The sequence below is a fragment of the Ruminococcus sp. NK3A76 genome, from assembly GCF_000686125.1.
GTDB lineage: Bacteria > Bacillota > Clostridia > Oscillospirales > Ruminococcaceae > NK3A76.
Map to the genome: position 1 here is coordinate 3,054,761 of NZ_JMMA01000002.1, position 230,686 is coordinate 3,285,446.

The window sequence follows — 230,686 nt, forward strand, 5'->3', positions numbered from 1 at the left end:
GATATATGTTATAATTAAATGAAGTATGTATTTTTGGAGGTGTGCCGTACTTTGAGCCTGAAACTATATGTCAAGGAGCAGCTGAAAATGCTTTTGCAGCACGCCTTCCTGCCGCTTGTTTATAAAGGGGCGGCAAGGGGTAAAATACAAAAGGGGCTCGTGATATTTGCCGATGCGCATAACGATAAGATCCCCTTTTCGATGAGGAAGATGTACGCCGAGGTGAGAGCCGCCGGGCAGTATGACATAAAGGTCATGTGCAGAGACTTTGACAAGCTGTCAAAGCCGCAGCTTATCAAGTGGCTGTGCAGATTTATGAAGCTGTATGCAAGGGCTGAGTATGTTTTTATATGCGACAACTTCCTGCCGGTGTCCTCCTGCGATAAAAGGCCGGAGACAACGGTCGTGCAGCTGTGGCATTCAGGAGGGCTTTTGAAAAAATCCGGCTACGACCAGCCGTTCTCGGTGCCTGAATACTACAAGGGCAACGTCTTTGCAAACTACGACCTGCTGACAGTGAGCGCTGACTGCTGCGTGCCGGTGTTCAGTAAAATGATGCGCCAGCCGCAAGGCGTTGTGCAGGCGCTCGGCATTTCAAGGAGCGATATGTACTATAGCAAACAGTTTATAAAAAACTGTAAGCAGGAATTCTATGAGAGCTACCCCGAGGCGATAGGCAAAAGGATAGTCCTCTATGCGCCGACCTTCAGGGGCAGTGCGGCAGAGCCGGTGATGATAGGCGAGGGCGATGTTGACAGAGCCTTTGAGGGACAGGAGGAGTATTTCCTTGTCAAAAAGCTGCACCCCCACTTTGAGCGCAAGAACTCAGACAGCGTCAGCTGCGAGATACCGACCGAGCGGCTGCTCCCCGTGGCAGACCTGCTGATAACAGACTTCTCGTCGGTGCTGTTTGACTTTCTGCTGTTTGAAAAGCCGTTCGTCATATTCGCTCCCGACTATGACGAGTATGTAAGCAAGGTCGGCTTCTACGCTGATATAAACGAGTTCCCGACTACCGTTGTGAAAAGCGGAAGCGAGCTTATAAGCGCTGTAGGGCGTGAGCTTTCAGGGCGTGACAAGGCAGAGCTCAGAGATTTCAAGAAATACCACATGGGCGCCTGCGACGGCAGAGCCACCAAACGAATAATGAAACGTATATCAATGATATAAACAGAAAGGAAGATAAATTATGATAACAGCAATGCTTTTTGCAGGCGGTATCGGTGCGAGAATGAAGTCAGTCGATATGCCCAAGCAGTTTTTAGAGGTGGGCGGTATGCCTATCATCATACACACAATGGGTCACTTTGCACGCCACCCCGAGGTCGATGCTATAGTCATCGCCTGCAAGGAAGACTGGATAGACTACCTTAAAGACCTTATCAAGCAGTACAACGTACCCAAGGTAAAGGCTATCGTTCCCGGCGGCGCAAACGGCTTTGACTCTATCCACAACGGCGTTGTGGCAACGGCAGAGTTCCAGAAGAACGACGACGATATAATCCTCATCTGCGACGGTGTAAGACCTATGCTCTCCGAGCAGCTCATCACCAACTGCATAAATGACACTAAAAAGTACGGCACGGCTGTTCCTGTAACGCCTGCTATCGACTCGCTCCTCTATTCCGAGGACGGCGAGAACTGCGCCAAGAGCTACCAGCGCAGCACGATGTATATAACCCAGGCACCCCAGGGCTACACTATGGAGCGCATACTCTGGGCGCACGATGAAGCATACAAGAGAAACATCTTAAACCCTGTTTCTTCAAGCGAGCTGTTTATCGAGCTGGGCGAGAGCGTTCACATATTCATCGGCGAGCGCTTCAACATCAAGGTAACAACACCTGAGGACTTAACAACGCTGAGGTCGCAGTTCTACTATGAGAACTACAAGAAATTCGCAAAGGAAGAATTGAAATATGGCTTATGAGATAAAAAAGCTCGTAAGAAAGGGCGTATATAAAGACCTTTACGAGATAGCTACCTCCCCCTTTATCGACTGGGAGAAGCTGAAAGGCAAAACGATACTGATAACAGGTGCCGGCGGCTTTATCGGCTGCCACCTTGCTATGGCGCTGATGGTGAGAAATGACCTTTTCGGCGACGATATAAGCATCATGGCGCACGTTCGCAACAAGGAGCGTGCCTATGCAAAATACGGCGATATGCTTAAGCGCTTTGACCTGAGCCTCAACGTATCCGACGTTACAAAATTTATAAACGCAACGGGTATGGATTTCATTATCCACGCTGCGAGCCAGGCGAGCAACATTCAGTTTGAGAATGACCCCGTGGGTACGATAAAGGCAAACCTCTCAGGCACAGAGAACGTGCTTGAGCTTGCAAAGGATAATAATGCCACGGCACTTATCGTTTCTTCCCTTAAGGTCTACGGCGCACTTCGCACCGGCAAAGACCGCATCTTTGAAGACGACATAGGCGTTATCGACCACACAAGCTACAAAAACTGCTACGCTATTGGCAAGCGTGCATCAGAAACACTTGCTGCAAGCTATGTAAAGCAGTACGGTATGCCGGTCAAGATCGCAAGACCCAGCTACATCTACGGCGCATCGAGCCTTGAAGATGACAGAGTGTGGGCGCAGTTTATAGCAAACATCGTAAGAAAGCAGGATATCCTCTTAAAGAGCGCAGGCGCTCCGCTCAGGTCTTTTTGCTATGTGACGGACACCTGCACGGCACTTCTTAAAATAATGCTCGACGGCGAGAACGCCACCCCCTACAATATAGCAAACCCCGCATCAGACGTGACTATAAGAGGCTTTGCCAAGGCCGCCTGCGAAGTATTCCCCGAAAGGGATATGCACCTTGCCTTTGCAAACAAGGAGGACGAGGCCGAGCCTGTGCGTGACACCTCGCCTGACGCTCCCACGCCTGAGATACTCGACAGCACAAGACTTCTCTCTCTCGGCTGGCAGCCAAAGGTCGGCCTGCACGAGGGCATAAAGCGTGCAGTCGGCATACTTGAAGAAGCAGATGTTTGAGCAGGCAGCACTTGACACGGCTCTGCGCCTGAGGGAGGACAAGCGCCTTCACGAACTGCCGGATATAAAGGTCATAGGCAGCGGCACGGCAGCAGATATCTCACGCCTTGCTCTTGAAACGCTCGGTGTATACAGCGACACGGCAGACACGGCGATATCCTTTGACACGCCGCATATCCCGGAAGATGTTTCCCGTGCGGTGATAATAACTGCCAGCAGGCATACCGCAGAGCTTTTTAAGAAGAAAAGTACACGCACGAGCGTCCTGCTCGCAAACGAGAACGACAGCGGGCTGTATGTCACAGACCTTCTGAGGCTTGCGCTGTATGTGCTGCTAAAGGGCAGGCCGGGCGGCGTTTACTCGGAAGCGAGCATAAAGAACTCCGGCTTTGAGCGGCTTATCCCGAAAGAGGACGCAAGGGAGCTAAACGCCTATGTAAACGGCGGCTGCGAGGGCGTTTTCTGCTTTGGCGATGCAAAGACTGAGGAGTTTAAGACACTTCAGCAGCGAGAGCTTGAAATACTCAGAGAGACAGACCGTGTGTGCAGAGAAAACGGCATACGCTATTCTCTTGCAGGCGGCACGCTTTTAGGTGCTGCAAGGCACGGCGGCTTTATCCCTTGGGATTATGATATCGACATCATGATGTCCCCTGAGGACTTTGACCGCTTCTGCGAGCTTTCGGACTGTTTCGGCGATAATTTCTTTTTGCAGACACCAAAGACCGACAAGGGCAACTACTTCTTCACCAAGGTGAGAATGAACAGCACGCTCATGACCACCGAGATGACGGACAAGCTCACAGATATCCACAACGGCATATTCATAGACGTTTTCCGCCACAGCTACACCGCACGCACAAAGGCCGGGCGCAAGGCACACCTCTTTCTCACAAGATGCGCAAGGAGCCTTGTCTACAACAAGTGGAACGGCAGCAGCGTAAAGGGCGCTGAGGGAAGCCGTGTGAGCCCTGTGGTAAGAATGGCCGCCACAGCCCTTAAGACCGCCCTGCCTATGAGCTTTCTTTGCAGGCTGCAAAAGGGCACGATAGACTTTTTCAAAAAAGACACCGGCTATATGTATGACGGCTGGGGGCAGCATATGAAAAGCGGCTCTTTCCCGTCAGAATGGTTTGACAGCTTCACCGTGCTTGAGTTTGAAGGCGGGAGCTTCCCGGTGATAGACCAGTATGATAAGTATTTAAGATATCTCTACGGCGACTACGAGTCACTGCCGCCGCTGTCAAAGAGACATATAAGCCATGATATAATCAGGCTTGAACTTTAAGGCAACACCGCACGAAGATTGTGCGCAAATTGCGCAGTCAGCTTTTTCGTCAGATCGCACAGATTTTCCGAAGGAATACTACCGTATTTCAAGGAAAAATGTGTAATATGACGGAAAAGATGCAAGTAAGTTGCGTACAAAGCCTTCAGGCGGTCTTCGTGCGGTGTTGCCTTAAATAAACAGAAAAAAACAAAGGAGCAACAGAAATTGAAGCTTTCGGTTATTTTCATTTATGAAGGAAACGATGACCTGTCAATGAAAACTTTTGACTGCGTGAAAAACGCCAACTCCCTGCAGGATAAACTGCAGCTCGTGCTCATTGACAAGACAGGCACAGGAACAGGCTTTTTCAAGGCAGCCGCAGAGGATATACAGGAAAACGAGTATATCGCAGCTGATGACGAGACAAATGAGAACGTGCTCTTAAACAACGCTTTCTCGGCTGTCACGGGCGAGTATTTCACCGTGGTGCGCTCAGGCGATGTGTTCGATACCTCGCTTTTTGAGCGCTGCATAAACCTTATGCAGCAGTACGACTGCTCTGTATCTTTCGGGAAGAAGCGCTTTGAGTATGAGACTCTTTCCGCAAATGACAAGCTCTCCTCTGACAGAAAAAATCTCGGCAACGCTATCGACCTTTCAAAGGTACACGACAAGTTCCCGTGGTTTTTAGAGGGCACAGTCTTCAAATCAAATATCCTCGCAGCTGTTAATATCGAGAGCAAGCTCGGCCACGATGCAGTCGCACTCTTTATCATGCGTGTCCTGCTCATGAACGGCATGGTCTGCTACGCAAAGGGCTGCGTGTATACATACTGCACCCCCTACGACAACGAGTACAGGCTTTTCCAGGGCGTGTATGACAGGGCGTGGTATTACGACAGCATACACCTCTTTACCGCATTTGCCAAGGAGCTTAAGAGAACTCTCGGCAAGATACCCAAGTTCGTGCAGTATTTCCTTCTGTTCATGATATATGCAAGGATAGATGCAAACTTGAATAACCGCAACAAGCACGTCCTCAACGAGGAGGAGGCTATGGCCTACAAGGACGACGTAGCCGGGCTTTTAAAGCAGCTTGACGATGAGGTGATACTCAATGTCGATGCAGCTGAGATGTGCCGCTACCCGGCCGAGCTCAAATTCCTTCTTGCAAGGATAAAGAATGATTTTGACGATTCTCACGAGCAGCTTATACAGGGCTCGGGAACTCTGTATATGACCTACAGCAACGTCGTGCTCGCAAGAACAGACGATATGCGTGTGAACGTGGTGTTCATGAACTACGTTAACGGCTGCCTGGAGGTAGATGCGACCTTCCCGGATATATACCCCAAAACTCAGTGCAAACTCATAGCACGCCTTGACGATAAGGATATAATACCTGTGTATAACGAGCGCTACACCATAACCAAGATATTCGGCTGCTCGGCATACAGGCTGCGCTCGTTCCATATGAGCATACCGATAGATGAGCAGGAGGATATCTACAGGCTGTCCTTCGCTCTGAAATACAACGGCAAATACTACACAATAAACCCCGAGTATAAATCCCACACCTCCCGTGTGTCGGGCAAGCTCGTGTGGATGTACTGGCCTATGACGAGCAAGTATATCCTTTTCCACAGCAAGGGCGCTATCTGGATAAAAAGAAGCGGCAAGGTCGAGAGACTGTACAGACAGCTCAGAATGTTCTTACAGCTTATCGAGGGTCACTCAAAGCTCGATATAAGAGCACTTACAGGCAGACTTGCTTACTGGGTGACAAGACCCTTCTACCGCAAAAAGAAGATATGGATGTTCTTCGACAAGATATACAAGGGCGGCGACAGCTCGGAGTATCTCTACCGCTATGCATCTAAAATGGACGACGGCATCACAAAATATTACCTCATCGACAAGAACGCCACCGACTATAAGCGTATCAAGGCTGACGGCTTCAAGCCGCTCGTAAGAGGTACGCTAAAGCACAGGCTCGTCTTCTTCAACGCACAGATGATGATAGTATCAAACTCCACCGTCTTTGCATTCAACGACCTGACTATGCAGGGCTCGTCCTATTTCAGAGATATAGTCGATTTCCATGTAGTGTGCGTTCAGCATGGCCTGTCTGTTCAGAAGATAGCTATAGCACAGAACAGACTGCGTGATAACACCAGACTTTACTACTGCGCTTCCCCTGTCGAGATAGAGAACCTCTCACGCCCTGTGTATGACTATAAGGATTACGACGCACTCAGACTTACAGGCGTGCCGAGATACGACGGCCTTAAGAATAACGATAAAAAGCAGATAATGATATCCCCCACATGGAGAATGCAGTCTGCTATGCTCGTTTCCAAGAACGAGGGCGTTGCAAGAGACTATAATGAGCACTTTAAGGAAACATCATATTTCAAGGTGTTCAACTCGCTCATAAACGACAGCCGCCTGCTCGATGCCGCTGATAAGTACGGCTACCGTATCAAGTTCGTGCTCCACCCGATAGTATCACCGCAGGTGGATGACTTCGATAAGAACGACAGAGTGGACATTATCCCTGCTATCGGCGATATGAGCTATGAGAAGATGTTCTGCGAGAGCTCGCTCATGGTAACAGACTTCTCGGGAATACAGTTTGACTTTGCGTATATGAGAAAGCCGCTTGTTTATCTGCACCATAACGATATCCCCCAGCACTATGAGGAGGGCGCTTACCACTACGATACTATGGCATTCGGTGAGATAGTGCATACAAACGATGAGCTTATTGATATGCTGATAGAGTATATGAGCAACGGCTGTGTGATGAAGGATAAGTACCGTAAGCGTGCTGATAACTTCTTCGCATTTGACGATAATAATAACTGTAAGCGTATATATACCGATATGATAAAGTATCAGACAAATGTGATAGATGCAAATAGAAAATAAAATTAAACCCCAAAAAGAATAAAACACAAAAAGGTTTTTGTCAAACTTTTTCCTCAAAAAAGTTTGCGGGGTCCGGGGCTGGCCCCGGCAGGGTGTGGGGCTGGCCCCACATCGGCGGAGCCGACTTAGGCGGCGAACACAGTATAGAAAAGCTCTAATCTTTGAGACATAAAGCCCATTCCGGAACGAATATGTTCGCCGCCCACCGCCGCAAACAGGGAGCCGTGCCAAAGGCACGGTGCGACCGCATTTGCGGCCAGCCGAGCCGAAAGGCGAGGCCACCCCTGGAAAGCCCCGGAAAGCCCATATAAAAAAGACAATAAAGGAGAACCCAATATGAAAAAAGTCATCACCTACGGCACTTTTGACCTGCTGCATTATGGCCATATAAACCTGCTCAGACGTGCAAAGGAGCTCGGCGATTACCTTATCGTAGCGCTCTCGACAGATGAGTTCAACTGGAACGAAAAGCAGAAAAAATGCTACTTCACCTATGAGGAGCGTAAAAAGCTGCTCGAGGCTATACGCTATGTAGACCTCGTTATCCCCGAGGAAGGCTGGGAGCAGAAGCGCTCGGACGTGAAGGAATTCAAGGTCGATACCTTCGTAATGGGCGATGACTGGGAGGGGAAATTCGATTTCCTTAAGGATCTCTGTGAGGTCGTTTACCTTCCCCGTACACCCGATATCTCTACCACACAGATAAAGAACGACCTGGGTAAATAAGAGCAACCGCTTAAATAATCAAGAGCAAGAGGTATGACCGTATGAAGATCTATAATCCACGTTCATGTATAGTTTCACCACAAAAAGAGCTTGACTTTTCTGTAGAAAAACGTCAGGCTGCTCTTGCTGCGCTCGCAGAAAAGACTTCGCTTGTGCTCGATGAGGAAAAGCGTAATATCGTAAGCCACTGCTATACCATGCCGATAGATGAAAAGGGCATACTGATCCTCGGCCTTGGCAAGAACGTCAGGGGCAATATGCAGTATATCCTCGATGTGCTCAATAAAAGCCCCGAGTTTGAGGGCTATACCTGCTACGTCAGGGGCGATGAGGTCACGGATAAGATAATATCCGGCTATAAGAAGAAAAACGGCTGGAAGCGCACCACGATATTCCGCTCGAATAAGCGCTATGCTAAGTATATGGAAAGCTGTAAATACCTCATCACCGAGACTTATTTCCCCGAGAGCTGGATAAAGCGCCCCGGGCAGGTGTATATCAATATATGGCACGGCACACCTCTTAAAAAGCTCGGCCTTGCCAAGAACACCAGAAATATCCCCGGCAACGGCAATACCCAGAAAAACTTCGTGAACGCCGACTACCTGCTCTACCCGAACGACTATACATTTAAAAATATGACTGAGAGCTATAAGGTCAGCGAGCTTATGCACGGCAAGGCTCTTATGCTCGGCTATCCTCGCTGCGGAGGACTGCTTATGACCGCCGCAAAGGATAACTCGGCACTTGTTAAAGAGCTCGCCCCGAACGGCGAAAAGATATTTGTCTATATGCCGACTTTCAAGGACTACATCGATAACGAACAGCTCGTAACGGAAACGGCTGAGCTGCTCGACTACCTTGATGCAAGCCTGCGTGATGACCAGATACTCTTTGTAAACCTCCACCACAGACTCTCGGACGTTATAGATTACGAAAAGTTCACTCATATAAAGAAATTCCCGCCGCTCGTTGACAGCTATGCACTTATGGCTGTTTCCGATGCGCTGATAACCGACTATTCGAGCGTGTTCTTTGACTACCTCACCCTGGGCAAGCAGCTTATCCTCCACGTTGAGGATATCGAGCATTACGTCAGGGCAAGGGGTACATATATGGATATGCTCACCCTCCCCTTTGATATGGCACACTCAAAGGAGGAGATAATCGCTCACCTTAACAAGGGCGGCAAGACATATGACGACACCGCTGCAAAGGCCGAGTTCTGCGCATTTGACTGCCCCGACAGCGCCGAAAAGCTCTGCCGGCTGTTTAAAGACAGCGAGCAGGGGCTCACACTCCGTGAGATACCCAAAAAGGGCAAGCAGCGTATACTCGCAGTTTCTGACGGCTGCGCCAACACCCCCGAGAGCCTTCGTCTGCTCGGTGCGGTGAGGGGCTTTGACAGGGAAAAGGTAGACCTCTTTCTGTCAAGCGCAGTTGAGAAAACAGGCACGGCAGCGCCTGCATATCCGCTGCTTTTCAACACCCCGGCTTTCGGCTACAGGAGCGAGGTCAAGCTCTCCTACGAGGGCAGAGAGGTATTCTCACTCTACGAGCAGGGCGTGATTTCCTTCGATGAGGCCTTCGAGGTGCTCAAATATGACTACTACCTTAATTCAAAGGCTATGTACGGTGAGAGCGAGTTTGACTGCATATTCGTCTACGATGTGAGCGACCCGCAGCTGATACTCACCTATGCAATGATGAAGGCAAAGAGAAAGTATCTCTATATAAACAACGCACTTATCGAGAAGATGCTTGAAAATGATAAATTCACTCTCGATGTACTTTGCAAGGTGCAGGAATATTTCGGCTGTGTATTTGCATATAACAGCGATGTATCGAGCAGGCTCAAAGACTGCATAGATATGACCGCCGACAACGCAAAATGGCTAAGCACGCCTGTCACTACCATAAGAAATTCCCGTGACCTTGGAAATATCCTGCTCACATCGGATGACTATACGCCCGACCCCAAGGGCTCTGAGTATGAGCTGAGATATTTTACAGGTAAAATGACAAACGATATACATACCGAAGGCCTTGACGAAAAGCTCTACCGTATCGACCGCTTCAGCAACGGCAATATAGAGTATTCGCTGAAGGGCAATAAACATAAAAACGACGGCAGCTGCACTTTAGAGATGCCTGCTTTCAAGGCAAAGGGCTATACACCCATAGGCTGCAAGCTCAGAGTAAAAGTGTTCGGTGACTGGGCATGGGTAATGAACGACGGCACGCTCGCAGTCAACAACTCAAAGAACGGAAGAAAGCCAACGACAAAGATAAAGAAAATGCTCGCTGACAGAAACTTCAAAAACTCAAAGCTCGTGGTAGGCTTCAATGAAAAGATACCTGTGATAAACTTTGCAGGAGTAAATACCGTGATAGCAGAGGTCGTCTGGAAAAAAGGAAAGGGGTAAGAAAACTTGCCGCAGACAGAAGAAAATCAGGAGATAAAACAAAACCAAAAGACCCGTGAGCCGCTCACATTCCATATATTCAGCAAATACAGGGGCGAGCTTTTCGGGATCTCAATAATACTTATAATGATGTTCCACTACTTCCATACGGTAGTGAATAATCTTAAGCCCGGCGGAAGAAAGTATTTCTGCTCTTACCTTTTCTGTAAGGGCGTGGGCAGTATAGGCGTCGAGGTGTTCCTATTTTTGTCGGGTATGGGGCTCTACTTCTCATATACCAGGAGAAAGGATATCGGCGCATTTTTCAGAAAGCGCTTTGTGAGGATACTTATCCCCTACGCTATGTACGGCACTGTAATATGGTTCATCACCGACCTTGTGGTGAATGACCGCACGTTTACAAGATACCTCTATGACCTCTCGCTTACGAGCTTCTGGATAAGCGGCGAAAAAAGGCTCTGGTTTATAAGCGCCATAATCGTTTTCTATGTGTTCTTCCCGCTTTTCTATGAGGTCGTCTCGTCAAAGAGGTATGTGCTCAATACCTCGCTGCTGCTTGCTTTCCTCGTGGGCGTGCTGCTTGTCGCCGATGCAGAAAAGCCAAAGTCGCTCGCACTCACCGAGATAGCAACAACAAGACTGCCGGTGTTCGTGCTCGGCGTGCTCATAGGCAGGCTCGTGTTTGAAAAAGCCCCCATAAAAAAATGGCATATAGCAGTCGCAGCTGCAACAGTGCTGCTGAGGATAGCTGTTTTCACCGTGGGCGTTATGAAGAAATTCTATGGCCTTGATAATGACGCTCTTTCGGAATTTAACCGCCTTGCAGGCTCGGCAGTCGGCAAGAGAATGGAAAGCACAGTCTTCTGTATAGGCTTTATGGCAGTGTGTATGGCTGTGCTGGCTGTCATCAGGTGGCAGCCGCTGCATAAATTCTTGATAATGACAGGCAGCGTATCACTCGAGCTGTATATGGCGCACGTTACTGTAAACGGCATCATCGTCAGCGAGGGCTCGCTCGACCTTTGTGACCCTCTCGTGTATCTCCTCTCAATGGTGATATCCGTAGCGGCTGCAATACTTCTCCATATCACAAGCGGCGCTGTCATCGACAGGCTGACAAAGCCCTCGCAAAAGCAGACCGCATAAAGAAAGGATCTGAAACTATGAATACTACCTTTATACCCTGCACAGACCCCCGGCTTTGCTATATGGGCAGGATAGATGACAGCAAGCAGGAGAGCTTTCGCTTTATATACGCAGGCTCGTCTGTCACTGTGCGCTTTAAAGGCACATATATCGCAGCAGTGCTTACAAACTTCATGATGAGCCAGAACGAGATGTCTCTCGGCGCTGTTGTGGACGGAAAACTTATCAAGTGCGTTTTCGATAACGGCTGGGATAACCACGATAAGCAGACAGTCATCATCGCTGAGGGGCTTGAAGATAAGGAGCATACAGTCACCGTGTTCAAAAGACAGGCTGCATACCACCGCTTTGAATTCTTTGGCTTTGAGCTTAGCGAGGGCGCAGAGGTGTCTGAGTATAAAAAGCACTATGACCTCAGACTCGAAGTGTTCGGCGACAGCGTGTCGGCCGGCGAGGTGGTCGAGGCAGTAGAGAATACCGCATCAAACGACCCCGAAGGCCATAACGGTATGTATGATAACTGCTACTACGCATACCCCATGATAACCGCAAGAAACCTTAACGCCGAGATACATAATAACTCGCAGGGCGGTATCGCTATTTTCGATAAGACAGGCTATTTCCACCTGCCCGATGCGATAGGTGTCGAGACTACCTGGAATAAGCTCTCCTACTACCCCGAGGGGCCTTTCAGCGACTGGGATTTTGACCGCTTTACTCCCGATATCGTGATATTCGCAGTAGGCCAGAACGACCCCCACTGTGAAGGCCAGAACGACCGTGATATCACAGACCCCGAGTACCGTAAAAAATGGAAGGCTAAGTATAAAGAGATAGCCTCCTCGCTTATGGAGAAGTATCCGAAAGCTCAGTTTGTTTTCCTGATGACCGTGCTCATGCACTACCCCGAGTGGGATAAGGCAGTGGAAGAGGTCGCAGCGGAGCTTGATAGCGATAGAGTGCATTATTTTGAATTTACCAGAACAGGTAAGGCGACCCCCGGCCATCCGAGAATATATGAGCAGTATGAAATGGCAGAAGAATTAACAGCATATATTGTAAATACTCTGAGAAAGTAATAAAGCATATAAAGACAAAAAGGTTTTTTGTCAAACTTTTTTCCTCAAAAAAAGTTTGCAGGGTCTGGGACAGAGTCCCAGCAGGGTGTGGGACAGAGTCCCACTCGGGCGTAAGCCCGACTTGGACGGCGGCAAGCGAAGCGAGGCAAAAGCCTTGCGAAGCGCAGAAGGCCGAGCCGATAGGCGAGGCTGCCCCCCCTCTCCTTGAAAAGGAGAGGGGGACGGGGGGTGAGGTCTTCCCCTCCACCCCTCGGGAAAACGGAAAAACCGGTGTTGACTATGAACGAAATAATACATGAACTTAAAGAGAAAGAAAAAATAAACGAGCGCCATGAAAAACTCATGCAGGATATGCAGGAGGAAAAAGAAAGAATAGAAAAACAACGCTCGGCAATGAGCAGGTTTTTCTATAGCCTTTTCAATATCAGCGATGACCAGATGAGCTATGACGATATTGATAAGATGATGTATGAAAATACTATTATCCACGGCCCTAATATGTGGATACTTATGATGGCGACATTCATCGCATCAATAGGCCTTAATGTCAATTCCACCGCTGTTATCATAGGCGCTATGCTCGTTTCTCCGCTGATGAGCGGTATCATGACTATGGGCTATTCGCTTGCAGTCAGGGATATCTCGCTGCTGCTGAGAGCACTCGGCAGATTCGGCGTGCAGGTGATGATAAGCCTTGTCACCTCGACGGTGTATTTCCTTATATCTCCCCTCTCGGAAGCTACCACCGAAATGATAGCAAGAACCAGCCCGACCCTGTGGGACGTGCTTATAGCTACCTTCGGCGGTATCGCAGGCGCAATAGGCAATACACGAAATAAAAAATCAAATGTTATCCCAGGCGTGGCTATAGCTACCGCTCTTATGCCGCCGCTGTGTACGGCCGGCTACGGAATAGCTACTGCGCAGACAAAATTCCTGCTCGGCGCAGGATATCTGTTTTTGATAAATACAATGTTCATCTCGCTCGCAACTATGATAATGACACTTATCATGGGCGTGCCGTATCACCGCTCTATCTCAAAGCGTGGGCAGAAGACTATCAACAGATTTATATTTGTCGTGTCGCTGATAGTTATTATCCCGAGTATCATCATCGGCGCAAGAACTGTCTATGACTCGGTGATAAGCGCAAATATCACACGCTACCTTAACGAGCAGTTCGCATTTGATAATACAACAGTTGTAAAGACTGAGACAGACCAGCGTGAAAAAACGATAACCGTCTCTCTCGTCGGCAATACTATCGCACCTGATGTGATAGATAAGCTCGAAAGCTCGCTCTCAGATTATGGGCTTGAGGGCTTTTCCCTTAAGGTCACGCAGAACTCGGCTATTATCCCCGACGGCGAGAACGCCGATATGATAACTATGGCCATTCAGGAAAAGACTATAAACGACCTTCAGCAGGAGCTCGATGAAAAGAACTCAAAGATAGATGACTTAAGCGAGCAGGTCGAGAGCTACCGGTCACAGCAGGCTGCAAATGTCGATATGCAAGCAGTGAGCAGCGGCGTGAAAGATGTGTTTGCATACCTCTCAGATGTGTCCTGCGGCAGTATGACAGGCGAGCAGGGCAGCTATGTGATGCTGTGTGCTAAGTCTTCCAAAAAGCTCACCGACGATGAGCTTGAAACTATAGAAAACTACGTCAAGTCACAAACGGGTGCTGAAAATGTCACCCTTCAAATAACACAACCTAAAAAATAAAACTCAGGGAGGAAAAACCTATGTCAAAACTTTGTTCATCATGCGGCGCTGAGCTCGAAGACAGTGCGACCTTCTGCGTAAAATGCGGTAAGCCTGTGTCTCTTTTCACAGCACAGCCCGAAGCTCCTCAGACAACGAGCGGCGATATGCCGGAGGCTGAGAATTTCGGCGCACAGCAGCCCCAGCCCGGTATGTATGACCAGCAGCCCTACGGCGGCCAGCCCCAGTTCCAGCAGCAGCCCTACGGCGGCCAGCCTCAGTATCAGCAGCCGCAGTACCAGCAGCCGTATCAGAATATGAACGCTTTCTCGCAGAGCGCAAATGTCTATAACCAGAGCCAGTATATGGGTCTTAACGAGACGACATTCTCGCCCTACTCGCAGACAGAGCAGCCAGTGTCTGTCGGCCAGTGGATGATAACTACACTTCTTCTGTGTATACCGATAGTGGGCATCATCTACTTCATCATTCTTGCAATTGGCGGCCCCAACACCAAAAAGAGCCTTACCAACTATGCAAGAGCTGCACTTGTATGGACAGCTATCATCTTTGTTTTCTATCTTATCCTGTTTATATTCCTCGGCTACAGCTTAAAGGAATCAGGCTTTATACATATGTTATTCTCTTAATAGACTGCCGCATAAGCGCAGGCGCAGTAAATAAGCATTATTCAAGGCACTTCTGTTAGTTATCTGACAGAAGTGCCTTTGCATTAGTTTGTGCAGCAGTCTCTTTTTTATTGCTTCTTTATTTCCTGACCGCCTTTTTTGCGCTTTCGCTTTTTGTAGCCGTTTAGGTGCGCTTTTTTTATTATGCCCGGGTAGTCCTCATAGCAGATGTCTGTGTCAACACTTCCCGAAATGCCTGGCAGCCTGCCGCTGCAGCTGTCCTGCCACATTCCTGCAAAGCCGCTGTAGTCAAGCCTTCCGCCGTACTGCGCTGCCCATATCGCATAACGCTTTCTCACCTGTGTATCGAGCATATTTTCAAGCGGGTCTGCCGACATATATATCCCGGCAAAGTACCCTGCCTTTTCAAGTGCGTCGCAAAAGCTGCGGCACATACTGCTCACCGTGTCTCGCCCGCCCTGAAGCGCCTGCCCCTCAACGTCATAGTATATCGGGTATTCAAACCTCTTCCCCTTTATGACCTCGATGCAGGCCTTTGCTTCCTGCTGCGCCTCCTGCCCGTTTCTTGCATATGCAAACCAGTATGCCCCGCATGGTATCTTATACCTTTTGCAAAGGCTGTAGTTTCGCTCAAAGTATTCGTCCCTTTGCGAAGCAAAGCCCCCATACCCTGCCCGGATAATTATAAAATCGACCTTCCCTCTCAGCCTGCCTATGTCGGCATCACCCTGAGCGTAGCTTATGTCTATCCCATGTTTCATCAGTCTCACTCCTCCTGTAACAGATTATTCGCAAAGGAAAAAATTTGTGAAAGAGCGTAAAATTTTTAAGTTGATTTTAGCTTTGTGCTATATAATCAAAAATGGAAATATGGGAAATATAGCGGGATATCAGACAAAAACAATGTATTGATATTTTGGAGGCGACGCTTTATGAAAGAGACTAAAATCGCACTTGTCCCGGCATATATGCCCACACAGGCCATGCTGCCTATGCTCGATGAGCTTTACGATAACGGCTTTGAGAGCATCGTGGTAAACGACGGCAGCGGCAATGTATTTGATGATTTTTTTGAAAAAGCAGGAGAAAAAGCAACAGTTATCGACCACCCTGCAAACTTCGGCAAGGGCATGGCATTGCGCACAGGGCTTACCTATATCTCGGGGCACTATACCTCGCCGTATGTCGTGGTGACGCTCGATGCCGACGGCCAGCACCTTGTGAGCGACGCTCTGCGTGTCTGCGCAAAGGCAAGCGAGTGCCCTGATGCTTTAGTTCTCGGCAGCCGTGAGTTTGACGGCAAGGTGCCGCTAAAAAGCAAGCTCGGAAACTCGGTGACAAGAGTAGTCTACCGCTTGGCGACCGGCGTCGGTGTAAGTGATACGCAGACCGGGCTGAGAGCTTTCTCCGACAGGCTGACCAAGCGCCTGCTCGCTATCCCGGGCGACAGATATGAGTATGAGACAAATATGCTCATGGAGCTTGCCCGTGACAATACACGCATTCTCGAAGTGCCGATAAAGACTATCTATATCGACGACAATTCCTCCTCGCACTTTGACCCGATAAGGGATTCTGTCAAGATATATAAGGAGATACTCAAATTCTCGGCCTCCTCGCTCGCAGGCTTTGCGGCAGACTATATCGCATTTGCGATACTTAGCCTGCTGACAGGCTCGGTGGTCTTTTCAAATATCACAGCAAGGCTCATAAGCTCTGTGCTCAATTTCAACCTCAACCGCAAATTCGTTTTCAAGTCGGAAAAATCATTGGCTGCGAGCGCTTTGCAGTATTTCACCCTCGCAGCATTCATTCTTGCAATGAACACCGCCCTGCTGACACTTCTCACAGCAAAGCTCGGCGTGAATGTCCTGCTTGCAAAGATTATGGTCGAGTGTATAATGTTCTCAGTGAGCTATTGGGCGCAGAGAATGGTGATCTTCAAAAAGAAGGGGGAGAGGAAAAATGCCTGAACGCAAAAATAGAAAATATCTTTTCGCTGTGGTGTATTCCTTAGTAGTCGCAGCCTTCACGGCGTATGTGATGCTTGATACCTTCGTGCTCGAACGTGTCGAGCAGGTCGATGCGACAGCCCAGAACACCTCGATGTTTGACGATATCGAGGTCAAAAAGCTAAACACCGGCACGGCCAACAGCACCTTAAGCGCCGCCCCTTCTGCAAGCGATGAGAGTTCCTCTGCTTCACACAGCGGCAAGCCCTCACGGGGCAGGCACTCACGCTCTGCAGAGACAGACGGCTCATCACAGACGGATACACAGACCCGACAAAACAGCACAAACAGCAACTCAACATCAACAGGCACCGCCGGCTCTTACTCTGATGAGAATATAGCCGTCACGATAAACGAATACTATGAAAACGGCACTAAAATATACGCCGCAGATGTGCGCTTAAGCTCGGCGCAGTATTTAAAGACAGCCTTTGCAAACGGCAGCTACGGCAAAAACGTCAAAGCAACGACAAGCGACACCGCAGAGGAAAATGACGCCATCCTCGCAATAAACGGCGATTACTACGGCGCTCGTGAAAAGGGCTATGTCATCAGAAACGGTATCGCCTACCGTTCTACTGCCGAGAGCGACAGCGAGATACTTTGCATCTACGCCGACGGCCACTTTGATATAATATCCCCCGACGAAGCATCAGCCGATGAGCTCGTGGAGTCGGGCGTGTGGCAGGCGTTCACCTTCGGCCCGGGGCTTATAGACGAAGGCTCTGTAACCGTCTCTCAGGGGCAGGAGGTCGATCAGGCTATGGCATCAAACCCACGCACGGCGATAGGCCAGATAGACGAGCTGCATTATGTGTTCGTCGTGTCTGACGGCCGCACGAGCGAGAGCGAGGGGCTGTCACTCTACCAGCTCGCAGAGTTTATGAAGGGTCTTGGCTGCACTACCGCCTACAACCTCGACGGCGGCGGCTCATCGACAATGTACTTTGACGGCGAAGTCATCAATAACCCCACAGGCGGCGGCCACGGCAACTCAGCCAGCGAAAGGAAGGTGAGCGACATTGTTTATCTCGGATACTGACAAGCGCTCCTGCTTAAAACAGGCTCTCGGCACAGGCGCAGGTGCATCATTCGCTGCACTTTTCGGCGGCGTGTATGAGCTTTACTCACACAGCGTTTATTCCTACTATATGATATATGCCTTTGCACCGCTCATGGTGCTCTCGCTTGTCTATGTGTGGTGGGGCGGCTTTTCAAAGCGTCCGCCAAAGCGTGCGGCAAGAGCGCTCTATACAGCATCGGCTTCCACCGCATCGGTCGGCATGATAGCCACAGGGGTTGTCACGATATACGGCTCGTCAAACAGGCTGCTTTTAGGCTACTGTATACTCACAGGGGCAACACTTGCAGCAGCAGTTGTATGCCGGCTTATCGAAAAGCCCTCCCCGACACCGCAGACACAGCAATGAGCATACATATGCGACAAGCCAGGCTCGCATTGTATATAATACCGCCGCACGGGCTGCACCCGACCTTCTGTGCGGCGGTCTTTGTGTCATAATGCACATACCACTGCTTAAAAGTTTGTAGGATAGAGCATATACAATTTCTGTGTTTTGTGATATAATATTATAAAATATAAAAGTATTGCTATTTTCCTGGGAGGAGGGATCTTTATGAAACAGCAGACAAGATCAATTATAACCATAAGCCGTGAGTTCGGCAGCGGCGGCCGTGAGATAGGCCACAGACTGAGTGAGGACTTAGGCATACCCTTTTATGATAAGGAGCTTTTAGAGCTCGCATCAAAGGAATCCGGCATATGCCAGGAGCTTTTTGTAAAGCATGATGAGAGCTATACAAACAGCTTTCTTATGAACCTTGTCATGGGCAACTACCCCATATCTCAGGACGGGCGCATAAACCCTGAGATGCCGCTCAATCATAAGATATTCTTAGCACAGTTCGATACAATAAAGAGCCTTGCCGAAAAAGGCCCATGCGTCATCGTCGGAAGATGTGCAGACTATGTGCTGCGTGGCAATAAGGACGTGCTGAATTTCTTTATCACCGGCAATCTCTACGATAAGCGCCAGCGTATCGCCGCACGCTATGATATCGAGAAGAACAAGATAGAGGATTTCATCAAGAAGACGGATAAGCGCCGTGCAAATTACTATAACTACTACAGCGATATGCGCTGGGGCGATGCAAAAAACTATGACCTCTGCATCAATTCCTCAAAGACCGGCATCGAAGGCGCAGTCGAGCTTATCAAATACTATATCTCTGTCAAGGAAAATAATGAAAACGAGTAACGTTTTCAGGTAACAGGCTATTATCAGGTTACAGGTAATAGGCGATGGATATTTAAGGCAACACCGCACAACCATTGTACGTCAGACACGCAGTCAAATTTTTCGTCAGATTGGCTAAATTTACCGCAGGAATACTAACGTATTTCAAGGTAAATTTGGGTAATATGACGGAAAATTTGCAAGTGGATGGCGTGCAAAGGTATCCGCCGGTGGTTGTGCGGTGTTGCCTTAAAAGAACTGCCCCCGGAGTTTTAATTAAAAACCTCGGGGGCTTATTGTTTTATGAGTTTTGCAATACTGCCCGAATGGGCATATCATCGGCGCTATGCGCCGATACCACAACTGTTACCTGTTACCAGACATCAGTCAAGTATCTCTATCCTTCCCTCAACGTGTGAGTCAAGCCCCTTGTTGGTCGAGAAGTATTCCTCAACGATGTTGTTCACAGAGGTAGCGATAACTCTCGGCTTCATGTTCTTTGAAACTTCTTCAAGCGGCACTCCGAAGAACTCGTCAAAGTTGTTGAAGTGGTATGCCTGTAGGGCTATCAGCAGCTCGTCTGTGTCCTCTATCTCCTTGCCGTTTAATGAAAGCTCCTCTATCGTGTGGGTGCTCTTGCGGTAGCGTATCTTTACACCCTTTGAGTAGTTGTAAAACTCTGTGTGCCCTTCCCACGCTTCGTCACGGAAGATGTGCTGTATCATCTTTCTGAACTGCGCACCTGTGACCTTGAGCATATGCAGCATATCGTCAAAGGGCGTGTTCTCTAACATATCCTGATACTCAACTATCGGCCCTAACTCCTTTTTGCGTATGGCGCCTGTGCCCATTATCATGATGTCAAAGCTGCTCTCCCACTGTAACAGATCGGCGTAAAGGTTGCCAAGCTCTGTTTCCTCTGTCCTTGTCGGGTGTGTCAGCTTTCTTGCAAAGGTCGTGACTACACGCTTGTACTTTGCATCAGTCACGTTCTGATAGCGGTCAAGCAGCTCGTTCATTACAGGGTCTATGGGCGCTGTGTCTTCGTTGATAGATACGCACTCCCACTTGTAGTCAACGGGCTTGTGCTTTCTGGTATCTATCGTCAGCTCAAAGCGGCCTATCTGCCCGGTGCCTGTGCCTGCCTGAACTATCGGTATGCCGTTTACTACCTCAGGCTCCTCCATAAGCGTGTGCGAGTGTCCGCCGATTATCAGGTCAACGCCCCATTCGGGGTCAAGGAGTCTGGCAAGCTCTCTGTCTGCTTCAATGCCTATGTGGGTAAGCAGCACTGTCAGGTCAGTCTTTCTTGTGCGGTAGTTATCAGCTATAACGCCTATCTCCTTAGCAGCAGCCTGAATGTCAACATAAGTGCCTATCACCTTCTCGCTCTTCATCGAGGCTATCACTTCCTCTGTGAGTATGCCGATAAAGAGCACCCTCATGCCGCCTATGTCGATGTTGAGACAAGGCGTGAAAAGCCTTGCGCCGTTTATAGTTATAAAGAGGTTTGAGTTGATTATCGGGAAGTGTGCGCACTTCTCCAAAAACAGCAGATGTGCAAGGCCGTAGTCTACCTCGTGATTGCCTATCGTGGTGACATCAGGCGATAGCAGGTTCATAAGCTCAATGGTTGAGAGCCCCATAAACTCCGAGTCGATGATAGACCCACGGAACATATCACCGGCGTTTGCGTAGATGACATTCTCCTCCGCTTCACGCACCTTTTTTACATACCCTGCAAGCCTTGAAAGGCCGCCTGTCTCCTTGCCGTCCTCACCCTTCTTCGGCAAAAAGTCGCCGTGCAGGTCGTTTGAATGTAATAGCGTGAGCTTTTTTAGCATTTTTATTCCTCCTTTATGGTTTTGTCTGATAAATTGGGATTTAATCAATGCATAATGCATAATTCATAATGCATTGAACCTGTATAATAAAACTACACATTTGAAGTTAATAATGATATAATATAAAAAAGGAGTTGGCTTCAAATGAGCACACATGGAGAAAACAGTCGGGAATTCAAATTTAAGATCATGGAACTGCACTTCAAAGATAACATATCTGTGAAAGTGTTATCCGAAAAATTCGCAATACCGGAGCAAACGATCTACACATGGCGCAGAGAGTACAGAAAGTACGGCGAGGATGCATTTGTAGGCTGTGGGAAACAGCGTCCGCAGGATGCAGAACTTAGGCGATTGAAGAAAGAAAACGAAAAGCTCAGGATGCAGGTAGAGATCTTAAAAAAAGTTGCGGCATATCAGGCAGAGCAAGAGTCAAAGAAAAGATAGATGACTTGCGGGCGAGAGGATTGGATAAATATCCGATCAATCTGGTATGTCAGACTCTCGGGATAAGTACAAGATCATATTATGACCGAAAGGAAAACCCTCGCAGCAACAAAGAAAAAGAAGATCTGGAGCTTGTAGAGAAAATGCAGACGATCTTCGCTGAAAGCTATGAGGAGTATGGCAGAGTGCGTATGAAAAAAGCACTTGAAGAAGCCGGATACCCGATGAGTGAGGGGAAAGTCGGAAGGCTGATGCGTCAAGGAAATATGTACCCGAAAAAATGCAAAAAATATAGGGCAACGACCAACAGCAGGCACAAGTATCAAGTTGCAGAAAATCTTCTTGACCGCAATTTTAATGCTGATAAGCCAAACCGAAAGTGGTGCGGAGACAGCACTTACATATGGACAGACGAAGGCTGGCTGTACGCAGCAGGGATAATAGACCTATGTGCACGTGATTGTGTCGGATTAAGCTTTAGCAGCAAACACACGCAGGAACTGATGATCGATTCGCTTGATCAGGCATTCAAAAAATACAAGCCGGGCGAAGGACTGCTGTTCCATTCTGACCGAGGCGTGCAATATGCTTCCAATGCATACAAAAACAAGCTTCATAAGTACAAGATGATCCAGAGCATGTCTCGAAGCGGTGTGCCATATGACAATGCACCTATGGAAAGCTTCTGGGCAACGGTCAAAAATGCCTGTGTACATGGCTGTAGGTTCAAAACGAGGAAGGAAGCCGAGCTAAAAATATTTGAATACGTCTTTGGCTTTTACAACACACATCGTTATCACAGCTCAAACGGCTTAAAAACGCCATATGAGCTCAGAAATGAAAAGCTTTCTATTGGCTGATATCAATAGTTTTATTAACTTTATGTGTGCAGAAAACTTGACAGGTTCACATAATGAAGGTGTCGGCTTGCGCCGACAATATGGCCATTCGGCCTTCTGTCGGCGGCATTTTTCGCTTATCAAAGCAATTTCGTGGGAATAAAAGCCCGAATGGGCATCCGTCCTGCGTAGCAGGACACATCAATTATGCATTATGAATTATGCATTATGCATTACTACGTAAATTCCGATCTATCCTATCATCATTCCATATACTTCAAAGCAAACCCCTCAAACTCCGCCTCGCCGTTTACGGCATAAAGACCTATCATAGCCCCCGTAAATCCGCCCGAGACTTCGCTTGTGATGTACTTTGTGCTCCCGACGCCAAGCTCTCTGCGCTCGCTGCCGTCACCGCTTACAACTGCAAATTTGTAGAAAAGATTGTCGCCCTCGATGCACAGCCTTGCCTTGCTCCCCTCTAACGGGATTGCTGTTTGAATGTGCTTTATGCCGCCGATGTTAAGCCGCAGTATCGCTTCATAGCTGTCCGCTGCTTTTCTTACGGCTATCTCGTAGTGCTCGTTTTCGTCCATGTAAATAGTTATGCCGCCCTCGCCGTCGGTGACACCTACATCGCAGCAAAGCTCAAAGCAAAATCCCCTCTGCCTGAGTGCGATAAACGTCGGCGAATCAACATCATCAAGTGTCAGGCTGCTGCCTCTGAGGGTGTATTTTTCTTTTGTGAGCGTGTAGTCTGCCATGTCAGGTGTGCGCAGATAGCACCAGTCGATGCCGGGGTCGGTGCTTGCAAAGGTGTATTCCTTTATCGGCTTCTGTGCAAAGTCACCGGCTATCTCATAGCTCTCATCTGTTGTGCCGTCAAGCCCGGCAGCTATCCAGCCGTCGTCAGTCAGCCTTGCAGGTGTTAAGAACACCTCACGCCCTAAGTTGTGATAAGGCATCCACATATGTATCTGCCGAAAACCCAGGCTAAGTATAAATAAGTTGCCGCTCTTGTCAAACACAAGGTCGCCGTGCCCTATGCCCTGTATGATGTATGGCGCTTTGTTGCGGTTTGTCAGTATCGGGTTGCTCGGGCAGTTCTCAAAAGGCCCCCATACGCTCTTTGAACGTGAGAGTGTTATCATGTGCCCGTATTCAGTGCCGCCCTCGGCCGCCATGAGATAATACCATTCGCCTATTTTGTAAAGGTGCGGGCTCTCTAAATACCGCCCTCCCGAGCCCTGCCAGATGCACTTGCTGGCGGTGAGTTTTTTGCCGGTGGCTATGTCTATCTCACACTGCACAACACCGCCTTTCCCCTCGTCGTCCGAGCCGTTTGACATAAAATACACCCTGCCGTCTTCAAAATAGAGAGAGGGGTCGATGCCGCCCTGGTCAACCGTTATCGGGTCAGACCATTCTCCGTAGATGTCGTCTGTGTAGACGTAGAAATTCTCGTGCGTCGTGTCGTTTGTCGTGACCATGTAAAAGCGGCCGCCGTTGTATCTTATAGTCGGTGCGAACACGCCGCCCGAGCTGTTTATGTTTTTTAGCATCACCTGTTCAGGGCGTGTCAGTGCGTAGCCAAACTGCTCCCAGTTTACAAGGTCATCGCTCTCAAATAGCGCCACCCCGGGGAAGTACTGGAACGTGCTCGCAGCAAGATAGTATTTGCCGTTTGCAAAGCAAACGCTCGGGTCAGGGTAAAATCCGGGGATAACGGGGTTTGTGTATTTCATAAAAATTCCTCCAAAAGCATGGTGTCAAACATTTGTTCCACGTGGAACAGTAGTAATGAATAATACTTCGTCGCCCGAATGGGCATACATCGCCGCAGGCGATACCACAATTATGCATTATGCATTATGCATTATGCATTAAAATTTATTCCTTCGCCTCAAACCAGCTTGCCCCTGTGTGTACATCTACCGTCAGCGGCACTGCGAGCCTGACAGCACCCTCCATTTCCTCTTTGAGCAGAGCGCTTGCCTTGTCAGCATCAGCTTTGTCGCACTCGATTATCAGCTCATCGTGTATCTGCAAAATAAGCCTTGCCCCGGGCAGGTCTTTCTTTAAGCGCTTGTATACATTTATCATCGCTATCTTGATGATGTCGGCTGCACTGCCCTGTATCGGCGCATTCATAGCCACCCTCTTGCCGAAAGCCTGCATATTCTTGTTTGACATCTTAAGCTCGGGGATATATCTGCGCCTGTCAAATATCGTGAGCACATAGCCCTTGTCCTTTGCAAATTCCACAGTGCTGTCCATGTACTGCGATATCTTCGGGAAATTTTCAAGATAGTTCTCGATATACTGCTTGGCCTCGGCTACCGATACACCGATGTCCTTTGACAGCGAGAATGCACCTATGCCGTAGATGATGCCGAAGTTTACAGCCTTTGCCGCCGAGCGCATCTCGGGTGTCACAAAATCCTCCGGCAGCCCGAAAACGGAAGCAGCCGTCATAGTGTGAATGTCTATCCCGTCAAGGAATGCCCTCTGCATATTCTCATCACCGCATACAGAAGCAAGCACTCGCAGCTCTATCTGCGAATAGTCAGCATCAACAAGCGTCATGCCCTCCTCGGCCACAAAGAAGCGACGCATATTACGCCCTATCTCTTTTCTTACGGGTATGTTCTGTAAATTCGGCTCAGTCGAGGATATGCGCCCCGTGCGTGTCTCGGTCTGCTTGAAGTATGAATGTATCCTGCCGTCGGGCGCTATGACTTTCAGCAGCCCCTCAACGTAGGTGGACATTAGCTTGGTAAGCGTGCGGTATTCAAGTATCAGCGGTATCATCGGGTGCGCATCTATAAGCGCTTCAAGTACCTCCGCACTTGTCGAATAGCCGGTCTTTGTCTTCCTGCCGCCCTTAAGCCCCAGCTTGTCAGGTGAGAAAAGTATCTCCCCTAACTGCTTTGGCGAGAGTATGTTGAATTCCTCGCCGGCGTAATCGTATATCTCCTGCTTTAAGCGCTCAATGTCGCCCCTGAGCGACTCGCCGAATGCCTTTATGCCGTCTCTGTCAGCCTTGACACCGACAGTCTCCATAGATGCGAGCACCTCGCAAAGCGGCATCTCTATCCCGTCAAAGAGCTTCCTCAGATCGTTCCCGTCAAGCCTTGCTGACAGCCCCTCGCATAAAGCCGGCAGCGATGCTATGCTCTCATAGCCCTCCATGTCGCTGCGGTATTTGACAGAGTACGCAGCACATAAGTTTTCAACGGTGTATTCCTTTGCCTGTGAGTTTAATAAATACCCTGCAAGATCGCATGAGAAGATGATGTTTTTTGCACTCTCGCCGTTTTCAAATGCAAGCTTGTAGGCAGCCTTTGCATCAAAGGTGAGCTTTTTGCAGCCGCTTGTCAAAAACGCAAGTATCCTCTCCGTGCCGCCAAGTAAGCTGTCGCAGGTGTATATCACGCTGCCCTCTGCTGCACGCAGCTCGGTCAGGTCTTGCTTGCCTGCCAGCTCGAAAACGACAGTCCTGCTCTCATCAAGCGATGCAATGTATTCATCATCAAGCGGCTTTATCTCATATTCTGTAAGCACTGCCGGCTCTGCCGCATTGCTCTCATCCACAGCCGCCGCATCACCGGCGTGAAGGCCTAGCTTTTCCATTAGCCTGAACATCTCAAGCCCTGTCAGCCTTGCTGCCGCCGCTGCCTTGTCGCCCTCGTGCAAAGCATAAGTCTCGATATCATTGTCTATCGGTGCTGTCAGACATATCGTCGCCAAAAAGCGGCTGTTCTCTGCCGACTGCCTGCCCTCGCTTAACTTCTTTCTCACCGACGGGGTGAGCGTCATCTCATCAAGCTGCTCGTAAAGCCCCTCTACACTGCCGGCCTGCTGAATGAGCGAAACGGCAGTCTTCTCACCTATCCCCTTTACACCGGGAATGTTGTCTGAGCTGTCGCCCATTAGCGCCTTTATCTCTATCATCTGTAACGGCTCGACACCATATTCTTCCTTTATCCTCTCGGGGGTGTATATCTTTGTCTCCTTGGTCGCCGCAAGCCGCACAGTCGTTTTGTCTGTCACGAGCTGATAGCTGTCACGGTCGCCCGTCACGATAAAGCACTCGCCGCCCTCACGCTCTGCTATCCGTGAGAGCGTGCCTAAAATGTCGTCCGCCTCATACCCCTCGCAGGTGACAACGGTTATGCCAAGCTCAGTTAACAGCTCTTTTATCTGCGGCATCTGCTGTGCCAGCTCCTCGGGCATACCCTTGCGGTTTGCCTTGTATGCCGCATCTGCCTTGTGGCGGAATGTAGGTGCTCTCAGGTCAAACGCCACAGCCACATGATCGGGCTTTACCGCATCGACCTCCTTAAGATATATGTTCATAAACCCTGTAAGAGCATTGGTGTAGACGCCCTTTGAGTTTGAGAGCAGCTTTATGCCGTAGTAAGCACGGTTCATTATGCTGTTTCCGTCGATCGCAAGTAAGCGCATAAGATGATCCTCCAAAAAATAGAATAAAAATATAAGCAGTAATAAAGAACATAAACACAAAAAGGTTTTTGTCAAACTTTTTCCTCAAAAAAGTTTGCGGGTCTGGGCAGAGCCCAGCAGGGTGTGGGGCTGGCCCCACATCGGCGGAGCCGACTTAGGCGGCGAACACAGTAAAAAAGCGGCACGCACTGTGAGTTACGAAACACTATAACGAAAGAATATGTTCGCCGCCCACCGCCGCAAACAGGGAGCCGTGCCAAAGGCACGGTGCGACCGCATTTGCGGCAGCCGCCAAAGGCGGCAAGCCCGAGCCGAAAGACGAGGGCAACACCCCCGAAAATATCTTTCATCTATTATACCACAAATCCCCTTCCATATCAACCCAAAAGCATAAAAAAAGCACGCCCTATGCGAGCGTGCTTGTCAGTGTGTCTTAAACTTATTCTGTCTTTGCCTGAGCCTCAGCCTGTGCCTTTAACAGGTCACGGATCTCAGTAAGGAGAACTTCCTCCTTGGGCGGCTCAGCAACAGCCTCTTCCTCAGCCTTCTTTCTGCCGACTTCCATAGCCTTGTTTACAGCCTTGATAAGGCAGAACAGGATAAGAGCTATGATAAGGAAGTTGATTACAGCCGATATGAAAGCGCCGTATGTAAACTCAACACCTCTTACAGTGAATGTGCCGCCGACTACCTGCATAACGCCGTTCTCGTCCTTCTCAGCACCGCCTGTGATAACTGCGATAAGAGGGTTGATAAAGCTGTCGGTCAGTGCTGTTACGATAGAGCCGAAAGCAGCACCGATGATAACACCGATAGCCATGTCCATAACGTTGCCTTTAAGCGCAAAGGCTTTGAATTCTTCAATAAACTTCTTCATTTCTTTTCATTCCCTTTCCAAAGAGTATATACTTTTCCAAGCATTTCTATAATATCACATTTTTACCTGTTTTTCAACAGGATATTACAATTTTTACTCCGAACGTTACATTTTCGTCATTTTGTTCAATTTTGCCGGAATGATTTAGTCGATTTGCTTACGTTACAGGGTTTGCTTTGTGGGGGGCGAACCTCACCCCCCGTCCCCCTCTCCTTATAAAGGAGAGGGGGGGAGCGGCCTCGCCCTTCGGCATCGGCCGCCGGCGCTTCGCTCGGCTTCGCCTCGCTTCGCTTGCCGCCGCTTGCGGCGGCGGCTGGCCGCAAATGCGGTCGCACTGTGCCTTCGGCACAGCTCCCTGTTTGCGGCGGTGGGGCAGCGAACATATTCCTTCGTTATGGTGTTTCGCAACTCACAGTGCGTGCCGCTTTTTTTACTGTGTTCGCCGCCTGGTCGGCTCCGCCGATATGGAGCTCTGCTCCGTTTCAGTCGAGCTTGCGAGAATGAAACAATCTACGCAAGGGCTCTGCCGTTTTGTTCGAGCTTGCGAGAATAAAACAATACCCGCAAACTTTTTTGAGGAAAAAGTTTGACAAAAACCTTTTTGCCCTTTTTTTATTACGGTGTTTCTTTCTTCGGCTGCGGCAGCTCTCTCTTTATCTGTTTCATCGTTACTGCATAGAATATCAATGACACCACCATCGCCGTTATCCAGCCTATCGGCCACGAAAGCCATATCCCTCTCGCTTCACCAAGTCGTTTTGACAAAATGAACGCCAATATGACTCTGAGTATCAGGTCGGAAAAGGTCGTGCCCATGAAAAACGGCATACGCCCCGTTCCTCTTAAAAGTCCGTCCGCCATGAGCTTTACCCCGACAACGGTATAAAAGGGTGCGACTATCTTTAAAAACTCTCTGCCTGTTTCAAGCACCTCAGGGCTCGCTCCCTTATCAAGGAAAAGCCGCATCATCACGTCCGGGTATATATAGTATCCTGCAATAAACGGCACCGAAACTATCAGCGCCATAACTATCCCGGCCTTGAAGCCCTGTCTTATACGCTCCCTGTTGCCTGCGCCGTAGCTCTGTGCGCAGAAGCCTGACAGTGCGTTGCCCATAGTCGAAAAGCTCGTCACAGCAAAGGTGTTCAGCTTTATCGCCGCACTGTAGCCTGCTATAACGCTCTTGCCGTAGCTGTTGACAAGCCCCTGTATGAAAATGTTGCCTACCGACACAAAGCTCTGCTGCAAAATGCTCGGCACGGCATATGCCGACACCCTGCAAAGCATTCTCCATGAGAAAAGGGGGGCTTTTTCCTCTGTCTTTATCTGCTTAAGCTTTCTCAGTATCACGCACACCGACAGTATGCAGGAAACGCCCTGCGCTATGAATGTCGCCCACGCAGCACCGGCCACTCCCCACTTAAACACTGCCACAAACAGCAGATCAAGCAGCACATTTCCGACCGACGAGCCGATAAGGAACATCAGCGGAGTTTTCGAGTCGCCGAGTGCTGTGAATATGCCGGTGCATACGTTATAGACAAACAGGAAGACAAGCCCCAGCGTGTATATCCTCAGATACACCGCACTGTCGGTGAAGATATCCTCCGGGGTGTTTACCATTGAAAGCAGCGGCCTGCAGAAAATGATCCCGAACACCGTCAGCACAAGCGCCGCAGCCGTGCTTGCGATAAGCGTCGTTGTCGAAGATGTTTTGACCTTCGGGTATATCTTTGCGCCGAAATACTGCGATATCACGACCGCACAGCCGACGTTCACCCCGACTGCTACTGCCATGAATATCATAGTTATCGGGTAAGATGCACCGATAGCCGCCAGAGCGTCCTCCCCGGCGAACTGCCCGGCGATAGCTGAATCTGCGATGCTGTACATCTGCTGGAACACGACGCTCAGGAACATAGGCACGGTAAATTTCCACAGTACCTTGGCAGGCGAACCGATTGTAAGATCCTTCATTAAAATGCTCCTATCATAAAAGCCCACAGACATAGCCGTGGGCTGAAAGTGTTATTTCTGCTTGTATGTCTTTAAGAAATCCTCCAAAGCGTCCATAGAGGTCTTAAGAGAATCAAGGTCGGGAAGATAAACGATGCGGAAGTGGTCAGGTGTCTCCCAGTGGAAGCCGCCGCCGTGAACGAGGAGAATGTGCTTTGCCTTTAAGAAGTCAAGCACGAACTGCTCGTCGTTTGTTATGTTGAAACGCTTTGCATCTATCTTCGGGAAAATGTAGAATGCAGCCTGCGGCCTTACAGCCGACATACCCTCTATCGAGTTCAGCCTGTTTACTATGTATTCACGCTGCTCGTATATCCTTCCGCCGGGGGCAAGAAGTGTTTCGAGCTGTGGGTTTGACTTGAGCGCTACAGGTATTACAGCCTGTGCCGGAACATTTGAGCAAAGACGCATCGAGGAGAGCATATTTAGCCCCTCTATATAGCCCTTGACATTCTTTCTGTCTCCCGAAAGGCTCATCCAGCCGCAGCGAAAGCCTGCTATCATGTGCGACTTTGAAAGTCCGTTGAATGTAACACAGAATACATCAGGGCAGATAGACGCTATAGATGTGTGCTTTGCACCGTCCATGAGCAGCCTGTCATATATCTCGTCCGAGAAGATGATAAGCCCGTTCTCCCTTGCAAGCTGTGCTATCTGCTCGAGTATCTCCCTCGGGTAGAGCGCACCTGTCGGGTTGTTGGGGTTTATTATAACTATGCCCTTTGTCTTGTCGGTTATCTTGCTTCTCATGTCGTCTATGTCAGGATACCAGCTGCTCTGCTCGTCGCAGATGTAGTGAACGGCCGTGCCTCCTGCAAGAGTTACAGAAGCAGTCCACAGCGGATAGTCAGGTGCCGGAACGAGCACCTCATCGCCGTTGTCGAGCAGCGCCTGCATCGACATAGTGATAAGCTCAGAAGCACCGTTTCCCGTGTATATGTCATCGGGAGCAACGCCCTCGATGCCCTTTGTCTTGTCATAAGCGGCTATCGCTTCTCTTGCAGCATAAAGACCCTTCGAGTCAGAATACCCCTCTACATCAGGCAGCGATGCTGTCATCTGAGCTATGAGGTCAGCAGGCGCTCTGAAGCGGAAGGGCGCCGGGTTGCCGATGTTGAGCTTAAGTATCTTCTCGCCCTTTGCTATCATGGCATTTGCCTCGTCCATTACCGGGCCTCTTATGTCATAGCATACATTATCGAGCTTGTGCGATTTGCCGAGTATTTTCATCATTCATCATATCCTCACTTTTTAAATATACGGCAGCCGCTTTGCATTGCAGCAATGCCGGGATAAAGCCCCCGAAAGCCGTACATTACATATTATATTACTTTTTAAATGCTATGTCAATAATTGCAGGCAAACTTTGGGGAAATTTATAAAAATGACTATTGATTTTATTGGCTGTATCTGTTATAATATAGGTTAGATGTAAGAAATAACAGGTGAAAAGGGTGAAAAGATGATAATATATTCCCTCGTCGCACTGGCAGCGGGATATGTGATGGATATGATGTTCGGGGATATATTCTCGGCATACAGTCTGTCGAAGTTCATGGAAAAAACGGCAAACTTCTTTAAAGATAAGCTCAAAGCCCGCTATGTTTCCTCCCACGAGGGGCAGACGCTCGCCGGGAGCCTTCTGCTCGCTATAATGATAATACTGTTCATAGCTCCGCTGACACTGCTTTTGGTGCTCGCCTATAAGCTGCACCCGGTGGTCGGGGTAATACTTGAGAGCTTTTATGTTTTCGGCGCTATAAACGAAAAAAAGGTAAACTACTACGGCACAGGCATACTTAAGGCTCTGCGTAAGGGCAAGCCACTCGCAGCAAGAAGAAAGCTCATGGAGATGACCGGCGAGAATACAAAGGGTATGCGTGAAGACGAGATAGTCAAGCTCTCGGTAAGAGGTATAGCTGAGTATACATTTGAAAATGCGATAGCTCCGCTGTTTTTCATATTCATAGGCGGCGGTATAGGCGGCCTTGTGTATCTTGTTATAAACAGGACTGCGAAGGCTGTCAGAAGCGAGGATATATACTTCTCGCTCGCAGCAAGGGGCATGAACGACGTGTTGGGCTATTTCCCGGCAAGGCTCGCAGCTTTTCTTAGCGTCAAGGATGCAAGACTGCTCGCTCTCGATTTTTTAAACGCCCAGAAGATATGGAAGCGTGACGGAAAGAACCTTGGCAATATAAACGCCTCGCAGACAGTTGCGGCTTTTGCAGGCGCTCTTGATATCGAGGTCGTCGGCAATATATATGAAGACGAGCCCTTTATCCCCAGCCAGCATATAGGCGACCCGAAAAAGGAGCCCGACCAGAGCGATATCTTCTACGCTCAGCAGATATCCTACGGCGCTGTTTTTATGGCGGCAGTCGCATTTATGGCTGTAAGGCTCATACTTGGTCTGATATTCTGATAGATAATGGCGGCTGCGGCCGTCATTTTTGCACCTTGGGATGTTTTTTGCAAAAAGCCGGGCTTTGCTTTTCATACTACGCTGCTATAGTTTGACAATGAATGCTAAATGTGGTATAATAATTATTGTATCTTATCTCACCGAAAGGAGAAATCACTATGGATAAAAAGTATTACATTACTACCCCTATATACTACCCCTCGGGTGATCCGCATATAGGGCACTGCTATACTACAGTTGCGTGTGACTCTATCGCACGCTATAAGAGAATGCAGGGCTATGATGTCATGTTCCTCACCGGCACAGACGAGCACGGCCAGAAAATAGAAGAAAAGGCCAAGGCTCAGGGCATCACACCCAAGGCATATGTCGATGAAAAGGTCGCAGTTTTCAAAAAGCTGTGGAACTATATGAATATTGATTACGACAGATATATCCGTACTACCGATGACTACCACGTTTCGGCAGTTCAGAATATCTTCAAGCGCCTCTATGATAAGGGCTATATCTATAAGGGCGAGTATAAGGGCAAATACTGCACCCCCTGTGAGAGCTTCTGGACAGAGAGCCAGCTCGACGAGAACGGCTGCTGCCCCGAGTGCCACAGAGAGGTAAAGGAGGCTAAGGAGGAGGCTTACTTCTTCAAGATGTCTCCCTTCGCAGACAGGATAGAAAAGCTGCTTTTAGATACCGACTATCTCCGCCCTAAGTACAGAGCACAGGAGCTTGTCAATAACTTTATCAAGCCCGGCCTTGAAGACCTCTGCGTTTCAAGAACCTCCTTCACATGGGGCGTGCCTGTAACATTTGACGAAAAGCACGTTGTCTATGTGTGGATAGATGCTCTCTCAAACTATATCACAGCTCTTGGCTATGAGAACAGCACATATAATGACTATGCCAAGTTCTGGCCTGCTGATGTTCATATGGTAGCTAAGGATATCATGAGATTCCATGCTATCATCTGGCCTGCAATGCTCATGGCTCTTGAAGAGCCGCTGCCCAAGCACCTCGCAGTTCACGGCTGGATAACCTTCCTCAATAAAAAGGGCGAGGAGCAGAAGATGTCCAAGTCTCTCGGCAATGTGGTAGACCCCTTCATGCTCGGCGAGCGCTACGGTGTCGATGCTATCAGATACCATATCTTAAGAGAGATGGCTCTCGGCGCTGACAGCGCATTCTCAAACGAGATAATGATAAACCGCATCAACTCAGACCTTGCAAACGGCTTCGGCAACCTTGTTTCCCGTACCGTTGCTATGGCTGATAAGTATTTCGGCGGCACACTTCCGGCAGAGCGTGAGGCAGGCGAGTTTGATGATTCGCTTATCGAGTGTGTAACATCTCTGCGTGCAAAGGTAGACCTCTGCATCGATGAGACAAGGCTCAAAAATGCTCTTGAGGAGATATTCACAGCAGTTGACAGAGCCAATAAGTATATCGACGAAACAGAGCCCTGGAAGCTCGGCAAGGACGAGAGCAAAAAAGCACGCCTTGCAGCAGTGCTCTACAACCTGCTTGAAGCTATCCGTGTCATTTCGACACTTCTTTCACCCTTTATGCCTAACACTATGCCTAAGGTATGGCAGCAGATAGGCGCATCTGAGGCTGATGCTACCTACGACAACGCAGGAAAGACAGGCGTTTTGCCGGCTGATGTTACTGTTCACAAGGGCGAGATACTCTTCCCGAGAATAGATATCGACAAGGAGATAGAAGCTCTCAACGCAATAATCGAGAAGAACATGGCAGATGCCAAGGCAAACCTCTCCGACGAGGAAAAGGGCAAAGAGTTCACTCCCCCCGAGCTTAGTGATGAGATAACTATAGACGACTTCGCAAAGGTAGATATCCGTATCGCTCAGATAAAGTCTGCCGAGAAGGTCAAGAAGTCAAAGAAGCTGCTCTGCTTGCAGCTTGACGACGGTTTCGGCGGCAGACAGGTCGTTTCGGGCATAGCAGAATGGTATAAGCCTGAAGACCTTGTCGGCAAGAAGATAATGCTCGTTGCAAACTTAAAGCCTGTTAAGCTCTGCGGCGTTGAGTCAAACGGCATGATATGTGCAGCCGACAACGCAGACGGCGGCGCAACAGTCATCTTCCCCGACCAGTCACTCCCGAATGGTGCTAAGGTGAGATAATAGTATTCACTATTCATTATTCACTTTTCACTATTCGTTAAAGGGGGCACAAGCCCCCTGTTTCTGCGCCCGTAGCTCAGCTGGATAGAGCGTCAGACTCCGACTCTGAAGGCCATGCGTTCAAATCGCACCGGGCGTACCATCAAAAAACCACCTAAAGCAAGATCTTTAGGTGGTTTTTGTATTTTTCACTGTTCATTACTCACAAATGCCATTGTTTGACAGAACAATACTTATGTGCTATACTGTATTTGCTGCTTCAACTCCGACCTTAACAGGGAAGGAGGTGAAAAAGGTGTCGGAACTGATAGCATCAATACTGTCTTCTGTTGCAGAAAGTGTAATAGCAGATTACATAACCAAGTGGCTTGACAAGAAGCATAAGAAGCAGTAAGCACAAAGGCGAGGAGTGGCCGCTCCTCGCCTTATTTTTTGTGAAAAAAGTGTCGGAAACTTAATTTCATCACCTACATTATAACACCAAGCACCTGATTTGTCAAGCCCTGCCCTGTTTGACTGTCCAGGATATATATGCTATACTGTAATTGCTGTCAAACCCAATCCGATAGCGGAGAGGGGGGAGACTCAGTGCTATTTATTACCTACATTCTTTTGCCTGTTATAACGGGTGTGCTTGCAAATTTTCTCTTTTTGTACATACGCAGGCGTATCCGTAAGTGGCTGAACAGGCGAAGGAAATAAAACTAACGACAGCACAGCCCAAAACAAAGCCCCCGACTTGACTGGTACTCTTGTCGGGGGTATTTTGTTTAATATCAGTGCTTTTATTACCTGACTATATTATAACACCTTATTTGCCTTTTGTCAAGCCCTCACAAAATGCAGCGTCTTAGAAACATAATCTCCGTACAGCCCGTCAACGTTCCACATCTTTGCAACATTTATCCCTGCATACATAAGCGCTGCACCCGAGAGCTTCTCCTCAGGCTTGCTCTCCTCATAGTAGTAAGCATCGGGGTCAAGACCCTTCAGCTTTATGTTCCTTGAACGCTCATTAGGCCTGCCTATCACCTGTACAAACTCAAACAGCGCCTCGCTCTTGTCCTTTGCAACAAACATCCATGCGTCCCAGCTGTTGTCCTCAAACATATTGCCTATGCGGTAGTGGTCGCCTGTGCGCACTAAGGGATTGAATTTCTTGAACTTCTCTATCTGCGCAGGGATAGCATTCCTGTCCTCCTCGGGTATGCGTGTAACGTCAAGCTCGTAGCCGAATGTTCCGACAAGCGCTACATCTCCCCTCGTTGCAAAGGGCGTTACCCTGCCGCAGGAGTGGTTCGGGCAGTCGGAAACGTGCGCACCCATTGCCGAGCAGGGATAGCACATCGAAGTGCCGTGCTGTATCTTTAATCTCTCTATCGCATCTGTGTCGTCAGAGCACCATATCTGCGGGCTGAAATATAACATTCCCGGGTCAAACCTCGCACCGCCGCCCGAGCAGTTCTCAATGAGTATGTGCGGATAATCTGTCGTCAGCCTGCCCATAAGCTCGTAAACGCCCAGTACATACCTGTGCCACAGCTCCTGCTGCCTGTCAGCCGGCAGCGCAAATGAGCCGACCTCTGTGTGCTGCCTGTTCATGTCCCACTTGATGTATTCTATGTTCGCCGAATCAAGTATCTTCCTCATCATTGAGTATACATAGTCTCTGACCTCTTTGCGTGAGTAGTCGAGTATGTACTGCTCTCTCGACATGGTAAGCTCTCTGCCACGGATCTGTATTGCCCAGTCAGGGTGCGCTCTGTAAAGCTCGGAGTCGGGCGAAACCATCTCCGGCTCAAACCATATGCCGAACTTCATGCCCAGCTTGTTTACTTCATCTACAAGATGCTTTAATCCGCCCTGCAGCTTCTTTTCATATACGAACCAGTCGCCTAATGATGAATTGTCAGAATCTCTGTGCCCGAACCAGCCGTCGTCCATAACAAGCATCTCGATGCCCAGCTTGCTTGCCTGCTGCGCAATGCTTATCAGCTTTTCTGTCGAGAAATCAAAGTACGTTGCCTCCCAGTTGTTTATAAGTATCGGGCGGCGCTTGTCCTTGTATTCGCCCCTTATCAGATTCCCTCTGTAAAGGTCGTGGAATGTGCGTGACATCTTGCCGATGCCGCAGTCTGAGTGTACCATTACCACCTCAGGCGCTGTGAACTGCTCGCCCGGCTCTAACTTCCATGAGAAATCAAGCGGATTTATGCCCATAACAAAGCGTGTCTTCTTGTGCTGTGTCACCTCTGCGGTTGCTGCAAAATTGCCGCTGTATACAAAGTTAAAGCCGTAAACCTCGCCGCTGTCTTCATCTGCCTTGTGCTCGCAGAGTGCAACGAAGGGGTTGTTCTGGTGTGAGCTCTCGCCACGACAGGAATCAATCCCCTGCTTGCCGTGATGTAAGCGGCAGCGCTCGACTGCCCTCTCCCTTGCCCACGAGCCGTTAAGTGTTATCATGTCAAATTCGTGCGTGTCAAAGTCAACGCAGGTCGAGAGTACACGGGTGATATAAACTGCCTTGTCTCCCACATTTCTGACGATCGCACTTCTTGTTATGACATCGAGCTTTTCAAACGCCGTGTAAAAAAGCGATACCTCAAGCCCTGCCGGCTTGTCCTCCATTATCACCTCTAAGGTGCTGCAGGGGCTCTCCTCAGTCGCAAATGTCGCAGGCATCCCTTCAAGTGCAGGCTTGCCCTTTGTTATTTTGTAGCCCTTGTAGCGCAGATCGCAGGTCGATGTGCCGTCAGCGGCCCTTATCTTGAAGCATGGCTCTCTGTAGTCGCCCACCCCGAAGCAGGAATACTCCATCGGCAGCGAGTCAAGGTATGATGCCCTGTCACGGTTGTTGGTAGCCGGTGTAAACGGGCTCTCGTCAAAGCGCATTATGCTCGTCATGTCAGTATCTGGGATCTTGCGCCCGTAGTAGACGTGCGCTAAATACTCCCCGTCTGCTGCCATGAGCATATATGTGGTGTCCTTCGCATCGAGCTTGAATGTCCTCGAGCTTTCGTTGAATGTGATATTAATAACGATCAGTCCTTTCGGTTAGTTTTTCATTTTATAAAACGTGAATATCTACAATGTTTGCTTTGATACCGTTATCGCTGAATAAAAACTCCATAATAAGTGTCAGGTCATTTAACTTGCTGTCTGTCGTAAGGTCATAGTCGACCTCAAAGCCGGTACCGTTATTGTATAAATATACACTGAACTGATGATATAAAGACTTGTCATATGCAGGCTGAAAGTTGTTCGGAACACCGTATCTGTCATAGTGCGATAATTCGTTGTCTTCCAGATACCCCTCTGCCCATTCTTTGAAATCATCAACTGTAGTTGTTTCATCCTGAAATCCGGCATACTTGGGGATCAGATCATATCTGCCGTCTGCCATACAATCAACAATTTCCTTAACTATCGGTTCAGCCAGAACCTTTGCTTCCTGCTCTGTCATTGCTTTATCCTCCTTTTGTATCCCGATCACAAAAGTAAAAATATACTTTTTCTGCTTGAAATCCATTCTACCATAAATAAAAAAAATAGTCAATCAATGTAAACGTTTGTAAAAAAATATTTTTCAGAGCATAACAAAACCCGGGAGCATTATCCTGCTCCCGGATCTTGTTTCTTATCAGCTCATCATCTCTTCAAGCGCCGTCTTTATGTGCTCGGTGTTGTCAGACTCTGAGAATGCATACGAAAACTGTAAAAAGCTGTTGTCGCTGTTTTTGTTTTCAAAAACAAAAGTGTAGATATACGACTTAACGCCCCTCTGCGAATAGCTTATAAAAATAGTCTTTGCATCTCCTGCGCTGCCCTCTGTCATCTCAACATCGCTGACACTCATAGGGTCGCCCTCGTCGGGGGTGGTCAGCTCGGTGTATACCTGCCTGAGCTTTTCAAGATATTCTTCGCCGCTGACCTTTATGCTGTCCTCAAAGTTTATAAGCTCAACTGTTGAGGAAACGCCCAAGTCGTCGTTGAATGCCGTCGCAGCTGTCTGTGAGGGCTTGTCGTTCTTTATCTCGTAGCCCTTGACCTCCCAGCCGTCGGGGTAGCTTATGTCCACTCCGAAATCAGCCGAAGCTATTCTCTTGCTGTCGCACCTTATGTCAGTCTGCGGCATATCATCTACCTGTGATGAATCCGGCTCTGACGAGTCGTCCGCAGTAGTCGTTGTTACAGAGGTCTGCTGGGTCTGTGTTTCCGACTCGCTGCTGTTTTGCGGTGCTGCGGTGGTAGTGGTAGCAGTCTCAGCTTCGGAAGATGTTTCCTCGCTTACTGCTGCTTCCTTGGTGGCAGTCGTCGTGCTGTCCTTGCTTGTGTTGCTGTCCGCCTCCGAACAGGCCGTCAGCATTATAGCAGCCGCAGCTGCCAGAATAAATGCTTTCTTCATTCTTGTTTCTCCTTAAAGGCAGATCAGAAATCGACTATTATCCACTTTCCGTCAACCTTGCCTATATACATAGTCTCATTTTCAGTCTCTTTTTCAGTGCTGCTATCGCCTTTGGACTTGATAGTGAACTCGGTCTTTATCTTATAGCCTTCAGTCACCTCTATATCATCGCTGTCAGTGCGTCTCTGTAATTGAGATGACAGATCCTCCAGCTTGTCCTTATCGAGCTTTTCCTTGTCCTTTACCTTGTAGGTGATTTTGACACCCTCGCCGTATCTGCTCTCAAAGCTGCTTTTCAGATGCTCTGCCTGATCGTCAAAACAATCCTCGCCGCCGTTTTCTTCACGGTATTTTATCTCTGCCTCGCAGAAGCACTTCTTTAATTCCTTGCCGCTTCCCTTGGTTATAGCGTTGACGTATGACTCTATCGGTCTTTCATATGCCGGTGTGTCGTCTTCATCGTCCTTGTCCTTGCTGCTGCCGTCACCGCAGGCTGTCATCAGAAATGCCATTGCCATTACCAGTAACATAAGCGGTAAAAAGATCTTCATTCTCTTCTTCATTTTCTTCGTCCTCCTGATTTTTTTTATTTTTTTTATGCAAAGAATCTTTGCTTCTTGCCTTTTATCTATTCCCTGTTATCAGAACAGGTCGAGCAGTACCCACCTGCCGTTTACTTATCCTACACCTAAGCTGTCTTCATCTTCCTGACTGCCGATGCTTCCGCTCACCTTTGCCTTGATGTTAAGAAGATATCCTTTCTCGATGTTAAGATCAATGCCGTAGCCATTCAGGTATTTGTTTTTGTAGTCCTCAATGTCGCTGTCAGTCAGCTCAGTCTTGCCATTAATGCTTACGGTTATCTTGCAGTCGTCACCGTAGCTTTCCTTTGTCTGCTCTGTGAGCTGGCTGAGTATATCCCAGCTGTTGTTGTCCTTGAATACCTTGATTATCTCGTCCGGCAGTACATTTTCATACTTTGTCAAGTCGCCTGTCTCCATAGCCTCGAACATATCGTATATCGGCTTTTCCTCAGGTGATATCTCACCGGCAGCAGCAGCTGTAGTAGTAGTGTCAGGCTCAGACTCACTGCTGTCAGGCTCTATTACTACTATTCCCGGGTCATCAGGCTCCGGCTCTGGGTCGTAGGTGTATTCGCTGCTCTCATCATCATTGCTGCCTGCGTCTGCCTTGTCATCGGGCTTGCTGTCATCAGCTGCATCAGAGCTCTTGTCATCATCAGCCACGCTGCTGTCAGAATTGCTGTCAGAGCTGCTGTCGCTGTCAGCCTCCGATGAAGATATAGATACACTGCTCGATGAGTCCTTGCTTTTCTTTGAGCTGCTCTCATCATCGTCCTTGTCAGAGCAGGCTGTCAAAGCCATAGATGCTGCCATAACGAGTGATAGGATAACTGCTAAATCCCTTCTTTTGTTCTTCATCTGTTTTCCTCCGTTAGTTTCCCTCAATATGAAAAGCCCCTCATTAAGGGCATTTCAAAAACCCCTTTTTAAAGGCACCACCGCACGACCACCGGCTCTGGCCTTTGTGTGCCATCTGCTTGCCGAATTTCCGTCATAATACCCAATTTCACCTTGTTTTACGCCAGTAAAACTGCGGCAAAAATGAGCATTCTGACGAAAATTCGGAGTGTTCAGCAAAGCTGAACAACCGCATACTGACACACAATGGTCGTGCGGTGTTGCCTAAAAAAAGCAGCTATGTACGTCTTATGCTGCGTCAAGCCCTCTTGTAGTGCAAAAAGCACGCCTTCGAGGTCTTTCCTTGCATCTGACGCACCTATCTGCTTTTTCATTTACCAAAGGGGCTTTAGTGATTCCCTTAAAAATATCTTTTTCAAGAGGGGTGCTGTTTCATTGAATTAGAATTCTATCTTCTTTTCGATGTATGCTGCGAGGTCTTCTATCTTTATTCTCTCCTGCTCCATAGTGTCTCTGTCACGGACTGTCACGCAGCCGTCCTCTACAGAGTCAAAGTCATATGTCACGCAGATAGGTGTGCCTATCTCGTCCTGACGGCGGTAACGCTTGCCTATAGAGCCTGCAACGTCGTAATCTACGTTGAATTTCTTTGAAAGGTCTTCGTATATCTTGCTTGCCTGCTCGTCGAGCTTCTTGGAAAGCGGAAGTACGCAAGCCTTGAAGGGTGCAAGATACGGGTGGAAGTGCATAACTGTTCTTACGTCAGGCTTTTCCTCTGTGCCGATGTTCTCCTCGTCGTAAGCCTCTGTTATAACTGTGAGGAAAAGTCTCTCAACACCGAGCGAGGGCTCGATAACGTAAGGGATGTATCTCTCGCCCGACTCCTCGTCCAAGTAGTCGAGCTTCTTGCCGCTTGTGTTTATGTGCTGTGTCAGGTCGTAGTCTGTTCTGTCAGCAACGCCCCACAGCTCGCCCCAGCCGAACGGGAAGAGGTATTCAAAGTCAGTCGTAGCCTTAGAGTAGAAGCAGAGCTCCTCCTTGTCGTGGTCACGGAGCCTTAAGTTCTCCTCCTTGATGTTAAGGGAAAGCAGCCAGTCACGGCAGAAGCTCCTCCAGTAGTCAAACCACTCAAGGTCTGTGCCGGGCTTGCAGAAGAATTCAAGCTCCATCTGCTCAAACTCTCTTACACGGAATATGAAGTTTCCGGGTGTTATCTCGTTTCTGAAGCTCTTGCCGACCTGTGCAACACCGAAGGGTATCTTCTTTCTCGATGTTCTCTGAATGTTCGAGAAGTTTACGAATATGCCCTGTGCAGTCTCAGGACGCAGATAAAGCTCGTTCTTTGAATCCTCAGTTACGCCCTGGAAGGTCTTGAACATGAGGTTGAACTGTCTTATGTCTGTGAAATTGTGCTTGCCGCAGTTGGGGCAGGGAATGCTCTTTTCCTTGATGTAATCCATCATCTGATCGTTTGACCAGCCGGCAACGTTAGTGCCGTCAAAATCCTCGATGAGGTTGTCGGCTCTGTGCCTTGTCTTGCACTCCTTGCAGTCCATGAGCGGATCGGAAAAGCCGCCTAAGTGACCGGAAGCCACCCATGTCTGAGGGTTCATGAGTATAGCCGAATCAAGGCCTACATTGTATTTGTTCTCCTGAATGAACTTCTTTCTCCAGGCATTCTTTATGTTGTTTTTGAGCTCAACGCCAAGCGGGCCGTAATCCCATGTGTTAGCAAGACCGCCGTAGATCTCACTGCCGGGGTAAACAAAGCCTCTGCCCTTGCAAAGAGCAACTATTTTATCCATTGTCTTTTCGGTATTCTTCATAGCTTTATCTCCTTATTAAAATAATCTACCCTTCATTATATAATAAACTAAGTCATTTGTCAAGCAATTTGACTTATACCTACCCTTATGTATAAAAAAAGCCCCTGAAAAGTGCGGTGGCGATAAAGAAGTATTTGACAATTACAGCTTTGTATGTGCCACCGCTAAAAGAATAAATAATAAAGAAGAAAGAATAAAGAATAAACAATGTGTCCGCTTTGCGGACATATTTCAAAATATATCGCCGCAGGCGATACCTTGATTATTATTTCTTATTTATTCTTTCTTCTTTTTTCTTTTAGCAGGCGCTGTACTAAGTAACGCAAAGACACTTCTGCCGTGATACAGCAGAAGTGTCGGAATAAAAACTTCTTTATTGCGCCTGCGCTAAACGGGGCTTTACTTGCTGTTTTGCTCAAAGAAAGAGCGTTTTTATTTCCATTTTACCTTTTTTAAATACAGATTGTTGAATTCCTTCCAGTGGTATTTTTCCCTTGCCCTGAAATTATCTGTAATGCCGGATAAATCGCATTTTTTCTCAACGCTGAATCCTTCTACCTTTATCAGCCAGTCGCTTCCGATAACGCTCTTTATTATGTCCTTGACCATGCTCTTTTCCCGGCTCTTTTTTCTGTAAGCTCTGTCTATCTTAAGATAATACCACCTTATCCCGTCGGTCAGTATCATTTTCTTGAAGTGTATGAGCTCTCTTAATACCTCGGCCTCTCCCTTGTCAGTCACAGGCTTGTTGTTTTTCATGATAACAGTCTCTGTCACCTTTTTCTTTACATTGCTGTCCTTAGAGGCTATGAGCTTAGTTCTCTTTTGTATCCTCAGCGTGTCAAGACTGCTGCCTAAGCTTTCAACTATCCTTTCAACGCTGTTGTCATTTTTGAACTTCTTTATCTCGACGCAGCCGTAGATATACTGCCTCTGTCCTTCCCTGCTCTGGTCAAACCTCTTGTCTACTATCACCAGGTCAGGCACCTGCCCGAACGCCGTGAAACACTCTCTCCCCGGCAATTCTCTTAACACCCTCTCAGAGGGCAGAGCCATGTTGTGTATATCTCGTACAGTCATGTATTCAGGCAGAGTTTCCCTTATCACCCTGTTGATGATGTAGTATAAGTCTTCCTCCTGCCCGTATTGCCGGTCTATGAGCATAAGCTCATCGTAGTATTCCCATATATCCATTTATTTTTCCTTTATACCTATGTTGTAGATGCCGTTGTCCTTGTCTTCCTTTGCAGGATCGACCTTGACTAAGGTGTCTATCACCTTTATCAGCATTACGCCCTCTTTGTCTGAATTATCCTTGCATTTGTACCAGCCGTCAAAGCTGATCTTGTATTCCTTGCCCGACTCGGTGACTATCTTCTGAGTGTAGGCGTTGTACTGCTTGTTGTCATCATCGCCGCTCATACTGGCCTTTGTGTTGCCTTTATCTTTCCGTCTATGAAAGAGAATGCCTCTTCTATCTCCTTGTCAAGCTCGCTGTCATTGTCTGTGGCGTATTTGCACATCATTTTCTTTATGCCCTGCTTGTCGCCGTCCTCAAAGCATTTGAGTATCTCCTCCTGCTTTTCCTGCGCATATTCCTGCGCTGTCTTTGAGCTGTCCTCCGATGTATTGACCGAGCAGGCTGTCAGTATAGCTGCCATGATTATTATAAGTGCTGTTAGTAAGATGCTTGTCCTTTTCATGCTGATACCTTTTTTCATGTGCAGTATGGTGTAGGGTATTATTATTATATACTATTATTTTATCATTGTCAATCAGAATATTGTAAAGTGGATAATATTGTTATGATATTTCTCTGCCGCCAAAAAATGTTTTCAAATAGAGATACTATTTATAATATATAATACTTGAAATTTTTCTGTGTTTGTGATATAATAGATAAGTAAACTGGCTTAATGTTTGTTTAAATACATTTTTGGAAATTTGTGTAATATAACGGAGGTATAAAATGGAATCTTTCGGTGATGTTTTTGAGCTTGTAAAGAGCTTTTGCCGTAACTATCCAACCATAAGTGATATAGGCTTCAATAAATGGATAAATGTCTTAGAGCCCTATAAACTCGAAAATAACGTGGCTTACCTTTACGCCGAGAATGAGTTTGCAAGAAAGACAGTTCTTGATAACTACGGCGATATAATAAAAGAGGGCTTTTATAATACTCTCGGCTTTGAGGTCGAGCTCAATATCCTTATAAAGGACGAGGAGGAAAAGGAAGACGACGAGGCAATAAAGCGTATCACCGATATCTACGGCGATAACAGTGAAGCCGATGCCCTTACCTTTGAAAACTTCGTAAAGGGTAAATCAAACGAGCTCGCACTTGCTTTCTCGATAGCTGTGGCTGATAAGTATAATAAGAACAAGAACGTCGATTCAAGCTCGATATTCAACCCCCTCTTTATCTACGGCGACTCAGGCCTTGGCAAGACACACCTTATGAAGGCTATTGTCCATGAGATAAAGAAAAATAACCCCAATATGAATATCATCTATACCACAGGCGAGAGCTTCACAAACGAGATAGTAAAGGCTATACAGAATAACTCAACGATAGAGTTCCATGAAAAATACCGTAATGCCGATATCCTGCTCGTCGATGACGTGCAGTTTATTGCCGGCAAGGAAGCTACTCAGGAAGAATTCTTCCATACCTTCAACGATATCTATAACGCAGGAAATCAGATAGTCCTCACCTCTGATATAGCTCCTTCGAGAATGTCAAGACTTGAAGAGAGGATACGTTCACGTTTCTTAAAGGGCGTGCCTGTCGATATCCAGTCGCCTGACTTTGAAACGAGAATGGCGATAGTCAAGAGAAAGGCCGAGCTTGTAGGTCTTCAGCTCTCAGACCCGATAGCAAGACTTATCGCTGAGAAGATAAAGACCAATATCAGACACCTGGAGGGCACAGTCAACCTTATCAAGGCAATAGCTGCATATACCAACGAGCAGCCTACAATGGCTATGACCCAGCGTGCTATCAGAGAGATGATGGTCGAGAACCAGCCTGCCGAGATAACAGTTGACAGAGTAATAAGCGACGTTGCAGCAATGTTCAAGGTATCCCCCGAGGAGATACGCTCGACAAACAGGCGTGCAAATGTATCCCTTGCAAGAAAGATAACTATATATGTGCTAAAGCAGGTAAAGAATATGACATATCAGGAGATAGGCGACGAGCTCGGCAAGAACCACTCGACTATGACCCTCCACTATCAGGATGCCTGCAATATGCTCAAGGAAAACGCTCAGCTCAAAGAAAATGTCAATGAGATAATCAATAATCTCAAAGAAAAGTGATCTCAGCACCCAGTTTTTTCCTTGTGTCTGATTTTTAATACTTTAAACTATTGTTTAAACACTTTAAACAACGATCTGCCCCTGTAATGTAAGGGCAGGCGGTGACCTTAAACGTTTAAGGTCAGAAAAAAGTTTAAAAACCGCCACTTCTCAACAAATAACCTAACATTCAACAAACATTTTACTGACATTTCAAACCCATTAAATATTTCAACATTTTATCAAGATCCGTCAAACAATCTTCCCCCATACCCCGCCCGCTGGTTTTTCGGGGCCTGCATTCATCTTTCAACACTTTAAACAGGCTCTACTAATAATACTAACAAATAAAGATATATACACATAGTTTTTTGTGTTTTCTCCCTCACCCTCTTCTCTCTTTTAAACACACAGACCATCGTCTATATATCATCATACTTTCATACAGAAAGGAACCTTCATATGAAATTCTTATGTAAAAAGAAAGCTCTCTATGATGCTGTCAATAATGTATCAAAGGGTGTTGCAGAGCGCTCTGCAAATCCTCTCCTTGAAGGAATGAAATTCCACCTTGACGGCAGCCTTTTAGAGCTTACCGGCTACGACCTCGAAATAGGTATAAGAACATCAGTGCTTGTAAATTCTGATGATGAATGTACATTCATTCTCAAACCACGCCTTCTTTCAGATATCATCAAGAATATGCCTGAGGAGGATATACTCTTTGAGATAACCGAGAGCTTCCACATCACCATATCAAGCGGCAGCGCTTCCTATAATATCTCAGCTGTTGACGGTGAGGAATACCCCGAGCTCCCCGAGAAGGAGACAAAGGAAGTCATGACTATCTCCCAGCCTGTTTTAAAGGCTATGATAGAACAGACAAAGTTCGCAGTCGCAGTTTCTGAGGCAAAGCCGATACTTAAGGGCGAGCTTTTTGAGATACAGAAGAATACCCTTACTATGGTAGCGATAGACGGCTACAGACTCGCTGTAAGACGTGAGGCTATCAAGTTTGACGACGTGGCAAGATTTGTAGTTCCTTCAAAGAGCCTTGCTGAGGTGGCAAAGCTCCTCTCAGACAACGAGAATGATTTCTGCCAGATGTATCTGTCAGAAAAGCATATAATCTTTGAGATAGATAATTACCTTGTCTATTCAAGACTTCTTGAAGGCGAGTTCCACCCCTATGAGAGCGCAATACCCAAGAATTTCACAACAGAGGTCGAGGTAAACAGAAAAGAACTCATCACCTGCCTTGAAAGAGCAATGCTCGTTATCTCTGAAAAGGTCCCGACACCTATCAGATGCCACTTTGAAAACGGCGAGATAAAGCTCTCCTGTGCCGGCGATATGGGTAAGTTCAACGACGAGATGAACGCCGATATCACAGGACCTGTTATGGAGATAGGCTTTAAGTGTAAGTATCTTGTCGAGCCTTTAAAGGTTCTCGATGATGAAAAGGTAAAGCTCCAGATGGGCGGCAGTTTGCTTCCTATGAAGATAGTTCCTATGAACGGCGAGCATTTTACATACCTCGTACTTCCTGTACGTCTTAAACAGAACTGAAAGCTATGAAAGAAATAAAAGTCAAGATAAAAACAGATCATATAAAGCTCGATTCGCTGCTCAAATTCGCAGGCCTTGTTGAAACAGGCGCTGACGGAAAGCTCATAGTCAAAGAGGGCAGGATAAAAGTAAACGGTGAAGTCTGCACGATGCGTGGCAAGAAGATAACCGAAGCCGACAAAGTGCAGATTCCTGAGATAGATACCGAGATAGTGGTAGAAAAATGAAGATAACTTCACTTTGCTGCTCGGGCTTTAAAAATCTCAAAGATATAGATATCACCCCTCATAAGGAAATGAATATCCTCATGGGTGAGAATGCCCAGGGCAAGACAAACCTTATCGAAGCTATCTGGCTCTGTACAGGAGTGCGCAGCTTCCGTTCTACCAAGGATCGGGATATGATAGCTCTTGACGGCGACAGGGCAGACATCACCATAGGCTTTGAAAATGATATCAGAGAGCAGAAGATAGACCTTTCAGTCATAAGACAGGATATAAAGAATAAGCGTATCTTGCTTAACGGCGTAAAACTGCCTTATATGTCAAAGCTCTTTGGCAAGCTAAGATGTGTAGTATTCACACCGGAAGATCTCTCTCTTTCAAAAGGCTCGCCTGATAACAGACGGCAGTTTGTCGATCTTTGTATCTCGCAGATAAAAAGCACATATGCATCTGTCGTCAACCGCTATAACAGTATCCTGGAGCAGCGTAATACCCTGCTTAAGAATATAGCCTTCGGCAGGTCTGAAAGAGACGATCTCGAAGTCTGGGATATACAGCTCTCAAAGCTCGGCGCTTATATCTCCATGATGAGATATAACTATACCAAAAAGCTCGACACATACGCTTCACGCCTTTTTGATGATATCTCAAAGGGCAGAGAGAAGCTGTCTCTTTTCTACCAGTCAACAGTCTTTGATACTCTCGAAGGCAGGACAGATTATGTGTCAGACCTTGCGCCTGAGTATCTTAAAATGCTTGAAGAAGCAAAAAATGACGATATAAAGCTCGGCTTCACCACAAAGGGTATCCACCGTGATGACCTGAGCGGCACTATAAACGGCATCTCGATAAGAGAATATGCCTCCCAGGGTCAGCACCGCTCGACAGCGCTCGTGCTAAAGCTCTCTCAGGCGTATATCTTAACTGAGGAAACAGACGATCCGCCGGTGATACTGCTTGATGATGTCATGAGCGAGCTTGACCGGTCAAGACAGGAATTTGTGATAAATAAGATAAGCGATATGCAGGTATTCATCACCTGCTGCGATATGAATGAGCTTATAAGCTCGTCAGAAGGCAGCCTGTATATCATAGAAAACGGAAGGGTGAAAATACAAAATGCTGCTCCACCTCGGAAATGAGATAAGTATATCATCAAAAGAGATAGTAGGCATATTTGATATCGAGGGCTCCTCCGTGTCTAAGATAACGAGGGATTTTCTTAACAACGCCGAAAAAAAAGGCAAGAAGATAGTCTACTGTACCTACGATATGCCAAAGAGCTTTGTAGTCACATTGGATGAAGACCTCACCGAGAGGATATATATAAGCCGTATATCCTGCGCAACACTGTTAAAACGCTTTAAAAGAGGATATTGATTTAATGCATTATGCATTATGCATTGTGCATTGTACCGAAGGGAGTGCAATAAATTGAATCTGAACGAAGAAGAAAACATACTCAACGAGGAGATAAAGGCAACTCAGGTCGATAAAGACAGCGACTACGGTGCCGACCAGATACAGGTGCTCGAAGGCCTTGAAGCCGTAAGAAAGCGCCCGGGTATGTATATCGGCTCAACAGGCCCCAAGGGTCTTCACCACCTTGTTTATGAGATAGTTGATAACGCTATAGATGAAGCCCTCGCAGGCTTCTGTACTGAGATAAATGTCAGGATACTTCCCGGAGATGTTATAGAAGTCTCCGATAACGGCCGTGGTATCCCTACAGGTATCCACCCCAAGGAAGGCATTTCAGCAGCAACTGTCGTTTATACGGTGCTGCACGCAGGCGGTAAGTTCGGCGGCGGCGGTTATAAGGTCGCAGGCGGCCTGCACGGCGTTGGTGCATCAGTCGTTAACGCCCTTTCCGAGTGGCTTGAGATAACCGTCTATGACGGCGAGAATATCCACTTCCAGCACTTTGACAGAGGCCATTATACCGAGCAGCTCAAAATAATAGGCAAGACTGACCGTACAGGTACAACAGTCAAGTTCAAGGCTGACGGCGAGATATTCTTAGAATCCACAGTCTATGAATATAAGGTGCTGCTTAAGAGACTCCGTGAGCAGGCTTTCCTTAACGCAGGTATCAAGATAGTTTTCTCAGATGAGCGTGATCCCGATAATCTGATAAGCGAAACTCTCCACTATGAGGGCGGTATCAGGGAGTTTGTAAAGTTCATACATAAGAACAAGGGTGTAGTTCCGCTCTCTGATGACGTTATATATGTAAACGGCGTTGACGGCGATTCCTTTGCCGAGATAGCTATGCAGTATAACGACGACTATAACGAGCTTGTGCTCTCCTTTGCAAATAATATCCATACCCCTGACGGCGGCTCGCACGATAAGGGCTTCCGTACAGCACTTCTTAAGGTGCTCAATGAATACGGCAAGAACTTCGGCCTTTTAAAGGACGGCGAAAGACTCAACGGCGACGATGTCACCGAAGGCCTTACAGCAATAGTTTCAGTCAAGCTCACAAACTGTGAGTTCGAGGGTCAGACAAAGGGCAGGCTCGGCAACCCCGAGGTAAAGCCCTTCGTAGAAAAGATAGTCAACGAAAAGCTCATGAACTATCTCGATGAAAACCCCGAAACAGCACGCCTTATCTTTGAAAAGAGCATCAAGGCAAAGGAAGCAAGAGAAGCTGCAAAGAGAGCAAGAGACCTCACAAGAAAGCGTAAGTCCGCTCTTGAATCCGCTTCACTCCCCGGAAAGCTCGCTGACTGCTCTGAAAGAGATAACGAGCAGACCGAGATATATATAGTCGAGGGTGACTCTGCGGGCGGCTCCGCTAAGGAAGGCCGTGACAGACGCTACCAGGCTATCCTCCCCCTCTGGGGCAAGACGCTCAATGTAGAAAAAGCAAGAATAGATAAGGTCTACAGCTCAGAAAAGCTGCTCACCGTCGTTACCGCTTTGGGTACATCTATCGGTGATGAATTTGATATCAACAAGCTGCGCTACGGCAAGGTAATAATCATGGCCGATGCCGATGTCGACGGCTCGCATATCAGAACACTGCTGCTTACCTTCTTCTTCCGCTTTATGCGTCCTCTTATCGACGAGGGTCATGTGTATATCGCACAGCCTCCGCTCTTTAAGGTGTCCCGTGGCAAGCAGACAAGATACGCCTTCTCTGATGATGAAAGAGATAAATATATAGCAGAGCTCTCAAACGACGGTGCTGTTAAGGTAGACGTCCAGCGCTATAAGGGTCTTGGTGAGATGGATCCCGTGCAGCTTTGGGAGACGACTATGGATCCTAAAACAAGGATAATGCTCAGAGTCACAATGGAAGACGCTATCAAGGCAGACGAGGCATTCACAGTCCTCATGGGCGATAAGGTAGGCCCGAGAAAGGAATTTATCGAGCAGAACGCCCAGTATGCAAAGGATCTTGATGTATAAAGGAAGTGTCAGTTTGTCAGAAAATGAAAATAAAGCCCTTGAAGGGATACTCCTCTCGTTTGAGTATAATGTCAAAAACTCCGAGGAGGAACAGGCCTTCACGGCATTTCAGAAAAAATATGTCTATAAGGGCAATATAATAAAGACTGTGCTTTTCGGCATAGTCGCACTGCTGTTTCTGGTGTCATTCATAAGAGACCCGAAGGAATATTTAAACCCCGTGCTCATGTTTGTAAGCCTTGCTTTCATATTTGTCATATGGTTCAATACCTTCAAGATAAGAAAGTCTCTTTTGCAGGCTCTTAAGGTGCTTGAAAATGATAAGTATATCTTCACCCTCTATGACGACCGCTTTTCTATTGAGACAATACTTGACGAGAGCGAGTTTGATGAGGACGAGGAGATACCCGTAGTCAAGCCGAGAGTAGTCACCTTCGGTGAAACAGAGATACACGTCATAGAGAATATAGATATGTATATCCTCATTCTTAAAAAGGACACGATATATGTCCTGCCCAAGAGATGCTTTGATGAGAACATCTCAAAGGAGCTCGGTGATAAATTCAGAGAAAAGCTGGGCGAAGAATACGAAACAAAACTGTCAGTCAGCTGATTGAAAAGGAGTGAAAATACAAGGTGTTTGATGAAAATTCAACTGTTATAGATACCGATATTGAAGGCCTTATGCGAGAGAGCTTTCTTCAGTATTCAATGGCAGTTATAGTATCCCGTGCGCTCCCCGATGTAAGGGACGGCCTAAAGCCCGTTCACAGAAGAATACTCTATACCCTTTTTGAAAACGGTATAACCCCCGATAAGCCTTACAGAAAGTGCGCCGATACAGTAGGCTCGGTGCTCGGCAGATATCACCCTCACGGTGATGCTTCCGTTTATGATGCGCTCGTTCGTCTGGCTCAGAAGTTCTCTATGCGCTACCCTATGGTAGACGGTCACGGTAACTTCGGTTCCATTGACGGCGACCCGCCTGCTGCTTACCGTTACACGGAAGCTAAAATGGCTAAGATGTCGGTCAATATGCTTACCGATATCAATAAGGAAACAGTCGATTTCCAGCCTAACTATGACGACAGACTCAAAGAGCCCACAGTGCTCCCCTCACGCTTCCCGAACCTTTTATGTAACGGTTCTACGGGTATAGCAGTCGGCATGGCGACAAATATCCCCCCGCATAACTTAAATGAAGTAATAGATGCACTTAAACTCTTAGTTGAGAACCCCGACGCAACACTTGATGAACTTATGACCTGTATCAAGGGGCCTGACTTCCCTACAGGCGGTATCATCATGGGCAGAGCCGGCATCAGGGCAGCCTATGGCACAGGTCGTGGTAAGATAACCCTGCGCTCTGTCACCAATATCGAGGAGATAAAGGGCAGAGAGTGTATCGTCGTTACCGAGATACCCTATATGGTAAATAAATCACGCCTTGTTTCCTCTATTGCTGACCTTGTAAAGGATAAGCGTATCGAGGGTATACATGATCTGCGTGATGAATCCGATAAGGAAGTCGGCATACGTATAGTCATCGAGCTTAAAAAGGACGCTATAGCACAGGTAGTTTTGAATAAGCTCTTCAGCTTCACACAGCTTCAGGATACTGTCGGCGTTATCATGCTCGCCCTTGTTGACGGCGTGCCGAAGGTGCTCACACTCAAGCAGTGCCTGGAGCAGTATCTTGATTTCCAGGTAGATGTCATAACAAGAAGAACGCAGTTTGACCTCAGAAAGGCCAAGGAGCGTGCTCATATAGTCGAGGGTCTTGTGATAGCCCTTGATAATATCGACAGAGTTGTCGAGATACTAAAAACATCAAAGAGTATCCCCGAAGGTAAACAGCGCCTGTGCGATGAATTCAGCCTTTCAGAGATACAGTCAGAGCATATCGTTCAGATGACTCTCGGCAAGCTCACCGGTATGGAGCGTCAGAAGCTCATCGACGAGTTGGCTGAGCTCAAGGCTCGTATAGAAGACCTTGAGGATATCCTTGCAAACCACGACAGAGTGCTCCGGATAATCCTTGATGAGCTCCAGGTGATAAGAGATAAGTTCGGCGACGGCAGAAGGACTTCTATCGAGAACGTCAGCGGCGAGGTAGATATCGAAGACCTTATCCCCGTTGAGGAAAGCGTTGTTACATATACCCATAACGGCTATATCAAGCGTACCGCAATAAGCGCATATAAGGCGCAGAAGCGTGGCGGTAAGGGCGTTCAGGGCATGAAGCAGCGTGAGGAGGACTTCGTTGAGGAGATGTTTGTATGCTCGACGCACGATAATATCCTCTTTATCACGAATAAGGGTCTTATGTACCGCCTTAAATGCTATGAGCTCCCCGAGGGCTCAAAGAGCGCAAAGGGCAATAATATAGTCAATATCCTTCCCCTCTCCGAGGGCGAAAAGGTAGCTCAGATGATAAAGACTGAGGACTTTGCCGAGGGCAAGTATCTTGTCATGGTCACAAAGTCCGGCAAGATAAAGAGAACAGCGCTCTCGCTCTATAAGAACGTCCGCAAGAACGGCCTTATCGCAATCGGCCTTGACGAAGACGACGAGATAATGGGTGCACGCCTTACCTACGGCGATAACCAGCTTATCATAGCTACCCGTAACGGTATGGCGATCCGCATCGAGGAGACCTGTATCAGACAGATGTCACGTCAGGCTCACGGTGTAAAGGCTATCAAGCTGCGTTCCGGCGACCACGTTGTTTCTATGGCAAGAGTAAGAGAGGGTGCAGCTGTGCTCACAGTCACCGAAAAGGGTCTTGGCAGACGCTGCGCACTTGAAAGCTACAGGATACAGAACCGTGGCGGCTTCGGTATGCTCAACTATAAGACGTCAGATACCAAGGGCTATGTCTGCGGCATCAAGGTCGTTGACGATACCGATGATATAATCATGATATCCTCAGACGGTATAATTATAAGACTCCGTGCTTGTGATATCCGTATCATGGGCAGATATGCAACAGGTGTCCGCCTTATGCGTGTGGGAGAAAACGAGAAGGTAGTGGCCTTCACCCGAACCGAGCATGAGGAAGATGCAGAGATAACCGCAGTTGAAGATAACGGCGAGGAAGACGTTGCAGACCCCGAGAATGAAGACCTCGGCGAGAGCAATGAGCCTGATGATGATGAATAAGTAATAATGTTATCCCCGACTTGTTCGGGGATAATTTTTTACTATTGACTTGTGGCTGAATTTGGGGTATAATATAGTCACAGAATGAAAGGGGTGTTGAGCCATGCAGATAATACCAATAAGAGAACTAAAAAATACAGTCGAGATAGAGCGCCGTTGTGCAGAGGAAAACGGCCCTGTGTTCATAACAAAAAACGGCTATGGCAGACTTGTTGTTATGGATATTGAATACTATGAGCGCACAATGCAGAAGATGTATGAAGCAAGCCTTGTTACCGAGGGTCTTGCAGACCTTAATGCAGGAAAAACATCAGACGGTAGGAAAACTGTCAGCGAAATAAGGAGTAAATATGGCTTGTGATTATGAATTGACGGATAAAGCTGCGGCTGACCTTGATGAAACGGTAAGATATATCTCTCTTACCCTTGGTGATAAAAAAGCAGCCGCAGATTTTCTTGATAAGTTTGAAAAAGTCACTGAGGAAGCCTGTATGTTTCCAGAAAGCGGTGAACTGCTGAACAATGAATTCCTGCCAAAAGGAGAATTCAGAAAAAAGTATATCGGTGAGTATGTATGCGTTTATCTGTATGATAAAGAGAAAAGAAAGATCTATGTTATCAGAATAATTTATGGCAGACGGGATATGACAAAACAACTGAAAAAACTGTAATATGAAAAATGCATAATCCCTTCCCCAAAATTGCAAAAAAATTGTAAAACCCCCCTGTGTCCTCTTGACTTTGGGGGGTAAAAGTATTATAATAAAAGGGTATTAAAAAATATATTGGAGGTTTTAATAATGGGTAGAGTTTATAACTTCAGTGCAGGCCCTGCCGTGCTTCCCGAGGAAGTGCTCAAAGAGGCTGCAGAGGAAATGCTCGATTATAAGGGCACAGGCATGAGCGTTATGGAGATGAGCCACCGTTCAAAGGCTTATGATGCCATAATCAAGGAAGCTGAGGCTGACCTCAGAGACCTTATGAATATTCCCGATAACTATAAGGTAATATTCTTACAGGGCGGTGCTTCCCTCGTGTTCGCAGAGGTTCCGATGAACCTTATGAAGAAGGGTAAGGCTGCATACATCATCACAGGTCAGTGGGCTAAGAAGGCTGCTGCTGAGGCTGAGAAGTACGGCGAGGTTGTCAGAGTTGCTTCCTCCGCTGATAAGACATTCAGCTATATCCCTGATTGCTCCGACCTCGATATCCCTGAGGATGTTGACTATGTATATATCTGCGAGAACAATACTATCTACGGTACAAAGTTCTGGCAGCTCCCCAATACAAAGGGCCATGAGCTCGTAGCAGACGTATCCTCCTGCTTCCTTTCCGAGCCTGTAGACGTTACTAAGTACGGCGTTATCTACGGCGGCGTTCAGAAGAACGTTGGTCCTGCCGGTGTTCAGATCGTTATCGTAAGAGAAGACCTTATCGCTGACGGCCCTGCATTCAAGCAGACACCTACAATGTGTGACTGGAAGATCCAGGCTGATAATGACTCTCTCTATAATACACCTCCCTGCTACGGTATCTATATCTGCGGTAAGGTGTTCAAGTGGATCAAGAAGATGGGCGGCCTTGAGGGCATGAAGGCTCATAACGAGAAGAAGGCTAAGATCCTCTATGATTTCCTTGACGAGAGCAAGATGTTCAAGGGCACAGTTGTTAAGGAAGACCGTTCGCTCATGAACGTTCCCTTCATAACAGGCGATGAGGAGCTTGATAAGAAGTTCGTAGCTGAGGCTAAGGCTGCCGGCTTTGAGAACCTTAAGGGTCACAGAACAGTTGGCGGTATGAGAGCTTCTATCTATAACGCTATGCCTATCGAGGGCGTAGAAAAGCTCGTAGAGTTCATGAAGAAGTTTGAAGCAGAAAATTCGTAATTACCGAATATATTTCAGATCGGCGTGGGGCAGACCGCCCTGCGCTGATTGATTATAATAATATTTCTGAAAGGATATGATACAGATGATAAACGTATTGACACTCAATAAGATAGCTGCCTGCGGCACAAGCAAGTTCGGCGCAGACTATGCAGTAACAGATAACTGCGATGCACCTGAGGCAGTAATGGTAAGATCTGCTAAGATGCACGATATGGAATTCAAGGATAACCTCCTTGCTATCGCAAGAGCCGGCGCAGGTACTAACAATATCCCCGTTGATAAGTGCGCTGAGCAGGGTATCGTGGTATTCAATACCCCCGGCGCTAATGCAAACGCTGTTAAGGAGCTCGCAGTGTGCGGCCTTCTCCTTGCTTCCAGAAAGATCCCCGAGGCTATCGACTGGGCTAAGACTCTTAAGGGCCAGGGCGATGAGGTAGGCAAGCTCGTAGAAAAAGGTAAGTCTAACTTCGCAGGCAATGAGATAATGGGTAAGACACTCGGTCTTATCGGCCTTGGCGCTATCGGCGGTAAGCTCGCTAATATCGCTATCTCCCTCGGTATGAACGTTATCGGCTATGACCCGTTCCTTTCCGTAGGCGCAGCTCTTAACCTCAAGCCCCAGGTAAAGGTAACAAAGAATATCAACGATATCTATACTCAGAGCGACTATATATCCCTCCACCTCCCCTTCAATGCAGATACTAAGGATACTATCAATGCCGAGACACTTGCACTCTGCAAGGACGGCGTAAGGATCCTTAACTTCGCTCGTGGCGAGCTCGTAAACGGTGAGGCTATCGTTGCAGCACTTGGCACAGGTAAGGTAGCAAGATATGTTGTTGACTTCCCGTCTGATGAAGTTCTCGGCGTTGAGAACGTTGTAGCTATCCCCCACCTCGGCGCATCTACTGAGGAGTCTGAGGATAACTGCGCTGTAATGGCAGCAGATGAGCTTATCGACTATATCGAGAGAGGCACAATAAAGAATTCCGTAAACTTCCCGAATGCAGAGCTTGTAAAGACCGCTGATAAGCTCGTATGCGTTCTCCATAAGAATATCCCTGCACTTATCACACAGATCACAGGCGCTGTTGCTGATAAGGGCGCAAATATCGAGAATATGGTAAATAAGTCCAAGAAGGATTGGGCTGTTACAATGCTCGATGTCAAGGGCGATGCTGATGTTGATGCTATCAAGGCTATCGACGGCGTTGTAAGAGTAAGAGTTCTTTGATCTGAGTAATAACACCACTGACTTATGCGCAGCGGCGGTAAAGAAGTATTTGCATATCAGGCTATATATGCGCCGCTGCTAAAAGAATAAAGAAGAAAGAATAAATAAGAAATAAAAATAGAGGTATCGCCTTCGGCGATGATATTTTAGATCATCGACCGCAGGTCGATACCTTTATTATTCTTTATTCTTTCTTCTTTATTCTTTCTTCTTTTAGCAGGCGCAAATGCGCCTGCGCTTTATGCGGGGGTTGTTTTTTTATGTAAAGATATTGCAGGAAAGTCCTGTGTTTCCTGCAAAACCCCGGACATTTATCGCAGGATTTATTAACAAATTTGCTGTTGACAAAGCTGCGGTATTAGGGTATAATGTTATATAGGGGAATTTGTGGGTTTTTTGTAACTCAATTTCCAAATTACCGAAAGGAGTCAATAAAATGGCAAGTTTAACTAAGAACCCTAACGTTAATAAGTGGGTCGATGAAATGGTAGCTCTCACACAGCCTGATAAGGTAGTGTGGATCGATGGCTCTGATGAGCAGCTTAAGGCACTCAGAGATGAGGCTCTCAGCACAGGTGAGATGATACTCATGAATCAGGACGAGTATCCCGGCTGCCTGTATCACAGAACTGCCCCCAACGACGTTGCAAGAGTTGAGGACAGAACATTTATCTGCACAAAGACAAAGGAGGGCGCTGGCCCTACAAATAACTGGATGGATCCCGATGAGATGTGGAATATGCTCAAGCCTATGTATGACGGCGTTATGAAGGGCAGAACAATGTATGTTATCCCCTACTCCATGGGTCCTATCGGTTCACCTCTTGCAAAGGTAGGCGTTGAGGTAACTGACTCTATCTATGTTGTACTTAATATGGATATCATGACAAGAATGGGCGCTAAGGCTTTCGAGAACTTAGGCGATACTTCTGATGACTTCGTAAGAGGTCTCCACTCCAAGGCTGACGTTGACCCTGAAAAGAGATATATCGTTCAGTTCCCTGAGAGCAATACTATCTGCTCGATAAACTCCGCATACGGCGGTAACGTTTTGCTCGGTAAGAAGTGCTTCGCTCTGAGGATCGCTTCCTTCCAGGGTAAGAACGAGGGCTGGATGGCTGAGCATATGCTTATCTTAGGCGTTCAGAAGCCTGACGGCGATGTTAAGTATATCACAGCAGCATTCCCGTCTGCCTGCGGTAAGACAAACCTTGCAATGCTCATTCCTCCGAAGTTCTATACAGAGCAGGGCTATAAGGTATGGACAGTCGGCGACGATATCGCTTGGATGAAGCCCGGCAAGGACGGCAGACTCTACGCTATCAACCCTGAGAACGGCTTCTTCGGCGTTGCACCGGGTACAAATGCTAAGTCCAACTACAATGCACTTGCATCTACAAAGAAGAATGCGATATTCACAAACGTTGCAATAAATAAGGATACAATGACTCCCTGGTGGGAGGGTCTTGATAAGAACCCGCCTGTAAACGCTATCGAGTGGAAGGGCGCTGAGGTAAACGGCGTTGAGTATACAGCAAAAGGTGAGAAGCTCGCTCACCCCAACTCCAGATTCACAGCTCCTGCTGAGAACTGCCCCTGCATATCTTCTGAGTTCAATAACCCCGAGGGCGTTCCTGTAACAGCTATGATCTTCGGCGGCAGACGTGAGAAGACAACTCCCCTCGTATATCAGTCCTTCGACTGGGTACACGGTACATATGTAGGCTCTGCTGTTTCTTCTGAGACAACAGCTGCTGCTACAGGTGCAGTAGGCGTGCTCCGTCACGATCCTATGGCTATGAAGCCCTTCATCGGCTATAACGTAGGCGACTACTGGGCTCACTGGCTCGAAATGGGCGAGATACTCGGCGATAAGGCTCCTAAGATCTTCAACGTTAACTGGTTCAAGAAGGACGAGAACGGCAACTTCATCTGGCCTGGTTTCGGCGACAATATGAGAGTTCTCGACTGGATCATCAAGAGATGTGAAGGCACAGTTGACGCTGTTGAGACTCCTATCGGCTTTGTTCCTAAGCCTGAGGATATCAACGTAACAGGCATCGAGGACGAGGTAACTCCTGAGATCATGGATAAGCTCCTCGACATCGACGTTGACCTCTGGAAGGCAGAGATCAAGGAGATGCGCCGTTACTATGATGAGGACATCAAGGCTAAGGGCGGTCACATCCCCCAGGCACTTTATGACCAGCTCGACAAGATCGAGGCAAGACTCAACAAGTAATAAGCTACAAATTTCAGGGCACCCCCGGGTGCCCTGTTTTTGTATGTATTGGCAAGTTTGGGACAATTAAAAATGCAGAATTAAGAATGCATAATGCATAATTGTGGAGTTGCGGTGCGGCGCTTGGTCAGGTAACAGGTAACAGTTGTGGTGTATTGTCTTTAAGCCAAAGGCTTAAAGGACGCAAGTTTCGCTTCGCATAACTTGGCTTACGCCGACGAGATGCCCATTCGGGCGGAAACGCTGCGCTCAGTGAATAGTGAATAGTGAAGAATGAATAGTGAATAGTTGCGGTGCGGCTGCGCCGCTTATGCCCATTCGGGCGTGCTGACCTGACGTTATTGTTAAAATCGTAGGGCTATTCACCCGAAGGGGGTGAGCGGCAGCTCCGCTGCCGCAGGGGGGCGACCGGAAAGCCCCCCTATCCGTAGCGTAGGATTAGCGAGAGACTACCCTTGAAGCTATTCTGTAGGGGTTGCTTACCTTCAAGGTCGCACTCTCGCTCTCCGAGGGTACACGAGGGGCTCATGCGCCACCTCGACCCTTCGGAAATGCATTCTAAATTATGCATTAAAAAAGCACTTCTGATTACAGAAGTGCTCTTTCTTACCTGTAACTGCCGTGCTTGTCCTTGAAATCTTTCTTGTCCTTGTACATCGCCTTGTCAGCACGCTTGAAAACAAATTCAAGTGAACTGTCATCAGATGAGTGGTCGGCAATGCCTATCGCTGCCGAACACCTCTCCCAAGGGTCAAGCGCTTCGTTGTCATAGCGTTCGTCAAATGCAGCCCTTAGCTCCGAGATGCAGCGGCTGCGTTCTTCAAAATCACGCCCTGTCAGTATCACGACAAATTCATCACCGCCAATGCGGTATACCGGCGAGTGCTTGAACGCATCGCATATCAGCTTGCAGCAGTTCTTGATGTAATTGTCGCCTGCCTTGTGCCCGAACCTGTCGTTTATCATCTTGAGATCGTTCATGTCTATCATGGCAATTGCGAAATCCTCAATGTCGCTGCCGGCATTGTTTATCTCGGCCGCCTTCTTGGCGTATGCCGCCTTGCTGCCTACCCCCGTCAGCGGATCACGGTATGCCTGCTCGCTTATCATGCCTATCTGCTCGTCACGCTGCTTTATGTCAGTGCGTGCCTGGCTCAGGTTGGTCATGAATTGCAGGCTCTGCTCCATAACAAAGACGAATTCACGGTATACCTGCTCTATCTCGTTTTTGGTGTTTATGTCAAGATCCTTCATGATCCTGATGTTGTTCTCGTGATCCTCCTGCGTCTCAAAAGCAAACTTCTCAGTCGCACGGAACATCTTGTTGAGCGGCTCGGTGACGTATTTGCGCAGCCTGATAATAACGAACAGCATTATAACTACCGTCGATGCACCTGTCACAGCGATTATGCTGTATATGAATCTCAGATCTGCCTCGTGCAGCTCGTCCATCGAGAAATCCACGCAGGCATGACATTGCAGCTTGCCTTTGCTGTCGTAGACCGGCTTGCAGTAGGTGAGCATATATCCGTCCTCTGTCTCGCCTGTTATCCCGCCTACGTCCTTGCCGGCGCATAAGTCGTCTATGTATTGCATGAAGGTGTCTTCAAATTCATAGTGCTCGCCGGGCTCGCCTGCGTCCTCAGTGCCGTCAACACTGTCAAGATCGAATATGACAGTGCCCCCGTCTGGCGCTAAACGGTATACATAAAGATATAGTATGTCGGGGTAGCTGTCACGGATGTTGTAAAAGTGCTGCCTTATCTCGACGTATTCTTCCATCTCAAAGTTCTTATCGATGTAGTCATCTACCTTGTCACCGTCAAGCTCTACCGCCATGAGGTTTGTAGCGCCCTCGGCAATGTGAGAGTATTCCTCTATCATTCGTGTCCTGAACCTGTAATAAAGTATGCTTACAAATATCACGACGATTATCGTCACGCTCAGTACAAACAGTACCGGCAGCCTGAATGATACGGAGTATAGCTTACTTACCTTGGTTTTCGGTCTGGTGTCAGTTTCGTTCATTTTAACCTATGCCTTCTTTCGCAGGCAGCAGTTTAGTGAATGTGGTAAAGTTAAGTATCAGTAAGTAGTTTATCCCTGCATTAAGCCTATCTTTATAGTCTCGATCGGCAGAGCAGCGCCCGGGCTCTTTGTTAAGGGCAGCTTCTGCTCCTCGGTGAAGCCTATAGTCTCACCCGGCCTGAGTGTTTCGTCTTCGGTTATAAGATACTCGGCAACGCTTATCATAAAGCTGTAAAGATAGCCCGGCTGAGCGAGAGTGCCAACTACCTCGAACTCGTCCTTGCCGAAGAACTGCATACCTGTGGTGTAAGCGTTCATCTTGCCGCCCTCGGTAAGATACATACCAACGTGTACAGCTATCGGTGTCGGGAATTCTCCGTGCTGCATCACCTCAGCGGTCTTCAGATAGAAATCGCAAGGATAGCAGGTCGGGAATTTGTATATGCCTATGGCATTCTTAAGTATCAGCATCGAAGCCGCTACCTTAGCAAAGAGCTTTGCCTGGTCTGTAGGCGTGCCGTTTTTCGACATTATAGCTATCATGCAGTGAGCCTGGTGCTTTGCTACCTCCTCAGCTGCATTTGTCCACATAACGCTGTTTTTTGCGTTGTTTTCAGCCTCGTGGTCAGGCACAGGGCTGGGCATCAGCGAGCAGGCAACGAGCATATCGTTTATCCTGAGCACTACCGAGCCGTCCTTCACCTCGTCGTCCGATACATCTAAGTGCCACTTTTCTCTTAACTCCTTGAAAAAGCGTGGCCAGTCAAGGTTTGCGTCCTTTAAGAGCACAAATCCAAGCATATTCTTGATAATTTTTTCATGCTGTTCCTGGGTGTTCTGTTCGTTTGACATTTTATTCCTCCGGTGGTCATTGTATTTGTTGTGTGTTTTCAGGCCATAATACCTGAAAGTGATAATAGACCACTATAATTATACCAGTTTATCCACTAATTGTCAAGTGCCGTTTGTGCAATTTGCATTAAAACCTATTGACAAAAATGCCTGATTTGTGATATAATTTAATGTGTAGGATATAAGTTGAGTGATGTAACGGGAGATGAATTTTTCCCCCTTACCTCTCACCTCATACCTCTTATAAAGGAGGTGTTTTGCTTCGGTATGGCAAGCTCTTTTGACAAGCTCCCGTCGTATTCTGTGCTCATGTGCGTTTACGATAAGGAGATACCTGTAAATTTTAATGACAGTCTTGAAAGTATGCTCATGCAGACCTATCCGCCCGACGACTTTGTGCTCGTGTGTGACGGTAAGCTGACAAATGAGCTGAATATAATAGCCAAGTCCTTTGCGAGCGAGTATAAAAGCATTTTCCGTATAATAAGGACAGAGGAGAACATGACGCTGGGTGCTGCGCTCAATATTGGCATAGCCGCCTGCAAGCAGGAGATAATCGTCAAGATGGATTCTGACGATATATCCGAGTCTGACAGGTGCGAGACGCAGATGCGTGTTTTTGCGCTTGACCCCGAGCTTGATATGCTCGGCGGCTGGGTCGAGGAGTTCGACAGCGAGACAGGCAAAGCCATAGCGCTCAAGAAGTGTCCTCTCCACCACAGGGAGATAATGCAGTACGCCAAGCGCCGCAACCCCTTCAACCGTCAGACGGTCGCCTTCCGCAAATCGAAGGCCTTTGCAGCCGGGGGTTACTCCGACCTTGCGCAGTGCTCCGACTACGAGTTTGCAGTCAGGATGCTCCAGAGCGGTGCCAAGGGGCAGAATCTGCCGAAGATGCTGGTAAGATACCGTGTCTCCAAGAGCTACAGGCGCAAAAAGCACTGGAACAACACCAAGTCGTTCATCATAGTACGTCACAGGATATACAAGTCAGGTTTTTCGTCGCTTATGGATTTTCTGATACCCGTCACAGCGCAGCTTATGATGTTTATACTGCCGACGAGGTTCACAGATTTCCTATACAAAAAATTCCTGCGAAGATAACAAGGCAAGAGGGTCGCTTCACGGCGGTGCTCCTGCCTTTTTTTCTTGCTTCGTGTAGGAGGGGGGGAACCTCACCCCCCGTCCCCCTCTCCTTATAAAGGAGAGGGGGGGGAGCGGCCTCGCCCTTCGGCATCGGCCGCCGGCGCTTCGCTCGGCTTCGCCTCGCTTCGCTTGCCGCCGCCTCCGGCGGCGGCTGGCCGCAAAAGCGGCCGCACTGTGCCTTCGGCACAGGCTCCCTGTTTGCGGCGGTGGGCGGCGAATATATTCCTTCGTTATGGTGTTTCGTAAGCATAGTGCGTGCCGTTTCTTTACTGTGTTCGCCGCCTAAGTCGGCTCCGCCGATATGGAGCTCTGCTCCAAACCACGCAAGGGCTCTGCCCTTGACCCGCAAACTTTTTTGAGGAAAAAGTTTGACAAAAACCTTTTTGTCTTTTATTCTTTATTACGCTCTTTCTTTTCTATTTTCTACTATTATTTAATCTTTTTATCTATTACCTAAAATTTTTTTATCTACAAACGTTTACACTGATTGACTATTTTTTCGATTTGTGGTAGAATGTTTTTCAAGCACAAACCACAATGAAAGGAAGCACATTCTATGAAAAGAAACGCAAAAAGAACCATCTGCGCTCTTACCGCTTCGGTCATGCTGATCGCCTGCGGCTGCGGCAATGACAGCTCATCATCAGACAGCAGTCAGGCCGATAGCAGCTCGTCAGCCGACAGCGTACAGACTGATGACAGCTCAGCTATAGTTACCACAAGAGAGCGTGAGACTATCCCCCTCGACCCCGTGACCGAGACAAGGGGCGACTTTGACCTCTCCGATGTACAGAATAAGTCCGACGTTCCCGAGGATTTCGAGCTGTTTTTAGAAGCAGAGGAGGGCAAGCTGTCCGAAAATACCCAGAACCTCTCCTTTGACAGATACGGCAGCTTCTCCGGCAAGGGCTATGCCGCTATCGGCAATAAGGACGAGGGCTTTGAGATAGATGCCGAGTTCCCGGCAGACGGCAGCTATGATTTTATAATAAACACCGCCGTTTCAAACGGCACGAGCGATAACTTCATAACCATTGACGGCGAGAATGTCACGACATTCACAGTCGAGGGCAACACCTTCCACGAGGTCGCCGCCGAGAAGATAAAGCTCACCAAGGGCAAGCACAAGATAGGCGTCACTGCAAAGACAGGCAGCTTTTTTGTCGACAGCATAAAGATAAAGCCGGCAGCTTTGGTCGATCTTACGCAGTTTGAGATAGACAAGACCCTTTGCAACCCCAACGCCACCGACGAGACAAAGCGCCTCTACAGCTTTATGTGCGATGTCTACGGCAAGTATATCATCTCCGGCCAGTACGCCGCCGATAACAGAGGCGTTGACAGCGCAGAATTTTCCGAATACGACTATAAGCTCGGCAAATACCCTGCAATAATGGGTCTTGACCTGATAGAAGCAAGCCCGAGCAGAGTTGCGCACGGCTCCAGCCCCGGGCTGATAGTCGAGACAGCTGAGGACTGGTATCTTAACCGCAACGGCATCGTCACTATCTGCTGGCACTGGAACGCCCCCGAGCCGTACCTTGAATACAACGGCGCTGCATGGTGGGAAGGCTTTTATAAGGACAAGACGAATTTCAACCTTGCCAAGGCACTCAGCGGCGAGGATAAAGAGGGCTACGACCTTCTTATAAGGGATATCGACTCGATAGCCATGTATCTTCAGGAGCTTGATGACCACCACGTTCCCGTGCTGTGGCGTCCTCTGCACGAGGGCGGCGGCGACCCGAAGTGGAACAACCCCTGGTTCTGGTGGGGCTCGTCCGGTGCCGATGCGTATAAGGAGCTCTGGAAGCTCATGTACGACAGGCTCACAAATGTCCACCACTGCAACAACCTCATCTGGGTGTGGAACGGCCAGAATCTTGACTACTACCCCGGCGATGAGTATGTAGATATCATGGGCTACGACAGCTACCCCGAAGTACACGGCGACCATTCACCGCAGAAAAACCTCTGGGATTACACCAAGTCCACCACCCCCACAAAGAAGATAATAGCCATGACCGAGAACGGCAGTATCCCCGACCCCGATCCCTGTATGTCCGAGGGTATCCGCTGGTCGTTCTTCTGCACATGGAACGGCGAGTTCGCACTTAAGGACTACCAGCTCGGCTGCGAGCATAATTCTCTTGAATTCTTCGAGAAGATAATGAACCACGACAGAGTTCTCACCCTCGACGAGCTCCCCGACCTTAAGTCCTGGCCGATAGAATAAACAGCGCAGGCGCTTTTTAAGCGCCTGCTAAAAGAATAAAGAAGAAAGAATAAATAAGAAATAAAAAAAGGTATCGGCTCTTACGATGATTTTAAATCATCGACCGAAGGTCGATACCTTTATTATTCATTATTCTTTTTTCTTTATTCTTTATTCTTTTAGCCGTGGCGGTCACCGCCACGGCGCCTGGGCTTACTTGATAGTGACCTTCTTAGTCTTCGAGTATCCGCTGTAATACTTAGTGCCGCCCACTGTCTTGTAAGTCCTTACCTTGACGTAATAAACCTTGCCCTTTTTGAGCTTGCTTATCGTCTTTGAAGTGCCCTTTGCATTTGCAGTCTTTGTGGTCTTCTTTGTAAACTTCTTGGAAGTCGAGTATTTTATCTGATAGCCTGTTACACCGCTTACCTTGCTGTATGTAACTTTGAGCTGCTTTGTCTTGGGGCTCTTGGCTGACTTAAGAGTTGTCTTGTTGGGGCATATCTTGAAAGTCTTGCTTACCGTGCCTGTGTAGTTGCCCTTGCCCTTAAGAGTTATGGTAGCTTTTCCTATAGCTGTGTTGTTCTTGTAGGATACAGTGTAGTCAGTGCCGTTTACAAGAGTAACGTTACCGAGCTTTACTGTGAAGTTCTGCTTTACAGCCTTGCCTGTGTAGTATTTGTTCTTAAGGCCTGTTATTGTTGTGTTATTGATGTTTGCAGCAGTTATGGTAAAGTTCTTTGTGAGAGTGCCGCTGTAATTGCCTGTGCCTGTGATAGTTATTGTTGCCTTGCCGCATTCTCTGTTGTTGGAATAGCTTGTTGTGTAATGCTTGCCCTCTGTGAGCACCTTGCCGTAAACATTCTTGACAGTTACAGTCGGCTTTATCTCATGGCCTGTGTATGTGCAGGTCACGCAGGGTATTATTGCCTTGCCTGATGTCAGCCTTGCATCTATGTATGAGAATTTATACTGCTTTGCGAAGTTCTCTGCAACCGTGTTGTAGCCGTAAACAGTAAAGTCCTTGGCATACTTTGTGTGCTCCTTGGCTTTTGTAGCATGGAGGAAGCCGAAAGCGTATTTGCCGATGCTTGTAACAGCGCTCGGTATAGCTACACTTGTAAGACCTGTGCAGTTTTCAAATGCGCCGTCGCCGATTTTCGTCAGACCGTTCGGTAAAGATATAGCTGTGAGCGATGTGCATCTGTTGAACGAATCATCAGCTAATGTCTTTAAGCTGTTGGGCAGTATAGCACGCTTTAAGCCCGTGCATGATGTGAATGCACACCAGCCGATAGATTTTACTTTGTCAGGTATCCTTATGCTTTCAAGGCTTGTACACCATGCAAATGTGTCGTCCTTTATCTCAGTGATGCCGTTTGGCAGTGTAACGCTCTTGAGCGATGAGCAGTTTTCAAACTGATAGCTGCCGAGTGACGTTACAGAATCCGGTATCTCTAAGCTCTTAAGCGATGTGCAGCCGTAGAATACATAGTTGTCAATAGTTTTCAAGCCGCTGCAGAGCTTTACGCTCGTAAGGTTTGTGCACTTGTAGAATGCATAAGAGCCTATCGTAGTCGTGCCGCCCTTGAAGGTAACACTGTTAAGAGAAGCCGACTCTCTGAATGCGTCCTTGCCGACAGTCTTTACAGTCTTGGGTATGAACACCTGCTTTAGCTTGCACATATAAAATGCCTGATCGCCGATCTTGGAAACGGTTTTACCGCCGATCGTTTCCGGTATCGTCAGGATCGTGAATGAACCCTTGTAACCGGTGATCTCTGCAGTGCCGTCTGAGAGCACCTTGTATTCAAAGTCGCCCGAAACGGCAGCGCTTACTGTGATGTCATTCCTTATACCCGATAAAAAGTCATTCGGAAGTGCCTCTGCTGCGCCAAGAAGCATGGTCGCTGAAAGCAGACCTGCTACGATCTTCTTTTTCATTGTAAAGACCTCCTATAATAATTTAGGGAATACCGCACAAATATAAGCCCTGTGCGCTTTTTGCCTTTGGTAACATAATTATAACACATTCAGATTAATACGTCAAATAGATTTACCAATTTCGGCATTCTGTCTAAATTTGATATAGTCAAATGCTGCTATTTTCCTGCCTCTGCATAAAAAAACAGACCCGGAAGTTTTGCTTTTCCGAGCCTGTTATCATATCCTGTCTTTAAGCTGAAAAGCCTTGGCCTCAGCCCATTACTACCTCAACAACGTGCTCTGTGCCTGCATCGAATACAGGGAGAACATTGCCGCTTACCTTCACGCCGTCGCAGGTAACGCTCTTGATACCCTTGCTGATGTGATCGGGGTTTGTGATAGTGATGTTGTAGGTGTTGCCTCTGAACTTTCTTGTAACCTTGAAGCCGTCCCAGCTCTCAGGGATAGACGGGTCGATCTTAAGACCGTCGTAGTCAGGTATGATACCTAAGATGAACTGCGATATAGCTACGAAGTTCCATGCAGCAGTACCTGTCAGCCAGCTGTTCTTAGCCTCGCCGTGTCTGCTTGCGTCCTTGCCTGCGATCATCTGAGCGTAAACGTAGGGCTCAGTCCTGTGCAGGTCGGATATGTCTTCAAGATAAGCAGGAGCTATCTTGGAATAGTATTCAAATGCCTGGTCGCCACGGCCAGCAGCAGCCTCAGCGCAGATTATCCATGCGTTGTTGTGGCAGAAGATACCTGCGTTCTCCTTGTAGCCTGCGGGATATGTCGATATCTCACCGTACTGCTTGTAGTACTTTGTGAATGCAGGGTTGTTGAGTACAAGACCGTACTTAGAGTCAAGATACTTCTTTACAGAGTTGAGCGTGATGATATCCTTGCCGCTCTCCTTGCCAAGACCGCCCATAACAGCGAAGCCCTGCGGCTCGATGAATATCTTGCCTTCCTCGCAGTCCTTCGAGCCCATCTTCTCGCCGAAGTCATCATATGCACGGAGGAACCACTCGCCGTCCCAGGCGTACTTTAAGGTGTTCTCGTTCATCTTGTCTATCTCAGCCTGTGCCTTTGCAGCCTCGTCATCAAGACCCTTTGCCTTGCAGAGTGCAACGTACTCAGGTCCTATGTAGCTCATCATGCAGGCAACCATTACAGACTCAGCAACACGGCTGAACTTCTGCTCGCCGTACTTAGGCGATGTGTATGTCTGGAAGCTCTCACCGGGTGTGTCAGAGTGGCAGGAAAGGTTGATGCAGTCGTTCCAGTCTGCACGCATAGCGAGCGGCAGACCGTGAGGGCCTACAAAGTTAGCAACGTGCCAGAAGCTCATCTTTAAGTGATGCATCATCGACTGTGCCTTGCTCTCGTCGTTGTCGTAAGGCACCTGCTCGTCAAGTATAGTCCAGTCGCCTGTCTCCTTGATGTACTGAGCAGTAGAAAGTATCATCCACAGCGGGTCATCAGAGAAGTCGCCGCCGATAGCGTCGTTGCCCTTCTTTGTGAGAGGCTGATACTGGTGATAGCAGCCGCCGTCCTCAAACTGTGTAGCAGCAAGGTCAAGGATACGCTCTCTTGCTCTGTCGGGTATCTGGTGAACGAAGCCTAAAAGATCCTGGTTGGAATCTCTGAAGCCCATGCCTCTGCCGATGCCGCTCTCAAAGTAGGAAGCAGATCTTGACATATTGAATGTGACCATGCACTGATACTGGTTCCAGATGTTTACCATTCTGTTGAGCTTCTCATCGTTTGTCTCAACATGATACTGTGAAAGAAGTGCTTCCCAGCTTGCCTTTAATTCTTCAAGAGCCTTGTCAGCCTTCTCAGCTGTGTTCATAGCCTCTATCATAGCATAAGCCTTGCTCTTGTTCATCGAGCCGTCAGCGTTCCACTTGTTCTCTCCGTTCTCAACGTAGCCAAGAAGGAATACTAAAGCCTTCTCCTCACCGGGAGCGAGCTTGATGTCTACGCAGTGAGATGCGATAGGCGACCAGCCGTCAGCAACAGAGTTGTTTGACTTGCCTGCAAATACAGCCTGCGGGTTTGCAAAGCCGTTATAAAGACCCATAAATGTTTCTCTGTCGGTATCATAGCCGCAGATATCAGTATTTACAGTGTAGAATGCAAAGTGATCTCTTCTCTCCTTGTATTCTGTTTTGTGGAAGATAGTCGAGCCCTCGATCTCTACCTCACCTGTGTTGAAGTTTCTCTGGAAGTTCTCGCCGTCGTCCTGTGCGTTCCAGAGACACCATTCAAGGAATGAGAAGAGCTTAAAGCTCTTTTCCTTATCTGTGGTATTTTTGAGTATCATCTTCTGTACCTCGCCGTTAAAGTTCTGAGGAACGAAGAATGTCACCTCGGCGCTGATACCGTTTTTCTCGCCCTTGATAATGGTATAGCCGATACCGTGACGGCAGGAATAGCTGTCAAGCTCAGTCTTTACAGGGCTCCAGCCCGGGCTCCATACTGTTTCGCCGTCGTTGATGTAGAAGTATCTGCCGCCCATGTCAACGGGTACGTTGTTGTAGCGGTATCTTGTTATTCTCCTGAGTCTTGCGTCCTTGAAGAAGCTGTAACCGCCTGCGGTATTCGAGATGAGTGAGAAAAACTCCTGTGTGCCGAGATAGTTTATCCACGGATAGGGAGTTCTCGGGTTGGTGATGACGTATTCCTTGTTCACGTCATCGAAGAAACCAAACTTCATAATAAATTTCCACCTTTCCTTAACAATGCACAATGCACAATGCACAATGCACAATTTGTGCATCACATTTATACAAGGTGCAAAAATTCACTTTTTTATATTAAGCCGTAGGGCTTAATTACGATTAAAAAGAGCTCACGCTTACAGCTCACCAAACAATACTCTCATATAATCTCTTCTGCCGTAGATAACTCTGTCAACTCTGACATCATCTCCGCTAATGCGATAAAATGCAAGATATTCATTATATGAAACATACCTGTATCCGCTGAAAAGACCGCCCTCAAAATACAGCGGCGCACCGAGCTTTGAATGGTCTTTGAGCCTGTCAACGGCATCAAGTATCCCATTGACGGTATTCATAGCCGCATCGGGGGCATTCAGGTTTAGTGCGATATACTCCCATATCTCGTCAAGATCGTTTTGCGCCATTGGCGAATAGCTAACATTATTCATAGCTTTTTATCCCTAAAATGCGCTCTCACATCATCAGATGAGATATAGCCGCTCTCCTCTGCCGATCTTCTTCCCTTTTCAAGCTCGCACATAAGCTGTAAAGCCGCTTTGGTCTTTTCATATTCCTCCTGCTCGGAAATATCAACTATTGCGTATTTCCCCCTGCCGTCCTTAGTAAGGAATACAGGTGAACCTACTGCGACCTCCTGCAATACTCCCGCATAATTATTCAGGTCTGTTATAGGTATAATATTCGGCATATCATCGCCTCCTTATCACAGCTTCTGATCGTAAGACACCACACATCTGCTTCTTTTGCCGCATTTGGGGCATCTGAGCACCTTGTCCTCGCCGTAGTGACCGCTTAGATAAAACTTATACCACGTCGCACGGAAGCGATGACCGCATTTTTCGCAGGTGTAGACTGTTTTTGACATATCTGCCGCACCGAAAAGCGCAAGTATCAAGGCTGCGGCTATAACGATAACTGCTAATATCGGGTTATCCATAGCACTTGCCTCCTCTTTTCTCACTCCGAACATTTACTTATTCATATCAAGCCTTGCGGCTTAAAAACTTAAGGTCATGCTGTGTATTCCGCCGAATACGACTTGTGACTGTATTCATATGTCAGCGATGCCTCGGTGATAAGGCCGCCTTCAACGGTAAATGTATAGTCTATACTCTCAGGGTTTATTACCTCTTTTATAGAGAACATTGCAGGAGCGGCTTCCATAACTTCCTTTGCGATAGCTACGGCTTCGCTGCCGTCGCCCCTTCTGTATTCCCCGTCAGGTATTTTAGCGTCCTTGAACCGTTCGTTTGTCTTTACAAGCAGCCACTGTGCGTGTGCTTTTGTATATAAAGAGCAATAGTAGTCCAGATACTCTACGGGCTTGTCATCGTTATCACGCATATAAAACCCGTCGATAAGGTATTTGTCATTATCAGCATCTGCCGAAACTCTTACATATCCAAGCGAAGTATCATTCTCTGAAAACCTGAGGTTTATGCCTATGTACGGCTCGTCTTCCAGATCGTAATCTAAACCGTTTGTAGAATCCGCCTTGTATACAGAAAAGAACTTCTGATACAGATCATCAAGCTCTGCTGCAAATTCGTCAGTACACAGCGCCTTGGCAGACTCAGTGTCTTCCTTTGCCATAAAGCCGCACCATTTAAAAGCGACCTCGTGCGCACGCTCGTATATGTCTCCCTTTGAGAGATCTTCAGCCTCGCTTTCGCTGTCCTGCTGCTCATTTTCAGACGAGCTGTCACCGCTCTTGCTTTCATTTGCTTCCTGCACCTGTGACGAAGAAGCAGCCGTATCCTTTTTGCTGCTGTCCTTTACATCTCCGCAGGAAACAAGCACCGCACAGCAAAATGCTGCGAGCAATGCTAAGAATTTTCTGTTTTTCATTTTGTTTTCCTCGCTTGTTGTCTCTTGTTTTTATCTTTTTTGTTTATATCAAGCCAAAGGGCTTGTTTTCTTTATAATTTCCGCTCATACGACACCATGCACAGAAGCGATACCTCGATCATGCATTGCTCAGAGCACCTCAAACCTCTGCCAGCACCTGAACACCTCGCCCTTTTGAAGCTCAGTGTAGCCCGATACCTCTCCCGGCAGACTCAGGTTCGGCGAGTTTATCATGGCTGTCATAGGCTCGGGGCAGAAGTACCCCTTGTCGCCGCAGTGGTTCCACATATTCCAGAACTTGAATTCTCCGGAAACTTCGTTTATTATCTTTCTGCCCGACTGCCTGTCGGTTATGATAATGCCGTAGAAAGGCTTGCCGTCAAGGGTCGTCTCTCCTGCTGTGTACATATCGTTTGAAATGTCGTGGCAGACTGCCTGCATATCGCCGCTCTTGTACTGCTTGTCGTAATCTGAAAGCTCTGCCAATTCCTCAGTCGGCAGACATCTCTCATCAAGTACGCACTTCTTTACCACCGGCACCTCAAAGAACAGCTTCGCCTCGTCGCCGCCGTCAGTTATCGGAGCATTTATGCAGGTGTGAGTGCATACCGATACCGGCAAAGCCTTGTCAGCCTTGCTTTCAAGCTCTATCTCCTGTAAAAGTCCCTCACTGCTCAGCGTGAATGTGTAGCTTATCCTGAATTCAAGAGGGAGATATCTAAACATCTCGTCCCCCTCGTCAAAATCATAGTAAGTCCTGCATACTGCCTTGTCGCCCTGTACCTCGCACAGCTCTACCTTGTGCTCTCTCTTGTGAACAAAGCCGTGAATGAAGTTCTCAAGATCCTTTTCATTTATCGGCAGATGATATACCGCATCAGAGGTCTTAAGCACTCCCCTGTCAAAGCGGTTCGGCAGATAGAGTGTAGGCAGTCCCCATATCTCTCTTGCTTCGTTTATCTGCTCTGCTGTTATCTCGTCCTTATAGCGGAACACCTCGGTCTTCTTTTCCTCGTTTCTGAGTCTCAGCACCGAGCTGCCCATGCTGTATGCTATGACAGCCGTGTAGCCTCCTGCTTCAAGGCGCACAGTCTTCACGCCCTTAAAATCAAACTCCCTCTCGACCTTAGCCATTTTTCAGTACCCCTTTGTGTATTTTAAATAGTAAGTATTATTTACGAAAACGTTTAGTTGCTACAATTATAACATATTTTTCTGCCAAAGACAAGTATTTTGTCTTAAAATTATAGTACATTTCCCGTAAAAAATCGGGGGGCAATTCAATGCAAAATGCACAAACAGTCACTTAAAGAAAGCCTGTAGTCCCTCATCGAACTCCCTGTATCCCTCCGGCCATGAGTTGGAGCCGCCCGACCAGTGTTTCTTTCCGCCTATTTCTATCGACAGGTGGAAGCCCTCGCCGTCGAGCACATCTGGGTTGCTGTATGACTGCCCGAGCCACCCTCTTACGCCCCATTTGCCGAGCCCCTCGCAGAAGCCTTCATAATCCGCCTTTCCGAGCGTGACACGTTTTTCAAGGCACTCCTCACGCTCCTCGTCATCGTTCCAGCGGCCGTAGTAGAGCGAGCAGACAAAGTCCTTCCCGTCCCACACGAGTTCATACTCCCGGCTTTCCGCCTCGCACCAGTTTTCCGAAAGCGACAGCTTTTCAAACACTATCGGTGCCTTCACAGCATTTTCTGCCACTGCTTCAAGTCCTTCACCCACAGGCAGCATAGCACATTCCTCCTTTTTATTTGCATTATCTGCGCACCGAGCCGTCAATGCAGCGTTCATCGTCAGTGTCGCCGCAAGGCAAGCTATCAGCGCCAAGTGCATTGTTCTCTTTTGGTTCTTTCTCATTTTCTGCTCCTTCTCTCCGGGGGGGGGGTGGGGGCGGCCTCGCCATTCGGCATCGGCCGCCGGCGCTTCGCTCGGCTGTCGCCTCGCTTCGCTTGCCGCAAATGCGGCCGCACCGTGCCTTCGGCACGGCTCCCTGTTCGCCGCCTAAGTCGGCTCCGCCGATATGGAGCTCTGCTCCGTTTCAGTCGAGCTTGCGAGAATGAAACAATCTACGCAAGGGCTCTGCCGTTTTGTTCGAGCTTGCGAGAATAAAACAATACCCGCAAACTTTTTTTGAGGAAAAAAGTTTGACAAAAAACCTTTTTGCCCCTATGTTCTTTATTACTGTTTATCTTTTATTATTTTTTATTTTCCCACACAGAACTTTGCAAACACTTCATTTACCACGGCTTCTCCTGCCTTCTCTCCCGTCAGCTCCGCAAGGTGTTCAGCCGCCCTGTCTACAGTAACGGTCACAGCGTCGAGCGTCAATCCTGCTTCGAGTGCCCTGACAGCGTCCTCGATGCATTCCAAAGCCCTCTCGGCGCACATCTTCTGTCTCTCGTTTGCAAAAACGGTACTGTCGGCGTTGTAGTCCTCCGGCGTGAACATAGTCTCTATCATTCCCGAAAGCTCCTCACGCCCCTCGCCCGAGCCTGCACTTATAGCGATGATGTTGTCCGAGTATCTCTCAAACTCCGTCCTGTCCGCCGCCTGCGCCTTGTCCGTCTTGTTGAGCACGATGACGGTCTTCTTTTTAAGCCCTGCGATAAAGTCGAGCAGCTCCCTGTCCTCATCATCAAGCGGTGATGATATGTCAAACACAGCGATGATGAGCCTGCATTCTTCAAGCCTGCTCTTTGCAAGCTCCACGCCCATTTTTTCCACCGTGTCATCAGTTCCGTGTATCCCTGCCGTGTCGGATATCCGTAAGGTCACAGCCCCCAGCCGCACGCTCTCTTCTATTACGTCTCTCGTCGTTCCTGCAATGTCGGTAACTATCGAGCGGTCATACCCAAGCAGTAGATTCATAAGCGTTGATTTGCCGACATTAGGCTTCCCTGCGATGACCGTGTCTACGCCGTTTTTGATTATCATGCCGCTGTCGTAGTCTCTGAGCAGCCGCTTTAGTGCTTTTCTGTTTTCCTTGAGCGTTTCAAGCAGCTCGCTCTCGTCCACCTCGGGAATGTCCTCCTCAGGGTAGTCCACCCACGCCGCCAGCTCGCCGAGACTCTTTATCAGGCTGTCGCTTATCTTCTTGATGTCGGCATACAGCCTGCCCTTTCTTGCAAGCGCCGCCGATGAAAGCGCATAGTCGCCCTCAGCGCTCAGCATATCCGACACTGCCTCGGCCTGTGTCAGCGACAGCTTGCCGTTTATAAACGCCCTCTTTGTGAATTCCCCTGCCATTGCCGGCTCGCAGCCGGCCTCTATGCAAAGGCGCAGTATCTTCTTTGTGACGTATATCCCCCCGTGGCAGGATATCTCGCAGACGTCCTCCCCGGTGTAAGACTTGGGCGCTCTGAATACGGTGAGTACGGCATCATCTACCGTCCTGCCGTCCTTGTCCCTTACCTCTCCGTAGGCGCAGGTGTAGCCCTCCATGCTGCTCACTGCCTTGTCAGCAAAGGGATAAAACACCCTCTCAGCCGCCGCCAGAGCTCCCTCGCCGCTTATTCTTATAACAGCTATCCCCCCGACCCCGAGCGGAGTAGATATTGCGCAAATAGTAGACATTATCACATTTCCTCCATAAATATATCGTTCCCTTTCATTATACACCAGAACAGCCAAATAATCAATATGATAATATGTATTTTCCCCATACAGCCGGGTTTATCTTCGCAGATCTTATATCCGTCCGCCAATGTGACCTGTTACCTGAAAAAAGCATTGTGCAAACTGCCACGAACGCCCCGTTGCATATTGTATAAAACATCAAATAATTTATCATATCCTATTATGCTTTTTCCCTTGTATTGACTTTGTATTTGCTAAAAAGTATAATTGTATTTGGAGTGAGTGTTATGAACGGTATCAAAAATTTCACATTATCGCCCTTCCCGGAGGGCACAAGTATAGATAAGTTTTTTCAGTTCCATTCAGGCAGCTGTATCATAATGTCTATAGGCAGAGCCTCCCCCTCACAGGGAAAGGGCGAGTACCACGCCGTGCTCTACTATAACGGCTTTATACGCCATTTAAGACAGAGCGGTATCAGAACGTCCGAGCCCGGCTATCCGTTCGTTCAGGGTCTGCTCGATGCCGCAAGACTTATAAAGCGCCCCTGCCCCGTGATAATACTCACAGCAACAGACGCAGGCTTCGGCGACAGTAACAGCCCCAACAGGGTCTGCTGCGACCTTGTCATGCGTACACTGCTCACAGCCGGCTGCTCGGTCACAGTCACAGTGGCACACGGCAGGTCAGGCGAGCTTGCAAGGTTTATGGAAACGAAGATTTAGGCGATACACTTAACATATGCAAAGATATTAAACCCATATATAAGATAACGAAAGGAAGATCGCTTATGAAGAAGACCCGAACACTCAGCCTTGTAATGGCGCTTGCCATTACCTTTTCTCTCGCAGGCTGTAATAGATCATACTCCTCCTCCGGCTCATCTTCAGCCTCCGACAGCTCATCATCAGTAAAGACCGAGGATAAGCCCGACACCTCCTCTGATGATGAAAGCTCTGCTGATGACAGCTCCAAAGACGACGACTCATCTGCCGATGCCGAGCGTAACGAGAGCCGTGTCAAGTTCTCAGCCGAGGGAGGCGTGTATGATAAGGCCTTTGACCTCACCCTTGACTGCGGCGAGGGTAAGGTCTACTATACCACCGACGGCTCCGACCCTGCAGCGAGCAGCACAAGAATGGAATATACCGATAAGATAGAGATAAAGAGCCGTGCAGGCGACAAAAACGTAGTCTCGGCAGTCTCCCCGACGCTTATCTCCGGCAATTTCAATAAGATAGACTATGAATCCAAGACCTTCGTCTGCGAAAAGGAAGCCCCTGCTGACGATAAGGTCGATAAGTGTACAGTCATAAGGGCCTCCGCTCAGGATAAGGACGGTAAATGGTCGCCTACTGAAACTCAGACCTACTATATAGGAACAGCCGAGGAGCATATCAAGGGTCTTGCCGAGAGTGCCAAGGCCTGCGGCGGCACCCTTGCAGTTGTCAGCATCAGTACCGACTTTGATAACTTCTTTGACAGCGCTAAGGGCATCTATGTCAAGGGCGACCTGTTTGAGAATGACTTCAAAAAGCAGCTTGACAGCGGTGAATTAAATACCGACGGCGAGACAGCACGAAAGGGGATAGATGCCAACTATAAAGGCCGTGGCAAGGAGTGGGAGCGCCCCTGCCATGTCAACTTCTTCGAGATGTCACCCGACAGCACCACACAGCTCATATCGCAGGACTGCGGCATAAGGATACAGGGCAACTACTCACGCTCCGACCTTGTAAAGGGTCTGCGCCTCTACGCTAAGAAGGACTACGGCGAGAAGAAGTTCGAGGGCGATGTCTTCAAGGGCAAGGCAACTGATAAGGACGGCAATAAACTTGAGAGCTTCAAGACACTCACCCTGCGTGCCGGCGGCAACTGCGCATTCACGGCAAAATTCAACGATACCTATTGGCAGGACGTAAGCCAGTCGCTTGACTGCTCGACAAAGGCATCACGCCCCTGCGTGGTATACTTAAACGGCGAGTACTGGGGTCTATATGTCCTTGAAGAAGACTACTCTGATAACTATTTTGAAGACCACTACGGCGTTGACGATAAGCAGGTAGTTATCTATAAGGGCGATGCTGAGGAGTATAAGTCGGGCTATAAGCTCGATGAGGGCAAGCTGCCCGAGGGCGAGAACGAGGATTACTTCTTTAAAGACCTTAAGGATTTCTTCAAGACCCACGATGACCTTAAGAGCAAGGAAGACTATGAGGAATTCTCAAAACTCGTCGATGTTGACAGCGTGCGTGACTACTTCCTCGCCGAGGTCTGGATAAATAATAAGTGGGACTGGCCGGGCAAGAACTGGTCGATGTGGAAGACCGCCGAGGTCGATGAAAGCAACGAGTACGCCGATGGCAGATGGAGATTTTTGTTCTATGATATGGAGTTCGGCGGCGTCAGCGGTAAGAGCGATGCCTTCACCAACACCGTCAAGGAGGATAACTATAAGCGTAACGGCCTGCTCGATATGGACACCAATAACCCTGCCGTGCTCTGCTATGCATACCTCATGACAAACGACGACTTCAAGAAGGATTTCTGCGATAAGCTCGAAGGCCTTTCAAACGGCATCTATAAAAAGGATACCCTCCTTGCCGCCCTCGACAGTTATGAGAGCGAGTATGGCCCCCTCTATGAGCAGTTCTTTGACAGATATCCCGATACAGGCTCAAAGGACGAGGCCTTAAGCGGCGGCTATGCTTCCTCACAGTGTATCAGAGATTTCGTTGAAAAGCGTGAGGATAATATCTCCGGTATGATCAAGTGGATAGACCGCACACTGAAATAACTCCCGTAAGTTTTTCTCTTGGCTTTGATATTTCAGGGAGCGCCAGATCATAAATTGTAAGGTGAAAGAATGAAAAGCAAATACCTATCCGTAGTACTCGCACTGCTGCTGACCGGCTGCGGTGATAAGATATCCGATAACCCCGATGCCGTGAGCACCGTGGAGCAGACGACCGCCGCCGTCACCGAGCAGCCCGTAGAAACGACTACTACCACCACCGCAGCCACGACCACGGCGGTGACCACGAAGAAAAAGCCTAAAAAGCCTAAGATAGAGTATTCCTATAAGGATACCTTAGAGGTCTATCAGAAGCTCACCGTCTCCGACTGGCTTGAAGACTGTACAGTCGCCCCCGACGACGGCGATGCGCTCGTCCCGACCGATTCGGTGGGGACGCATAAGCTCACAGTCAGCTTCGGCGGTGAGGAAAAGACGATAAAGTATACCGTTGCCGATACCACAGCGCCTGTGTTTATCTATTGCCCGGACGTAATAACCGTGCATACCGGCTCGGGGTTTGACCCGAATATCAATACAGGCTTCGGCGATAACTTCGATAAAGCCCCTGCAGTCAGCTATGAGGGCACAGTCGATACCAAGACCCCCGGCGACTACGATATCATACTGACGCTTAAGGATTCAAGCGGCAACACCACCACCAAGACCGCTACCGTAAGCGTCGTCGATACTCTCCCCCAGGGTCGTACCGATATCCCAAAAAGCGACTTTGCCGACTTTAAGCAGGCCTATTCGTCAGACACCGCCGATGTCGGTATAGACGTCAGCTACTGGCAGGGCGATATCGACTTTAAGGCCGTTAAGAACGCCGGCTGCAGCTTCGTCTTTGTGAGGGCGGCGCACCACTCGGATAATATCTACCCCGATGAGAACTTCCAGAAAAACCTCACCGGCGCAATAGACGCAGGCCTTGATACGGGCGTGTATTTCTATAGCTCCTGCTCCTCCCCCGAGGAAGCGAAAGAGCACGCACAGTGGGTAGTAGATAAGCTCGCAGGCCGTGAGCTCCAGCTGCCCGTAGCCTTTGACTGGGAGAGCTTTGACCGCTTCCAGCGCTATGGAATGAGTATCCATGACCTTAACCTCTGCTATGACGCATTCCGTGAGGTCATCGAGCAAAACGGCTATAAGGCAGTTCTTTATAGCAGTAAGAGCTTCCTTGAAAGCTTCTGGGAGGAAGATAATAGCCGGGAGGTGTGGCTTGCACACTACGCCGAGCAGACAGATTATGAGGGAATGTATACCTATTGGCAGCAGGGACTATGTAATATAAGCGGTATCAGCGGCGATGTCGATGCAGATGTAAGATATAAAGAGTAAAAATATAGGCAACACCGCTGGGCCATTGTACGTCAGACACGCAGTCAAATTTTTCGTCAGATTGGCTAAATTTACCGCAGGAATACTAACGTATTTCAAGGTAAATTTGGGTAATATGACGGAAAATTTGCAAGTGGATGGCGTGCAAAGGTATCCGCCGGTGGCCCGGCGGTGTTGCCTATAATAATAATCAGAAAGTTTGACAAAAAACCAAAGCGTGTGAGTGCCAAAACGTAGGAGCATAAAAACACAAGAAGGTTTTTTGTCAAACTTTTTTCCTCAAAAAAAGTTTGCGGGCCTGGGCGGAGCCCAGCAGGGCGTGGGGCTGGCCCCACATCGGCGGCGCCGACCCGGCGGCGAACAAGTAAAAAAAACAGCACGCACTTCGAGCCTTAACGCCCCTTCCGGAACGAATTTGTTCGCCGCCCCCACTGCCGCAAACAGGGAGCCGTGCCAAAGGCACGGTGCGACCGCATTTGCGGCAGCCCTTGCGCAGCAAGGCAAAAAGCCGAAGCCGAATGGCGAGGCTCCCCCCCGGGGTGTCAGGCAGCTTGTGCGAGTGCTTTCATTCAAGGGAACTCTCTCGCTGCCCGAGGGATGGCGGCCTCGCCTTTCGGCATCGGTCGCCTGCGGCCTCGCCCTTCGGCTTCGGCCGCCGGCGCTTCGCTCGGCTTTCGCCTCGCCCTTCGGCTTCGGCCGCCGGCGCTTCGCTCGGCTTTCGCCTCGCTTCGCTTGCCGCAAAAGCGGTCGCTGCGCTCCCTGTTTGCGGCGTGGGCGGCGAACATTTTCCTTCGTTATGGTGTATCGTTCCCAAAGTTCTGAGCGGTTCCTTACTGTGTTCGCCGCCCCGGTCGGGCTTGCGCCCGATATGGAGCTCTGCTCCAAACTACGCAAGGGCTCTGCCGTTTTGTTCGAGCTTGCGAGAATAAAACAATACCCGCAAGCTTTTTTGAGGAAAAAGCTTGGCAAAAACCTTTTTGTCTTTTGTTCTTTATTACGTTTTTTCTTGTATTTCTTTTCTCATTTTCCCTCTTTATATTGCTCTTTCTCTCAAAATATGCTATAATGAAAATAGTATGCAAAAAAGCACTGAAAATCGAGGTCATAGAATGGAATATATCAATATCAAAAACGTGAAGATAGAAAAGACCGCCTGCCTCGCCCCAATGGCATCAGTGGCAGATGCGGCATACAGACTTATGTGCAAGCGCTTCGGTGCGGCGTATCTTATCAGCGAGATGATATCCTCAAAGGGTCTTGTCTACGGCGATAAAAACACCGCTAAGCTCTGCCGTGTGCTCGCTGAAGAACGCCCATGCGCTCTCCAGCTGTTCGGCGAGGAGCCTGAGTTTATGGGTCGTGCCGCAGCAATGCTTAACGACTTTCAGCCGGATATAATTGATATCAATATGGGCTGCCCCGTGCCTAAGATAGTCTCAAACGGCAGCGGCTCTGCGCTTATGAAAGACCCCGACCGTGCAGCGGCGATAACAGCAGCGGTGGCCGATAACGCAAAATGCCCCGTCACAGTCAAGATACGCTCCGGCTGGGATAAGGACAGTATAAACGCCCCTGAGCTTGCAAAAATGCTCGAACAGGCAGGCGCATCAGCAATAGCCGTCCACGCAAGAACAAAAACGCAGATGTATTCCGGCTCTGCCGACTGGGATATCATAAGACAGGTCAAGTCTGCGGTGAGTATCCCCGTTATCGGCAACGGCGATGTAAAGACCCCTCAGGAGTGTAAGGCTATGTATGAGCAGACCGGCTGCGACCTTGTGATGATAGGCCGTGGCTCTTACGGCAGGCCGTGGGTCTTTGAGCAGGTCAAGAGGTTTTTTGAAACAGGTGAGCTCCTCCCCGAGCCCGACCCTCCACGCAAGGCCGAGATAATGCTTGAACACGGTAAACTCCTCTGCGAGCTCAAAGGCGAGGAGCAGGGCATCAAGGAGATGCGCAAAAACGTCGCCTGGTATGTCAAGGGTCTTCCCAACAGCGCAAAGATAAGAGGTAATACGGATAAGCTGTTTACCTATCACGATCTGGAAATGATTGCAGAGATGATAAGATAAACTGGGATTTGTGGGGGAACAAAACACAAGAAGGTTTTAGGGTCAAGCCCTTTTCCTTAAAAAGGGCTTGCGGGGACGGGGGCAGAGCCCCAGCAGGGTTTGGGACAGAGTCCCAACGCCGTAGGCGCAAGGGCGGCGAACAAGTAATAAAAGCAGCAGAGTGTTTTGATAACAACAGCGCCGTGAAGAACGAATTGTTCGCCGCCCCGCCGCAAATGTCGAGGCGGCGCAGCCGCTGAGACCGTTTTGCGGCTGCCGCCGATAGGCGGCAAGAGCCGAGCGAAGCGAGGCGCACCAACCTCCCCTAAGGGGAGGTGCCTGCGAAGCAGGCGGAGGGGATAGCACCCACGGCAATGTATTGCCCCGATAAATTCCAATTTCTCCAAGAAAAGAGGAACAACATGAGTGAGCTTTATGTAGTAGGAACGCCTATAGGCAACCTTTCGGATATAACATACAGAGCAGTCGAGACACTGCGAAGCGTCGATTTTATCTGCGCTGAGGATACAAGGGTCACGCTTAAGCTGCTCAACCACTTCGGTATAAAAAAGTCGGTCATATCATACCACGAGCATAGCGCAGGCCAGGTCGCTGAGGGTATCTGTGAGCGTATCCTCTCAGGCGAGAGCGCAGCAATAGTCACAGATGCAGGTATGCCCTGTATCTCCGACCCCGGCGAGGGTCTTGTCAGGCTCTGCTATGAAAAGGGTATAAAAGTCACGGTCGTTCCCGGGCCTGTGGCGTGTGTATCAGCCCTTGCCATAAGCGGCCTTGATACAGCGCATTTTTCCTTCGAGGGCTTCCTGCCGCAGAGCAAAAAAGAGCGCCTTGCCCGGCTTGCAAGTGCAGCAAGAACTGAGAATACCCTCATCTTCTATGAAGCCCCCCATAAGCTCGTCAATACTCTTGAAGATATGCTCGAATTTTTCGGCGACAGACGTATCTCCCTTTGCAGGGAGCTTACTAAAATTCACGAGGAGGTCTTCCGTACTACTATATCGCAGGCAGTCGGGCACTATAAGCAGTCTCCCCCCCGTGGTGAGTTCGTGCTCGTTATCGAGGGCGCAGCCGCTTTGCAGGAGGAAGCCCCCCAGACTATAGAGTCAGCCCTCGAACAGGTCGAAGCACTCATAGGTAACGGTATGCGTGCCGCCGATGCCTGCCGTGAGATAGCTAAAGTCACCCCCTATTCAAAAGGCGAGCTCTACTCAAAATACTTAGAGGTAAAGAAATGAATATAAACGTAAGACAAGCACAGCCCGGCGACTGTAAGGCGCTTGCAGAGATATCCGCTCAGGCATTTTCCCAGCCTATGAGCGAGACAGAGTTCTTAAGAGAGCTTGAGACAAATTTCTCACGCACGCTTATAGCCGAAACAGGCGGCGATATCGTGGGCTTTATAAACATATGGCTCATAAGCGGCGAGGCTGACCTTAATAATATCGCTGTTATCCCTAAGTACCGCAGACTCGGTGTCGGCCAGGCGCTGCTAAGCCACGGCATTAAAGCCTGCGACGGCTGCTCGGTCATCACTCTCGAAGTGCGCCCCTCAAACACGGCGGCAGTCGCTTTCTATGAGAAAAACTGCTTCAAGCTCGTCGGCTACCGTAAAGCCTTCTATGAAAAGCCTACGGAAGATGCCGCAATGTATAAAAAAGTGTTGGTGAAATAAGAATGTATGACGATATAACAACAGAGATGCTCGGCGATAAGATAGAGATATTCATAAGTAAAGAGCACCGCTTCGGCACAGACGCTTTCCTGCTCTCAGACTTCGCAGGCGGCAGACATAAGGACTATGTGTGTGACTTCTGTACCGGCAGCGGCATAGTCGCCCTGCTTACAATAAAAAACTTCGCCCCTGCGCATATCGACGCTGTCGAGATACAGCCTAAGGCGCATGACCTCCTTAAAATGACAAAGCAAAAAAACTCTCTCGATACCCTCACCCCCCTCCTTTGTGACCTTAAGGACTATAAGTCAGAAAAGGAACTCGACCTTATCACCTGTAACCCTCCCTATAAGATAAGCGGTACAGGCGCTAAGAACGACGAGCAGGCTGTGAGTATCGCACGTCATGAGGTCATGTGTACGATAGACGATGTCTGTAAAGCCGCCGCTAAGAACCTTAAATTCGGCGGCCGGCTCTGCCTTTGCCAGCGCCCCGAGCGCCTTGCTGATATCTTCTCATCAATGCGTGCAGCAGGGATAGAACCTAAGCGCCTGCGTACAGTGCATAAAAACCCCGAGGGCGCACCCTGGCTTGTGCTTGTCGAGGGTAAAAAGGGCGCAAAGCCGTTCCTCACAATAGAAAAGCCCCTCTATGTCTGCGGCGAGGGAAATGAGCCCTCAAAAGAAATGCAGAGAATATATGGCTTTGCTTGACAGCAAAGCCAAATGCAGAATTAAGAATGCATAATGCATAATTATTGTGCGCCTGCGGCGAATGATCAGAAACAAGAATAAAAAGACAAAAAGGTTTTTTGTCAAACTTTTTTCCTCAAAAAAAGTTTGCGGGTCAAGGGCAGAGCCCTTGCGTGGTTTGGAGCAGAGCTCCATATCGGGCGTAAGCCCGACTAAGGCGGCGAACACAGTTAAAAAACGCTCTAAACTCTGGTTACGAAACACCATAACGAAGGAAAATGTTCGCCGCCCACCGCCGCAAACAGGGAGCCGTGCCAAAGGCACGGTGCGACCGCCTTTGCGGTAAGCCGATGCCGAAAGGCGAGGCCGTACCGTAGCGAAACGAGAGTGTCCCTTTGAAATAAGTATTCTGTCATTAGACCCAATAAAAAATAAGCGAGGTAACCGATATGTATGTTTTAGGAATAGAAAGCTCCTGCGACGAAACAGCCGCAGCAGTAGTCAAGGACGGCCGTGAGGTCGTATCAAACGTCGTCGCAACACAGATAGCCGAGCATAGACTCTATGGCGGCGTCGTTCCCGAGATAGCGTCAAGACGCCACTGTGAGAATGTCTATCAGGTGGTGCAGAAGGCTCTCGACGATGCGAAGCTCTCGCTGTCGGAGATAGATGCGATAGGCGTAACCTATGCCCCCGGGCTTATAGGTGCGCTGCTCGTCGGTGTCAGCTTTGCAAAGGGGCTCTCTCTTACATCCGGCGTGCCGCTTGTCAATGTCCACCATATCGCCGGTCATATAGCATCAAACTATATCTCCCACCCCGAGCTTGAGCCGCCCTACCTCTGCCTTGTTGCCTCCGGCGGCCATTCGCATATAATCGAAGTCACTGACTATACCCACTATAAGGTCATAGGCCGTACAAGAGACGACGCAGCCGGCGAGTGCTTTGATAAGGCAGCCCGTACCCTCGGCTTTGAATACCCGGGAGGAAAGTTTATCGACGATGCATCAAAACGAGGAGATGCCCACGCTTTCGACCTCCCCCACCCCCGTGTCCAGGGCAGTGAGTATGATTTCTCCTTCTCAGGCCTTAAAACGGCAGTGATAAACCTCGTCCATAACGCCTCGCAAAAGGGTCAGCAATTAAACCGTGACGATGTCGCAGCATCTTTCCAGCGTACAGTCTGTGAGATACTTGTCGGTAATACGATAAAGGCAGCCGTAAACGGCGGATATAAGACGATAGCCGTTGCCGGCGGCGTGTCTGCAAACTCCGGCCTGCGTGCCGCAATGCAGAAAGCCTGCGATGAGCATGGCTTCAGACTCTATGTTCCCGAGCTTAAATACTGCGGCGATAATGCCGCTATGATAGCAAGCCAGGGCTGCTATGACTTTATCTCCGGTAAACGTGCCGGTATGGATCTAAATGGTGTAGCCACCCTCTCCCTCGATACCCTCTCCGCCCAGACCCCGGCAGTCTGAAGACCCATCTTCCCTATACTATTCACTATTCATTCTTCACTATTCACTATTCACTGTTCCCGAACCACCCCGGCAGCATCAATAAACACAATGCCCCGAAGCGTTTCATATCGCTCCGGGGCATTGTGTTTGTTTTGTTTCGGTCTGTGTGCGGTGTTGCCTCAGGTATTCTTTCGCAGCCTCATCTGCCAATTCATTTCGCTCCCCGTCAGTAGGGTGTTCTGCGATCCTTCTTATCTCAGTGATCGTTCTGATGTCGTCCGGATAATAAGGCCATTCTGTAAGCAGATGCGCTATAATGTTTCTTTTCCATTCATCGTCTTTCTGCTCAGGCCTTAACAGATCAGGTAAGTATTTCTCGACAACACCCCGGTGACACGCAAGGACCTTTATCATGTATGCAGATACCACCCAGTTCATGTCCTGTATCCATTCAAGCAACTCGGGAACTATCGTATCTATCTCATTATCACTTAAGGCAACACCGCACGAAGATTGTGCGCAAATTGCGCAGTCAGCTTTTTCGTCAGATTGCACAGATTTTCCGAAGGAATACTACCGTATTTCAAGGAAAAAATGTGTAATATGACGGAAAAGATGCAAGCAAGTTGCGTACAAAGCCTTCAGGCGGTCTTTGTGCGGTGTTGCCTTAAAGACATCAGCATATTGAAAGAAGACGTGTCAGATCTGTCTTTCGGTATCAGATCGTTTATCACCATTTGTATGTCACCGTTTTTTGTATTGCCTTAATTGTATAGCTCGCCTCTGATAGTCCAGTAGACTTCAAGATCTGTGATATCAAGGTTGTCTGTGTCTTCCGCTCCGTTTAGGAACAGCGGCACTTTGCAGCCTGTGCAGCTGCTGTATTTCAGATCGGGAACACCGTTTTCGTCTGCCCATTCCTCGTAGAATGCTGCGGCAAGAAAGCCGTCAGGGTCATCAACGATCTCGTCAAGGAATGTCTCAAAGGGCATATCGGTGGCATAGGATTCGCAGTCAAAAGCATCGACCATTTTCACGTTGTTGGTAGCGCTGTCCACAAAATAAAGCCTGCCGAGCCAGTCATAGCCAAAGAATGCAAGCTCCTCTTTCAGCGCCGGGAAGACCTCTCTGAATATTCCCTTCCTTAACGTCCTCTTTCCTGAAAAACGTGAACAATCCGCCCACGAAGCTGTTGCCTGCCGCAAGCCCGAGGAATTCCTCTTTGTCTGCGCAGGCGGCCGTGCCGATATTCTCCGATGTGCTCAGTATCTTTTCAAACATTTTTCAAGTCTCCATTTGGCATTCTTGATCATGCATTATAAAGCATACCCTCTGCTCGTTTTTGTCAAAATCCCAGCTGTGATAAGAGCCTCCCTCGCAGAAGTCACGCTCTGCGCAGTCACGGCATTTCTCGCTTTTTTGCCATAACGGCGTGCGGAATATCTCAAACCGCTCTTTCCATACCTGCGTAAAATCGTCACGCAGAATGTTTCCCTGTATCGTCTCAGGCCGCCTCTCTATGTCAAGACAGGCAGCGATGTTGCCGTTTGCCATAATGCTTGCCGTGTATACTCCCGCATTGCATAAAAAGTACCAGTCTCTTACCTCACGCTCGTATTCAAGCCCTAAGTAGTGTGAGCAGCCGTACATCACAGGCCACCCCTCATACCTTTTAGTGCGTATAAAGTCGAGCATCTGCCGCTGCTGCGCCATGTCAAGCGTGTATCCGTCAAGCTCTAACGCCCTGCCTATCGGCTCTATCCCGATGACACGCCACGAGTCAACATCAAGCTCCTTCATCAGCTCAAAAAGCTCCTCCAGCTCGCCTATGTTTTTCCTCGTGACAACAGTCGTCACCTGTACTTCCTTGAATCCGCCCTGCATCAGCAGCTTTATTCCTCTCACCGCTTCGTCAAAGCCGCCCTTGCGCCTGCGGAAAGCATCGTGTGTTTCCCGAAGCCCGTCAATGCTCACAGATATCGTGGCAAGCCCTGTCTCTTTGAGCATACCCAGCTTGTCCTCGTCTATCAGTGTCGCATTGCTCGTCATTCCCCAGCGAAACCCCAGCTTGTGTGCATAGCCCATTATCTCTGCAAAGTCGCTCCTGAGCAGCGGCTCGCCGCCCGTTATGCAAAGCATCGGCAGCTTCGGCGAGAAATCCTTCTTCACCTTGTCTAAAAACTCAAAGTAGACTTCCTTCGGCATCTCCTCGGATACGACATCATTGCACCTGCTGCCGCAGTGCAGGCATTTTTCGTTGCACCTCAGCGTCAGCTCTAAGAAAAGCCTTCTTAGTTGCGGTTTTTTTCTCAGCTCCTGCCTGTATTCGTGGAGCTGCCTGAGGTGAGTGCATTTTATGCTTTCCATTCTCACTTGCCCTCGCTGCTGTCATCAAACCACTCCGGCGGCCCGTAAACGCACTCGTTGAAGTTATCGTCCGGGTCGTAATCGGTGTCCTTTGTAGTCTTTGCTGTCGTAGTAGTCTTCGGCTTTGCGGCGGTCGTCTCAGCCGGCTCCTCCTCGCTGCTGTCATCAAACCACTCGGGCGGCCCGTAAACGTCCTCGTTTAGGTTATCATTCGGGTCAAATTCCGTCTCAGTGGTCGTCTTCTTAGCAGCAGTCGTAGTCGTAGTAGTGGTAGTCGTCGTCTCGTCAGTCGTTATCTCAGAAGACTCATTCTGAGAGTTATCATACACCTTTATCTCGCTGCTCGGTGCAACGCTGTCCGGCGGCGGTCCATATGTGCAGGCGTGCATATTACTCATCGCAGTAAAAATCGTTCCTGCGATAACACCCTTCTTAAATCTTCTGAACATTAAAAGCACATCCTTTCGTCAACAGATGCATACTATGTTTTCAGCTCACGGCAAGTGCTTGCCGCCCGGGGGGCGAACCTCACCCCCCTGCCCCCTCTCCTTAGAAAGGAGAGGGGGGGTGGCGACCTCGCCATTCGGCATCGGTCGCCTGCGGCCTCGCCCTTCGGCTTCGGCCGCCGGCGCTTCGCTCGGCTGTCGCCTCGCTTCGCTTGCCGCCGCCTCCGGCGGCGGCTGGCCGCAAAAGCGGTCGCTTCGCTCCCTGTTTGCGGCTTGGGCGGCGAACATATCTGTTCCTTTGTGGGCTTTATGACTCAAAGTTTAGAGCGTTTCTATACTGTGTTCGCCGCCTGGTCGGCTCCGCCGATATGGAGCTCTGCTCCAAACCACGCCGGGGCCAGCCCCGGACCCCGCAAACTTTTTTTGAGGAAAAAAGTTTGACAAAAAACCTTTTTGCCCTTTTTTCTTTATTACTGTTTGCTCTTTTTACTGTTTGCTTTCCAGCAATATTTTCGTTTTCAGCAATGCTATCTGCGTCTTTGAATCAAGTATCTCGCCGTTCATCGTCATCTCAACAGCCCTTTCAAACGGCACCCTGAACACATCAAGGAATTCATCATCATCGAGCTTCTGCTCCCCGAAGTGCAGTCCTCTCGCAAGATACATATGTATTATCTCGCTGTCATAAGCCACAGTCGGATACAGCTTTCCAAGGTACACAAACTCGTCGCACTCAGCACCTGTCTCCTCTTTGAGCTCTCTCAGTCCGCACTGCCTGTGGTCTTCACCGTATTCGAGCTTTCCTGCCGGTATCTCAACAAGCTCCGTCTGGAAAGGATATCTGAACTGCTTGACAAGATATACGTTCCCCTCGTTATCTATCGGCACAACGCATACTCCGCCCGGGTGCTTTATAAGCTCTCTGTTTACGATGCTCCCGTCTTCAAGCCTTGCCTCGTCCTTGTATAGCTTGACCACCTTGCCGTCAAATATCAGCTCTGATCTTACGGTCTCCTCTCTCAGATGCATCATTATGCCTCCTTTTTCTTTGCCTTTTTCTTGCCGTTGTCTTTTTTGTCGTCAGGGTCATTCTTGCTTTTCTTGCTGAGATAGATGTATTCAGCAAGTGCCACAGCACTCACCCCTGTCATCACAGCACCGGCTCTTATCCCCGGTGTCACATAATGGAATACTATCTCGTTCTCCCCTGCCTTGCACCTTACCGCCATAAAGCCGTATGATGCTTTTACTATGTCAGCCTTTTCACCGTTCACCTCAGCGCTCCAGCCCTTAGTGTAGGGTACGCTGAAAAATACCAGCGATTCCTTGTCGAGCGTGTTCTTGGCAGTGAAGCCGTTCGTGTCGTATTCAAAGCTCTGGCATGAGCTCTCTGCCTTTTTCTTCGCAGTCGTCTCGTAATCGAGCTTTGTCAGTATATTCGATTCTGTGGAAGATCTTGCCAGTATGTCGGAATTCTTTTCTATCTCTTCCTCATCGAGCACCACTGCGTGCATTAAAATGTTTGTCTTCTTTAATGTCGGCAGCTCCTCAAACTCCTCCTCGGTTATGTATTCGTCGTATACAAAACCCATAGGCACGAAGTTTTCATTCTTGTAGATGTTGAAGCCGTTCTGTGTGCCGACGTACTTAAAGCCCGGCAGCTCCTCGTGCTCCTCGTTTAAAGCCGGCTCTTTCTTTTCCTTGTCCGAGCTGTACATATCTACCTGCTCGTCAAAGTAATACTTTACCGAGAAAAGCCCCCTGTACGCATAGTATTTCGGCTCGATACGGGAAGCGACGTTTCTTTCCTGCCCTGCCGTCTCGTAGAATTCCATTATCGAGGAAGGCACAACGCTCTGGAAGCACCTCATCGAGCTCAAGCCCCATATCATGCACCAGTTGTCTACATTGGGCGATGTGTCTATCCTGTAGAAGCTGTTGCTGCTTGCCTTTTCCTCGTCCGTTTCAAATTCCGTCAGGTCTATATTGTCACGCCCTCTTATAGCGTGCTCTATGTAGTAGTCATTGTAAGGCCCCTGCGCAACACCGTACCATACGCATACAGCCATGCTCACTATGCAGGCGCCTGCCGTGAAGAATGAAGCCACCCTCAGGAAGTTCTCCCTCTTTGCGAAATTAAAGAGCACCACCGCAAGCAGTATCGTCATAACGATAGCCGCTCCTGCCTGAATGTAATACAGCTCAGGATACTGCGCATTCTTGAACCATACTATCTTGTCGTCCTCTTTCTTAGGCAGCAGTCCGCATATCACAAAGAACATCGTTATCCCTGCCACCGGCCAGAAAGCTCTCTTTACCTCTCCGGGGTCTTCTTCGAGCATCTGTGCGGTCATCATAGCCATTATCAGAATTGGCATATAATACCACCTTGCGTAGTATGTCGATGTCATCATCTGATATACAGCATTGAGCCCTGGTATCACCATCATCACAAAGCTGGTGTATACTACCCTCTTTGCCCAGCTTTTCTGCTTTGTCCTTACAAATGCCAGTACGCCCGTCATCGAGAACAGCGGCATATAACCTGCAATAGATGCCCACCTTGCGGTGTCCGAATTGAATATGTTGTTTCTTGCAGGCATATCCGGCAGCATGAAGAAGCACTGTATTATCCTGAGTATCCTGAACTTGTCGTTGTATGCTATCAGGTCAGGCCCCCAGAAGCGCTCGGTAAGCCTTGGGTTGTTTATCGTGTCAAGACACGCCGGCAGGAATATGATAGCTGCGAGCATCACACCTGCTATCGACTCAAACGCAAGCTCCAACAGCTTTTTCGGGGTGATGTCGTAATCTCCGCCTATCATTCTTATAATAAAGTATATCGTAACGAATACTACCTCGTCAAAGAAGAAGTAGTAGCTTATGCAGGCGCATAAAGCCACAGCAAGAGCAAAAGCCCCACGCTTGTTCTGCCTGATGTTTAGCTCCATGCCTATCAGCAGCAGCGGAAAAACAGCCGTTGCATCGTGGAAGTGGTTGAAGAATACGTTGTACGCCTGAAATCCCGAGAATGCATACAGCATGGCACCTATAAACGCTGCGTCCTTGTTTTTTACAAACATTCTTATGTATGCATATGAGAACATCGCCGCACAGGCAGTCTTAACGCCGAGCATTACAGGTATCAGGTATACCTCCCACGACGGCGGGAAGATGACCGTCACCCAGAAAAACGGCGACCCGAGCAGATAGAACGAGTATGAGCCAATAAAGCTCGACCCGAGGTCAGTCCCCCAGTCCCAGCCGAAGGCACCGTTTTTTATCATCTCATTCGAGTGGTAGTAAAACATCTCCTGCTGCGAGTTGAAGTCGCCGTAGTAAAGGAATACGCCCTTGTTTACTATCAGCGACGGCAGAAAGCATATAAGCATCCCCACCATAGACAGGACAAACAGCAGTAAATATCTTTCCTTGTCATTTTTTGCCGGGAAAAGGTATTTTTTTATGTCCTTCCCCGTTAGTTTCGGTTTTGTCATTGCTATCCCCTTAGCTTATTTTATTATGCAGGCAATATTCCGCCCTGAAAAATCAATGCGCTGCTTGTATCCCTTTTCGTTTTGCAGACAGAAGAATATCAGCCCTATCTCGTCGGGGTCTTCATTTTTCATGCAGAAGTATGCGTAGACATAGTATTCCTCCCCGTCTATCTCGACCTTTAACGATTCGTTGTAATAACGGTTCTCATAAGTGTCTTTATATCTGTTTTCGTAATCTACGCCCTTGGCCGCATATTCAGATGATACCTTGGCCTCGCCCTTCGGCAGCGCTTTCAGAAACCGGTCAAGCTCACTTTCATAGCTCCTGCTCTCCCTTGCACTTTTGGCAAAGAGCTTGCCTATAAGCTCTCTGTCACCGCTTTGTGCAGCGTCTAAAAGCTGTCCGGTCACATCTCTTGCCGCCTTTTCGTAGGAAACAGTGTGCGCTCTCCATTCATCGGTCACTACCTCGTAATCCCTGTGAGATATCACATAGTCCTTTATCAGCGCACCGCCTATAAGCACCCCCGACCCTACCGACGGCAGCAAATACAGTATTCCCAGTATGATGCATACTACCGGTGATACCTTGCCTTTGTTTTTGTTATTTTTTCCGGTTGCACTGTTATGAATAGATAATGTCGGGTAGATAATTAACGGCAATAGACATCATCACCAATATGAGCAGTACAATAAATACCACACGGGTCGTAACAGAATCATTCGGTGCCGACTCTGACGTATCCTGAGTTTTTTTCTTTTTTATAATACCTCTTGTCAGCAGAATGATCCCTATAAGACAAGCAATGATGAGCACGATCTGCACAAAATGCTGCATATCGATCAATGTGACCATAAAGAATAAGAATGCTATGATCGATTCCATTTATACTATCTCTTATTTAGCGCATTTCTCCAGCTTGTCCTTGCCGCCCATGTACATTCTTAAAGGCTCGGGTATCCTTACGCTGCCGTCTGCCTGGAGATTGTTTTCCAAAAATGCGATAAGCATTCTCGGCGGTGCAACGACTGTGTTGTTTAATGTGTGTGCAAAGTACTTCTGACCGTCTGCGCCTGCTATCCTTATCTTAAGTCTTCTTGCCTGAGCATCGCCTAAGTTCGAGCAGGAGCCTACCTCGAAATACTTCTTCTGTCTCGGGCTCCATGCCTCAACGTCGCAGCTCTTTACCTTAAGGTCTGCAAGGTCGCCCGAACAGCATTCAAGTGTCCTTACCGGGATATCTAATGAGCGGAAGAAATCAACGCTGTTCTGCCAGAGCTTGTCGTACCACTTCATAGAATCCTCAGGCTTGCAGACAACTATCATCTCCTGCTTTTCAAACTGGTGTATGCGGTAAACGCCCCTCTCCTCGATGCCGTGAGCGCCGACTTCCTTTCTGAAGCAGGGGCTGTAGCTTGTAAGTGTCTTGGGAAGCTCTGCTTCGGGTGTGATAGTGTCTATGAACTTGCCTATCATCGAGTGCTCAGATGTGCCTATCAGGTAAAGGTCTTCGCCCTCTATCTTGTACATCATGTTCTCCATTTCAGCAAAGCTCATAACGCCTGTAACAACGTCAGAACGTATCATAAAAGGCGGAACGTAGTATGTGAACCCTCTGTCTATCATGAAATCTCTTGCGTAAGAAAGTATAGCTGAGTGAAGTCTTGCGATGTCGCCGCTTAAATAATAGAAGCCGTTGCCGCTTGTTCTTCTTGCAGCATCAAGGTCGATGCCGTTTAAGCTCTCCATGATGTCAACATGATAAGGCACCTCAAAATCAGGCACTACAGGCTCGCCGAAACGCTCTATCTCAACGTTCTCGCTGTCGTCCTTGCCTATCGGCACGCTTGCATCAATGATGTTCGGGATAACGAGCATTCTCTTTCTTATCTCAGCTTCATACTCAGTCTCCTTGACTTCGAGCTCCTCAAGCTCTGCACCGAAAGCCTTGACTTCTTCCTTTACCTTTTCTGCCTCGTCCTTCTGACCCTTGGCCATAAGGCCGCCTATCTGCTTGCTCTTGGAATTTCTTAAAGCTCTGAGCTCGTCGCAGCGTGTCTTTGCAGCTCTGAATTTTGCATCAAGGTCTATTACCTCGTCAACTAAAACGAGCTTGTCGTCCTGGAATTTCTTCTTGATGTTCTCCTTTACAACGTCAGGGTTTGTCCTTAAAAATTTGATGTCCAACATATAATTTTCCTCCTAAAATAAACTCTTTATGCAAATTGTTCCACGTGGAACATTTTTGTTTTGATAGCTTTAGCTCTGGCTCTCGGTGAGCTTTTTCATAAGCTCCCGGAAGGCTTCCTCGTTCTTGCACTCTATCGTGAGCTTTGTCTTGCCGCCCTTTGCCTGCTCGACTTTTACCGGCTGGCCGAAGGTCTGTTTGAGCGCAAGCTCCGCCTCCACAAGGAAGGTGGGCTTTTTAGGTCTAGGCTTGGGTGAGGCTTTTTTCATTTTCTTTTGTGCCTCGATAAGGTCGCTCAGCTGCTTTACGCTCAGCTGCTCGGTCGATGTCAGGTCTGCAAGCTCGAGCTGCCTTTTTTCATCGAGCGGTGCGAGCAGCTTTGCGTGTCCTGTCGAGATAACGCCGTTTATCAGCATATTCCTCACATCAACATCAAGGCTCAGCAGGCGCAGGCTGTTTGCGATGCTCGACCTTGGCTTGCCGACTACGTCTGCGACCTCCTGCTGGGTCATGCCGTAGTTATCCATAAGGCTCTGATAGCCCATTGCCTCGTCTATCGGGTTTAAGTCTTCCCTTTGCAGGTTTTCTATCAGCGCAAACTGTGCGACCTGCTTATCATCAAGCTCTCTGACAACTGCCGGCACCTCGGTCAGCTCTGCGACCCTTGCTGCACGCCAGCGGCGCTCACCTGCGACTATCTGATAGCCGCCGTTTGAGAGCGGCCGCACGAGCAGCGGCTGCAATATGCCGTGCTGTCTTATCGAATCTGCGAGCTCGGATATCTTCTCCTCGTCGAATTCCTTTCTCGGCTGGTCGGGGTTTGGCTCTACGAGCGACAGGCGGATAGTCTCAACGCCTTTTCTCGCCATGCCGCCCTCCCCTTCTGCGGACGGCTCGCCGTCTGAGTTTTCGTCGAGCTCCTCGTCCGGCTCGTCGTCGAAGAAGTGGTCGTTGAACAGGTCGTCAAGACCCGACTGCTGTTTCTTTGCTTTTTTTCTTCCCATGGCTCTTTCCTTTCAGCAATGTTCCACGTGGAACATTTTAGTTTTTCTTAGGTTTTACGGACTTTTTACGGTCCCTCTTTATCATTTCCTTTGCAAGCTCCTCATAAGCTCTGGCGCCCTTTGACTTTTTGTCGTAGTAGATCACCGGCTCGCCGTAGCTGGGGGCTTCGGATATCGCAACGTTTCTCGGGATAACTGTATCGAACACGAGCTTGCCGAATTTCTTCCTCACCTGCCCTGTTACCTGTGCGGTGAGCTTATAGCGTTCGACATACATCGTAAACAGTATGCCCTCGACTTCGAGTGTGGGGTTATAGCTCTGGCGGACTCTCTTTATCGTATCCGAAAGCTCGACAAGGCCTTCGAGCGACAGGAACTCGCACTGGAGCGGTATGAGCACCGAGTCGGCTGCTGCGAGAGCGTTTATCGTGAGCATATCGAGTGTCGGCGGACAATCGATGAACACATAGTCATAAAACCCCCGTGCGTTCTCGAGCTTTGAGCGAAGGCGTGTCGCACGGTTTTGCTGGCTTATGAGCTTTACCGCAGCGCCCGACAGATCCTGCGTTGTCGGCACGACTGATACGCCTGTGAACTCTGTAGCTGTTATTGATTCGAGCAGGTCGCACTTATCTGTTATGACCTCGTAGATCGTATTTCTGATACGGCTCTTTTTTATTGCAAAGCTCGTGGTCGTATTGCCCTGCGGGTCAAAATCGACTATGAGCACCTTTTTACCATTCTTACCGAGGACTGCCGCAAGGTTGACCACTGTTGTGGATTTTCCCACGCCGCCCTTCTGGTTTGAAACGGCTATGACCTTTCCCATTTGATTACTCCTTTATGTTAAATGTATAAATCAACTATCAAGGCAACACTCCTTATTACGGAGCATACCTATACATTATCTATTATACTACAATTTTTGCGTTTTGAAAAGGGGTATTGGGTAAAAAATTTATTTTTTGGCGGTGGAGGGTGACATCTTCCGCCGGCACGACAACTGCACCTGTTCTGTAACTTACGAGTGCGGCAGGCAGCGGCAGGACGTTTGGAGCAAGAAGACCTGGCAGGCATCAGAGGACGAGGTGAAAGCCCGAAAGGAAGCCGAGGCGGCGTCTAAGCCTGTGGTGAATAGTAAGGAGCAGGCGAAGGAGCTGGAGGCAAGGGTGCTTGACAAAACGGGGGAAAGTGGTATAATGTCTTTAGGAAGTGATAATATGGCTGAGTTTAACAAGCTGGGGAGAATCAATACTCAGCCACTTGAAAAGGAATTTGGAAAGCTAAAGACTGATGAGATAGTTGTTACTGATGAAAGGCTTGAACATATTCGCAATCGTCATCCAGAAGATTTTGAGTTATTTGAGCAATATGGAATTTCAACTGTTGATACTCCGGATTTAATTATTAAGGACGAAAAAAGCGAAAATACTGTTTTTATGGTAAAAAGACTTGATACTACAAATTTAAATGTTGTTGCAAAGTTGATTCTTGACACTGATAATAATGACTATAAAAATTCTGTGATGACATTTTATCGTATAAGAGATAAAAACCTTAAAAAAATAGAAAAAAGGAATAAAACTCTTTACAAAAGAGAATAAATATGGTATAATATGAGTAGGATAAGAACAGGCATTTTGAAGTAGAGATTGTGCTGCTACGCACCCTTTGGGTCAAAAGAAATGTGGGAAGGGGCACACCCACCAAAATGCCGTTTTTGAACCGCTTCGAGTAATCGGAGCGGTTTTCTTATACCCAAAAACAGAAAGGACTTGAAATTATGGACTTAAAAGACACTATCGACCTTATGACATCAGAAGACTACAAAGAGCACATCGAACTATAATATCACCCACAAGCACTTGCTAAGGACATAAATGTCCCTGGCAGGTGCTGTTTTTATACCCATTTTTATTTCCCGGCGGCAGGATTCGACTTGATATTTGCAGGGGGAGGTATATTATATAGTTACACCCGGGCGGTCGATCGCCGGGGGACACTACAAAGAAAAGGAGCTTTAAAATGAAAATGGGAATACTAAGCAAGGCAAGAGACATGGAATTATTCGGGTTTGATACGGACAAGACCGGGGCGGTGCTCGATATACCGGTGGGGGCGATAAAGCCTAACCCCAGGCAGCCGAGAAAGGTCTTTGATGCTAATGATCTGACATCGCTTTCACGGAGCATTGCGCAGGACGGGGTGATACAGCCGCTCACTGTAAGAGACAAGGACGGCTATTACGAGCTTGTTTCGGGGGAGAGGAGGCTAAGAGCTGCGAAGATAGCAGGGCTCAACACCGTTCCGTGCATAATCACTGACATATCGGACGAGCGCTCGGCGGTATATGCGCTCATTGAGAACATACAGCGCTGCGACCTTAATTTTTTTGAGCAGGCGCAGGCGATAAGCGAGCTGATAGGGAAATACGGCTTCACGCAGGAGGAAGCGGCGCTGAGGTTAGGCTTAAGTCAGCCGGCGGTGGCGAACAAGCTGCGGCTTTTACGGCTTGGGGAGGACGAGAGGACGCTCATCATGACAAACGGGCTTTCGGAGCGGCACGCAAGGGCTCTGCTTCGGTGCGAGAGCAAGGAGCAGCGCAGGGAAGTGACAGAGCGGATAGTCAGCTGCTCGATGAATGCGCTTCAGACCGAGAAATACATAAAGAGCTTACAAAAGGCCGAGAAGATAAAGCGCAGCTATCAGAAGCGTGCGCCGATACTGCGTGATGTGAGGTTATTTGTAAACACGATGAACAAGGCAGTGAGGGTGATGCAGCTGGCAGGAGTAAAGGCGAACACAAAAAAGGTCGAGCACGAGGGGTATGTGGATTACATTGTGAGCATACCGGTATAGAGCAACGGCACCTTTGTCGGATACATGACAAGGGTGCCGCTTTTTATATTTTATCAGTATGGTCGAACCAGCGAAGCTGCCATGTGTCGGGGTCGTTAAGGTCGATATCTTCCTTTTTCTTTGAGGTGTCGATACAAAGAGCGCCTGCATAAAAAATAATAAAGAAAAAAGAATAATGAATAATGAATAATGAATAATAAAGGTATCGCCTTCGGCGATGATATTTTAAATCATCGACCGCTTACTCGATACCTTTATTTTTATTTCTTATTTATTCTTTCTTCTTTATGCTTTTAGCAGGTGCTGCCAAAAGCACCTGCGCTTTATACTACAAGCTCTTTTATAGCTGATATCATTTTATCCGTCTGCTCGTCGGTGCCGACGGTGATACGCAGGAAGTTATCTATCCTCGGTTTATCGAAAAATCTTACGAATATACCCTTATCTCTGAGGTATGAGAATATCTCCTTAGCGGTATACTTGTTATGCGATGCAAAGAGGAAGTTGGCGCTGCTCTTTGCGACTGTGAAGCCCATATCTTCAAGAGCTTTTGTCAGGCGGTCACGGGTGGAGACTATCTTAGCTATAGTATCCTTGAAATACTTATCGTCATCAACTGCGGCGCAGCCGGCTGCTATAGCTACTGCGTCAACGGGGTAGGAGTTATAGGAATCCTTGACGGCGTTCATATAGCTGATAAGCTCTTCACTTGCCATTGCAAAGCCTAAGCGCATACCGGCAAGCGAGCGTGATTTTGAAAAGGTTCGTGTGATGACGAGGTTTTCATATTCAGGCAGCAGGTCGATACAGCTCTCGCCGCCGAAGTCGATATACGTTTCATCTATCACGACTATAACGTCCCTGTTTGCATCGAGGAGCTTTTTTATCTCGCTCTTATCAAGGGCGATGCTCGTGGGGGCGTTGGGGTTGGGGAAGATGATACCGCCGTTTGGCTGAGTATAGTCGTTCACATTCATTGTGAAGTCCTCCTTAAGGGGGAGGGTCTTATAGGGTATCTTTAAGATATCGCACCACACGGGGTAGAATGAATAGGTCACATCGGGGTAGAGGATAGGTCTATCGGAATTAAAGAATGCCCTGAATGCTGCTGCGAGCACATCGTCAGAGCCGTTGCCGACGAAGACCTGCGAGGGCTTTAAGCCATAATACTCTGCGAGCTTTGACTTTAGCGGCTCGGAAGAAAAATCGGGGTAGAGGCGCAGCTTTTCTGCGTCAAATGCTGAGATAGCCTTCTGCACCCCGGGGGAAGGGGGATAGGCGTTCTCGTTAGCGTTAAGTTTGATGATATCGGCCGTCTTGGGCTGCTCGCCTGCGACATAGGGCTCGATATTTATAAGATTTTTACGAAAGCCTTGTTTTTCCATTGGTGTGTGTCTCCTTAAATATTTTATCGGCTGCCCCTTTATAAGAGGCAGCCTGAGTGTTTGTGTCAGGGGGTATAGAACAGCTGCTCCCAGTAGGTGAAATCATCGCCGTTATCGTCGGTATAGGAATAGCAGCCTATAGCCATATACTTATAGTCGGGGTTTAGCATATTGTCAAGGTGCCTCGGCGAGTTCTTCCAGTTATCAAATGCTTCGGCAACGGTATAGGTCTTATTCATGCCGTAGGTGATATTCTCGGCTATTGCGTGGTAGCTAAGGCCGACCTCGGCAAAGACTGTCTTATACTTATCGCCGCTGGGGCGGTCATGCTTAAAGAGCTTGCCGAGCTCCTTTGCCCTGATAGTCGCTGCGTTATCGAGGACTTCATAGCCTTCGAGGGGGGCAACGCCGTATTCCTTACGCAGAGCGTTTATAAGGGTGAGCATCTCCTTGGTATATTTATTGATATTGCCTTTCTTTATCTCGGGGGCTTTAGTGGTGATTATCAGTGAATTCGGGTCATCAGAGAAGTCAGACTTGGGAGCGTAGAGAGTATAGCCGTTGACGACGAGGCGGTAATAGCCGTTGCTCGTTTCACCTGTACAGGCGGCGTTATAATACTTCTCATAGCTGCCACGGTTTGCTGAGGTGAGGTCAGGCTGCTCATAGAGGATACCTGCCTTTACAGCGTAGATAGTCTTACTGTATTCCTTGACGGTAAATCTCGGCAGGGTGGTGGTGGCGACTGTGACGACAGGGCGCTGGGCGGTAGTTGTTACCGGGGCCTGGGTCTGAGCCTGAGTCTGCGGAGGCAGAGTCTCTGCTGCTGTAGTCGTGGTAGCAGTGGTAGTCTTTTTCTTAGTCTTCTTTTTGGTGGTGGTAGTAGTTTTCTTAGTTGTAGTAGTGGTTTTCTTTGTGGTCGTGGTCGTTTCTGTTGACTCAGGGTCCTGCTTATCGGTGCCGCTGTCGGGAGTTTCGACAGGGATACCCTTTTGTTCGAGGGTATTATTAAGCACGCTTGTGAGGATAATGAGCTTATTCATATTAAGCTCGGGGCCTGAGCCCTGAGAGGGGGGCTGGGTATTGACTGCGACTGTCATTTCCTCGAGCTGGGCGGCGACGGCCTGGAGCTTTTCCTTGACATCGTCGTCGCTATAGCTGCTGATATAGCCGGAGTAGCCGTCTATCTCAAGATAGGTGGAGTTTACTTCCGAAACGAGCTCCTCGGGGGAGGAGAAGTCCGAGCCTTCGAGTGTGCCGCCGTTTACGAGCTCATCTATCAGCTTGAAGTTATTTGTATCCTTTTCAAAGAGCTGCACGAGCTCGCCGACCGACTGCTCCTTGGGGACTTCGGTGTTTCTGCGGAGAACGCCGAGAGGCGTATGGATATCGCCGTAGGTATCGTATATTATCTGCTGCCCCTGGATAGTGAAATTAGTCACGACTGCGCCGTATTCATCGGTGAAGGTGAGCTTGCCGTCTTCGACTGTGGCTGTGAGCACTCTGCCGGTATCGTCAGCAAAGGAATAGCTATCGACTGTACGGTCGCCTGAACGGAGGACATAGCCGTTATTCTCGGCGGACACCGACACGCCGGCAGAGCCGTTATACGGGGGCAGGGAGATACTTTCAAGCTCGTTTATATGGTTGACGACTGCCTCGGGGACATAGGTATCGTTTGTACCCTCGAAGACCATGCCCGACTGTTTATCGAGGTTATGTGTTATATCAGGCATATAGTTCCCGGAAACGCCCACTGCTGCAAAGCAGGCAGCAAGAGCTACCGTGAAAAACTGTTTACTCTGCATAACAACACCACCTTTGACGTTTTAATATTATAATATAGTATACTTTCAAAAGAGTATAGTGACCTATGATAGTCTATTATACCACAGAATATGGTAAAGGTCAACACAAAACGCTCTTTTCATAGTTAAAGAATTGTGAAAGAAGTCAAATGTTTTAAGAAATGCTTTGCAAGGGAGAGGGGAGGGGGAGCTGCATTGCACAGGTATCATATATTTCGCAGTATGAACGATGTTCATTCGTTATTTTTCACAAAATTTTTAATTAAATTGCGAAAGCAAGCTGTTTCGGGTGCTTTTTAATGCTCTGAGCTTGAAAAGGGTCTTGAAATTATTAAAAGTGTGTGGTATAATATCCTTTGATTGGTGTAATATTTTAAGGCAACACCGCACAAAGACCGCCTGAAGGCTTTGTACGCAACTTACTTGCATCTTTTCCGTCATATTACACATTTTTTCCTTGAAATACGGTAGTATTCCTTCGGAAAATCTGTGCAATCTGACGAAAAAGCTGACTGCGCAATTTGCGCACAATCTTCGTGCGGTGTTGCCTTAATTACAGAAACAGATATCCAGAATAAAAATGCTGCACCGGTCAGACCTATTACAGAAAGGAAGAGACACATGAAAACTAAAAAGCTGAACCGTGGCCTTGTGCTCGGCGGCGCACTTCTTGTGGGGCTTGCAGGCTTTGTGACCTTTGATTACTTCAATTTCAAAAGCAACAAGGATGAGATAAAGACCACTGTCGAAGAATACTTTGACAAATGCGCCAGAGCAAGCGTTTCCGAGGACGGCGATTGCAGGGAGGCGTTAGAGAAGGTCATAACCGACAGCTGGGGCTACAACAGCTTCTACAGCAAGTCGTATCTGTCAAGCTACACCACGGCTGAGGACATCACATCCGGCATAGACCGATACACAGATGATGAATACAAGCAGGGGCATCTGACCGACTGCACGGCTATAGTATCTGACCTTAAGGTATCAAAGGCAGGCCCTAATCTTGCACAGGCAGATCTTGATCTCACAATAAGATTCAAGGGTATCGGCCAGGCACATATGCTGGGTTACGACGATGCATACAACACCATATTTGACAGCTACAATTACACAGATCACAATGTCGAGATACCCACGACCTCGAAGGTATTTGACGGGCTTGAATACGAGGGCACTATGGATTACGAGGGAACGGTGAGCGTTTACCTTGAATACGAGGGCGGCGAATGGAAGATAGTCGGCGTTGACGGATTTTGCAATTATATACTTGATCTTTGTGACAAGGACGGCGAAGAGATAGATCTTACAGAATATGCAAACGGCAGCAGCGGCAAGAGCGAAGACGGCAAGGACAGTAAGGGAAGTGAAGCAGGCTTCAAGATAAAGATGCCTGACGGAACTCTGACAGACATACCCGAAAATGCGAGCATAGCCGATCTTAACGATCTGCCGGAGGGTGCTGAGATAATCCGTGTCGGCGGTGCAAAGGGCGCTGACGGCAAGGCTGATGAGAGCAGCCCGGAAAAGTCAGGGGGTGAGGGTTAATGGCTGAAACAGTACTTAAGATAGAGAAGCTCAACAAGACCCTCGGAAAGAGGCACATTCTTCACGACATATCGTTTGAGGCGTATGCAGGCGAGGTATTCGGCTTCTTAGGGCCTAACGGTGCAGGCAAGACGACGACGATAAAGTGTGCGGTGGGTCTTATCTCGACAGACGACGGCGTTATAGAGATATGCGGCCACAATGTAAACAAGGAATTTGAGGCTGCTATGGCAAACGTCGGCGGTATAGTTGAGAACCCCGAGATGTACAAATACCTCACGGCAAGGCAGAACTTAGAGCAGTATGCAAGAATGAGGGACGGCGTGACTGCCGAGAGGATAGACAAGGTGGTAGAGCTTGTAGGGCTTACCAACAGAATGAACGAGAAGATAATGAAATACTCGCTCGGTATGAGGCAGAGGATAGGTGTGGCGCAGGCGCTTTTACATAACCCCAGGCTGCTTATACTTGACGAGCCGACCAACGGTCTTGACCCGGCAGGCATAAAGGAGCTGCGTGACATACTCAAAAAGCTAGCACACGAGGAGGGCGTATGCGTTATCGTATCGTCGCACCTTATGAGCGAGATGGAGCTGATGTGCGACAGGGTAGGCATCATAGCAAACGGGCATATGCTGGGCGTATACACTCTTGAGGAGATGATAAGCTCATCGAACGGCTCGACTACTGACTATCTCATAAAGTGCTCTGACGTGAACAGGGCTTACGAGATAGTTGACATTGAGGGCATTGAGAAGAAGATAGTAAACGAGGAGCTTGAAGTTATAGTTCCCAACGAAAATGCACATGACATAATATCGGCCATCAACAAGCAGATAGTGATGAATGACATCGGGCTCTTTGAAGTTACCATGAGAGAGAAGAAGAAGCTCGAAGAAGTATTCATTGAGATGACAAACAACGGAGGTGGTCAGATTGAGTAAGTTTATGGGGCTTTTGAAAAACGAATACATAAAGCAGCTCAAAAAGAAATCCACCCTGTTCATCTTTGTGCTTGTGGCTGTATTTGCGTTCGGTCTGGCAGGGCTTGTAAAGCTGACTTTGCTGATCGACGGCGATCTGGACGAGACAAAGAGCAGATTCACAAGCTACAATTACACTGATGAGATAGAGGCGGCAAAGGAAAACAAAAACGACAAGCACCTTGAATACCTGACATATCTACAGGACAACAAGATAAACATCACCAACTGGAAGGTAGAGCTTGCACAGGTGAAGTTTGACGAGGAATTATACAGCAAGACTTCACTTGCGTACAGGGCTTCGGAGGGGTATGACGGCGACATAAAGACGCTTTACGGCGGATTTATAGAGAACAACGACTGGAAGGGCTATTACGAATTCTTAAAGACAAGGATAGACAATGAAGACCTTATCTGGGCGATAGACTACCGTCTTGACAAGGATATAGCGCCTGAGGAGAACTCCTATGCAGACGATGCTGACTGGCGCAACTCTGTACTTGACACATATGTTGAGTGCATGATGCAGAAGGAGGCGTCATTCTCCGACCAGCAGAAGCAGGCATACGAAGACGAGGCGCTGACTGCAAAATACAGGCTTGAAAACGACATAACGGTAAACATTGCAGGCTCGTCGCTTACAGAAATGGTGAGCGAGGACGGCGGAGCGCAGTACGAGACAGGCGGCATTGAGAAGCAGACATTATGGAACTCGTTTACATCGAGCACGAGTGTGGTATCATTTATCGGAATGCTGATAATAGTTATCGCTGGCGGCATAATCGCTTCCGAGTTCTCAAACGGCACGATAAAGTTCTTACTCATAAACCCGAGGACGAGGGGCAAGATACTGATATCGAAATATGTGACCGTTATCTCGATAGGCTACATCATGATGATACTCTGCTACATATTCTCGCTGATATCGTCTATCATATTCTTCGGCACATCGGACATGGGTGCTATGTACATAAAGACCTCGGCCGGCGTTACAAAGGCTGTTTCGGGCTTTACATACATATTCGAGCAGTATATGCTTTCAAGTGTATACGTTGTAGTAATGGCGACATTTGCATTTGCGATATCCTCTGTTGTAAAGAGCTCATCGCTGGCGATAGGTCTTGGCATATTTGCCATGAGCATGGGCGAGAATGCCGTACAGATACTCAAAATGGCGTTCAATGTTGATGCCGGCAGATACACGATATTTGCAAACTCAAATCTCCAGACGATAGCTCAGGGGCAGACACTTTTCCCCGGGCAGACGCTCGGCTTTGCGATAGCTGTTATAGTTATCCACATGGCAGTATTCCTACTCACTGCGTGGGACGGATTTGTAAGGAGAGATGTATAAGGAAAGCCCGCAGGAGACTGCGGGCTTTCTTAATGCATAATGCATAATGAAGGTGCGCCTGACGGCGATGTTATGGCCATTCGGCCTGTCGGTCGGACGGTTTCGGCTAAACCGTAGGACTTGCGCCCTGAAAGGGGCTGTCTTCGTCTTCTTCGTCCTCAACTCAGCGTGTGGGGGTGAACCCGAAGGGGGTGGCGTAGGCGCAGCCGGAGCAGGGGGGCGACCGGAAAGCCCCCCTACCGTAGCGTAATGATAGCGAGAAACTACCCTTTTAGCTAAATAGTGAGGGCAGCTTACCTTCAAGGGAACGCTCTCGTCCTCAGGGGGTACACGAGGGGCTTTCCGGTCGCCCCTCGACCCTTCGGTTCGCCGCCTTCGGCGGCTCTGCCCGAATGGGCATATCGTCCTGCGTGAGCAGGACACCTTCATTATGCATTATGCATTATGCATTATGCATTGAAAAAAGCGCCCGGCGGGCGCTTTTGGGGGTGAGGTCATTTTGCTTCTGCTCTGATGTGCTTTGCAGCACCGGATCTGTCGAGTGCTGTGCCTACAAGGATGAACACGATACTGCTTGCGGCAATCTGAACGGTGTTTGCTGCTGCGTCTGCAAAGCCTGCGGCTATGCTGTTATAGATAACAAGTCCGCTATAGAGGCCGTAGCCGCCTACGCAGAGGATAAGCGCAGGTATCAGTGCGAACAGGTTTCTCTTAGAAACGATACCGGAGCTCTTGCCGGAGAAAGCGACTGTCGTGAGAGCCTTGATGATGATAGTTGCAGGCACCCAGATAAAGTAGCCTGAGAGCGCATCGGAAAGGCCTGCGCCTATTGCTGCGGCTGCGGCTGCGTAGGGTGTCGGAAGTATCGACGCTGCCAGGAACACTGCACTGTCGCCTATATGGACATAGCCCTTGATAGTTGGCACCTGTATGAACGCTGTGAGCACATAGATGAGTGCTGCGAACACTGCGGTGAGTGTGATGAGTCTGAGTTTGTTGTCTTGTTTCATTTTGACCGTCCCCCTTGTGGTTTTTGTCTGACTATATTCTACACCCGTTTTTTACAAAATGCAAATCGGGCGATGAGGGGCGCTTCGGGGTGGTGTTTAGTATGTGTTGCACTAAGCGGCGGTGCGGCGGTGTGTTATATATGTATAAAATAAACATACAAATTCACTGGCGATTTTTAACTGGGAATGGACGGCCGGCATTTTGTACAATGGGGGGCTTTACAGGGGCAGGGCGGCTGTGCATTAGGTAGAAAAGAAATCATTCTATTCCTTGCGGATTAGTAGGTATTGATGGAGCGGCGCCGGGTTTATTAAAATTCTTGACAATACCCTGATGCTGTGTTATAATATATATGTATAGCTATTTGGTTAAGGAGATCGTTAAAGTTGTTTGACGGGATATTTGATTCGCACTGCCATTATGACGACCACGCCTTTGACGGCGACAGGCAGGCGGTAATTGAAGGCTTGTTTGCAGGCAGGGTGGAATATCTGATGCACGCAAGCACAGATGAGGCATCAGCGCTCTACGGCATAGAGGCTGCAAAAAAATATGAGAATTACTACACATCTATTGGCTTTCACCCGGAAAACAGCGACACCACACCTGATGACTTTATAGCCGTGCTCGAGCGGCTGCTGCAAATGAGCGGCAAGATAAAGGCGGTGGGTGAGATAGGGCTTGACTACCACTACGAGGGCTATGACAGGGAAAGGCAGATATACATTTTCAAGCAGCAGGTGCTGTTTGCAAATGAGCACGGGCTGCCTGTTATAGTTCACAGCAGGAATGCCACCGAGGACACCATGGAGATACTTTCAGGGCTCAGGCCGAGGGGGGTCATGCACTGTTTTTCGGGCTCTGCCGAGACGGCGGCTGAGGTGGTAAAGCTCGGTATGTACATAGGCTTCACGGGTGTGCTTACCTTCAAGAACTCAAAGAAAGCAAAGAAAGCCTGCGCACAGGCAGGACTTGACCGGATACTTATCGAGACGGACTGTCCGTACATGGCGCCCGAGCCGTTTCGTGGGCAGCGCTCTGACAGCTCGATGTGCGAGCAGACGGCGGCTGCGGCGGCGGAGATCTTCGGGGTCGATACGCAGACGGTGATAGAAAAAACTAACGAGAACGCACGCATTCTCTTTGGGATAGGAGGATAAAGGCGTGGCAAGTGTTTTATACATAGTAGTTCCATGCTACAACGAGGAGGAGATGCTGCCGATAACGGCGCAGGCGCTTCTCAAAAAGCTCGACTCGCTTATCGCTCTGGGCAGAGTGAGCAAGCAGAGCAGGATAATGTTTGTCGATGACGGCTCGAAGGACAAGACCTGGGAGATCATCGAGAAGCTGAGTAATGCAGCCCCGGCATTTGTGGGCATAAAGCTCTCACGAAACAGAGGGCATCAGAACGCACTTTTGGCAGGGCTTATGACAGCCAAGGACAGGTGCGACATAACTGTTTCGATGGACGCTGATCTTCAGGACGATGTCGATGCAGTTGACAGGTTCCTTGATGAGTATGAAAAGGGCGCACAGATAGTTTACGGGGTGCGTTCATCAAGAGACAAGGACACGGCGTTCAAGAGAAACACCGCAAGGATGTATTACCGCACGCTTGAACATTTAGGCGTTGAGATAACCTACGATCACGCAGACTACAGGCTGATGAGCAAAGAGGCGCTCGAAGGGCTTGCAAGGTTCAAAGAGGTAAATCTCTTTTTGCGGGGGCTCGTGCCTATGGTGGGCTACAAGAGCGCAACAGTCAAATATGTAAGGAACGAACGTGAGAAGGGCGAATCGAAATATCCTCTCAAAAAGATGATATCATTTGCGATAGAGGGCATAACCTCGCTCTCGGTAAAGCCGATACGGTTCATAACCTTTCTCGGGATATTCGTTTTTCTTGTCAGCATAATACTGCTGATAAGGTTTTTCGTCATATGGTGCATGGGAAAGGCGGTCGCCGGCTGGGCAACTATCGTCATATCCATATGGGGCATTGGCGGCTTACAGCTTTTAGCTATAGGCATTATAGGTGAATACATCGGCAAGATCTACCTTGAAACGAAGCAGCGGCCACGCTACATCATTGAAAAGGATCTTGAACTGTAGTATCACACACAGCACAACACAGCAACAAAAATTCATTATAAAGGAGATAATCATTATGGCAGATCAGCAGGTAACAAACCCCAAGCTCATTGAAGCAATAGAGAACATGAGAAAGGACTTCACACCCGACACACAGAATGCAACTATTAATGCTGCACTCCGTTCGACCTTCTATGTTCCGGCTATCATCGAGAAGAAGAAAGAGATCGTTGCAAACGCTAACAACGAGGTAAAGTTCGAGGAGAAGCCCAAGGCACGCTTCCTCCTTATAAGAAAGAAGGACGGCGACAAGGACGAGACATACTTCCCGGCATTCACTGATGCTGAGGAGCTTGCCAAGTTCAACTCCAAAGAGCCCTTCCAGAGAGTAAAGATGAAGTTCGGCGACCTTGCTATGCTGGTCGAGCAGGTATCCACCATCAAGGGCTTTGTAATAAACCCGATGTCACACAATCTTCCCTTTACAAGAAGTATGCTTGAAGGCATCAAGCAGGTGCTCATAAAGAGAAGGAACGAGCAGCAGGCTGATGCTGCAAAGGCTGAGCCGGCAGCTGAGACTGCTGAGGAATAAGGCAGAAGCTAATACATAAGTTTTGCCCCCGAGTGTTAAAAAGCGCTCGGGGGCCTTTATATTAATGCAAAATGCATAATGCATAATGCATAATTGAGGTGCGCCGCAGGCGCTTATTGCAAGTTTCGCAAAGCGAAACTTGGCTGTGAAGCGTAAGCAGACGAGCCCCATATCGGGCGGTAACGCTGCGCTTAGTGAATAGTGAACAGTGAAGAGTGAATAGTGAATTGTCGGCTTGCGCCGACGTATGGCCATTCGGCCGTTCCGACTTGACGGTTTCAGCTAAGCCGCAGGCTTTGCACCCCGAAGGGGGTGGCGGCAGCTTCGCTGCCGCAGGGGGGCGCATGAGCTGTCTGCGACAGCTCGAAAGCCCCCCTACCGCAGCGTGAGAAGAATGAGAGACTACCCTCGAAGCTATACTGTAGGAGAGTTTTTCCTTCAAGACAACGCTCTCGCTCCCATAGGGTACATTGTGGGGGCTTTGCGGTCGCCCCCACGCCCCTTCGCAGCAACGGCTTTGCCGCTGCGGACTCCGATCTATATTAGTGATGATAATACCGCAATTACGCTGTAATGCAAACACAAAAACGCCGCAGGGTCTTATGTGCTGACCTTGCGGCGTTGTGCTATTTAGTTATTTGCAGGGAGGGGGTTATCAGTACATTCCGCCGCCCATGCCGCCTGCTGCTGCGGCTGCCATTGCTGCGTCTGCGGCAGGATCCTTGATATCTGCTACAAGGCTCTCTGTTGTGAGCACCATAGATGCTACTGATGCAGCGTTCTGGAGTGCGGAACGTGTGACCTTGGTCGGGTCAACGATACCGGCAGGGATCATATCCTTATACTCCTCGTTATATGCATCGAAGCCGTAGCCCTTCTTGCCGGAGGAAACTATCTTATCTATTATTACAGAGCCTTCAAGGCCTGCGTTGAGAGCTATCTGACGAACAGGCTCTTCAAGTGCCTTAAGAACTATTGCAGCACCTGTCTTCTCATCGCCTGCGAGAGACTCAACGAGTGCTTCAACTGCCGGCATAGCGTTGATAAGAGCTGTACCGCCGCCTGCAACGATGCCTTCCTCGACTGCTGCCTTTGTAGCTGCGAGAGCGTCCTCTATTCTGAGCTTCTTTTCCTTCATCTCTATCTCTGTAGCAGCACCTACCTTGATGACTGCAACGCCGCCGGAGAGCTTAGCAAGGCGCTCCTGGAGCTTTTCTCTGTCGAAATCAGATGTGGTGTTCTCGATAGCAGCCTTTATCTGAGCAATTCTGCTCTTGATAGCGTCAGACTCGCCTGCGCCGTCAACGATGATCGTGTTCTCCTTCTGAACGACTATCTGACGTGCGGAACCGAGCTGGTCAAGAGTTGCTTCTGAAAGCTCCATACCGAGCTCGGAAGAAATTACCTCGCCGCCTGTGAGGATAGCGATATCCTGGAGCATTTCCTTTCTTCTGTCGCCAAAGCCGGGAGCCTTTACTGCAACGCAGGTGAACACGCCTCTGAGCTTATTGAGGATAAGTGACGAAAGTGCCTCGCCCTCAACGTCCTCGGCGATGATAAGGAGCTTCTTGCCCATTTTAACTATCTGCTCGAGGAGAGGGAGAAGATCCTGCATATTGGAGACCTTCTTATCTGTGATAAGAACGAGAGCGTCGTCCAAAACTGCCTCCATCTTATCTGTATCTGTTACCATATAGGGGGAGAGGTAGCCTCTGTCAAACTGCATACCCTCGACTACCTCTGAGTATGTCTCGGCAGTCTTTGATTCTTCTATTGTGATAACGCCGTCGGAAGTTACCTTCTCCATAGCCTCAGCTATGAGCTTGCCGACATTCTCATCAGCGGAAGAAACTGTAGCGACTCTTGCGATATCGTCAGAGCCCTCTACCTTCTTGGAGTTCTCGATTATTGTCTTGACTGCTGCGTCAACAGCCTTTGCCATACCCTTTCTTACTACCATAGGGTTAGCGCCTGCTGCGATATTCTTCATACCCTCTCTTACAAGTGCCTGAGCAAGGAGAGTAGCTGTTGTTGTACCGTCGCCTGCTGCGTCGTTTGTCTTTGTAGCGACTTCCTTGACGAGCTGTGCGCCCATATTCTCGAATGCGTCTTCAAGCTCTATCTCCTTAGCGATAGTTACGCCGTCGTTTGTGATAAGGGGAGCGCCGAATTTCTTATCTAAAACTACGTTTCTGCCCTTGGGGCCTAATGTTATCTTTACTGTGTCAGCGAGCTTATCAATGCCTGCCTGGAGAGCCTTTCTTGCAGCTTCGCTGTAAATTATCTGCTTTGCCATTGTTTATTACCTCCGATTGTTAATACTTTTCAAAAAGGGTTTATTCTACTACTGCGAGGATATCTTCCATTTTAACGATGGTGTATTCCTGGCCGTCTACCTTGACGTCTGTGCCGCTGTACTTGCTGATGAGCACCTTATCGCCTGTCTTGACTGTCATTGTGACGTCCTTCTTGCCTTCGCCGACTGCAACGACCTCAGCGACCTGCGGCTTTTCCTTAGCTGTACCTGCGAGGATTATTCCGCTCTTTGTTGTTTCCTCTGCTTCTGTCATCTTAATAACTACTCTGTCCTGTAACGGTTTGATGGTCATTATATATTCCTCCTTATTCAGACCGCACCCTTAATTCAGTTAACAGTTAACAGTTAATAGTTAATAGTTTTGGTATCGCCCTACGGGCGATGATGCCCATTCGGGCTTTCACCCGGACGTTTTAATATCCATGCGCCGCAGGCGCATACCATAGCTGTTAACTGTTCACTGTTAACTCTTAACTGCAAAAGGCCGGTGTTAGTTACATGGATTAGCACTCTTATGCCCCGAGTGCTAAATACTATTTTATCACACTTTCCCAAAAATTCAAGTGATTACACGAGCTTTACACAAAATTTGTATATCTGCACAAACGGGCGTGCTTTTGCTATGTAAGATATAGGCACAACGCACAGCAAATGTGGCTTTCTTACCTTTATACATTATATATGCCGTGCAGGCTGTGGTTATGAATTAGTTAATGCTGAGTATGAAGGGAATTTTGATAAAATCATATAGCTAATTCTGGAAGTTGAAATGACAGCAATCGTGCATTTATGACAAAATTTTATGGCAACAATAGGTGTGGTTTTTTAACAAATTGTGTAAGTTAACAAATAGTTCACACAAAATCTGAAAATATCTATTGACTTTTGAGTGTTAATTTGTTATAATTTTACTATCAATTAGAATTAATCTTTGATTTTGTTTAAAATTGGGGAGAGGCACTTAGAACGGGCGGTGCCCCGTGATAACAGACGGGCGGTCTCAGGTGTGAAGAAAGCCTGCAATGACCCGTGAACTATATCTAAAAGTAAGAAAGGATGAGTAATTATGTCTATGGGAAGAGTGCTCGTAGTAGATGACGACAAGAACATATGTGAGCTGTTAAGGCTTTATCTTGAAAAGGACAATTACGGTGTGATACTTGCACATGACGGTGAGGAGGCTATCGTTAAGTTCAACGCCTTAAAGCCGGACATAATCCTGCTTGACGTAATGCTCCCCGGCATTGACGGCTGGCAGGTATGCAGAGAGATAAGAAAGAAGTCTAACGTTCCGATAATCATGATAACCGCTAAGAGCGAGACATTTGACAAGGTGCTCGGTCTTGAGCTCGGCGCTGATGACTATGTTACAAAGCCCTTCGATACCAAGGAAGTAATCGCAAGAATAAAGGCTGTTTACAGACGTGCAGGCCAGGGCAGCGGCGACAATGAGATAAAGGAAGTAAAATACGACAAGCTCTCTGTCAACATGACAAGGTACGAGCTGAGGGTCAACGGTGTTGTTGTTGACACGCCGCCCAAGGAGCTCGAGCTTCTTTTCCACCTTGCTTCAAACCCGAACAGAGTTTACACCAGAGACCAGCTTCTTGACGAGGTATGGGGCTTTGAGTATTACGGTGACTCCAGAACTATCGACGTTCATGTTAAGAGGCTCCGTGAAAAGCTCGACGGCGTTTCGGATAAGTGGAGCTTAAAGACCGTATGGGGCGTAGGCTACAAGTTCGAGGCAGAGGAAAAGCAGGCTCAGGCAGCGCAGGGTCAGCAGCCGGCAAATGAATAAAGGAAAAAGCATATTTTCCAAATATTTTGTGATCTGTTCAGCAGTAATACTCATAAGCTTCATTTGCTTAGGCGCAGTATTACTGCTTGTTTCTTCACGGTACTTTATTGAAGACAGAAAGGCGCTGCTGAAAAAGAACTGTGACGGTGCAGCTTACGAAGTAAAAGAGGTCATGCTGGACACCCCTTCTGACTGGAAGGCGCAGGCCAGCGAGATCATGAAGGAATATGCAATGGGCTGCAATGCCCACTTTATACTGGCAGACAAAAACGGAAGGATACTTGAAAAGACCTACGGCTCGGACAAGATAGGCACTGAGGTGTCTGAAGACCTGCTGGAGAGCATAGACGAGGACAACTACTACGTCTACGACAACTTCGGCGGACTGACGAGCGAGAGCAGCCATGTATGCGGCGTGAAATTTTCGGCGAACGGGCCGGATTACTATATGCTCAGTACTGCTGCTACGAGCGAGGACAACGACTACGTCTACAACCTGCTCGAGGTATTCGGCATATCGGCTGTGATAGTGCTTATCATTGCGCTTTTCATAGTATACTTTGCGACGATGAAGCTGACAGAGCCGGTAAAGGAGATAGCCGGGCTGTCAAAGAAGATAGGTAAGGGCGACTTTGATGTTACCTTCCCGGATTACGACATTGCGGAGTTCAAGCAGCTGAGTGTCGCCTTCAACGAAATGGCGGCATCTCTCAAGAGCTACGACACGATGAGAAACTCCTTCGTGGCAAACGTTTCGCACGAGCTGAGAACGCCTATGACATCTATCGGCGGCTTTGTGGACGGGCTTCTTGACGGGACGATACCCGAGGGCAAGAGAGAGGAATACTTAAGGATAATATCCTCTGAGGTACACAGGCTGACGAGGCTTGTCAAGAGTATGCTCAATCTTGCGAAGATAGAGGCAGGCGAGCTTGAACCAAAAATGGAGAAGTTCTCTGTCATCGAGCTGATAGTCGAGACGCTGATGACCTTTGAGAACAGGATAGAGGAAAAAGAGATAGAGATAAGAGGTCTTGATGCGCCGAGGATATGGCTGTATGCTGACGAAGGCCTTGTTCATCAGGTGATATACAACCTGATAGAGAATGCGATAAAGTTTGTAAACAAGGGCGGATACATAGAGTTCGGCTTCAACCCGATAGGTGACAGGACTGTTATCTCGATAAGAAACAGCGGCGAGGGTCTTAGTGAAGAAGAAATGCCGCTGGTATTCGACAGATTCTACAAGACCGACAAATCCCGTGGACTTGATGCGACGGGCGTAGGTTTAGGCCTTAACATAGTAAGCTCGATCATCAGGCTGCACGGCGGCAAGATAATGGTAAAGAGCGTCAAGGGCGAATACACGGAATTCTTATTCACGCTGGCTAATTCGGACAATGCGTGATACTCTTATAATGCAGAATGCATAATGCATAATGCATAATTAATTGTGTCGGCTGATACGGCGGCTGTTAGCTGAAACGGTGGTGATTTTTTGAGCTTTTTTGATGAAGATGTCTTTTTTGCTGATGACATAAAAATGGCAGAGGCGGAGGAAAATGTATTCTCCATGCCGAGCGGTGCTTCAAATGATGCGGCGGCCGGCAGTCTTCTTGCTGCAAAAGAGCGCAGAAGGTCGGGGAAGATCAAGATGATAACCTCGACGGTCGTCATCACGACTGTGCTGATAGCAGGAATGGCGATGCTCACTGTGCTCATAAAGGGCAGGGGCTGGGCGGCAAACCTCATTTTAGGGGGAAAGAACATAGAGTTCACGCTGCCGGTGGCGAAATACCCTGATGTTGACATTGCCGACAAGGACGAATACGGCCGCTACACGACTGAGGGGCTTGTGAAGGCTGTGGCTGACACGGTAGTCGAGATACAGATATTCAAAAGCGGCAACGGCATAGCGCCTTCGAGCCAGGGCAGCGGCATAATAATCTCGGAAAACGGCTACATCGTGACTAATGCGCACGTTGTAAGCGAGGCGACGCTCGGCATAAGAGTAGTGCTCGCAGACGGGGCGGTATACGATGCTGTTGTGATAGGCAGCGACGACGGCACGGACATTGCCGTTATCAAGATAAACGCCTCAGGGCTCAATTTCGCATCTTTTGCTGACTCGGACGGGGTGAGCTTAGGCGAGGACGTATGCGCAATAGGCGCACCGGGCGGCTTTGCAAACTCGGTGACAAAGGGAATAGTTTCCGGCAAGGACAGGCACATTGCTGCACAGAGCGCTGATGTGAAAATGGAGTGCTTACAGCTTGATGCTGCGATAAACCCGGGCAGCTCGGGCGGTGCGGTATTCAATATGTACGGACAGGTGATAGCTATATCCTCCTCGAAGCTGGCATCGAAAAATTACGACGGCATAGGCTTTGCGATAACCACAAATGCTGCTAAGCCCATTATCGAGAGCTTAATGGAGCACGGATATGTGGCAGGCAGGATAAAGGTCGGGATAACCTTTTACGGGATAAGCGAGAAGGCGGCCGACAATGCCAAGGTGGAGATAAAGCCGGGGCTTTACATAGTGGCTATAGACGAGAGTGCTGACATATCAAACACAAAGCTGAGTGTTGACGATGTTATCACGAGCATTGAGGGCAAGGCTGTGACGTGCTTAGACGAGCTCAAGTCAGTGCTTGAAGACTACTCGCCCGGCGACGAGGTGACGGCGCACGTTTTCAGGCCGGCGATAACCGGCAAAGGCGAGGAGTTTGACATCAGCTTCAGGCTGATGGAGGACAACGGTGGGTTCGTGGAGAACTCGCTCGGGAAGAATGCGTAACAGACTATAAAAAAGAGGCAGGAGACTGTCTCTTTTTTTATTGAGCCGGGCAATTTAAGAATGCACAATGCATAATGCATAATGCATAATGCATAATTGAGGTGTCATGTCCTTTTCGCCTTCGGCTCAAAGGACTCAAGTTTTGCTTCGCATAACTTGGCTTGCGCAGGACAGATGCCCATTCGGGCTGTCAGTCGGACTGATAGACTTCAAGGCGGCGTTCTCGTTACCGCAGGGTACATTGTGGGGGCTTTGCGGTCGCCCCCACACCCCTTCGCAGCCGGCATAATAGTTAACAGTATACAGTTTACAGGTAATAGTTATGGTGTCCTGCTTGCGCAGGACAGATGCCCATTCGGGCTGTCAGTCGGACTGATCAGCTTCAAGGTGGCTCTCTCGTTACCGTGGGGTACATTGTGGGGGCTTTGCGGTCGCGCCCACACCCCTTCGCAGACGGCATAATAGTTAACAGTATACAGTTTACAGGTAACAGTTATGGTGTCCTGCTTGCGCAGGACAGATGCCCATTCGGGCTGTCAGTCGGACTGATAGACTTCAAGGCGGCGTTCTCGTTACCGCAGGGTACATTGTGGGGGCTTTGCGGTCGCCCCCACGCCCCTTCGCAGCCGGCATAATAGTTAACAGTTTACAGTTAACAGGTAACAGTTATGGTGTGCGGCAAAGCCGCACGATATGGCCATTCGGCCTGTCGGTCGGCATATTCTCTTTCGCAAATGCGCTCTCCATATAACTGCCGAAAAATTAATCGTCCGACACCGCCGCATAATGTGCTATCCTTTCGCACGCAGTAGGTGCGGCGGTAGACAGCCCACCCGGCGAGGGCGGCGGTACACGGCCCGTCCGGCCCTAGGACCCCGCCCGGCCCTAGGGCACGAAAACCTTTTAGTTTATGAAAAGAAACTAATTTGTAATAATTCTGTTATTTAATTCCCGGGAAAGCTGCCGATATATAATTCATAAGGCGATGAGAAAGGGGGCGTTGGCGGTATGAGGATAGAGGCTGTCAATGCGTTTACCTACACGGCTGAGACAAAGGAAAAGGTAAAGATACAGCTGACCGGCAGCGAGGCGAGGCAGGCGGCAAGCGAGGGCAGGGCGGACGTGCTGACGCTCTCGGACGAAGCGAAAGCGGCGCTTGACAAGCTCGGCAGACAGGTTGAGAAGCAAAACGATCTGTCAGGTCAGATATATTACATGAAAACAGAGCTTGAAAACAGCAAGAAGGCCGCCGAGGCGCAGGCTGACGAGGCAACACACAAGCTCAAGATGCTTGAAATAGCAAGGCGCTTGCAGCACGGCGACAAGGTGCCGTCTCAGGACGAGCGGGCGCTTATGGAATATGACGACAAGCTGTATCAGGTGTCAAAGCAGATAGGGCTTATGAAGGAGCCCAAAGAACGAAAAGAGTATGATTCATTATTAGACGACGATGAGGGAACGGAGGAGGATATCAAGTCAACAGCTGACAGGCCGGCAGAGCTCGGCGTACAGATAGAAGGAGTGGCAGATGCGGAGGCAGCGGCAGATGATGTAAGTGAGGTTCAGCTCGAGTGAGAGGAGTTGATAAAAAATGCAAAAAGTGAATAAGTCGAATGGCGATGCAGGGGCAGGCGATGCGGGAGTAGTAGGGTCGCAGATCCGAGGACAAGAGGCAGACAGCTTGCCGCTTGCACAGGCCATTATATCGGCTTTATATAAAAGAAAAAAATAGGGGCGTTTTCACCGTCGGTGAAGGCGCTTTTTTATTTAAGGAAAATTAACAAACCCTTATTATTAGTTGTATTGACAAATTGCATAAAAACGTGTATATTATTTATTTATAAAGACGAATAATATTGATGATAAGTGAAGAAACGGAGGTAAATCTTATGCTCAACACAAATGCCGGAGAAAAGTTTATCAAGGAAGCACTCACCTTTGACGATGTACTGCTCGTTCCGAGAGAGAGCGACTGCACACCTGACATGGTAGACCTTCACACACACCTTACAAAGGACATCGTGCTCAACACACCTATCCTCACATCTGCTATGGATACGGTAACTGAGTCGAAAATGGCTATTGCTATCGCAAGAGAGGGCGGCATAGGCATAATACATAAGAACATGACCATCGCTCAGCAGGCTGAGGAGGTTGACAAGGTAAAGAGGTCGGAAAACGGCGTTATCGTAAACCCCTTCTCGCTGACGGCAGACAAGACAGTTGCCGAGGCTGACAAGCTCATGGCAAAGTATAAGATCTCGGGCGTTCCGATAGTTGATGAGGACGGCAGGCTCGAGGGCATACTCACAAACAGAGACCTTCGCTTCATAACAGATTTCAGCATAAAGATAGGCTCGGTAATGACAAAGGACAACCTCGTTACCGCACCGGTAGACACAGATCTTGCAGGCGCTAAGAAGATACTCATGCAGCACAAGATCGAAAAGCTCCCTCTCGTTGACAAGAACGGCATATTAAAGGGTCTTATCACAATAAAGGACATTGAAAAGAGCGTACAGTACCCCAACTCTGCAAGAGACAAGAAGGGCAGGCTGCTCTGCGGCGCTACTATCGGCATGACACAGGACGTGCTTGAGCGTGCAGGCGCACTGATAGAAGCTCAGGTAGACATACTCGCACTTGACTCGGCACACGGCCACTCGAAGAACGTTGTTGACTGCTTAAAGAAGGTCAAGGACGCATTCCCGGAGATACCGGTGATCGCAGGCAACGTTGCTACTGCTGAGGGCGCTATCGCACTCTGCGAGGCAGGCGCTGACGCTATCAAGGTCGGCATCGGCCCCGGCTCTATCTGCACGACAAGAGTCGTAGCAGGCATAGGCGTTCCGCAGATAACAGCTGTTTACGATGCTGCGTGCGCTGCTTCAAAGTACGGCGTACCGGTAATTGCAGACGGCGGCATCAAGTATTCGGGCGACATCGTAAAGGCTCTTGCAGCAGGTGCAAGCTGCGTAATGCTCGGCTCGCTCCTTGCAGGCTGCGAGGAAGCACCCGGCGAGACAGAGATATATCAGGGCAGACAGTTCAAGGTATACAGAGGCATGGGCTCTCTCGCTGCAATGAACAAGGGCTCTAAGGACAGATACTTCCAGACGAACACCAAGAAGCTCGTTCCCGAGGGCGTTGAAGGCCGTGTGGCTTACAAGGGACCCGTTTCCGACACTATTTATCAGCTTGTCGGCGGTATGCGTGCAGGTCTTGGCTACTGCGGCTGCCGCACTATCGAGGAGCTTGCAGAGAAGGCACAGTTTGTAAAGATAACAGGTGCAGGTCTTAAGGAGTCACATCCTCACGACATCTACATCACAAAGGAAGCACCGAACTACTCGGCACAGATATAAGCGCAGGCGCAATAAAGAAGATATTTCAAGGCACTTTATTCAGGAGACTGGATAAAGTGCCTTTTTTGTTGGCTGAAAAACAGCGAACAACGGAGAAGACCGTCAGGCTTAGCCTGGCGGTCCTCCGGAAGTAAAAGAATATGAAAAAATTAGGAAAAAGCTGAGTTTATATGCCCCTCGGTGCCTCTTTATCAGAAGCCGAAGCCGCCGTAATATCTGCGGAACTCCTCATAGGGGTCGTAGGTGTCGCTTTCTGACTGGGTATCAGCGCCCTTGCCTGTCTCTGCGGCATCGCCGAGGACGAGGTCAACGCTGTTTATCTTATCGTCACGGTAGAAGGCAACGGTTATAGTATCGCCTGCCTTAAATTTTTCCACCTCGGCGTTTATCTCACTTCTTGTCTTGACTGTAACGCCGTTTATGCCGACGATGATATCGCCTATCTCTATACCTGCCTGTTCAGCAGGGCCGCCGCTTGTCATATCCGTGACAAGGTGTCCTTCAGGAACACGGTAATACTGAGAATATATCTCGGTGATATCCTTACCGGAGATACCCATTGTAGGTCTGCCGGTGACATAGCCGTATTCCATAAGGTCATTGATTATAGGAAGTGCTTCATCTATCGGGATAGCAAATCCGAGACCCTCGCCGTAGGTAGTGGAGACCTTGACAGAGGTTATACCTACCACCTGGCCGTACGCATTGATAAGGGGGCCGCCGGAGTTACCGTTATTGATAGATGCGTCAGTCTGTATGAGCTTCATCGTTCTGTCCTCGACGGTGAGTGTACGGTCGGTAGCGGAGATTATACCTGCCGTTACCGAGCCCTTGAGCTCGAAGCCTAAGGGATTGCCGATAACTATTGAAGCCTCGCCGACTCTCAGCTCGCTCGAAGTGCCGATAGTAGCGGCTTTTAGGCCTGTCCTGTCTATCTTAAGGACTGCGATATCCGACTGGGTATCACGGCCGACGAGCTCGGCGTCGATGAATTTCTTTTTATAGTCTGTAGAATCCGATGCAGCCGACGAGCTGTCGTCGCCGCTGTCGGTATCATAGCTGTCGTGCAGCATAACGCTTATGCCTGTGCCGTCGGTGCTCTTGCTGACGACGTGGGCATTTGTTATGATATAGCCGTCTTCACTGAGGATAATACCTGTGCCGGAAGAAGCGGAGCTGACACCCGAGCAGTATATACCCACGACGGAAGGTGACACGAGGTCAACTATCTCGGGGATAGTAAGTGCGTCCTCCGGGGTGGAGAGCTGCTGGATAGTCGGCAGGTCTGACCTGTCAACTGTCGAAGCAGGGGTGGATTTCTTCTGAGAGGGAGCGGCATTCTTAGCGCTCTGCGAGGTGGAGGACTCTTCGTTCTTAGCGCCGCCGGCGATAAGGTTATAGCCTGCCACCGAGCCTATACCGATAACGAACACGCAGGCAACAGCTATTATTGCCGGCATGACACGGTTCTTTTTTCTGTTCTGTTCAGAGGGGCGGTAGGAATACTCATTTGTATCGGCGGCGTTTGTGCCATACATCTGTCTGCCATAGCCCTCATTACGGCCGCCGTAGTAGCTGCCCTGAGCGCCGTTATAGTGGTAGAAGCCATTATTATAGCCATGCGACCCCTGGGGGGCACCGTTATAGCCCGACTGGCCGTTTGAGCCATAGGGGTTAGCGGAGTTATTATTATATCCGTAGTTATTATTTCCGAAGTTATCCATCAAAAGACCTTCCTTAAGGCGTTATACATTTTTTCATATTCTTACGACACGCTGAGTGTCTATATTTATATTATACCCAGCATTGTGATAATAATATGATAGTGCAGTGAATTTATTCATTAAGTGACGGAAAAGTATGGTATTATTGGCAATTTTCCGGAATATAATTGAATTGGGGGCTGGAGGGGCGGCTACGCCCCTCGACCCTATGCCGCAAATGCGGTCGCTCCGTGCCTATGGCACGGCTCCCTGTTTGCGGCGGTGGGCGGCGAACAATTTTCCTTCGTTATGGTGTTTCGTGACCACAGTGCGTGCCGCTTATTTACTGTGTTCGCCGCCTAAGTCGGCTCCGCCGATGTGGGGCCAGCCCCACACCCTGCTGGGCGCCGCCCAGACCCGCAAACTTTTTTTGAGGAAAAAAGTTTGACAAAAAACCTTTTTGTGTTTTGTTCTTTATTTTGGGTTATCTTTTTTATTCTTTTCTTTTTTCTTTTTGGAGGTTATTTTATGGCTCAGGTTCTTATCTTGGAAGACAGAAAAACGCTTCACATCAGTGGTGTGACTGACATCGACTGTTTCAACGATTACGAGATACGGCTCTACACCGAGCTTGGCACGCTGACGGTCAAAGGCAGTTGCTTACACATAAATGAGATAAGTGTCGAGACGGGTGATGCGCTCGTTGAGGGCGAGATAGCGTCGCTTGTCTACGGTGACAAGGTCACCCGAAAGCTCGGGCTGAAAGGCAGGTTATTCAAATGACAGGGTTTCTTCGCACGTTCCCGGGTATGCTGCCGATGCAGCTCGGGGTCGAGGGGGAGCTCTGGGTATTCCTGATATCCTGCATTACAGGCGGCATACTGGGACTTTGTTATCAGGTATTACGGATACTAAGGGTAGTGCTGCCGCATTTTCGGTGGGCGGTGTTTACAGAGGATCTGTTATTCGGGCTGTTTTGCGGAATGTGTTACTTTCTGTTATTCTCATACTACTCGCTGACGATGAGGTGGTTCATAGCCTTTGGAATGGGGGCGGTGGCTATCATCGTTCACATGACGGCAGGAAGGTTGTTACTTAAGGCGGTAAGGCGCACAGACCGCACGTTGAAGGAACTATTGGCTAAAACGGCTAAAAGAATAAGGCGCAAATTTGTGTAATGATACAAAAATATAATTATTTTAAAAAAAGAACCTCAAATCGCTTGAAACATATATACAAATAGGTGTATAATGATATGGTAAGTAGGCAGCTTCGGAAAGCTAAGGAGGTGGGCAGAATGGCCGATAAGAAGAAAAAGCGTTCAAAAGGCAAAAAGAGCGTTCTCATAACTATTATGGGCGTGTTTGCGGTCATATGCCTGACAGGTTATGCTCTGTGGACTATCATTGCACAGCAGACCGAGATAGCCCAGCTTGAAAAGGAGACTGATGAGCTCAGCGAAAAGATAACTGTTGCAAAGCAGCAGAACGACGAGTACACAAGGCTTCTTTCCGAGAACGACGAGGACACATACATGGAGCAGATAGCCATTGGCAAGCTCGGTTATGCATACCCCGACGAAAAGCGCTTCTTCATAATCAGCGGTGATTAAGACAATAAGGCAACACCGCACAAAGACCACCTGAAGGCTTTGTACGCAATTTGCGCACGATCTTCGTGCGGTGTTGCCTTAGTCTTAGCTTATATACAACGGAAGGAAAAATTAGGAATATGGAGCTTGAGGTAGGAAAGATCTACGAGGGCAAGGTCACAGGGATAACCAAGTTTGGTGCTTTTGTGGAGCTTGACAAGAACACGACGGGAATGGTACATATCTCGGAGGTGGCAAACACGTTTGTCAGCGAGATAAAGGATCATATCAACGAGGGGCAGACCGTTAAGGTAAAGGTGCTCTCTGTGGGCGACGACGGCAAGATAAGCCTTTCGATAAAGAAGGCGCTGCCTGCACCGCCGAAGAAGGATTTCAAGGGCGAGAAGCGCTTTGACAAAAAGCAGGGCGGCTTCAAGAAGGAGCGCACCCCGTTTGAGCATGGCAGCACTCCGCCTGTGGACTTTACCAAGACACCGCCGCCGGTATACGTTGGCAAGACGAGCGATGATGCGAGCTTTGAGGATATGCTCTCGAAGTTCAAGGCGACGAGCGAGGAGAAGTTCTCGGATCTCAAGCACGTTATGGACAACAAAAGGCGTGGTTCGTCAAGAAGAAAATAAAACACAAAGCCGCCTTGTGGCGGCTTTTATTTAGTTAACAGGTAACAGTTGACTGATTTGAAGCTGTATTATAAGGAGAGAGAAAATGAAAGGACTTAAAAGCACGCTGGCATTCATATTCTTTTTGGCAGCAGGGATAGTGCTGGGAGCATTCATCAGCTATCTTACGGCAGGCTCGGTGCTGGATTTTCTTGCGTGGGGCAAGGAGCTCGGGGTCGAGAACATAAACGTTGACCTCTATGTGGTGAGGTTAAACTTCGGGCTTATGATAAACTGCACAGTGGCTCAGCTGATCACCATTCCGGCAATGCTGATAGTATATGCCAAGACCTGCAAGAACCTCTGATACGAAGGAACATAAAATGAAAAGATACAGTATTACAGCGCTGCTCGTTGTGATGATCGCAATGCTGACGGGGTGTATATGGGATACGCCTGATGTCGAGGGCGGCGAGCTGATAAAAAAAGCAAGAGAAGCATATACCTCGCTTGACAGCGCAAGGGTGGTCATGACAAACACCGAGACGGGCGAGTGCGAGCAGGAATTCATCTTCAAATATGACGAAAAGGGTATACTGACCTATTCCTACAAGGGCAAGAGCGAAAAGTCGAGCTATGCGCAGTTCAATAACGGACTGGAGAGCTATACCGAGGAAAACGGCAAGGTGACACACCTCGTCAGGGGGGATAAGGACTTTGCGGCTTACTCTAAGGATGCAAAGCATCCGCAGGCTGATATGGGACTCATCATATACCAGCCGGCATCGGTAAAGACGGCAACGGTGACTGATGAGAGCGGAGAGACACATATACACCATGAGTATGACCTTGATAAGATATCGCCCGAGCTTGAGGAGGGAGAGGCAACGGCCTTTTATGCCGATTACTATTTTAAAGATGATGAGCTTTTGTATTTTACCGAGACGACAGAAGTGAAGATAGACGGGAAAGAGAAGAAGTATCAGTATAAGGTCGAGATAATGGATAAGAATAAGGTCGAGAGAGTAGAGAACCCGATCAAGATAGATTAAGGCAACACCGCACAAAGACCGCCTGAAGGCTTTGTACGCAACTTACTTGCATCTTTTCCGTCATATTACACATTTTTTCCTTGAAATACGGTAGTATTCCTTCGGAAAATCTGTGCGATCTGACGAAAAAGCTGACTGCGCAATTTGCGCACAATCTTCGTGCGGTGTTGCCTTAAAAAGGCAAAGACCTATAAAGAACATAAACACAAAAAGGTTTTTTGTCAAACTTTTTTCCTCAAAAAAAGTTTGCGGGTCAAGGGCGGAGCCCTTGCGTGGTTTGGAGCAGAGCTCCATATCGGGCGTAAGCCCGACCCGGGCGGCGAACACAGTAGTTAAACAGCAGACACTACGATAACGAGGTAGCGTAACGAAGGAATGTGTTCGCCGCCCAAATGCCGCAAACAGGGAGCCGTGCCGGAGGCACGGTGCGACCGCCTTTGCGGCACGCCGCCGCAGGCGGCGGCAGCGAAGCGAGGCGATAGCCGAGCGGAGCTGAGAAGGCCGAGCCGATAGGCGAGGCCGCCCCCCCGGGGAAGCCAGTAGTGGTATATTATAAAGGTATAGCCCCGAAAGCACAATATCTGCCCACAAAGGACGCAGAAAACACTATATGTAGTCAATGCTGCCCGAAAGGACGGGCTGTTGTGCAAAGTGAATAAAAATCAGCCGAAAACTTGTGAAAAATTCTCTGAGAGAAAAATAAAAAATCTCTTGCAAAATGCAGGAATATGCTGTATAATAATACTTGCGTGACTGCGAGGTATATATAAATGTGTATACCTTTCCGGCTATGATCGGCCGGGAACGCAATGATATGCGATGAAGTGAAAGGTTGCTGGCGGTTTGTCAGGGAATTTTCATGGAGTATGTCCGATTTTAAACCGGGCGGCTGGAATACTACACGGTATGTGCTTATGCTTCTTGCGAAGGGCGGCTTTGTGTCGCTTTTGGCGTAGGTGTGTACGGCCTTGTGTGTGAATTGCCTTCCGAAAATGAAAAATTTTCGGATTTTTTTATTGAAAGGCGAGGAACACCCGGCAGAGTGTAAAAGGTAATTCCTTAAACTGCCCCCTAAGTAACAAAATGCACAAGGAGGCGATTTAAATGGCAGTCAATGAAAAGATCAGGATCAAGATCAAGGGTTATGAGCACGCAGTTGTTGATGCTGCTGCTGCAAAGATAGTAGATGCTGCAAAGAGATCGGGTGCACAGGTTTCAGGCCCTATCCCGCTCCCTACAGATAAGGAGATCATCACTATCTTAAGAGCTGTACACAAGTACAAGGACAGCAGAGAGCAGTTCGAGCTCAGAACACACAAGAGACTTATCGATGTTATCCGTCCTACAAAGGAAACAACGGCAGCACTCGAGGGTCTTGAACTTCCTGCAGGCGTAAACATCGTCATGGAGATCAAGTAATACCTATGTCGCTGCTTTGCATCGGCAAAGGCGGAGTTTTGCTTCGACTTTTGAAAAAAGCCGATTTCGCAAGCGAAACCGCAAAACTCCAATAAGGAAAAGTTATTTCCAAATGATATCAGATATACATGATATCGCACACGATGACAACGTGCAGGTCATGTCAGCTGAGGCTGACCAATAACCGAAATAGGAGGAAAAAACAATGGTAAAGGGAATCATCGGCAAGAAGATCGGCATGACACAGATCTTCGATGAGGCAGGTAAAGTGATCCCTGTAACAGTCGTAGAAGCAGGCCCCTGCGTAGTCGTTCGCAAGAAGACGATCGAGAACGACGGCTATGAGGCAGTACAGCTTGGTTTCGGCGACATCAGGGCAAAGAGAGTAAACAAGCCGCTCACAGGTTATTTTGAGAAGGCAGGCGTTGCTCTTAAGAGAACTCTCAAGGAGTTCAGATTTGACGATACTTCGGCGCTCAACGTAGGCGACATAGTAAAGGCTGACACATTTGCTGAGGGCGACATCGTAGATGTTTCCGGCACAAGCAAGGGTCACGGCTTTACCGGCACTATCAAGCGTCACAACAATGCAAGACTTAAGGAAACACACGGTACAGGCCCTGTTCACAGACACGCTGGTTCAATGGGTGCCTGCTCGAGCCCTTCAAGAATATACAAGGGCAAGGGAATGCCTGGTCAGATGGGTAATGAGAAGGTCACAGTTCAGAACCTTACAGTAGTTAAGGTAGACGCTGAGAACAACCTCATCGCTGTAAAGGGTGCTATCCCCGGCCCGAAGAACGGCACAGTTATCCTTACAGATGCAATAAAGAAAAAGGCTTAGTGGAAGGAGGAATAGACAATGTCACAGGTTTCAGTATTTGATATGACAGGTAAAAAGGTTGCCGACACTGAGCTTAATGACGCTGTATTCGGTATCACACCGAACGTAAGCGTTATGCACGCAATGGTTGTAAACTACCTTGCAAATCAGAGACAGGGTACACAGTCAACTCTTACAAGAACAGAAGTAAGAGGCGGCGGCAGAAAGCCCTGGAGACAGAAGGGTACAGGCCACGCAAGACAGGGCTCCATCAGAGCTCCCCAGTGGACACACGGCGGTGTAGCTTTAGGCCCGAAGCCCAGAGATTACAGCTATTCGCTCAACAAGAAGGAAAAGAGACTTGCTATGAAGTCTGCACTTTCTTCTAAGGTGATCGATCAGGATCTTATAGTAGTAGATGCTATAAAGACTGAGGAATACAAGACAAAGACTATCGTAGAGATGCTCGGCGCTCTCGGCGCTGACAAGAAGGCACTCATCGTGCTCAACTCCAACGACAGCAAGGTTATAAAGAGCGCTGCTAATATCCCCGGCGTTAAGACTGCTCTCGTAAACACTCTTAACGTATACGATATCCTCAACAGCGATAAGTTCATCGTTGAGAAGGATGCAGTAGCTAAGATCGAGGAGGTTTATGCGTAATGACTAAGACAGCTCAGGACATAATCCTCAAGCCCATCATTACAGAGGATTCAATGGAAAGACTTCCCGACGGCAAGTACACCTTCCAGGTTGCCAAGGACGCTAACAAGATCGAGATAGCTAAGGCTATCGAGGAGCTTTTTGACGTTAAGGTAGCTAAGGTAAACACTATTTCCGTTAAGGGCAAGCAGAAGAGAATGGGCAGATATGTAGGCTTCAGACCCGACTGGAAGAAGGCAATAGTTACCCTTGAGGGCGAAAAGACTATTGAGTTCTTTGACGGTATGTACTAATAAAAAGGGAAGCCTTTGACCGCAGGGCAGCGTGAGCATAAGACCTGTGCGGGTAAGTATGGGGCGCTGTATAGAGGAAACACACGGGCAAGTGTAACGTGACCGTGCGGCCCTCAGGAAGAACGTATATGTAGTGCGCCTCGCAAAACAAAAACAAGGAGTGAAATACTAATGGCAATAAAGAGCTATAAGCCTACGACAGCCGGCAGACGTGGCATGACAGTCACTGACTATTCCGAGCTCTCGAAGGTAAAGCCGGAAAAGAGCCTTCTTGAACCCCTCAAGAAGAACTCCGGCAGAAACAGCTACGGCAGGATCACCGTTCGTCACAGAGGCGGCGGCGAGAGAAGAAAGTTCCGTATAATAGATTTCAAGAGAAACAAGCTCGACATGAATGCAACAGTACAGACTATCGAGTACGATCCTAACAGATCCGCATTCATCGCACTTGTACAGTATGAGGACGGCGAGAAGAGATACATCCTCGCTCCCAACGGCCTTAAGGTAGGCGACGTAGTAAGATCGAGCGCTGACGCTGACATCAAGCCCGGCAACGCACTTGCACTTGCAAACATACCTGTAGGTACATTCATCCACAACATCGAGCTTTATCCCGGCAAGGGCGCTCAGCTCGTTCGTTCCGCAGGCAACATGGCACAGCTCATGGGCAAAGAGGGCGGCTACGCTCTTATCAGACTTCCTTCGGGCGAGATGAGAAAGATCCCCGAGAACTGCATGGCTACTATCGGTCAGGTGGGCAACATCGACCACGTTAACGTAAACATCGGTAAGGCCGGCAGAAAGCGTCACATGGGTATAAGACCTCACGTAAGAGGTTCTGTCATGAACCCGAATGACCACCCGCACGGCGGTGGTGAGGGCAAGTCACCCGTTGGCCGCCCGAGCCCTGTTACCCCCTGGGGTAAGCCTACAATGGGCTACAAGACCCGTGCTAAGCACAATCGCTCCGATAAGTTTATCGTAAAGCGTAGAAACGGTAAATAATGAAGGGAGGCAGATGACTTATGGGTAGAAGTGTTAAGAAGGGCCCCTATGTGCAGGAGGCACTTTTAAAGAGAGTTATTGCAATGAACGAGGCAGGAGAGAAGAAGGTCCTCAAGACATGGAGCAGAGCTTCAACAATATTCCCTGATTTCGTTGGTCATACATTCGCTGTTCACGACGGCAGAAAGCACGTTCCGGTTTATGTTACCGAGGATATGGTAGGTCATAAGCTCGGCGAGTTTGCTCCGACAAGAACTTACAAGGGTCACGCAGGTTCAAAGACCTCGAACAACGGTAAGTAAGGCGGAAGGAGGAATATAAAGTGGAAGCAAAGGCTATTTTAAGAAATGCCAGAATTGCTCCTCGTAAGGTCTCCATCGTTTTAGACCTTATAAGAGGCAAGGATCTGGAGGTTGCACTTGCAACAGTCAACCACACACCCAAGGCTGCCAGCGAGTATCTGGTAAAGCTTCTTAAGTCCGCTGCTGCAAACGCTGAGAACAATCACAACATGGACAAGAACAATCTCTATGTTTCTGAGTGCTACGTTTGCCCCGGACCGATAATGAAAAGAATCATGCCCAGAGCGCAGGGCAGAGCATACAGGATCCTTAAGAGGACATCGCACATCACGGTAGTTCTCAAGGAAAAGGAATAAGCGCAAGAGGAGGTAAACTATGGGCCAGAAAGTAAATCCGCACGGTCTTCGTGTCGGAATAATCAAGGATTGGGATTCCCGTTGGTTTGCAGACAAGGCTACTTTCGGTGATACACTTGTTGAGGATTACAACATCAGAGAATATGTTATGAAGCTCCTCAACACAAGATCAAAGAGTCCCGACGTTAAGTCGGTTTACGCAGGCGTTCCCAAGGTTGAGATCGAGAGATTTGCAGCTAAGGACGGCGGCCAGAATGTCAAGATCCACATTCACTGCGCTAAGCCCGGTATCGTAATAGGCAGAGGCGGCGCTGAGATAGAGAAGCTCAGAGCAAGCATCGAGAAGATGATAGGCAAGCACGTTTCTGTAAACATCATAGAGGTAAGATCACCTGACATAAACTCACAGCTCGTTGCTGAGAAGATCGCTCATGATCTTGAGGACAGAATCTCCTTCAGAAGAGCTATGAAGCAGGCTATCGGCAGAGCTATGAAGCTCGGCGCAAAGGGTATCAAGGTACAGGTATCCGGCAGACTTGCAGGTGCTGAGATCGCAAGAAGCGAGACATACCACGAGGGTACTATCCCGCTGCAGACAATAAGAGCTGATATCGACTACGGTACAGCAGAGGCACACACAACATACGGCAGACTCGGCGTTAAGGTATGGGTATACCGTGGTGAGGTCCTCAAGGGTGAAGCTGCTCCCTCTGACAAGAGAGATGCAGGCGACAAGAACGACAGAAGACGCAAGCCCCGCAGAGACGACAACAGAGCAAGAGCTCCGAGACGTGACGGTGCTAAGGCAAAAAGAGAAGGAGGTAACGTATAATGCTGCTTCCGAAGAGAGTTAAATACAGAAGACAACAGCGTGGCCGTATGACTGGTAAGGCTACAAGAGGCAACAAGGTCACAAACGGTGATTTCGGCTTACAGGCACTTCAGCCTGCATGGATAACCTCGAGACAGATCGAGGCTGCCCGTATCGCTATGACAAGATACATCAAGCGTGGCGGTCAGGTTTGGATCAAGATATTCCCCGACAAGCCTATCACAGAGAAGCCGGCTGAGACACGAATGGGTTCCGGTAAGGGTTCTCCCGAGTACTGGGCAGCAGTTGTTAAGCCCGGCCGTGTAATGTTCGAGATCGCAGGCGTTCCCGAAGACACAGCAAGAGAGGCTATGCGTCTTGCGATGCATAAGCTCCCGATCAAGTGCAAGTTTATCAAAAAAGAAGAGGAAACGGGTGGTGAGCAGTAATGAAAGCAAATGAATTAAAGGAAATGTCACTCGCAGAGCTTAACGAAAAGCTCGCAGACCTCAAGCAGGAGTTATTCAATCTTCGTTTTCAGCACGCTGTTAACCAGCTCGACAATCCTAAGAGCATGACAGCAGTTAAGAAGGACATTGCTCGTGTAAAGACTTTTATACGTCAGCAAGAGTCCGCACAGTAAGCGAAGGGAGGACTGACTGTGGCAGAGAGAAATCTTAGAAAAACAAGAGTGGGAACAGTCGTTTCCAACAAGATGGACAAGACAATAGTCGTAGCTATCAAGGACAACGTTCAGCACCCGCTTTACAAGAAGATCATTAAGAGAACAGTTAAGCTCAAGGCACACGACGAGGCAAATGTCTGCAACATCGGCGATACAGTTGAGGTTATGGAGACACGCCCTCTTTCCAAGGACAAGAGATGGCGCCTTGTTAAGGTGATCGAGCAGGCTAAGTAATTTCAAAATTGAATGGGGAAGGCAGGCTTTTGCCGCCGCCCCGCTTAAATATCGAAAGGAGGACGCACTGTGATACAGATGCAGACTTACCTGAAGGTCGCAGACAACTCCGGCGCAAAGGAGCTTATGTGCATCAGGGTTCTCGGAGGCACACGCAGAAAGTACGCAAACATCGGCGACGTTGTAGTAGCTTCCGTTAAGAAGGCAACACCGGGCGGCGTTGTTAAGAAGGGCGATGTTGTTAAAGCAGTAATCGTTCGTTCAGCAAAGGGTCTCAGAAGAGCAGATGGTACTTACATCCGTTTTGATGAGAACGCAGCTGTTATAATAAGAGAAGACAAGAATCCGAGAGGTACCCGTATATTCGGGCCTGTCGCTAAGGAGCTCAGAGAAAAGGATTATCTTAAGATCCTCTCACTCGCTCCGGAAGTTCTTTAATGGAGGTGCAGTGGTATGAATAAGGTTCACGTTAAAACCGGCGATACTGTTGTAATACTCTCCGGCAAGGACAAGGGCAAGCAGGGCAAGGTGCTCCAGGTAAGCCCCAAGGAAGGTAAGGTCATCGTTGAAGGCCTTAACATAGTAACAAAGCACGTTAAGCCCCGCAGACAGGGCGAAGCAGGCGGCATCGTAAAGGCTGAGGGTGCTATGTATGCATCCAAGGTACAGGCTGTATGCCCCAAGTGCGGCAAGGCTACAAGGATCGGTCACAAGATCCTTGAGGACGGAACTAAGGTCAGAGTTTGCAAAAACGAAGGCTGCGGCGAAGAGTTTTAATTAGGAGGGTAACTACAAATGGCTGCAAGATTAAAAGAATACTATGTTAGCGACGTAGCTCCCGCTATGATGAAGAAATTCCAGTACGCTAACGTTATGCAGATACCGAAGCTCGATAAGGTAGTTATCAATGTAGGCTGCGGTGCTGACAAGGACAACAAGAAGGTCATCGACGCTATCATGGCTGACCTTGCTGCTATCACAGGTCAGAGACCTGTAGAGTGCAAGGCTAAGAAGTCTGTAGCTAACTTCAAGCTCAGAGACGGCCAGGTGATCGGTGTAAAGGTAACACTCAGAGCAGAGAGAATGTATGAATTCGTTGACAGACTTTTCAACGTAGCATTCCCCCGTGTTCGTGACTTCAGAGGTATAAACCCCAACTCCTTCGACGGCAGAGGCAACTACTCTACCGGTATCAAGGAACAGCTTATATTCCCTGAGATCGAGTACGATAAGATCGATAAGGTACGTGGTATGGACATCAACTTCATCACTACCGCAAAGACAGACGAAGAGGCAAAAGAGCTGCTTTCACTTATGGGCGCTCCCTTTGCTAAGTAAGAAGAGGAGGAAATACTAAATGGCTAAGAAGTCTATGATAAACAAGCAGCAGGCACAGCCTAAATATTCCACTCGTGCTTACAACAGATGTAAGATCTGCGGAAGACCTCATGCATATCTCAGAAAGTTCGGCATCTGCCGTATATGCTTCAGAGAGCTTGCACATGACGGTCAGATCCCCGGAGTGAAGAAGGCAAGCTGGTAAAGTCAAGGAGGTACGATCAATGCAGATTACAGATACGATTGCAGATCTGCTTACGAGAATCCGTAATGCATCTACTGCAAAGCACGCAACAGTTGACGTTCCTGCTTCAAATATGAAGAAGTCCATCACTCAGATCCTTGTTGACGAAGGTTATGTAAAGGAATTTCAGGTGATCGAGGACGGCAAGCAGGGCATCATAAGAATAACACTCAAGTATGATGAGAACAGAAATCCCGTTATCACAGGCTTAAGAAGAGTATCCAAGCCCGGTCTTAGGATATACAAGAGCTGTGAGGATATGCCCAAGGTAATGAAGGGTCTCGGTGTTGCTATCGTTTCCACTTCCAAGGGCGTTATCACCGACAAGAAGGCAAGAGAGCTCGGCGTCGGCGGCGAGGTTTTAGCATTTGTCTGGTAAGGAGGACTAACATATGTCAAGAATAGGTTTAAAGCCGATTAGTGTTCCTGCCGGCGTTACAGTAACGATCGCTGACGGCAATCTTGTTACTGTAAAGGGTCCTAAGGGAACTCTTGAGAGAGCTTTCAATAAGGATATGATAATAAAGCAGGAGGGCACAGAGATAACAGTAGCTCGCCCCTCCGAGGATAAGATGCACAAGTCACTTCACGGACTTACAAGAACACTTATCAACAACATGATAGAGGGCGTTACAAACGGCTTCACAAAGAAGCTCGAGGTTGTAGGCGTCGGCTACAGAGCACAGAAGCAGGGCAAGAACCTCGTGCTCAACATTGGTTATTCACATCAGGTAATAATCCCTGAGACAGATACTATCAAGATCGAAGTTCCTGATGCAAACCACATCGTAGTATCAGGTGCTGACAAGCAGGAAGTCGGACAGTTTGCCTGCGAGATCAGGGAGAAGCGTCCTCCGGAGCCTTATAAGGGTAAGGGTATTCGCTATGAGGGCGAGTACGTTATCCATAAGGAAGGCAAGGCCGGTAAGGGTGCAAAGAAGTAAGGTAAAGGAGAGAACTGATTATGGTTAAAAAGCTTGACAGAGCAAAGGCAAGAGCCAAGAGACAGATCAGAGTTCGTGCTAAGATCTCCGGTACTCCCGATTGTCCCAGACTTAACGTATTCCGCTCCTCTAAGCATATATATGCTCAGCTTATAGATGACGTTAACGGCGTGACTCTCGCAGCTGCATCGTCGCTTTCAAAGGGCTTTGAGGGCAACGGCGGCAACAAGGAGGGTGCCCGCAAGGTCGGCCAGCTCATCGCAGAGGCTGCAAAGGCTAAGGGCATAGAGAATGTTGTATTTGACAGAGCCGGATATCTTTATCATGGCAGAGTACAGGAGCTTGCAGACGGCGCTCGTGAGAGCGGCCTCAAGTTCTGATCACAAGGAGGGAATACTTTGGCTTTAATAGATGCTTCAAACATGGAACTTAAAGAGACCGTTGTAGCCATTAACAGAGTATCAAAGACTGTTAAGGGCGGCCGTATAATGAAGTTCGCAGCTTTAGTAGTTGTAGGCGACGGCAACGGTACAGTAGGCTTTGGTACAGGTAAGAGCAGCGAAGTTCCGGACGCTATCCGCAAGGGTATCGAGGACGCTAAGAAAAACCTTATCAAGGTATCGCTCAGGGGAACAACTATTCCCCACGAGATCATAGGTAAATTCGGCGCAGGTGAGGTTCTTCTCAAGCCGGCTGCACCCGGTACGGGCGTTATCGCAGGCGGTACAGTAAGAGCAGTAGTAGAGGCAGCCGGTATCAAGGATATCCGTGCTAAGAGCCTCCGCTCAAACAACCCCTGCAACGTTGTAAGAGCAGCAGTCAACGGCCTTGCATCTGTAAGATCTCTTGACGAGGTCGCAGCTAAGAGAGGCAAGACTGCTAAGGAGATAATAGGCTAAGGAGGAGACTTAAAGTGGCAAACTTAAAGGTAGAGCTTGTCAAGAGCCTTAACTCTAAGGTTCAGAAGCAGGTTTTAACGGCTAATTCACTTGGCCTGAGAAAGATCGGAGATGTGACTGTGCAGCCTGACAACGCACAGACACAGGGCAAAATAAAGGTGATTTCTCATCTTGTAAAAGTAACCGAAGCGTAAAGCAAGGAGGTGGGCAGATAAATGAAACTGCACGAATTAACACCTGCTGCCGGCTCGACTAAGGAAGTTAAGCGCAAGGGCAGAGGTCACGGCTCGGGCAATGGCAAGACCGCAGGTAAGGGTCACAAGGGTCAGAACGCACGTTCTGGCGGCGGTGTAAGACCCGGCTTTGAAGGCGGCCAGACAATGCTCGCAAGAAGAATCCCTAAGAGGGGCTTCAACAATATATTCGCTACAAAGTATGCTGTAGTAAACGTAGCAGATCTTGAAAGATTTGTTGACGGTACAGTAGTAGATACAGAGCTTCTCAAGGCTTCCGGCCTTGTAACAAAGGAGCTTGACGGCGTTAAGATCCTCGGCAACGGCGATCTTACAAAGAACCTTACCGTTAAGGCTGCAAAATTCTCGGCTGCGGCTAAAGAAAAAATCGAAAAGGCAGGCGGGAAGGCAGAGGTGATGTAAACGTGATAGAAACATTTCGTAACGCATGGAAAGTTCCGGAGTTAAGAAAGAAGTTACTCTATACACTTCTCATCATTGTAGTCTACAGAGCGCTCGGTACTATACCGGTACCGTATCTTGATGCTGAGGCTATCAAGACATGGTTCAGCGCTTCTGAAAATTCGGGCGACTTTTTCAGCTATCTGAATGTTCTTTCAGGTGACAACTTCTCAAAGGCAACACTGTTGGCATTATCAGTCGGCCCGTACATCAACGCACAGATCATTATACAGCTTCTTACCTATGCACTTCCTCCTCTGGAGAGACTTGCTAAGGAAGGCCCTGAGGGCAAGAAGAAGCTCGACAAGATCACAAAATGGGCAGCACTCGCAATATCGCTCTTCCAGGCGTGGGCATATTACCTCACACTTGACAAGGCAGGCGCTACCATACACTCTGGCTCAGGCTTTGAGAAATGGTTCGCAGAGGCTGTTATCATAGCCGCTTTCACGGCTGGTTCTTCACTCACTATATGGCTCGGAAACCTCATCAGCGAGAAGGGTATCGGAAACGGTATCTCGATGCTGCTCTTTGCAGGTATCATCGCAAGAGGTCCTTCGGCAGTGCTCTCACTTATAGCACTTATGAAGACGGGCGAGGCTAAGTACATGATACTTGTGCCGATAATCATAGTGATATTCGTATTCATGATCGGCTTCATCGTATTTATGAATGATTCCGAGAGAAGGATACCGATACAGTACGCTAAGCGTGTTGTAGGAAGAAAGCAGTACGGCGGTCAGAGCACATACATCCCGATCAAGATAGCAATGAGCGGCGTTCTGCCGATCATCTTCGCTATGGCATTCATGTCGATACCCCAGACTCTCAAGATGTTCATAACACCGAGAGAGGACGGCACGGGCTTCTACAACACAGTGCTCAGACTGTTCAGCTACACACACCCGTTCTACGGCTGTCTGTACTTCGTACTTATCATAGCATTCAACTACTTCTATGTTTCAATGCAGTACAACCCCATTGAGATAGCTAACAACTTAAGACAGAACAACGGCGGTATACCCGGTATCAGACCCGGTAAGCCCACCTCTGACTACATTCAGAGGATACTGTCGAAGATCACACTCGTTGGTGCGTTCTTCCTCGGCGTTATCGCTATCTTCCCGATAATCTTCGGTGCTATCACCAAGGTCAACATCGCAATGGGCGGTACTTCGATACTCATCGTAGTAAGCGTTGCACTTGAAACAGCAAGAACAATGGAATCCCAGATGATAGCACGTCATCACAAGGGCTTCCTCGAATAATAACAGTTTAAGGATAAGCTTGAAAGGAGAATGAAAATGAATCTGATCTTACTCGGAGCTCCCGGTGCAGGCAAGGGCACACAGGCAGAGGTCATCAGCAAGGAATTTGGTATCCCTACTATCTCAACAGGCAATATGTTGAGGGCTGCTGTTAAGGCAGGCACAGAGTATGGCCTTAAGGCCAAGGCTGCAATGGATGCAGGCGATCTTGTTTCTGATGATATCGTAATTGGTATCCTAAAGGACAGGATCAAGGAGCCTGATGCTGCAAACGGCTTTATCCTTGACGGCTTCCCGAGGACAGTTCCTCAGGCTGAGGCGCTCGACAAGATGGGCGTAACAATAGACAAGGTCCTTGAGATATTCGTTCCTGATGAGACTATCAAGCAGAGAGTAAGCGGCAGAAGAGTTTGTCTCGACTGCGGCGCTACCTACCACGTAGACTTCAAGCCCAGCAAAGTTGAGGGCATATGCGATGTCTGCGGCAAGGAGCTTGTTATCAGAAAGGACGACAAGCCCGAAACAGTTATCAGCAGGCTTAAGACATACCACGAGCAGACAGCTCCTCTTAAGGGCTACTATGACAACCAGGGCAAGCTCGTAACAGTTGAGGGCCAGGACGCTCTTGAGGAAACAACAAAGCTTGTTCTCGAAGCATTAAAGGGCTGATAATAGAATCGAGGCTTTTTAAATGATCTATATCAAATCAAGCAAAGAGATCGAAAAGATGCGCCGTGCAGGACAGATCACGGCAGGCGCACTTATAGCAGCAGGTGAGGCTCTCAGACCGGGTATGACTACCCGTGAGCTTGACCATGTTGTGGAAAAATACATCACATCACACGGTGCTAAACCGGGGTTCAAGGGCTACGGCGGCTTTCCGGCTGCTGCCTGCATCTCGGTAAATGATGAAGTTATCCACGGGATACCGGGAAACAGGAGGATACTTGAGGGAGACATAGTTTCCGTTGATACAGGCGCCTACATAGACGGCTATCACGGCGACTCCTGCAAGACATTCGCCTGCGGAAAGATATCCGACGAGGCTCAGGCACTGCTCGATTCGACTGAGGAGAGCTTATACATGGCTATCGAAATGGTCAAGCCGGGCGTGAGGATAGGTGATATCGGCGCAGCTATACAGAAATACAACGAGGACAGGGGCTTCTCTGTAGTAAGAGAGTTTGTAGGCCACGGCCTCGGCAAGGGTCTTCACGAAGAGCCTGAGGTGCCGAACTTCGGCAAGGCAGGTCACGGTATAAGACTCAGAGCCGGTATGGTAATATGCATCGAGCCGATGATAAATATGGGTACGGCGGCAATAAAGATAATGCCCGATCAGTGGACTGTCAAAACACAGGACGGCAAATGGTCGGCACACTTTGAGCACGCTGTTGCAGTAACTCAGGACGGTTGCGTTATATTAAGCAAGCCGTGATGAGCAGCATTACAGTTAGAGCCGGTGAGCTCGTAAGGTCACTTGCAGGCCGTGACAAAGGCAGATACTTCGTTGCTGTGTCTGTTCACGGCGGTCGGGTATATATAGCTGACGGAAGGAAGAGAAAGCTCTCCTCTCCCAAAGCTAAAAACCCGAAACACATTTCACCTGCGGGAAAGACCATTGATATGAGCGAGCTGAGTGATAAAAGTTTAAGAAGGCTTATCTCCGAGTTTAAGACCCAAAACGAGGAAGAGCCGGTAAACACCGTCCCTTAAAGACGGGTGAGCATTTTAAGAAATGGAGAGCGTTTTATGTCAAAAGAAGATGTAATCGAAGTTGAAGGTACGGTTCAGGAGGCACTGCCAAATGCCACCTTTAAGGTCGAGCTCGCAAACGGTCACATAATTCTTGCCCATGTATCGGGTAAGCTCAGAATGAACTATATTCGTATAGTGCCCGGTGATAAGGTTACGGTGGAAATGTCACCTTATGACCTTTCTAAGGGAAGGATCACATGGAGAGCCAAGTAAGGCTACCCCAGACATAAGAGTAACGGAAAAAAAGATTTCCTGTAAGTTTTAAAGGAGGTATTTCGATGAAAGTAAGACCTTCAGTTAAGCCGATCTGCGAAAAGTGCAAGGTTATCAAGAGAAAGGGCAAGATCATGGTCATCTGCCAGAACCCCAAGCACAAGCAGCGTCAGGGCTAACAAACCAAAAATGGAGGTGCAAACTTAATATGGCACGTATTGCTGGTATAGACCTGCCTAAGGATAAGAGAATAGAGATCGCTCTTACTTATGTTTACGGTATAGGTCGTAATATTGCAAAGGATATTCTTGCAAACACGGGTGTTGACCCGGATATAAGAGTTAAGGATCTTTCCGATGAGGATACAGACAAGATCCGTGAGTATATCGACAAGAACGTAATCGTTGAGGGTGACCTCAGAAGAAACGTAGCTCTTAACATCAAGAGACTTGTCGAGATAGGCTGCTACAGAGGCGTTCGTCACCGCAAGGGTCTGCCTGTAAGAGGTCAGAGAACTAAGACAAACGCAAGAACTCGCAAGGGTCCTGTAAAGACTATCGCTAATAAGAAGAAGTAAGGAGGGTGTGAACAAATGGCTCAGCAGAAGAAAACAACAGTTCGTCGTCGTCGTGAGAGAAAGAACATTGAACAGGGACAGGTTCATATCCAGTCTACTTTCAATAACACTATCGTAACTATCACAGATATGCAGGGCAATGCTATATCATGGGCATCTGCAGGCGGTCTCGGCTTCAGAGGCTCCAAGAAGAGCACTCCCTTCGCTGCTCAGACAGCAGCAGAGACAGCTGCAAGAGCTGCTAAGGAGCACGGCCTTAAGATAGTTGAGGTATACGTTAAGGGCCCGGGCGCTGGCAGAGAGGCTGCTATCAGAGCACTCCAGAGTGAGGAGCTCGAGGTAAGAATGATCAAGGATGTAACTCCTATTCCTCACAACGGCTGCCGTCCGCCTAAGAGAAGACGTGTATAATTTTAAGACAATTTGAGTTACAAGTTTACTCAAAGTCGGGTAAAGCATTCGGCTTAAGACCCGATACGACATCAAAAACGGAGGTTATTAAAATGGCTGTAAACAGAGAACCTATTTTAAAGAGATGCAGATATTTAGGCATCAGCCCTATGGTTATGGGCGTTGCTAAGGAAGCAACATTCCGTAACCCCGACGCTAACAAGAGGAAGAAGGTTTCCGAGTACGGCGTTCAGCTTAAGGAAAAGCAGAAGCTCAAGTTCATCTACGGTATGCTCGAGAAGCAGTTCAGACACTACTTCGAGCTCGCTGAGAAGATGGAGGGTCAGGCCGGTGAAAACCTTATCACACTTCTTGAGTCAAGACTTGACAACGTAGTATTCAGAATGGGCCTTGCTTCTACAAGAAGAGAGAGCCGTCAGCTCGTTTCCCACGGTCACTTCGATGTGAACGGCAGAAGAGTTGATATCCCTTCTTACAGAGTTAAGCCGGGCGATGTAATCACTCTCAGAGAGAACTCCAAGAAGAGCGAGAAGTTCAAGCAGGTAATCGAACTCACAAACGGCAGGCTTGTTCCTACATGGATCGATATGAATAAGGAAGAGTCAACAGGTAAGATCACTCGTCTCCCCGTTAAGGCTGACCTTGACTACGAGATCGAAGAGCACCTTATCGTCGAGCTCTACTCCAAATAATAGGTTCCGGGCTTTTGCCCGCCTATTACATGGATCCGTTATACGTTTACAATATTCGAGTTTTGAAAACAGGAGGGTTTTAAATGCTTGAAAAAATAGAAAAGCCTGAAATAGAAACAGCCGAACTCAAAAGCAACGGAACGTACGGAAAATTCGTTCTCGAGCCGCTTGAGAGAGGCTATGGTATCACCCTCGGTAACAGCCTGAGGCGTGTACTGCTCTCCTCATTGCCGGGTGTAGCCGTTACAAGCGTAAAAATAGACGGCGTACATCACGAATTATCAACGATCCCCGGAGTTAAGGAAGACGTAACTGAGATAATCCTTAACCTTAAGGGACTTACAGCAAAGCTCTACGGCGAAGGCCCTAAGACAGTCTATATCGAGGCTGAGGGCGAGTGCGAGGTGACTGCCGGCGATATCAAGACCGATTCTGAGGTCGATATCCTTGTGCCTGATATGCACATCGCTACTCTCGGTGCAGGCGCTAAGCTCTACATGGAGATCGTTATAGACAGAGGCAGAGGCTATGTTTCTGCCGAAAAGAACAAGCAGCTTACACCTAACGCTCCTATCGGCGTTATAGCAGTTGACAGTATTTACACACCGGTGCTTAAGGTAAACTATACGGTGGATAATACCCGTGTAGGCCAGATCACCGATTTCGATAAGCTCACCCTTGAGGTTTGGACAGACGGAACTATTTCCGCCAAGGAAGCTGTATCAATGGCAGCCAAGCTACTCAACGAGCATCTGAATCTCTTCGTAGACCTCTCTGAGGAAACTACTGTAGTGGAGATCATGGCTGAAAAGGACGATAAGGGCAAGGAAAAGATCCTTGAGATGACCATTGAGGAGCTTGACTTATCTGTACGTTCCTTCAACTGTCTGAAGCGTGCAGGTATAAACACTGTCAATGACCTGATAGAGAAGTCTGAGGAAGAAATGATGAAGGTCAGAAACCTTGGTAAGAAATCATTTGATGAGGTCAAGGAGAAGCTCCATTCTCTCGGCTACGACCTCAGTTCCGAAGAAGAATAACGTAAGACTATAAATTAAGGAGTTGAACATCTATGCCAGGAAAGAGAAAGCTCGGAAGGCCTACCGACTCGAGAAAAGCAATGCTCAGAGCTATGGTAACATACCTTCTTGAGAACGGTAAGATCGAAACAACTGTAACAAGAGCTAAGGAAGTTTCCGCTATGACTGAGAAAATGATCACTCTCGGCAAGACAGGAGACCTTCATTCCAAGAGACAGGCACTCGCTTATGTAACTAAGGAGTCTGTTGTTAAGAAGCTTTTTGACGAGATCGCTCCCTCTTACGAGGGCAGACAGGGTGGTTACACAAAGATCGTTAAGATCGGCCCCCGTCGTGGCGATGCAGCTGAGATGGCTATAATCTCACTCGTTTGATTACAGATCGACACATAATAAAAATGCCGCTTCCCCTATCGGGAGGCGGTTTTTTATATATGAAAACGCTTTGATCGGTTAAGGCAACACCGCACAAAGACCGCCTGACGGCTTTGTACGCATCTTACTTGCATCTTTTCCGTCATATCACCCAAATCCACCTTGAAATACGGTAGTATTCCTGCGGCGGATATGGGTGATCTGACTAAAAATCTGACTGCGTAATCTGCGCACAATCTTCGTGCGGTATTGCCTTAATATTTTTATATTTTCCGGGGTCTTGCTTTTGTATAATGATAAAATTATATCAATTGTGTTAATTACCTATTGCATTTGAGAGAATAATATGGTATAATACTTATAACTATACTGAGGTTGAAACGAGGTGAAAATATATGCTTTTCGGACACAAAATAATAGCCTTATGTACATCTCGTGTTTACGATGCAGGGCAGCACAGGTTTATAAGAGTTCTCAATGATGAGCTTACAAGGCAGGGCTACAGGCTGTTTATTTATACCCTCAACACCGACCTCTACTGGAGCGAGGAGACAAGGATTGCTGAAAAGTGTGTATTTGAGCTGATACCATATGACAAGATAGACGGCGTCATTTTAATGGACGAGAAGATAAAGAGCGTCACGATAGCTGAAAGCATCGTCAAGGGCGCTCTCAACGCAGGCGTGCCTGTGATATCCGTTGACGGCGAGCATGAGGGAGCGCTGACTGTAAAGTTTGACTACGAAAAGGGCTTTGAGCAGATAGTGCGCCATGTTATCGAGCACCACAAGGTAAGGCGGCCGCATTTCGTTGCAGGCATAAAGGGCAACCCCTTCTCTGACAGCAGGATAGCAGTATTCAAGAAAGTGCTTGCTGAGAACAACATAGAGTATGATGACTCGATGCTAAGCTACGGCGAGTTCTGGGCCAAGCCTGCCCGTGAGGCTGCCGAGGCGCTCTGCCAGCGTGACGAGCTGCCTGAGGCTGTGCTTGCTGCAAATGATGTAATGGCTATAAACATAAACGACGTATTCCTAAAGCACGGCATAAAGGTGCCCGAGCAGGTGATAATCACCGGATTTGACGGTATTGACGAAGCGCAGTACAACGTGCCCAAGCTCTCTACCGTGAGCACTGACTGGTCGGTGCTGGCTGTTGAGATAAGCAAGGCCGTGTTCGAATACTTCGGCAAGAAAAAGACAGAGGGCTGCATCGCTGTGATGCCGCTGCTGACACCCAACGAATCCTGCGGGTGCGAGAGCTATTACGGGTCGATAGACACATATCTGAGCAAGCTGAACGACAGCTTCTACCGCTATCAGGACGACATAAGAAACCTTTACGACATAAGCGTAGAGATGCAGATGAGCACAACGCCCGAGCAGGCAATAAAGTATATGTACGACGGGCTGCTGCACGATATGTGCGTAGTGGTGAAAAAGGAGATATTTGAAAGAGAGCACAACTTCATTCTTGAAGACATACCGGCTATGGGGAATGCGCTCGTATACGACTCCTACCATGCATACTCGCCGATAAGGGATTTTGATGATAATGATATCGTACCTGACCTTGAAAGCAAGATAGAGGATAAGCACCCGCTGATTTTCAATGCGCTTGACTACATGGGCAGGAACTTAGGCTTTATCTGCTACAGCTTCAAGAGCTACGACATCACCGACTACACGAAGACGGCTGAGATAAACAACACCGTGAGCATGGGCTTCGGCGGCTACATCAATATGCAGTATCAGCTATACCTTGCCGAGACTGTTGAGAAAATGTACAAAAACGACAAGCTGACGGGGCTTTACACAAGAACGGGGTATGAGAAATACTTCGCAAAGCTGGTGGCGGCCAATGTTAACAAGGACACTGAGCTGACTGTAATAATGTCAGACCTCAACAACTTAAAGCAGATAAACGACACCTTCGGCCACACGGCAGGTGACATTGCCATATCGGCTGTGGCGGAGGCGCTTAAGAAGACCACCCCTGAGGGAACGGTATGCGTGCGCTACGGCGGCGACGAGATGGTGGCGCTTATAGCAGGAGATGCAGATGTTGACAAGATAATCGCCGACATAGACAAATTCCTGACCGAATACAACAGAAGCTCGGGGCTGATATTCAACATATCGACAAGCTGCGGCGCTTACACCGACAAGCTGACGGCGAATTTTGACCTGCAATACGCCCTAAGTCAGGCAGACAGGCGAATGTACGAGGCCAAGAAGCTCAAAAAGAGCATGGCTGACAACAACAGGATATAAAAGCAAAGGCTGCAAGGATTACTCCTTGCAGCCTTGATTATTTTACTGTTTGCTGCCGCTTTTGTTCGTCAAGGAAGCGGCATATCTCGGCGGTGAAGTCTTTAGCATACTTGCGGCACTTGGCCTCGCCGACGCCTGATATGTACATAAACTCCTCCTCGGTCCTGGGGAGCTTTTCGCACATATCCCGGAGTGATGAGTCGTTGAAGATAATATAGGCAGGCAGCTTTTCTTCCTGCGCCTTGCGGTTGCGAAGGCTCCTGAGTCGCCAGAAAAGCTCAGGGCGTGTTGTGCTGCGCTCGATGTTCCTGCCGGCCTTTGAGGTCCCTAACGCCTTGACGGGCGTTTTCTTAGGCACCTTCATCTTAACAGGCTTGCGCTCGATAAGCACTGCCCTTGCCCGTGAGGTGAGCTCATAAGAGCCGTAGGCGTTTTTGGCAAGGCACCCTTCTGTCTCCAAAAACCTGATTATGCGCTTGATGCTTACAAGCGTGCTGTCGGGCATGATGCCGAAGGTCGAGAGAGTTTCGAGCGAGAAGCCTGTCACCTTGGCCGTAGAGCGGCCTTTGAGTATATCGGCGATAACTGCCTCGCCGAAGGACAGCTTTCGTTGTGCGAGCCTGTAGACGCACGAGAGCACCTTCTGCGACTCGATAGTGATATCCATATCCTCAAACTCGCCGTCGCAGTTGGAGCAGCCGCCCTTATTGCTGCAGGTGCATCTGTCGGGAGCCTTCTCGCCGAAATAGCGCAGGATATACCCACGCAGGCAGTCGGTGGTCTGGCAGTAGCGCTGCATCTTATCAAGTCTGGCGAGCTGGCCTTTCTTTACTATGGCGAGAGTTTGCTCATCAAGGCCGTTATCGCCGCTGTCGTGCTCTATCATATAGCGGCAGGTCCTGACATCACGCTGGCTGAAAAGCAGTATACACTCACCAAACGAGCCGTCTCTGCCGCAGCGGCCGGCCTCCTGATAATAGCTCTCGATATCGAGCGGCATATTGAAGTGTATGACAAAGGAGACATTTGATTTATCTATACCCATACCGAATGCATTGGTGGCGACCATGATACGCTTTCTGTCGTAGAGGAAGTCGTCCTGGTTGCGGTGCTTTTCAACGTCGTCAAGGCCTGCGTGGTAGCGTGTGACGCTGTAGCCGTCGTGAGACAGCCGCTCGCAGAGCTCCTCGACGTTTTTGCGTGAGGTGGCGTAGATTATGCCGCTTTTGTCAGTATTGCGTTCGAGGATGCCGCAGAGCCTTTCGTACTTGTCAGGCGGGCTCTCGACTCCGAAGTAGAGGTTCTGTCTGTCAAAGCTCGTGACGACCTGTTCGGGGGAGTTAAGGCGGAGCATCGAGATTATGTCTTCCTTGACCCTTTGAGTGGCTGTGGCTGTGAAAGCCGAGACTATCGGGCGGCGTCTGAGCCTTGATATAAATTCCGGTATACGCAGATATGACGGCCTGAAATCCTGCCCCCACTGGGATACGCAGTGAGCCTCATCGACCGTCACCATAGCTATATCGGCATTCTCTGCAAAGGAAAGGAAGGACGGTGTTAGCAGTCTTTCAGGGGCGCAGTAGATAAGCGAGAAAGCCCCCTGTGATGCAAGCGTCAGCGCACGGCCATACTGCTCGGCAGAGAGCGAGCTGTTAAGGTATGCCGCACGCACGCCGCAGCCTATAAGGGCGTTGACCTGATCCTTCATGAGCGATATGAGCGGAGAGACAACGATAGTTATCCCCCGCATGAGCAGCGCCGGCACCTGATAGCAGATGCTCTTGCCGGCACCTGTAGGCATGATGCCGAGTGCATCGTGGCCGCTTAGTATCGCATCTACGAGCACCTCCTGCCCCTCACGGAAGCTGTCGTGCCCGAAGTACCCTTTGAGTACCGAGTGTTTATCCATTTACTGTTTCACCTTACAGATCAAGCATTCCGAGCTTTCGCATAGACGAGAGCTCGTTTTCATAGACGACGAAATGGTCTATGAGCACAACACCTATCGGGTCCAACATCTGCCGAAAGCGTCTTGTGATGACGATGTCGTTATCAGACGGGGCAGACGAGCCCTTTGAATGGCTGTGTGCTATTATAATATTCTTTGCAGAGGAGTTTGATATGATATTCATAGTCTTTTTGAACTGGAAGACCGAGCTGTTTTCAAGGCCACGGCCTATCTCCTGCGGAGCGCCGACCTTGCCGTTGTCATCGACTAAAAACAGCTTTGCACACTCAGACGATTCGCCGGAGAACTGATATATCATATAGTCATAGAGCGACTCTGCATTTGAAACGCTCAGGCTGCGCTGCATCTCAAGGTTATACTTGGCGCACAGGCGCATGAGGACTTTGAGATATATAGCGCTCTGCTCGCCGAGGCCTGTTACGGCGCAAAGCTCTGCGTAGGGTGCATTGAGCACCTGTGCAAAGCCGCCGAAGGTACGCAGCAGCTTATGCGAGAGCTCGTTTACATCGACTCTCGGCACGCTGTAAAAGAGCAGAAGCTCGATTATCTCGTGGTCGGAGAGCCCCTGAAAGCTCATATTATCTGCAAACTTCCGGCGAAGGCGCTCTCTGTGCCCCTCGTGGACAGGAGAGGAAGGCTTGCTTGTCTCTCCTGATGAAGACACGCCGCTCAGGTCATCAAGCAGCTCATCGAGCACGTTGCCCGAATAGGAGAAATCCTCCTCCTGGTTCTTTTTACTCATTATATACTCCCATCATTGCATCAACAAGCTCCTGAGGATCCCAGACACCTGTGAAGCTGTCGTTTATAACACTGGTCCTTGAAAGCAGGCCGAAGTTCTCGCCGTTGCCGACAAATGCATTATTATCCCACCATACGCAGGGAACGCCGGCTTCCTTGGCAGCGTTTAAGTAATACTCGGCGCATTCTATTCTTTCATCAACGTTGAAGTTCTTATTGAGCGTGCCGAACTCACCTATGATGACCGGTATCTCCTTTGACAGGAACAGGTCATTGAGGGTGATAAAGAGGTTATCTATAACGCCGCCGTCGCTTGCTGCATCGAAGGTATCTGTGCCGTTTACGTCAAGTGCGAAGGAGTAGGGGAGATATGCGTGAACTGAAACGATGAGGTTCTTGTCGTTCTCATCGGGGAGCTTGAGGTCTTTGAGCACGTTGCGGTCGCTCGATGCGGCGTAGGGGGTTATCATAAGGCAGCGCTTGTCGTTGTTGCCGCCCGAGGCTCTTACTGTCTCGTAGAATGCCTTCTCGTACTCGTTGACTATCTCTCTTGCTGCCTGTGTGCCGCCTGTCCACTCCTGCGGTGTGTCACGGAGTCGGGGCTCGTTTAAGCCTTCAAAGATAAGGTGCTCGTCATAGCCCTTGAATTCCTCTGCTATCTGCGACCAGAGAGCTTTCAGCTGCTCGATATCCTGCTCCTTGTCCTCCTCCTTGGGGAAATACCAGTCCTCGTGGTGTGTGTCGAGGATAACATACATATCGTTGTCGATACCGTAGTCAACGACCTCTCTTACCCTGTCCATCCACGCCTGGTCTACCTGATACTGGTCGTCCATATGCGTGCCCCAGGAAACGGGTATCCTGAACACGTTGAAGCCTGCGGCCTTTACTGCGTCTACCATGAGCTTGGTAGTGGTGGGCTGCCCCCACGAAGTCTCGGCGCTGACACCGCTGCCGCCTGTTGCGTCAAAGGTGTTGCCAAGGTTCCAGCCTATCTTCATTTCCTTGACGAGCTCCCACGCTGTGATATCACGCATGGGGTGGATAGTGTTGTCCTTTTCCTTCTTTTCAGCTGTGCTGTCGTCTGTCTGAGAATCTGATGATGAGCTGTTCTGTGAGTCTGATGATGAGCTGCTGTCGCTGCTGCCGCAGCCGGCTGTCATGCCGCAGACTGCTGCTGCGAGTATTGCTGCGAGTATTCTTTTTAATTTCATAAGCTATTTCTCCGTTTCTGGTTTGTACGCCCCGGGGTATATAACGCTTACCCTGCCGGCGGTTATCATATCCATGCAGTCATGTATGCTGTCAAACGGCGTATCTGAGGATATGCCGCTTATCTTTTCTGCGGTGAGGTGGTGGTTGTCTGTGCCGCCTGTCATTACAAAGCCGTATTGTTTGGCATACCAGTAGGCACGGTCGTTGTATTTATCGTCGTAATTGCCGCTGTTATACACCTCTACCCCGTCTACCCACTGGGGCACGAGCCTTATCTCACGCAGATAATTTGCCTCACGGAAGGGGTGTGCGTGTATTATCACAGCACCGTCCTTATGTGCGAGCTGTGCAAAGTCAAAGAAGCTCATCTGCACACACTCGGGGTGGTCATAGAGCCACTGCTTATCGAGCCCGTAGACGAGCATATCAGCGCCCTCGTAGCAGTACTCAAAGCCGAAGAACACCTTAAGGCCTATCTTGTCGCCCTCGGCCTTTGCGTTCTCAAAGCCCTTGCAGAACATATCTACCTTCTGCTTCCAGTCGCTGCACTGATGTATCTCGGGCAGGCAGTTGCCGTTAAAGAAATGGTCGGTGATGATGATGCCGTCATAGCCGAGCTCCTTATAGCGTCTTGCCTGCTGTGCGCCTGTTGCTGTGGCGCAGGCACTTGTTTCAGCGGTGTGCATATGTGTTTCGTATTTATACATTTATATCGCTACACCCCTTGTTATTACCTCTAAGCACATTCTGCCGTTGTGGTAGGGACATTTCCACGGGCCTACCTGCTCCTTGTACTCGTGAGGTGTATCGTCAGGCTCAAGCTCTGAGAACCATTCGCCGCCCTCTCGCTTGTCGATGACCTTATCTGCGATATAATCCCACACGCCTGCGGCTGTATCGAGGAAGCTCTTGTCGCCGCTGTTCTGATAAGCGTTTATAAAGCCGACAACGGCCTCTGCCTGCACCCACCATACACGGGTACGGTTTATCTCAGTCTTGTCACGCTCGTTGTTCATAGCACCGTTTTTATCAACGGCTATCGACTGGATATTCTTTGCTATCTTTATATTTATCTGCCTGAATTTTTCACAAAGCTCCTTGTCATCGAGCTCTCTGCACGCACGGTCAACAAGCCATGTGGCTTCGATATCATGGCCGTATGAGTGAACGTCGCCCACAAGGCCGAATTTCTCATCAAAGAAGACCTTAAGAGCGTTTGTCTCGGGGTCATAGATGATATCCGACATCTGCGAGAGCAGGAAGCGAAGCCTGTCCTCAACGGGCTTTATATGCCTTGCACGCAAAAGCTCGGTATAGCCCTCTATCAGGTGGAGCACTGTGTTCATCGTCTTGTCAGCCTTAAGGCCGTTCTCGCTGAGGGCTTCGTTGTCTATCGGCTGCCAGTCCCTGGAGAATGCTTCGCCGTAGCCGTAGTCATCAAGGGTGTTCTGCTCGATATCCGAGAACAGCTTGGTGGCAAGGTCGAGCGCAAAGCTGTCGCCAAAGGCGTTGTAGTAAGCCGAAAGGGCATATATGCAGAATGCTATGTTGTATGTGTGCTTCATAGTGTCGGTGGGGTTGCCCTTATAGTCGCACATCCAGTAAACGCCGCCGTTGTCGTAGTCGATACAGTGGTTTTTGATAAACTCGAATGCGTGGAAGGCAAGGGGGCGCAGGCTCTCGTCCTTCAGCACTTCAAAAGCGTGCGAGAAGAACCAGAGAATGCGTGCGTGGAGTATAACGCCCTTGTCGGCCTTTTTATCGAGCACGAGGCTGTTGCTCATAAAGCCGTAGAAGCCGCCGTTTTCCTCGTCCTTAAGTGCTGACCAGAAGGGGATTATGTGGTCTGTAAGTTCTTTTTTTATCTGCTCGTTTCTCATAGAATATGCTCCTTTAGTCTGTTATGCGTCTTGCTTCGATGTAGTAGCGCTTGTCCCATGCGTGACCCATAGAGAAGGTCTTTCGAGGCAGTGCGCCGTCTGCTATGACTGTCGGGAAGAGCTCGTTCTTGCCCATATCGGGAAGGATAAAGCCGACAGAGCCGTTGTCCATAGACAGCTTCTCTACGACCTCTGTGCCGTGGATATAGTCTATCCCTGCGCCGTTTTCCTTGCACCATGTATCAAGGAAATTCTGTAATGTGCCGACTGTCAGCTTGCTCGAAGTGTTTGCAGCGGTATACCACACCGTCTGGCCGCTGTTGACTATTCCGAAGCACTGTGCGCCGTCTGTCTTGCCCTCTGTAAGTCCGAGAGCGTTTGTTATATCGGCAAACAGCTGGTTTTCGTCAGCGCCTGTGACTATGCGGTGGATAGCCTCAAATTCAAGTGCGGGGGAGTGAAGGTTCACTATCTCGCAGAGCGCATATCTTGCAGGGTGGTTTGACATATCCTTGCCGGGGTTTGCAGCTTTGAGCTCCTCATAATAAGCCTTTGCTGTGGCAAGAGAATGGTTGCCGTCGCCCATAGCGTAGAGCAGCACGGGGGTGTCGGTCAGGCCGTAGCGCTTTTCAAAGCCTTCCTTTTCGCCGAGCTTGTCAAGAGCTGCGAGAACGTCAGCTTTGCTCTGCTCATCGAGCAGCCAGCCTGTTATGCTGCCGCCCTTTTTGAGGAGGGGTGTGTCGTAGAGCTTTTCAAAGCCCTGCTTTTTGGCATAAAGCGGCTCGATAACGCTGCCTGATCCATCGTCTATGAGTATCATAATATGTGTAAGCTCGATATCTGCGCCACGTCTTACCTTAAGGCGAGGGGGTATCCTCTCAACTACTGTGGCTTCGGTAGCTCTTACAGGGGAAGACGAGCCCTTGCTGTAATCATATTCTTCAAGGTCGATACAGCCGACAAGGCCTGCACGCACCTTGCCGTCGTCCTGAACTCTTTCAATGTATATCAGTGCGTCCTTATACTCTGTGAAGATGCCGTCTGCGATGTATTTTTCCATGTTTTTATGTATCGTGTCGATACGTGCCTGCTCATTGCCGCTGCCGAGATATACCTCGGGAAGAATCAGGTTAAGAGCTGACGGAGCAGCACCTATAAGCTGTTCGAGCTCTGCCCAGTAGCCGGGCTCTGAGGTGTACTGGTCGCAGGCGACTACTGCCCACTTTTCCATATCCGTATTTGCAGGCAGAAGTATATCTGCCGGTCTGAATGCTGTCATAGCTTTACCTCCGCAATCGTTTTCATTATCCATATCCCAAAATAGGACGGCAAAAGCCGTCCTATCTATGCTTGTGTATTATCAGATGAGGGGTGTCTCGTCGGGGTCATAGTCAGGGCCTATGTTTTCCTTTACGGGTCTTTTTATCCTGACAGGCTTTTCCTCCACGACAGCGTTCTCGTTGTCGTTGACAGCGTCCTCGTTGTCGTTGACAGCGTCCTCGTTGTCGTTGATGGCCTCCTCGGTGTCGTTGACAGCCTCAGCCTCTGCCTCGCTTGTCTGAACAGGAGCAGTCTCCGGCTCGGGCTCTGAAATGGCCTCTGCCTCCTCGTCCTCATCAGCAGGCTTTGTCTGCTCGTCTATCTTCTGCTGTGCTTCCTCGTTGAAGTTAGGAGAGCCGTGGCACTTCTTATACTTCTTGCCGCTGCCGCAGGGGCAGGGATCGTTCGGGCCTATCTTCTTGGCCTTTCTTCTTATGACTGTGTGGTTGGAGCGGCTCTCGTTGAGCACCTGCTCACGCTGAGGAGCCTGACCCTCACGTCTTACCTGAATGGTGAAGAGCGTTCTTACGGTATCCTCTCTGATAGAGTCTACCATAGCGTCGAACATCTCGAAGCCTTCCATTCTGTATTCAACAACAGGGTTTCTCTGACCGTATGACCTGAGCACGATACCACGCTTGAGCTCGTCCATATCATCTATATGAGCCATCCACTTGGTATCAACTACCTTAAGAAGAACGACACGCTCTATCTCACGCAGCAGATCATGGCCGAGGTCTTCCTCACGCTTCTCGTAGATAGCGAGAGCTCTTTCCTGGAGCATATTGAGGATATCTTCCTTGCTGGTATCATCAAGCTCCTGGCTGGTGTAGTTGAAGTCATCATCTACTGTGATAAGACCCATGAGCTGATCCTTAAGGCCTTCGAGGTTCCAGTTATCCTTGATATCTTCCTCGCCGATGTACATATTTACCGTAGTCTCAACGAAGTCTTTTATCATATTAAGGATATAGTCGTGGATATCCTCGCCGTCGAGCACCTTGCTACGCTGGCCGTAGATTATCTCACGCTGGGTATTCATAACGTCGTCGTAGTTGAGGACGTTCTTTCTGATATTGAAGTTCCTGCCCTCTATCTTCTTCTGCGAGGAAGCTATAACGCTTGTCAGCAGCTTTGATTCGATAGGCATATTCTCGTCTACCTTAAGAGAATCCATCATACCGGTTACTCTGTCGCCGCCGAATATTCTCATAAGGTCGTCTTCAAGAGAGAGGTAGAAGCGGCTCTCGCCCGGGTCGCCCTGTCTGCCGGAACGGCCGCGGAGCTGGTTGTCGATACGTCTTGACTCATGTCTCTCGGTACCGATGATGAAAAGACCGCCTGCTTCCTTTACAGCCTCTGCCTTTTCCTTTACCTGAGCGTTATACTTGTCATAGAATTCCTTATACTTTTCTCTTGCTTCCACTATTACCGGGTCTTCTGTCTCGGCAAAGCCGGTAGCATCAACTATCACCTGCTCCTCATAGCCGAGCTTTCTCATCTCAGCCATTGCGAGGTACTCAGCGTTACCGCCGAGAATGATATCGGTACCTCTACCTGCCATGTTGGTAGCTATGGTAACGGAGCCGTACTTACCTGCCTGAGCAACTATCTGAGCTTCCTTCTCGTGGTACTTAGCGTTGAGCACCTCATGCTTTATGCCCTTATTCTTGAGCAGGCGGGAGAGGTATTCACTCTTTTCGATAGAAACTGTACCCACGAGCACCGGCTGGCCCTTCTTGTTGCACTCGATTATCTGCTCGATAACTGCGTTATACTTGCCCTTTTCTGTCTTGAAGACAACGTCGTGGTGATCTTTTCTGATAACGGGGCGGTTTGTAGGTATCTCGATAACGTCGAGCTTATATATCTCTCTGAACTCGTCTTCCTCGGTAAGCGCTGTACCTGTCATACCCGAGAGCTTTTCATAGAGACGGAAGTAGTTCTGATATGTTATGGTAGCGATAGTCTTAGACTCACGCATTACCTTAACGCCTTCCTTGGCTTCTATCGCCTGGTGCAGGCCGTCGTTGAAACGTCTGCCGACCATTATACGGCCTGTGAACTCGTCAACGATGAGCACCTCGCCGTCCTTTACAACGTAGTCTACCTCGTTGGTCATTACGCCGTTAGCCTTGATAGCCTGGTTGATATGGTGGAGAAGCGTCATATTGTCAGCGTCCATAAGATTGATAACGCCGAAGTGCTTTTCTGCCTTCTTTACGCCCTGCTTTGTGAGGGTGGCTGTTCTTGCCTTTTCGTCGATTATGTAATCGCCGTCGTAGATAGTATCTGTATCCTGCTTATCGTCTATCTCAACTACCTTGGTGGGCTTAAGGGTCTTTGCAAAGGCATCTGCCTTCTGATAAAGGTCGGTAGATTTATCGCCCTGGCCGGAGATGATAAGAGGGGTTCTTGCTTCGTCTATGAGTATAGAGTCTACCTCATCGACTACTGCGAAGGAGTGACCTCTCTGCACCTTATCTTTCTTATAGATGACCATGTTATCACGCAGGTAGTCAAAGCCGAACTCGCTGTTTGTACCGTAGGTGATATCTGCGTTATATGCCTCACGCTTTTCTTCCTTTTCCATGCCGTTGAGAACGCAGCCTATAGTACAGCCGAGGAAGCGGAATACTCTGCCCATTTCCTCCGACTGGAACTTAGCGAGGTAGTCATTTACCGTTACAACGTGAACGCCCTTGCCGTCGAGGCAGTTGGCATAAGCTGCAAGGCAGGCAACGAGAGTTTTACCTTCACCGGTCTTCATCTCGGCTATACGGCCCTGATGAAGAACTATAGCACCGATTATCTGAACAGGGTAAGGCTTTTTGCCGAGAACTCTGAATGCAGCTTCACGGCAGACCGCAAGTGCATCGGGCAGAGTGTCATCAAGAGTGGAGAGCCCGTCTGAGAGCTTGTCCTTCATGATCTGTGTCTGCTCCCTGAGCTCGTGGTCGCTCATAGGCTGATACTTAGCCTCGAGCTCGAGAACCTTATTTTTGATAGGCTCTATCCTTGCAAGCTCCTTTTTGGAGTAGTTGCCGAACATTTTATCAAATAAACCCATATGATCTAACCGTCCTTACTTATCTTTGATTATAAAAATACACTATATATTATACCGCAGCAGGGCGTTTTTGTCAATGATTTTTCACAGCTTTTTCACTATAAACAGGGCATTTATATTGTATTCCACACACTTTTGTGAAAGGTAATATACCGCAGGGAAAAAAGCAGGGGCAATTTGGTCAAAATATACTATTGATTATATATTGATAAAATGATATAATTAAAGAAAATCCGGGGGAATGAGGTATACATCAATGAACGGGCTTACAAAAGCGCTGCTCATAATAGGCATAATGGCGGCGATAATAGGGGCTATAGGTCTTCCGGATGCGATAACGCTCTGGACGGACGATGCGAGCGGTCTTGACAGCCTTACACCCGGCAGTATTGAAGAAGGCGATGTGTTTCGGGGCGAGGTGCCGGTCTCTGTTGACCTGATAGCAGAGGAAGTGACTGTTAAGAAATACGGCTTTGTAAAGATAGGCGAGACGAAAACGCCCTTTTACCTTGTCAAGCTCGAAAACGGGTATGCTCTGGTGAATGTCACCTTTGCAAAGAAGCAGGAGGCCTTCAAGGAGCTTACAAGAGATTCGCATTCCTATTACAGAGGGGGCTCGGGCGACAAGCCGGAGGGCGTTGAGATAACGGCTGTTTCAGAGCGAATGCCGGCCAACTTAAAGGAGTATCTCAAAGATTACTGCGAGTCGGGCGGATTGACAGAGCAGGAATACTCGGAGATGGTCGAGAATACATACTGTCTCAGGACGATAAACTACGACTACGCAAAATACACTCCGCCGATATGCTTTGGCGTGGCGGGTCTATGTGCAATTATAATCGTTATAGGAAAACTCACAGGGTCAAAGGCTGTGAGCATATGATCTGTTAAAGGAGAAATGAAATGAGCAGGCTTACTAAAATACTGCTCTGCGTGATGCTCGCAGGGCTTTTCGTCGGCGGCATAGGTGTTGCCGATGCGATAAAGGTATGGAAAAACGACATAAGCGACACCGAGAAGATAGAAGTCGGCAGTCTTGAAAAGGGCGATCTGTACGAGGGGAACATTGCGGCCTCGATAGACATGGTAGCCGAGCAGACGACCACCTCGACATACGGCTTTATGCCGGTGAGCAAGACTACCTCGCCATATTATCTTATCGAGAACGAGAACTGCTATATGCTGATATGCGTGACCGACGTGGACAAGCAGGAGGAGTTCAAGGAGCTGACCACACAGACGAGGGGCTATATGTACGGCGGTTACGACAAGCTGCCCGACGGCGTGAATGTTACCGCACAGGTCGTGGAGATGCCTGACGATGCCAAGAAATACCTCAAAGAATACTGCGATAAATGGGGTATGCCCGAAACTGAGTATGCGGCTATCGTTGAGGACGCATACTGTCTTAAAACCGTAAGGTTCAGCGGCATGAAGTTTGCGCCGCTGATAGGCTTTGGGCTGGCACTTATATGTGCGGTCATTCTTATAATAAGGAAGGCAAAGGCGCCGAAGATAGTCAATCTCTGACATAAAAATAACGCTCACATACACGGGGTATGTGGGCGTTTTAGTTTTATCTGTGCGATTTGAATATCAGCGTCGGCTGGTAGTCGCTGCCGAGCTTTCTCATCTTTCTTGCCTTGAAGAGCGAGAGCATCGTGTCGATAAAGAGCATCGCTGCAAAGATGAGCATAAGGATAAGGCCTACGTTTATCACGAGCGAGTCAAGGAACTCCTCGACCTTGGGCTCGATTATCGTAACGATAACGAAGCCTGCCGCTGCAAAGAAAAGCGTGTTGCGCAGGCATATGAGCCCCTTGTAATTGAAGCGCATATGCGAGTAATCCCACCACCTGGCGTGGAAGGCCTTTTCAAGCGCTGTGCCGACAAGCAGCTCGACACCCGTGCATAAAAGCATCGAAACGATGACCAGCAGGACATAGTTGCTGCTGAAGCCTTTGAGTATTATATTCAGTAAAAGCACACCCAGCCCGTATATCGGGCATAAGGGCAGATGCAGAAAGCCTCTGTTCTGAAACTCCCTTGCCTCTATCGCCATATCGGCGACCTCTACTACCCAGCCCATAACGCTCCAGAAGCAGAAGATGCCGAACATCTGATACAGGCTGTAGCCAACATAAGGAAGGTCTGTCAGAACACGCTCAAAGTATGTGTTGAGCATAAACATCCCTCTTGATATACAGCAGCACCGTTTATAAGGCGGCGCTGATAAAATTTGTGAAAACTCAAATATTTCCCTACTATGATGATATCAGAAATTATATGCATTTGTCAATGATTATTACAGAATTTACGCATTTAAAACAAAAACAATATGAAAAAACAGTGTCTTTTTTAGGCTATTTTACGATAGAGGTTACAATTTGGTTTCACGCTCTGTATGCCTGGTCATAAGATACACGCAGACGAGCATTATAACAGGGAAGATGCAGGCGCATAGAATGCCCTTGTGCAGGTCGTCACCGAACAGTCCTGACAGCCTGCCGGCAAGGGTCGGGCCGCCTCCGCAGCCGAGGTCGCCTGCAAGTGCAAAGAGCGCAAACATCAGCGTGCCGCCGTTTTTTATCCTGCCTGCTGCAAGGCTGAATGTTCCCGGCCAGAAGATGCCTACCGAGAATCCGCAGAGCATACACCCTGCAAGCCCTGCCGCTGCACTGTCGGTAAGGCCTATTAGCAGATAGCAGGCAATGCACGCCACGGCACTTGCCGCCATAAAGCGTGTGAGCGACAGCCGCTCGCCGAATTTGCCGAAAAGCGCCCTTGATGAACCCATAAACAGCGCAAAGCCCATAGGCCCCAGCAGGTCGCCTGTGGATTTGGAGACGTGCAGTCCGGCCTCGGCAAAGGCTGATGCCCACTGGCTGACGGTAAGCTCGCAGGCGCCTGCACAGAGCATCATCACCATGAATATGACAAAGCGCTTATCCCTTACAAGTGCGGGGAGTGTCATGCCGGTATCGTCATCGCCGGGCAGCGCCGGCATGGGGACTTTTATAAACATCACAAGCGTAACAAGCGGTATGACAGCCCAGAGAGAAGCCAGCACACGCCAGTGTGATACGCCGGCTACGGCAAAGAAAACTGTCGAGACGAGCACCGTGCCTGCCTGCCCCCAGCAGTAGAAGGAGTGAAGCAGCGCCATGGCAGTTTCTTTATTGTCGGTCGGGCAGGCCTCTACTATCGGGCTTACGAGCACTTCGAGCAGGCCGCCGCCTATCGCATATAGCGACACGCAGACCATAAGCCCCACAAACGCCGACGGCATGATATCCGGCAGGAATGAAAGCGAGACAAACCCTGCCGCAGAAACGGCAAAGGCCGATATCATGGCGGCTTTAGCACCTATGCGCCTTACAAAGAGCGGCGAGAGCGCATCGACTGTGAGCTGCACGCCGAAGTTTATCGTTATCAGCCAGGTTATCTGCTTAAGGGGTATGCAGAATTCCTGCCGGAAGGTGATAAACAGCAGAGGTGCGAAGTTATTGACTATCGCCTGCACCACATATCCGAGGAAGCAGGCGTATATCGTTTTATTATATGCATTTTTGTCTTTCAAGGCTAACCTCCGTCAATCATCGAGTATGCGCATGGGGCAGACGAGCATCATAACGCCTGCAAAGCCACGGATAAGCGTGCGGTATTCGCTCTTTTTTATCTTGCCGCCGATGCCGAGCAGGTCGTAGATGACGTATGCTTCCTGCAAGCGCTGGCCGAGCCGCTCAAAGCCTGCACGCATATAGAAATCCTGCCTTTTAAGGCGCTGGGGGTAGTTGGGGGCACTCTTGTCAAGCTGCTCTATAGCAAGGAAAAGCCGCCTGCCGTGGTATTTTCTCAGCAGTGCTCTGAGTATGGCTGTGCCGAAGCCTTTGCCCCGGTGAGCATCGTCAACTGCGAGGTAGAAGATATAGCTAAGGTCTTTATGGTTGAGCACATAGACAAAGCCCACCCACTCGTCACCGTCCATACAGGCGAAAAAGTTTATATTGCGCCTTCTGGCTTTTCTTACGAGCTTGTCAAACGGAGCACGCTCTGATTCGGGGAATGCGGTGAAATACAGGCGCTTTATCCTGTCAATATGAGAGCTGTCTCTTGCTATATTTACTAAGCGTATATTCATATGTTTGCATATCCTTTTATAATGGTGTGTAACCCCTGTCCGGTGAGCAGGCCAAGGGGGCTTTTCTAAATTATACATATTAACCAAAAGCAAGTCAAGCCCCTTGCAAAATATCTACGGTTAAAAAACTGTTAAATCCCCTGTATTTGCTTGACATTGCACTATTATTATGATATAATCTGAAATTGAAAATAACTCTCAAATTTAACGACAGGGGGCGTAATGGGTGGCGAAATACAACACATTGCAGAAAGAGGAGCTCAGATGCTTTCTTGCAAGGCACAAGACCGAGAGCTTTACGGTAAGGCAGATAGCTGACAGGATGAAGGCCGACCCTGAGGTGACAAAAGCCCCCGGCGAGAGCACCGTTTACAGGCTCGTCAAGGAGCTGGTCGAAAGCGGCGAGGTAAAGCGCACTGTCAAAGGCAACAGCCGCAATTTCGTTTATCAGCTGACAGAGGGCGAGGGGTGTCACCACCACCTGCACATGAAGTGCGTCGCCTGCGGCAAGCTCTACCACATGAACGATGAGGAGAGCAGGGAGATAGTTGAGAAGATATTCAAGGAGGAGAGCTTTGAGCTCGACCAGAGCGCTGTGCTGCCCGGAAAGTGCAGGGAGTGCAAGGGCAGCTGACATATTAAGGCAATGCCGCTGGGCCACCGGCTAACGCCATTGCGGTATCACCTTGAAAGGAGTGTGAGCAAAAATGAAAAGAACAAGATACATAGGCGCAATGCTCGCACTGATCTTTGCTTTGATGATGCTTGCAGCCATTGGCTATGAGACGGCCGAGTATGACCACGAATGCTCCGGCGAGGGCTGCGCAGTATGTGCGGTGTTGCAGGTATGCGACGATCTGCTCTCGGGCGGCGGTGCAGCGCTTAAGGCTGCGGCGGTCATCTTAGCAGTATGCGTGCTCGCTTACACGGCAGCCGTAAGTATAAAACTCAATGAAAACAATTATACACTTATATCGCTCAAAGTGAGGCTCGATGATTAGTTTCAAATATTCATTGAAGCAGATGATATTCACAACACAACGATATAAGAAAGGACAAAAGATAATGTTTATAAAGAAGATATCCGCAGCTCTGACAGCTGCTGCAATAATGACCACGACAATGAGCCTTGCAGGCTGCTCGGATTCAGGGAGCAGCAAGGAGGAGGGAAAGGTGAGCATCGTATGCACCATTTTCCCTGAGTATGACTGGGTAAAGAGCATAACAAACGGCCACGAGTGCGCCGAGATAACCTACCTGCTCGACAGCGGCGCAGACCTGCACTCATATCAGCCGACAGCAGAGGATATACTCAAGATATCCGACTGTGACCTGTTTATCTATGCAGGCGGCGAGTCTGACACATGGGTGCCGGAAGCACTTGAAAACAAGCGCAATGACGACATGAAGATAATCAATATGCTCGATGTCATAGGCGACAAGGCAAAGGAAGAGGAAGTCAAGGAGGGTATGCAGGAAGAAGACGAGCATGACCACGACCACGGCGACGAAGACCACGACCATGACCACGAGGAAGAGGAAAAGGAATACGACGAGCACACATGGCTCTCAGTCGAGAATGCAAAGACTATCTGCAAGGAGATAGCTGATGACCTTTGCGAGATAGACGAGGATCACAAGGACGTATACAAGAAGAACTTAGAGAGCTATCTCTCCGAGCTCGATGCGCTCGATTCCGACTTCAAGGCTTTTGCTGACAGCGCAAAGAACAAGACGCTCGTTTTCGGCGACAGATTCCCATTCAGGTATTTCACTGACGAATACGGCTTTGATTATTATGCTGCATTCGTAGGCTGCTCGGCTGAGACAGAGGCGAGCTTTGAGACTATCGCTTTCCTTGCTAACAAGGCAGACGAGCTTAATGCTAAGACGATATTCACGATAGAGAATTCCGACAACAAGATAGCTCAGGCTATAATCGACAACACAAAGAGCAAGGACGCAAAGATCGCAGCACTGCACTCGCTCCAGTCAGTCACAAAGGAGCAGCTCGATGCTGACCACACATATATAACACTCATGAGACAGAATTTAGAGACTCTCAAAACAGCACTTAACTGATACAGGGTCATAACGGAGGAAGCATTATGTCAGAGCAGATAGTTTGCCGTGAGGCGACACTCGGCTACGAGAATATGACAGTGGCGAGCGGTATAGACTTTACCGTGAGCGAGGGTGATTACCTTTGCATATTAGGTGAGAACGGCTCGGGAAAGAGCACGCTCATAAAGACTATACTCGGCCTTAAGCCTGTTGATTCCGGCTCTATCGACTGGCAGGGGCTCTCGCCAAAGGAGATAGGCTATCTGCCGCAGCAGACGGTGGTGCAGAAGGATTTCCCTGCATCGGTAAGAGAGATAGTGCTCTCGGGCTGTCTGTCAAAGACAGGGCTGCGCCCCTTTTACGGGCATGAGCTTAAGGCGCTTGCCAATGAGAACATGGAGCGCCTTGGCATAAGCGACCTCTCAAAGCGCTGCTACAGGGAGCTTTCGGGCGGCCAGCAGCAGAGGGTGCTGCTCGCAAGGGCATTATGCGCCACAAGCAAGGTGCTGCTGCTCGACGAGCCTGTGACAGGGCTTGACCCCAAAGCACAGAACGACCTTTACGAGCTTATAAAGACGCTGAACGACAGCGGCATCACAATAATCATGGTGTCGCACGATGTCAATGCAGCGGTGAGATATGCAAGCCACATACTGCACATAGGGCATCAGAAGCAGCTGTTTTTCGGCACAAAGGAGGACTATCTGCAAAGCCGCATAGGGCAGAGCTTCATAGTCACAGAAAACGGCGAGGATGACAGCTCTGACAGCACGCCAAAGCCGAAGGCAAAAAAAGAGCCTTCCGATGCAAAGGCACTGTTTGCACCTGCGGCAGCTATAGCGGCATCTGCGGCAGTGGGGGCTGCCATATCGGGCATATTAAAGCATGGAGGTAAGAAAAAATGGGCGAGATGATAGACAAGCTGTCGCTTTACTTTTCCTACCCGTTTGTAAGGTATGCGCTCATTGTCGGGCTTTTGATAGCGCTGTGCTCGTCGCTGCTCGGCGTCACACTGGTGCTGAAGCGCTTTTCGTTCATAGGCGACGGGCTTTCGCACGTTGCGTTCGGTGCTATGAGCTTAGCGGCCGTGCTGCCTGTGATGATAAAAGACATAGCAGCAGGCATATCTTCCTCGGGCGACGTGCCTGAGGGGGCAAGAACCATTGCCGACGCACTCTCAAAGGTAAGCAACAACTACATCGTGCTTCCGATAACGCTGCTTGCGGCCGTACTTCTGCTGCGTCCCGGAAAGAACGCCAAGATAAAGGGCGATGCGGCGGTGGCTATGATATCCGTGGGGGCTTTGGCGATAGGCTATATGCTCATGAACCGTTTCCCGACCTCGTCTAATATCTCGGGCGATGTATGCTCGACGCTTTTCGGCTCGACATCTATCCTGACGCTGAAAGAAGACGACGTGCGGCTCTGTCTTATAATGGCTGTAGTCGTGATACTGATATTCGTGCTGTTTTACAACAAGATATTCGCCGTCACCTTTGATGAGAACTTCTCAAAGGCCACAGGCGTAAAGGCAGACGGCTACAACCTGCTCATAGCTATAGTCACAGCGCTGATAATCGTGCTTGCGATGAATCTTGTGGGCTCGCTGCTTATCTCGGCACTGATAATCTTCCCGTCGCTGTCGGCGATGAGGGTGTTCAAGAGCTTCCGCTCGGTGATTATATGCTCGGCTGTCATATCTGTGATATGTGCAGCGGTGGGCATACTTGCATCGATCCTTCTCTCGACACCTGTCGGCTCGACTATCGTCACGGCGGATATTGCGGTGTTCTTTGTATTCTACATCACCGGCAAGATAACCAAAAGAGCGTAACGTCAGGTAACAGGTAACAGGTAACAGGTGAGGTATCGGCGATCTGCGCCGATGATATGCCCATTCGGGCTTTATGATCAAGGAGACAATAACGTGATAATACTTAAAAGGATTTTACCCGCAGCTTTGGCAGCTTTGATGCTGACAGCCTGCGGTGACACATCAAAGGTAGACAGTCTTATAAGCCAGAACGAAAAGGCAGGCACATCGTCTTCTGAAGCATCAGTCTCTGACAGCTCAGCTGACGGACAGACAACTGCTGCGGCCGATCCTATTGACATTGCAGGCATAGATGTATCAAACGGCGACATTGATGTTGACCTGACAGGGCTTGAATCAAACATCGTCTATGCGCAGGTGTTTGACATGGTAAACAACCCTGACAACTACACCGACAAGACGGTGAAGGCTCACGGCACCTTTGCTCACACGACAGACGAGTCGGGCGAGAAGGATTATTTTGCGGTGTTCATAGCTGATGCTTCCGCCTGCTGCCAGCAGGGCATAGAATTCGTCTGGGCAGGAGACCACAAATACCCCGACGATTACCCCGAGGAAGGCAAGGAGATAACCGTCGTAGGCAAGTTCGGCACATACACAGAAGGCGAGTACCAGTACTGCGAGCTGACCGATGCGCAGATGACAATAGGCAAAGCGTGAAACGCTTTGCCTGAATGCATAATGCATAATGCATAATGCACAATTAAGGTGTCCTGCTTACGCAGGACGGATCTAAAAGAATATCCCCGAAGTATGCGAAGACTTCGGGGAATTTTGTTTTTTGTTTGATTTATCCGAACAGGGATAACGTCAGTGCAAAGCGCCGGTACCACGTTCATGCGTTAGTCATGTGTCTGTCGATGATATCATTTATGCTCCTGTAGAGGTGGGGCTTGAGCTCGTCGAGCGAGACAGGCTCTTTGTAGAGTATCGCCGAATAGCAGGTCGAGCTTATCAGCTCTATTATCATAAACAGCATTATCTCAGGCTCGTTTATCTTTCTCGGAGCGTCTTCGAGCATCTCGTTATATATGCTCAGAAAGTCTATCTCATCGGTGCCGCTGTGGGCTGTGAGGGCGTTTTTGAATATGCCCCAGCTTAAGTTTTTGGAGATGAATGTAAGCAGCGCCTGGTTTTCATTTAGCTGGTCGAGGATACTGTCTATTATGAAGATTATCTTTTCCTTGAAATCGAGCACACGGCCGCTTTTTTCAAGGTCAGCCATAGCTGTTTTGAAAAGCCTTGCCGAATGCTTTGCGACAAGCCTGTTTTTTAAGTCGTATTTGTCCTTGAAATAGAGGTAGAAGGTGCCCTTGCCGATGCCTGCCGACCTTGCGATATCAGACACTGACGTGCTGGTAACGCCCTTTGTGGTAAACAGCTTATACGCCGTCATCAGCAGCGAGTCTTCCTTGGCTTTTTTGTTGGTTTCGAGCTTGCCCATAGTTTTCACTTCCTTGCTGCAAATTAACGCACAATGCACAATTGAGGTGTCGTGTCTTATCGGCAAAGCCGATAAGAAGAAAGCTTTGCTTTGCAAAACTTGGCTGTGAAGCGCAAGCAGACGAGCCCCATACCCACCACCGACCTGCTGTCGGCGGTCCCCCTCTCCTTTCAGGGGAGGTGCCCCGAAGGGGCGGAGGGGTTTCACCCTTGCAAATCCCTTTTTTCCTTATATTTATTATAATCGAAACCATTGCCCCTTGTCAACGGTGAAAAATAGACAAATTGAAAAACTGACCGCCGGTCATATTGTGCATTCGTACAAAAATGTGACCGACGGTCAGTTTTATGTTGACTTTTTTAAAACGTGGTGCTATACTGGTAATATAAAGAAAATGACTGGCGGTCATTTTATATGAAATGATGCGGAGATGATATATATGAGAAAGATGAGCAGGGCGATAGTCAAGTTCAGAGTTCCTATACTTATCCTGTCGGTGCTGCTGCTGATACCGGCGTTTATAGGAATGGTAAACACAAGGATAAATTATGATATACTTTCCTACCTCCCGGGTGATATCGACTCGATGAAGGGGCAGGACATAATGCTTGAAGACTTCGGCAAGGGCGGCTTTGCATATGTCATAGTCGAGGGCATGGACGACAAGAACGTCGCCGAGCTAAAAGCACAGTTTGAGCAGATAGATGTCGTGAGCGACGTTGTATGGTACGACAGCATAGCAGACCTCTCTATCCCTAAAGAAGTGCTGCCGGACGACGTTTATCAGATATTCAACAGCGACAAGGACGATTCGACGCTGATGATGGTCTTCTTTGCAAGCACAGGCTCGTCTGATGAATCGCTCGAAGCTATAGCTCAGATGAGAAAAATGGCCGACAAGCAGGTTTTCACCGCAGGCATGGGCGCAGTCGTTGAAGACATCAAGAACCTCACCATTGAGGAGATGACGATGTACGTCATCATAGCAGTTATACTTATGAGCATAGTGCTCGCAGTTGCTATGGATTCTTTCCTTATCCCGGTATTCTTTATGCTAAATATCGGTATGTCGATACTCTACAACTTAGGCACAAACCAGATACAGGGGCAGATATCATTCGTGACACAGGCACTGGCGGCTGTATTGCAGCTGGCAGTCACGGCTGACTACTCGATATTCCTCTGGCACAGCTACAAGGAGCAGAAGGAGCAGATACCCGGCAACAAGAACGAGGCTATGGCTATAGCGATAGGCCAGACCTTCACATCGGTCGTTTCAAGCTCGGTAACAACAGTTGCAGGCTTTTTGGCACTCTGCTTTATGACATTCACCTTAGGTCTTGACATAGGCATAGTAATGGCAAAGGGCGTCGTGCTCGGCGTTATATGCACGATAACGGTTCTCCCGGCGATGATACTCATTTTCGACAAGCCGCTTGAAAAGACGATGCACCGTGAGCTTATACCCTCGCTTGACAAGATATCTAACTTCATAGTAAAGCACAGCTGGGTGTTCCTTATAGTGTTCCTGGCACTGCTTCCTCCGGCTATATACGGCGAGACACATACTGACGTTTACTACAACCTTACCGATACACTTCCTACAGACCTCAACTCAGTAATGGCATCGTCAAAGCTCTCGGAGGACTACGGCATAACCTCCTCGCACATAATCATGGTCGATGAGGATATGAGCGCTGCCGATGCAAACATGATGATGAACGAGATGAAGAAGGTAGACGGCGTTAAAATGGCAGTCGGCCTTGACTCGGTGCTCGGCATGGTGCCTGATGAGGCTGTTCCCGAAAGGCTCACAAAGCTGCTCAAAAACGGCGGCTGGCAGATCATGGTCGTGGGCAGTGAATACAAGGTGGCTTCTCCCGAGGTCAACGCACAGGTAGATGCACTTTCTGACATACTTGAAAAGTATGACAAGAACGGCATGATAATCGGCGAGGCCGCAGCAACAAAAGACCTTATAAACATAACAGACCGTGACTTCAAGATAGTGAATGCGATCTCAATAGCAATGGTATTCGTTATCATTATTTTCGCACTAAAAAGCGTGTCGCTGCCGATAATCCTTGTTTCGGCGATCGAGTTTGCAGTATTTGTGAACATGGGGCTCTCGTGCTATCTCAACACAACTATTCCTTTCATAGCATCTGTAGTTATCGGCTGCATACAGCTCGGTGCGACAGTTGACTATGCGATACTCATGACAACAAGATACAAGAGCGAGCGTCTTGCCGGCAAGGACAAGAACGAGGCTGTTTCGATAGCGCTTTCGACATCGATAAAGTCGATACTCGTCTCGGCGGTAGGCTTCTTCGCTGCGACATTCGGTGTGGGCGTTTATTCAAGAGTAGACATGATATCGCAGATATGCACGCTTCTTTCAAGAGGTGCGCTGGTGAGCATGGTGACGGTAATATGCATACTTCCTGCTATGCTTCTGCTGCTTGACAAGGTGATAGTCTACACCACACACGACATGAAGTCATTAAGAAAGACCAAGGATACAAGATATTACAAGCTGCCCCCCGTACAGGCGACAGTAAATGAGCAGAACTGAAAGGGGATATAACTATGAAAACATGGACAAAGGTACTTGCAGGCGTGCTTGCGCTGCTTATATCGGCAGGCTCGACAGGGCTTTATGCATATGCAAACAAGGATAAGGAAAGTGACAGCACCACTAAAACAGTCTCTGCAAAGGCCGATGACAGTGACATAAACAAGACCGAAGGCTATTCTGACAGCGCAGTTCAGGCAAAGAAGGAGACAGTGTATGTGCTGACCGATGCAAAGGGCAACAGGACAGACACGATAGTTTCAAACTGGCTGCAGAACCCCGACGGGCTGACCTCGCTGCCGGACATATCAGACCTTACAAAGATAGAGAACGTAAAGACCAACGAGGATTTCACACAGAACGGTGATAGTATTACATGGAACACCAACGGCGGCGATATCTACTACAAGGGTCATTCCGACAAGGAGCTGCCTATCGAGATGAAGGTGTCCTACAAGCTCAACGGTGAGGATATCGAGCCCGAGCAGCTTTTAGGCAAGAGCGGCAAGGTGACTATCAGGTATGATTACAAGAACCTCTCCTCAAAGGAGGTCGAGATAGGCGGCAAGAAGGAGACGCTGTACACGCCTTTCGTTATGGCAACAGGGCTGATGCTCGACGGCGTTAAGTTCTCGAACGTTGAGGTCAAAAACGGCAGGCTCGTAACTGACGGCGCCAAGAAGATAATCGTAGGCTACGCTGTTCCCGGGCTTACCGAGAGCTTAGGGCTTCAGGACAAGGAGCTTGATTTTGAGATACCTGAGTATTTCGAGATAACAGCCGATGTCAAGGATTTTGAGATAGGCATGGCTATAACAGTCGGCACGAGCGACCTGTTCTCTGACACAAAGATAAACGGCGACAAGATAGGCGAGATAAAGGATAAGCTCGATGAGATAGCAGATGCCTGCGACCAGCTCGCAGACGGCACACAGCAGCTATATGACGGGCTCTCGGAGCTCAAGGACAAGTCGGGTGACCTGACAGACGGTATTGATGCTATAGACGACGGCGCAAACAAGCTCGATGACGGTGCTGCACAGCTTAATGAGGGTGTTAATACACTTAAGGAAAAGGCTGGCGACGGCATCAGCCAGCTCGCAGCAGGCGCTAAAAAGCTCGACGACGGCGTTTCGCAGTACACAGGCGGCGTAATGCAGGCTTCCGCAGGCGCTTCGACACTTGTATCAAACAACGAAGCTCTAACAAACGGCCTCGGCGAATACACAGGCGGCGTAGCACAGGCTTATGCAGGGGCAAAGAAGCTCACGGCAAACAACAGCACACTTGAAAAGGGCGTCGGTGACTACACAGACGGCGTTGCAAAGGCAGCTGCCGGCGCTGACAAGCTGACAGCAAACAACGAAAAGCTCAGCAAGGGCGTAAGCGACTACACAGGCGGCGTGGCTCAGGCTTACGAGGGGGCTAAGAAGCTGACCTCCAACAACGAAGCACTCGGCAAGGGTGTGGGCGATTACACGAGCGGCGTTGCACAGGCTTATGCAGGCGCACAGAAGCTGACCGCTAACAACGATGCTCTCGGTACAGGGCTCTCGCAGTACACAGCAGGCGTTTCGCAGCTCAATCAGGCAAGCGCTAAGGTGCTCGAAGCTGTCAAGGGCACATCGGCTGCACTCGGCGAGCAGCTGAGCGATGAGAACAAGGCAGGCATGAAGAAGCTCACCGATGGCTCTGATGCGCTCAACACAGGCATACAGCAGCTTGCAGCGGCAGTTGAGGCAATAGAGCTCCCTGACCTTACAGCAGCAGGGCAGACGCTCACGACATCTGCCACACAGATAGGCGCAGATGCACAGGGTATCGGCGCAGACACAAAGGACATGGGCGCAAGTCTCCAGGCACTCATAGCAGAGCACCCCGAGCTTGCAGAGGACGAGAATGTCAAGGCCATGATGGCATCGCTTGGCGACATAGGCGGCAAGACACAGGACATCGGCACACAGCTGGGCTCGATAAGCACAGCATCACAGGGGCTCTCGCAGCTTTCCGGCATGGGAGAACAGATGACGACCTTAAAGCAGAGCGTTTCTACTATCGCTGCAAACGCAGATGTATTGCTCCCGGCATCTGCTCAGACTATACAGAAGCTCGCAGGCGGTCTTGAAGCAGTCAAGCAGGGGCTTGACAAGCAGGGCAAGACGGCTGAGGACATGGGTCTTATCCAGGCGCTCGGCGCAGTAAACGGCGGCCTTGCACAGCTTGACGGCAGCAGCGCACAGCTAAAAGCAGGTGTCAGCGAATACACAAACGGCGTTGCACAGCTCACAGGCGGCTTAAAGAAGCTCGATGACAGCTCCGCAGCAGTTAAGAAGGGGCTTGATGATTACACGAACGGTGCATCGCAGCTCACATCAGGTCTTGAACAGATAAACAACAATTCAACTGCGCTCGCAGACGGTATAGACAGCTACACCGCAGGCGCACAGGCTCTTGCAGAGGGGCTTGACCTCATAAGCGCAAACAGCGAAAAGATAGTAACAGGTATCGGCAGCTACACAGCCGGTGCTGCACAGCTCACAGACGGCCTTGCCAAGATATACGGCGGCTCTGACAAGCTGACACAGGGCGTGACAGACTACACAGCAGGTGCTTCACAGCTTGCGGCAGGCCTTGCACAGCTCGGCGCTAATTCTTCGGCACTTTCAGACGGCGCTTCGCAGCTCGATAACGGTATGCAGACGCTCAGCACCTCGCTCGGCGACGGTGTAAAGCAGCTTACCGAGGGAACAAAGCAGCTCGCAGACGGTGCATCGGCTCTTGCAGACGGCGCTGACAAGCTGAGTGACGGCGGCAAGAAGCTCTCGGAGGGCATAAACAAGCTCGAAGACGGCGGCAAGGAGCTCAATGACGGTATGCAGGAGTTCCGCACTGAGGCTGTAGGCAAGATACTTGACCTCTACAGCGACGACATTCAGCCGCTCACTGAGAGGGTACAGGCACTCACAGACATGAGCGCTGAGTACAACAGCTTCTCAGGCCACGCAGAGGGCACAGTGAGCGAGGTCAAGTTCATTTACGAGACAGCAGCTATAAGAAAGAAGGACAAATAAGCTACAGACACCTTCGTTCATATATAACCTCTTTGTGAAAAGGCTCACACCGCTGCGGTGTGGGTCTTTTTGCGTCAGGCACTTGAAAGTCGGGGGAGTTTGTGGTAAAATATAAGCAACAAAGAATCCCACCGCAAAGGAGTGATGCTGTGTGCTTGAAAAGCTGCTGACTAAGGAGGACTGTGCAAAATGCAGGCTGTGCTGCAAATTTGACAGCTACGACCTGTGGCAGACACCTGTTATCTACAGATCTCTTGCGAGCCGGATATTGCAGGAGTATTCGCCAAAGATAAAATTTGTAAAGCGTGATGAGCACTTCCTCATGAAAATGGACAAAGAGGAGGGGGCTGACGTTTATTTCTGCCCGCTGCTCGACCACGAAAAGGGCTGCATAATGGGCGATGAAAAGCCGTTTGACTGCGAGATATGGCCGTTTATGGTAATGGAGTTATGCGGCAGAAAGGTGCTGACTCTTTCGCCTGCCTGCCCGGTAGTCAACTCCTTGAAGTTTGACGATGTATGCGTCACCGCCGCAGAGATAGCCCCCGGGGCATTCGCAATGGCAGACGAGCACCCCGAGCTTGTGCGCCCGTATCTTGAAGACCACCCGATACTTGCCGTGGAAAAGAGCAGGTACAAGACGACACTTGTATAGCAGGACGCAAAAAAGCCGCCATCACTGGCGGCTTTTTGCGTTATTTTTTCTTTGAGAATATGTGCTTTTTCAGTGCTTTTACCTCGGTGGAGGCGTTTTTGTGCTCACGCACGAGCCTGTATATCGGCAGCACGGGGATAAGCAGCTTGTGCTTGTAGAAGTAGGGGTAGTTTTTCCTTATCGCTTCCATAGGCAGGAACACACGCTGCAGGATATACCTTAACGTGCCGAGCTTTCCTGCGCTGTTTTGTATGCCACGCTGCCTTGTGCCGAAGACGCCTGCGGTGATGAAGTAATCAAGCATCTCCTCCTGCTTCTCGCTCAGCGGCGGCTTTCTTCTGCCGAATATCTTTACAGCGAGCGCACGGTTTTTCTTTTCAAAATCGGCTATGCCCATTTTTTTAAGCTCTGCGTCTATATACTCACGGTCGAGCGTTTTGCGGAATCTTTTGAGGAAGACATATATATCGAGCAGCGAGCGAACGCCCGTGCCGTTCCAGTAGTAGTGCTTGAACTCATGCGCTACCATGTATATGTAGAAATCCTCATCTGACAGGCGGCGCTCACAGCCGTTTACAGGTATCAGCTTGTCGGATATATCGTCGTAGTAGTTAAACAGCCTCTTGTCCGACTCGTTCGAGAAAAGCATCCTGTGCATCTCGAAGTTGCTCACAGGCGGTTTCTGATAGTCGTCCTGATGACCCTTGCCGTACTCCACAGTTGTAAAGCCGAGGTCTTCCATTATGCTTCTCACATCGTCGGCTCTGGAGGCGTCAAAGAGTATGTCGTTGTCGCTCATCTGGCGCATACCGATGCCGGGGTAGTATTCCTTAAGGATAATGCCTTTAAGGGGCATATACCATATGCCGTTCGCTTCGAGCTTAGGGGTCAGGCAGGATCTTTCATAGTCGAGTATCATGTTCTTTCTGATAGCTCTTGCCTGCTCCTCTGCAAACCGGTCGTCGCTTATGCCGGCAGAGTCAAGCGCTGTTGCGATAACAGCTGTCATCTGGTGGAACGAAGCGAGCCTGAACAGCGTATCCAAATCTATATCCTTTACGATCATCGGATCCGGCGCTGTCTGATTGACGGCGGCGGAAGCAAGTGATAAAAACACTTTTACCTGCTGATCCAAATATTATCACCTCTTGAAAAAAAGTTAAAATGCTAACATCTCTCAGCCCTTTTTGAGCAGCACCTTCTTTATCCTGTCTCTGTACTTATATACAAAGTATAGGAACACGCTGCCGTAGGCAAGCACGAGCGCATAGCGTATTATCGTGTAGCTGTAGAGAATATTCATCAGCCCTGCGAACACCATGATGCCACCGAGTATGCAGAGAATGAACTTTATGCTGTACACATGGTCCATCTTCATTCGTTTTACGATAAAGTAGTGGAGAATGAAAAGTATTATATACCCTGCAAGTGTCGTATAGGCAGCTATGACGAAGCTGTGCTCGGGGTCGAGCCGCAGGAAGATGAGGTTGAGTATCACGTTTGCCGAGGTGCCTATCATTGTAGCGACCGACACGCCGATAGTCTTTTTCTCGTAGAATTCGATATTCACATACATGGTGAATATAAACAAAAAAGAGCAGCTTGTCAGAAGTGCCGGCAGGCAGTAGATAGATGGCTTGTACTCGCTGCCGCCGAGGATAAGTATTATCTCAGGCACGAGCAGCAGAAGACCCACTATCAGGAATGCGAATATGAGGATATATATCTTCGAGACTTTTTTGATGTCCTTATAGTTCCTGGCGTGAAGGCTCTCTATGAGCCAGGGCGCCCAGGCCTTGTTCATAGCGTCAAACAGCACCGATGCTATATGGTAGGCGCTGTAGGCTATCGAATAGTAGGCGGTATATTCCTCGCCGCAAAGGCGGGTAATAAGAAGCACATCTGAAACGCCGAGGATATGCAGCGAAAGTGCGTGCGGCACGAGGGGGAGGCATATCTTTGTGGCGTAGGACCAGTATCTGGTCTTTATCCTCCTGCCCTTGAATGCAAGGAACACGAATATAGCGGCACCGAATACGATAAACGGCGAGTAGAAGCCGATTATCCTGCCGGCGAGCTTGTCCTGCATAAGCAGAACGAGCAGGAATGCGAGCAGCGTTCCCGACACGGCCATGATACCCGTGAGCAGCACGAAGCGCTTGTACTGATAGAAAGCACGCTGCTTGGTGATAAGCATGGTATAGGGCGGGGCTGCGAGCATATACCAGAAAAGTATGTGTATATACTTCCAGTCGATCTTAAGATAATCGCCGAAGAAGCCGGGGAACATCAGGAAAACGCCGTATACTATCAGCGTCCATATAGTAGACAGCGAGAGTATCGACCAGATGTAGGAATCCATATCCTTTTCGTGCTCGGCCTTTGAGCGTATGATAGACTGCGAAAGGTCAAACGAGGTTATGACAAGGAGGATCGACGCCACCGACGAGAAATCGGTGAAGCTGCCGAGCTCGGCCTTTGTCATATATCTCGCAAAGAACGGGGTAGTCAAAAACGCCATTGCCTTGAATATAAAGGTGCAGACGGTATACCACAGTCCTGCTTTTGCAACGACCGAAGCGTCCTGTCCTTTTTTCTGCGATGTCTCGCTCATGCTTTCTGCTCTCCTTTATATTTCACTGCGAATGGCGTTAGTTTTGTAATAATTATGCTCTGCGTGGCATACGCTTCATAACGGCAGGTGTAACGGGTCTTGCTGCCGTTGTCTGTTCGGGCTGTTCCACAGCGCCTTTCTTTTTGAGGGACTTGTATTTGAATGCGATAGCTGCTGCTGCCCAGAACTCCCATACATACCAGAAGGACATCGACAGCATAAGCTGGAATGATACCGAGAAGAATATGATATAAAGCTCACGCCATGCAGTAACCTTGCACAGGAATATCATTCTTACGGCGTCTAAAACGATATACACGCATATCGCCATACCTATGATACCGAGGCTTACTGTCATCTCAAGGAAAAGGTTATGCGAATAGCCGACGTAGTGGATAGGCGATACGAAGGGTCTGTCGCCCAGCACGCCGTAGCCGAAGGGGCCGCCGTTATTGATAGCGTTTATAACGGTGTTCCAGATGACCTCACGGCCGTTATCGTTTGACATATTGCCTGATATGAGCATCTCGATATTACGGGAGGATATGCCGTATTTCTTTACGAGCTTCAGTGCCTGGTCAAGCAGTGTCTGGCTGTACATCCACACGATGCCCATAGATATGAATATCGAGGCTATTTTCAGCGTCTTCTTTGAAACGCTGTCTTTGCCTATCATATAGCTTATGAGCATAAGGCCTATGAAGACTATCGGTATGATGAGCGCACCACGGTTGCCCTGCGTGAGAACGCACCAGAGGCCGCCTATAGCCAGTGCGAGGAAGTAGAGCTTCTTCTTTTTGATGAACAGGTAAATGAATACAACTGTCGGGAACATTATCATATAGCCGAAGCTGAGGGAGTATGCGAGGTGTATCTCACGGCCCTTGGGGTCGATATCTATCCAGTAGCCTCTTGAAAGCGCCGGCATGAGCTCAACGAAGATAAGGAACACAAAGTCGAAGAACGCATATATCGAGAGGTGTTTGAGCAGCTTTTCCGGGTCGTCCTGCAATGAGAAGAACAGGAATGCATACAGCGCACAGTTTGGCTGGAGTATTCGGTCAAAGCCGTAGTTTTTTCGGTCGAAGTAATACCACAGGTCGGGGTTCAGCAGTATCGACAGCAGAATCGCTATGATTATGAAGAAATACATCACAAAGAAGGGGATATATTTCTTTGAGTCGAGCCTGTGCATATTTATAAAGAATATTATCATAGGCACGGAAGCCACAAGAAAAAGCGTGACGCTTCGTACATAGCCTTCGTTGAAGCCCATACGGGAAAGTGTAAATCTGGCAACTGTCATTGCGAAGAGCTCACACAGCCAGAGATACAGCAGCTTTGTAGACAGGTCGAGCTTTTCACGGCCGCCGAGTTTAAGTTTAGTATCTTTCAATATTTATCTCTTCCATTCATTATCTCAAAAAACCAAAAGCGGATATTATATCAGGCGTTGTTCTTACGGGCTATCTTTTCTACCTCGGGTGCAAAGAGCGGCCACTTGCCTGTGCGGCAGGGCATCTGAGTAACGTCCGGGTCAGCGCCGTAGTTGCCTTCGATGAGCTGGGTGTTGCCATTGTCATCTATTGCCACGTCCCACCCGACATAGCGCACCTGCGGAACAGTCATTGCGGCCTTTGTCACTATATCAGTGACCTTATCCCACGAGGGAACGTTGTAGCCGATTATCTGCTCGCCGCTGTCGGGGTGGATGATATATCTCTTGAAGTTGCGGTCGATGCCGGGGGCATTGATTATACCTGTGGCGACATCTATCGTGGCAGCTATGCCGTAGTGGTGGAAATTATCCGCCGACTTGCCACGTCTGCCTATCCTTAAAACGCCTGCCATTATCCTGGGCGTTCCGTCAGCGCAGCGCAGGGTGACTATCCTTAAGGTGTTTACCGATGTGCTGTTGAAGGTACTGAGCGTCGGGTGCTGGGTTATCAGCTGCTCGATGATGCAGCCGTTACGGCGGAGCTTTTCAAAGAGCTGCTTAGTCTTTTCGGGGGTCATTGCCGGGTCGGTGTCGTACTTTTCGGCGTTTTTGCCGAACATTCCCGAGCGTGCCTTTGCAAAGAACGACGGGTGCTTTTTCACAAACTCCGAAAACTCGTCAAAGGTGCATTCCGTTACATCGAGCCAGTCTCTGTTTATATACTTGGCAAAGGTCTTGTTGAAAAGAGCCTTGTCATCGAATATGCTGCGCTTTGAAGGGTCATTGCACACGCTTATGGTATAGCGCAGCTTGGTAAATGTCATATACTTGCGGCGCTCACGGTTTTTCAGTTTATAAAAGCCGTACTGGAAGTAATCCTGTATCTCTGTGCCGTAGCGGATACGCTCCCAGAGAACGTCTGCCATGAGCCACAGCCGCAGACCGAGCGTCAGCGACTTGCCGAAGCAGAGCTTTGAAAGCCTGTTAAAGGTCTTAAGTCTACCCATATTTATGCTTCCTTTCAGACAGTGTGCTCACGAACGAACGCAGCCCACATTTCCTTTTCACAGTCGGAGGATATCTCCTGTTTAGCGTTGTTTGCGGTGTGTTCCACATGGAACTTTCGGCGCTTTGCAAGGTAATTGTCAAATGTCGATATCACCTTTGCCGGAACGCCCCCCACGACAGAGCCGGAAGGCACGTCCTTATTGACCACCGCACCTGCGGCGATTATCACGTTATCGCCTATCTTGACATCATAGAGGATCTTTGCATTGGCGCCGATGAAGACGTTATTGCCTATCTCGATGCAGCCTATCTTTTCCTTGTAGTCGTGGCCGTCCTTCATGCCGTTGAGCATATAGTGTGTGACATCGTGAGTTATAAACTCCACGCCCGATGCTATCCACACGTTATTGCCGATGCTTATGAGCTTTGAATAAAGGGGTATCTTGCGTGGGGTTATCATAACACGCTCGCCCATCGAGTGGAAAAGGTGCTTGCTTTTCATATACTGCGCCCTTTTCATAGGGGAGCGTATAGTCATAAGTTTTAAAGTATGCAAATGCCTCTGATTCATAGTTTTTCACCTCTGTCTGCCGGGCTGTGTGCCCGGACTGTCGGCGGTCAGATCTCTTTTCTGCCGCAGTCTCTGAGTATGAGCTCTATATTCTCCATGCCGAGCCCTTCGGGAGTTCTTCCCTCAGCACGCAGGTCTCTGCCGAGAGCCGCACTTGCTATGGCTATGATGCCCGACACGATAGGAGTCTCTACATCGAGCGCCTTGCCGAGAGCTTCGAGCATTACAAGACCCTGGGGGACATCCTCAGAGATATATCTCGAATCAACGACTGTCGGCCCCTTTGCTCTTGTATCCATCTCGGCGTAGTTTAAGAATACCTCCTTGGCATCTGTGCTGTCGTCGAGCGAGTTGCGGTACTTGCAGGCCTCGACATAGCTGAGCCTTTCAAAGCCGAGCTTGTCGAGAACGTTCATCTTCTCGTTGTCAAGGGCTTCGAGGACACGCCATGTTGCAGGATTGTCTCTTGTATATGCCTCGTGATACAGGCAGAACTCGCCCTTTGATTTTTCTATTCTCGGTATGCTCATAACAGAGCCTACCGTGTGTACTACGAGGTTGGGGTTATGAAGTGCTGCCTCGACTACCGAATCGAGGTATACAAATCTTTCACCTAACTTATCGAGCTTTTCAATTGCCTCAGCCTTGCGTGCAGAGGGGTATATGCCGATAGGGTTCCTTACATTTCTGAAACCCACACGGAAAAGCCCGGGCTCCATTATACGGCCGTCGATAAACGAGCTCTCAGCCTCGGCAACTATGATATTCTTGTCCTTGCAGTGCTTGAGCACATACGCTGTGGAAAGATAGCCGGGGTTTATAAGGAGTATCTGGTCGTCTTTCAGGTAGGGGGCAATACGCTCTATGAGCTGCTCGTGGAAGTTTGTCTGGATGTATATAATGATTATCTCAGCGTCCTTCACGTCAGCGACATCACGGCTGAGCTTGTGTATATTTGCGGTCTTTATCTCGCCGAACTCGTTAAGGGTCATCCTACCGTTATTTTCAAGCAGGAAGCTGAAATTATCATCATGCATGGCGTGCGAGGTCTTTATAAGAGTTACCTCATGGCCGTGCATCGTCAGGTCGGCCGAGACTGCGCAGCCTGCGTTGCCGGCACCAAGAATGGCTATTTTCATTTATATGGTTCCTTTCTCTATCAGGCGTTTATCAGTTCTGCGCCTTTGCAAGTGTTCTCTTGTTGAAGAATTCATCGAGCACACGGTCTGTCAGGTCGCCGAAGGTCGGGCCGCAGCTTACCTGGTTTGCGCCGGGGCAGGTGTTAAATTCTATAAGCACCGGCTGCGACTGGGTGTCAACTGTCATATCCCAGCCTATGAGCTTGAAGTGGGCAAGTCTCTTATGTGCGAACCTGACTGTCTCTATCACCTTGTCAAATTCGGGTATCTTTATATCGGCAAACTTAACGCCTGTGCTGTTCTCTGTCACCCACTGAGCCTTGCGGTTTACAGCCTTTGCCTTGAGCTGGCCGTCATCTAAAACAGGGCAGGCAAAGCCGCCGGCACCTACGTTATCTACCTTTGAATTGGGTGCGCCCACACGAAGTATGCAGGAAAGTATATGCACCTTGCCCTCAAAGAAGAAGGACACTACCCTTATCGTATTGAGCGAGGAGGGGTTGAGCTTTGCAAGGGTGGGGTGCTGCTTAACTGCTGCCTGCATGATGAAGTTTGCGCCTATCTCTCTGAAAGACTTCTCTATTCTCTTTTTTGTAGCAGAGGCAGGTGTGAAGAACTTTATGAGCCTTCCCTCGCCGCTGTCGATAGAGGGCTTTATAAGGCTCTCCTGCTTGTAGCTTGAAGCAAGCTCGACTGCCTGCTCAAAGGTTATAGGCTTCATATCAGCGTCGTAGTAAACGCCTGCGATGTTTTTGCATATAGTCTCAGGCCTTGTGACATCGGGGAACCACACATCGTGGTAGCACTTGTCCTCACCGAAGCGCCTAAACTGCGAGTTGCTGAAATAGGGTATCATCTCGCCGTAGTAGAGGTCATCGGGGATATATCTCGGGTCTACCTTCTTGTCAGCGTCGCAGAATATCTGATACCAGTATTTTGCGGGCTTATAGTTATACTTTTTCCAGTAGGGGAGTATTATCCTCTCGTATTCCTTGTCAACATTCATGCCGCCGTTCATTCGTTTCAGGCGCAGCTTTGCTTTTTTTCTGTAGCTGTACTTGCGGTATGCCGATTCGATCTTAAGATCCAGGTCGTCCCATTTTTTTCTGAAACCGCTTCTCATTCTTTCAAGCCCTTTCTTATAGCTATCTCGTTGTATTTCATCATATATATCCCCTCGTCATAGCTGCCTATGTTTCTGGGGTTTGCCTTGCCGTTTAAGTTGTTGAGTATGAGCGTCATATGGTCGCACCCCGACTCATATGCGTGCGGATAGCCGCCGCCGAATCTCGGGTTTACCTCGCTTATATAGTAGCGGCCGCCGATATCGAATATGTCGATATCTATCTGCCCCCTGAAGCCTGCTTCGAGCACGAATTTTTCTATCAGCTCAAACAGCGCAGGGTCTTTGAAGCTGACAGCCTTGTCAGTCTCGCCGGCACGCATTTTAAGTTTCTTTTTGGTGAATACCGAGACCACCTCGCCCGATATCATATCTATATACACATCAGCGCCTATCTCCTGCCCGTCGAGCAGCTCCTGCACCATGAGCCCCGGCTCGTGGTCAAACAGCAGCTTAACAGTCTCTTTATCACAGACCTTTGAGATGCTGACAGATGCCGAGCCCTTTACGGGCTTTACAAACACCGGGAAAGCCACCCTGCCTGCATCAACGTCCTCAAAGAAGGCGTTTATATCAGTCCATGACCTTGCGCAGGCGTAGCCGTGCTGTGTCAGGTATCCATACATCTTCATTTTATCAAGCGATATCTCGCAAAGCTCAAACGAGCTGCCTATCACCTTTGTGCCTACGGCTTCAAACCTCTCGCTGTTTTTGGCAAGAAGGCTGAGCTCCGGGTCGATAAGGCTGAGCACGCCGTCTATCTTTTCCTTTTTGCATATATCGAGAATAATGTCGATATAGCCGGGAGTGCTTATAGTAGGCACGATGTAGTATCTGTCTGCATCGAATATCGCAGGTGCAAGCTCGCTTGCATCTGCCGCTATGACATTGCCCTTGCCGGCGAATGCCCTTTTAAAATACTGCACGACCTTGTTTCTTGTACCGGCCGCTAAAATAAGAATATTCATATGTTATCACTCTTGTCAAAAAAATCATCAAAAAACAAAGGCGTTCCTCCGGTGTGGATGAACAGAATGTTTTTATCCCTTATGTCATGCTTGTCTATATAGGCGCTCATTCCTGTGAATGCCTTGCCCGTGTATGTCGCATCGAGCGGTATGCCGTAATTTCTGAGCACAAAGCACATCGTCTCAAAAACGCTGTCATCGTCCTTGCCGTAGCCGGAGGTGTAGTCGTCGATAAACACGGTAGCCTGCTCTATCTCCTCATCTGACGCACGGCCGTTCATATAAGACCTTATGCTGTCGAGCACGACGTTCCTGCCACGGGGGTTTTTGCGTGCTATGCTGATACCTATGATATCACGCTCATCCTTTGCAAGCAGATGGCCGCAGACAAGCCCTGCGTGGGTCGTGCCTGTGCCTGATGCAAAGAAGATGCAGTCAAAATGCGTACCGAGCGCCTTTTCCTGCTCACATATCTCGCTGTAGCATCTGACGTAGGCCTCTGTGCCCGTATTGCCGTGGCCGCCGCCCTCTATGAAGAATGGCTTTCTGCCCTGAGCCTTAAGCTCTGACAGCTTGTTTTCTATAGTGTCGTGTACCTCGCTTACCGGCACGGTGGTGATCTCAGCACCAAACAGCTTCATCATGCGGCTGTTGAAGGTCGCCCTGCTCGCTTCTGCCGGGCTTATCACATAGCAGCCGAGCCCTCGCTTGCAGCAGAGGTTTGCGACCACTCTGCAATGGTTCGAGCTGCCCGAGCCGTAGGTGACTACGCAGTCATAGCCGCCGTCATCTATCTGCTCAAAGAAAAGCTCTGCCTTTCTGGCCTTGTTTCCGCCGAATGAGAAGGGGATAAGGTCATCACGCTTTATGAAAAGGCAGCAATCTTTATACTCACCTAATTCCTGTATCGCTGTCGGGATCATTGGTCTTTTCCCAGTCCTCTCTCATAATACCGTACACATATCTGTCGGCATATTGTCCGTGCGACAGAATGTCTCCTCTGAGGCAGCCTTCCTTTACAAAGCCGACCCTCTCGAAAAGCCTCTGTGCGGTCACGTTGTCCTTTTCGGTGAAAAGATATATCCTGTTAAGGCCGAGGGTGTTAAAGCCGTATTCGATGATGAGACGGCTCGCCTGCTTGGCTATGCCCCTGCCTTTATAGTCATGCCTGCCGAGCAGGATATAATACTCGGCCTTGCTGCTTTTTTTATCTATCGACAAAAGCCCTATGAGCCCCACGGCCACGCCGTCGCACTCTATGAGTCCGTCAAATCGGTCTGTCCTGCCCTGGTTGTTATCGAACCACTTCTCGGTCTTTTCGATCTCAAGCGGCAGGTCGTAGTGGAGAAACCTGTTGTTCTCCGTATCATTTACCCATGTCACCTTATCGGGGATATCCCTTTTTTCAAACCTTCTTATCGTTACCGGCATGAGCCTTTCCCCTTCTTGCATCGTCGAGCCTTCCGGCCTTTATCTCGCTGCCCACCTGTATGTCAGACTTCTTTAAGACCTTATACACGGTGAGGAGAAGTATCTTCACATCGTTTTTGAAGGTCACGTTGTCTACATATTCAAGGTCGTATGCGAACCTTTCCTCCCAGCTGTTGATAGCGTTTCTGCCGTTTACCTGAGCAAGCCCGGTAAGACCCGGCCTGACATCGTGGCGGCGGTGTTCAGCCTTGGTGTAGTAGGGAAGGTACTCTGTCAGCAGCGGCCTGGGGCCGACTATCGCCATATCGCCCTTTATGATATTTAAAAGTTCGGGCAGCTCGTCGAGCGAGGTCGATCTGAGCGCACGCCCGAATTTCGTCAGGCGCACATCGTCCGGCAAAAGCTCGCCGTTTTTGTCCCTTGCATCGGTCATCGAGCGGAACTTATTGAGCTTGAATATCTTCTCGTCCTTTCCCGGCCTGTCCTGCTTGAAAAGCACGGGCGAGCCGAGCTTTGTCCTTACCAGGACTGCCGTAGCGCCGAGTATCGGTGAAAGAGCCACCAGCGCCGACGTTGCGAGAAAGCAGTCGAGCGGGCGCTTTATATATTTTTCATACGGGCCGTGCGGTTTATGCTGCATATCCTTGTATCCCTCTTTTATCTGAAGCATCTGTGAATGATATCTATCACGATATCCTGCTGCTGCGGTGTCATCTTATTGTCGCTCGGCAGGCAGAGCCCACGGGCGAAGATATCTGCGCCTGCGTCCTCACTGCTGCCGGCGATATAGGCATTTGTAGTACCTCTGCCGCTGCCGTTTGCGGTGATGAAGGCGTTCTGGCGGTATATCGGCTGCATATGCATGGGCTTCCATACCGGTCTGCCCTCTGCATTAAAAGCTGCGAGCGCATCAAGTATCTCGTGCGGCGAGCTCTTTCCGCTCTCGTGGCCGTAGAGGTAATCATTATCACCTCTCACCATAGGCGCCATAGCGTCTTTATCTATTATCATGCAGCTGAGCCAGAAGTTGGGGATAGAGTTTTCCCTGTCCCACGGGTTCATCTTTACCGGCAGGTCTGCAAGACCCTTTTCGTATCTTTCCCATATCGCCCTTTTCTGAGCTATATGCTCATCGAGGTAGGGCATCTGGCCTCTTACGATACCGGCAACGATATTGCTCATGCGGTAGTTATAGCCTATCTCCTCGTGCTGATACCAGGGGGCGGCTTCTCTGCTCTGAGTGCTCCACTTGCGCACCTTGTCAGCGTCTTCCTTGGAGTCTGTCAGGAACATTCCGCCGGAAGAGCCTGTGATTATCTTATTTCCGTTGAAGCTGATAGCGTTATAGTTGCCAAGAGCACCTGTCTCGACCCACTTGCCGCCGAGCTTATATTTAGCGCCAAGGCTCTCTGCTGCGTCTTCAACTATCAAAGCGCCGTGCCTGTCGCAAATCTCCTTTATCCTGCTCATCTTGCCGGGGGTGCCGTAAAGGTGAGCGAGCACCACGAGCCTCACGTCCGGGAACATCTCAAACGCCTTTTCTAGAGCATCGGGGCACATATTCCATGTGTCGTACTCGGTGTCAATGAAAACAGCCTCGCCGTCTTCATAGCCGACGGGGTTTATGCTCGCATCAAATGTGCAGTCGGAGCAGAAGACCTTTTTGCCGGCAAGCGTGCCCCTGTCAGGCCTTGCCTGGCCGTAGAGCTTTTCCCCTGCGAGCTTTGTTGCAAGGTGCAGCGATGCCGTACCTGCACTGAGAGCTACTGCGTATTTTACGCCGACATACTCAGCCACGAGCCTTTCTGTCTCGTTGATGTTAGCGCCGACGGTAGACACCCAGTTTGTCTTTATAGCTTCGTCTACCCATTTCTGCTCGTCGCCGTGCATGGTAGGGGTGGCGAGCCAGAGCTTTGCCTCAAAGGGCTTTATCCCCTCAAAACGGGGGTCATTTATAAAATCATTCATCTTATCATACATTCCTTTTTCTGCATTTGTCTGCTGAGCTGGAAATTTTTTTATTGAACCTGATCGACAGGCATCATCAGACGGCCGGTCTGCCATTTGTAAGTATCTGCCACACAGGCCGCATATGCCCGAAAACACAGGGATTTACAAAGGGCAAGACACCCTTTCCGGCGTGCGGACACACTTTTGACCTTAACATATCAATTATATCAAACAACACCTGCTTTGTCAAGGTCACGGCTTTCTTTTTATATATATGTATAAATATGCCCTCTTTTGCAGTCGGTATGCCGTTAATTTCCATAACTTCGGACAGTTGACAAACGGCCACGGACGCTTGACAACAGGGCGCTTATGTGACATAATAAGTATAGGTCAAAAGGAGGCGTAACTATGGCCAGAAAGAGAAATGACGATATATCTCTCGGGCGTTTCATAAGCCTTGTGCTCAGACACCACCCCGAGGCGATAGGCATAAGCCTTGACAACGAGGGCTGGGCTGATACAAAACAGCTGCTCGACGGCATAAACGCCACCGGCAGAAGGATAGATATGGACACCCTTGAACGCATAGTGCGTGAGAACAACAAGCAGCGCTACAGCTTCAATGAGGATAAGACACGGATACGTGCAAACCAGGGGCATAGTATACCTGTCGATGTGAAAATGAAGCAGATGACACCGCCCGACAGGCTCTACCACGGCACGAGCACCGATACGCTGCCGCTTATACAGCAAAGCGGCGTGATAAGAAAGATGAAGCGGCTCTACGTCCACCTGTCATGGGATATCGAGACTGCCATAACAGTCGGCAGCAGGCACGGCACGCCTGTGATACTCGTGATAGATACCAAGGCTATGGCGGCGGACGGGTATACCTTCATGCTCTCGGATAACGGCGTCTGGCAGTCGGAGGACATACCCTACAGATATGTTGCACAAATAATCACCGACACGGAGAAGTATAAATGAAAAAGAAGCTGATAATAGCTCTGTGTGCGGCGGTATTCCTTGTCAGCGGCGCTCTGAGCGTGTATCTGTATAACAGACCGGGCGGCAGGGTCGTCGAGATAATAAGCGACGGCAAGGTGCTTTATGAGCTTGACCTTGATAAAGAGCCTGACCGTGAGATGACCGTCGAGTATGAGGGCAGGAAAAATGTCATCACCATAGAGGGCGGGGATATCTATGTGTCTGAGGCCGAGTGCCCTGACCATACCTGTATGAAAATGGGCAAGCTGTCAGCACACGGCGTGCCGATAGTCTGCCTGCCGAATAAGCTGATAATTCGCTATAAGGAAGGCGGCGATACAGATGCAGCAGCGTAAAATGCCCCCACGCCGGCTTGCGGAGCTATCGGTGCTGACGGCGGTGTCGCTTATCATGTTCATAATAGAGATGCAGCTGCCGCCTGTTGTGCCTGTGCCGGGGGTGAAACTGGGGCTTGCGAATATAATCACCGTGTATGCGGTCTATTGCTGTGAGCCGTATGAGGCTGTCATGGTATTTGCGGCGAGAGTGCTGCTCGGCTCGCTTTTTTCGGGGAATGTTACGGCACTCATTTTCAGTATCAGCGGCGGTGTGCTCTGCCTGCTCGGAATGCTGCTGCTAAGACGCTTTACCGATGCGGATATGATGATCCCGGCAAGCGTAATAGGTGCTGTGCTGCATAATGTCGGGCAGACTGCGGCGGCGGTGTTTGTGATGAATACCACGGCAGTGATAACATACCTGCCGTACCTGATGTTTTCGGGCTGTGTAGCAGGAGCGTTTACAGGAACGTGTGCATACCTGACAGTAAAGAGAATAAAAAGAAAGCAGTAATAAAGAACCAAAAGACAAAAAGGTTTTTGCGCTGTTAGAAGTAAGAGATAAGAAGATAAAAAGCAAAAAGGTTTTTTGTCAAACTTTTTTCCTCAAAAAAAGTTTGAGAGTATTGTTTTATTCTCGCAAGCTCGAACAAAACGGCGAGGCTCTCCCCCGACAGTATGAGAAAAGAAAACCGCCATAGTACCCGTATCAGCCGGGCGCTATGGCGGATATTCTATTTCTTTTTCTTCTTCGGCTCGGGTGATTCGTCGGCAACGAAGTTTATAAGCCTTGCAAGAAACTCCCTGTCGTCAACGTTCTCAATGAGAAGCATCTCCTTCGCCCCTTCGTAGGGCAGCTCAAAGGGTGCATCGGGCATGAGCGCTCTGGCAGAAGCTGTGGGCTTTATCAGAAAGCGGTCGTCATATATGCCGCCTATCACCTTGCCACGGCAGTAGATGATGTATTCGCCCATCATCGCACGGTGAGCTATTTCGGGTACGCCTGAAAGCTGCCCGAGATAGAAGTCGAGATATTCTTTCCTTGATGCCATGATCATTCCTTCTGCTTTGTTTCGCTTCCGCTTTCGTATAATACGCCTTTGCCGTAGCTGCGTGTGAAAATGTTGTTGTGCTCGGCATCACGGTAATCCTTGTAGCCCTGCTCGGTCAGCGACTTGTACTGCTCGTCAGAGAAAATGTATAAAACTATGCTGTATTTGCAGCCTTTGTAGCGCTGCTCGATGAATTCTTTGAGCTTTTCGCAGTTTTTGAATGCATCGTCTTCGTCCTTGAATCCTGATTCGGAGATGATGACGTAAAAGTCAAAGGTCGCAGTGTTTATGCTGCCGCTCTCGTAGCCTTTGGTGAAGTCCTCCATGCTCTTTACTATGCTCTGCCCGTCGCTCAAGTGGGGGTACCTCAGGTCGCCGTACAGGAAAAAGTCCTCAAAGCCTATGTTTTTGCGGCATTCATCGTCAAGCCACTTCTGTAAGAACGGCTGTGTCACCTGCTCGCAGAGCCAGTAGTCGTCTGATACATAGTAGCCGGAGCTCTCCTCATAGCTCACCTTCAGGTCGAACGTCCCGTCAAAGCCTTCTACGCTGCCTGTTACGCTCACATCGTCAGAGCCGGCAGCAGATGCCCACTTTTCGGCATCGAATGACAGGCCGTATTTGTCGCTGACGTATTCTACGGCTATGTCGGCGGCGCTGTCCTTGTCCTTTTGCGAGGAGCTGTCGCCGCAGCCCTGTATGCTCATGCACATGACGGCGGATATCATCACCGGCAGGAGCAGTCTTAGCTTTTTCATATTGTCACCCTCTGTTGTTGTCGTGTTATTGTCTGCCGAACAGGTTGTCTAAGAACCTGCCCACCTGATATGACCTTATCTGCCCTGTCTTGCACCATATCGCAAAGTGCTCGCAGTTGTTCGTGACAAGGTCGTAGCGCTTGCAAAAGCCGTGCTCGTTCTCGCCTATGACGCTGCGTGCCCTTTCAAGAGTCTCCTCGGCCGGGTAGATGCGTGGCAGGTCATCGTAGGGGAGCGTCTGTGTGTCGCCGTCAAGTTCAATGTGTGCGCAGGAAAAATCAAGCACGAAGAAGTCCTGCTGGCCTTCAAGAAACTCGCTTATGGGCGCTTCGTGAATGTACGGGTCGCCGAAATCCGTGCCGTCTGCGGCAAAGTGTATGACCTTTCCGTCGCCTGAATACACTGCAAAATGCTCGTAGCCGAGGGGGCGCTTTATGCCTATTATGTCGCCCGGGTAAAGCAGTTCGCAGCTCTCCTCGCCCGACATGGGCATCGTCACCGCACCGTCTATATTAGGGGCTTTCTGAGAGCTTAATATATCACCGACCCTGTCTTTTAGCCCTGTCTGCTCTATCACAGAGGTCACGGTGTCGTTTACGAGGTCTTTTATGGGCGAATCCTGTATGATGTTCGCTGCACGGTTCACCATATCTGAGATATTGTCCGGCAGAGGGAATGGATATTCAGGCATAGCTATCCTCCTTATCAAAACGCCCCACACCATAGCGGCGTGAGGCATATGCTTATTGATTAACAGCCTTTTTTGTGACGTTTTTGCGGAGTATGCGCTCTATATCGTCACGGTAGATGCGCTCCTGCTCACGGCTGAGCTCCTCGGTCGGGTGATAGGTGTTTACCATTTCCCTTACCATAAGGCGTATAGCCTCGCTGTTTTCGTAGGAAACGAGCATGAGGTCCTCCATCTTCGAGAGGAACTCGTCCTCATCGAACTTGGTGGGCTTTCCTATGTGGATAAGGTCGTTCGGGGTCTTTGTGAGCCCCTCCTCGCTCATGAGCTTTTCCTCGTAGAGCTTTTCGCCGGGGCGAAGGCCTGTGTATTCTATCTTGATATCCACATCAGGCTCAAAGCCCGAGAGCCTTATAAGGTTTCTTGCGAGATCAACTATCTTTACAGGCTCACCCATATCGAGCACGAATATCTCGCCGCCCTTTGCGTAGGTGCCTGCCTGGAGCACGAGGTTTGCAGCCTCGGGTATAGTCATGAAGTAGCGTATGATGTCAGGGTGAGTTACGGTAACAGGGCCGCCGTCGGCTATCTGCTTTTTGAAAAGCGGTATCACCGAGCCGTTTGAGCCTAAAACGTTTCCGAAGCGCACTGCCACGAACTGCGTCTGAGCCTTTCTGTGGCCAAGACCGTCCTGCCCGGGCAGAGTGAATACCTCGTCGCCCTTTTCGTCTCGGCGCATCTCGCCGCCCTGCGAGAGGGGATACATCGAGCTGTCCTCGTCCTCCTCGTGGATATGCAGCACGGGTATGTCGCATTCCCTGTTGGCCTTGATCTTCTTGTCAAATGACTGCACAACGAGCTCGCAGAGCCTCTTTGTAGCACCCATGATATTTGTCGGGTTAACGGCCTTGTCCGTGCTTATGAGCACGAAACGCTGTGTGCCGTACATCATGGCAGCGTATGCCATTTTATATGTGCCTATTACGTTATTCTTTACAGCCTCGCATGGGCTGACCTCCATAAGAGGAACGTGCTTGTGCGCTGCTGCGTGGTAGACGATATCGGGGCGGTATTTATTGAAAACATCATTTACACGCCTTGAATCTCTTACCGAGCCTATGAGCACGACAAGGTTGAGCGAGGGGTCTTTTCTGAGGAGCTGCTGCTGTATCTCGTAGGCGTTGTTCTCATAAACGTCAAAGATTATCAGCTGCCTGGGGTTATGCTGTGCAACGCTTGCGGCTATCTGGCTGCCGATACTTCCGCCGCCGCCTGATACGAGCACCACCTTGCCGGATATAAAGTCGTATATCTCGTCCATATTGACATTTATCTGGTCTCTGCCGAGCAGGTCTTCTATTGCGACCTCTTTCATCTTGGAAAGGTTGACCTCGCCGTTTGCGAGCTGGTAGATGCCGGGAAGGCTCTTGAGCTGGCAGCCCGATTCGCTGCATATGCTCAGGATATCTCTCTTGGTCTTCTTGCTTGCTGCCGGGATAGAAAAGTATATCTTCTCTATCTTGTATCTCTGTGCAGCGCTTAGTATATCCTCTCTGCCGCCGACTACCGGTACGCCCTCTATCGAGCGGTGCCATTTTGAGGGGTCGTCGTCGATTATGCACACGGGGATATCCTCGACATCGCCCGAGCGCAGCAGCTCACGGATAATTACTCTGCCTGCCTCGCCGGCGCCGATTATCATTACCCTGCTCGCAGGGCGTGCGGATTTACGCCTTTTCTGCCTTAAAACTATAAAGAAGCGGTAGCAGAACCTTATCCCGAGCGTGAAGACGAACTGTATCATGATGCCCAGACAGTAGTAGGTCAGCGGCATCCTGCCGAAGATGAAGGTTATCAGCACCGTATGTATCAGACCCGTGACGGCCGTGGCGTAGATGATACGCAAAAGCTCTACAATGCTTGCATACCGCCAGATACTGTTATACAGCTTGAATGCCCTGAACACGCACACGCATATTATCGCATAAAGCGGTGCCATGCCAAGGAAATTGAGCAGATAATCATACCTTATCGATGAATATGACCCGTCAAAGCGGAACCACAGAGCCAGGAAGTAGCAAAGCGTAACAGCCACCACGTCATAGCCTGCGAGCAGCACCTTTATAACATTGGTGTGCCTTGCGATATAGCTCGCACTTGTCTCTATAGGTACGCTCAAAGAGGCGGGGGTATATTTCTCTTTTTCAGACATATATTTATTCAGCCCTCTGTTCGTAAAATATGGTAATTATGGTTACAATTAATAGAAAATTAACATTTCTCTATCAACGCTATATTGTAATTATAACAAAAAACGTACTCATTGTCAAGCAATATCCCCATTCAGGCAAAAAAATACAGCACAATATTTTACGGCAGACTGTCCGGAGCGTGCAAAAGCGGGGCCGTGCTTGACAAATAAAGCATTTTGTGATAAACTGTATATAGTTTGTTGACAAGTTTTTGTTATTTTTTACAATCATGGAGGTGGACGTTATGTTTAGGAAGAAGCTCGTCTCGCTGCTGACTGCTGCGTTGATGATAGCAGGCACTTCGGGCACGTTATGGGAGGAGCTTTATGTGCCGGCATCGGCTCAGGCTGTCACGGAGATACAGGAGCAGGATGACCACAGAGAGCTTATAGAGCTTTGCAGGAGCTATTACGGCTATAACGACCTTGGAAAGCGCACGAACGGTGCAGCGCTCCAGAGCTTCTATGATGCACTGTATGAGGCATTTTCCGGTGTCTGGACAGGCGAAACGGATTATGAAGTATACCCTAACGACAGCGACTACTACGTTGTGGCAAGGATAAACTACAGAGAATATGGCATAACGGACGAGGAGGCAAAGGCCTGCTACTACGCGCTCAGGCACGACAACCCTGTCATGTATTACCTTGCCAACCAGTGGGCAACAGGCGGCCAGTTCTACTATGCGCTGATGAACAAGGAATACATTGATGCCGAGTACAGAGCAAAGCTCGGGCAGGATATATATGACTACATACTGGATATGACCTCTGCGACAGAGGGCATCGGCAATACAAGGCGCTTTCAAAAGGCGCTGATACTCCATGACAAGCTGCTGCCCAAGATGACATACAACACCCAGGACATGGCAGCGATCTATTCGCACAATATAATAGGTGCAGTCGAGAAAGGCACAGGTGTGTGCGAGTGCTATGCAAAGACATATCAGATGCTTTTAAACTACGTCGGCGTTGACAATGTATATGTAGTCGGCTACGGCAACGGTGAGTCTCACGGCTGGAACGCTGTCAAGATGGACGACGGCAGATACTACTTCGTTGATGTCACATGGGACGACAAACGTGACACACACAAGTATTTCGCAAAGGGCTATGCCACCTTCGGCGCAGACCATAAGGTGAAGGACGCAGTGGAGGAGGGCGCAGAGTATTTCTACGAGCTTCCGGCAGAGATTGCGGAAGGAAACTACAACTGTCAGGCCAACGACCCCACACTTCACAATATAATGGAACAGTATATCTTCGTGGTAAACGGGGACAATACCGTGACTATAACATCTTATAAGCAGGACGCTGCAAAGGTCGTGATCCCCTCTGAGATACTCGGTATGCCGGTGACTCAGATAGGCAGCGATGCTTTCTTCAACAAGACGAAGCTCCTTGAAGTGGTGATACCCGACAGTGTGACGACGCTCGGCTTCGGCGCATTCTTCAATGCCCTGACAAACTCAGAGGCAAGAAAGATAACCATTCCTGCGAGCGTGACAGATATAGGCGACAAGGCTGTCGGCTACAAGGTGACAGTCGGCGGCTCGGGCTACGGCTATGACGGCGACTATTCGCTCTTCTCGCCGGCGCTTATCAAGAACTTCACTATCTACTGCACAACCGACTCGCAGGCGCACAAATATGCTGTGGATAACGGTATTAGCTATGTGCTCACAGACCACACCCACACCTACACATCAAAGGTGACAAAGCAAGCCACCTGCACGCAGACAGGCACAAGGACATTCACCTGCCAGTGCGGCGACAGCTATACAGAGGATATACCCAAGGCAGCGCACACATACAAGACAAAGACTGTGGCGGCAACATACACTTCCGAGGGCTACACACTGCACACCTGCTCGGTATGCGGCAGCAGCTACAAGGACAGCATAAAGCCCAAGCTCACGCCAAGGAGCATAGCAAAGGCAGCAGTCTCGGGCGTAAAGAACAAATACTATACCGGCAAGGCGCTCAAACAGTCGCTTACCGTAAAGCTCGGCAGCAAGACCTTGAAGGCAGGCACTGACTACACGCTTTCCTACAAGAACAACAAGGCTGTCGGCAAGGCAACTGTTATCATCACAGGCAAGGGCGCATACACCGGAAGTGTAAGCAAGACCTTTAAGATACTGCCAAAGAAGACGGCTATAAAGAACCTTTCAAGCCCTAAGAGCAAGCAGCTGAAGGCAACATACGGCAAGGCAGCAGGCGTTACCGGCTATCAGATATCCTACTCGACAAGCAGCGGCTTTAAAAAGGCAACGACCAAGACTGCAAGCTCTGCGAAGACCGCCAAGACGGTGACAGTAAGCAAAAAGGGCATATACTACGTCAGGGTGCGCACCTACAAGACGGTCAGCGGCGTTAAGTACTACAGCGGCTGGTCGGACGTCAAGAAGGTCAGGGTCAAGTAAAATTAATATTATTTCCATTGCTTTTTTATTGCGTTGGTGATATAATCCTTATATCGGATCATGACCGCACGGAGATGATACTCTGTGCGGTCAGTCTGTCAGGACGATGACCGGGAGGCAGTGTATGAGACTAAAGACCAAGCAGATAAATATGACAGAGGGCTCTATCGGCGGCAAGACGCTAAGGTTTGCTTTGCCGCTTGCGGCTACAGGCATATTGCAGCAGCTTTTCAATGCGGCGGATATAGCCGTGGTCGGGCGGTTCGTCGGCAAGAACGCTATGGCGGCGGTCGGTTCTAACGCACCGCTCGTAAATCTGATACTGAGCCTTTTTATAGGCATCTCAATAGGCGCAAATGTCGTCATCGCAAGCTACACCGGCCAGAAAAACGACAAGGCTGTCGGGCGTGCCGTCCACACGGCGCTGACGGTGGCTTTCATAAGCGGCGTGCTGCTCGCACTGATATGTGAAGCGCTCGCTCTGCCGATACTCAGGCTTATGAAGATACCCGACAATGTATTTGATATGTCGGTGCTGTATTTTCGGGTTTATCTGACGGGTATGCCGGTGATACTGCTTTATGACTTTGCATCGGCGATATTCCGCAGCCGTGGCGACACGGCGACACCGCTTATCTGCCTTACGGTGTCGGGTGCTATAAATGTAGGGCTCAACCTTTTCTTCGTGCTCGTGGTCGGTATGACGGTCGATGGCGTGGCACTTGCTACCGTGATATCGAACCTGATAAGCTCGGCACTTCTGATATTCTTCCTTGCAAGAGAGCAGGGGGCGGTGCATTTTACCTTTAAAAAGCTCGGGGTCGATAAGCGCATATTCATACAGATGATAAGCATAGGCATACCGGCAGGCATACAGGGCATGGTGTTCTCGCTCTCAAACCTTATCCTCCAGTCGGCAGTCAACAGCCTGGGCGAGAATGTCATGGCAGGCTCGTCGGCGGCATTCAATATCGAGATATTCTGCTATTACGTCATAAATGCCTTCGGGCAGGCGTGTACAACCTTCATCGGCCAGAACTACGGCGCACGCAAGCCCGACAGATGCAGGCGTGTGCTTAAGATAACGCTTTTGCAGGACTTGGTGTTCACCGTGGCTATAGCCGTGGTGATACTGCTTAGCGGAAAATACCTCCTGCACATATTCAACAGCGACCCGGACGTGATAGCGGTAGGCAGGGTAAGGCTAAAATACATACTCACTGCTGAATTCATAAACGTTATAATAGAGATACTTTCGGGATACATGAGGGGCTTTGGCTTCTCGTTCGTGCCGGCGGTGGTGTGCATGGCGGGCATATGCGGTGTCAGGCTGACCTGGCTTTACGCCGTATTCATGCAGCACAAGAGCTTTGGCACGCTGATGATGGCTTATCCTGTGAGCTGGACGGTCACGGCGCTCGCACTATGCTTTGCGGCCGTGTATGTTGACCGGAAAAAGCTCAGGAGCTTCTACAATAAGGAGAAAAGCTGATGAAAGAGAAAAAAGACGCCGTTTTCTCAGGCGAGAGGGCGGAATTTGCAGCAAAGGACACAAAATATATCTCCTGCACATTTGAGGACGGCGAGAGTCCCTTAAAGCACAGCGAGGGGATAGTCACCGAGAGCTGTGACTTTAAGTGGAAATATCCCTTCTGGTACAGCCGGGATATCAGCGCAAAGGACTGCACCTTCCACGAAATGGCCAGGGCAGGGGTCTGGTATTCGAGGGGGATACGCTTTGAGAAGGTGAAATACATAGCGCCCAAGGGTTTTCGCAGATGCGAGGGGCTGAGCCTTGACGATGTGTGCTTCCCCTTTGCAGAGGAAACGCTCTGGCAGTGCAGAGATGTCACATTGAGCAATATCAGGGCGGCCGGGGATTATTTCGGCATGAACTGCGAAAACGTACAGGCCGAAAGCCTTGAACTCGACGGCAACTACGGCTTTGACGGCGCAAAGAACTTGACAATAAAAAACAGCAGGCTGATAAGCAAGGATATATTCTGGAACAGCGAGAACGTCACCTGCGAAAACTGCGTGATATCGGGCGAATACTTAGGCTGGAACTCAAAGAACCTGCGGCTTGTAAACTGCGGGATAGAGAGCGTGCAGGGGCTTTGCTTTGTGGACGGGCTCTATATGCGTGGCTGCACGCTTGACGGGCTGACGCTCGGCTTTGAATACTGCTCGGCGGTCGATGTGGTGACGCAGGGGCATATAGGCAGCGTCAAGAACCCTATATCCGGCATGATAAAGGCAGGCAGCATCGGAGATATCATACTCGAGCCCATGAGGGTCAATGTATGCCGCACAAACATAATAGTCGATAAAAAATAGCATAAGGAGAGGAATGGTAATATGCCCCTTGGCGATTTCAAAACACTTGCACAGGCAAAGGTCGATGAGGAATTCGAGAGGCCTGTGTTCATAAAGGCGATAGAGGAAACAAAGAAGGAGGGCGGCAACACCCACCTGCGCTTTACCCTGCTCGACGGCGAGGGGGAATACAGCGCCATGTTGTTTTCGACTACTGCGGCACAGGCGGCTGACAAGGGCCTTTACGCAGGCTCGGTCGCAAATGCTGCGATAAAGGTCGCACGGTTCAACGGGCGCAGCTACAACATAACCGCCATGACCCCCTACACCGGCACAGAGTACACGATAAGCGATTTTATCGTGACACCGCCTATTGATGTAAAGGTCATGTATGACGAGATGATAGCAGGCCTTAACAATGCCGCCGATGACAGGGGCGGAAAGGCAAAGCCGCTTGCTGACCTTGCGGTGATGATACTTGATAAATACAAGGCAGAGTATATCCACTCATCTGCAGCAGTGTCTATGCACCACAATTTCAAGGGCGGGCTGATATATCATTCCTACAGGATATTCAAGTCTGCCGAGCAGATATGCGGCGTTTACCCGGAGCTTGACCGTGAGCTTCTGCTCAGTGCTGCGGCGATACACGACATAGGCAAGATATGGGAATACAGCACCGATGTTATCGGCAGCAGCGAGGTGACAGGCTCGGGCGTGCTTTTTGGCCACATATACATGGGGGCAAAGCTCGTGAGCAACTTTGTTGACAGATACTATGCCGAGAACAAGGATTCACCACGCTTTGTGGACGAGAAGGTGAGGCTGCTGACACACATGATACTTTCTCACCACGGCAGCCGTGAGTGGGGCGCTGCGGCACCGCCTGCCATACCCGAGGCATTTGCGCTGCATTATCTTGACAACCTCGATGCCAAGATAAACTCCTGCGAAAGGGAGTATGCAAAGGTGCAGCCGGGCGACATAACGAAGAAAACGCCCTTCGGCTTTGAAGGCAAGCTCTACAGGCCGGCATACAGCAGCAAAGAATAGGCAAAACCGCACAAGGATCTGACTGTGCGATCAGCGCACGATCTTCGTGTGGTATTGCCTTAATACAGCCGTCTTACATCAAGGCGGCTTTTTTGTATGGGCAAAACTATGCACATCATGCAAAAATGTGTTGACAGCGCCGTTATAAAGATGTTATAATCATTATATATGAAGGAGGAAGTCTTTTATGGAGCTTGATATGATAAAGAATATAATGGACGCAGCGATAGAGAGCCATTCTGAGAACGGCGCTGCTGCTGTAATAACAAAGGACGGCAAGGAAGTTTATTCCTGCGCTGCCGGATATGCTGACGTAGAGGGCGGCGTGCCGTTTTCTGAGGATACGATATGCAGGGCATTCTCCTGCTCGAAGGTGATAACCGCCACGGCTGCAATGCAGCTTCTCGAGCGTGGAAAGCTCGACACAAGCTGGGAGCTCGGCTGGTTCATACCCGAGTTCTCGGAAGCCTATTATATAAGAGACGGCAAGAAGCTCGAAAGCCCGAAGATAAGGATAAGAGATCTTTTAAACATGACATCCGGCATACCCTACCCCGGCGACAGTCACGAGGGCATAGAGGGCATGAACGACCTCTGGGGCGAGCTTGACAAGAGCATAAACGACGGCAAGAGCCTTACAACGGCTGAGTTTGCTGCAAAGGCTGGCAAGACGGCGCTTATGTTCCCGGCAGGCGCTGAGTGGATGTACGGCTCGTCGGCTGACATAATGGGCGCAGTTATCGAGAAGCTGACAGGTATGCGCTACGGCGATTACTTAAGAGAGAACATCTTCGCTCCCTTAGGCATGGAGGACACGGCGTTCTATGTGCCGGCGGACAAGCGTGACAGGCTGGCTGTTCTTTACGAGAACGCCGCACAGCCCCCCAAAAAGCCCGACTGGGTAAACCTTTGCATATACGACTACGACAAGCCCCCTGCCTTTGAATCGGGCGGCGCAGGAATTTTCACTACGGCAAGAGACTTATCACGCTTGGGTGCTGAGCTCTCCTGCGGCGGCAAGGGCGTTATAAGCCGCAGCGCTGTGAGGTTTATGCAGCAAAACGGCCTTACCCCTGAGCAGAAGCGCACCTTTGACTGGGATTCCTGCAAGGGCTTTGGCTATGCAAATTTTGTAAGAACACTTGAAGACCCGAACGCAGCAGGGCTGTTTGCTACAAAGGGGTCATTTGGCTGGGACGGCTGGACGGGGACATTCCTGCTCAATGACCCGACCGAGAAAATATCGGTAACACTGTTCGTTCAGCGTACTGGCGCAGGCACTACACCTCTTGCAAGGGGCATAGTCAATGCGGCATACGCAGCACTCGGGCAATAAGCAATAGGTATCACGTTTTATTTCAGGCAATACAGGCTAAAGAGGGCTGTATTGCCTGTGATCGTTGAAAGGAGAGAAAGCCGTGAGGTTCATTCATATTGCAGACCTTCATCTTGGCAAGAAGCTAAAGGAATTCAGCCTTATTGATGACCAGAGAGCCGTGCTCTGCCAGGTCACAGAGGCGGTAAAAAAGCATAAGCCCGATGCGGTGTTCATCGCAGGCGATGTGTACGACAGAATGATACCCCCGGCAGAGGCGGTGGCGCTGTTTGATGAGTTTTTAAGCTCGCTCGCAGAGCTTGACGTTCAGGTGTTCGTCATAAGCGGCAACCACGACTCTCCCGAGCGTCTGGCATTCGGCTCGGCTCTTATGGACAGGAGCGGAGTGCATATTTCGCCCGTTTACGACGGCAGGCTTTCTAAACACACCGTCACCGACGAATTCGGCGAGGTGGATGTGTATATGCTGCCGTTTGTAAGGCCTGCGACGGTGCGGCATTTCTTTGAAGACACAAAGATAGAGAACTACACCGATGCTGTGCGAGCAGCGATCAGGGCGGCGGACATCGACTTTGAAAACAGGCGCAATGTGCTTATAAGCCACCAGTTCGTCACAGGCGGTGTGACCTGCGACTCGGAGGTACTCTCGGTCGGCGGCCTTGAAAATGTTGACGGCAGCGTGTATGAGGGCTTTGACTATGTCGCACTCGGGCATCTGCACGGTTTGCAGAGTGTGGGCTCAGACAGGATAAGCTACAGCGGCACGCCGCTGAAATACTCCCTCTCGGAGCAAAAGCACAAAAAGCGCATGATCGTAGGCGAGATAGGCGCAGACGGCGAGCTCACGCTTAAATATGAGGAGTTCTCGCCCATTCGTGATCTGCGTGAGATAGAGAATGAGTTTGACGAGATAATAAAGAACCCCTCGGAGGACTATGTACACATCATACTGACAGACGAGCTGAGAGTGCCGCAGGCAGGCAGCAAGCTGAGGGTGTATTTCCCGAACCTCATCTCGTGGGATCAGGTGCGCCGTGGCGGACAGGCAGGCATTGTGCCGGATATAAAGGCGCACAAGGACCGCAGCCCGGAGGAGGTATTCTCGGAGCTTTTCAGGCAGATAAACGGCAAGGAAATGGCCCCCGAGCAGACTGAGATAATATCGACGCTTTCAGAGAAGATATGGAGGGAGCAGCTATGAGACTTCACAGGCTTGAAATGCAGCACTTCGGCCCGTACAGGGGCAAGACTGTGATAGATTTTGACAGGCTCGGCGACGGTATGTATCTTATCTGCGGCGACACGGGCGCAGGCAAGACGATGCTTTTTGATGCAGTTGCCTATGCGCTCTACGGCAAGGCAAGCGGCGAATACCGCACCCCGGAGATGCTAAAGTCAAGGAGTGCCGCTGCTACTGATGAAGCGTATGTCAGCCTTGACTTTTCATGCAGGGGGGTAAGCTACCACGTCAGACGCTCCTTTGCATACGAGAGGAAAAAGGACAAGGGCACAGGCAACACCACCGAGGACGCAGCAGTAGCCCTCACCATACCCGGGCAGCCGGAGCTAAGGGGCAAAAAGGCTGACGACAAGCTGCAAAACGATATAATAAAGCTCAGCTACAAGCATTTTTCGAGGATAGCGATGATAGCGCAGGGCGACTTTATCAAGGTGCTCAATGCATCTACCCTTGAAAGGCAGAAGCTGTTCGGGCAGCTTTTCGGCACCGACAAATACGATACGCTCACAAAGGAACTCGATAAGCTGAGGGCTGAGTGGGCTGACAAGCTAAAGGGCATTGACGAGAGGGTCAGGGCTTATTTCGGCGGCATAGCCTGCACAAAGGACAACGAGCTTTACGAAAGGCTCCGTGAGCTGAGCGAGCAGGGAAGTGCAGCTATAGCACCGGCTATGGAGCTGACAGGTGAGCTTATCTCAGGCGACAGGCAGCTGTCATCGCAGGAAAATGACAAGGTCAAGGCGCTTGAAGAAAAGACAGGCGAGCTTGAACTCGTGCTTAAGCGCATAGAGGAGCGCAGCGCTCTTGTCAGACAGCTTGAAGATGCCAAAAAGCAGGGCGAGGCGCTAAGGCAGGAGCTTGAAAAGGGCAAAGAGCTGCTCGAAGCTGCAAAGGCAGAGCTGCCCAAGGCGCTGGAGCTTGAAAAGCAGGCAGCGCAGATAGAATCACAGCTTGAAGTGTACGCACAGCTTGATTCTGTCGCAAAGCAGGCAGCAGAGCAGAAGGCATTAGCCGGCAGGGCAGGCGAGCAGAAGGCGCAGATGCTTATCAATAAAGATGCCGCAGCAGAGGATCTTCAAAAGCTGAAGACCGAGCGCTCGGCACTTGAAGATGCGGCGATAAAGCTCGAACAGATACAGAGCAGCATAAAGAACGTCCAGATCGAGCAGGGCAGGATATCTGCGCTCTCAGGGCGGCTTGGCAGCCTGCTTGAACTAAAGGCGCAGCGCAGCAGCAGGAAAAAGCAGCACGAGGGGCTTGAAGCAAAGAGCGCCCGGCTTGCTGACGAGATAGAAAAAAGCGAGCAGGAGATAGTTTCGCTTGAAGGCAGGGTCAAGGGCAGCGCTGACCTTCCGAGACAGCTGCAGCAGCTTATCAACGAGAGGGAGAACGCCCTTAAAGGCTCGCAGGAGCTGGGGCTGCTGACAGGAGACATCGCAAAGGTGAGCAAGCTGCGGCAGGAGCACAAGGCAGCAGCGGAGGATTATGAAAAGGCCGAGCAGCAAAGGCTTGCCGCAAGGGCGCATCATGAGGAGCTTGAAGGCATACTCAGGCGTGAGCGGGCAGGCATACTCGCACTCGGGCTAAAGGACGGCGAGCCATGCCCTGTGTGCGGCTCGGCATCTCACCCGAAGCCTGCACCTATAATGCTCGGCGAAGGGGTGAAGATACCCGACGAGCAGGAGATAGAATCCGCAAAGGCCGCAGCAGCGCAGCTTGCAGAGCAGGCGCAGAAGAAATACGAGCTTGTGCAGACGCTGAACGGCAAGGCGGCAGGGCTTGCAAACTCAGCGCTCGGCAGCGCACAAAGGCTGCTCGGGGCAGAGTGTACGCTTGAAGAAGCAGCTGCAAAAGCTATGCAGAAGATAGCAGAGCTCGATGAAAAGGCAAGGCTTCTGAGCGAAAGGGAAGCAGAGCTTACAGCACAGATAAACGAGGGCAAGGAGCTTGAAAAGAGCATTGCCGTCAAAAAAGAGGAGCTGTCGCAGGCAAGGCAGAGGCTCATGCAGGCGCAGCAGAACGCATCGTCGGTGAGCAGCGAGATCGGCGAGCTCGACGGGCGGATAAATGCGCTGTCAGACGAGCTTGAAAGGGAGCTGACGGCGACTCTTGGCATAAGCGACACTGCAGCTGCCGACAGCGAGATAAGAAAGCGCACAGAGCAGCTTGGCAAGGAGCTTTCGGAGCTGAGTGTGAGCTTTGAGCAGCAGAAAAAACGCAGCGAGCGATTTGGAGAGCTCGGGGCTCTGATACCCAAAAAGGAAAGCGAGACAGCCGAGCTTGACAGGCAGCTCAGTGTCATAGAGGGGCAGCTTGTTTCGGCGGCGACACGCTTTGAGGAGCTTTCGGCAAGAGAGCAGAGCATAGCGCAGGGGCTTAAGCTTGAGAGCCTTGAAAAAGCGCAGGCGGAGATAGACTTATCACGCAGAAGTGCAGCGCAGATAAGGGAGAATGCAGACAAGCTCTCAGAGAAGGTGAGTGCCGGCATCTCACAGGCAGCACAAAACGAGGGCAGCATAAAGAGTCTCGCTGAGGCCATATCACGCTATCCCGACGATGACCCTTCAAAGGCAAAAGAGCAGCAGCTGTCTCTTGAAAAGGAGCTTGGCGAGACAAGAAAGCTCAAAGAGGAAGCCGACACGAGGATACGCATAAACTCGGGCGTGCTTGACAATCTTGCCAAGACTGCCGACGAGCTCGGCGATGCTGACAGGCAGTATGCGCTGATAAAGGAGCTTTACGACACCGCCTCCGGCAATGTCAAGGGGCAGGAGAAGCTCTCGGTCGAGAGCTATGTACTTAGCGCATACTTTGACAACATTCTTGCACGGGCGAACGAGCGCATGATGATAATGTCAGACGGCAGGTACGAGCTTTTACGCAGCATCGACAAGCTCGGCAGAGGTAAAATGGGTCTTGACATCGACATATACGACCACGACGAGGGCACGCTCAGAAACGTGCGCACTCTCTCGGGCGGCGAGGGGTTCATGGCATCGCTCTCGCTCGCACTTGGTCTTGCCGAGGAGATACAGGCCTGCGTCGGCGGCATAGAGATAGACTCACTGTTTATAGATGAGGGCTTCGGCACGCTTGATGTCTCGTCGCTCTCGCTCGTCATGAAGGCTCTCGGCTGCGACTCGGAAAACAGGCGGAGCGTCGGGCTTATCTCCCACGTCACAGACCTACAGAACACGATAGAGCACAAGATATACGTTAAAAACGACCCCAGAGAGGGCAGCAAAGCGATAATTTCATAGCATACACAGCCCACAGGTGCATAGCGCTTGCGGGCTGTTTTCGCCCTTAGGCAGGGGGATAACGGCGGTTTTACAGGCGATGTCAGAATATGTCAGCGAAAAAACATAAAAAAATTTCATTTTCCTATTGACAAGGAGAATGAAAAGTGATATAATATATTAGTACCAAAAAGAACACATCGCGGGATGGAGCAGTTCGGTAGCTCGTCGGGCTCATAACCCGAAGGTCGTAGGTTCAAATCCTGCTCCCGCAACCAAACACAAAACGCCGTATTTACGATGAAAGCTCGTAGATACGGCGTTTTCTTTATACCCTGCCTGCGGTGAAATTTCCATATTTTAGGTAAATTTGACGTATTTGGAAGCTCCGTTCAACAATCTGTTGAACGGATTTGTTGAACGAAAAGGAGTCCGAGGTGTGATAATATTGCTGAATATACAAATTCAACCAACATTATACGATTATTCGTTTTTCTGCTTATGAAAAAATGCTGTGCCTATGTATATAACTTAAATATTGTCTTATAACTTGATTTATGTTATGATACAAATTTAAGTTATATTGCAGGAGGTGCGGATATGGAGTTTCTTGATCGTGTGCTTGGGATAAACGTTGTTTATTATGAGACTATATCTTCTATGCCGAACTTTATCAATTCAAGATATAAGGTGCAAAAGGTCACGCTTAACGGTCGGGCGGCTGCATTTGTTTATCCAAAGACAGAGCTTGACCCGGCAGGTGCAGTAAAGAAGCATTTTGACAGGATAAGCAAAAGTTGCGGCATGGCGGCTGTCCTTGTAACAGACCGTCTGACATACCGCCGGAAGGAATATCTGCTGCGTGAGCATATCCCGTTTGTCGTGAATGAGAAACAGATATATCTGCCCTTTATGGCAGTCTATCTTCAAGAGCGAGGCGATGCAGAGAAGACTATTGACAGTGATCTGCTGCCTTCGGCACAGGTGCTGCTGTTATACTATATATACAACGGATGCGGCAGGCTTTCGACCGCTGATGCCGCAAAAGCACTCGGATTTACAGCGACCTCTGTTTCAAGGGCATCAAAGCAGTTGGAGCAGTTGGGGATCATACAGGCCGAACAGCAGGGCGTTCACAAGGAGATATATTCCGACAAAACGCCGAGAGAAATGTTTATGTCAGCAAAAGGCTTGCTAAAAGACCCCGTAAAAAGAAAGATATATGTTTCCAAGTCAGAGATAAAGGACGACCTGCTTGCAGGGGGATACTCTGCGCTTTCTGAATACGCTTTCATAAATCCGCCTTACGTAAAAGAGTTTGCTTCCGACAGCATTTCCAAGTGGGAAAAATCATCAACAAGATCACTTCTGAACGAGAACGACCAGTGCCGGGTAGCACTCTGGCGTTATGACCCGGGAAAGCTCACAAACGGCAAAGCGGTCGACAGGCTCTCGCTTGCGCTTTCGTTACAAAACGACAAAGATGCTAAAGCTCACATATGTGTCGATAGTCATGATATGCTCGATAGGCGGCATATTCCTGGGACGCTGGATAAAGGAGACCCTTACACAGAACGTGTCAGAGTCGGCCGAGACGAGCGTTTATGATATCATCACGGTGATACTTTTCCTGATATCTATAGGCAACACCGCACAATCTTCGTGCGGTGTTGCCTTAACAAAGGCCTTGGCTACTGCCAGAACAACGACGAGCTTTACCGTATGCTGATAGGCGAATACGTCCGCTCGGCTCAGGAGAGGGCAGTGAGCCTGAGAGACTTCTTTGAGAATCACGACGCAAAGAACTATTCTATCATCGTACATTCGCTTAAGAGCACCTCACGTACAGTCGGTGCAGACGAGGTCGCAGAGCTTGCAGCGGCGCTTGAAAAGGCTGCCGGTGATGAGAACTGGGACTTCATATCAGAAAACCACGCTGTGCTTATCGAAAAATACACGGCGCTTATTGATAAGCTGTCCGCATACGCAGATGTATCGCAGGAGCAGGAGGACGACGAGATAATCGAATTCTTCCCGGAATAACGAAAAAGCAAAAACAGGTCTGAAAAGCTCAGGCCTGTTTTTTGGCGTACTTGCGCACAAAAACCGCCTGCGGGGCTTACCCGCAGGCGGTCTGCTATTCTAAGTGTTATCCGGTGAGTGATCTATCAGGTCATGTCACGGAAGTCGATAAGACCGTATGTAGCCTCGCCGGTCTTGTTTGTCATATCCTTCATGGAGGATACTACAGAAGCGTCTACGTTATTCTTTGTCTTGATAACTGCTACCTTGAATGTCGGATAAATAGCTGTATCCTGGTCGATTCTTATAGTAGCCTGCAGCTCTCTGAATGCGATGTTTACTCTGTCCATTACCTCGTCCTTGGCAGGCGCGCCGCCGACTACGGGGATCTTGACTACGAATTCATCGGAACCTGTACGGTAGATGTTCTCAGCCTCATAGTGCTCCTTAAGAACTTCACCGACACGGGCAAGCAGGTTATCACCTGCGATAGTGCCGTACTTGGAGTTGATGCCGCTGAAATCGCAGATATTGAACATCACGAAGTAGTAAGGATCTGTCTTCTTCTGCTCTGCTGCCTTCTGCAGGTCAACAGTAAGACTTATTCTGTTGTTTACGTCGGTAAGAACGTCCTTGAACATAGCTGTGTTGAGGGACTTCTTTGTAACGTTTGCCTTTGCGATGGTGGATACGAGCTTCTGGTTGATCTTCTCCTGCTTCTTGCTGATGAAGTTGAATACGATGATAAGGCCTAAAACTACCAGACCGAATATACCGAGGTAGATTATCATCGTTCTCTGTAACTCGAATACCTCGCCGGGGGTATCGTCGATAGTAAGTATCCAGCCGTACTCAGGGATATAGGTGTAGATAGAAACGTATGTCGTGCCGTCCTTCTTGTACTCATACTCGTCGGTAACGGTGCCCTTCTCGTCCTTGTACTTGTCGCACAGGTCGAGGAGCTCGTCGTTATCTATCTCCTGGTCTATCATGTCGGAGTCCTTATTGAAGATGTACTTTTTGGTGTTTACGTTCACCATTGTGTAGAACGAATTCTTGATGCCCGGAACAGGGACCTTGTCAAGGGTGTCGATAAGGCCTTCTGTGTAGATACCAAGACCTACGAAGCCTACCATTTTTCCGTCGTTGTAAACGCCCTTGTACATTGAGAGACACTGCTTGCCGCTCGCAGGGGAGATGATGATACCTGTGTTGTAAACGCCGTCGGGGCCTGCTGCCTCAAGAGCGTCTAAAAGCTGCTGGCGCTTGTCATCGTCCTTACGGGTCACCATGCCTATGATGCCTGCGGTGTCAGGGTTTGTGGGGTCATAGCTCGAGTGGGTCATAACCTCTGTCTTAAGAGTACCGCTCCAGAGACCCTCGTTATGCTCGATATCCTTAGCGAACTGCAGGGTGTATTCCTGAGCGGCGGACTTATAGTTGCCGTCGTCGGGGTTCAGAAACATCTCAACTATCTGCTTTGATTTACTGAAATAGGAAAGAGTTCTCTCAGAGTTCTCAACATAGCTCTTGATGATGTTTGCACGTTCATCAGTGATACCGTTCATGTGGTTGATAGCATTCTCTCTTGTCTTGCTGCTGACGGTGAGTGTGATGAAAATCGATAAGCCAAGCATTATGACAAGCTGAATGACCAGGATCAAATTAAGGGTAGAAAAGCTCTTGCCTGTTTTGTTTGATTTGCTCATAATGATTTACCTTCTCCTTGTATTATTTTTGTTTTTGTCGGCTTAGCCGAACAGACCTAAGAATTTTTTCTTCTTTTTCGGCGCAAGCTCTTCAAGGAACGCTTCATCATCGTCATCATCGTCCTCGACAGCACTCATGATACTGTTTACTCTGTTCATTAGCAGATCAGAGTTAGCACTGATATCGACCTCTTCGGAGTTATTCGGTGCGCCTGCATTTTTTTTCTTATCCAATATTCCTTCGCCTCCGTTTACTTAGAATTTCCTACAGCCGCCAGCCTGCTCATCAAAGGATATGAAAAGCCCGTCTGCCTGCCGTGATTTTACAGTAAGATCAGGATATCCGCCTGCATAAGGCAGAGCTTCTGCAATGATATTTACCGTGTATAAATATTTTAACACTTTTTCAGGAACTTGTCAATTATTACTAATGTGGTTATAACGTTTTCGTGAATTATTTCGTAAGTATGCACAATTTAATTCAACCAGTATGTGCAATGTGTCTTTAAATTGCATAGTTAAAACATCAAATCATTTGCATATTATACAAATATCATATTATTTTACTCCGGTGTCATATTTTTGCATAGTTTTTCGATTAGTATAAGTGAAGGGGGCAAACAGCTCTCAGACACTTTGCAAGGTGAGGAACATTAAATGAACGATAATGAACTGCTTGAGCTTTTGCGCCGTGACCCCGAGCAGGGGTTAAATGAAACAGTCAAAAGCTACAGCGCATACGTCTTTGCTGTCTGCAAGGGCAGGCTGGGTGCTGTGTGCGATGAGCGTGATATGGAAGAAGCGGCAAGCGATATTTTTATAAAGCTCTACCGCTTCGGGCAAAAGAGGGGCTTTGAGAACATCACCGCCCTGCGCCCGCTGATACTTATAATAGCAAGACGGCACTGCACCGACCTTTTCAGGGCAAAGACAGGTGAGGCGGAGACTGTTGATATAGACGCTCTCCCCGAATTTGCTGACAGCGCACCCGACAGCGAACGTACCGAGCTTTTAGAGCTTATCAAAGCCCTCGGCGAGCCTGACAGCAGGCTTGTGTGGCTGCGGTATTTCTACGGGCTCAGCTCAAAGGAGATATCAAAGGAAACAGGCGTACGCCCGAACACGGTGGATAAGCGCATAGCAAGGGCATTATCAAAACTCAGGAAAATGTTGGAGGAGGATATGTAATGGAAAAGCGTATAAACGAACTTTTTGACAGCCTTACCCCCGTTGAAGCCGCCCTTGCAGGTGATGAGTGCCGCATTGAGCGATGTGATGAGGATAGGGCAGAGCGCATACTTTCTCTGACGCAGAGAAAGGCAGGGATAACTATGACAGAGACAACAAACACACAGAAAAAGCGCAGACGCATAAAGCGCACTACATTTATAGCAATAGCGGCAGCGGCAGTGCTTACCTGCACGGCTGCGGCGGCTGCTGTACTGCCACGAGAAAGAGTGATAGAAAATGTATTTGGCGAAGACGCTGTCAACGAGCTGACAGAAAAAGGCATTATAGTAAACAAAGCTACAGTGACAGAGCATTTTACATTCACAGTAATTGCGGCATACGCCACAGACCGCAATGCAAGGATAATAATGACCCTTGAGGGAACAGACAACACAGGGCGTGATTTTATCAAGGAACACAGTAATGGGGACATCTGTGCCGAGATGATTGCCCTTGATGAATACAGCATTTCAGAATTCGGGCACAGCGAGAGAATGAACTATGACGAGCAAACGGGTTGCCTGATGATAGATATGCAGATAGCAGCAAAGCCTTTGGAGGGCAGCTCTTACAAATTCATTCTTACTCGTGAGGGCGACAACATTGGCATACCTATAATAAAGGAATATCTATCGTCAATAAAGCGGTTGGCGGCTATTGATTTTACGATAAGGCAAAACACCGAACCGATAAGATTCATATGCAAAGATCTCCCTGATATTTCGCTATGCGACTATGAGATATTTACAAGCCCCCTTGCGCCGTATGATTTCAGGCTGCTTGACGGCTGCGGCGAGAAGAGCGTGCTGACCTTTATATATAAAGACAAGACCCGCAAGACCCTTGACCTTTCGCAAACAGAAAAAAGCATGACAAGAGGGGTGATATTCAAAGGCACAACTATCGACTCCGAAAAGGTCGAAAAGATAATCATAGGCGGCGGCAAATACACCTACACCCGTGCAGAATAAAAGATAGCATAAAAAAGGCGGCAGCAATGCCGTCTTTCCTTTTTACAAATAATATGTTATAATATAAGGCAACACCGCACAAAGACCGCCTGAAGGCTTTGTACGCAACTTACTTGCATCTTTTCCGTCATATTACACATTTTTTCCTTGAAATACGGTAGTATTCCTTCGGAAAATCTGTGCAATCTGACGAAAAAGCTGACTGCGCAATTTGCGCACAATCTTCGTGCGGTGTTGCCATAATACAGAAAAAATTTCACACCCCCTGCAAGGATGCGGGCGGGTGATGCGTGTTATAAGTGAAAGGCAAAAAAGCGGCGCAGGCGGAGCGCTGGCAGATGCTTTTTTGAAGGAAGCAGGTAGGGATATGACGGAAAAGGAATTTATATCCTGCTATAATGAATATTTTGATATGGTGTGGAGGATATGCTATGTCGAGCTCTCGGGCAGGCGGCATGATGTTGAGGACGCTGTGTCTGACTCGTTTTTGAAGCTCTACAAGAGCTACTCGGGCAGCGTGAATGACAGAGAGCGGCTCAAAGCCTGGCTGATTGTCACCACGCAGAACACCTGCCGCTCGATGCTGCGGCTGGCGTACAGGCGTGTGATAAGCCTTGATGAGCACATAGCAGCCGCAGGCGAGCCGGCAGCCCCCGAGCAGGGCGGCGAGCTTGCAGAAGCGCTCTCGCACATGGGAGACACCGAGCGCAGCGTGATGATGCTCTACTACTATTTCGGGTATTCGGCAGCAGAGATATCGCAGATGCTTGATATGAAGGAGGGTACGGTCTATTCGACCCTCAGCCGTGGCAGAAAAAGGCTTGCGGCACTTTTGAAAGGAGGAGAGGACGATGCAGGATAAGGAGATGTATAAGCTCTTTTCATCGCTTGATCTTATAACACCCCCTGCAGGCGTCAGGGAGCGGCTGCTCAGCGAGCGTATACTAAAGAAAAAAGAAACGCCCGTGAATGATGCAGCCAACGACAATTCGGTGTTTTCGATAATTGAGGACAAAAGATCAGATATAGCCCCACCGGCGGCGGAGAAAGAAACAGAGACCCTTTCGCCGTCAGGTGAGGCAGACAAGCCGGAGTCTCCTGCAATAGTCAGACGGCCGAAGACATTTATGTATATCGGCGCTGCGGCGGCGTGCATAGCCGTGATAGTTCTCGGCGCATTCGCAGTGAGCATATTCAACAAGGGCAGGCTCACCTCCGGTACAGAGAGCAGCATTGACAGGACAGAGCAGATATTCACAAGCGCCAAGAGTATGTATACTATGCTTGGCAGTGAAGTCTTCGGCACTGATGAAGCAAAGGCCGACGGTGCAGACAGCATACACCAGCTTGATTACGAGAACTTTCTTATGATAAATACAGACGGTGCGGCTATCATCGACCGTTCAGGCAATGTCAAGGCAACGTCAACGAGATTCAGGGAGGAGACCTTCCTCACAAAGACCGAAAAAAAGATATACACATACTCCAAGGACAACAGTCTCAGCGGCGGCCGCTCGGGCGAGCTTTGCATATTTGCATATGACATCAAAACGCTTGTCCTCAGAGAGGAGAATTTCTGCATAAACGCCGATAACGCACAGATAGGCGCCTTTACTCTTGTGCCGGAGGATCAGGCCAATCTTCGCAACGACCCTTCTGAGGAAAATAATGAACAGCCGGTATTCGGCGAGACACTTATCTATACCATAGTCACTCAGAATGAAGACGGCAGCAGCGAGAGCACGATATACCGTCAGCCGTTGGGCGGAGAAGCCAAGGCGCTGTATTCCTTCAAGAACAAGATGGGTGCTAAGAGCAAGATCAGCGTAGAGGGGCTGTATACCAAAAATGCTGTTAATATGTATGTTTACGATGTGTTTGTTGTATACAGCGAGACGAGCGAGGACACCTATGCCGGCATTTTAGGCGACAACGGCAAACTGTACAACAAGAGCTACAGTATAATGGCACTTGATCTCAAAGGAAAAAAAGAGGCTGTGACAGCCAAGCTCTTTGATGAGTGTGAGCAGATAAAGGAGAGCACATTTGAGAAAAACTACTCGGTCACAGCAGAATCCCCATGGACTGACATAATGATAATCAACAAAAGCACCGGCGTGGTAACAGCCACACTGTTGTATGACGAAAGCGAGGAAGATCACGTTGATAACACGCCTGACAAGCCAGACAGATCTATTGCAGTCGGAAAGAGCATCTACGCAATACCCCCGGCGGAGGATAATGCAGGCTCATCAAAATATACTATGACAACAGTGGAGAGCTTCTTCTGGTCGGGACAATTTTACTACACTGATGAGTCCGGCAATTGGTATTATGATACTGAGGTGGCCAACGACTCGTCACTTGGCAGCAAGGATCTCGAACAGCACAGAGATGAGTTCAGAAGCATAGCTACTATCATTGCAAGAGTGGATTATGACAGTGACGGCAAGCTGATAGGCACGACCTTTGCACTCACAAATACAGGTGAGAAGATAGATATGACCTGCAAGGCAGACGGCGTGGCTGTAAATATCGAAAACGGCAGAGCGCTGTTCTGCGGAGAGAGATACAGCGAAGACGGGGCGACTGAGCAGTATATCCTCCACACCCCGGATACTGTGCAGAAGGTGACATTCACCAGATAGCATACAAGCGACGATAAGCGCAGCGCCTCTGAGATCTTTTCCATATCCCTATCAATAGTAAAGGCACTTATGTCTTCATCAGGACATAAGTGCCTTTGCTTTTTTTATTGCTGCTGCGAGCTGCTCTCAGAGTTGTTGGTGCCGCCCTTTGACATCTCATCCTCGGTAAAGGGTATCTCGGCAGCCTTGAGATAGAATATCTTGTATCCGCCCGGCTCGCTTGAAACGTATATCGTCAGGTCGGCAGTCTCGGTCTTCTTGCTGCCCGAGAACGTCACCTCGGCATCGACCATGTAGGGCTTTTTGGGCGAGTCTATGCCGGCTTCTGAGCCTATCTTCTTTGCATCGTCATCGCTCAGCTTCTTGGGGTCTGAGAGCTCGGCCTTTATCGTGAAGCCCTCGCCGTAGCGGTCTTCAAGGTCCTTGCAGTAGTAGTCGCTCATGTAGTTGTCCTTGGTGGCGCCGAGCACGGCTATGTCTTCTTCATACTGCTTTCTCACATCAGGGTGGAGCGAGTTCGCAAAGCCTGCGTAATCCTTCTCCTCTATCGCCTTGAAGTAGGCCTCTATCGGTGCGGTCTTGCTTGTGAGCGATATGGTGCCAGTCGCAAAAAGACTTATCACAACGATGACCGCCAGCACGCCAAAAACTGCGAGCACTGCTCCCTTGCTCGCCTTGACCTTCTTTTTGTTCCTGTTTACGCTTATCTTCTTTTTCTTAAGCTCGGCGTAGTAGGCCTCCTTTTCCTCGGGGGTCATGAACCTTACAGGCTTTGCGCCGTCCTTTTTCATCTTTTCGAGCGCCTTTGAAGTGACGTCAGGCTTGCCGTAGCCGCACTTGTCGCAGTATTCGCCCTTGTATTCAGCCCCGCAGGACTTGCATATCCTTGTTGCCATAGCTTTTTCTTGCCTCTCTTAATAATAGCGTGTTATCTTATGTGGAATAATTATATCACAATATTACAGGGTTGTCAATTACGTCGGGCTGTGCCGCTTTATCGGATATGTAAAAAATCATGCCGCAATTTTGTAGTTTTTTATATAGAAAAAGTCTTGCCGGTATGATATAATATATAATGTATAAGTATGGACACCCATAAACGATATAATGAGGTTATTAAAATATGAAACTATATTCTTTAAAGAAAGCAACGGCTGCCATGGCGGCGGCAGTGCTTTGTGCCGCACTTTCGGGGTGCTATTTCCTGCCCGATGAGGAGGAGGTGCTCGCAGCGCCCTCTGTCAAGACCTCCGATGTAAAATACACAACTATAAAGGTCGAGCGCAAGACGCTTGAAAAGAAGGTCATCTGCTCGGGCACAGTGTCGAGCGAGAACCAGTATTCCCAGTCGTATGCCGACAACAGCGGTGTTATAAAGAAATTCTACGTCAATACCGGCGATACGGTCAAAAAGGGCGACAAGATATGCTCACTTGACACCACCGACATCGACTACGAGATAGCCGAGCAGGAGCTTTATCTTAAGCGTGCCAAGCTCGACACACAGGTCATAGTTCAGAACAAGGGCACTCAGGCCGAGATAGACCGCTCGGGCGTTGAGGAGGAGCTTATACAGAAAAAGCTCGACAAGCTCTACGCTCTGAAAGAGGGCGCTACCCTTAAAGCCGAGGCTGACGGCACTATAACCTACCTTACCTCGCTGCGTGCAGGCGACAGTATAGATACAGGCACGACTGTCTGCACGATACTCGACACAGATGCGCTGTTTATCGAGATAAAGCCCAAGAGCGGTGACACCAAGTATTTCAAGATGGACCAGAAGGTCGCTATCCGTGTGGGCGAGGAGGAATATCAGGGCAAGGTGTTCATGATACCCTCTGAGCTTACAAAGTACAGGGAAGAACAGAAAAAGTCAAAGGAAAAGATAGAGGACGGCATAAACTATCAGGCAGATGCAGTGTATGTGCGCTTTGCAGACAAGAAGTCTTCTGCCTCGGCAGTCGGCCAGCTCGCAGACGTGACGCTTCTGCTTGACAAGACAGAGAATGCTATCGTCATCTCCAACAACCTTATCAAGAAGGTGGACGGTGAGCAGGTGGTCTATGTGCTCAAGGACGGCGAGAAGGTCGCAGTCACGGTCGAGGTGGGCTTGCAGACAGGCTCGCAGGCTGAGATAGTTTCAGGCCTCAGCGAGGGCGACGAAGTCATTATCAGATAAAAGGAAAGAAATACTGTTATGTTTACATTGCTATTGCGTAAGATGCGCAACACCAAATGGATGGTGTTCTGCCTGCTGATAGGCTGCGTCATGGCGTGCGCTATGATGGCGACGATACCTATTTACATGAATGCGTCGCTTCAGAGAATGCTCGTCAAGGACTTAGAGACTTTCCAGCAGACATACAATATATACCCCGGTATGTACAATACCAAATACTCTATGAATATGAGTTTAAACGCCGAGGGTCAGCGCAAGCTGATAGAGGCCACCGAAAAGGCGGTCGATGACAGCTTTGCACAGCTTGGCGCCGAGGCGACAAACAAGCGCTTTGTGAGCGATGATTACCTGTATGCCGCAAACTTCGCCACCGCCGGCGGCAGCGACACGGTCAAGCTGCACCTTGGCGCTATGAGCGGTCTTGCAGACAACGTGACTATCACGCAGGGGCGGATATTCACCCCCGGCAAGAACGAAAACGGCGCTTATGAGGTCATAGCCACCGAGCGTGCGATGAAAGTGACTGGCATAGCCGTCGGGCAGAGCTACGAGCTTGCCAATATCTTCGACCAGGAAAACGGCAGCATCAGGATAGAGGTCGTGGGCGTTTTCGAGCCAAAGGAGGGCTGCGAGGCCTACTGGGCTGAGGGGCTCGACAACTACGTCAGCTCTGTGCTGACCGACTATGATACATACATGAGCGAGATGCTCGACACAGGGGCGCTGCATATCTCGCAGTATGTCAACAACTATGCTATCGACTACAACAAGCTCGATATGACAGGGCTCGACAGCTTTATAGAGAAGATAGACGAGCAGACCGAGGAATACAAAAAAGCCAAGGTGTCATTCTCGATGCCTGCAAAGGAGATAATCGAGGACTACGCCAAGCGTGCATCGCAGCTGCGGCTGGTGCTCTGGCTTTTGCAGATACCAATAATGCTGATGATACTTTTCTATCTGTTCATGGTGTCGCAGCTCAATGTCGAGCAGGAGAAAAACGAGATAGCCGTGTTCAAATCCCGTGGTGCATCAAGAGGGCAGGTCGTGCTCATGTATGCTCTCGAATCGCTGGTGATAGGCGTAGTGTCGGCACTTCTCGCACCCTTTGCAGGGCTGCTGCTCTGCCGCATACTCGGAGCATCGAACGGCTTCTTGGAGTTTGTCAACCGTTCATCTATCCCGGCAAGGCTTTCGTTTGAGGCGTTTGTATATTCATTCATAGCATCGGCTGTGTTCTTTGCAACGACCATGCTGCCGATATTCCCGGCAACAAAGGAAACGATAGTCGGCCACAAGCAGTCAAAGGCCAAAAAGAGAAAGCTCTCTCTCTGGGAGAAGACAGGCCTTGACCTGATACTCCTCGGCGGCTCTTTGGCGTGGCTCTACTACTACAAGAGAGAGCAGGCACAGCTTCTGAGCGAAGGCGTCACCGACATCACGGCGACGGTTAACCCCATGCTCTTTGTGGCATCTACAGGCTTTATCTTAGGCTGCGGCCTGCTGATAATCAGGCTCTACCCGTTTGTGATAAGGCTGATAGCATTTGCAGGCAGGCGCTTCTGGCCGCCGTCTGTACACGTTTCACTCAACAACATAGGCCGCTCGTCAAACGGCAGGGAGAAGTTCCTTATACTTTTCCTTGTGCTGACGGTGTCGCTCGGGCTTTTCTTTGCAAACACCGCAAGAGCCCTCAACCGCTCTGCGACCGACCAGATAAACTACGCTGCCGGTGCAGATGTAAGGCTCTCGGAGGAATGGAAGAGCAACCGTGTAAGCTCGACGAGCCAGGGTCAGTCGGCCGCATCATACGGCATGACAGGCAACAACGGCGGCGAAGAGGAGGAAGAGGAGGTAGATGCATCTACCCTCAGCTACGAGGAGCCTGATTTCACACGCTTTGAGAAATTAGAGGGTGTCGAGGCTGCGGCAAGGGTGTTCAAAAAGGACAGCGTGACCCTTTCGTCAAGCAAGATGAAGGTGCCGAAAAAGACCACCTACAAGGACAATAATGAGCGCCGCAAGGAAGACTTCATGGAAATGAACGACACCTCGACCACAAACTCCGCCAAGGACGTAACTCTCATGACAGTCGAGCCGGGCGAGTTCTCGAAGGTGGTATGGACTTCCCCGAGGCTTTTCCCGACGCATATCAACAACTACTTGAACGCACTTTCCGATTACAATTCGGGCGTTATATTATCAAGCTCGTTCCGTGACACCTACGGCCTTAAGCTCGGCGACACGCTTGAATGCAAGTGGGGCTCGAATGCTGAGTTTACGGTGACTGTGCTGGCGTTCGTTGACTGCTGGCCGTCGATACAGCCGTATGAAAAGACCGAGAGCGGCGAATACCGTGACTTTGCGATAATGAATTTTGACTATGTAAGGATAGCCACAAATGTAGAGCCCTACGAGGTATGGATAAAGCTCAAAGACGGCACAAAGACGGAGGATTTCTACACCGCACTTGAAAATGCAAAGATAAAATGCTCGACACTTGAAGTCGCAAGCCAGCAGATAATCCAGAAAAAGAATGACCCGATGCTCCAGGGCATGAACGGTGCTCTGACCTTAGGCTTTATCATCATAATGATAATGTGCATCATAGGCTTCCTTATCTACTGGATAATCTCGATACGCTCACGCACGCTGCAATTTGGCATACTGCGTGCTATGGGCATGAAATTCAGGGAGATAATCACCATGCTGCTGACCGAGCAGCTGCTCGTTTCCGGGGCAGCGATAGTGCTCTCGTTTATAGTCGGCTCGATAGCCAGCGAGCTGTTTGTGCCGCTGTTCCAGTCGTTCATGCAGACAGGCGCTTACCCCGAGTTTGAGGTGATACCTGCAAGGAGCGACTATCTGAAGATATACGCAGCCCTCGGTGCAATGCTGCTGTTCTGCTTCATTGTTCTCGGCAGGCTTATATCCAACATCAACATCAGCAAGGCGCTCAAGCTGGGTGAAGACTAAAAGAATAAAGAATAAAGGTATCGACTTGTGGCCGATGGTATTTTAAATATCATCGGAGCAGCCGATACCTTATTTTTTTATTTCCCCTTATGTGCTCTCTCCCTGCTTGCCTAAAAACATGGCAGCAGCACGGGCAAGCATCTCGTGCTCGGGTGTTGCGGTCGAGAGGTCGTCAGAAGCCACGAGCGCAACAGCCCCCGTGCAGTCACCCGAGGATATGATAGGCACCACCGTGAGTGCCCGTCTGTCGATGCCCTCTATCGGCAGCAGCGGCTTTGTGCTGTCCTGCTCGGCGTAGTATGCACGCCTGCTCTCGAATATCTCCTCCAGTGCCGGGGACACACGCCGCTCCAAAAACTCACGCTTGTGTACCCCTGCCGCAGCAACAACATGGTCTCTGTCAAAAACCACTGCCGGCGAGCCGGACAGCTTACTTATCACCTGCGCTGCTTTTTCCGCCCCCTCGGCAAGCTCGCCCATTATCGAGTACTTTTTGAGCACCACCTCGCCGTTTGAGTCTGTGAATATTTCTAAGGGGTCGCCCTCACTGATAACATTGACACTAAGAATCTCGCCCTTGCTTGTGCGTACTTGGGCGATAGGTATGAGATTGTCGGCTTTCTTAGTGCCTGACTTAAAATTTACAGCAACAGTTTCCTCTTGAAGTTCTTCGGGAACGCCTGTCCGCAGTAGCGTATCAATATCCGCTTTCAGCTTAATATCAATGTGGTCGGTGTAAACGTCTATGCGGTCAAGAATGAAATCCACATCGGCTTTGGTCAGGCTGTCCTTGTTTATAATAGTATCAAAGACCTCCATGACCGTTTTGGCAGTGCGGTTCATGGTGATGATCGCATTGTGCTTATCGGTGGCAAGCTGTATCTGATTGCGGAAACCCTCGATCTGCTGCATGAGATCATCAACCTGCTCTTGGTAGACTTCTTCGAGCATATCCTCACGTTCGGGATGCTTGGCGATGTCCTTTACGTGTTGACGGGCAAGGAATTTCAGCTCGGTCTTGATGTCCTCTATCCTTTGTAAAAGGACTTCCACTACTGTTTTGCTTGACGAGGTTTCTTTCTGCTCTTTGTCAATAGACTCTTGCAGCTGTTCAAGCATAGCTTCGGAATTGTCCTTGACTTTACGCACGAAAGATTTCAGCAGATCATCCAGCATATCTACTCTTGTGTGGTGAGAAGAACAGCCCTTGGTGCCACGTCTGTGATAAGTTCCGCAACGGTAGGCTTGTGGTATATCGCCACGGCTCATGGAAAACATGGGAGAACCGCAGTCACCGCAGAACAGATGTCCTGTGTAGACATTGTCGAACTTTTTGACGCCTCTGTAATTGGAGCGTGAACGTTGTTTCATCTGCTCCTGCACCACCGAAAACAGCTTGAAATCAACGATAGGCTCGTGGTTGTTTGCAATGACGATATGATCTACTTCCTGCAATTTCTCGTCACCGCCGTTTATCTTCTTGCGGCGGTATTTTCTTTGCCTGAGAGTACCGATATAGAAATCGTTGGACAATATCTCGCTTATCGTAACAAGGCTCCATTCCGCTTTGGAGCGAACCACATATTCCTCACCCTCGGCTTCTTTCCGCATTTCCTCGGTCTTGCGAGGTGTGGGGATATGCTGATCTGTAAGATAGTTAGCAATTTTCTTGTAACCCCAGCCGTCCGCATAAAGCTGAAATATCTTCCGAACGATCTCTGCGGAAGGCTCATCAACGGTGAATTTCATGGTCTTTGTGTTGGTCATGACATAACCGTAAGGAACGGCGCATATCCATTTACCCTCTTTCTGACGGCTGTTGATGACTGCCTTGACTTTCTTCGAGGTATCAGTAACAGGCATTTCGTTTACTAAAAATCTGAACTGTATCGCCATCCATTCGTCCGAAGTGGGAAAGTCGATGCCGTCACCTATCGAGATGATACGAATACCTGCATCACGCAAGTCCTCCAATTCCACAAGTCCCCTGCTGGTACGTCTTGAAAATCTGGAAAAATCCTTGATAATAAGTATATCATACTCGCCATGAAATAGTTTTCTTCGTAGTTTCTGATAATCTTCACGCTGTTCAAAGGTATAGCCGCTGCGGTCACGGTCAGCGTAAAAGTCAAGCGTGGAATCGGGAAACGTCCGTGCAACATAGTCGGATATGATAGCTTTCTGGTTCTCAATGGAAGTGTTGTCCTTGTCCATTTCCTCGTCCACGGAAATTCGGCAATAACCTGCTATCCTGAACTGTTCGCTCATTGTTCTCTCCTTTCTATCAATGTTGTTTCACTACATTTAATTTTTTATATCAACATTGTACCATACAATATAATATTTGTCAAGCTAAACTTACAGAAAAAGGGCGTGCTAAGCACACCCTAAATTCTTTATAAGCAGATTTTCCGCACATCGGAACAGATCACCCTGCCCCGACAGAAAGAATACGACTTTGCATTTTTTTACCTTGACCTTAGATAAAAGTTTCTCGGTCAGCTCTGCCCGGTCGTACATCTGCTGTTCCTCATTTGTCAGCCACACCTCAATGTAGCCTTTGTTCGATTTGTTGTATATCTCCAATGAATAAGCTCCTTTTTACACTATCTATATTGTATGATTCTCGGATTTACGGAACTTATTCATTTTCAGCGTTCTATCATTGATTATTTCTCCTTTCGCTTTCACGAAAGGAGGTATGACGCTGCCTTAAACGGTTGGCGAATCCGCTCTGGCAGCCTGCTGCTTGGCGTTGCAGCAGCATACACGACGATGACGTTTTTTATGAAGTAGTTTTATCCGAGGCAGGCGAATCCTCGGATATTTTCTTGGACTTTTCACGCTCGGCTTGCTCACGTTTGAGCTGCTCGATAAAGCCCTTGTTACGGTTATCATTCATTATTCTGTCGAACTTAACGATAACCTCCTCGGGGGATAAGGATTCCCCGAATACTGATATGACGTGGTCGTAAACAGCGTTTCTTTTCTTCTGTTCGAGCTGTGCTATCTCAGCTTTTATTTTCGCATCAAGAGCATTGTAAGCGTCAATGGTCGGCTGTATCTCGGCACGGTTTTTCTCGATTTTTTCCCTGTACTTTTCACGCTTAGCGATCTTCATTTCAAGTGTAACCTTTTTCGGCATAGCATCTTCCTTTCTTTTTTACCTCGTTTTTCGGAACGCTGCCACGGAATCTTTTCCCATGACAGCAGGGAATAAAACATAGCGATCACCCCTTTGCATATACTTAAATTTTGTGATTTTAGACCATTAACTTAGGTACAATTACGACAGATTTCTTCCCTTGCAGTTCACGCTATTCTCTGAAATTTTCTATACCGTTCATTCCCAAAAATACGAATAGCTGCATTTTGCTCTGTTTCATATTCTTGCATAGCAATATCTTCAACGTTAAGGGCAACGGGTTCCCTTAACAGCCAATTTCAGACGGAAGTTTGATAATTGGAAGAAAGTGGGAGGAGTATGCACCATTTTATATGCTTGCTCGTAAAGTTTGACATTTATCAAGTATATCTTCGCAAATGCAAAGCTTTTCCGCAAAAAACAAATTAACTGCTGATCCAAATCCGTGTTCGGAAATATTGTTTGATATTTCAGCTTTAATATTTTTACATACCAATTGCAAAATCCGGTAAGAACATCTGTTCGTATTTCTTATTATATTACAAGAACATATGTTTGTCAAGAGGTTTTAGAATATTTGTTTGGACGTTATTTTTAGTTTTTTCACCTTTAGATTAGTTCAGTTTTTTGATGATAACAGTTAAGTAATGAATAATTGATAAGGAGGAAAATGCAATGTGAATTTTGATAAGCTTTGACAAAATGGCCGCAGTTTCTGCAGTAGGCTTAATATATATGTTCTGCAAATAACGAACAGAATAAATGTACAAAGCGTTCGTACTGATTGGATACAAACGCTTTTTTGTCAGTAAGAATCTGTGCAGCTTTAAGAATGTAGCTCAAAAGCTGATGTTAGCCCTCGGATCAGAACACATAGTATAGTCTGCGCAGAACCCCGCGTGTGCGGGGGAAAAGATTTTCACTCCTTTCAGCCACCCTACGGGGTGGGGATCACCCCCGCATGTGCGGGGAAAAGGCAGAGGTAGGCAGAAATGACCTACCCCTTTTAGGATCACCCCCGCATGTGCGGGGAAAAGAAAATGAAATGAACTACTATATAACGCCCGACAGGATCACCCCCGCATGTGCGGGGAAAAGTTATCTTATTTTATTTTGATAAAGGAGTGTGTAGGATCACCCCCGCATGTGCGGGGAAAAGACTAAAAAGTTGTTGAAAATACAGGGTGTTTGCTTTCTTTACCCTTCCGTTTTCTTTAACTTTTCAAAGATCCTGTATGTCAGCTTACAGTCCTCAAGTGCCATGTGTTGAATGTTGGCCTTAATCCCAAGATATTTACATATCGATGAAATACTGTACCCTTCAGATATATCTGTTTTCTTTCTAGCGATTTTCAGTGTATCAATTAATCTGTTGCCTATATACATTTTGCCTGTTTGTGCACATAGCCTTTGCAGAAATCCTATATCAAAACTGATATTATGTCCGACAAGCGTATCATTTCCGCAGAACTCGGTCATCAGTTCAAGAGCCGTTTTCGGTTCTATTCCATCAGTTTTAAGCATATCATCAGTTATATCTGTCAGCTTTACGATATTTTCCGGAATGACCATGTCGCACTTGACAAGAACAGAAAAACTGTCTTCGACTTCACCTGCTCTGACCCTTAACGCTCCGATCTCAATTATTCGATCGTCTGCTCTAAGCCCGGTCGTTTCGATATCGATCACCGTATAGTTCTCTATATCATATCCCTTACGTTTTTTCTGTTCTGTATGGTTTTTGTGGTTTATTACCGCCTTAGATCCGGCTTTATATTCTGTATCAGATTCCTTCGGAAACATTCTTTTTACAAGTGTTACTCCGTCTAGATTGCAAGGCTCCCATTCACCGCCGTGTATCCTGAAATCAAGTTTTTGCTCGTTGTTCGCAGAGTAAGCCATTACTACTCTTCCGCTACTGATATTCCTGCATATTCTGTCCCACAGTCCGTCTCTTACTCTTGCACTCAGATTTCCAACATAAACTCCCGTATCAAGCTCAAAAAGCCATTTAGTAAGATCTCCTCGTAGCTTTTGAGGACAGCTTTGCCTTTTCAAGAAGTGGGCGCAGGCCTTCAAGTGTCGTGCCATATCCCGATATGTCTATCCCATAGCTGTCACAAAGCTCGGTGTTAAAGCTTATTCCCAGGCAGTCAGCACCGAGCGGCAGAAAGCCCCTGCCGTATATCTGCCCCTGCTCGTCTGATAAGGTCTGCCAGAACCACTCTGGGTATGCCTGATACATCTTCTTTCCAAGTTCGCTGTCAAAATACTCATTGAGCGGTATGAAATATCCGTTTTTCACAGATTCATTGTATGAATAAGCTCCGTCAAAGCCTGCACCGCTTAAAATAATATCTATCTGCTCGCCGCTTTGCAAAGCATTTTTGTAATAATCTCTCATCAGCTCCCTTTCTTCCGAGCCGTCGCCTTTTATCTTTACCTCCTCATGATGAATGAACTTAACAGCAAAGTCATATCCCTTTTCATCAAGGTATTTATTCACCTCATTCTGAATATGGTTTTTGTCATTGCTGCTTTCCGTAAGTGCCCATACAAGCTTTGTTTTGTTCTCAAAAAAGCTTTCATCTTCTGTTTCAAGGTCATAGTCCTCTGTATAATAAAAGCCGTTTTCGCCCTCATCAGTAATATCCTCTGTATCTGTATCGGTATCGGGTATCTCCTCCTCACGCAGATCAAAGGGAACGCCCTCTATCCTCACTGCCTTATCAATGTCGCCGTTTTTAAGGTCATTAGGGGAAAGCATTAAGGCAATACCGCACGACCATTGTATGTCAGATGCGCTGACAAATTTTTCGTCAGATTGCCTATATCCGCCGCAGTTTTACTGGCGTAAGACAAGGTGGATTTGGGCGATATGACGGAAAATTTTCAAGCATATGGCATACAAAGGCGTAAGCCGTTGGTTGTGCGGTGTTGCCTTAATATTTCCTCTCTGTCGCTCCAGCCCGTGTTAGGCGTTCTAACAATAAAGATATGCTCACCCGATACGGTATGAAGTCTGTAATTATACTGCTCATTATTTGTAACAAGCTCGGTCAGCTTACCGTCCGAAACACAGCTTATCTTCATTACATTCTCGCTGTCAAGCACCCCGTCGGGCGAGCTTGACGAGGTCACAAAAACGTCATTTCCGTATTCACAGATATTGCTTACATATGAGCTAATATCACAAAGCTTTTCCTTTTCCTTTGTGCTTAGATCAAGCCTGTAAAGTGCTATCGGAGCATTGCCCGTATAAGTCTGATAATAAAACCTGCCCCGTTCAAAGCCTACCACACTAAGCTTTTGAGCATTTGTTTTGGATAAGAATCATTTGACTTTTTCGTGGCGGTTCGGTATAATATAGGTGTGAATGGGCGAATCAAATGCCCGACAAGGCAAATCGGAATTTACAGAAGAATCAATATGGATATCGAAAAAGCAAAAGCATATTTCGCAAAGCTCCACTGAGAATATATATGGCTGTATCTATTTCCAAAACCGTCTTGTTTTGTGAAACTGTATATCTGCACAAAAACAGTTTCGGTTATTTGTGCAAATCGGCGAAAAGCAAGGCTCTGTGAAACCATTTATGCTTTTTCGGGGTGTTGATTATAGATGACAAGGCAAGCATAATATTATTAGGAGGTTAAGAATATGCCACGCTTACAAGAGATTTACAACGATGCGATAAATACTGTCAAGAATAATCCTCAGACGATAGGTATACAGTTCGGGATAGCTCTTACTGCATACAGAATGATGCAGGATAACCCGAATGATGACAGCTACGACCACAGCTATGCAGAGGTCGGCTCAAACCAGTTTCAAAATATGCGCTCCCCTGCATACGGAAAAGCGTTCAAGACAGTTGGTGAAAAGCAGACCTTAGAGCTTATGCAGAACCCCGAGAGGTTCTGGAAGGCATATAACGCTTTTGAAGAAAACAATAAGCGTCAGCCTGTCGAGGATATCAAAGCGGACGAAAAGGCGGCTTATGACGACAAGATAAAGGATATCAACAACAAGCTGAGCGATATAAATAAGCAGATGCAGGATGCATTAGTGCAGTCAAGAGCGTTAGCGAACGATGATCCCAAAAGGCAGGAGCTTGCAAAGCTGAACGATGACCTGATGAAGCAGAGAGCAAGGCAGAGGCGTGCGCTGGTGGACACTGCCAGAGAGCATGCTAAAAGAGCTGTTGCGCTTGTGGCTGCCGATCGGAAAAACGGCGGTCTCGGTGCAGTAAGCCCCGATGAGATAGAGGCTGAGCTTGAAAGCTTTAATAAAGACCCGTTCTTTACAGAAAGAATGAATCAGCTCGGCGACCGTGCTCTTGATGCAGTAATTGCCGACCCTGCCAAATTTCTTGATGATTACAGGACTGAAAGGGCACTCTATAATGAGCTTAAGGAGCTGAGGGATAAAAAGGATTACAAGGGTCTCGTTGACCGTATGGAGCAGCTGCTCGGAGATGATGACGAATCTATGGCTGATATATACACCAACACTATCAGCGGCGTCATAACCGAGAAGATCCCTAACGTTGGCAAGAATAAGGAATTTGATGATGAGACCAAGGAATTCATTACCGGGCTTACCAATGAGCTTTCAAGCCGCATGGCAAAGAACTGTGTAGATGTAAGGCTTGCAAAGGAAGAGATGAAGGAGAGGGTCAGAAACGGCGAATTCCCCGAGACCTTCCTTGTAAATGATGACACCAAGCTGCTTAATAAGATCGGCGAAGACCTTGCGCTCTACCAGACCGATGCCGGCAAGAAAATGGGCATCTACTACACAATAATGAATGAAATGCTGATGCCGGGTACAAAGACCCCAAATCAGAAAGCTAAGGGTACTATAAACGGTATTGATGCATCGGACTATGTAGGCAAGACCTTAACTAATGCCATAACGGACACCTACCAAAAGGAGCATCCCGAGTATCTTGAGGGAATGAAGACTCATCCGGACGGCCCGGAATTCTTTATAAAGGATCAGTGGTTCTATCAGCCCCCTAAAGGCAGAAAAGACTTTGATTATAACAGAAAGCGTGCAAAGGAGGGTGAGTCATACTTTAAGTCAATGCCAAAGCTTCACAAAAAGCTTTTGGATATGACACCCGAGCAGCTTTTGGCATTTGAGAAGGAGGAGGCCGCAAAGCGTGCCCTTGATGCGGAGATACCCGAGAGGTTTAGGGACTTCAACAAGAAGGCTGATTACCTTATCGCTGAAATGGACGCAAAGAAGGGCAGTGTAAAGAATACAGCACAGTATCAGAAAATGTATGCAGAGCTCAAGAATTTCCAAAATCTCGGAACTCCAAAATTTGTTACTGCAAATGATGTTGATTCAAAAAGCGCCGTTCGCAGCGCCATCTTATCAAGGACCACAGTAAGAAAGTCGCTTCTGAGGCTTGACCTTGCAGCTAAGGAGTATGAGAAGACCGACCCCGAGTTTGCAAAAAAGGTAAAGGGCTTTGTATGGGAGCAGAGGCTTGCAAACAAAAAGTATCTTGAAAACGAGCCTCTTACTGATAATGATTTTAAGCTCATAGGAAAGGCCAAGAAGGTCAGAAGCAACGAATTGCAGGGCGTTCGGTTTGACGAATATGCCGACACCGTAGCACGCCAGCAGGGCATCAGCGGGGCAGACGGCAAGATATCGCAGCTCAGAAGAAAACACAAGGACGCACAGCTTGTCTTCGGCAGCAAGAAGTATGACCGTGTGGGCGAGGCTTTGAAGAATCTGGAAACGGCCTTTAAAAATATGGAGCAGACCGAAAAACTCCGTAATGAAATGAACCGTCAGGAAGATACAATGTCTAATATCGCATTACACACAGAGGTAAAGAACGTAATACAATGCCTTGATGTGCTAAAGGGCGCAACGGGCGCTTACTTTGAGCATAAGAGGAATGACGGGCAGTGGATAGGCAACAATCAGAACGCCAACAAGAGAATAGGCGTTGTAAAGGAGATCGACGAGTTTGCCGATATGTTAAGTGATATAATGGCGAAAAAGTCGAAGATACTCGATGACAAGATAGTAGGCAAGCTGCGTGAGGAGCGGGCCGAGCAGCTGAAGGCGCAGGCCGAGCAGCAGGCACTCGAAGCACAGCCCAAGAAGCTCTCGCCCGAGGAAGAATTTGCTAAGAGCAAGGAGAGCTTTGCAAACGAGGCAGCCGAGGTATGGCTCAAAAACAAGTTCAAGAGCACTGTTGATGAGCAGATAAACAAAAAGCACCCCGACTACACCGAGCAGCAGAGGCAGCAGGTACACGAGCAGAACGCCGACAAGGTCGGTGAGTATATTGCACAGAATAAAGAGGCGCTTAAAAATGATGAGGCCTTCAAGAGCTTTATGGGCAGGATCAAAAACGAGCATGACCTTCAGGATATGAGACAGTACGCCGTGGCTGAAAACGGCAGTAAGCTCTATAGGATAATAAACGGCGAAAAGGTAATTGAAAACGAGGTCGCTGACCTTGACAAGAGGATAAAGAGGGCGCAGGAAAACCTTACGGATAACAAGAGCACGCTTGCTGAAAACGAGTTCCCGAACCCCGGGCACGACAGCAATTACAACGACTATGCAACTATCGTTACAGCCTACTATGTCAAGGCGCATAAGCGGGAGCTCGGCGAGAACATCACCAACGAGACCTTTGACAGCCTCAAAAATGAGATCAAAAGCAAAATGGTAATGAAGAACGTGATCAAGCTCAACAAGCCCGAAACGCTTTACAACAAGGCCACAACTGACAAGGGGCAGAATATCTGGAGCGAGTACAGCAACAAGCTCACAAAGTACAACGAGCAAAAGAAAATTATCGAGGACAACAAGAAGACCGCCACGATAAACAAAGAGCTAAACAATGGCGAGCAGATATTAAGGACAGCGACAATAAAATGACACCTCGGCAGATAAAGCCTTCAAGGGATAATAACAAAAACGGGAGCATCTCGCAAAAGACAGGTGGTTCCACAGAGGCTTTGGGCTGACTAACGACGAAAGCAGACAAATTAATATCACACCGGCAGAGCCGGTGGTTTTATAACAGCCCTAAAAGGGCACTTTACCAGCCGCCCCTTAAGGGGCACGTTGGAAGCTGAGGCTCTGCGAAAAAAACTCTGTAAATTCAAAAACTGTGATAAAAACGTTAAGTTGTGAGCGGCTTGAAAATAGCCGCTCCAATTTTTTTACAGTATACAATAGATACTGTAATTTGTCAAGGTTCTTTGGATATCAGCCGATCCTGTCGGGGTACATGATCTCAAGCTCGCCCAGAACTTTGCCCCAGTTTCGCAGCGGCATGGTCCATTTCTTAGCTATCTCATGCGTTGCAAGATACAAAGCCTTCAGGAGCGCTGTATCGCTTGGAAATACGCTTCTCTGCTTGTTCAGACGGCGATAGCCGCTGTTAAGACTCTCTATTGCGTTGGTGGTATAAATCACCTTTCTGACATCAGCTGAGAACTTGAAGATCGGTGATATTACGTCCCAGTTCTTGTACCAGCTCTTCATAGCGTTAGGATAATCGTCTTCCCATTTTTCAGTAACACAGTCGAGAGCTTCCAGAGCAGCATCCTCGGAAGGCGCATGATAGATCGTTTTCAGGTCGTTTGCGAACTCCTTCTTGTTCTTCTCTCCAACGTATTTCAGCGTATTTCTTACCTGATGAACGATGCAGCGCTGTAGCTCAGTTTGCGGAAAAGCTGCTGATACAGCTTCTTTCATGCCTGTAAGACCGTCTGCGCAGATGACGAGAATATCCTTAACTCCGCGATTTTTCAGCTCGTTCAGAACGCCGAGCCAGTACTTGGCGCTCTCGTTTTCACCGATATGTATTGAAAGAACTTCCTTGTGACCTGTCATGCTGACAGCAAGGATCACATATGCGGCAAGCTTCCTGATCTGTCCGTTATCACGCACTGAGAAGTGTACAGCATCGATGAATACTATCGGATATACTTCGTCCAATGGACGTTTCTGCCAGTCCTCTATCTGCGGCAGAAGGCGGTCTGTGATATCTGATACCATACCGTCGCTGACTTCAAATCCGTAGATATCTTCGATAGTTTCGCTTATTTGGCGTGTGGTCATTCCTTTGGCATACAGAGCAATTATCTTCTGCTCAATACCTGAGATGTCCTTCTGTCGCTTCTTTACGACCTTTGGCTCAAAACTGCCGTCACGATCCTGCGGCACTTCTATTTCCGTTTCGCCGAAGCTCCCGCGTATCTTCTTGGTTTTCTTTCCGTTGCGAGAGTCAGGATTGTCGGAACGTTCATATTCCTGATATCCAAGATGCTCGTCCATTTCGGATTCAAGCATTTCCTGGATCGTTCCTCCGAGAAGGTCTTTCAGGGCATCCTCAATATCCTTAGCCGACTTGATGTCGTATTCCTCAAGCAGCATTCCTATTATGTTCTTCTTGCCCTCGCTCATCGGTTCTCTTTTTCTTCTTGCCATAAAAAATCAGCCTCCTGTGATATTAATTCTATTTTATCACAGTTTGCTGACTTTTTACAGACTTTTTTTCAGAGGCTCGAAGCTGAAGCTACCTACCGCATTTGTTGTTATTTCTACTTCTTTACGTCTTTAAAAGGATCCATGTATTCCTTAAATGATATTTGGTCATACATCATATCTTCCTTTTCCTGTTCTCGGATATATTTCGCTATTCTATTCTTGTTTCCGCCAACAGTGCTAACGTAATATCCTCTGCACCAAAAATGTCGGTTCCCGTACTTGTATTTCAGATTGGAATAGCGTTCAAATATTATCACTGTGCTCTTTCCTTTCAAATACCCCATAAAATCGCTTATCCGCTGATTTGGTGGTATCTCTACAAGCATATGGATATGATCGGGCATTGCATTTGCCTCTATTATGTTTACGTGTTTTCTGTCACACAGTTCTCGTAAAATTGCCCCTATATCCTTTTTTAGTTTCCCGTATATCACTTTTCTTCTGTACTTTGGTGCAAATACTATATGGTATTGACATTTCCAGCTTGTGTGTGATAAACTATATGTATCATTAGATTTGTTTTCCATTCTAATGTGCCTCCTTGATTATTTGTAATACGGTTGGTAGCCTTATTACTATTGTACATCAAGGAGGTTTTTTGTCAACCGCAACCTCTATGCTCTTACTAAAGTTTATACATTCCACCTGCATAGCAGGTGGTTTAATTATCGAGATAATAAAGCCGTGCAGTACTCAAATGAACTGACCCCAAAAAGTTAGACAAACTTTTCAAAGAAAACTTGTGCAAAGCGACTAAGAGAGATCTTGGTCGCTTTTGTCATGCAGCGTTGAGCCTGTATTCAACAGGTGACATTCCATCAAGCTTAAGCTTGATGCGCTTTGTGTTGTACCAAACGATGTATGAATGTAGTTCTGAAATGAAGTGCTCAACAGATGAGAATTCCTGTAAGTAGAGAAGTTCTGTTTTCAGCAATCCAAAGAAGTTTTCTGCGCAGGCGTTATCAAGACAGTTTCCCTTTCGTGACATACTTTGTCTTATGCCTTTATCTTTGAGCATTTTCTGGTACTGCTTGTGCTGATACTGCCAGCCCTGATCTGAATGCAAAATGAGTCCGGTGTTTTCCGGTATCTTTGCAAATGCTTTATTCAACATATCGGTCACTTGATTCAAATTAGGGTGGTAACTCAGGTTGTAGGACACAACCTCTCCGTTGAAAAGATCGATGATGGGCGACAGATACAGCTTGACACCAAACAGAGCAAACTCTGTCACATCTGTGACCCACTTCTGATTTGGCTTATCCGCTTTGAAATCACGTTCCAAAAGATTTGGTGCTATTCTGCCGACTTCACCCCTGAATGAGTTGTATTTCTTCATGCGAACGCGGCAGAATATACCCATTTTACGCATTAATCGCTGAATTGTCTTGTGGTTTATCCTATGCGTTTTTCTCAGTTCTTTCGTTATCCTGCGATAGCCATAGCGTCCTTTGCTTTCATCATATATCCTGCGGATATCCTCCTTGATTACTGCATACTTATCCGGTTTCGGATCATTGAATCGTTTGCTGTAATAGTAATAGGTGCTGCGAGGGATACCGGCAACATCAATGAGCAGACCTATCTTGTGTTCATGCCTCAGTTCCCAGATCACTTGTGCTTTTTCTCTTGCCGTACCCTTTCGGAAACCAAGGCATTCAATTTTTTTAAGTATGCATTCTCCGCACGAAGACGCTGAACCTCGGCTATGAGGTCTTCTTCGACTTCTTTTTTCAGTTTTGGAGGACGACCTGTTGATTTGCGCCCACGACGTTCAACATAAAATCCTTCTTTGCCTTCTTCAAGATAGATGCGCTCCCACTTCGCAACTGTCTTATCTCCTTGTGGAATGTCAAATTGTCTTGCAGTTTCCATATAACTTAATTTCTCGTTCTGCATTGTTTCAACCACTTTGATCTTAAATTCGGGTGTGTATCTCTTATTGGGTATTCCTTTAGGCATAAAAATGCCCCCCTTTCGTTAGATTCCTAATTGGTATGTTTCTATTATACCACATTGTCTAACAAAAGGGGAGCATTTCAAAACTGCACGGCTCTCATTATACCTTTATATGTAGCCTATCCGCAATATCCCTCATAGCATTGTAAAACGCATACTCCTGTGTCAATGTTGTCAGTGACGGGTCGCCCTCCCTTATCCTCATAGTTCTCCTGATCTCTTTGGGAATGACTACACGCCCGAGATCGTCTATGCGCCGAACGATTCCTGTTGCTTTCATATATGATATGCCTCCGATTGATTTTGATTTGCAGGAATAGCTTGCGCATTTTTTGTCAGATTATACATTTTTTATTCGTCATTTCAAAAATAAAAAAGCCGCCGCAATAGCTGCGGCAGCTGTGTGTTTGCCTTAATATGGAACGAACTGTATGTGAGGGGCGACCTGTAATATAGCATTTAGCACCCTTTCCATGTCCTGGTGCTGTACGCCGTATTGGTGCTGCTTGCCGTTTGCGTCGTCAAATATCAGCATATCAAACTGCGTCTGACTGTTGAGCCCCTTCGATGCGTAATAGTTGTCGGCCATGCGGTTTGCAGCGAGCGAGCCGGCTGTGAGTAAGGGATTGCCTACGACGATAGTCTGCCTTGTCTGAATGCCGGCTGCGTGGACGTACCTGAACTCCTTAAGCTCCATGAAGCTGACAAGCTCAACGCCCGAAACGATGAAATCTTTCGTGATGAGCGTCGCAAAGGGTGCGTTGCCGATGATGGGCATTGCAAGATATAACGGAGCTTTGAGCCCATCGTTTATCCTTGCAGCAAGCATCGCCGGGCTGCCGTAGCGCTTGAAAGCCGGGTGGCGCCTGCCTGTTGCGCCCTTTATTATGAAGTATATCAGCAGCAGTGTGCAAAGAGCCGTGGCTGCTAAGAAGATCTTGGATAAAAGCTCCTTCCAGCCAAGCTGCGTGCCGCAGAAAACCGCACAGCCGCCGAGTATCACATCTGTTATGACAGTGGCTGTTATAGCGCCTGCCGCACTGCCTGCAAGCTGCCTGAGTATCGTCTTTTCGGTTATTTCTGGTACCATTTTCTTCTCCTCCTTGAAAGTTGTTTTCTTTGGTGATATTATACCATAAGTGCCTGTGCTTGTCAATGCTTCGGGGGCTATTGACAAGTGCTGAGGTTATGTTATATAATATACACAATAACGGTGAGTGCATAACGCCGGGGCGGGGGAGTGTATTAGAATGAAAAAGGATATGTGCCTAAAAGGTGCGCTTGTAACAGCGGCAGCCATGCTGCTTTGCGGCTGCGGCAGCAGTGTGGAAAAAAGCAGCTCGTCTCCTCAGCCCGAGCAGACGCAGACTGCCTCGGCAAAGACAGAGCCTGTACAGACTGATGAAGTGCAAAACGATGAAAGCTCGCAGCCCGAGACAACTACCACCACCACAGCCGTGACTACGACTGCCGCCACAACGACTACCCCTGAGCCTGAGGACGCAGGCATGGTCATGACTACCACTAAGCCGCCCAAAAAGCAGAACTACGAATATGCCTCAGGCTGTATCCTCGCCTATTCGGGAACGCCGCAGATGCGTGCTATGGAGCAGTATTACTACAGCAGCGACACAGGCGCATATCTTGCAAGGAGCGTTGAAAAATTTGCAAAAAAAGCAGGCGTTGGCACGCAGGTCTACCTTATGGTGATACCCACGGCTGAGGAATTCTACTGCCCCGACGATATCGCCAAAGACAGCCTCGATCAGAAGAAGTGTACCCTTGAGATATACTCAAACCTTGAGCGCAGCCAGGGCGTGCTGATAAACAATATCTTAGAAAAGCACAAGGCCGAGTATCTCTATTCAAGGACGGATTTTCACTGGCAGCCGCTGGCGGCATACTATGCAGCAAAGGTCTTCGCAGAGCAGGCAGGGGTGGATTTCCCGCTGCTCGATACATACGAGGCAGTAGAGCGACACGGCTTTTTAGGCGGCTTTTACCATGTCTCGGGTATCAGCTCGCTTTCAGAATACCCCGATGACTTTACCTACTTCAAGCCTGCCAATACCGACAAGCTGAAGGTGAAATACTACAACCGCTCGTTTAAAAACGGCTATGAGAGCCGGCTGTTTTTTGAAGATAACGGCACAGATGCGAGCTACACAGTCGTGCTCGGCACTGACGACACGATAGCCGAGATAGAGACAGGTGTGAAAAACGACCGTGTGCTCGTCATATTCAAGGACAGCTACGGCAACGCCCTCACGCCGTTTCTGACATCGTCGTTCTCGAAGATATATGTCTGCGACAACAGGTTCTTCGAGCTCAATACTATCAAGTTCATCAAGAAGGTCGGGGCGACAGATGTGCTGTTCGCATTCAACGCTTCCTCTGCCGGCAACCCCGACAGGATAGCGCTTATCGAGAGCTTAATGTCAAAGTAAACAGATGATATAATAATACACACAGGGAGGTAATAGTTATGACAAAAGAAGAGCTTGCACAGTTTAAAGGCAAAAAGGTCACATTCGAGAGGGTCAGCTCGTTCCCGGATATCAGGATACAGTTCGTTGACAGCTTTCCCGATTATGAGATAAAGCAAGCTGACAGCGAGTCGTTCTCGGTCGGTAAGGTCAAGTATCAGGAGGTAACATCGTTCCCTGATGTAAAGCTGAAAAAGGTCACCGCCTTTGGCGATATGGAGATATACTTTGAATGACAGCCCGTGTATACCGGCACTCGTAAAAAGAGTGTCGGTTTTTGTTTCTTTCAATGAACAAAATCTGTAATAATCACGGCCAAAATATGCTTTCATTAAAATTATGAAATTAATAATACAACGCTGATATATTTTTGCCGTTTTCATCTGCTATAATGTGCTTGTCAGAATGGATCAAAAGTCCAAACAACATTAAAAGAAAATGTGCATTGTCACAGACCGCTGCTGAAGTGGGCTATCAGTCGGAACGGGGTATCCGGAGGTTATCCCACTTCAGCAGCAACAACGACAGGAGGTTGTGTTGAGATGAAACTTAGAAGACTTATCGGCGCACTCGCAGCAGCGGCTATGTCGCTGAGCATGATGGTGATGCCGACCACGGCAGCTTCTACATTTACCGGAAGCTACTTCGGCACAGGATTTGACAGCTATGACTGGGGCAAAATGGAAGCCTCTGACGGCTGGTCAAACGGCGGAATGTTCGACTGCACCTGGAGCAAGAACAACGTTCAGTTCTCGGGCGGCAAGATGAACCTTTCGATCACCGGCAACAGCTGGCAGGGCTATAAGGGCGCTGAGTACCGTACAACTCAGGCATTCGGCTTCGGTATGTACGATGTAAGCATGAAGCCTATCAAGAACGACGGCGTTGTAAGCTCGTTCTTCACATATACAGGCCCCTCTGACGGCACTGTATGGGACGAGATAGATATCGAATTCTTAGGCAAGAACACAAATCAGGTGCAGTTCAACTACTACACCAAAGGCCAGGGCAACCACGAGTATGTTTATAACTTAGGCTTTGACGCATCGCAGTCATTCCACCAGTACGGCTTCTACTGGGACAGAACACACATCACATGGTATGTTGACAAGAAGCCTGTATACACAGCTTACAGAGATATCCCGCAGACTCCCGGCAGAATAATGATGAACGTATGGAACGGCAAAGGCGTTGACGAGTGGTTAAAACACTATAACGGCAGAGCTCCGCTCACAGCTCAGTATGACTGGATAAGCTACACAGCTCCTTCATCGGGCCGCAGCAATAACAACAGCAGCAATAATAACACAAACTACAATAAAAATAATAATAACAACAATAACAATAACAATAACAACTACAGCAACAGCTCGGCAAACTTCAACTCCAACCAGAAGTATGCTATCAAGTGCGTAAACAGCGGCAAAGCACTTGACGTTTCGGGCGCAAGCAAGAATGACGGCGCAAATGTTCTCCAGTATCGCTATAACGGCCAGAACAACCAGAAGTGGTATCTCCAGAAGCAGTCAAACGGCTACTATGTCATCAAGTGTGCAAACAGCGGCAAGGTGCTTGATGTTGCATGGGGCAGCAAGAACGACGGCGCAAATGTTCAGCAGTGCTCGTACAACGGCGGCAGCGCTCAGCAGTGGGAGCTCAGAAAGGTCGGCAACAGCTACGCTATCATAAACAGAGGCAGCGGCAAGGCTCTCGACGTTTCCGGCAGATCTACAGCTGACAACGCAAATGTTCTCCAGTGGAGATACACAGGCGCTAACAACCAGCTCTGGAACATAGAGGCAGTTTACTGATAACAGGAATAGAGTAAAGAATTGCAGCATCGGCGGCTGAAAGGCTGAC

Annotated in this window: 213 protein-coding genes, 2 tRNA genes, 1 pseudogene and 1 CRISPR repeat array; of the genes and pseudogenes, 129 read left to right on the plus strand and 87 right to left on the minus strand. The window is 48.8% G+C overall.

All coding sequences use genetic code 11. The annotated features are described in order from the left end of the window. Positions 1-51: 51 nt before the first annotated feature. The 11 genes from CD05_RS0114185 (at position 52) to CD05_RS20080 (ending at position 14,940) form a co-directional block, all read left to right on the plus strand. Positions 52-1,170 (plus strand): CDP-glycerol glycerophosphotransferase family protein, encoded by a 1,119-nt coding sequence (locus CD05_RS0114185; RefSeq protein ID WP_028511032.1) that lies wholly within the window; start codon positions 52-54, stop codon positions 1,168-1,170. Between the two features lie 19 nt (positions 1,171-1,189). Further along, the gene (locus tag CD05_RS0114190) at positions 1,190-1,930 is read left to right on the plus strand and encodes an IspD/TarI family cytidylyltransferase (protein WP_028511033.1); all 741 of its coding nucleotides are present in this window, start codon (positions 1,190-1,192) and stop codon (positions 1,928-1,930) included. Continuing rightward, the gene (locus CD05_RS0114195) at positions 1,920-3,005 is read left to right on the plus strand and encodes an NAD-dependent epimerase/dehydratase family protein (RefSeq protein WP_028511034.1); all 1,086 of its coding nucleotides are present in this window, start codon (positions 1,920-1,922) and stop codon (positions 3,003-3,005) included. The genes CD05_RS0114190 and CD05_RS0114195 overlap by 11 nt, the downstream gene beginning before the upstream one ends. Continuing rightward, a complete protein-coding gene (locus CD05_RS20075; protein ID WP_156947506.1) occupies positions 2,986-4,293 on the plus strand; it encodes a LicD family protein in 1,308 nt (435 codons plus the stop codon). The genes CD05_RS0114195 and CD05_RS20075 overlap by 20 nt, the downstream gene beginning before the upstream one ends. Before the next feature lie 207 nt (positions 4,294-4,500). Next, positions 4,501-7,206, plus strand: coding sequence for a CDP-glycerol glycerophosphotransferase family protein (locus CD05_RS18890; protein WP_051589045.1), 2,706 nt, complete (start codon positions 4,501-4,503; stop codon positions 7,204-7,206). Between the two features lie 336 nt (positions 7,207-7,542). After that, positions 7,543-7,932, plus strand: a complete 390-nt coding sequence (gene tagD, locus CD05_RS0114210) for a glycerol-3-phosphate cytidylyltransferase (RefSeq protein ID WP_028511036.1) — start codon at positions 7,543-7,545, stop codon at positions 7,930-7,932. Between the two features lie 41 nt (positions 7,933-7,973). Continuing rightward, entirely contained in the window at positions 7,974-10,358 is a 2,385-nt protein-coding gene (locus CD05_RS0114215) for a CDP-glycerol glycerophosphotransferase family protein (RefSeq protein WP_028511037.1), read from the plus strand. A gap of 6 nt (positions 10,359-10,364) precedes the next feature. After that, entirely contained in the window at positions 10,365-11,504 is a 1,140-nt protein-coding gene (locus tag CD05_RS0114220; RefSeq protein ID WP_028511038.1) for an acyltransferase, read from the plus strand. A 17-nt stretch (positions 11,505-11,521) separates the two neighbouring features. After that, on the plus strand, positions 11,522-12,583 hold the full coding sequence (locus CD05_RS0114225; protein WP_051589046.1) for a GDSL-type esterase/lipase family protein: 1,062 nt from the start codon (positions 11,522-11,524) through the stop codon (positions 12,581-12,583). A 279-nt stretch (positions 12,584-12,862) separates the two neighbouring features. Beyond that, positions 12,863-14,311, plus strand: coding sequence for a DUF389 domain-containing protein (locus CD05_RS0114230; RefSeq protein WP_028511040.1), 1,449 nt, complete (start codon positions 12,863-12,865; stop codon positions 14,309-14,311). Positions 14,312-14,331: 20 nt separating this feature from the next. After that, positions 14,332-14,940, plus strand: a complete 609-nt coding sequence (locus tag CD05_RS20080; protein WP_051589047.1) for a zinc ribbon domain-containing protein — start codon at positions 14,332-14,334, stop codon at positions 14,938-14,940. 107 nt (positions 14,941-15,047) lie between these two features. On the opposite strand, the gene CD05_RS18900 is transcribed toward CD05_RS20080, so the two are convergent. Beyond that, complete coding sequence (locus CD05_RS18900) at positions 15,048-15,701, minus strand: glycoside hydrolase family 25 protein (protein WP_051589048.1); 654 nt, start codon at positions 15,699-15,701, stop codon at positions 15,048-15,050. 171 nt (positions 15,702-15,872) lie between these two features. Here CD05_RS18900 and CD05_RS0114245 point away from each other — a divergent pair, with 171 nt between their 5' ends. The 4 genes from CD05_RS0114245 (at position 15,873) to CD05_RS0114260 (ending at position 19,231) form a co-directional block, all read left to right on the plus strand. Next, positions 15,873-16,913: a bifunctional glycosyltransferase family 2/GtrA family protein gene (locus CD05_RS0114245; RefSeq protein ID WP_028511041.1), complete on the plus strand. Its 1,041-nt coding sequence runs from the start codon at positions 15,873-15,875 to the stop codon at positions 16,911-16,913. Continuing rightward, on the plus strand, positions 16,906-17,994 hold the full coding sequence (locus CD05_RS0114250; protein WP_037323049.1) for a phosphodiester glycosidase family protein: 1,089 nt from the start codon (positions 16,906-16,908) through the stop codon (positions 17,992-17,994). Before CD05_RS0114245 ends, CD05_RS0114250 begins: the two co-directional genes overlap by 8 nt. Next, a complete protein-coding gene (locus CD05_RS0114255; RefSeq protein WP_028511043.1) occupies positions 17,975-18,382 on the plus strand; it encodes a hypothetical protein in 408 nt (135 codons plus the stop codon). Before CD05_RS0114250 ends, CD05_RS0114255 begins: the two co-directional genes overlap by 20 nt. Positions 18,383-18,589: 207 nt before the next feature. Continuing rightward, on the plus strand, positions 18,590-19,231 hold the full coding sequence (locus CD05_RS0114260) for a cytidylate kinase-like family protein (protein WP_037323051.1): 642 nt from the start codon (positions 18,590-18,592) through the stop codon (positions 19,229-19,231). A gap of 362 nt (positions 19,232-19,593) precedes the next feature. Here the strand turns inward: CD05_RS0114260 and CD05_RS0114265 are convergent, their stop codons facing one another. After that, a complete protein-coding gene (locus CD05_RS0114265; RefSeq protein ID WP_242841275.1) occupies positions 19,594-21,054 on the minus strand; it encodes a 5'-nucleotidase C-terminal domain-containing protein in 1,461 nt (486 codons plus the stop codon). A 144-nt stretch (positions 21,055-21,198) separates the two neighbouring features. On the opposite strand from CD05_RS0114265, the gene CD05_RS0114270 reads away from it, so the two are divergent. Together CD05_RS0114270 and CD05_RS0114275 are read left to right on the plus strand one after the other, a co-directional pair. Continuing rightward, positions 21,199-21,501: a helix-turn-helix domain-containing protein gene (locus CD05_RS0114270; RefSeq protein WP_028509370.1), complete on the plus strand. Its 303-nt coding sequence runs from the start codon at positions 21,199-21,201 to the stop codon at positions 21,499-21,501. Positions 21,502-21,506: 5 nt separating this feature from the next. Beyond that, positions 21,507-22,361: an IS3 family transposase gene (locus tag CD05_RS0114275; protein WP_242841261.1), complete on the plus strand. Its 855-nt coding sequence runs from the start codon at positions 21,507-21,509 to the stop codon at positions 22,359-22,361. A 242-nt stretch (positions 22,362-22,603) separates the two neighbouring features. Here the strand turns inward: CD05_RS0114275 and CD05_RS0114280 are convergent, their stop codons facing one another. The 5 genes from CD05_RS0114280 to CD05_RS0114300 form a co-directional block, all read right to left on the minus strand. After that, positions 22,604-24,085, minus strand: coding sequence for a glycoside hydrolase family 43 protein (locus CD05_RS0114280; RefSeq protein WP_028511046.1), 1,482 nt, complete (start codon positions 24,083-24,085; stop codon positions 22,604-22,606). Positions 24,086-24,230: 145 nt separating this feature from the next. Further along, positions 24,231-26,807, minus strand: a complete 2,577-nt coding sequence (polA, locus tag CD05_RS0114285; RefSeq protein ID WP_028511047.1) for a DNA polymerase I — start codon at positions 26,805-26,807, stop codon at positions 24,231-24,233. A 439-nt stretch (positions 26,808-27,246) separates the two neighbouring features. Then, positions 27,247-27,684: a large conductance mechanosensitive channel protein MscL gene (gene mscL, locus CD05_RS0114290; RefSeq protein WP_028511048.1), complete on the minus strand. Its 438-nt coding sequence runs from the start codon at positions 27,682-27,684 to the stop codon at positions 27,247-27,249. A 615-nt stretch (positions 27,685-28,299) separates the two neighbouring features. Continuing rightward, a complete protein-coding gene (locus tag CD05_RS0114295) occupies positions 28,300-29,661 on the minus strand; it encodes an MATE family efflux transporter (RefSeq protein WP_028511049.1) in 1,362 nt (453 codons plus the stop codon). 51 nt (positions 29,662-29,712) lie between these two features. Beyond that, positions 29,713-30,930, minus strand: a complete 1,218-nt coding sequence (locus tag CD05_RS0114300) for an aminotransferase class I/II-fold pyridoxal phosphate-dependent enzyme (protein ID WP_028511050.1) — start codon at positions 30,928-30,930, stop codon at positions 29,713-29,715. A 232-nt stretch (positions 30,931-31,162) separates the two neighbouring features. On the opposite strand from CD05_RS0114300, the gene CD05_RS0114305 reads away from it, so the two are divergent. From CD05_RS0114305 to CD05_RS0114315, 3 genes are all read left to right on the plus strand, one after another. Further along, positions 31,163-32,125, plus strand: a complete 963-nt coding sequence (locus tag CD05_RS0114305) for a cobalamin biosynthesis protein (protein ID WP_028511051.1) — start codon at positions 31,163-31,165, stop codon at positions 32,123-32,125. Between the two features lie 158 nt (positions 32,126-32,283). Further along, entirely contained in the window at positions 32,284-34,266 is a 1,983-nt protein-coding gene (gene metG, locus CD05_RS0114310) for a methionine--tRNA ligase (RefSeq protein WP_028511052.1), read from the plus strand. Positions 34,267-34,331: 65 nt separating this feature from the next. Further along, a tRNA-Arg gene (locus CD05_RS0114315) sits at positions 34,332-34,408 on the plus strand. A gap of 683 nt (positions 34,409-35,091) precedes the next feature. On the opposite strand, the gene CD05_RS0114325 is transcribed toward CD05_RS0114315, so the two are convergent. The 9 genes from CD05_RS0114325 to CD05_RS0114370 form a co-directional block, all read right to left on the minus strand. Next, on the minus strand, positions 35,092-37,302 hold the full coding sequence (locus tag CD05_RS0114325; protein WP_028511054.1) for an alpha-galactosidase: 2,211 nt from the start codon (positions 37,300-37,302) through the stop codon (positions 35,092-35,094). A 31-nt stretch (positions 37,303-37,333) separates the two neighbouring features. Further along, positions 37,334-37,729 (minus strand): hypothetical protein, encoded by a 396-nt coding sequence (locus CD05_RS0114330; RefSeq protein ID WP_051589049.1) that lies wholly within the window; start codon positions 37,727-37,729, stop codon positions 37,334-37,336. Between the two features lie 177 nt (positions 37,730-37,906). Further along, on the minus strand, positions 37,907-38,671 hold the full coding sequence (locus CD05_RS0114335; RefSeq protein ID WP_028511056.1) for a hypothetical protein: 765 nt from the start codon (positions 38,669-38,671) through the stop codon (positions 37,907-37,909). A 23-nt stretch (positions 38,672-38,694) separates the two neighbouring features. Then, entirely contained in the window at positions 38,695-39,234 is a 540-nt protein-coding gene (locus CD05_RS0114340) for a hypothetical protein (protein WP_028511057.1), read from the minus strand. A gap of 114 nt (positions 39,235-39,348) precedes the next feature. Continuing rightward, complete coding sequence (locus CD05_RS0114345; protein WP_028511058.1) at positions 39,349-40,113, minus strand: hypothetical protein; 765 nt, start codon at positions 40,111-40,113, stop codon at positions 39,349-39,351. Positions 40,114-40,553: 440 nt separating this feature from the next. Next, complete coding sequence (locus CD05_RS0114355; RefSeq protein WP_028511059.1) at positions 40,554-41,939, minus strand: glycine--tRNA ligase; 1,386 nt, start codon at positions 41,937-41,939, stop codon at positions 40,554-40,556. A 432-nt stretch (positions 41,940-42,371) separates the two neighbouring features. Beyond that, positions 42,372-43,133, minus strand: coding sequence for a hypothetical protein (locus CD05_RS0114360; RefSeq protein ID WP_028511060.1), 762 nt, complete (start codon positions 43,131-43,133; stop codon positions 42,372-42,374). Further along, a complete protein-coding gene (locus CD05_RS0114365) occupies positions 43,134-43,361 on the minus strand; it encodes a hypothetical protein (protein WP_028511061.1) in 228 nt (75 codons plus the stop codon). Beyond that, positions 43,358-43,642, minus strand: a complete 285-nt coding sequence (locus CD05_RS0114370; protein ID WP_028511062.1) for a DUF5104 domain-containing protein — start codon at positions 43,640-43,642, stop codon at positions 43,358-43,360. The genes CD05_RS0114365 and CD05_RS0114370 overlap by 4 nt, the downstream gene beginning before the upstream one ends. Before the next feature lie 266 nt (positions 43,643-43,908). Here CD05_RS0114370 and dnaA point away from each other — a divergent pair, with 266 nt between their 5' ends. The 13 genes from dnaA to CD05_RS0114435 all read left to right on the plus strand — a co-directional run bounded on the left by dnaA (position 43,909) and on the right by CD05_RS0114435 (position 58,977). Continuing rightward, positions 43,909-45,261, plus strand: a complete 1,353-nt coding sequence (gene dnaA / locus CD05_RS0114375; RefSeq protein WP_028511063.1) for a chromosomal replication initiator protein DnaA — start codon at positions 43,909-43,911, stop codon at positions 45,259-45,261. A gap of 441 nt (positions 45,262-45,702) precedes the next feature. Then, positions 45,703-46,809: a DNA polymerase III subunit beta gene (gene dnaN / locus CD05_RS0114380; RefSeq protein WP_028511064.1), complete on the plus strand. Its 1,107-nt coding sequence runs from the start codon at positions 45,703-45,705 to the stop codon at positions 46,807-46,809. A 5-nt stretch (positions 46,810-46,814) separates the two neighbouring features. Continuing rightward, positions 46,815-47,036: an RNA-binding S4 domain-containing protein gene (locus CD05_RS0114385; protein ID WP_028511065.1), complete on the plus strand. Its 222-nt coding sequence runs from the start codon at positions 46,815-46,817 to the stop codon at positions 47,034-47,036. Next, complete coding sequence (gene recF, locus CD05_RS0114390) at positions 47,033-48,175, plus strand: DNA replication/repair protein RecF (RefSeq protein ID WP_028511066.1); 1,143 nt, start codon at positions 47,033-47,035, stop codon at positions 48,173-48,175. Before CD05_RS0114385 ends, recF begins: the two co-directional genes overlap by 4 nt. Further along, on the plus strand, positions 48,153-48,413 hold the full coding sequence (locus CD05_RS0114395) for an extracellular matrix/biofilm biosynthesis regulator RemA family protein (RefSeq protein ID WP_028511067.1): 261 nt from the start codon (positions 48,153-48,155) through the stop codon (positions 48,411-48,413). Before recF ends, CD05_RS0114395 begins: the two co-directional genes overlap by 23 nt. A gap of 18 nt (positions 48,414-48,431) precedes the next feature. Beyond that, on the plus strand, positions 48,432-50,450 hold the full coding sequence (gene gyrB / locus CD05_RS0114400) for a DNA topoisomerase (ATP-hydrolyzing) subunit B (RefSeq protein ID WP_037323053.1): 2,019 nt from the start codon (positions 48,432-48,434) through the stop codon (positions 50,448-50,450). Between the two features lie 13 nt (positions 50,451-50,463). Continuing rightward, on the plus strand, positions 50,464-51,063 hold the full coding sequence (locus tag CD05_RS18905; protein WP_051589050.1) for a hypothetical protein: 600 nt from the start codon (positions 50,464-50,466) through the stop codon (positions 51,061-51,063). Between the two features lie 23 nt (positions 51,064-51,086). Next, the gene (gene gyrA / locus CD05_RS0114410; RefSeq protein WP_028511069.1) at positions 51,087-53,612 is read left to right on the plus strand and encodes a DNA gyrase subunit A; all 2,526 of its coding nucleotides are present in this window, start codon (positions 51,087-51,089) and stop codon (positions 53,610-53,612) included. A gap of 103 nt (positions 53,613-53,715) precedes the next feature. Next, positions 53,716-53,973 carry a type II toxin-antitoxin system prevent-host-death family antitoxin gene (locus tag CD05_RS0114415; RefSeq protein ID WP_028511070.1) on the plus strand — a complete coding sequence of 86 codons (258 nt, stop codon included), beginning with the start codon at positions 53,716-53,718 and terminating at the stop codon, positions 53,971-53,973. Further along, the gene (locus CD05_RS18910; protein ID WP_037323055.1) at positions 53,963-54,283 is read left to right on the plus strand and encodes a type II toxin-antitoxin system RelE/ParE family toxin; all 321 of its coding nucleotides are present in this window, start codon (positions 53,963-53,965) and stop codon (positions 54,281-54,283) included. Before CD05_RS0114415 ends, CD05_RS18910 begins: the two co-directional genes overlap by 11 nt. 129 nt (positions 54,284-54,412) lie before the next feature. Next, positions 54,413-55,498, plus strand: a complete 1,086-nt coding sequence (gene serC, locus CD05_RS0114425; protein WP_028511071.1) for a 3-phosphoserine/phosphohydroxythreonine transaminase — start codon at positions 54,413-54,415, stop codon at positions 55,496-55,498. Positions 55,499-55,583: 85 nt separating this feature from the next. Next, positions 55,584-56,735, plus strand: coding sequence for a 3-phosphoglycerate dehydrogenase family protein (locus CD05_RS0114430; protein WP_028511072.1), 1,152 nt, complete (start codon positions 55,584-55,586; stop codon positions 56,733-56,735). Positions 56,736-57,171: 436 nt separating this feature from the next. Then, positions 57,172-58,977 carry a phosphoenolpyruvate carboxykinase (GTP) gene (locus CD05_RS0114435; protein WP_028511073.1) on the plus strand — a complete coding sequence of 602 codons (1,806 nt, stop codon included), beginning with the start codon at positions 57,172-57,174 and terminating at the stop codon, positions 58,975-58,977. Positions 58,978-59,583: 606 nt separating this feature from the next. On the opposite strand, the gene CD05_RS0114440 is transcribed toward CD05_RS0114435, so the two are convergent. Continuing rightward, positions 59,584-61,005 carry a GGDEF domain-containing protein gene (locus tag CD05_RS0114440; protein ID WP_028511074.1) on the minus strand — a complete coding sequence of 474 codons (1,422 nt, stop codon included), beginning with the start codon at positions 61,003-61,005 and terminating at the stop codon, positions 59,584-59,586. A gap of 69 nt (positions 61,006-61,074) precedes the next feature. Then, a complete protein-coding gene (locus CD05_RS0114445) occupies positions 61,075-61,857 on the minus strand; it encodes a DUF4261 domain-containing protein (RefSeq protein ID WP_028511075.1) in 783 nt (260 codons plus the stop codon). Positions 61,858-62,124: 267 nt separating this feature from the next. Between CD05_RS0114445 and CD05_RS0114450 the strand changes: the two genes are divergently transcribed. Both CD05_RS0114450 and CD05_RS0114455 read left to right on the plus strand, forming a co-directional pair. After that, positions 62,125-62,961, plus strand: a complete 837-nt coding sequence (locus CD05_RS0114450; protein WP_028511076.1) for a glycosyltransferase — start codon at positions 62,125-62,127, stop codon at positions 62,959-62,961. Between the two features lie 598 nt (positions 62,962-63,559). Next, complete coding sequence (locus tag CD05_RS0114455; RefSeq protein WP_028511077.1) at positions 63,560-65,239, plus strand: glycosyl hydrolase; 1,680 nt, start codon at positions 63,560-63,562, stop codon at positions 65,237-65,239. Positions 65,240-65,431: 192 nt separating this feature from the next. Here the strand turns inward: CD05_RS0114455 and CD05_RS20085 are convergent, their stop codons facing one another. The 9 genes from CD05_RS20085 to mnmE form a co-directional block, all read right to left on the minus strand. Next, entirely contained in the window at positions 65,432-67,162 is a 1,731-nt protein-coding gene (locus tag CD05_RS20085; RefSeq protein WP_051589051.1) for a leucine-rich repeat domain-containing protein, read from the minus strand. Between the two features lie 253 nt (positions 67,163-67,415). Further along, a complete protein-coding gene (locus CD05_RS0114465; protein ID WP_028511078.1) occupies positions 67,416-69,866 on the minus strand; it encodes a glycosyl hydrolase family 65 protein in 2,451 nt (816 codons plus the stop codon). 141 nt (positions 69,867-70,007) lie between these two features. Beyond that, positions 70,008-70,322: a type II toxin-antitoxin system RelE/ParE family toxin gene (locus tag CD05_RS0114470; RefSeq protein WP_028511079.1), complete on the minus strand. Its 315-nt coding sequence runs from the start codon at positions 70,320-70,322 to the stop codon at positions 70,008-70,010. Then, positions 70,319-70,582 carry a type II toxin-antitoxin system prevent-host-death family antitoxin gene (locus CD05_RS0114475; RefSeq protein ID WP_028511080.1) on the minus strand — a complete coding sequence of 88 codons (264 nt, stop codon included), beginning with the start codon at positions 70,580-70,582 and terminating at the stop codon, positions 70,319-70,321. Before CD05_RS0114475 ends, CD05_RS0114470 begins: the two co-directional genes overlap by 4 nt. Before the next feature lie 15 nt (positions 70,583-70,597). Beyond that, positions 70,598-70,831, minus strand: a complete 234-nt coding sequence (locus CD05_RS18920) for a hypothetical protein (RefSeq protein ID WP_037323057.1) — start codon at positions 70,829-70,831, stop codon at positions 70,598-70,600. Positions 70,832-70,905: 74 nt separating this feature from the next. Further along, complete coding sequence (locus CD05_RS0114485; RefSeq protein ID WP_028511081.1) at positions 70,906-71,742, minus strand: hypothetical protein; 837 nt, start codon at positions 71,740-71,742, stop codon at positions 70,906-70,908. Positions 71,743-71,871: 129 nt separating this feature from the next. Further along, positions 71,872-72,876, minus strand: a complete 1,005-nt coding sequence (locus CD05_RS0114490) for an aldose 1-epimerase (RefSeq protein WP_028511082.1) — start codon at positions 72,874-72,876, stop codon at positions 71,872-71,874. Between the two features lie 168 nt (positions 72,877-73,044). After that, positions 73,045-73,605, minus strand: a complete 561-nt coding sequence (locus CD05_RS0114495; protein ID WP_028511083.1) for a hypothetical protein — start codon at positions 73,603-73,605, stop codon at positions 73,045-73,047. A 345-nt stretch (positions 73,606-73,950) separates the two neighbouring features. After that, the gene (gene mnmE / locus CD05_RS0114500; RefSeq protein WP_028511084.1) at positions 73,951-75,321 is read right to left on the minus strand and encodes a tRNA uridine-5-carboxymethylaminomethyl(34) synthesis GTPase MnmE; all 1,371 of its coding nucleotides are present in this window, start codon (positions 75,319-75,321) and stop codon (positions 73,951-73,953) included. A gap of 290 nt (positions 75,322-75,611) precedes the next feature. Between mnmE and CD05_RS0114510 the strand changes: the two genes are divergently transcribed. From CD05_RS0114510 to tsaD, 8 genes are all read left to right on the plus strand, one after another. Further along, entirely contained in the window at positions 75,612-76,049 is a 438-nt protein-coding gene (locus CD05_RS0114510) for a hypothetical protein (RefSeq protein WP_028511085.1), read from the plus strand. A 65-nt stretch (positions 76,050-76,114) separates the two neighbouring features. After that, positions 76,115-78,121: a CotH kinase family protein gene (locus tag CD05_RS0114515; protein WP_028511086.1), complete on the plus strand. Its 2,007-nt coding sequence runs from the start codon at positions 76,115-76,117 to the stop codon at positions 78,119-78,121. 69 nt (positions 78,122-78,190) lie between these two features. Further along, positions 78,191-79,459, plus strand: coding sequence for a GH25 family lysozyme (locus CD05_RS0114520; RefSeq protein WP_028511087.1), 1,269 nt, complete (start codon positions 78,191-78,193; stop codon positions 79,457-79,459). A gap of 1,109 nt (positions 79,460-80,568) precedes the next feature. Continuing rightward, positions 80,569-81,531 (plus strand): tRNA dihydrouridine synthase DusB, encoded by a 963-nt coding sequence (dusB, locus tag CD05_RS0114530; RefSeq protein ID WP_037323060.1) that lies wholly within the window; start codon positions 80,569-80,571, stop codon positions 81,529-81,531. A 401-nt stretch (positions 81,532-81,932) separates the two neighbouring features. After that, on the plus strand, positions 81,933-82,766 hold the full coding sequence (gene rsmI, locus CD05_RS0114535; RefSeq protein WP_028511090.1) for a 16S rRNA (cytidine(1402)-2'-O)-methyltransferase: 834 nt from the start codon (positions 81,933-81,935) through the stop codon (positions 82,764-82,766). After that, positions 82,763-83,203 carry a ribosomal protein S18-alanine N-acetyltransferase gene (gene rimI, locus CD05_RS0114540; protein WP_037323062.1) on the plus strand — a complete coding sequence of 147 codons (441 nt, stop codon included), beginning with the start codon at positions 82,763-82,765 and terminating at the stop codon, positions 83,201-83,203. The genes rsmI and rimI overlap by 4 nt, the downstream gene beginning before the upstream one ends. A 2-nt stretch (positions 83,204-83,205) precedes the next feature. Next, positions 83,206-83,916, plus strand: a complete 711-nt coding sequence (locus tag CD05_RS0114545) for a methyltransferase (RefSeq protein ID WP_037323063.1) — start codon at positions 83,206-83,208, stop codon at positions 83,914-83,916. Between the two features lie 428 nt (positions 83,917-84,344). After that, on the plus strand, positions 84,345-85,376 hold the full coding sequence (gene tsaD, locus CD05_RS0114550) for a tRNA (adenosine(37)-N6)-threonylcarbamoyltransferase complex transferase subunit TsaD (RefSeq protein WP_028511093.1): 1,032 nt from the start codon (positions 84,345-84,347) through the stop codon (positions 85,374-85,376). 105 nt (positions 85,377-85,481) lie between these two features. Here the strand turns inward: tsaD and CD05_RS18930 are convergent, their stop codons facing one another. The 11 genes from CD05_RS18930 to CD05_RS0114610 all read right to left on the minus strand — a co-directional run bounded on the left by CD05_RS18930 (position 85,482) and on the right by CD05_RS0114610 (position 95,690). Further along, positions 85,482-85,913 carry a DUF5071 domain-containing protein gene (locus CD05_RS18930; RefSeq protein WP_051589052.1) on the minus strand — a complete coding sequence of 144 codons (432 nt, stop codon included), beginning with the start codon at positions 85,911-85,913 and terminating at the stop codon, positions 85,482-85,484. Between the two features lie 209 nt (positions 85,914-86,122). Continuing rightward, positions 86,123-86,563 carry a hypothetical protein gene (locus CD05_RS20095; RefSeq protein WP_028511094.1) on the minus strand — a complete coding sequence of 147 codons (441 nt, stop codon included), beginning with the start codon at positions 86,561-86,563 and terminating at the stop codon, positions 86,123-86,125. Positions 86,564-86,642: 79 nt separating this feature from the next. Beyond that, positions 86,643-87,725 (minus strand): radical SAM protein, encoded by a 1,083-nt coding sequence (locus tag CD05_RS0114565; RefSeq protein ID WP_028511095.1) that lies wholly within the window; start codon positions 87,723-87,725, stop codon positions 86,643-86,645. A 2-nt stretch (positions 87,726-87,727) separates the two neighbouring features. Beyond that, positions 87,728-88,174 carry a hypothetical protein gene (locus CD05_RS0114570; RefSeq protein ID WP_028511096.1) on the minus strand — a complete coding sequence of 149 codons (447 nt, stop codon included), beginning with the start codon at positions 88,172-88,174 and terminating at the stop codon, positions 87,728-87,730. A 483-nt stretch (positions 88,175-88,657) separates the two neighbouring features. Further along, the gene (locus tag CD05_RS0114580) at positions 88,658-89,200 is read right to left on the minus strand and encodes an NUDIX hydrolase (protein ID WP_028511098.1); all 543 of its coding nucleotides are present in this window, start codon (positions 89,198-89,200) and stop codon (positions 88,658-88,660) included. A 2-nt stretch (positions 89,201-89,202) separates the two neighbouring features. Next, complete coding sequence (locus tag CD05_RS18940; RefSeq protein ID WP_051589053.1) at positions 89,203-91,668, minus strand: YfhO family protein; 2,466 nt, start codon at positions 91,666-91,668, stop codon at positions 89,203-89,205. Between the two features lie 15 nt (positions 91,669-91,683). Next, the gene (locus CD05_RS0114590) at positions 91,684-92,217 is read right to left on the minus strand and encodes a DUF5104 domain-containing protein (RefSeq protein ID WP_198021601.1); all 534 of its coding nucleotides are present in this window, start codon (positions 92,215-92,217) and stop codon (positions 91,684-91,686) included. Positions 92,218-92,293: 76 nt separating this feature from the next. Then, positions 92,294-92,554, minus strand: coding sequence for a hypothetical protein (locus CD05_RS20960; RefSeq protein ID WP_028511100.1), 261 nt, complete (start codon positions 92,552-92,554; stop codon positions 92,294-92,296). 12 nt (positions 92,555-92,566) lie between these two features. Continuing rightward, positions 92,567-93,859, minus strand: coding sequence for a serine--tRNA ligase (gene serS / locus CD05_RS0114600; RefSeq protein WP_028511101.1), 1,293 nt, complete (start codon positions 93,857-93,859; stop codon positions 92,567-92,569). A 69-nt stretch (positions 93,860-93,928) separates the two neighbouring features. Next, positions 93,929-94,861, minus strand: coding sequence for a ParB/RepB/Spo0J family partition protein (locus CD05_RS18945; RefSeq protein ID WP_051589054.1), 933 nt, complete (start codon positions 94,859-94,861; stop codon positions 93,929-93,931). 37 nt (positions 94,862-94,898) lie between these two features. Next, the gene (locus tag CD05_RS0114610; RefSeq protein ID WP_028511102.1) at positions 94,899-95,690 is read right to left on the minus strand and encodes an AAA family ATPase; all 792 of its coding nucleotides are present in this window, start codon (positions 95,688-95,690) and stop codon (positions 94,899-94,901) included. Between the two features lie 136 nt (positions 95,691-95,826). Between CD05_RS0114610 and CD05_RS20100 the strand changes: the two genes are divergently transcribed. Both CD05_RS20100 and CD05_RS0114620 read left to right on the plus strand, forming a co-directional pair. Continuing rightward, positions 95,827-96,465, plus strand: a complete 639-nt coding sequence (locus CD05_RS20100) for a hypothetical protein (protein WP_051589055.1) — start codon at positions 95,827-95,829, stop codon at positions 96,463-96,465. Positions 96,466-96,886: 421 nt separating this feature from the next. Beyond that, a complete protein-coding gene (locus CD05_RS0114620) occupies positions 96,887-97,720 on the plus strand; it encodes a ParB/RepB/Spo0J family partition protein (RefSeq protein ID WP_242841276.1) in 834 nt (277 codons plus the stop codon). Between the two features lie 323 nt (positions 97,721-98,043). On the opposite strand, the gene hisC is transcribed toward CD05_RS0114620, so the two are convergent. Both hisC and CD05_RS0114630 read right to left on the minus strand, forming a co-directional pair. Further along, on the minus strand, positions 98,044-99,105 hold the full coding sequence (gene hisC, locus CD05_RS0114625; RefSeq protein ID WP_028511104.1) for a histidinol-phosphate transaminase: 1,062 nt from the start codon (positions 99,103-99,105) through the stop codon (positions 98,044-98,046). A gap of 65 nt (positions 99,106-99,170) precedes the next feature. Beyond that, a complete protein-coding gene (locus tag CD05_RS0114630; RefSeq protein WP_028511105.1) occupies positions 99,171-100,913 on the minus strand; it encodes a CAP domain-containing protein in 1,743 nt (580 codons plus the stop codon). A 621-nt stretch (positions 100,914-101,534) separates the two neighbouring features. On the opposite strand from CD05_RS0114630, the gene CD05_RS0114635 reads away from it, so the two are divergent. From CD05_RS0114635 to CD05_RS20105, 3 genes are read left to right on the plus strand one after another with little or no spacing between them, the layout of a single operon-like run. Further along, positions 101,535-102,458, plus strand: a complete 924-nt coding sequence (locus CD05_RS0114635; protein WP_028511106.1) for a hypothetical protein — start codon at positions 101,535-101,537, stop codon at positions 102,456-102,458. Beyond that, entirely contained in the window at positions 102,458-103,402 is a 945-nt protein-coding gene (locus CD05_RS0114640) for an ABC transporter ATP-binding protein (protein ID WP_028511107.1), read from the plus strand. Before CD05_RS0114635 ends, CD05_RS0114640 begins: the two co-directional genes overlap by 1 nt. Next, positions 103,395-104,795, plus strand: a complete 1,401-nt coding sequence (locus CD05_RS20105) for an ABC transporter permease (RefSeq protein ID WP_051589056.1) — start codon at positions 103,395-103,397, stop codon at positions 104,793-104,795. Before CD05_RS0114640 ends, CD05_RS20105 begins: the two co-directional genes overlap by 8 nt. A gap of 494 nt (positions 104,796-105,289) precedes the next feature. Here the strand turns inward: CD05_RS20105 and CD05_RS0114655 are convergent, their stop codons facing one another. Further along, entirely contained in the window at positions 105,290-105,805 is a 516-nt protein-coding gene (locus CD05_RS0114655; RefSeq protein WP_028511109.1) for a TIGR04002 family protein, read from the minus strand. Positions 105,806-106,192: 387 nt separating this feature from the next. Here CD05_RS0114655 and CD05_RS0114660 point away from each other — a divergent pair, with 387 nt between their 5' ends. Genes CD05_RS0114660 through CD05_RS18960 form a run of 3 tightly spaced genes read left to right on the plus strand, consistent with a single transcriptional unit; the run spans position 106,193 to position 108,489 of the window. Then, the gene (locus CD05_RS0114660; RefSeq protein ID WP_028511110.1) at positions 106,193-106,966 is read left to right on the plus strand and encodes a TatD family hydrolase; all 774 of its coding nucleotides are present in this window, start codon (positions 106,193-106,195) and stop codon (positions 106,964-106,966) included. Between the two features lie 4 nt (positions 106,967-106,970). Continuing rightward, positions 106,971-107,918, plus strand: a complete 948-nt coding sequence (locus tag CD05_RS0114665; RefSeq protein WP_028511111.1) for a glycosyltransferase family 2 protein — start codon at positions 106,971-106,973, stop codon at positions 107,916-107,918. Between the two features lie 55 nt (positions 107,919-107,973). Then, positions 107,974-108,489: an SseB family protein gene (locus CD05_RS18960; RefSeq protein WP_037323064.1), complete on the plus strand. Its 516-nt coding sequence runs from the start codon at positions 107,974-107,976 to the stop codon at positions 108,487-108,489. A gap of 655 nt (positions 108,490-109,144) precedes the next feature. Here CD05_RS18960 and groL read toward each other — a convergent pair. After that, positions 109,145-110,785, minus strand: coding sequence for a chaperonin GroEL (groL, locus tag CD05_RS0114675; RefSeq protein WP_028511112.1), 1,641 nt, complete (start codon positions 110,783-110,785; stop codon positions 109,145-109,147). Positions 110,786-110,825: 40 nt separating this feature from the next. After that, entirely contained in the window at positions 110,826-111,098 is a 273-nt protein-coding gene (locus CD05_RS0114680) for a co-chaperone GroES (RefSeq protein ID WP_028511113.1), read from the minus strand. Positions 111,099-111,872: 774 nt separating this feature from the next. Between CD05_RS0114680 and CD05_RS18965 the strand changes: the two genes are divergently transcribed. From CD05_RS18965 to guaB, 5 genes are all read left to right on the plus strand, one after another. After that, positions 111,873-112,607 carry a response regulator transcription factor gene (locus CD05_RS18965; protein ID WP_051589057.1) on the plus strand — a complete coding sequence of 245 codons (735 nt, stop codon included), beginning with the start codon at positions 111,873-111,875 and terminating at the stop codon, positions 112,605-112,607. Further along, on the plus strand, positions 112,600-114,015 hold the full coding sequence (locus CD05_RS0114690; RefSeq protein WP_028511114.1) for a HAMP domain-containing sensor histidine kinase: 1,416 nt from the start codon (positions 112,600-112,602) through the stop codon (positions 114,013-114,015). The genes CD05_RS18965 and CD05_RS0114690 overlap by 8 nt, the downstream gene beginning before the upstream one ends. Before the next feature lie 90 nt (positions 114,016-114,105). After that, positions 114,106-115,407, plus strand: coding sequence for a trypsin-like peptidase domain-containing protein (locus CD05_RS0114695; protein WP_028511115.1), 1,302 nt, complete (start codon positions 114,106-114,108; stop codon positions 115,405-115,407). Positions 115,408-116,415: 1,008 nt separating this feature from the next. Then, positions 116,416-116,982 carry a hypothetical protein gene (locus tag CD05_RS0114700; protein WP_028511116.1) on the plus strand — a complete coding sequence of 189 codons (567 nt, stop codon included), beginning with the start codon at positions 116,416-116,418 and terminating at the stop codon, positions 116,980-116,982. Positions 116,983-117,296: 314 nt separating this feature from the next. After that, positions 117,297-118,772 carry an IMP dehydrogenase gene (gene guaB / locus CD05_RS0114710; RefSeq protein ID WP_028511117.1) on the plus strand — a complete coding sequence of 492 codons (1,476 nt, stop codon included), beginning with the start codon at positions 117,297-117,299 and terminating at the stop codon, positions 118,770-118,772. Positions 118,773-118,963: 191 nt separating this feature from the next. Here the strand turns inward: guaB and CD05_RS18970 are convergent, their stop codons facing one another. Continuing rightward, complete coding sequence (locus tag CD05_RS18970) at positions 118,964-120,496, minus strand: trypsin-like peptidase domain-containing protein (RefSeq protein WP_051589058.1); 1,533 nt, start codon at positions 120,494-120,496, stop codon at positions 118,964-118,966. Between the two features lie 507 nt (positions 120,497-121,003). Between CD05_RS18970 and CD05_RS0114725 the strand changes: the two genes are divergently transcribed. From CD05_RS0114725 to CD05_RS0114920, 39 genes are all read left to right on the plus strand, one after another. Beyond that, the gene (locus CD05_RS0114725) at positions 121,004-121,258 is read left to right on the plus strand and encodes a YabP/YqfC family sporulation protein (RefSeq protein ID WP_028511118.1); all 255 of its coding nucleotides are present in this window, start codon (positions 121,004-121,006) and stop codon (positions 121,256-121,258) included. Further along, on the plus strand, positions 121,255-121,653 hold the full coding sequence (gene yabQ / locus CD05_RS0114730; protein ID WP_028511119.1) for a spore cortex biosynthesis protein YabQ: 399 nt from the start codon (positions 121,255-121,257) through the stop codon (positions 121,651-121,653). The genes CD05_RS0114725 and yabQ overlap by 4 nt, the downstream gene beginning before the upstream one ends. A 119-nt stretch (positions 121,654-121,772) precedes the next feature. After that, positions 121,773-122,087, plus strand: coding sequence for a septum formation initiator family protein (locus CD05_RS18975; protein ID WP_051589059.1), 315 nt, complete (start codon positions 121,773-121,775; stop codon positions 122,085-122,087). A 119-nt stretch (positions 122,088-122,206) separates the two neighbouring features. Continuing rightward, positions 122,207-122,707 (plus strand): S1 RNA-binding domain-containing protein, encoded by a 501-nt coding sequence (locus tag CD05_RS0114740; RefSeq protein ID WP_028511120.1) that lies wholly within the window; start codon positions 122,207-122,209, stop codon positions 122,705-122,707. A gap of 85 nt (positions 122,708-122,792) precedes the next feature. Further along, positions 122,793-123,053 (plus strand): DUF4321 domain-containing protein, encoded by a 261-nt coding sequence (locus tag CD05_RS0114745; protein ID WP_028511121.1) that lies wholly within the window; start codon positions 122,793-122,795, stop codon positions 123,051-123,053. Between the two features lie 16 nt (positions 123,054-123,069). After that, complete coding sequence (locus tag CD05_RS0114750) at positions 123,070-123,738, plus strand: hypothetical protein (protein ID WP_028511122.1); 669 nt, start codon at positions 123,070-123,072, stop codon at positions 123,736-123,738. A gap of 1,104 nt (positions 123,739-124,842) precedes the next feature. Next, the gene (gene rpsJ / locus CD05_RS0114760; protein WP_028511123.1) at positions 124,843-125,157 is read left to right on the plus strand and encodes a 30S ribosomal protein S10; all 315 of its coding nucleotides are present in this window, start codon (positions 124,843-124,845) and stop codon (positions 125,155-125,157) included. A 205-nt stretch (positions 125,158-125,362) separates the two neighbouring features. Next, positions 125,363-126,001, plus strand: a complete 639-nt coding sequence (gene rplC, locus CD05_RS0114765) for a 50S ribosomal protein L3 (protein WP_028511124.1) — start codon at positions 125,363-125,365, stop codon at positions 125,999-126,001. Between the two features lie 18 nt (positions 126,002-126,019). After that, entirely contained in the window at positions 126,020-126,643 is a 624-nt protein-coding gene (rplD, locus tag CD05_RS0114770; protein WP_028511125.1) for a 50S ribosomal protein L4, read from the plus strand. Beyond that, positions 126,643-126,936: a 50S ribosomal protein L23 gene (gene rplW / locus CD05_RS0114775; RefSeq protein WP_028511126.1), complete on the plus strand. Its 294-nt coding sequence runs from the start codon at positions 126,643-126,645 to the stop codon at positions 126,934-126,936. The genes rplD and rplW overlap by 1 nt, the downstream gene beginning before the upstream one ends. A 171-nt stretch (positions 126,937-127,107) precedes the next feature. Next, positions 127,108-127,941, plus strand: a complete 834-nt coding sequence (rplB, locus tag CD05_RS0114780; protein WP_028511127.1) for a 50S ribosomal protein L2 — start codon at positions 127,108-127,110, stop codon at positions 127,939-127,941. Positions 127,942-127,961: 20 nt separating this feature from the next. Continuing rightward, complete coding sequence (gene rpsS / locus CD05_RS0114785; RefSeq protein ID WP_028511128.1) at positions 127,962-128,243, plus strand: 30S ribosomal protein S19; 282 nt, start codon at positions 127,962-127,964, stop codon at positions 128,241-128,243. Positions 128,244-128,263: 20 nt separating this feature from the next. Continuing rightward, complete coding sequence (gene rplV, locus CD05_RS0114790; RefSeq protein WP_028511129.1) at positions 128,264-128,599, plus strand: 50S ribosomal protein L22; 336 nt, start codon at positions 128,264-128,266, stop codon at positions 128,597-128,599. Between the two features lie 19 nt (positions 128,600-128,618). After that, positions 128,619-129,431, plus strand: coding sequence for a 30S ribosomal protein S3 (gene rpsC / locus CD05_RS0114795; RefSeq protein WP_028511130.1), 813 nt, complete (start codon positions 128,619-128,621; stop codon positions 129,429-129,431). Then, positions 129,431-129,859, plus strand: a complete 429-nt coding sequence (gene rplP / locus CD05_RS0114800; protein ID WP_028511131.1) for a 50S ribosomal protein L16 — start codon at positions 129,431-129,433, stop codon at positions 129,857-129,859. The genes rpsC and rplP overlap by 1 nt, the downstream gene beginning before the upstream one ends. Then, positions 129,859-130,053 carry a 50S ribosomal protein L29 gene (rpmC, locus tag CD05_RS0114805; RefSeq protein ID WP_028511132.1) on the plus strand — a complete coding sequence of 65 codons (195 nt, stop codon included), beginning with the start codon at positions 129,859-129,861 and terminating at the stop codon, positions 130,051-130,053. Before rplP ends, rpmC begins: the two co-directional genes overlap by 1 nt. Before the next feature lie 18 nt (positions 130,054-130,071). Further along, positions 130,072-130,329 carry a 30S ribosomal protein S17 gene (rpsQ, locus tag CD05_RS0114810; protein ID WP_028511133.1) on the plus strand — a complete coding sequence of 86 codons (258 nt, stop codon included), beginning with the start codon at positions 130,072-130,074 and terminating at the stop codon, positions 130,327-130,329. A gap of 69 nt (positions 130,330-130,398) precedes the next feature. Continuing rightward, on the plus strand, positions 130,399-130,767 hold the full coding sequence (gene rplN / locus CD05_RS0114815) for a 50S ribosomal protein L14 (protein WP_028511134.1): 369 nt from the start codon (positions 130,399-130,401) through the stop codon (positions 130,765-130,767). Between the two features lie 15 nt (positions 130,768-130,782). Continuing rightward, on the plus strand, positions 130,783-131,106 hold the full coding sequence (rplX, locus tag CD05_RS0114820) for a 50S ribosomal protein L24 (protein WP_028511135.1): 324 nt from the start codon (positions 130,783-130,785) through the stop codon (positions 131,104-131,106). Positions 131,107-131,124: 18 nt separating this feature from the next. Next, positions 131,125-131,667 (plus strand): 50S ribosomal protein L5, encoded by a 543-nt coding sequence (rplE, locus tag CD05_RS0114825; protein ID WP_028511136.1) that lies wholly within the window; start codon positions 131,125-131,127, stop codon positions 131,665-131,667. A gap of 19 nt (positions 131,668-131,686) precedes the next feature. Beyond that, complete coding sequence (locus tag CD05_RS0114830) at positions 131,687-131,872, plus strand: type Z 30S ribosomal protein S14 (RefSeq protein WP_028511137.1); 186 nt, start codon at positions 131,687-131,689, stop codon at positions 131,870-131,872. 19 nt (positions 131,873-131,891) lie between these two features. After that, positions 131,892-132,290 (plus strand): 30S ribosomal protein S8, encoded by a 399-nt coding sequence (gene rpsH / locus CD05_RS0114835; protein WP_028511138.1) that lies wholly within the window; start codon positions 131,892-131,894, stop codon positions 132,288-132,290. Positions 132,291-132,303: 13 nt separating this feature from the next. Continuing rightward, positions 132,304-132,855, plus strand: a complete 552-nt coding sequence (rplF, locus tag CD05_RS0114840) for a 50S ribosomal protein L6 (protein ID WP_028511139.1) — start codon at positions 132,304-132,306, stop codon at positions 132,853-132,855. A 20-nt stretch (positions 132,856-132,875) separates the two neighbouring features. Beyond that, positions 132,876-133,235 (plus strand): 50S ribosomal protein L18, encoded by a 360-nt coding sequence (gene rplR, locus CD05_RS0114845; RefSeq protein ID WP_028511140.1) that lies wholly within the window; start codon positions 132,876-132,878, stop codon positions 133,233-133,235. A gap of 18 nt (positions 133,236-133,253) precedes the next feature. After that, complete coding sequence (gene rpsE, locus CD05_RS0114850) at positions 133,254-133,754, plus strand: 30S ribosomal protein S5 (protein WP_028511141.1); 501 nt, start codon at positions 133,254-133,256, stop codon at positions 133,752-133,754. A gap of 14 nt (positions 133,755-133,768) precedes the next feature. Continuing rightward, a complete protein-coding gene (gene rpmD / locus CD05_RS0114855; protein ID WP_028511142.1) occupies positions 133,769-133,948 on the plus strand; it encodes a 50S ribosomal protein L30 in 180 nt (59 codons plus the stop codon). A 21-nt stretch (positions 133,949-133,969) separates the two neighbouring features. Continuing rightward, entirely contained in the window at positions 133,970-134,410 is a 441-nt protein-coding gene (rplO, locus tag CD05_RS0114860) for a 50S ribosomal protein L15 (RefSeq protein WP_028511143.1), read from the plus strand. A gap of 2 nt (positions 134,411-134,412) precedes the next feature. Then, the gene (gene secY / locus CD05_RS0114865; RefSeq protein ID WP_028511144.1) at positions 134,413-135,717 is read left to right on the plus strand and encodes a preprotein translocase subunit SecY; all 1,305 of its coding nucleotides are present in this window, start codon (positions 134,413-134,415) and stop codon (positions 135,715-135,717) included. A 36-nt stretch (positions 135,718-135,753) separates the two neighbouring features. Next, positions 135,754-136,386 carry an adenylate kinase gene (locus CD05_RS0114870; protein WP_028511145.1) on the plus strand — a complete coding sequence of 211 codons (633 nt, stop codon included), beginning with the start codon at positions 135,754-135,756 and terminating at the stop codon, positions 136,384-136,386. 22 nt (positions 136,387-136,408) lie between these two features. After that, positions 136,409-137,155, plus strand: a complete 747-nt coding sequence (gene map, locus CD05_RS0114875) for a type I methionyl aminopeptidase (RefSeq protein ID WP_028511146.1) — start codon at positions 136,409-136,411, stop codon at positions 137,153-137,155. Beyond that, positions 137,155-137,433 carry a KOW domain-containing RNA-binding protein gene (locus CD05_RS0114880; protein WP_028511147.1) on the plus strand — a complete coding sequence of 93 codons (279 nt, stop codon included), beginning with the start codon at positions 137,155-137,157 and terminating at the stop codon, positions 137,431-137,433. The genes map and CD05_RS0114880 overlap by 1 nt, the downstream gene beginning before the upstream one ends. A 36-nt stretch (positions 137,434-137,469) precedes the next feature. Beyond that, complete coding sequence (infA, locus tag CD05_RS0114885) at positions 137,470-137,688, plus strand: translation initiation factor IF-1 (protein WP_028511148.1); 219 nt, start codon at positions 137,470-137,472, stop codon at positions 137,686-137,688. A gap of 65 nt (positions 137,689-137,753) precedes the next feature. Further along, positions 137,754-137,867: a 50S ribosomal protein L36 gene (rpmJ, locus tag CD05_RS0114890; RefSeq protein WP_028505010.1), complete on the plus strand. Its 114-nt coding sequence runs from the start codon at positions 137,754-137,756 to the stop codon at positions 137,865-137,867. A 29-nt stretch (positions 137,868-137,896) separates the two neighbouring features. Next, on the plus strand, positions 137,897-138,265 hold the full coding sequence (rpsM, locus tag CD05_RS0114895; RefSeq protein ID WP_028511149.1) for a 30S ribosomal protein S13: 369 nt from the start codon (positions 137,897-137,899) through the stop codon (positions 138,263-138,265). 15 nt (positions 138,266-138,280) lie between these two features. Continuing rightward, positions 138,281-138,676: a 30S ribosomal protein S11 gene (gene rpsK, locus CD05_RS0114900; RefSeq protein ID WP_028511150.1), complete on the plus strand. Its 396-nt coding sequence runs from the start codon at positions 138,281-138,283 to the stop codon at positions 138,674-138,676. Between the two features lie 92 nt (positions 138,677-138,768). Then, positions 138,769-139,368, plus strand: a complete 600-nt coding sequence (rpsD, locus tag CD05_RS0114905) for a 30S ribosomal protein S4 (RefSeq protein WP_028511151.1) — start codon at positions 138,769-138,771, stop codon at positions 139,366-139,368. An 83-nt stretch (positions 139,369-139,451) separates the two neighbouring features. Beyond that, a complete protein-coding gene (locus tag CD05_RS0114910) occupies positions 139,452-140,408 on the plus strand; it encodes a DNA-directed RNA polymerase subunit alpha (protein WP_028511152.1) in 957 nt (318 codons plus the stop codon). A gap of 32 nt (positions 140,409-140,440) precedes the next feature. Then, a complete protein-coding gene (rplQ, locus tag CD05_RS0114915) occupies positions 140,441-140,782 on the plus strand; it encodes a 50S ribosomal protein L17 (protein ID WP_028511153.1) in 342 nt (113 codons plus the stop codon). A 395-nt stretch (positions 140,783-141,177) separates the two neighbouring features. Beyond that, positions 141,178-143,055 carry a GGDEF domain-containing protein gene (locus CD05_RS0114920; RefSeq protein WP_028511154.1) on the plus strand — a complete coding sequence of 626 codons (1,878 nt, stop codon included), beginning with the start codon at positions 141,178-141,180 and terminating at the stop codon, positions 143,053-143,055. A gap of 37 nt (positions 143,056-143,092) precedes the next feature. On the opposite strand, the gene recQ is transcribed toward CD05_RS0114920, so the two are convergent. The 7 genes from recQ to secA form a co-directional block, all read right to left on the minus strand. Continuing rightward, a complete protein-coding gene (recQ, locus tag CD05_RS18980) occupies positions 143,093-144,964 on the minus strand; it encodes a DNA helicase RecQ (RefSeq protein WP_037323066.1) in 1,872 nt (623 codons plus the stop codon). Positions 144,965-144,977: 13 nt separating this feature from the next. Further along, positions 144,978-145,766, minus strand: a complete 789-nt coding sequence (locus tag CD05_RS0114930) for a JAB domain-containing protein (protein ID WP_028511155.1) — start codon at positions 145,764-145,766, stop codon at positions 144,978-144,980. Beyond that, positions 145,759-146,979, minus strand: coding sequence for a glycoside hydrolase family 5 protein (locus CD05_RS0114935; RefSeq protein ID WP_028511156.1), 1,221 nt, complete (start codon positions 146,977-146,979; stop codon positions 145,759-145,761). The genes CD05_RS0114930 and CD05_RS0114935 overlap by 8 nt, the downstream gene beginning before the upstream one ends. Positions 146,980-146,982: 3 nt before the next feature. Then, the gene (locus CD05_RS0114940) at positions 146,983-147,687 is read right to left on the minus strand and encodes a PHP domain-containing protein (RefSeq protein ID WP_028511157.1); all 705 of its coding nucleotides are present in this window, start codon (positions 147,685-147,687) and stop codon (positions 146,983-146,985) included. Further along, positions 147,688-148,860, minus strand: coding sequence for an AGE family epimerase/isomerase (locus tag CD05_RS0114945; RefSeq protein WP_028511158.1), 1,173 nt, complete (start codon positions 148,858-148,860; stop codon positions 147,688-147,690). Positions 148,861-148,873: 13 nt separating this feature from the next. Then, a complete protein-coding gene (locus CD05_RS0114950) occupies positions 148,874-150,139 on the minus strand; it encodes a DUF1015 domain-containing protein (RefSeq protein WP_028511159.1) in 1,266 nt (421 codons plus the stop codon). 81 nt (positions 150,140-150,220) lie between these two features. Beyond that, the gene (gene secA, locus CD05_RS18985) at positions 150,221-153,250 is read right to left on the minus strand and encodes a preprotein translocase subunit SecA (RefSeq protein WP_084262211.1); all 3,030 of its coding nucleotides are present in this window, start codon (positions 153,248-153,250) and stop codon (positions 150,221-150,223) included. Between the two features lie 241 nt (positions 153,251-153,491). Between secA and CD05_RS0114960 the strand changes: the two genes are divergently transcribed. Both CD05_RS0114960 and CD05_RS0114965 read left to right on the plus strand, forming a co-directional pair. Continuing rightward, a complete protein-coding gene (locus CD05_RS0114960; protein WP_198021602.1) occupies positions 153,492-154,133 on the plus strand; it encodes a DUF6709 family protein in 642 nt (213 codons plus the stop codon). Positions 154,134-154,153: 20 nt separating this feature from the next. Further along, a complete protein-coding gene (locus CD05_RS0114965) occupies positions 154,154-154,780 on the plus strand; it encodes a DUF6709 family protein (protein WP_028511161.1) in 627 nt (208 codons plus the stop codon). A 46-nt stretch (positions 154,781-154,826) separates the two neighbouring features. Here CD05_RS0114965 and CD05_RS0114970 read toward each other — a convergent pair whose 3' ends face one another. From CD05_RS0114970 to CD05_RS18990, 3 genes are all read right to left on the minus strand, one after another. After that, the gene (locus CD05_RS0114970; RefSeq protein ID WP_028511162.1) at positions 154,827-155,435 is read right to left on the minus strand and encodes a putative ABC transporter permease; all 609 of its coding nucleotides are present in this window, start codon (positions 155,433-155,435) and stop codon (positions 154,827-154,829) included. Between the two features lie 195 nt (positions 155,436-155,630). Beyond that, a complete protein-coding gene (locus tag CD05_RS0114975; RefSeq protein ID WP_028511163.1) occupies positions 155,631-156,830 on the minus strand; it encodes an MFS transporter in 1,200 nt (399 codons plus the stop codon). 12 nt (positions 156,831-156,842) lie between these two features. Further along, complete coding sequence (locus tag CD05_RS18990) at positions 156,843-157,391, minus strand: GNAT family N-acetyltransferase (RefSeq protein WP_051589060.1); 549 nt, start codon at positions 157,389-157,391, stop codon at positions 156,843-156,845. A 226-nt stretch (positions 157,392-157,617) separates the two neighbouring features. Between CD05_RS18990 and CD05_RS0114985 the strand changes: the two genes are divergently transcribed. From CD05_RS0114985 to CD05_RS0115010, 6 genes are all read left to right on the plus strand, one after another. Then, entirely contained in the window at positions 157,618-158,025 is a 408-nt protein-coding gene (locus CD05_RS0114985; protein WP_028511164.1) for a transcriptional repressor, read from the plus strand. 73 nt (positions 158,026-158,098) lie between these two features. Continuing rightward, a complete protein-coding gene (locus CD05_RS18995) occupies positions 158,099-158,392 on the plus strand; it encodes a hypothetical protein (protein WP_037323067.1) in 294 nt (97 codons plus the stop codon). Positions 158,393-158,456: 64 nt separating this feature from the next. After that, positions 158,457-159,473 (plus strand): metal ABC transporter substrate-binding protein, encoded by a 1,017-nt coding sequence (locus tag CD05_RS0114995; RefSeq protein ID WP_028511165.1) that lies wholly within the window; start codon positions 158,457-158,459, stop codon positions 159,471-159,473. A gap of 26 nt (positions 159,474-159,499) precedes the next feature. Beyond that, entirely contained in the window at positions 159,500-160,369 is an 870-nt protein-coding gene (locus CD05_RS19000; RefSeq protein WP_084262213.1) for an ABC transporter ATP-binding protein, read from the plus strand. Beyond that, positions 160,357-161,289 carry a metal ABC transporter permease gene (locus CD05_RS0115005; RefSeq protein ID WP_028511166.1) on the plus strand — a complete coding sequence of 311 codons (933 nt, stop codon included), beginning with the start codon at positions 160,357-160,359 and terminating at the stop codon, positions 161,287-161,289. The genes CD05_RS19000 and CD05_RS0115005 overlap by 13 nt, the downstream gene beginning before the upstream one ends. A 93-nt stretch (positions 161,290-161,382) precedes the next feature. Beyond that, positions 161,383-161,949 carry a hypothetical protein gene (locus tag CD05_RS0115010; RefSeq protein WP_028511167.1) on the plus strand — a complete coding sequence of 189 codons (567 nt, stop codon included), beginning with the start codon at positions 161,383-161,385 and terminating at the stop codon, positions 161,947-161,949. 175 nt (positions 161,950-162,124) lie between these two features. Here the strand turns inward: CD05_RS0115010 and CD05_RS0115015 are convergent, their stop codons facing one another. After that, the gene (locus tag CD05_RS0115015) at positions 162,125-162,733 is read right to left on the minus strand and encodes a TetR/AcrR family transcriptional regulator (RefSeq protein ID WP_028511168.1); all 609 of its coding nucleotides are present in this window, start codon (positions 162,731-162,733) and stop codon (positions 162,125-162,127) included. Between the two features lie 439 nt (positions 162,734-163,172). On the opposite strand from CD05_RS0115015, the gene CD05_RS0115020 reads away from it, so the two are divergent. From CD05_RS0115020 to CD05_RS0115030, 3 genes are all read left to right on the plus strand, one after another. Continuing rightward, entirely contained in the window at positions 163,173-165,308 is a 2,136-nt protein-coding gene (locus tag CD05_RS0115020; RefSeq protein WP_028511169.1) for an MMPL family transporter, read from the plus strand. Positions 165,309-165,322: 14 nt separating this feature from the next. Next, entirely contained in the window at positions 165,323-168,379 is a 3,057-nt protein-coding gene (locus CD05_RS0115025; protein ID WP_028511170.1) for a hypothetical protein, read from the plus strand. A gap of 151 nt (positions 168,380-168,530) precedes the next feature. Next, positions 168,531-169,034 (plus strand): hypothetical protein, encoded by a 504-nt coding sequence (locus CD05_RS0115030; RefSeq protein WP_028511171.1) that lies wholly within the window; start codon positions 168,531-168,533, stop codon positions 169,032-169,034. Between the two features lie 40 nt (positions 169,035-169,074). Here the strand turns inward: CD05_RS0115030 and CD05_RS0115035 are convergent, their stop codons facing one another. The 12 genes from CD05_RS0115035 to CD05_RS0115090 all read right to left on the minus strand — a co-directional run bounded on the left by CD05_RS0115035 (position 169,075) and on the right by CD05_RS0115090 (position 181,306). Beyond that, a complete protein-coding gene (locus tag CD05_RS0115035; protein WP_028511172.1) occupies positions 169,075-170,169 on the minus strand; it encodes a nucleotidyltransferase family protein in 1,095 nt (364 codons plus the stop codon). 42 nt (positions 170,170-170,211) lie between these two features. After that, complete coding sequence (locus tag CD05_RS0115040; RefSeq protein ID WP_028511173.1) at positions 170,212-171,648, minus strand: oligosaccharide flippase family protein; 1,437 nt, start codon at positions 171,646-171,648, stop codon at positions 170,212-170,214. Positions 171,649-171,700: 52 nt separating this feature from the next. Next, positions 171,701-173,044: an O-antigen ligase family protein gene (locus CD05_RS0115045; RefSeq protein WP_028511174.1), complete on the minus strand. Its 1,344-nt coding sequence runs from the start codon at positions 173,042-173,044 to the stop codon at positions 171,701-171,703. Positions 173,045-173,094: 50 nt separating this feature from the next. Then, positions 173,095-174,093, minus strand: a complete 999-nt coding sequence (locus CD05_RS19005) for a sugar-transfer associated ATP-grasp domain-containing protein (protein ID WP_051589061.1) — start codon at positions 174,091-174,093, stop codon at positions 173,095-173,097. Between the two features lie 14 nt (positions 174,094-174,107). Further along, on the minus strand, positions 174,108-174,596 hold the full coding sequence (locus CD05_RS21365) for a DapH/DapD/GlmU-related protein (RefSeq protein WP_278244782.1): 489 nt from the start codon (positions 174,594-174,596) through the stop codon (positions 174,108-174,110). Positions 174,597-174,712: 116 nt separating this feature from the next. After that, complete coding sequence (locus tag CD05_RS0115060) at positions 174,713-175,804, minus strand: NAD/NADP octopine/nopaline dehydrogenase family protein (protein WP_028511176.1); 1,092 nt, start codon at positions 175,802-175,804, stop codon at positions 174,713-174,715. Between the two features lie 31 nt (positions 175,805-175,835). After that, complete coding sequence (locus CD05_RS0115065) at positions 175,836-176,927, minus strand: sugar-transfer associated ATP-grasp domain-containing protein (protein ID WP_028511177.1); 1,092 nt, start codon at positions 176,925-176,927, stop codon at positions 175,836-175,838. Next, positions 176,924-177,895, minus strand: a complete 972-nt coding sequence (locus CD05_RS0115070; RefSeq protein ID WP_028511178.1) for an ATP-grasp domain-containing protein — start codon at positions 177,893-177,895, stop codon at positions 176,924-176,926. Before CD05_RS0115070 ends, CD05_RS0115065 begins: the two co-directional genes overlap by 4 nt. Beyond that, a complete protein-coding gene (locus tag CD05_RS0115075; RefSeq protein ID WP_051589062.1) occupies positions 177,892-178,818 on the minus strand; it encodes a pyridoxal-phosphate dependent enzyme in 927 nt (308 codons plus the stop codon). Before CD05_RS0115075 ends, CD05_RS0115070 begins: the two co-directional genes overlap by 4 nt. Next, positions 178,787-179,326 (minus strand): GNAT family protein, encoded by a 540-nt coding sequence (locus tag CD05_RS0115080; protein ID WP_037323070.1) that lies wholly within the window; start codon positions 179,324-179,326, stop codon positions 178,787-178,789. Before CD05_RS0115080 ends, CD05_RS0115075 begins: the two co-directional genes overlap by 32 nt. Beyond that, complete coding sequence (locus CD05_RS0115085; protein WP_028511181.1) at positions 179,301-179,966, minus strand: sugar transferase; 666 nt, start codon at positions 179,964-179,966, stop codon at positions 179,301-179,303. The genes CD05_RS0115080 and CD05_RS0115085 overlap by 26 nt, the downstream gene beginning before the upstream one ends. Before the next feature lie 17 nt (positions 179,967-179,983). Further along, a complete protein-coding gene (locus CD05_RS0115090) occupies positions 179,984-181,306 on the minus strand; it encodes a DegT/DnrJ/EryC1/StrS family aminotransferase (RefSeq protein WP_198021603.1) in 1,323 nt (440 codons plus the stop codon). Between the two features lie 381 nt (positions 181,307-181,687). On the opposite strand from CD05_RS0115090, the gene CD05_RS0115100 reads away from it, so the two are divergent. Genes CD05_RS0115100 through CD05_RS0115110 form a run of 3 tightly spaced genes read left to right on the plus strand, consistent with a single transcriptional unit; the run spans position 181,688 to position 183,118 of the window. Continuing rightward, complete coding sequence (locus tag CD05_RS0115100) at positions 181,688-182,266, plus strand: RNA 2'-phosphotransferase (RefSeq protein WP_028511184.1); 579 nt, start codon at positions 181,688-181,690, stop codon at positions 182,264-182,266. Next, positions 182,263-182,622 (plus strand): NusG domain II-containing protein, encoded by a 360-nt coding sequence (locus tag CD05_RS0115105; RefSeq protein ID WP_028511185.1) that lies wholly within the window; start codon positions 182,263-182,265, stop codon positions 182,620-182,622. Before CD05_RS0115100 ends, CD05_RS0115105 begins: the two co-directional genes overlap by 4 nt. After that, complete coding sequence (locus tag CD05_RS0115110) at positions 182,609-183,118, plus strand: Gx transporter family protein (protein WP_242841277.1); 510 nt, start codon at positions 182,609-182,611, stop codon at positions 183,116-183,118. The genes CD05_RS0115105 and CD05_RS0115110 overlap by 14 nt, the downstream gene beginning before the upstream one ends. 220 nt (positions 183,119-183,338) lie before the next feature. On the opposite strand, the gene CD05_RS0115115 is transcribed toward CD05_RS0115110, so the two are convergent. Genes CD05_RS0115115 through CD05_RS19015 form a run of 4 tightly spaced genes read right to left on the minus strand, consistent with a single transcriptional unit; the run spans position 183,339 to position 187,314 of the window. Next, the gene (locus tag CD05_RS0115115; RefSeq protein ID WP_028511187.1) at positions 183,339-183,656 is read right to left on the minus strand and encodes a TfoX/Sxy family protein; all 318 of its coding nucleotides are present in this window, start codon (positions 183,654-183,656) and stop codon (positions 183,339-183,341) included. Between the two features lie 2 nt (positions 183,657-183,658). Continuing rightward, positions 183,659-184,414, minus strand: a complete 756-nt coding sequence (locus CD05_RS0115120; RefSeq protein ID WP_028511188.1) for a hypothetical protein — start codon at positions 184,412-184,414, stop codon at positions 183,659-183,661. Between the two features lie 25 nt (positions 184,415-184,439). Then, a complete protein-coding gene (locus tag CD05_RS20965) occupies positions 184,440-185,105 on the minus strand; it encodes a lecithin retinol acyltransferase family protein (protein WP_051589064.1) in 666 nt (221 codons plus the stop codon). Positions 185,106-185,157: 52 nt separating this feature from the next. Then, positions 185,158-187,314, minus strand: coding sequence for a nucleoside-diphosphate sugar epimerase/dehydratase (locus tag CD05_RS19015; RefSeq protein ID WP_084262216.1), 2,157 nt, complete (start codon positions 187,312-187,314; stop codon positions 185,158-185,160). Positions 187,315-187,598: 284 nt separating this feature from the next. Between CD05_RS19015 and CD05_RS0115135 the strand changes: the two genes are divergently transcribed. The 10 genes from CD05_RS0115135 (at position 187,599) to CD05_RS0115185 (ending at position 201,006) form a co-directional block, all read left to right on the plus strand. Next, positions 187,599-189,779, plus strand: a complete 2,181-nt coding sequence (locus tag CD05_RS0115135; RefSeq protein WP_028511189.1) for a leucine-rich repeat domain-containing protein — start codon at positions 187,599-187,601, stop codon at positions 189,777-189,779. 124 nt (positions 189,780-189,903) lie between these two features. After that, on the plus strand, positions 189,904-191,271 hold the full coding sequence (locus CD05_RS0115140; RefSeq protein ID WP_028511190.1) for an MATE family efflux transporter: 1,368 nt from the start codon (positions 189,904-189,906) through the stop codon (positions 191,269-191,271). Beyond that, positions 191,271-192,116: a DUF3737 family protein gene (locus CD05_RS0115145; RefSeq protein ID WP_028511191.1), complete on the plus strand. Its 846-nt coding sequence runs from the start codon at positions 191,271-191,273 to the stop codon at positions 192,114-192,116. Before CD05_RS0115140 ends, CD05_RS0115145 begins: the two co-directional genes overlap by 1 nt. Positions 192,117-192,137: 21 nt before the next feature. Beyond that, on the plus strand, positions 192,138-193,148 hold the full coding sequence (locus CD05_RS0115150; protein WP_028511192.1) for an HD domain-containing protein: 1,011 nt from the start codon (positions 192,138-192,140) through the stop codon (positions 193,146-193,148). A 187-nt stretch (positions 193,149-193,335) separates the two neighbouring features. Beyond that, complete coding sequence (locus tag CD05_RS0115155) at positions 193,336-194,484, plus strand: serine hydrolase domain-containing protein (protein WP_028511193.1); 1,149 nt, start codon at positions 193,336-193,338, stop codon at positions 194,482-194,484. An 82-nt stretch (positions 194,485-194,566) separates the two neighbouring features. Then, a complete protein-coding gene (locus tag CD05_RS0115160) occupies positions 194,567-195,685 on the plus strand; it encodes an exonuclease SbcCD subunit D (RefSeq protein WP_028511194.1) in 1,119 nt (372 codons plus the stop codon). Then, positions 195,682-198,984 carry an AAA family ATPase gene (locus tag CD05_RS0115165; RefSeq protein ID WP_028511195.1) on the plus strand — a complete coding sequence of 1,101 codons (3,303 nt, stop codon included), beginning with the start codon at positions 195,682-195,684 and terminating at the stop codon, positions 198,982-198,984. The genes CD05_RS0115160 and CD05_RS0115165 overlap by 4 nt, the downstream gene beginning before the upstream one ends. A 180-nt stretch (positions 198,985-199,164) precedes the next feature. Continuing rightward, positions 199,165-199,241, plus strand: a tRNA-Met gene (locus CD05_RS0115175). 322 nt (positions 199,242-199,563) lie between these two features. After that, positions 199,564-200,571, plus strand: coding sequence for a MarR family transcriptional regulator (locus CD05_RS19020; protein ID WP_051589065.1), 1,008 nt, complete (start codon positions 199,564-199,566; stop codon positions 200,569-200,571). Positions 200,572-200,625: 54 nt separating this feature from the next. Continuing rightward, positions 200,626-201,006 carry an Hpt domain-containing protein gene (locus tag CD05_RS0115185; RefSeq protein ID WP_028511196.1) on the plus strand — a complete coding sequence of 127 codons (381 nt, stop codon included), beginning with the start codon at positions 200,626-200,628 and terminating at the stop codon, positions 201,004-201,006. Positions 201,007-201,131: 125 nt separating this feature from the next. Here CD05_RS0115185 and CD05_RS0115190 read toward each other — a convergent pair whose 3' ends face one another. The 3 genes from CD05_RS0115190 to CD05_RS20730 are packed head-to-tail and all read right to left on the minus strand — an operon-like array spanning position 201,132 to position 203,096. Further along, entirely contained in the window at positions 201,132-202,694 is a 1,563-nt protein-coding gene (locus CD05_RS0115190; protein ID WP_028511197.1) for a diguanylate cyclase, read from the minus strand. Positions 202,695-202,736: 42 nt separating this feature from the next. After that, entirely contained in the window at positions 202,737-202,928 is a 192-nt protein-coding gene (locus CD05_RS0115195; RefSeq protein WP_028511198.1) for a hypothetical protein, read from the minus strand. Positions 202,929-202,949: 21 nt separating this feature from the next. Then, the gene (locus CD05_RS20730) at positions 202,950-203,096 is read right to left on the minus strand and encodes a hypothetical protein (protein WP_156947514.1); all 147 of its coding nucleotides are present in this window, start codon (positions 203,094-203,096) and stop codon (positions 202,950-202,952) included. Positions 203,097-203,351: 255 nt separating this feature from the next. On the opposite strand from CD05_RS20730, the gene CD05_RS20115 reads away from it, so the two are divergent. The 4 genes from CD05_RS20115 (at position 203,352) to CD05_RS0115215 (ending at position 207,543) form a co-directional block, all read left to right on the plus strand. After that, positions 203,352-203,882 carry a sigma-70 family RNA polymerase sigma factor gene (locus tag CD05_RS20115; RefSeq protein ID WP_028511199.1) on the plus strand — a complete coding sequence of 177 codons (531 nt, stop codon included), beginning with the start codon at positions 203,352-203,354 and terminating at the stop codon, positions 203,880-203,882. Then, the gene (locus CD05_RS0115205; RefSeq protein ID WP_028511200.1) at positions 203,882-204,895 is read left to right on the plus strand and encodes a hypothetical protein; all 1,014 of its coding nucleotides are present in this window, start codon (positions 203,882-203,884) and stop codon (positions 204,893-204,895) included. The genes CD05_RS20115 and CD05_RS0115205 overlap by 1 nt, the downstream gene beginning before the upstream one ends. 367 nt (positions 204,896-205,262) lie before the next feature. After that, a complete protein-coding gene (locus tag CD05_RS19030; protein WP_198021604.1) occupies positions 205,263-205,757 on the plus strand; it encodes an RNA polymerase sigma factor in 495 nt (164 codons plus the stop codon). Continuing rightward, positions 205,747-207,543 (plus strand): hypothetical protein, encoded by a 1,797-nt coding sequence (locus CD05_RS0115215; RefSeq protein WP_028511201.1) that lies wholly within the window; start codon positions 205,747-205,749, stop codon positions 207,541-207,543. The genes CD05_RS19030 and CD05_RS0115215 overlap by 11 nt, the downstream gene beginning before the upstream one ends. Before the next feature lie 104 nt (positions 207,544-207,647). Here the strand turns inward: CD05_RS0115215 and CD05_RS0115220 are convergent, their stop codons facing one another. Further along, positions 207,648-208,439: a hypothetical protein gene (locus tag CD05_RS0115220; RefSeq protein WP_028511202.1), complete on the minus strand. Its 792-nt coding sequence runs from the start codon at positions 208,437-208,439 to the stop codon at positions 207,648-207,650. 227 nt (positions 208,440-208,666) lie between these two features. Here CD05_RS0115220 and CD05_RS19035 point away from each other — a divergent pair, with 227 nt between their 5' ends. Both CD05_RS19035 and CD05_RS0115230 read left to right on the plus strand, forming a co-directional pair. After that, positions 208,667-209,722 carry an efflux RND transporter periplasmic adaptor subunit gene (locus CD05_RS19035; RefSeq protein ID WP_051589067.1) on the plus strand — a complete coding sequence of 352 codons (1,056 nt, stop codon included), beginning with the start codon at positions 208,667-208,669 and terminating at the stop codon, positions 209,720-209,722. Positions 209,723-209,740: 18 nt separating this feature from the next. Then, positions 209,741-212,698: an ABC transporter permease gene (locus CD05_RS0115230; RefSeq protein WP_028511203.1), complete on the plus strand. Its 2,958-nt coding sequence runs from the start codon at positions 209,741-209,743 to the stop codon at positions 212,696-212,698. A gap of 87 nt (positions 212,699-212,785) precedes the next feature. Here CD05_RS0115230 and CD05_RS0115235 read toward each other — a convergent pair whose 3' ends face one another. The 6 genes from CD05_RS0115235 to CD05_RS0115260 all read right to left on the minus strand — a co-directional run bounded on the left by CD05_RS0115235 (position 212,786) and on the right by CD05_RS0115260 (position 219,143). Beyond that, positions 212,786-214,966, minus strand: a complete 2,181-nt coding sequence (locus CD05_RS0115235) for a stage V sporulation T C-terminal domain-containing protein (protein ID WP_028511204.1) — start codon at positions 214,964-214,966, stop codon at positions 212,786-212,788. A gap of 108 nt (positions 214,967-215,074) precedes the next feature. Then, a complete protein-coding gene (locus CD05_RS0115240; protein WP_028511205.1) occupies positions 215,075-215,284 on the minus strand; it encodes a hypothetical protein in 210 nt (69 codons plus the stop codon). Positions 215,285-215,483: 199 nt separating this feature from the next. Continuing rightward, positions 215,484-215,843, minus strand: coding sequence for a hypothetical protein (locus tag CD05_RS0115245; protein ID WP_028511206.1), 360 nt, complete (start codon positions 215,841-215,843; stop codon positions 215,484-215,486). An 886-nt stretch (positions 215,844-216,729) separates the two neighbouring features. Next, positions 216,730-217,002: direct repeats of the CRISPR family, unit length 28 nt; unit sequence GGATCACCCCCGCATGTGCGGGGAAAAG. Between the two features lie 38 nt (positions 217,003-217,040). Continuing rightward, the gene (gene cas2e / locus CD05_RS0115250; RefSeq protein ID WP_084262219.1) at positions 217,041-217,934 is read right to left on the minus strand and encodes a type I-E CRISPR-associated endoribonuclease Cas2e; all 894 of its coding nucleotides are present in this window, start codon (positions 217,932-217,934) and stop codon (positions 217,041-217,043) included. Next, positions 217,855-218,610, minus strand: coding sequence for a hypothetical protein (locus tag CD05_RS0115255; RefSeq protein WP_028511208.1), 756 nt, complete (start codon positions 218,608-218,610; stop codon positions 217,855-217,857). Before CD05_RS0115255 ends, cas2e begins: the two co-directional genes overlap by 80 nt. A gap of 125 nt (positions 218,611-218,735) precedes the next feature. After that, complete coding sequence (locus CD05_RS0115260; protein ID WP_028511209.1) at positions 218,736-219,143, minus strand: hypothetical protein; 408 nt, start codon at positions 219,141-219,143, stop codon at positions 218,736-218,738. A 360-nt stretch (positions 219,144-219,503) separates the two neighbouring features. On the opposite strand from CD05_RS0115260, the gene CD05_RS0115265 reads away from it, so the two are divergent. Continuing rightward, positions 219,504-222,761 carry a hypothetical protein gene (locus CD05_RS0115265; protein ID WP_028511210.1) on the plus strand — a complete coding sequence of 1,086 codons (3,258 nt, stop codon included), beginning with the start codon at positions 219,504-219,506 and terminating at the stop codon, positions 222,759-222,761. A 333-nt stretch (positions 222,762-223,094) separates the two neighbouring features. Here the strand turns inward: CD05_RS0115265 and CD05_RS0115270 are convergent, their stop codons facing one another. The 6 genes and pseudogenes from CD05_RS0115270 to CD05_RS0115295 form a co-directional block, all read right to left on the minus strand. After that, positions 223,095-224,321, minus strand: coding sequence for an IS256 family transposase (locus CD05_RS0115270; protein WP_028509299.1), 1,227 nt, complete (start codon positions 224,319-224,321; stop codon positions 223,095-223,097). A 113-nt stretch (positions 224,322-224,434) separates the two neighbouring features. Continuing rightward, positions 224,435-224,908, minus strand: coding sequence for an IS200/IS605 family transposase (gene tnpA, locus CD05_RS0115275; protein WP_028511211.1), 474 nt, complete (start codon positions 224,906-224,908; stop codon positions 224,435-224,437). A 251-nt stretch (positions 224,909-225,159) separates the two neighbouring features. After that, positions 225,160-225,996, minus strand: coding sequence for an IS3 family transposase (locus CD05_RS0115280; RefSeq protein ID WP_028511212.1), 837 nt, complete (start codon positions 225,994-225,996; stop codon positions 225,160-225,162). Next, entirely contained in the window at positions 225,993-226,343 is a 351-nt protein-coding gene (locus CD05_RS0115285) for a helix-turn-helix domain-containing protein (RefSeq protein WP_028510136.1), read from the minus strand. Before CD05_RS0115285 ends, CD05_RS0115280 begins: the two co-directional genes overlap by 4 nt. 178 nt (positions 226,344-226,521) lie before the next feature. After that, positions 226,522-226,620, minus strand: a pseudogene (locus CD05_RS21205) (AbrB/MazE/SpoVT family DNA-binding domain-containing protein); the annotation flags it as partial. Positions 226,621-226,752: 132 nt separating this feature from the next. After that, entirely contained in the window at positions 226,753-227,430 is a 678-nt protein-coding gene (locus CD05_RS0115295; RefSeq protein ID WP_028511214.1) for a hypothetical protein, read from the minus strand. Between the two features lie 160 nt (positions 227,431-227,590). On the opposite strand from CD05_RS0115295, the gene CD05_RS0115300 reads away from it, so the two are divergent. From CD05_RS0115300 to CD05_RS21370, 3 genes are all read left to right on the plus strand, one after another. After that, on the plus strand, positions 227,591-228,787 hold the full coding sequence (locus tag CD05_RS0115300) for a DHHW family protein (protein ID WP_028511215.1): 1,197 nt from the start codon (positions 227,591-227,593) through the stop codon (positions 228,785-228,787). A gap of 38 nt (positions 228,788-228,825) precedes the next feature. After that, on the plus strand, positions 228,826-229,062 hold the full coding sequence (locus CD05_RS0115305) for a hypothetical protein (RefSeq protein WP_037323080.1): 237 nt from the start codon (positions 228,826-228,828) through the stop codon (positions 229,060-229,062). 306 nt (positions 229,063-229,368) lie between these two features. Then, positions 229,369-230,637, plus strand: a complete 1,269-nt coding sequence (locus tag CD05_RS21370; protein ID WP_028511217.1) for a family 16 glycosylhydrolase — start codon at positions 229,369-229,371, stop codon at positions 230,635-230,637. Positions 230,638-230,686: the final 49 nt, after the last annotated feature.

Bases quoted from the DNA above. Each gene is read 5' to 3' on its own strand.
- CD05_RS0114190 (WP_028511033.1), top strand. From the start codon at position 1,190: ATGATAACAGCAATGCTTTTTGCAGGCGGTATCGGTGCGAGAATGAAG.
- CD05_RS0114195 (WP_028511034.1), top strand. From the start codon at position 1,920: ATGGCTTATGAGATAAAAAAGCTCGTAAGAAAGGGCGTATATAAAGAC.
- tagD (WP_028511036.1), top strand. From the start codon at position 7,543: ATGAAAAAAGTCATCACCTACGGCACTTTTGACCTGCTGCATTATGGC.
- CD05_RS0114215 (WP_028511037.1), top strand. From the start codon at position 7,974: ATGAAGATCTATAATCCACGTTCATGTATAGTTTCACCACAAAAAGAG.
- CD05_RS0114225 (WP_051589046.1), top strand. From the start codon at position 11,522: ATGAATACTACCTTTATACCCTGCACAGACCCCCGGCTTTGCTATATG.
- CD05_RS0114230 (WP_028511040.1), top strand. From the start codon at position 12,863: ATGAACGAAATAATACATGAACTTAAAGAGAAAGAAAAAATAAACGAG.
- CD05_RS20080 (WP_051589047.1), top strand. From the start codon at position 14,332: ATGTCAAAACTTTGTTCATCATGCGGCGCTGAGCTCGAAGACAGTGCG.
- CD05_RS18900 (WP_051589048.1), bottom strand. From the start codon at position 15,701: ATGAAACATGGGATAGACATAAGCTACGCTCAGGGTGATGCCGACATA.
- CD05_RS0114245 (WP_028511041.1), top strand. From the start codon at position 15,873: ATGAAAGAGACTAAAATCGCACTTGTCCCGGCATATATGCCCACACAG.
- CD05_RS0114250 (WP_037323049.1), top strand. From the start codon at position 16,906: ATGCCTGAACGCAAAAATAGAAAATATCTTTTCGCTGTGGTGTATTCC.
- CD05_RS0114260 (WP_037323051.1), top strand. From the start codon at position 18,590: ATGAAACAGCAGACAAGATCAATTATAACCATAAGCCGTGAGTTCGGC.
- CD05_RS0114265 (WP_242841275.1), bottom strand. From the start codon at position 21,054: ATGCTAAAAAAGCTCACGCTATTACATTCAAACGACCTGCACGGCGAC.
- CD05_RS0114270 (WP_028509370.1), top strand. From the start codon at position 21,199: ATGAGCACACATGGAGAAAACAGTCGGGAATTCAAATTTAAGATCATG.
- CD05_RS0114280 (WP_028511046.1), bottom strand. From the start codon at position 24,085: ATGAAATACACAAACCCCGTTATCCCCGGATTTTACCCTGACCCGAGC.
- polA (WP_028511047.1), bottom strand. From the start codon at position 26,807: ATGCGCTTACTTGCGATCGACGGAAACAGCATAATGAACCGTGCTTAC.
- mscL (WP_028511048.1), bottom strand. From the start codon at position 27,684: ATGAAGAAGTTTATTGAAGAATTCAAAGCCTTTGCGCTTAAAGGCAAC.
- CD05_RS0114295 (WP_028511049.1), bottom strand. From the start codon at position 29,661: ATGAAGGATCTTACAATCGGTTCGCCTGCCAAGGTACTGTGGAAATTT.
- CD05_RS0114300 (WP_028511050.1), bottom strand. From the start codon at position 30,930: ATGAAAATACTCGGCAAATCGCACAAGCTCGATAATGTATGCTATGAC.
- CD05_RS0114305 (WP_028511051.1), top strand. From the start codon at position 31,163: ATGATAATATATTCCCTCGTCGCACTGGCAGCGGGATATGTGATGGAT.
- metG (WP_028511052.1), top strand. From the start codon at position 32,284: ATGGATAAAAAGTATTACATTACTACCCCTATATACTACCCCTCGGGT.
- CD05_RS0114330 (WP_051589049.1), bottom strand. From the start codon at position 37,729: ATGACAGAGCAGGAAGCAAAGGTTCTGGCTGAACCGATAGTTAAGGAA.
- CD05_RS0114335 (WP_028511056.1), bottom strand. From the start codon at position 38,671: ATGAAGAAAGCATTTATTCTGGCAGCTGCGGCTGCTATAATGCTGACG.
- CD05_RS0114340 (WP_028511057.1), bottom strand. From the start codon at position 39,234: ATGAAGAAGAGAATGAAGATCTTTTTACCGCTTATGTTACTGGTAATG.
- CD05_RS0114345 (WP_028511058.1), bottom strand. From the start codon at position 40,113: ATGAAGAACAAAAGAAGGGATTTAGCAGTTATCCTATCACTCGTTATG.
- CD05_RS0114355 (WP_028511059.1), bottom strand. From the start codon at position 41,939: ATGAAGAATACCGAAAAGACAATGGATAAAATAGTTGCTCTTTGCAAG.
- CD05_RS0114360 (WP_028511060.1), bottom strand. From the start codon at position 43,133: ATGGATATATGGGAATACTACGATGAGCTTATGCTCATAGACCGGCAA.
- CD05_RS0114365 (WP_028511061.1), bottom strand. From the start codon at position 43,361: ATGAGCGGCGATGATGACAACAAGCAGTACAACGCCTACACTCAGAAG.
- CD05_RS0114370 (WP_028511062.1), bottom strand. From the start codon at position 43,642: ATGAAAAGGACAAGCATCTTACTAACAGCACTTATAATAATCATGGCA.
- dnaA (WP_028511063.1), top strand. From the start codon at position 43,909: ATGGAATCTTTCGGTGATGTTTTTGAGCTTGTAAAGAGCTTTTGCCGT.
- dnaN (WP_028511064.1), top strand. From the start codon at position 45,703: ATGAAATTCTTATGTAAAAAGAAAGCTCTCTATGATGCTGTCAATAAT.
- CD05_RS0114385 (WP_028511065.1), top strand. From the start codon at position 46,815: ATGAAAGAAATAAAAGTCAAGATAAAAACAGATCATATAAAGCTCGAT.
- recF (WP_028511066.1), top strand. From the start codon at position 47,033: ATGAAGATAACTTCACTTTGCTGCTCGGGCTTTAAAAATCTCAAAGAT.
- CD05_RS0114395 (WP_028511067.1), top strand. From the start codon at position 48,153: ATGCTGCTCCACCTCGGAAATGAGATAAGTATATCATCAAAAGAGATA.
- gyrB (WP_037323053.1), top strand. From the start codon at position 48,432: ATGCATTGTGCATTGTACCGAAGGGAGTGCAATAAATTGAATCTGAAC.
- CD05_RS0114415 (WP_028511070.1), top strand. From the start codon at position 53,716: ATGCAGATAATACCAATAAGAGAACTAAAAAATACAGTCGAGATAGAG.
- CD05_RS18910 (WP_037323055.1), top strand. From the start codon at position 53,963: ATGGCTTGTGATTATGAATTGACGGATAAAGCTGCGGCTGACCTTGAT.
- serC (WP_028511071.1), top strand. From the start codon at position 54,413: ATGGGTAGAGTTTATAACTTCAGTGCAGGCCCTGCCGTGCTTCCCGAG.
- CD05_RS0114430 (WP_028511072.1), top strand. From the start codon at position 55,584: ATGATAAACGTATTGACACTCAATAAGATAGCTGCCTGCGGCACAAGC.
- CD05_RS0114435 (WP_028511073.1), top strand. From the start codon at position 57,172: ATGGCAAGTTTAACTAAGAACCCTAACGTTAATAAGTGGGTCGATGAA.
- CD05_RS0114440 (WP_028511074.1), bottom strand. From the start codon at position 61,005: ATGAACGAAACTGACACCAGACCGAAAACCAAGGTAAGTAAGCTATAC.
- CD05_RS0114445 (WP_028511075.1), bottom strand. From the start codon at position 61,857: ATGTCAAACGAACAGAACACCCAGGAACAGCATGAAAAAATTATCAAG.
- CD05_RS0114450 (WP_028511076.1), top strand. From the start codon at position 62,125: ATGGCAAGCTCTTTTGACAAGCTCCCGTCGTATTCTGTGCTCATGTGC.
- CD05_RS0114455 (WP_028511077.1), top strand. From the start codon at position 63,560: ATGAAAAGAAACGCAAAAAGAACCATCTGCGCTCTTACCGCTTCGGTC.
- CD05_RS20085 (WP_051589051.1), bottom strand. From the start codon at position 67,162: ATGAAAAAGAAGATCGTAGCAGGTCTGCTTTCAGCGACCATGCTTCTT.
- CD05_RS0114465 (WP_028511078.1), bottom strand. From the start codon at position 69,866: ATGAAGTTTGGTTTCTTCGATGACGTGAACAAGGAATACGTCATCACC.
- CD05_RS0114470 (WP_028511079.1), bottom strand. From the start codon at position 70,322: ATGAATAATGTTAGCTATTCGCCAATGGCGCAAAACGATCTTGACGAG.
- CD05_RS0114475 (WP_028511080.1), bottom strand. From the start codon at position 70,582: ATGCCGAATATTATACCTATAACAGACCTGAATAATTATGCGGGAGTA.
- CD05_RS18920 (WP_037323057.1), bottom strand. From the start codon at position 70,831: ATGGATAACCCGATATTAGCAGTTATCGTTATAGCCGCAGCCTTGATA.
- CD05_RS0114485 (WP_028511081.1), bottom strand. From the start codon at position 71,742: ATGAAAAACAGAAAATTCTTAGCATTGCTCGCAGCATTTTGCTGTGCG.
- CD05_RS0114490 (WP_028511082.1), bottom strand. From the start codon at position 72,876: ATGGCTAAGGTCGAGAGGGAGTTTGATTTTAAGGGCGTGAAGACTGTG.
- CD05_RS0114495 (WP_028511083.1), bottom strand. From the start codon at position 73,605: ATGAGAAAGAACCAAAAGAGAACAATGCACTTGGCGCTGATAGCTTGC.
- mnmE (WP_028511084.1), bottom strand. From the start codon at position 75,321: ATGTCTACTATTTGCGCAATATCTACTCCGCTCGGGGTCGGGGGGATA.
- CD05_RS0114510 (WP_028511085.1), top strand. From the start codon at position 75,612: ATGAACGGTATCAAAAATTTCACATTATCGCCCTTCCCGGAGGGCACA.
- CD05_RS0114515 (WP_028511086.1), top strand. From the start codon at position 76,115: ATGAAGAAGACCCGAACACTCAGCCTTGTAATGGCGCTTGCCATTACC.
- CD05_RS0114520 (WP_028511087.1), top strand. From the start codon at position 78,191: ATGAAAAGCAAATACCTATCCGTAGTACTCGCACTGCTGCTGACCGGC.
- dusB (WP_037323060.1), top strand. From the start codon at position 80,569: ATGGAATATATCAATATCAAAAACGTGAAGATAGAAAAGACCGCCTGC.
- rsmI (WP_028511090.1), top strand. From the start codon at position 81,933: ATGAGTGAGCTTTATGTAGTAGGAACGCCTATAGGCAACCTTTCGGAT.
- rimI (WP_037323062.1), top strand. From the start codon at position 82,763: ATGAATATAAACGTAAGACAAGCACAGCCCGGCGACTGTAAGGCGCTT.
- CD05_RS0114545 (WP_037323063.1), top strand. From the start codon at position 83,206: ATGTATGACGATATAACAACAGAGATGCTCGGCGATAAGATAGAGATA.
- tsaD (WP_028511093.1), top strand. From the start codon at position 84,345: ATGTATGTTTTAGGAATAGAAAGCTCCTGCGACGAAACAGCCGCAGCA.
- CD05_RS0114565 (WP_028511095.1), bottom strand. From the start codon at position 87,725: ATGGAAAGCATAAAATGCACTCACCTCAGGCAGCTCCACGAATACAGG.
- CD05_RS0114570 (WP_028511096.1), bottom strand. From the start codon at position 88,174: ATGTTCAGAAGATTTAAGAAGGGTGTTATCGCAGGAACGATTTTTACT.
- CD05_RS0114580 (WP_028511098.1), bottom strand. From the start codon at position 89,200: ATGCATCTGAGAGAGGAGACCGTAAGATCAGAGCTGATATTTGACGGC.
- CD05_RS18940 (WP_051589053.1), bottom strand. From the start codon at position 91,668: ATGACAAAACCGAAACTAACGGGGAAGGACATAAAAAAATACCTTTTC.
- CD05_RS20960 (WP_028511100.1), bottom strand. From the start codon at position 92,554: ATGGAATCGATCATAGCATTCTTATTCTTTATGGTCACATTGATCGAT.
- serS (WP_028511101.1), bottom strand. From the start codon at position 93,859: ATGTTGGACATCAAATTTTTAAGGACAAACCCTGACGTTGTAAAGGAG.
- CD05_RS18945 (WP_051589054.1), bottom strand. From the start codon at position 94,861: ATGGGAAGAAAAAAAGCAAAGAAACAGCAGTCGGGTCTTGACGACCTG.
- CD05_RS0114610 (WP_028511102.1), bottom strand. From the start codon at position 95,690: ATGGGAAAGGTCATAGCCGTTTCAAACCAGAAGGGCGGCGTGGGAAAA.
- CD05_RS0114620 (WP_242841276.1), top strand. From the start codon at position 96,887: ATGAAAATGGGAATACTAAGCAAGGCAAGAGACATGGAATTATTCGGG.
- hisC (WP_028511104.1), bottom strand. From the start codon at position 99,105: ATGGAAAAACAAGGCTTTCGTAAAAATCTTATAAATATCGAGCCCTAT.
- CD05_RS0114630 (WP_028511105.1), bottom strand. From the start codon at position 100,913: ATGCAGAGTAAACAGTTTTTCACGGTAGCTCTTGCTGCCTGCTTTGCA.
- CD05_RS0114635 (WP_028511106.1), top strand. From the start codon at position 101,535: ATGAAAACTAAAAAGCTGAACCGTGGCCTTGTGCTCGGCGGCGCACTT.
- CD05_RS0114640 (WP_028511107.1), top strand. From the start codon at position 102,458: ATGGCTGAAACAGTACTTAAGATAGAGAAGCTCAACAAGACCCTCGGA.
- CD05_RS0114655 (WP_028511109.1), bottom strand. From the start codon at position 105,805: ATGAAACAAGACAACAAACTCAGACTCATCACACTCACCGCAGTGTTC.
- CD05_RS18960 (WP_037323064.1), top strand. From the start codon at position 107,974: ATGGCAGATCAGCAGGTAACAAACCCCAAGCTCATTGAAGCAATAGAG.
- groL (WP_028511112.1), bottom strand. From the start codon at position 110,785: ATGGCAAAGCAGATAATTTACAGCGAAGCTGCAAGAAAGGCTCTCCAG.
- CD05_RS0114680 (WP_028511113.1), bottom strand. From the start codon at position 111,098: ATGACCATCAAACCGTTACAGGACAGAGTAGTTATTAAGATGACAGAA.
- CD05_RS18965 (WP_051589057.1), top strand. From the start codon at position 111,873: ATGTCTATGGGAAGAGTGCTCGTAGTAGATGACGACAAGAACATATGT.
- CD05_RS0114690 (WP_028511114.1), top strand. From the start codon at position 112,600: ATGAATAAAGGAAAAAGCATATTTTCCAAATATTTTGTGATCTGTTCA.
- CD05_RS0114700 (WP_028511116.1), top strand. From the start codon at position 116,416: ATGAGGATAGAGGCTGTCAATGCGTTTACCTACACGGCTGAGACAAAG.
- guaB (WP_028511117.1), top strand. From the start codon at position 117,297: ATGCTCAACACAAATGCCGGAGAAAAGTTTATCAAGGAAGCACTCACC.
- CD05_RS18970 (WP_051589058.1), bottom strand. From the start codon at position 120,496: ATGGATAACTTCGGAAATAATAACTACGGATATAATAATAACTCCGCT.
- CD05_RS0114725 (WP_028511118.1), top strand. From the start codon at position 121,004: ATGGCTCAGGTTCTTATCTTGGAAGACAGAAAAACGCTTCACATCAGT.
- yabQ (WP_028511119.1), top strand. From the start codon at position 121,255: ATGACAGGGTTTCTTCGCACGTTCCCGGGTATGCTGCCGATGCAGCTC.
- CD05_RS18975 (WP_051589059.1), top strand. From the start codon at position 121,773: ATGGCCGATAAGAAGAAAAAGCGTTCAAAAGGCAAAAAGAGCGTTCTC.
- CD05_RS0114740 (WP_028511120.1), top strand. From the start codon at position 122,207: ATGGAGCTTGAGGTAGGAAAGATCTACGAGGGCAAGGTCACAGGGATA.
- CD05_RS0114745 (WP_028511121.1), top strand. From the start codon at position 122,793: ATGAAAGGACTTAAAAGCACGCTGGCATTCATATTCTTTTTGGCAGCA.
- CD05_RS0114750 (WP_028511122.1), top strand. From the start codon at position 123,070: ATGAAAAGATACAGTATTACAGCGCTGCTCGTTGTGATGATCGCAATG.
- rpsJ (WP_028511123.1), top strand. From the start codon at position 124,843: ATGGCAGTCAATGAAAAGATCAGGATCAAGATCAAGGGTTATGAGCAC.
- rplC (WP_028511124.1), top strand. From the start codon at position 125,363: ATGGTAAAGGGAATCATCGGCAAGAAGATCGGCATGACACAGATCTTC.
- rplD (WP_028511125.1), top strand. From the start codon at position 126,020: ATGTCACAGGTTTCAGTATTTGATATGACAGGTAAAAAGGTTGCCGAC.
- rplW (WP_028511126.1), top strand. From the start codon at position 126,643: ATGACTAAGACAGCTCAGGACATAATCCTCAAGCCCATCATTACAGAG.
- rplB (WP_028511127.1), top strand. From the start codon at position 127,108: ATGGCAATAAAGAGCTATAAGCCTACGACAGCCGGCAGACGTGGCATG.
- rpsS (WP_028511128.1), top strand. From the start codon at position 127,962: ATGGGTAGAAGTGTTAAGAAGGGCCCCTATGTGCAGGAGGCACTTTTA.
- rpsC (WP_028511130.1), top strand. From the start codon at position 128,619: ATGGGCCAGAAAGTAAATCCGCACGGTCTTCGTGTCGGAATAATCAAG.
- rplP (WP_028511131.1), top strand. From the start codon at position 129,431: ATGCTGCTTCCGAAGAGAGTTAAATACAGAAGACAACAGCGTGGCCGT.
- rpmC (WP_028511132.1), top strand. From the start codon at position 129,859: ATGAAAGCAAATGAATTAAAGGAAATGTCACTCGCAGAGCTTAACGAA.
- rplX (WP_028511135.1), top strand. From the start codon at position 130,783: ATGAATAAGGTTCACGTTAAAACCGGCGATACTGTTGTAATACTCTCC.
- rplE (WP_028511136.1), top strand. From the start codon at position 131,125: ATGGCTGCAAGATTAAAAGAATACTATGTTAGCGACGTAGCTCCCGCT.
- CD05_RS0114830 (WP_028511137.1), top strand. From the start codon at position 131,687: ATGGCTAAGAAGTCTATGATAAACAAGCAGCAGGCACAGCCTAAATAT.
- rpsH (WP_028511138.1), top strand. From the start codon at position 131,892: ATGCAGATTACAGATACGATTGCAGATCTGCTTACGAGAATCCGTAAT.
- rplF (WP_028511139.1), top strand. From the start codon at position 132,304: ATGTCAAGAATAGGTTTAAAGCCGATTAGTGTTCCTGCCGGCGTTACA.
- rplR (WP_028511140.1), top strand. From the start codon at position 132,876: ATGGTTAAAAAGCTTGACAGAGCAAAGGCAAGAGCCAAGAGACAGATC.
- rplO (WP_028511143.1), top strand. From the start codon at position 133,970: ATGAAACTGCACGAATTAACACCTGCTGCCGGCTCGACTAAGGAAGTT.
- CD05_RS0114870 (WP_028511145.1), top strand. From the start codon at position 135,754: ATGAATCTGATCTTACTCGGAGCTCCCGGTGCAGGCAAGGGCACACAG.
- map (WP_028511146.1), top strand. From the start codon at position 136,409: ATGATCTATATCAAATCAAGCAAAGAGATCGAAAAGATGCGCCGTGCA.
- CD05_RS0114880 (WP_028511147.1), top strand. From the start codon at position 137,155: ATGAGCAGCATTACAGTTAGAGCCGGTGAGCTCGTAAGGTCACTTGCA.
- infA (WP_028511148.1), top strand. From the start codon at position 137,470: ATGTCAAAAGAAGATGTAATCGAAGTTGAAGGTACGGTTCAGGAGGCA.
- rpmJ (WP_028505010.1), top strand. From the start codon at position 137,754: ATGAAAGTAAGACCTTCAGTTAAGCCGATCTGCGAAAAGTGCAAGGTT.
- rpsM (WP_028511149.1), top strand. From the start codon at position 137,897: ATGGCACGTATTGCTGGTATAGACCTGCCTAAGGATAAGAGAATAGAG.
- rpsK (WP_028511150.1), top strand. From the start codon at position 138,281: ATGGCTCAGCAGAAGAAAACAACAGTTCGTCGTCGTCGTGAGAGAAAG.
- rpsD (WP_028511151.1), top strand. From the start codon at position 138,769: ATGGCTGTAAACAGAGAACCTATTTTAAAGAGATGCAGATATTTAGGC.
- CD05_RS0114910 (WP_028511152.1), top strand. From the start codon at position 139,452: ATGCTTGAAAAAATAGAAAAGCCTGAAATAGAAACAGCCGAACTCAAA.
- rplQ (WP_028511153.1), top strand. From the start codon at position 140,441: ATGCCAGGAAAGAGAAAGCTCGGAAGGCCTACCGACTCGAGAAAAGCA.
- CD05_RS0114920 (WP_028511154.1), top strand. From the start codon at position 141,178: ATGCTTTTCGGACACAAAATAATAGCCTTATGTACATCTCGTGTTTAC.
- recQ (WP_037323066.1), bottom strand. From the start codon at position 144,964: ATGGATAAACACTCGGTACTCAAAGGGTACTTCGGGCACGACAGCTTC.
- CD05_RS0114930 (WP_028511155.1), bottom strand. From the start codon at position 145,766: ATGAGTAAAAAGAACCAGGAGGAGGATTTCTCCTATTCGGGCAACGTG.
- CD05_RS0114935 (WP_028511156.1), bottom strand. From the start codon at position 146,979: ATGAAATTAAAAAGAATACTCGCAGCAATACTCGCAGCAGCAGTCTGC.
- CD05_RS0114940 (WP_028511157.1), bottom strand. From the start codon at position 147,687: ATGTATAAATACGAAACACATATGCACACCGCTGAAACAAGTGCCTGC.
- CD05_RS0114945 (WP_028511158.1), bottom strand. From the start codon at position 148,860: ATGAGAAACGAGCAGATAAAAAAAGAACTTACAGACCACATAATCCCC.
- CD05_RS0114950 (WP_028511159.1), bottom strand. From the start codon at position 150,139: ATGACAGCATTCAGACCGGCAGATATACTTCTGCCTGCAAATACGGAT.
- secA (WP_084262211.1), bottom strand. From the start codon at position 153,250: ATGGGTTTATTTGATAAAATGTTCGGCAACTACTCCAAAAAGGAGCTT.
- CD05_RS0114960 (WP_198021602.1), top strand. From the start codon at position 153,492: ATGAGGTATACATCAATGAACGGGCTTACAAAAGCGCTGCTCATAATA.
- CD05_RS0114965 (WP_028511161.1), top strand. From the start codon at position 154,154: ATGAGCAGGCTTACTAAAATACTGCTCTGCGTGATGCTCGCAGGGCTT.
- CD05_RS0114970 (WP_028511162.1), bottom strand. From the start codon at position 155,435: ATGCTCAACACATACTTTGAGCGTGTTCTGACAGACCTTCCTTATGTT.
- CD05_RS18990 (WP_051589060.1), bottom strand. From the start codon at position 157,391: ATGAATATACGCTTAGTAAATATAGCAAGAGACAGCTCTCATATTGAC.
- CD05_RS18995 (WP_037323067.1), top strand. From the start codon at position 158,099: ATGAAAAGAACAAGATACATAGGCGCAATGCTCGCACTGATCTTTGCT.
- CD05_RS0114995 (WP_028511165.1), top strand. From the start codon at position 158,457: ATGTTTATAAAGAAGATATCCGCAGCTCTGACAGCTGCTGCAATAATG.
- CD05_RS19000 (WP_084262213.1), top strand. From the start codon at position 159,500: ATGTCAGAGCAGATAGTTTGCCGTGAGGCGACACTCGGCTACGAGAAT.
- CD05_RS0115005 (WP_028511166.1), top strand. From the start codon at position 160,357: ATGGGCGAGATGATAGACAAGCTGTCGCTTTACTTTTCCTACCCGTTT.
- CD05_RS0115015 (WP_028511168.1), bottom strand. From the start codon at position 162,733: ATGGGCAAGCTCGAAACCAACAAAAAAGCCAAGGAAGACTCGCTGCTG.
- CD05_RS0115020 (WP_028511169.1), top strand. From the start codon at position 163,173: ATGAGAAAGATGAGCAGGGCGATAGTCAAGTTCAGAGTTCCTATACTT.
- CD05_RS0115025 (WP_028511170.1), top strand. From the start codon at position 165,323: ATGAAAACATGGACAAAGGTACTTGCAGGCGTGCTTGCGCTGCTTATA.
- CD05_RS0115040 (WP_028511173.1), bottom strand. From the start codon at position 171,648: ATGAGCGAGACATCGCAGAAAAAAGGACAGGACGCTTCGGTCGTTGCA.
- CD05_RS19005 (WP_051589061.1), bottom strand. From the start codon at position 174,093: ATGGGTAGACTTAAGACCTTTAACAGGCTTTCAAAGCTCTGCTTCGGC.
- CD05_RS21365 (WP_278244782.1), bottom strand. From the start codon at position 174,596: ATGAAAAGCAAGCACCTTTTCCACTCGATGGGCGAGCGTGTTATGATA.
- CD05_RS0115060 (WP_028511176.1), bottom strand. From the start codon at position 175,804: ATGAAAATAGCCATTCTTGGTGCCGGCAACGCAGGCTGCGCAGTCTCG.
- CD05_RS0115065 (WP_028511177.1), bottom strand. From the start codon at position 176,927: ATGAGAAGCGGTTTCAGAAAAAAATGGGACGACCTGGATCTTAAGATC.
- CD05_RS0115070 (WP_028511178.1), bottom strand. From the start codon at position 177,895: ATGAATATTCTTATTTTAGCGGCCGGTACAAGAAACAAGGTCGTGCAG.
- CD05_RS0115075 (WP_051589062.1), bottom strand. From the start codon at position 178,818: ATGATCCCGACAGCGATACAGGAATTAGGTGAGTATAAAGATTGCTGC.
- CD05_RS0115080 (WP_037323070.1), bottom strand. From the start codon at position 179,326: ATGCCGGTAACGATAAGAAGGTTTGAAAAAAGGGATATCCCCGATAAG.
- CD05_RS0115085 (WP_028511181.1), bottom strand. From the start codon at position 179,966: ATGCAGCATAAACCGCACGGCCCGTATGAAAAATATATAAAGCGCCCG.
- CD05_RS0115090 (WP_198021603.1), bottom strand. From the start codon at position 181,306: ATGTATGATAAGATGAATGATTTTATAAATGACCCCCGTTTTGAGGGG.
- CD05_RS0115100 (WP_028511184.1), top strand. From the start codon at position 181,688: ATGGCCAGAAAGAGAAATGACGATATATCTCTCGGGCGTTTCATAAGC.
- CD05_RS0115105 (WP_028511185.1), top strand. From the start codon at position 182,263: ATGAAAAAGAAGCTGATAATAGCTCTGTGTGCGGCGGTATTCCTTGTC.
- CD05_RS0115110 (WP_242841277.1), top strand. From the start codon at position 182,609: ATGCAGCAGCGTAAAATGCCCCCACGCCGGCTTGCGGAGCTATCGGTG.
- CD05_RS0115115 (WP_028511187.1), bottom strand. From the start codon at position 183,656: ATGGCATCAAGGAAAGAATATCTCGACTTCTATCTCGGGCAGCTTTCA.
- CD05_RS0115120 (WP_028511188.1), bottom strand. From the start codon at position 184,414: ATGAAAAAGCTAAGACTGCTCCTGCCGGTGATGATATCCGCCGTCATG.
- CD05_RS20965 (WP_051589064.1), bottom strand. From the start codon at position 185,105: ATGCCTGAATATCCATTCCCTCTGCCGGACAATATCTCAGATATGGTG.
- CD05_RS19015 (WP_084262216.1), bottom strand. From the start codon at position 187,314: ATGTCTGAAAAAGAGAAATATACCCCCGCCTCTTTGAGCGTACCTATA.
- CD05_RS0115135 (WP_028511189.1), top strand. From the start codon at position 187,599: ATGTTTAGGAAGAAGCTCGTCTCGCTGCTGACTGCTGCGTTGATGATA.
- CD05_RS0115140 (WP_028511190.1), top strand. From the start codon at position 189,904: ATGAGACTAAAGACCAAGCAGATAAATATGACAGAGGGCTCTATCGGC.
- CD05_RS0115145 (WP_028511191.1), top strand. From the start codon at position 191,271: ATGAAAGAGAAAAAAGACGCCGTTTTCTCAGGCGAGAGGGCGGAATTT.
- CD05_RS0115150 (WP_028511192.1), top strand. From the start codon at position 192,138: ATGCCCCTTGGCGATTTCAAAACACTTGCACAGGCAAAGGTCGATGAG.
- CD05_RS0115155 (WP_028511193.1), top strand. From the start codon at position 193,336: ATGGAGCTTGATATGATAAAGAATATAATGGACGCAGCGATAGAGAGC.
- CD05_RS0115165 (WP_028511195.1), top strand. From the start codon at position 195,682: ATGAGACTTCACAGGCTTGAAATGCAGCACTTCGGCCCGTACAGGGGC.
- CD05_RS19020 (WP_051589065.1), top strand. From the start codon at position 199,564: ATGGAGTTTCTTGATCGTGTGCTTGGGATAAACGTTGTTTATTATGAG.
- CD05_RS0115190 (WP_028511197.1), bottom strand. From the start codon at position 202,694: ATGAGCAAATCAAACAAAACAGGCAAGAGCTTTTCTACCCTTAATTTG.
- CD05_RS20115 (WP_028511199.1), top strand. From the start codon at position 203,352: ATGAACGATAATGAACTGCTTGAGCTTTTGCGCCGTGACCCCGAGCAG.
- CD05_RS0115205 (WP_028511200.1), top strand. From the start codon at position 203,882: ATGGAAAAGCGTATAAACGAACTTTTTGACAGCCTTACCCCCGTTGAA.
- CD05_RS19030 (WP_198021604.1), top strand. From the start codon at position 205,263: ATGACGGAAAAGGAATTTATATCCTGCTATAATGAATATTTTGATATG.
- CD05_RS0115215 (WP_028511201.1), top strand. From the start codon at position 205,747: ATGCAGGATAAGGAGATGTATAAGCTCTTTTCATCGCTTGATCTTATA.
- CD05_RS0115220 (WP_028511202.1), bottom strand. From the start codon at position 208,439: ATGGCAACAAGGATATGCAAGTCCTGCGGGGCTGAATACAAGGGCGAA.
- CD05_RS19035 (WP_051589067.1), top strand. From the start codon at position 208,667: ATGAAACTATATTCTTTAAAGAAAGCAACGGCTGCCATGGCGGCGGCA.
- CD05_RS0115230 (WP_028511203.1), top strand. From the start codon at position 209,741: ATGTTTACATTGCTATTGCGTAAGATGCGCAACACCAAATGGATGGTG.
- CD05_RS0115235 (WP_028511204.1), bottom strand. From the start codon at position 214,966: ATGAGCGAACAGTTCAGGATAGCAGGTTATTGCCGAATTTCCGTGGAC.
- CD05_RS0115245 (WP_028511206.1), bottom strand. From the start codon at position 215,843: ATGCCGAAAAAGGTTACACTTGAAATGAAGATCGCTAAGCGTGAAAAG.
- cas2e (WP_084262219.1), bottom strand. From the start codon at position 217,934: ATGGCACGACACTTGAAGGCCTGCGCCCACTTCTTGAAAAGGCAAAGC.
- CD05_RS0115255 (WP_028511208.1), bottom strand. From the start codon at position 218,610: ATGCTTTCCCCTAATGACCTTAAAAACGGCGACATTGATAAGGCAGTG.
- CD05_RS0115265 (WP_028511210.1), top strand. From the start codon at position 219,504: ATGCCACGCTTACAAGAGATTTACAACGATGCGATAAATACTGTCAAG.
- CD05_RS0115270 (WP_028509299.1), bottom strand. From the start codon at position 224,321: ATGGCAAGAAGAAAAAGAGAACCGATGAGCGAGGGCAAGAAGAACATA.
- tnpA (WP_028511211.1), bottom strand. From the start codon at position 224,908: ATGGAAAACAAATCTAATGATACATATAGTTTATCACACACAAGCTGG.
- CD05_RS0115285 (WP_028510136.1), bottom strand. From the start codon at position 226,343: ATGCCTAAAGGAATACCCAATAAGAGATACACACCCGAATTTAAGATC.
- CD05_RS0115295 (WP_028511214.1), bottom strand. From the start codon at position 227,430: ATGGTACCAGAAATAACCGAAAAGACGATACTCAGGCAGCTTGCAGGC.
- CD05_RS0115300 (WP_028511215.1), top strand. From the start codon at position 227,591: ATGAAAAAGGATATGTGCCTAAAAGGTGCGCTTGTAACAGCGGCAGCC.
- CD05_RS0115305 (WP_037323080.1), top strand. From the start codon at position 228,826: ATGACAAAAGAAGAGCTTGCACAGTTTAAAGGCAAAAAGGTCACATTC.
- CD05_RS21370 (WP_028511217.1), top strand. From the start codon at position 229,369: ATGAAACTTAGAAGACTTATCGGCGCACTCGCAGCAGCGGCTATGTCG.